Below are 230,686 nucleotides of genomic sequence, written 5' to 3'. Positions count from 1 at the left end.
TTTGAGAGTATTATCGGGAATACGAATCACAAATATAAAGCCGGAGCCAGTTTTATGTATGACGGTTATGATGAAACCTATCTTACAACTCCATACAAAAGAAATGAAATCGTACCTGGAGCTTTTGCCGAATATACCTTAACAGGATTAAAATATACTTTGGTAGCCGGAGCAAGAGTAGACTTCCACAACCTGGCTGGAACACAGTTTACACCAAGGATGAACTTTAAATATGATTTCACTCCCCAAACCATTTTAAGGTTGTCAGCAGGAAGAGGTTTTAGAACGGCTTCGGTTTTTGCGGAAAATCAACAGTACTTTGCATCGAACAGAACGATTCAAATTATACAAAATGGCGGAGATATTTACGGATTAAAACCTGAAATTGCATGGAATTACGGAGCAAGTTTACAGCAGGAGTTTAAAATTTTCGGAAGAAAATCTTCCATCGTTGCCGACTTTTTCAGAACAGATTTTCAGAATCAGGTGATGGTTGACCTTGACCGATCTCCACAGCAGCTTGTATTTTATAATTTGGAAGGAAAATCTTTTGCCAATAGTTTACAGATACAGTGGGATTTTATTCCGATTAAAAACTTTGAAGTAAAAGCTGCCTACAAATATTATGACGTTCAGGCAGATTATCTTGACGGAAGAAGGGAAATTCCTTTTATGGCTAAAAATCGCGGATTTGTAAATCTTGCTTATTCTACGAACAAAAGTGATAAGGGTGGCTTCTGGAGTTTTGATACGACTCTGAATTGGGTTGGAAAGCAAAGACTACCGGACACATCGGGCAATCCAACCGAGTTTCAATTACCCGGTTATTCCAAATCTTATGCTATTTTGAATGCACAGATTTCTAGAAATTTTAATAAAAAACTGAGAGCCTATGTTGGAGGCGAAAACTTAACCTCTTACTATCAGAAGAATGCGATCATCGATTTTAAAAATCCTTTCGGGAATTATTTTGATGGTGGAATGCTCTACGCTCCTATTATGAAAGCTAATTTTTATATAGGTCTGGATGTGACATTCTAAAAATACCGATAAGTTTTTAAATATAATAGGCAGCATTAATCCAAATGCTGCCTTTATTTTGGAATAAAATTTTATCGGTACGGACATTTTTTCAAGATTAAAATGTGGTTCCTTCTCCGTTGACAAAGGTGAGCTAAGGCATTAAATGACAATTTTGCAAATCTCCGATTTTGCCATTTTACAAACAAAGAACAAAAAAATACTTAAAAAATCTATTTACATTAAAAATTTTATATATTTACACTTTCTAATATGTATGAACATACCAACCAAAGATTTCACGATAGATCATCATAGTAAACTCCCTCTGCATGTACAGGTAGAAGAACTTTTCCGTAAACTTATCAAGATGGAAGTTTATAAAAAAGGAGCTCTGTTACCTAAGGAAGTTGATCTGGCTAATCTTTGGGGAGTTTCCCGGAACACCATCCGACAGGCAACCAATAAACTGGAACATGAAGGTCTTATTGTACGGAAAAAAGGGGTCGGAACACGTGTGGCTGAAAATAAAAGCCTTACAACAGGATTGGATCATTGGTATAGTTTTACAAGAGAAATGCAGGAGAAAGGTATTCATGTAATTAACCAATTGTTAAAAACAGAAACAGTACAGCCTAATGAAGAAATCTGCCATTTTTTTAACAGTTCACCAGATAAAAAAATATTTAAGCTTTCTAAATTAAAAGGAGAAAATTCCGGTGATCCGATTGTCTATTTTGAAAGCTATTTTCATCCAAGAATAGGCCTTGATAAAAATGATGATTTTGATATGCCATTGTATAGCATGTTGCAGGAGAATCATGGAGTCATAGTACACCGGTCCCGTGAAAATATAAGCGCCTGCCAGGCTGGTGCCGTGATAGGAAAGAAACTAAAAGTACCGGCTGCTTTTCCGGTTCTGAAACGAGAGCGTTTCGTGTATGATATCAATGGAAAGCCGGTAGAATATAATGTGGGATACTACCGTTCTGATAAGTTTACCTATACGATAGATATTAATAAATCTTCTTAGCAGGTTTTATTTTTTTAGACATTAATATGTTCAAACATTCTAACATATAACCAAAAATGAAGTCCATGTACAAGTATTTTCTTTTGCTGATGTCCTTCCTGATGACAGGCAATTTTGTTTATAGTCAAAAAAAAGTTCCTTATTTTGGTAACATACAGTCTACCAACGGTTATGAAAAGGAAATAAGTGGTGAGAATATTGATTATTTCTCTGCATTTCCGGATCATGCAACGAGAGCTTTACTTACGCGCACAACGGATGGCGCAAAAGCAATTGAGTGGGAAACTGCTCCTGTGCCACAAAAAGGCAATAAGCAATATGTATATTTTAACTGGCTGGTCTCCCATTCTTCGGGAAGCAGTGGGGGTATTCGCCATTTTGACTTGTACATCAACGATCAAAAAGCACTTACTCTCACTACTTATCCCGGAAATAAGCATCCGGACTGGATTTCCAAAGCAGCAGACAGTACTGCATTTGTATTCAACCAGACTAAAATGGACGGCTTAAAAGATTCTTATGGTATTGCGTATCTCAGAGTTCCTGCCAATAAAGTAACTCCGGGAAAACCTTTACGTCTGAAACTTGTAGGACAAGCTCAGGATAGCAGGGACTGGTTCATGACATACAAATTTACCTTCCAGGAGAAAATGGATGCTTCCTCCACTCCGTTCATTTTAAAAGATGGAAAACGTCTTATTACCCTTACTACATTACACTTTGGTCCTGAACAAAAAATTACGGTTAAAATAAACAATAAGAATTCCTTCTCCTTTACTATGCCGGATGGTATTAAAACATTTGACCTACCTGTAGATCTTGCACCTGAAGGAGGCAGTGTTCAGTTATCAGTTACCTCAGGTAATAAGGAACTTCTCCGTAAAACTATTGAGGCTGGAGCTATCGTTCCCCGCACCTTATATTTCATACATCATTCTCATACGGATGTAGGATATTCCCATTTACAATCTGAAGTGGAAAGGATTCATACTCAAAATATATATGATGCCTTGAAAATGATTGAGAAAACACGGAACTTACCTGAAGAAGCTCGTTTTAAATATAATGTCGAAGCACTATGGGATGTAGAAAACTTTATGCGAAAAGCTACTCCTCAGGATAAACAATTATTTGTAAAAGCAGTAAAAGAAGGAGATATAGGTCTTTCAGCAATGTATGGTAATATTTTAACGGGACTTAGCCAGCCCGAAGAATTATACCATTACACGGAATATGGGAAAAAGCTGGAAAAAGAATATGGATTAAAGATCAACAGTGCCATGATGTCTGATGTTCCCGGCTTTGCCTGGTCATTGGTTCCTGCACTTACTGCATCGGGAGTAAAATATTTTTCCAGTGGCCCCAATTATCTTGGAAAAACCAACCCATATCTTGGAGACCGGGTTGGAAATTTTGTAAAAAACTGGGGAGATAAACCAGTATGGTGGCAATCGCCTTCGGGTAAAGAAAAAATATTATTCTGGACAGCCGGAAGAGGTTATTCTTCATGGCACGGCATCCATCCAGGTGGTGTATTTGAAAACGGGCAAAGAAAGATTGCCGAATATCTTGATGACCTTACCAAAACCAATTATCCTTATGATATGGTACAGTGGCGTTATAATATTGTTTCTGATAATGGTCCTATAGATCCTTCAATATCAAAGTTTGTAGATGAGTGGAATAAAAAATATATCTCGCCTAAAATCGTTCTCAGTACGAATGAAAAGATGTTTGAAGTTTTTGAAAAGAAATATGGAGATCAGCTTCCAATAGTAAAAGGAGATATCAGTCCACATTGGGAAGACGGAGCAATGTCTACCGCCCGGGAAGAAGGGATTAACCGAAACAGCAGCCTTAAGTTACAACAGCTAACCACCCTGTACTCAATGCTCAATCCTACTCAATATAACAGCCAAAGTTTTTATGAAGCATGGAGAAATGTCATTTTATTTCATGAGCATACCTGGGGAGCCTTTAACAGTATTACTGCTCCTGACCTTCCGTTCGTTAAAGATCAATGGCAGGTAAAAAAGCAGTTTTCTACTGACGGAAGTTCTTTGGCTAACAAACTGGAAGCTGATTTACTAAAGCCTATAACCAATCCTGTATCCAAAACCATTGCAGTTTTCAACACCTCATCATGGTTACGAAGTGGTGCGGTAATTATTCCTGGAACATCATTGGGGAATGCCGTCCAGGATGCATCAGGTCATACAGCTCCTTTACAAAAGCTGCAGGACGGAACTATGGTATTCATCGCAAAAGATGTTCCACCACTAGGGTCAGCAAACTACATTATCATTAAAGCAAAAGTATCTTCCGCAAAGCCTTTTTCTGTTACTAACAATAGTATTTCTAATGGAAAGGTAGCTGTGACCTGGGATCATAAGACTGGAAGCATTACCCAGTTTACCGATAACAACAATATTAATTACGCAGGAATTTTTAACAACCAAGGGTTAAACAGTTATTGGTATGTTCCTGGTTCTGATCCAAAGGAAGCTCAATCCAACATGAATGTGCAGATAAAAGTATTAGAGAATGGACCTGTTATGAGCAAAATCTCTCTGATATCAGAAGCACCAGGTGCTAATAAACTGGAAAGAATTCTTACTTTGTTTGCGGATAGTGATGAAGTAGGATTGGAAAATATTGTGGATAAAAAACCTATACGTACCAAAGAATCGGTTCACTTTGGTTTTCCCTTCAATGCTGAGTTCAAGAATATAACAGTAGATGCAGGTTATGGTATCATGAGATATCTTACTGATCAGCTTCCCGGTTCCAACATGGATTATTGGTATAGCCGCCGATGGGTAGATGCTTCTTTTGGACAAAAGGGAATGCAATGGATGGTTTTAGAAGCACCCCTTATTGAAGCTACTGAGATGATCGACGAAAAAATGGTTATTGATAACAGCCACAAAAAATGGAAAGACAAAGGAACTCCCGGCACTACCAATTGGTTCAGCTATGCGATGAACAACTATTGGCACACCAACTATAAAGCAGATCAGGAAGGTCCTGTGCATTACCGCTATGCTCTACGTCCACATGGATCATTTGATTCGGTAGAAAATGAAAAGTATGCGTCTGCTTTTACGCAACCTCTTATTGCCGTTTCTGTCGATGAAAAATTCAAAGCTGGCGGAAGTCTTTTCAAAGTTGGCAATGACAAAATTGTTGTGACAAGTGTAACACCACAAGAAGATCACAGCTTTATTATAAGACTATACAATCCAGACGAGCGGGAACAGACAACAACATTTGCCTGGGAAAAGCTAAAACCATCTCAGCTTATTGATGTAAAAACAGGTAAAACAATAACACCTGACGAAAAACTTAGTTTATCAGGAATGGATGTTATTGAAATTAAACTTATTCCTTAATTAAAGTCATGTCGAAACCGGTTATTGCCATAGATATGGGAGGTACAAGGATTAAAATCGGCATTGTGCAAGATGGCATTTTACTGGATTCCACCTCTATTGATGCCTATTCCACAAATGGTCTCAGATCCAGGCTTCCTTATATCCGGGAAGCTGTAGAAAATTTATTAAAACCCCAACAACTTTCTTTATCGGATCTGGGTGGATTAGGTATTGCTTCTCCCGGGATCGTAGACAGCCACCGGAAAAAAGTACTTTCTATCGATAAGAAATTTGGAGATGCTCCTGAAATCGATTTAGAGGAATGGTGCCAGAAGATGTTTAATCTTCCTTTTTTCATAGAGAATGATGCCAGGAGTGCGTTGGTAGGAGAATGGATATATGGTAATGCACAAAATCATGACAATGCAGTTCTCATGACACTGGGAACGGGAATAGGCAGTGCGGCTATCATAGAAGGAAAATTATTGAAGGGTAAACATTTTACGGCGGGTATTCTTGGAGGACATTCGGTGATCAATTATAAAGGGAATGTATGTAGTTGTGGCAACAAAGGTTGTGTAGAAACGGAAGCTTCAACATGGAATCTCGCAAACATGCCTAAATCAGAAGATCTGCCAGCTTCTTCGGTAGTTGATTATGAAATGATCTTTACTCTGGCTGAAGAAGGAAATACAAAAGCATTAGAAATCAGGAATCAGAGCCTTCAGGCATGGTCTGCATGTGCTGTTAATCTGATTCATGCTTATGACCCGGAAATACTGGTGCTTACCGGTGGAATTATGGCCAGCAGTTCTTCTATCATACCCTATTTACGGAATTATATTGAAACTTACTCATGGACACCCTGGGGAAAAGTTCATCTTACTGAAGGAAAATTCTCCGGCACAGCTGCGCTATTGGGCATAGCCCATCTCATCAACAACCAATAAAATAATATGACAGATAAACATTGCACAAGATGAAATCAAACTTTAATAAATTTCCCATCATTGAAATCAAAGGCCACTCTTGTTTTTCAGGTTGGCAGAATATTACTGAACAAATAAAAGAAAGCAATCCTAGAGTTATCGCGATTGAGTGCTATCCAGGGGTTTATCTGGAAGAGGTCATCAGCTCATTGAAAGAGATACTAAATCCTGAATTGGTGATCAATACCATTCAGGCCATGAAACCGGAAAAAGAAATTGCAGCACTGGTACAGCCTTATGTAACGGATGATCCTGTATTTGGTTATATATCCTCCCTAAAACTGGAAGATTATTTTGATTTTAAAAAGATTAAAGATCTCAAAAGCCTTCTATCAGAAATCGGTGATTGTGCTGTGATCATAGGCCCTGGTGCCACTATAATTGCAGACGAGGCAGACCTTTTCATGTATGCAGATATGCCTCGATGGGAAATACAAATGCGTTTCCGAAAAGATACAGCCTGCAATCTGGGCAGAACCAACTATACTGATTCTTTTGCATATCAATACAAACATGCTTATTTTGTAGACTGGCGCGTTAGTGACCATTATAAGAAACAAATATTGAATAAGTGTCAGTTTCTTCTGGATACGACCATACCCCATCAACCTAAAATGATAAGTAATGTTGCTTTATTTGATGCATTTCAGCAAACGGTAAGCGCTCCTTTCAGGGTTGTCCCGTTTTTTGATCCCGGCCCATGGGGAGGCCAATGGCTAAAAGAGGTATGTGATCTGGATAGAAGTCTTCCGAATTACGCCTGGGGATTTGATTGTGTCCCTGAAGAGAATAGTCTCTTATTGGGTTTCGGAAACCAGGTTGTAGAAATACCTTCTTCCAATCTTGTTTTTTTCCAGCCAGAAGCTTTGCTGGGAAAAGAAGTATATGAGGGATTCGGGGACGAGTTTCCTATCCGTTTTGACTTTCTGGACACTATGGAAGGTGGTAATCTGAGTCTACAGGTACATCCGCTTAAGGAATACATCAAAGAAAAGTTCGGGATGTCCTATACACAGGATGAAAGTTACTATATGCTGGATGCTAAAGAAGATGCTTTTGTCTATTTGGGGTTAAAAGAAAATATTGGCCCTAAGCTTATGATGAAGGAGCTGGAAGCTGCGCAACATGATCAGGTTCCTTTTGACGCAGAGAAGTATGTACAAAAATGGCCGGTCCGCAAACATGACCATGTATCTATTCCTTCGGGCACTGTACATTGTTCGGGAGCGAATTCTGTGGTATTGGAAATCAGTGCAACTCCTTATATTTTTACTTTTAAATTATGGGATTGGGGGCGTATGGGACTGGATGGCAAACCGCGTCCCATATCATTGGCACATGGTAAAAATGTTATACAATGGGATCGAACCACTTCATGGACCAAAGAAAATATACTAAACCTTACAGAACCTATTGCTGAAGGAGATGGCTGGCGGGAAGAACGTACAGGTTTAGATGCATTATCATTTATTGAAACAAGAAGACATTGGTTCACTAAAAAAGTAGTTCATCATACCGGAGGTGTGGTAAATGTACTCAACCTTGTTGATGGAAGGGAAATTATTGTGGAAAGCCCAGAACATCTTTTTAAGCCTTATATTATTCATTATGCTGAAACATTTATCGTACCGGCTCATGTAGGACTGTATACCATAAGTCCATATGGAGAGAGTGAAGGAAAAGAATGTGTGACTATTAAAGCGAGCATACGTACTCAGATGATTTCTCAAAAAGTTATAAAATAAACCTCTATGCAGCAAACGTTTCATTCTACAATCCTTAAGGCAACTCTTGTAGCATCAGTAGGCGGATTGTTATTCGGTTATGATACCGCTGTAATCTCCGGAGCCATTGGCTTTATGCGAACTTATTATCATTTATCCGATCTGATGACAGGCTGGGTAGCTTCATGTGCTCTGCTGGGCTGCATCATAGGTGCTGTGTATTCAGGAACATTAAGTGATCGTATCGGTCGTAAAAAAGTATTAATGCTTTCGGGTTTATTGTTTACTATTTCATCCATAGGAACATCACTGGCTCCTAATCTGTGGATATTTGTAGTATTCCGGATGATAGGAGGAATGGGTATCGGAATTGCTTCCATGCTCTCGCCGATGTATATTTCAGAAATGGCTCCTGCAGCCATAAGAGGACGTCTGATATCCATATTCCAACTGGGAATCGTGAGTGGTATTCTGGTTATCTATTTTGTGAATGCCTATATTGCCGGCATTCATAACGAAAGCTGGAATATTTCTACAGGATGGAGATGGATGTTTGGTTCGGGAATTATTCCTGCCATTATCTTTATTCTGTTGCTCTTCACTGTTCCTGAGAGCCCGCGTTGGCTGGCCGGACAAAAAAGAGAAACTGAGGCATTAGCAATCCTGAAAACCATCAATGATCCTACGACTGCCCGGCAGGAGCTGGATTCCATCAAGGGGGCTTTAAAAGAGGAAAAATCTCTTTCTTTCAGCGCGCTTAAGGAGCCCAAATTAAAACGGGCATTGGCTATAGGTATCTTCCTTGCTATATTCTCACAAATTACCGGCATCAATGCAATTATGTATTATGCTCCGGAGATTTTCAAGGCAACGGGAGTCGGCTCAGACTCTGCATTCATGCAAACCGTTCTTGTGGGGATCATCAATGTTCTTTTTACTTTTGTAGCCATAAGATACGTAGACACATGGGGACGAAAAAAATTACTGCTTCTTGGTATTTCCGGCATGGCTATTTGCTTATTTATTATTGGCTTTGCCTTTTTTAATGAACAAAAGGGGTATCTGATACTTATCGCTATTCTTGGATATATTGCTTGTTTTGCCATGTCCCTTGGTCCTCTTGCATTCGTTGTTATTGCAGAAATCTTTCCAACAAAGGCTCGAGCTACCGCTATGTCCGTGGCTACTTTCTTTCTGTGGTCAGCCGTTTTTTTAGTTTCCCAAACTTTTCCGGTTCTTGTCGGAATTATTGGTAATGCTTTTACATTTTGGTTATACATGGCCATCGCTATCACAGCACTCTTGTTTGTATGGAAAAAAGTACCTGAGACCAAAGGAAAAACTTTAGAAGAAATACATAATTCTCTATAAAAGAAAAAGAGTGATTGAAATTCTTAATTTTGGGATTTCAATCACTCTTTATTATTTTACCGGCTTTATACTCATCGCAAATCCCCCACCGGGAGCCGTTTTGATTTTCAGCTTAGTATTGGTTCTCACTATTTGTCTGGAGATCTCATAACTTTTAGGATTGTTTTTCCAGCTGGCATTTTTACCGTCTTTATAAATTACCGCTTCAAATTTTTGGTTTTTAGGTAGAAATGACAAATCTACCGTTGCTTCTCTTGGATTTTCATCAGTAATACTTCCTACAAACCATTCATCTTTATTTTTAGCTTTCCTTGCAATGGTAATATAATCACCCGGCTCAGCTTCAAGAATATATGAAGAATCCCAATCTACTGCCACGTCTTTGATAAACTGAAAAGCATCAGGGTATTTTTTGTAATTATCAATCAGATCTGCAGCCATCTGAAGCGGGCTGTACATTGTAACATAAAGTGCTAATTGCTTGGTAAGCGTTGTACTCAACTTCGCTTTATTAGTTCCATAAACCGAAAAATCTCCTTCGAATATCCCTGGTGTATAGTCCATCGGGCCTCCTATTAGCCTTGTGAATGGCAATATGGTGGTATGATCCGGACGGTTGCCATTGAAAGATTCAAATTCTGTTCCGCGTGCCGATTCCTGAGCAATCCAATTGGGGTAAGTCCTGTAAAGACCTGTTGGCCGCACTGCTTCATGTGAATCTACCATAATATGATATTTTGCAGCCATTTCAGCAACGTAGTTGTAATGGTTAACCATCCATTGGCTGTCATGATATTCACTCCGCGGGATAATTGGCCCTACATATCCCGTTTTTACGGCATTGTATCCATTGTCTTTCATAAACTGAAATGCGTCCATCAATTGTCTTTCATAATCTACCGCAGATGATGTTGTTTCGTGATGCATGATAATCTTTACATTTTTGCTTTTGGCATAAGCCTGCAGTTCTTTTACATCAAAATCGGGATAAGCTTTGGTAAAGCTATAAATATGTTCTTTTCTATAAGCCTGATTATCTTCCCATCCTTCATTCCATCCTTCCACTAAAACAGCATCAAAGCCGTTTTCTGAAGCAAAATCAATGTATTCTTTAACATGCTTGGTATTCGCGCCATGCCTGCCATTCGGCTTGAGGGTTTTATAATCCGTTTGCCCGATCCGGATATCCTGATCGTCTGAATAAGCCCAGGTAGATCCACCTCCTGTAAAATATTCCCACCATACTCCAATGTATTTGGTCGGCTTGATCCATGAAGTATCCTCAATTTTGCTTGGCTCATTAAGATTAACAATCAGGTTGGAAGCCAAAATATCTCTTGCGTCACTGCTGATAATCAAAGTTCGCCATGGGCTTACAGAACCTGTTTGAACAAAACCCCTGTCTCCGTTTTTATCAGGTGTCAGATTGGAAGAAAGAATAAAATTCTTCTCATCAAGATTGAGTGTCATTGCAGCAAAATTGGTAAGAGCTGCTTCATGAATATTAATATAAATTCCGTCTTTTGATTTCAGCATCAAAGGTGTTTGTACAGCAAGACTGGCACTGGGTGCTTTTGCTGCCAGAGGTTCTTTCCGTACCTCAGCGATCAGATTTGAAATTTCGGACAGATTTGATGTAGTAACCGGAAACTCATTCGTATCATAATCGGCAGGGATCCAAAATGCCTTATAATCTTTTCCTAAATTAAAGCTTGTTTTCTCACTGCTTATGGTAAAATGCCTTAAATCCTTTTGGACAGGAAACTCATACCGGAAACCTAAACCATCGTCAAATAGCCTGAATCTGATATCCAGCTTCCACCCGGTTTTATCTTGAACTAAATGGACAAGCATTTCATTGTAATGATCAGCTACTTCCTTATTGGGTCCCCAAACCGGCTTCCAGGTTTTATTGGACGATGAGTAATCAATCCCCTCTACTTTAAAATCGGAGAAATAGGAATAAGAGGGTTTTAAAACAAATCCTAACTGGCTTTCTTTTAAAACCGTTTTATCTTTATAATTTAATGAATAATATGGAGTTCCCTCCCCTTCTATTTTAAAATTCAGTTTAAACTGATTATTGGGTGACGAGAGTATTTGTCCGTTCGTAACAATCGTGAACAACATACTCATACAAAAGTATATAGTCTTTATTTTCATTATAATAATCTTAAAAAACACTGTCCGCCATTCTCTGGGAAAATGGCGGACAGAGATCAATTATACTTACCGGAATTATCTTCCGAAATCATCCTGTACTCTTACAATATCATCTTCATCCGATGGATTTGATGCATCCGTATGCTGCCAGATCTCGGCTACAACACCCCAGCCATCCAGTCCGATCAATCGGTGTCTTTCTCCCTGTTGAAGTTTTACCTGATCCTTTGGCTTGTATTCCTGCAGTTCACCTTCTTCATCGGTATTACTTCTTTTTATACCTACTGTTCCTTCAACAACCTGCCAGATTTCTGCTCTCCTGTGGTGATACTGCCAGCTCAATCTTGCCTGTGGCGCCACCAGAAGAATTTTCGGACTTAATTTTCCTCCGATCTTCAGGCTTTCCACATCTATTCCGTCAAAATATTGATTCGCAAAATCCTGTGCCTGCGCTTCATCAATCACAAAAAATCCACCCCACGGTCTTGTATCATCTTTTGCAACAAGATTAAAGCCCTGAGCTCCTAGCATCTTTTCTACTTTATCAAATATTTCTTTCTTTTCCGCACTCATAATTATCGCTATTAAAGTTTATTGTTAAAATGATTTATTCTTTTGACATCGAATAAGGAAAGTCCTTTTCCTGTGATCCTCTATCTTTATTCGGCTGATTGCTCATCTTGAAATCCAGAACTGCACCTTGAAGAAGGTCTTTGTGACTCAACCAGTTTCTGGAGTAAGGCTGATTGTTTACATTCAGGGATTTTACGTAAAGATTCTCACTGCTATTCTCCGGAGCCTTTATTTCGATATTTTTACCGTTCTCCAGATGTACGGTAACTTCTTTAAACAACGGCGCCCCTAAAACATATTGATCCGTAGCGGGTGTTACCGGATAAAATCCTAATGCAGAAAAAACATACCATGCAGAAGTTTGCCCGTTATCCTCATCCCCACAATATCCGTCCGGTGTCGCCTGATAAAGTTTATCCATTACCTGCCTTGCCCAATATTGGGTTTTATATGGTGCTCCGGCATAATTATACAGGTAGATCATATGCTGTATAGGCTGGTTACCGTGGGCATACTGCCCCATATTCATGATCTGCATTTCCCTTATTTCATGGATCACACTTCCATAGTAGCTATCATCAAAAACTGGAGGAAGAGAAAACACCTCATCCAGTTTGGCTTCGAATTTCTTTTTACCACCCATCAGCTTTGCAAGGCCATCTATATCCTGGAAGACCGACCATGTGTAATGCCAGCTGTTTCCTTCGGTAAAGGCATCTCCCCATTTAAAAGGATTAAAAGGTGACTGAAATTTTCCGTCTTTATTTTTACCTCGCATAAGACCTGTTTCAGGATCGAACATATTCTTATAGTTGTAGGCTCTTTTTTTGTAGATATCAATTTCTGACGCTGGTTTCCCTAAAGCTTTTCCTAACTGATAAATCGAAAAGTCATCGTAAGCATATTCTAAAGTACGGGCTGCATTCTCATTAATTTTCACATCATATGGAACATATCCCAGGGTATTATAATATTCCACACCTTTACGGCCGACAGCCTCAATAGGACCTTCATTATTCGCCCCGTGTTTTACGGCCTGCCATAAGGTTTCAATATCATATCCACGCAATCCTTTAATGTAAGCATCAGCAACAACGGAAGCAGAATTGTTCCCGATCATAATATCAGAATAGCCGGGACTGCTCCACTCTGGCAGAAAACCTCCTTCTTTGTAAGCATTGGCAAGGCCTTCCTGCATCTCTACGTTGATGCTTGGATATACGAGATTCAGAAATGGGTATAATGCACGAAATGTATCCCAAAAACCGGTTCCTGCAAACATTTTCCCATCCAATATTTTACTGTTGTACGGACTCCAGTGCTTCACTTTATTCTGAGCATCGATCTCATATAATTTTTGTGGGAAAAATAAGGTTCTGTATAAAGAGGAATAAAAGGTTCTCATTTGCTGATCTGTTCCTCCCTTTACTTCAATCTTTCCAAGTGTCTTGTTCCATATCTCTTTCGCATTATCTTTTACCTGCTCAAAACTGCGGCCGGCAATTTCCCTTTTAAGGTTAATTTCTGCCTGTTCGAAACTGATAAATGATGAAGCTACCTTTGCATAAACCGATTCTTTATTTTTTAACTTAAATCCAACTATGGCTCCTGTGTGATCGCTGGTAATTTCCAATTGATCATTTACCAACCGATCATCTTTCCATGTTGTCGTTACATCAAAGTCTTTATCAAACTGAACAATAAAATAGTTTTTAAAATTCTCATATTTTCCTCTGGCATACTTAGTCGTGTATCCTATGATTTTCCTTTGTTTCGGAAGAATTTTGATATAAGAACCTTTATTCAGCGCGTCAATTACAACATAAGCACTATCCGTTTTAGGGAAATCAAATTTGAAAAATGCTGCTCTTTCTGTGGGTGTAAACTCCGTAGTAACATTAATATCAGCAAGATAAACACTATAAAAATATGGTTTTGCAATTTCTGCTTTATGGCTGAACCAGCTGGCACGATCTTCTTCTTTAAACCTGAGTTTTCCGACACCCGGCATAATTGCAAATGCCCCATAATCATTCATCCATGGAGAGGGCTGATGTGTTTGTTTAAATCCTCTGATCTTATCCGCATCATATGTGTAAGCCCATCCATCACCCATTTTACCTGTTTGGGGAGTCCAGATATTCATTCCCCATGGAAGCCCTATCGCAGGATAAGTATTACCGTTAGACAATGATGGCTTAGATTGGGTTCCCATTAATGGATTTACATAATCTGCAGGAGATGGATTCTGACCAAAAACCAGCGCATTAAACAGAAGAAAAAGAGTTGAAAATAAAAACTTCATTATATCATTTTATTAGTTGATTAAGGTCTTCTTCAAAGCATAGCTTGCAGCACCTAAGATGGCAGCGTCTTCAAAAATAGCCGAAATTTTAACAGGCAAGTTAATATTATTTTTTACTAAATTCTCACTAAATCTTTCTTCAAAATAAGGATATGCTTTCGCAATGTTTCCTCCTATTACAAGGACCTCCGGCCTGTAATCCCATACATATTTGACAATAAATTCCGAGAAAGAATCTGCATACTCCTGAAATATCCTGAATTGGATGTCTTTAGGCTTATCAAGTAATTCTTTGGTTCCTGAGATTTCGCTTCCTGTTAATTCCGCATATCGTTTAACAAACCATCGAGTGGCAAGATAATCTTCAGCTAAGGAATCTTTAAAAGGAGAATTCCACAAATCCTCATCTGTTGAAGTCTCACCATTGTAGAATGTTGTTCCTAATCCTGTTCCCAGCGTTATCCCAAATACACGGTTATATTCAGTGACGCAACCTCCGAAAACTTCGCCTTCCAGAAATGCGGCAGCGTCATTTACAAAGTGGATCTGTTCATTTAATATAGAAAGCCTGCTGGCCAGTTCTTCTTTGATATTTATTTGGTAGATATCGATAAATTTTCCCTGTTGCATCAGAGAAATTCCGTTTTTATAATCAAAAGGTCCCGGCATTGCAATGCCTATAAGGAGTTCTTCCCTGTTCAGATTTACTACAGCTTTCCCGATTGCAGAAACCCAGGCGGAAAAAATATCTTCCCGTCCGCCAAATGAGTCAACATGCTCCCTGATATAAGTGGAACCTATAATTTCATGCTTTTCAGGATCTACCTGAGCCATTGTAATATGCGATCCGCCAATGTCTATACCTAATGCATTTTGCATAATTCTCTTATTTTTTAATTCCAGTAGATATATCTGATCATCTAAAAACAGACAAACAAGAAAGCAAAATCATTATTATTCAATAATTCCTAAATTCATTTTTTAAATGTTCCTGCCACTTGTCTGCCTATCTTAGATTCCAAATTTAAATTCTAACTGTATAATTTTATTAATTTTTTAAAGACTTACTCCACTATTATTTTTCCTGAAAATATAATGCGGTCATTTTTTGATTCCACTTTATAAATATATGTTCCGGACGATAAAGCTTGAGTATTGATCGTTATTTTATCTTTATCTACACTCTGTTTTTTGATCAACTTCCCTGAAAGATCATATAGGGATACTTCACTAGCAGAACGATCATTAATTACAAAATGAATATCATTTCCCTTTTTAACAGGGTTTGGATAGACATTATTTCCTTTTTCAAGAACATTGTCTTTTGTTGATAATGAAATATTGCAAGGTACATCTGTTGTCCAGTTGGCATTTGACATATTAATAAGAGTCGCAAAATGTGTATTCGAAGTCGCGTCTAAAGCTCCGTTACCACTTCCCTCATCCATTTTCCAATTAGCCTCAAGCCCTGCACTATTAGAAGCTATATTACATTTGTCATTCATAATTTCCTGAGCTGTCAATGCTTTTTTCCACACCCGGAATTCATCAAGGAAACCGTTCAATGTTCTTGAATTATCATAATTTCTTGCCAGATAAAGAATTCCATTGGCTGTAAAGTTTCCGCTGGCTGCAGCACTTGCATCAAGAGTTCCGTTAATATAAATTTTCATCGCCGTTCCGTCATAAGTGGCAGCGATATGATACCACGTGTTGGTATTCAATCCAGTATTGCTGTTCAGCTTAATCTGAGATGAGCCGAAACTTAATATAAATTGTAATTTATTGTTTGTAAGACCGGCATCCCCAAATCTCAGAATGGCAGAATTATTATCTCCTACTTCAATCCCAATTACTGAAGAAATATTAGGGAAAGCAGTTTTAAACGCATTTACTTTCACCCATCCTTCAAAAGTGAGTGCATTCCCACTTAGATTAAACTGGCCGGCATTGAGATAATGACTACTGCCGTTAAAAGAAAGAGATCTTGGTCCAGGACTTTGAACCGGCGCAAAACCACTGTTAAATGAAGCCTCTGCAGAATATGCACTTACAGTAGATGCACTGCATACTCCCTGTACTTTCCAAACGTAATTTGTATTTTCAGTTAAATTTTGCAGATTATATGTATTGGTTGTAATATTCTGAATCGTTGTCCATGTTGTAGCGGCAGCTGTTTTATACTGTAAGGTATAAGAAGTTGCACTTCCGGCATTCCATGACAGCTTTGTTGTCGTTCCCAGGAAGTTTTCCGACTTAAGGCCTGCCGGAATTTCACATCCGCTTCCGGAATTAAATCTCGGAGCAAAAAGATATGTACTCTTCAGCGTAGAAGAACAATTGGACTGAATTCTCCAATCGTAATCTGTACTTAAAGCCAGGTTGTTTACATTGATATTATTTCCGGAGTAATTGGTTGCCAAATTAATCCACGTTGTTGAATTGGCTGCCTTATAATCTATATTGTAGGTTTGAGAACCGTTTGAAGTCCAGTTTAATTTAGCTGAAGTTCCTGCAACATTGGTCACCTCAAGTCCTAATGGTGGATCACATGATGCTCCCTGTGTCCAGGTATACAGCTGGCCACTAAGTTGTGTGTTCTCGTTATAGAGAATGTTAGATCCCGTACTCAGATAGCTGGCAGCATTGGTTCCTTTAAGATCATACCACATAAAAACTCCATAGCCGTCATTCTTTGTGCTCGTTGCTAAAGTAGAAAGTGTAGAAGCAGAAGTATTCTGGATCCAGGTTGCTGCCGCAGAAATTTTAGAATTGGCAAGAGGAGGTATTGAAGGAGCATTATAAGTGCCATAATAAGCGTTCCATCCGTAATTGATATAGTTTCCGGCATTATCTCCATTATAAGCTTGCCTTGTTGTTGCCGGGCCAATGTAATACCATGTAATTAATTTATCCGGCATGGCAGCTTTCAACTCCTGTAATAACATAACAAAAGAACTGTTATTCGGCTGTCCGGTAGCGTTATTTCCATAATCTGCATATTCGTCGTCAAGATCAACTCCATCCAGGCCATAGGTATATACGGTGTGGGCTATCTGCAAAGCAAAATCACGTGCCGCTTCCCGGGTCGGAAAGTTACAGATACCCGCCCCCTGATGATTCCCCAGGATATCTAATAATACTTTGATTCCTTTTTGCTGTAGAGGCCTTACATAAGTGTCGACATCGTTTAATACTTTTGTCACATTATTATTGTTGGAAATATAAGCCCGGCTTTTGGAAACATCATAATTGATGTTGGCCGCGAAGATAATAGCAACGTCAAAAAGTTGTTTGTTACTGTTTTGCAAAGTATATGACCCTGCGTTCAGAATATTGCTGTTATTAACCTCCACATAGCATATTCCTAAAGGATTAAGCTGTGCCCGTAATAAAGATGTTGCCTGCCCTATTAATAAGACCAATGCAATAAGAATAGATTTTCCTTTCATAGTATAATTATTTCGTTTTTGACCTGGTTTATAAAATCCGGAGATATAACAATGGGTCAGAAGGCTCCTTCCGTTGACTTCTCCAGCTCCCTCGCAGATTGAAGGAATTCTTCTACATTCATTTCTTTAAAGAATAATAATCCGTGGGTTGCCCTCAGCCTCGGACTCTCGTTATCATAAAAATATGGTTTCCCTAATACCAGCTGAACCGCTTTGAGCTGTTCTACCCAGGTTTGTATTGACAGATGACTGAACTTCCCATTGTAACGGTAACTTGGAAAGGACGCATCTACCTGGCTCAGATAGCTGTTGGTAAAGCTCTCATCCATTGTGCTCATGGCATTAAGTGATACGGGGAATATATGGCTGACGTCTGCAGCATTAAACTGATACCATACATTTCTGTAACCCCAGATTTTAAGACCGGAAAGATCTTTTTCTTTGCCCCATTCTCTTACCGCTTCAGCGATAGCCTGCAAAACTTTGTAATGAGTATCAGGGCCGCTTCCTTCAGGGTCAAAAGCTAAACTTATAACTGTAGGGTTAATTTCCTTTAACTGTTGTAAAATAGGAAGAACATCCCGTTCTCTTTTTGGTTTTTCCGTAAAAATGGCTCCCGTATAAAAGCCGAGCCTCAGATGGCTTACGTTTTTTGTTCTCACCCCAAAATGTGCCCATACAAGCTCTTCCTCATATTCACGGATCATCCCTTTTAAAATCTGAATTTTCGGTTCAGGGTTTTGTCCGTCATAGCTGGAGTTAACCGTGTCTATGATCTCCCTGATCTTTTCGCGTAATCCAGACTTGCTTTTCAGATTCCAGAGCTCGACAATATTCCTTACCATTCTATGAGAAACAGCTCTCGCCCGCTCTTCTTCATTTCCGGAGGCAATATTGATCAGATAATGATATACATCTTTATCTTTTTTATTTTTATATCCGTTTTCAAAAAAATCGGGATAATTGAGCATTTCAACTTCTTCTCTTCCGATAAAAGAAAGCGTATCGCGAAGGATTTTTATTAAAAATTTATTGGTAACAGCAGTAAATCCTGAGGTAAGAACTGAATAGTGAGAAGAATTGGTCTCATTACGGGACTGATAATGAATATATGGTAATAATCCTAAAGAAATATCATCATGATGGGGTCCGGTATGATAAAAGACTTCATTGCTGAGCGGTTTTGTTCCTGTTTTTATTTTATTTTCAATGGACGCAATAACTTGCTGTACCGTAGTATTGCTTACATCCGGAATTAGTTTTGTATAATCATCCCCTTTCAGATCATCCAACGAAAGATGTTCTGCATATTTGTTCAGCTTTTGGGTCAGAGACATTACAGCTCTATCGGTCTTTTCCTGGGACCAGCTTCCAGAATGATAATAGTTATCAATATAGTCTTTCAGCATACTTGCCGCACCTTGTGTAAGATAAAACCGTCCGTTAGAAAGTTGGGAAAGGACAGAAGCCGGATATAAATTGGAAGGAGGAAGTTCCATTGCATCTTTGATCATAGGAGCCTTCGCTTCACCTGCTGCAAAAATAATAGCAACCGCATCTTTGTTATAAATAATGGTTTCAAGACCTATAGTGATCACCAGGCGCTCTTTTGAAATTTCAATTCCTCCCAGATCTCCCGCAGCAACTGCCTGCGTCTCAAAATTAGTCGAAGTCAGCCTTGTCGTAGAATAAGGATCCGAACCTTTGATATTAAAAGCAATGTGTCCGTCTGGACCAATACCCCCTAGGAAAAAACCAATCCCTCCCAATTGGCGGATTTTTTGTTCATATCCTGAACACCAGTTATCAATGAGGAAAATAGATTCTTTTTGTAATTTTTCAAGAGGGTTCAGGGCTTCACGATATCTTAGTTCAAGATTTACTTTGCTGTCCGGGAAAACTTCTTCAAAACTTTTACCTTCCGCCAAAGGGATTTCATCACAATTAATAAGTAAAGCATTTTCTTTTTTAAGCCCAAACCCTTCAATGTAATATTTGTTTACATAATGATAAAAACTATTAGCTTGTGAAGATTTTATGGGATAAAACTCATCAATTTGGACAAAATGAAGATCAGCCAGCGATGGTTTATCAGCAAATAACAACTGATGCTTTTCCCTTAGCCTTACTACATTTTCTTCCTCCCAATGATCGAGAATATACTTTGTCCAGTAAATAAAATATTCCGGAGTCTTTCCTGTTGGCAGACTGATAACTCCTTTTGGATTCTTGTGAACCCACTCCAGAAACCGAAATGCCGAAAGCATCCCAAGCTTCGGAAAGTTATCTACGACGATGTAGGGAACGTTTACCTTATTGCTTCTTGGAACATCATTCAAAAAGGTAAGTTCTACGGGGGTAAAAATTTTAGTATTTTCCATCTTTTAATTTTTTTTATTTGTGTTGAATTTGATTATTAAATTTTGAATTTATCCCAGCAGTTCCGGATTTTCATTATAGGTTTTCCATAACAATTCTCCGAATAATGTATTGGACCAGGCAAACCATTCTCTGGTAAATTTCTTATCATTATCTTTATGGAAGGACTCATGCATAAAACCTGTTCCTCCATGGGTTTTCTGTAAAGTTTCTATACACCAGCGGATCTCGCTTTTATCTTGGGTCGTAAGCGCTTTCATAATGATACTCATCGGCCAGATCATATCTAAACCAATGTGAGGCCCCCCGATTCCTTCTGCCAGCTTACCTTTGAAAAAGAAAGGATTATCTTGTGACCATACATATTTCCGGGTATTAAGATAAACAGGATCATCAGCTTTTACAGCATCCAGATAAGGCAATCCCAACAAGCTTGGACAATTGGCATCATCCATTAGGTTATAGCTACCAAAACCATTCGTTTCAAAAGCATATATTTTTCCATACTGCGGATGGTCATAGATTCCATATTTCTTTATGGCAGCATCTACCTCATCAGCAAGACTCGTTAATTGTTTAGCCAGTTCCTTTTCATTTTTGATCTGGGAAACCATTTCTGCTGCCTGGCGTAAACTTACCACAGCAAATAAATTGGAAGGTATAAGGAATGCATAAATGGTAGCATCATCACTTGGTCGGAACATGGAGCTTATAAGACCAACAGGTTTTGTAGGATATCCATACCCTCCCATTGGGATTCCATCGGTAGCCCAGGCTGTTGTCCTTTCAAACTGATAAGGTCCTAAACCTGTTTTTCTCTGCTGTTCAATAAAAGTTTTCAGAGTCAGCTTAATTCCTTGCAGCCAGTTATTATCAAAAGGTTTTGTATCTCCGGTCGTTTTCCAGAAATGATACGCAAGGCGGATTGGATAGCAGAGTGAATCTATTTCCCATTTTCTTTCGTGTATACCGGGTTTCATATCCGTATGATCGTACTCTTTCCACTTACTTATCTTTTGATCATCATTATAAAATGCATTCGCATAAGGATCCTTCAGAATAAACTGGGTCTGTTTATGGATTACTCCTGATATCAATTTGTGCAGCTTTTCATCTTTTTTTGAAAACTGCAAGTAAGGAAAAACCTGTGCAGAACTGTCACGAAGCCACATGGCATCTATATCTCCAGTGATAACATAAGTATCCGGTGTTCCGTTGTTTTCTGTATAGAAAACCGTTGTATCTAATGTATTGGGAAAGCAGTTTTCAAAAAGCCAGGTCAATTCTTTATTTTTCACTTTCTTTTTAAAGGCTGAGATAGCATTTTCTACCGCTTCACTGGTAAAATGCCTTTTATCTTTAGGAACACGGACAACAGGGAATTCTTCTACGCTTAACCCTTTTGCAAAAGCATTCTGCGCAAATAATAATCCGGCTCCTGCCAGTGCACTTGTTTTAATAAATTTTCTCCTTTCCATTGATACTTATATTTCGTTATTGTTTATTAATTCTATTTTACGGGCTTACTTCCCATCACAAATTTCAGTTCGCCCCCATTCATAATATCACTGTGATTCAATTCCCAGCTTTTAAATTCTTTACCATTCAAAAACATTTTCTGAACGTAAATATTTTTATCCGATATTTTCTCTGCGATCACAGTAAATGTTTTTCCGTTCTCCAGCTTTAAGGAAGCTTTTGGGAATTGTGGTGCTCCGATCGCATACACAGGTTTTCCCGGAGTAACGGGATAAAAACCTAAAGAAGAGAAAATATACCATGCAGACATCTGGCCGCAATCTTCATTATTTACAATCCCGTCTGGCTTTGCTGCGTACATATTGTCACGGATAAATTTGATCATTTTCTGGGTTTTGTAGGGAGCTCCTGCATAATTGTAAAGATAAGGAACATGGTGTCCCGGTTCATCTCCAAATCCAAGAGATCCGATAAATCCTGAAATATCAACATGTTGTTCCCCTTCCATTTTAAGGGTTTCTGTAAATGTTCTATCTAATTTTTCTTCAAATCCTTTTTTTCCACCATAAAGATTCATCATTTCATCGATCTGGTGAGGAGCAAAGAAATCATATGCCCAGATGTTTCCTGATACCCAGTGCGGCTGAAGCTTTTTCCAGTCGTTTAAAGGGAAATCAGCCAGAAATTGTCCGTTTTTTTGCTTAGGCCAGAAGTGATTATTTTCTTTATTGAAAGTATTAAGAAAATTCATTGAGCGTTTTTTATAAACTTCTGCATCTTCTTTTTTGCCTAATTTTTCAGCCAATTGCTGGATGCACCAATCATCATAGGCATATTCCAGGGTGGCGGATACAGAAGCTCCGTTTTCTGAAGGAGTATAACCTAATTTAATGTAATCGTTAAGACCTCCACCGCCATCGCTGCTGCTCATTTTATCCGTTAAGGAAGCATCTTTCATCGCGGCGAACGCCTTCTCATGATCAATTCCCGGTACACCTTTAGAAATAGCATCCCAAATAACCGAAACACTATGGTAGCCCAACATACAGAAATTGTCATATCCACAAAGTTCCCAGATTGGCATGTGATCCTTGCGATCTGTATACCTGCTGATCAATGAGTTTGCAAATTCTTTGGTGTGTTTCTGATCCATAATGGTAAGCAACGGATGTGTTGCTCTGAAGCCATCCCAATAAGAATATGTGCTATAATTGGTGAACCATTTGGTATTCATATTTTCCTGGGCAGCCACATAATCTCCATTGGTATCCATATAAAGATTCGGAGCAATGAAAGTATGGTAAACACCAGTATAAAATATTTTTCTCTGGTCATCGGTTCCGCCTGTGATCTGGAATCTGTTGATCAGGTCTCTCCATGTTTTTTGGGCAGTTTCTTTAGCTTGAGCAAAATCAACATTCTTTGCTTCTGCATCAAAATTTTCCTGTGCTCCTTCCGTACTTACCGGGGATAAAGAGACTTTTACTTCAATGCTTTCATTTTCCTGTGTAGAAAATCTTACAAAAGCCTTTGCATCTTTAGCCAGCGCAAACCTTTCATTTTCTGTTATTTTACCTTCAGAATAGGTTCCGTATGATTTAAATGGTTTTGAAAACTCCATTACAAAATAAGCAAATCTTTTACCACCCCAGCCATTACTATAGCAATAACCGGAAATCTTATTGTTTCCCTGGATTCTTACCAGTGTATGATAAATATTTCCGAAGATTTTGTTGGTAGGATCTATGATTACATTAGCCTCTTCGCTTTTTGGAAATGTATATTTATGAAACCCTACCCGTGGAGAAGCCGTCAGTTCAGCTTTTATTCCATAGCTGTCAAGCATTACAGAATAATACCCTGGAGCAGCAGTTTCTCTTTCATGACTGAATTTGGAACGGTATCCGCTATCAGGATTTTCTTCTGATCCCGGAACCATTTTTACTTTTCCGGTAGTTGGCATCACTAAGATATCTCCGAGATCGGCCCAGCCTGTTCCACTAAGGTGATTATGACTGAACCCCATAATCGTTTTACTGCTGTAATGATACCCTGAACACCAGTCCCAGTCACCACTTTTGGTATTCTGATCCGGACTCAGCTGTATCATCCCGAAAGGTGTTGTAGCTCCCGGAAACGTATGCCCGTGCCCTCCGGTTCCGATAAACGGATCTACCCATGAAAGCACATCGTCTCTACGTTGGGCGTTAACAGATTGAACAAACAGGACAACAAAAAAATAAATAAACAGTTCCTTTTTCATAACGGAGAGATCTTGAACATTTTTAAGACTACACAAAAAAATGAAAATTTTATTTTAAAAGCGAGAAAATGACGCTTTTCCTTATGGTTTTAATCTTATCTAATTTAAAGAGAATTTTTTTTCATGAAATCAATGATTTCTGAAATATATCCGAATGCAATGGAAACCACCGTATCAGCAGCTCCATAATATACCGTAACTTTGTCTCCTTCTGATAATGCCGCACAAGGAAAAATCACATTCGGAACATCTCCCGTAAGCTCATATAGCTCTGCGGGAGCCAATAGATAAGGTTTTGTTCTGTACAATACTTTTGAAGGATTTTCAAGGTCAAGCAATGCTGATCCCATGGAATAGCGAAAACCATTACATGTATTGATCACCCCGTGATAAAATAGCAACCATCCTTCTTCTGTTCTTATCGGAACCGGGCCGCCTCCGATCTTGGTACATTGCCAAGCACTCTCTTCAAATGGAGCTACTTTCATTACGCAACGATGCTCTCCCCAATATTTCATATCAGGACTATAGCTGATATAGATATCCCCGAAAGGCGTATGTCCGTTATCACTGGGACGGCTCAACATCGCATATTTTCCATCAATCTTTTCAGGGAAAAGAACTCCATTTCTGTTAAAAGGCAAAAAGGCATTTTCACACTGGAAAAATTCTTTAAAATCAAAGGTATACCCAATTCCGATCGTAGGTCCGTTATATCCGTTACACCATGTGATCCAGTAACGATCTTCTATAAAAGTGACACGCGGATCATATTTATAATCAGATTCGATCATTTCTGTATTTCCTGCTTTCATTTCAATTGGATCGTGGTTGATATCCCAATTGATGCCATCCTTACTGAAACCAGCAAAAATATTCATTTGTACAGATTTGTTATCACATCTGAAAACACCGGCAAATCCATCTTCAAAAGGGACTACCGCGCTATTGAATATACTGTTCGATGTTGGTATTGCATATCTGTTGATAATTGGATTTTCAGAGAAACGCCACATTATATCGTGACGATCTGCCGGACGATCCTGCCAAGGGATCATTGCTGATTGAGATGTCATAAAGTATTTTTTACTTTTATTTAAAATTATTTAATAATAGAATTATTGTTCTTTTTGTTTTTCCGGATAAGGAAACGGTGCAACTAAAGTGACCAAAAATGCCGGAATCGTAGCGATCAAAACCCATACGAAAAACATTTTGTATCCTATCCAGTCACTGATCATTCCACTGAACATGCCGGGAATCATAACTCCAAGATTCATGATCCCTGTTGCAAATGCATAATGGGCCGTTTTATGTTTACCAGGTGCAATCTGCTGCATCATATACAACATAAGTCCAACGAAACCGAACCCGTAACCAAAGTATTCCACAACCACAGCAACACTTACAGGAAGCAATGTATCCGGCTGATAGTGAGCCAATAAAGCATACACAACAAATGGAATATTAAATGCGCAGCATAACCAGATCAATGATCTTTTAAGGCCCCGGGCTGAAATAAAGTATCCAGCCAGCACCGACCCTAAAATAAATGCTGCAGAACCATAGGTTCCGTAAATAAGCCCTATATCAGAAGTAGATAACCCCAAGCCTCCGGAGGTTCTTGGTGCTTTGAAAAATAAGGGCGCAATTTTGATAGCAAATCCCTCTGCAAAACGATATAAAATAATAAATAATACCGACCAGAGTATATTTCGTTTTTTGAAAAAAGAAGTGATGACTTCCAGAAGTTCCTGTCGGACATTGCCGGCCGTTTTTCCGTTCTTTTGCTTTTCAAGCTTGTTTTCGTTGGGTAAAACAGAATAATGATAGACGGCAAGAATAAAAAATAGCAGGGCGTATACTCCCATAATGATCATCCAGGCATGCGTAACGCCTTTGGTTTTTTCCAAAACGCCTGCAAAATAAACGAGGACTCCACTGCTGATAATTTTGGCCAGATTATAAAATGCACCTTGCCATCCTATATATTTTGCCTGTTCTTTATTGGTAAGAAAATTAATATAAGTTCCGTCCGCTGCGATATCATGTGTTGCTCCGCAAAAGGCGACTACAGCAAAGAGGGCAATGCTGTACTTAAAAAAATCTGGCATAGGCAGACTTAACGCAATTAGCGCAAAAAGAATTCCTATGGCAAACTGGGTAAAAACTACAAAGAACTTTTTTGTCTTATAAATTTCAAGGAAAGGGCTCCACAATGGTTTTAATGTCCATGAAAATAAAATGAGAGCTGTCCAGAAAGCAATCTTTGAGTCCGAAACACCCATATCCTTATACATAATTCCGGAAACAGCATTAATGGTTACAAAAGGTACTCCCATTGCAAAATATAATGACGAGATCCAGAATATCGGTTGTATAGAACGGGTTCCGGAAGTGTTTTTTACCATATTAAATTATAGATGTAAAAAAGAGGACATCTCAAAAGTTTCACGCCGGCATAAACGAAACATTGTGAGAAATAAAAATACTGTACATTTTTACACCGGAATGAAAAGCATGAATCCATGCTTTTCATTTGAGACGGCCTCTGTGCTATTTTAATTATTGAGTTACAATTATGGCTTCTTATCCCACCAAAGTTTTGTTCCTCCAGTGTCTGCTCCTCCTAAATATTGTAATGCCTGAGGATAGTTGAATAAAGAATTCTTGGTATCTACCGTGAAAGGAATTCTGCGAATCATCGCATCTGTACTGATTAACCCTCCACTATCATTTTGTCTTACTTTGAAAAGGATCGGATAATCGGTTCTTCTTTGTTCTGCCCAGGCTTCAGGTCCGTTCGGATAAAGGGCAAGCCATTTTTGAGTAATGATTCTTTCCAATTTCCTTTCATTAGAATCTGCATTGTTCCATGCAATGGTAATGGTACTCAGCTCAGGATGTCCTACCCCAATATTATTCGCCGCATTTTTCGGATCAACATAGGGAGCTTCTGTAGCTGTTGTATTGGCGAGATAGGTAGCAACACTTGCACTTTTTCCCCACTCTCCAAATGATTGTTGAATACCTGTCTCGTAATCTGCCTGGATTGCTCCTGCTCCAGCATACCCTCTCAATGCAGCCTCCGCTTTAAGGAACCATGTTTCAGCTGCGGTAAACAGTTTCATTTTACCATCTGTTGCAGAAAAATAATCTCCGGCTGCTGATTTTGCCTGTGGCTGAGAAAAACCACCATACGTAGATTTTCCGTTCAATAAATCGATACCTTGTCGTATTCCTATGTATTTACCATTGATCTGTGGATTGCTGTCTGTTGCCGGAATAGCATAGGCAGGAAGCCTTGGATCGTTATATCCGTTCATATAAGCCATTAATGGCGCCCCTATAAGACAGTCTCCCCACGAATAAATGATAAAACTCAATTCCGATTGACCCACACTGATCAAAGCATTATCTTCATTGTCAGTGATCAATCCTGCTGGTGACGCAAGTGCTTCTTCAGCATATTGTTTTGATTTTGCAGGATCTGCATAACTCATACGCATTGCTAACCTCAACTTCAATGAGTTGGCCAGCTTAGCCCATTTACCCATATTTCCCTGGTATACTAAGTCTGCCTTTTTTAATGCTGATTTATCTTCTACATTTTTTGTTGCCGGGCTATTCTGTATGGCTTGAAGGTCATTTATTGCAGAAGTAAGATCAATAATAAATTGATTATACGCGCTTTGCTGAGAATCAAAATCTGTAGTTCCATTAGCATTTGGTGTGTCGTATTTACTATACACAACCGGGCCATGGTTATCGGAAACCCTTGCAGCTGTAACAACTCTTAGTATTTTTTTCACAGCGAGTGTTCCCGTAAAATCTATTCCTGCATATATATTTTTAGCAGCATTATCCATGTTGATAGCATAGTTAAAAATGTCCTGCTGTCTGGCAATAATCCTATTGTTCCATCCATCCATCATATAATAGGTCATATTATTCTTACCTCCATTAAACTGTGATGCTGTACTGAACATACCGCTAAACATATCTGCACTTAGATTGGGATAGAGCTGATAATCTGACTGCAGTCCTCTCTGCATAGATACCAACGGGTCTACCACTAGTTTAAAATCGGCATAAAAATTTTCAGGGCCTCCTAACTTTTCCTGATTATATTGATCAAGTTCACTGGTACATCCGGAAGCAGAAGCTAATACTATTGCACCTAGTACCCATGTTTTTATATTAATGATTTTCATTTTAGTATTGTAAAATTAGAAGTTAGCTTTTAATGATAATCCTATAGATCTTGTGATTGGCAAACCAAATGAATCTACTCCTACTCCACCCGGTGTATTTCCTGATACCTGCTCAGGATCAAACGGCGCTTTTTTATAGAAGAAAAACAGGTTAGTCCCTACCAGACTTAATGTTGCACTTTTCATATATTTTGAATTCACGTCAAAGGTATATGAGATCGATGCCTGACGTAAACGCACCGTGGTAGCACTATACATATAGGCTTCGTCAATCCCTGTATTATTTTCAATTCCTCCCACAGCTTTATAATAAGCTTTTGCATCAGTTTTGCCATTATAAGCCTGTCCTGCATTAGGCGTTCCCGGTGCATACACAGAATTTGGGATAGATACCCCACCAGCATCACGAGCATCCGCAGAAGCTTTGCTTACACCATATACATCATTTGCTTTTTCAGTAAGTGATAGTACCTGTCCTCCGAATTTTCCATCAACAAGGAAGGAAATACCTAACTTACCAATATTAAAACTATTATTGAAACCTAAAATAAATTTAGGATTCGGATTCCCTAAGTATCCAAGGCTCCCTGTAGTCGCCAATGGAATACCATCTTTATCCACCAAAATACGTCCCTGCGCATCTCTTTGGTATTTAATTCCATAAATATCACCAAACGATCCACCTAATTTCATTTTTGTATAATTTCCACCACCTGTTAATGAAAACAGTTGATCTTGCGGAATATTCAGGCTTGAAGGAAACAATTCAACGATCTTGTTTCTGTTCACGGACCCATTCAATGTTGTGGTCCAGTCAAATTTTCCTGTATTGAAAACCTTATAAGACAATGAAGATTCAAAACCTGTATTTTGTATTTTTCCAGCATTAATGTAATATGAACCGGTAGGAATACCCCCTAAATTGGAAGAAATCAGTGTTTCTAGTAATTGATTCGTCGCATTAGAGTCGTAATACGTGAAATCAAAATTAAGTCTGTTTCTTAGTAATCTTAATTCAGTACCCGCCTCAAATGTTTTATTCAATTCAGGTTTTGGAAACAAATCCTTATAACGTGGATCTGTAACAAAAGAACTCTTAGGATATACAATTGTTCCCGCATCTACCCCAAAAGAATAACCTTTGTTATATTCTAACATTGCATTCGATATATTTGGCGGTAACCCAAGCCCAACTGTCGCATAAGAAGCTCTTATTTTCCAGAAATTAATAACCTCAGGAAGCTTAAAGACTGAGGATAATATGGCATTGGCTCCTATGGACTCGTAATCAAATCCTTTTCTGCCCGTTAAGGCCAGAGTAGAATCCCAGTCATTTCTAAATGTCATATCAACATATAACATATTTTTGTACCCAACGGAAGCGCTGGCAAAAACAGATTGCACTTGTTTTTTGAGATTGTAATAAATATAATGATATCCATCACCAGGTGCTCTGTTTCCTGGCCACAAAAGGTTATTTAATGAAAATAAGTTGGGGGTTACCAAATAGGAATTATCGATTTGAGTAACTTTATTTCTCGAGGTATTAATACTTCCTCCTACTGTAAAGTCTAAAGAAAAATCCTCACTCAACTTAGGACTACCCACCAACAAAACATCTCCATAAGTAGAAGAATTTTCATATGTATTTCTAAGAAGCCTTCCATTAGTACCATTGGCTAACAAAGCAGGATCTGAATACGCTGAAATTCCTCTTTGGCTATCTGAAATACTCCAACTATAGTTCCCTCGAACTCTTGCTGTTAACCATGGGTTGATCTGGTAAGATAAAGCAACGGCACTGTAGGTATTTTTGTTATTTACTGTAACCTTATCCCTGTTCAATATCCAATATGGATTCTGTGTAGCCGGATTTCCTTTAAAGGATCCGTCAGGTTTTACCTCCCACCAGTTTTGTGCCGGCAGTAATCTGTTTTTATCAATATAAGAATAGTTATCTGGGCCATATTGATCAAAATCTACTCCTCTTGGTAGCCAATACAAACTCGTTAAAGGAGAGAAAGATACCCCTGGAGATTGTCTGTTTATACTATTCTGTAAAGAGCCTATAAAGTTAGCATCTAATGTTAGTTTATCATCGAGAAATTTACTCGAGTTTCTGAAAGAAACATTATATTGATCAAAATAGGAAAGGGGAACGACTCCTTTATTAGTTGTATTTCCTATCGAAAAATAATTGGTTGATTTCTCATTTCCAGATTGAAAAGAAAGGCTATTCACCCATGTTGTTCCATTTTGTAGAAAATCTTTTAAATAATCCTTTGAAGACCCTTTTGCTCCCCAACTCTGCACAGAAGCCCCCGGAGCATCACCTGATACAGACGGATCATAAGACAAATAACTGTGCTGTAACTTAGGAAGACTATATGCTCTTTCTACACTGAAACTAGAGCTATAACTGATCGAGCTTCTACCTACTTTCCCTTTTTTTGTCGTAATAAGTATTGCTCCATTACCTCCCGCAGAACCATATAGAGCTGAAGCTGAAGCTCCTTTAAGGAAGTTGATGCTTTCAATATCATCCGGATTGATGGAGCTTAATACATCTCCTGCATCCGGCATGCTCGAGTACTGGCTGATTTCAGGAGCTTTCCCTGCATCATTGATAATAGGAATTCCATCAATTACATACAATGGCTGACTATTAGAAACAGATTTGTTTCCCCTCATTACTACTCTTACGGAACTCCCTACACCATTGGTTCTATTGATCTGCACATTGGAAACTTTCCCATTGATTGAGTTTAAAAGGTTGGGAGTCTTTACCGCCGTCAGTTCATCTCCTCCAATCTGTTGGCTGGAGTAAGTTAAAGAACGGGCTTGTTTTTTGATCCCCAAAGACGTCACAACAACCTCTTCGATGTCGGCTGTTTTAGTTGAATCGGCAGGCTTTTTTACTTGTGCATATCCAAACACAGAAAAAGCTAATAAAACCGGTACGGCAGTTTTTCTCATAGGTAGATTAAATAGTGTTTAATTTAGAATCAATACTTTACAGCTTGTTTTTATTTATAAAGCAAGCCCACTTTATTTTGCTTAACATTTATGTATCATAAATAGTAAACAATTAAAGTTTCGTTAAAATTTAATTCATATTGACAAATCTAATTTTTGTGCACAATCAGATATAATACTATTTTGTCATAAAACGATATTATTTTTTCTACACTTTTCTTCTTAGCCTTTTTTTGACCTGAAATACAATACATTACAACATTTTAGAGAATTTATAAAATCATGTTTTTTTCCTATTTTTTATAGCCAAAATGTGATATATGCATAATTTTTTTCGTGATTTCTGTCATTTTATGACCATAAAAAGAAAATCCAAACCCCAAAATCCGGGCCCGGGAATATAAAATGCTCTTAAAATAAAAATATCATTCTATTTTCTTTACTCCCTTGAACTGTTCTCTGAATTCTGTAGGTGTTGTTTTTTTGAGCGATTTAAAGACCTTATTAAAATTGGCAATATTATTGAAACCTGCTTCAAATGCAATTTCAGATATGGTAAGATTCTTTTCCATCAGCCACCGTGCGGCATAACTGATCCTGATCTCATTAAGGTAATTCACAAAAGTTTTGCCCGTCCTTTTTTTAATGAACCTGTTGAACGTAACATTGCTCATATTGACCAGAGAAGCAGCGCCTTCAAGAGTAAGTTTATTTTCAAAATTCTTATGCACAAAATCATGGATGATCTTCATTTTATCACTATCCACAAATGTTTCCAGCTCAATACTGTAAGAGGATAATAATGTTTTGTTTTCAGCTGTTGCCAGTTCATTCAGGATTTTCATGATCTCAATAAAAGATTCAAAACTATTCATCTTCGAAAGATTAAGAAAAGACTCTTTCAGCTTTTCAGCCGTCTCCTTCGAAAACAGGATGCCTCTTATAGACTCTTTGATAAGATTGCTGATCGGTTTGAGAATATTCTTCTGCATCAGGGATTGGTTGAAAAAATCCTGATTAAATTGTACTACAATTTCATATGTTTTTTTGTTCTTACATCGGTAATTTGCCCAACAGTGAGGAAGATTAGGGCCAACCAGCACCAATTCAATATCTCCGATCTCTCCGGTATGGTCCCCTACCATCCGACGGTATCCCTTCCCTTTGTAGATAAAGTTAATTTCAATTTCCGGGTGGTAATGATACGGGAAATCAAATGAGGTTTTTATCCGGTCAAATACAAGAAAACTGTCCTCGGGAGATAACGGAGTTATTTCTCTCAAAATATTTTCTAATCCGCTCATGTGTTTACAATAGTTAAATTACTGAATTATGGGCATTTATAATATAAATGTAAGATAAGGAACCTTACATCCGGTTGTTTTTATAATTTGATTGACTAAAGTACACTTATTTTAGTAAAAGATAATGACTGACACTTCTTAACTTGTTTTGATCCATCTCTAATAAGAAAAATAAAGCCGGATCCAACAATTAGAAGCGGCCATATCACTAAGTAAACTAATTATTACCTCATCTTTTCACATTTACTGGTTTAATTGATTGATGCTGGTAATCATTTCACTATAAATTTTATAGTCCTGTTTTTTATCAAAATTGAATCCATAAGCACCATATCCTCCTGCCTTAGCTTGATATTTCGTAGAATTGTAATACTTTTTTAACCTCAAAGGTCCCTGGCTATCATTACTATAAGAATAAGAAGATTCAAAGTCAGCAGAAATCAACAGGATATTTTTCTTTGGAAAACCGGCTTGTATGTAACCATCAATTTTATTATCAGTGGATGCTTCACTTCCCCAATAATCCTGGATATAAATAAGATCGATCTTTGAAAGGGTCGCACTAGACACCCCTAATTCTGATAACCCTACATTCGTATCAATGATGAGTAGCTTTCCTGAGTTTGATCCCGGTCCAAAATATTTAGCAAAGGCCTTAATATAAAGTTCCCAATCTCCGGCATTAAAACCGGCATCCGTATAGCCTGGCTCCAGATCCAGATCAACCCCATCAATCCCCCATTTCGTCAAAGAATCTGAGACCTTTTTTGCGTAAGCATCATAATCTTCAGGCGTGTTTTTAAATTTTACGGTTTTCCGTTCATCCTTATAATTTTCGAAGATTTCATTTGCGAACTGGGTCTGAATAACAACAGTTCCTCTTTTCTTAAGGAATTGTACATCACTGATGATCTCTGTTAATGTTTTTGCATCCTCTCCTGTGGCTCCGGGAATCCTATCTCCTCTCTTTAAATTACTTAAGCCCAAAAAACGATGAAAAAGGTTGACAATATCCACACCATCCGGAATATCCCTCAAGTTGTAGTAATCAGGTATCACTCCTCCTCTCGTCAATCCATTAAAATATCCTGTTACCTTAAATTTTTTACTGTTGATAATTTCAATCGGAGTTTTTTCCTTTGGAATTGTTCCTTCATTATCATCCTGGCAGGATATGAAACCGAAGCACATAAAAATTAAAATCATATGTACGTAAGCAAGCCCCTTTTGTTTTCTCATCTTAATATTTTTTGCGGTTTTTTCTATATAAACATGTCAGATCTCTTTTTCTTAAATATCATTCATTATAAACAACAGATAATTAAATTTTATTTAAGATTTAATTCATATTAACAAATCTAAATTTTGAAGAGTGACCGGGATAATACTATTTTATCATTAAGCAATACTATTTTACAACCATAAAAACCTCTATAAAACAACAGGTTACAAATCCCGATCATATCACAGTTTTTTTACTGACAAAGAGAGGCAAAAGTGATTTTTATTGTAATCAAAGATCTGTTTCAGGGATTTAATACATCTGCACCCAGCTTTTTTGTATCTTTATTCTTAAAGTATACCAATGCTGCGACAAAGTTTTATTTTTGAAGACTCTTATAAAAAATTTGGATTCGATGTTTTTTCTGAAGAAAATCTTGGCATTTTAAAGGAAAGTAAATTGACTTCCGAGATCAAAATCTTCTTTATTCCTCCGGGATATGAATTGAGTGTGGATTTTAACCATTACAAAACTACAGTTCCTACCCTGTTTTTTTTAACCAATCAATATTTGGATATAAAGAAGGGAAATGCTGATGAATCCATATTATTACATTACAACAGAGATTTCTACTGTATTCAGATTCATGATAAGGAAGTGGCCTGTGACGGGATCCTTTTCCATAATATATTTGAAATTCCAAAGGTAGAGCTGAATCCAGAGGAGGCTGTAATTATCAGAAATTTGCTAAAAAATATAAAGGATGAACTTGAATGGAAGCAATCCTCTAACGAAGAAATGATAAGGACCTATTTGAAACAGATCATCATTCATTCTACCAGAAAGTGGAAAAAACAAAACCTGGAAACGGAAAGGGTAAGCATCCCGAATAATGATCTCGATGTATTCAGGGATTTCAGCAGAAACCTTGAAATTCATTTCAGACAAAAACACAATGTGGCCGACTATGCCGAGTTATTGCATATTGCGCCGAAAACATTGACCCACAAGTTTAAAAACCTAAACCTGGAATCTCCCAATCAACTCATTATCAACAGAATTTTGCTGGAGGCAAAAAGACTATTGTTCTATACGGATAAACCGGTAAAAGAAATAGCTTATGATCTTGGCTATGAGGACCCCGCGTACTTTAACAGATTATTCACCAATAAGGTAGGCAGCACACCGGCTCATTTTAAGAAAAATTACTCTTCGGGAAAAAAGTACAATACTTAAGCCTTTTTATCTATTGAAACCAACCTTGATGTGACATACCTTTGTCATATCAAAAAACAAATTAAATATTAACTAAAAAACAAAACATTATGAAACGTAACGCAACAGCCGTTTGGAATGGCAACATCAAAGAAGGAAACGGACACCTAACAACTCAAAGCACCACATTAAATGAAACTCAGTATTCTTTCAACAGCAGATTTGCCGATGGTGTAGGAACAAATCCTGAGGAATTATTGGCGGCTGCCCATGCAGGATGCTTTACCATGAAATTAAGCGCAGAATTATCACAGGCCGGATTTACCCCTGAGGAACTTAAAACAACCTCTGTTATTACTCTTGATCCAAGTATTGGAAAAATTACTAAATCTGAATTGACTTTAACCGCAAAAGTTCCAGGACTTTCAGAAGAAGACTTTCAAAAATATGCTAAAATCGCTGAACAAGGATGCCCGGTAAGTGCCGCTTTCAATTTTGAAATTACACTCAACGCGACTTTAGCATAATCAATCTACTATTATAACCAATTACCAACCTTAAAAACCAAAAATTATGTCACACAATGTTCAACCCGCAGAAAATGATCCCCATATTTTAAAAGATATCCGCGTTTTTCTTAAGGATCTCAACAGTGGAGGCGGAAAACCAATTGAAGAAATGTCTCCTGAAGATGCAAGACAGGTTCTTGTAGGAGCACAAGCCTCTGTAAACTTTGATTATTCAGATATTGAAGAATTTGAAAAAAAGATTACCCAGGACGGAATTTCATTAAATATTCATATTGTAAAACCCAAAGGAGCAAACGATAACCTTCCTGTATTTATGTTTTTCCATGGAGGGGGATGGGTATTAGGAGATTTCCCTACTCATAAAAGATTAGTAAGAGATTTGGTTGTAAAAAGTGGGGCCGTCGCTGTATTCCCTGATTACACTCCATCTCCGGAAGCTCAGTATCCAACTGCTGTTAATCAGGCCTATGCAGCTACAAAATGGGTTTCCGAAAATGGCAAAGAAATCGGAGTGGATGGCTCTAAGCTGGCTGTTGCAGGAAACAGCGTAGGTGGAAATATGGCTGCTGTAGTTGCTCTGATGGCAAAGGATAAAAATGGTCCGGAACTTCAATACCAGGTTTTATTGTGGCCGGTTACTGACTCAGATTTTACAAGAGAATCTTATGAAAAGTATGCGCAGGAAAGATTCTTAACAACTCCGTTAATGAAATGGATGTGGGACAATTATACTGCAGATCTTGAAAAAAGAAAAGAAAAATATGCTTCTCCAAATAAGGCATCTCTTGAAGAGTTAAAAGGATTACCTCCTGCATTGATCCAGATAGCTGAGAATGATATTCTTCATGACGAAGGGGTAGCGTATGGAAGAAAGCTTGATGAAGCCGGTGTTCCTACTACACTTGCAGTGTATAAAGGTTTTATCCATGATTATGGATTATTAAATCCTATAGCTCATATTCCGGCAATTCAGGAATCTCTTGCCCAGGCAGCTTCCACAATAAAAGAAGCTCTCTTTAAATAAAATATCTTAAGTCTGGACTAATATTCAAGTTCAGACTTAGTTTTTATTCTAAATATACCATTTGGTATATTTTCATATATTTGCATATAATTTCATGATTATGTCAAAAGCAGAAAAGACCAAACAGTTCATTATTGAGACTACTGCTCCCTTATTTAATAAGAAAGGCTATCTCTCAACGACGCTTTCGGACATTACGGAAGCAACAGGACTAACAAAGGGCAGTATTTACGGAAATTTTGAAAACAAAGATGAAGTAGCTCTTGAAGCTTACAAGTATAACTCAACTTTTCTGAGTAGAAGCATGTCCAGATCACTAGGAGAAGACTTTCCTCTGGCTGTGGATAAATTAAAAGCTATTGTCAATTTTTACCGTAAAAGCTGGAAGGATGTTTTCGTTAATGGAGGATGCCCGCTGATGAATGCCGCTACAGAGTCTGATGACACTTTTCCTATCCTGAAAAATCAGGTTACTCTATCTTTTCAGGCCTGGATCAAAAAAATTTCAGCAGCTATTCAGGAAGGTCAGCAAAGCGGAGAATTAAATGAAAAAGTAAATGCAGATGAAATGGCCTCATTATTCATTATGCTTATTGAAGGTGGTATACTTCTTTCCAAAACAACAGGTCATGAGACCTATCTGAACCTTGCTTTAGACAGGATCCTTTTAATCATAGACCAGGAACTCAATATTATTCCATCATAAATTTTTATCATATGGAAACAAAAAAAGTGGCCATCGTAGGATACAACAGAATTCCTTTTGCCAGAATGAACACTGCTTATGCAGATAAAGGGAATCAGGATTTGCTGCTTTCTGCTTTAAACGGACTGATTGACCGTTATCAGCTCACAGGAAAACTACTTGGTGAAGTTGCAGGCGGAGCAGTTATTAAACACATATCGGAAAGCAACCTCATCAGAGAAACAGTAATGAATACATCTCTGGATCCGGCAACTCCGGCATGTGATCTTCAGCAAGCATGTGATACGGGAATCGAAGCAGCTATATATATTGGGAATAAAATCGCCCTTGGACAAATAGAAAGCGGTATCGCCTGCGGAGTAGAAGCTATGAGCAATATCCCATTCGAATCGTCCCCCAAATTGAGAAAGGCTCTTTTAAAAGCAAATAAAGAAAAATCAGCTTTTGGAAAGCTGAAACATCTCTTAAGCCCGTCATTGAAAGACTGGATGCCTATTCCATACAAGGGACAGGAACCTAAAACAGGATTGGTAATGGGTGAACATACTGAAATTACCGCAAAATATTATCAGATATCACGTGAAGACCAGGATCAGCTGGCTTTCAAAAGTCACCAAAATATGGCTAAGGCTTACGAGGAAGGATTCTTCAGTGATATGATCACACCCGCATTTGGTTTAGAGAAGGATAATAATTTACGCCTTGATACCAGCCTTGAAAAACTGGCTCAGTTAAAACCCGCATTTGATAAACAAAACGGAACACTCACTGCAGGAAATTCTACTCCATTTACAGATGGGGCCTCTGCTGTCTTATTGGCCAGTGAGGAATGGGCGAAGGCCAACAATCTTCCCATCCTGGCCTATATTACCTTTTCCGAAATAGCAGGAATAGAATATGTGGAAAACAGACAAAATTTACTTCTTGCACCGGTTTTTGCCGCAGACAGAATGTTGAAAAAAGCAGGAATGAACCTTGAAGATTTTGATTATTACGAAATCCACGAAGCTTTTGCAGCACAAGTTTTGGCAACAATTAAGATCTGGGAGAATGATGACCTCGCCAAAAAATTTGGATTAGAAAAAGCTTTGGGAAAAATAGACAGAAATAAGCTGAATGTAAAAGGCGGAAGCCTTGCAGCTGCCCACCCGTTTGCCGCAACCGGAGGCAGAATTATCGCTACACTGGCTAAGCTTTTAAACCAAAAAGGAAGCGGGAAAGGTTTTATTTCTATTTGTGCAGCAAGAGGGCAAGGTATCATCATGATTATAGAAAAGTAAAAGTATTATATGGATCGATTAGAACAATTAAGACAATTTATTGGAAAAGAATTTGATCAGTCCCCTTCCCCATTTATGAAATGGCTGAATCCTATTGTAATTTCTGTAGAGGAAGGAAATCTGGAGTTTCAATATACCATTCGCCCGGAATGGCTGAATCCAATCGGTAATCTTCATGGCGGAGTAACCGCGGCTATTGTGGATGACATCATCGGTGCTACGATGTTTTCCTTAAATGAAAATTCTTTCATTACAACCATAAATAATGTCATCGATTATTTTTCAACTGCGAAAGAAAATGATAATATTGTAGCCGAAACTAAAATCATTAAAAGGGGGAAGCAATTTGTAAATGCCCAATGCGAGATATGGAACGCAGATAAAACAAGACTCATTGCTAGAGGAACCTCCAATTTATTTAAAATCAGTAACTAAGTATGAAAAGAGTTGTCATTACAGGACTGGGTGCAGTTACACCCTTGGGAAACAATGTCGCAGATTTCTGGCAAAACAGTATTAATGGAGTAAGCGGAACGGCTTTAATCAAGCATTTTAATGCTGAAAAATTTAAAGTTCATTTTGCTTGTGAGGTAAAAGATTTCGACCCTAAAAAATATTTGAACCATAATGAAATAAAAAGAAGTGACCTCTTCACTCAGTATGCAATGTATGCCTCTGCTGAAGCAATTGAAGATTCAGGATTGGATTTTGAGACGATGGATCCTTTTGATACAGGTGTTATCTGGGGAACAGGACAGGGAGGTATGCTAACCTTCGAAAATGAAGTCGCAGAATATTATGGTGGTGAGGGCATACCGCGTTTCAATCCGTTCTTCGTTCCAAAATTCATTGCCAACATGGCTTCAGGAATGATTTCTATGAAATACGGACTGCAGGGAATCAACTATACGACAGTTTCCGCGTGTGCCACCGGAAATACAGCTTTAATGGATGCTTTTAATTATATCCGTTTGGGTAAAGCAAAAGTAATCATCAGCGGAGGTTCAGAGGCTGGTATTACTCCAGCTTCCGTGGGCGGATTCTCCGGCATGAAAGCAATGTCTACGCGAAACGACGATTTTGCTACAGCAAGCCGTCCTTATGATGTAGACAGAGATGGTTTTGTAATCGGTGAAGGAGCAGGATCATTGGTCCTTGAAGAATATGAACATGCCAAAAGCAGAGGAGCAAAAATCTATGCCGAACTGGTAGGTGCTGCCATGACAGCAGATGCTTATCACATGACCGCTCCGCATCCTGAAGGAGCAGGTGCTATAAAAGCTATGCAGCTGTCTCTTAACGAAGCCGGAATTAATGCAGAAGATATCGATTATATCAATCCCCACGCAACCTCAACGCCTTTAGGAGATCTTATTGAATTAAAAGCGATCAACAGCCTTTTCAAAGGAAGTAAAAAACTTGATATAAGTGGTACAAAATCAATGACAGGGCACTTATTAGGGGCAGCGGGTGCTGCGGAAGCCATACTTTCAATTAAAGCAATTGAGAACGGAATCATTCCTCCAACCATTAATCTTCACGAGATAGATCCTGCCATCCCTAAAGATGTCAATATCGTGTTTAATGAGGCTAAAGAAAAAGACATTACCTATGCTTTAAGTAATGCTTTCGGATTCGGTGGACATAATGCGACCTTGATTTTCAAGAAGTTTAGCTAAGGAATTAGTTTAATAAAATAAAAAAGCAGTCAAAATTGACTGCTTTCTATTTTATTCTGATTCAGGAATAAAAAAATCATCTCCACCCTCTTCAATTGGAATATAAAGTCTTTCCCATTTTTCTCCTTCCACTATTTCCCAACTATGTCCAACTCCATCAGTATCCTCTGCTATAAGAATTATTCCCGGTTCAATTAGAAATGTAGAACCATCACTAACTTTAAATAAAATATTTCCTTTTAATGTGATCACATACTGTCTCCGTGGAGCCGGATGCGTATGTTTTTCCCATTCTTCTGTTATCGTACTAATCCAAAAAGTCCTGGTATTCATGGGCTTCAAAGTGGGTATTTTACCTTTCTCAAACCTGCTTGTCTGATCCGGATTATTCGATAACCTGAAAGCAGGAATATACTCACCTGTAGATTTCATACGACCTTTTAGTTTATGTTCAAATCGTCTTTATGCTTATTGATAAAAATTCTTATTAGGACTTTAACCATTCTGAAGAAGAAAGATAATTTTGATCCGGATAATAAATAAACAGACAATTTCTTCCTTTTATGGTATTAATAATTGGAGCCGTAAGGTCTTTCGGAATGGCAGGACATCCCCAGCTTCTCCCGATTCTTTTATGCATTGCTGCAAATTCTTCACTTACATAATTTGCTCCGTGCATTACAATCGCTCTTCTGTAAGCCGCATCATTAAATCCTTTATCCATACCAAGCAACCTTAAAGAATATCCGTTATCTCCGTTATAGGTAGCATCGGTAATATAGAATCCCATACTGCTTTGAAGCGAGCTTTCATTATTTGAAAAATTGGTTGCAAACTCCTCTCCTGTATTTTTACCATGGGCAACCAAAGAATTAAACAAAACTTTCTTTTCCTGTGTATCAATTACCCATAGCCTGTTGGTATTGGAGGACATCGAAAAATCGCAGACTGTCAGTAAATGTGAATCCTGACTCAGTAATCCTGCTTTTTTTAAATTTTCAAATCCTGTTAAGGCTTTAAAGAACACCTCTTCATTAAGTTCATGTCCTGGTGCGAATGCAATTGATTTATATAATTCTTCTGACGAAGATACCGCATTGGTTGTCTTCTCAGATTTCGTGTCAGCTACTCTTTCAATTTTTTCTGTGCCAATGGTTTCACTTCTTAAATTCGTTTTCTCCGGAGAAATGTAAAATGAAGTTGTAACCATGTACGCAAAGCCCAAGAGGCTATATAATCCTTTCATTCAATAACTATGTAAAATATAAATTAGTGGGGCAAAATTATAAAAACATAATTACGCGACAGGAAAAACAAACCGAAGTTTAACGCTATTTAAGAAACTTTAACTTCCTGATTCTGTGAATTAAAGCCGTTATTTTAATGCATTTCGGGTCAATTCCTGTCGCATTGATTTTATGCGATACTGCGATTTTACGGGTTTTGCTATCACATGATAAAATACTTCGCAAGGAATTCCTGCATATAAATCTTCAATAATTTAATATTCTGCAATAGGCATCTTTATATTAAGAAAATTCTTACTTATTGTAGATTCATTGAAAATAGTAAAGATCAGATAGAACTATTCATCGAAAATCTAGTTTTTAGAATCCGGGACAAATTCCAGACTTACAGAATTCATACAATAACGTAGTCCTGTTGGTTTGGGACCATCATCAAAAACATGCCCCAAATGCGAATCACAACGTTTACAAAGCACCTCTACTCTTTCCATTCCATAAGTTGTATCTCTTTTATAATAAACTCCTTCTTTATCCGCTTCAAAAAAGCTGGGCCATCCGCAACTGCTTGCAAACTTTGAGGTAGAGCGAAATAAATGGTTTCCGCAAACGGCACAATAATATTCACCTGTTTCATCGAACTCATTATATTTTCCCGTGAAAGCTCTTTCAGTAGCAGCTTCTCTTGATACGGCGTACAAATCGGGAGCCAGGATTTTCTTCCATTCTTCATTGGGAACTTCCAGTTTTGTGGTATCTGTTCTTGAATAGTATGGATTGTTTTTTGCTTCGTTTTCCATAGATGTAATTTTGATGGGTTATGATTCTGCGAATATGATTGCAGAAAAACAATTAGTATTAATGAAATTAAAAATTTCATAACCAAATTTACTAAATTTGATCATATGAATGATGAAGCCAAAAGAAAACAACTAAGAAAATACAAAGCATTTGCGACAGGATTATTTGTACTGATGGCAATTATTTTTGTCATTACAACAGTCCTTCAAAAGACAAATCCTTCACATTGGATAGGATACGTCCGCGCATTCTCCGAGGCTGCAATGGTGGGAGCCCTAGCCGATTGGTTTGCCGTAACCGCTTTATTCCGACATCCACTGGGGCTTCCTATTCCACATACCAACCTGATTGAAAACAGCAAAGAAAGACTCGGAGATAATCTCGGAAGTTTTGTAGTGACCAATTTCCTTTCACCACAGAACATACGCCCTTACATTCAGAAACTTAAAATATCCAATTTCGTAGGCGAATGGCTTACCAAAGAAAAAAACCAGGAAATTTTAATTAAAAATCTATCCGATATTGTTCTGGATATCCTCAATAAGCTTGACGATTCAGTGGTCAGTGATTTTATTACCAAAAAAGTCTCCGAAATGTCCAATGGGATAAAACTTAATGTGATTATTGGAAACGGAATTAATTATTTGCTGGATAAAAATGACCATCAGCGGATTATAACCAATCTATCAAAACAAATCAAAGAATACATCATTGAAAATGATGAGATGATCGAGGAGCGTGTAAAAAAAGGAAGCTATTCTTTTATCCCTTCATTTGTTGACAATAAAATTGCAGAAAAAATTGCCAATGGATTATCCGATTTCTTTAAAGAAGTGGAGGAAGATCCTCAACATGAAATCAGATCATTAATCTCAAAGAAGATCTATGAATTTTCATCGGATCTGAAAGAAGACCCGAAATGGGAAGGTGAGTTTAAGAACATTAAAAATGAGATCCTTAAAAACGATAAACTCAGCCAGTATTCGAATGACATCTGGTCTTCCATTAAAAACACTTTAACAAAAGAACTTCAGGAAGATCACTCCTCTTTAAAAAATTATATCTCCAAAAATTTAAATGAGTTTTCAGAGAACTTAAAAACTGACGAAAAACTTCAAAACAAAATAGATCATTGGGTACGCGTTACTGCCTATAAATATATTCTGAGAAACACTCACCAATTTGGAAACCTCATCAGCTCCACTGTCGGAAACTGGAAAGGCAAAGAACTAAGTGAGAAAATGGAGCTTGAGGTGGGTAAAGACCTACAGTTTATCCGTGTAAATGGTACATTAGTCGGTGGATTGGTTGGATTGATCATTTATACAATTGCTCATTTCTTTATTTAATACAACTAAAAACTAACCATAAAACCCGCATGAAAAAACTATTTTTATTACTCCTGTGTTCCATAGGCTTCTACTCCCTCGCTCAAAAAATAGAACTCAAAGTAGTTACTGATTCTTCCCAGATCTTTAAAGGGGAAGTTGCAGGAATTCCTGTTACCATGCAATTGCATTATAGGGGTATCGTGGATTGCAGCCAATATCAGCACTTTGTAGACGGCTGGTATTTCTACGATAAATATCAGAAAAAAATTCCGCTAACCGGCATCTACGATTATGGAAACCTATACCTCTATAATTTTGGAAATAAGCAAAAACAGAATTCAAAAATATTGGGAGAAAAAATCACATCACCTCAATGGATTGAAAAAGCTGACCGTATTGCTAAGACGCTGAACCCCAAAGAAAGCTTCATTTTTAAAAATGATCGGTCCAATAAAGAAGTCCAAGGTAAATTCATTTTAGGAAATAAGGCACAATCTGCAAGTTTGTTTACCAAAAACAACATGATCTACAGATTTAATAATTATCTGATCCTGCCCAATAATAAAAAAATAAACACCTATGATTTTATAGATTCTTACGGAGGTAATGAACTGGTATCATACGTTTCAGATCAATCGGGAAACAGGATTCTGTTATATTTTGAGCATACGTCCAATTTCAATGCCTGCGGAATGTGTGGTGCCAGTGAAGGAGAAAAGGGCTATAGGGTATTATACTTTACCAGCGACTGGAACTATAAAAAACACGAAGATTTTCTTACAGAAAGCTGTATCAATAATATTTACGATACTGTAGTAACCAAAACTAAAGATTCTAAAGTTTTAAAGTTCGCTATTAAAAAGACAACAACAAGCCCTGCTTATACCTTGGTTGTAGATCGTAACAATGCTTCAGTTACAAAATCAAAATAGATGCAAGGCCTGCCATTACTGATCAGATTTGGAATATGCTTCCTTATCTAGGTAATCTTGAAGCCCTTTTTAAAAGTTCTTTGTTGATCTCATTGATCAATTCCGGACCCTCATAAATAAATCCTGTATAAAGCTGGATAAGGCTTGCTCCTGCATCAAGCTTCTCAATTGCATCTTTTGCAGAATGGATTCCTCCCACTCCGATAATAGGAAATGCTCTACCACTCTTTTCAGAAAGAAAACGGATCACTTCTGTAGATCTTTTAGTTAGTGGCTTTCCTGATAATCCTCCTGTTTCAGATTTATTCTCGGAACTAAGATTCTCGCGGGAAAGTGTAGTATTGGTTGCTATAACTCCCGCTATTTTAGTATCTTTTACAATATCGATAATGTCCAACAACTGATCATCGGATAGATCAGGTGCTATTTTTAGAAGGATAGGTTTTGGATTGGCTTTTCCGTTATTCATTTGTTGCAAAGTTCCCAAAAGCTGAGTTAAAGGTTCTTTATCCTGAAGTTCGCGGAGGTTGGGTGTATTAGGCGAGCTTACATTAACAACAAAATAGTCTACATACGGGAAAAGTTTCTCAAAACAAATTTTGTAATCATTTACCGCTTCTTCATTAGGAGTTACTTTATTTTTCCCGATGTTTCCACCGATCAGTACATTTTTATTTTTCTTAAGCCTTTCAACAGCAGCATCTACTCCTTCATTGTTGAAGCCCATCCTATTGATAATGGCTGAATCTTCTTTTAATCGAAAAAGTCTTTTCTTGTCATTTCCCGGTTGGCCTTTGGGTGTAAGTGTTCCGATTTCCACAAAACCAAAACCAAGATCAGCGAGTTCGTCAAAAAGCACTGCATTCTTATCAAAACCGGCTGCCAAGCCTACCGGATTTTTAAATTTCAAGCCAAAAACTTCTCTTTCAAGACGTTTATCTTCGATTGGTTTAGGAAAAAATAGTTTGGTGAGAAATCCAAAATTCTTAAGCATTGAAAATGTTAAATGATGAACTTCCTCGGGATCAAATTTGAACAGAATGGGTCTGATGATACTTTTGTACATTGAAAAAAAGTTTGACAAAAATACTTAAATTAAAATTAATGGTCGTATTAACTTTTGATATTTTATCAAAAATGAAATTGAAACGGCAAAATATGAGAGGTTAAGAATACGAGCTCAAGTCGAAATTAAGAATGCCTCCTACTCTTTTAAACTCATCGTCTATCGTTGCATTTACCGTAATCCTTTCATTAGAAACTGGGTGATTAAAAACCAATTGATGGGCATGAAGCGTCATTTTGTTGATGCCAAATGTCTGAAGCCACAACTTGTTTTGTTTATTGCATCCATGCTTACGACAGCCTAAAATAGGATGCAGAATATGCTTAAAATGCTTTCTCAGCTGATGAAACCGCCCCGTTTCTGGAATGGCTTCAACTAAACAATATCTTGACGTCTGATGTTTTAAAAAAGGCAATTCTATTTCTGAAGTCTGTAAACGATGATAATACGTAACTGCTTTTTGCTTTACCTCGTCTTCATTAACTAAATCATAATCAATGGTTTCTTCTTCTTTTGCCCAACCACGAAGAATTGCGATGTATTTCTTTTCCACCTCCCGTGATGCAAACCGGTCACTCATTGTTCTCAAAGTTTCTTTATCTAGTGTAAACAGCAAAACTCCTGAAGTTTTTCTATCGAGACGATGCACCGGATAAACTTTTTGACCAATCTGCTTTCTCAGTTCCTGAATTGCATAAGTATCCGCTTCCCCGGAGTAAAAGGACTTATGCACCAGTAAACCGCTCGGTTTGTTGATGGCAATAAGATGTTCGTCGCGATAAAGAATTTCTAACATGGAGCAAAAATAGAGGATTCTTATCTATTTACTCTTAACTGCTACGGAAATACTATGAAAATTTTATAGTATACATTATTCCTCAAATTTCAAATGCGTATTGAAAAAAGGTAACATTTGATTTTCAATTCGTCCGTTTTCTTTGCTAACCTCACTTCCATGTGTTCCGATATATTCTTCGGCTTCATGCTTTATTTTTAATATTTCAAGATTTTTGCTTAAACTCATACAGCTTGGTGGAATATGCTTCAGCTCATCATTTCGGCCCCAATCAAATTTTATCGCCTTCAGTTTTTTGATGTTTTCATATTGCGTGAAAACCAGCTCTGAAGTAGAATTTTTCTTGAGTTCTTCTAGGACAGGAGCGTCTATTTTCAGATCATCTCCCTGAAAATAAAATGGGAGATCAGCAAAAAAAGGAGGCTTATTCACATTTCCGTTATAAGCTCTGGCAATGGCAAAAATAATATTGGTTCTTGAGTTTTCAGGTTTTGAAAGATCCTTGACTTCTTTAATATTCTGTACGTTTTTATAAGATTCAATTTCTGTCAAAGCAAAATACCTGGCATCCAGAATTCCCGGAGATAAAGCGTATACAGATGAAAAAACATCCGGATGAAGAAATGCATTTCGAAGCGCTCCGTTTCCGCCCATAGAATGTCCTGAAATTCCGCGACTGTCTTTACTGGAAATCGTTCTATAATTTTTATCAATAAACTCCACCAGTTCAAGAGAAGTGAAATCGGACCAGTTTCCGGAAGATTTCGAATTGGCATAGAAGCTTCCCTTAAAAACTGTACTTTCATCAGGCATAACAATAATTACAGGTTTTATCTTTTTTGCTTCGATTGCGCGGTCGATAATATGATTGATTCTATCACTGCCTACCAAAAGACTGTCATTCCAAAAAAAACCGTGTAAATAATATATAACAGGATACCTTTTTAAAGATTTTTCATAATCCGGAGGAAGATAAACTGAAATTCTCCGCATAGGGTTTTCACCGGCTTTGTTATGAAGTGTTTTTGCAGTAATGAAAGTTGTTACCACTTTTCCTTCAGGTATTTTCTGGGCAGAAAACAGATGAACAGACAAAATAAAAACCAAAAATATAAAACTGATTTTTCTCATTGTAAAATCTTTAATCAAAACAAATTTCGACAAATTGTCTCAAAATAAGACAATAAAAACAATCATATTCATTATTTCTTTCCAAAAAAATAGATTCTTAGTTCGCTAAAAATCAAAAGAGAAAGAAAATTTCTTTTTTAGCCGCTTTTTTTGTTGAATTTCATGATTTTGGAATCCAAATTCATATTTTTGCAAATCAGACGTAAAAAAATTATGGCAAAGCAAGAAGATGTTTTCAAGAAAGTGATTTCTCACGCTAAAGAATATGGTTTTATTTTCCCTTCCAGTGAGATCTATGACGGTTTATCCGCTGTTTATGATTATGGGCAGAACGGAGCTGAACTGAAAAATAATATCAAACAATATTGGTGGAAAGCGATGGTACAGCTTAACGAGAATATTGTAGGTATTGATTCAGCCATCCTGATGCACCCTACTACTTGGAAAGCTTCGGGCCACGTGGATGCATTTAATGATCCGTTGATTGACAACAAGGATTCTAAGAAACGTTTCAGAGCAGACGTTTTGGTTGAAGATTATTGTGCTAAAATTGAAGATAAAGAGAACAAAGAAATAGAAAAGGCAGCGAAAAGATTCGGTGATGCTTTTGATAAAGATCAATTTGTTGCTACAAATCCAAAAATTCTGGAGTACAAGGCAAAAAGAGAGGCGATTCTTTCCAGGTTGGCAAAGTCCCTTGAAAATGAAGATCTTGCTGATGTAAAAGCTTTAATTGAAGAGCTTGAAATTGCAGATCCTGATACAGGTTCCAAAAACTGGACGGAAGTAAGACAATTCAACCTGATGTTCGGAACAAAACTGGGAGCTTCTGCAGATTCTGCAATGGATCTTTATCTTAGACCAGAAACAGCTCAGGGTATTTTCGTTAACTTCTTAAACGTACAAAAAACATCACGTCATAAACTTCCTTTTGGTATTGCCCAGATCGGAAAAGCCTTCAGAAATGAAATTGTGGCAAGACAGTTTATTTTCAGAATGCGTGAATTCGAACAAATGGAGATGCAATTTTTTGTGGCACCCGGAACTGAACTCGAATTCTATGAACAATGGAAGCAAAAACGTCTGAATTGGCACCGTGCCCTAGGTTTAGGTGATGAAAATTACAGATTCCATGATCATGAAAAATTAGCGCATTACGCGAACGCTGCAGCAGATATCGAATTTAATTTCCCTTTTGGTTTCAAAGAACTGGAAGGTATTCACTCAAGAACCGATTTCGACCTCAAAGCCCACGAAGAGTATTCAGGAAGAAAGCTTCAGTTCTTCGATCCTGAAAGAAATGAAAACTATGTTCCTTATGTTGTGGAAACTTCAGTTGGTTTAGACAGATTGTTCCTTTCAATCTTCTCTCACTGCCTGAGAGACGAAGTACTGGAAGACGGTTCGGAAAGAACGGTATTATCTTTACCTCCTGCGTTGGCGCCTATCAAAGCTGCTATCTTGCCATTAATGAAGAAAGATGGATTGGCTGAATATGCAGAAAATATATTCAATGATCTGAAATACGATTTCAATCTATTCTACGAAGAGAAAGATGCGATCGGAAAACGATACAGAAGACAGGACGCTATTGGTACTCCTTATTGTATAACAATAGATCACGATTCTCTTACGGATCATACGGTAACCATCAGAGACAGGGATACAATGAAACAGGAAAGAGTTCCTGTAGCAGACCTGAGAAGGATCATTGATGAAAAAACCAACTTCAGAAATTTACTTTCTAAAATATAAATACAGAGCCCTGATTTTTCAGGGCTTTTTTTATTGCTATCCCCTAATTTATTTTAAATTTGTTTAAGACAGATCTTAAACAAATGCTAAAATATATTATCGGCGGAGCTGCTGCAGGTGTAGCTTTTGCTTACCTTTTCGGATATGATTATTTATTCAGTGGAATTTCCAAAACTTATCTGAAAGGTAAATCAAGTGCCAACATTGACGACGGAAAACTGTTTCCCAGCAATATTATTTCGACAGAGTCTCCAAAGCTTTGGGAAGAAGATCCTGCTTATAACAAAAGTACTTTACCTAAAACAATCGTTGAAAACCTCATCCAATCCAATACAGCCTCTTTTTTAGTGATTAAAAATGGAAAATTGCTTCATGAGCAGTACTGGAATGGCTATAACCAGCTTTCTAAAACGAATTCTTTTTCTATGGCAAAAGCAGTGACTGTAATGCTCCTGGGAAAGGCTCTTGAAGAAGGTAAAATAAAAAGTATTGACGAAAAATTCTCCAACTTTTTCGAAGATTTTAAAAACAAAGAATTAGGTAATCAGCTAACTCTTAAAAACCTGGCCCAAATGGAATCTGGCCTGGATTGGGACGAAGATTATAAAAATCCTTTTCGCCCTAATGCAAAAGCCTATTACGGAAGGAGTCTCTTAAAAGCTACTTTTTCAAAAAGATTTAAAGCAGAACCCGGGACGCGGTTTGAGTATCAAAGTGGTTCTACTCAGCTATTGGGATTTGCCATAAAGAAATCAATAAACCAAACACTCGCAAGCTACTTATCTGAAAAATTCTGGACTCCTTTAGGCATGGAGCAAAATGCCGAATGGAGTGTAGATAATAGCCGAATGGAAAAGACATATTGCTGTATTCATTCCAATTCCAGGGATTTCGCAAAGCTCGGACAGCTATTCCTGGATGATGGCAAGGTAGATGGTATCCAGGTTCTTAATTCTGATTTTATTGAGCTGATGAGAACCCCTACAAAAAAATCTGAATACATCTATGGGATGGGGCTCTGGATTAATCATGACAATCCTATTAAACACTATTATTTTCTTGGACTTCAAGGTCAGTATATCATTATGGTACCAGATCACAACATGGTTATTGTAAGAACAGGAAGCTATGAGAATTCCCCTAAAAATGACAGAGGAAGACCAGACCAGGTAAGATTTCTTGTGAATGAAACAGTAAAATTATTTAATTAAAAGGATCATGAAAAAATATAGCGCACAGGTTGATGAATATATCGAAAAATCCCCCGATTTTGCAAAACCCATCTTACGCTACCTTCGGGAAACGGTTCATGAGTTTTGCCCTGATGCAGAAGAGGCGATCAAATGGAAATTTCCTACTTTTATGTACAAAGGCAAAATACTTTGTTCCATTACTTCATTCAAACAATATTGCAGCCTTGGATTTTGGCTTCACGGGGAAATGAAAACCATTGCAGAATTGGAAACGACAGCTGAGAAAACTTCGATGTTTAGCTTAGGTAAGATTACTAAAATAGAAGAACTCCCTTCAAAAGCTCTCTTGAAAAAAGCCATTCTTGAGGCTATGGAACTAACAGATATGGGAGTAACCATGAAAAAAACACCTCCAATAAAAACAGAAACTGAAATTCCCGATTATTTCAATAAAGCTTTACAGCAAAATAAAAATGCTTTAAAAGTATTTGAATCAAAATCTCCATCTTTTAGAAAAGAGTATATCAATTGGATTACCGAAGCAAAAACTGAAGCTACAAGAAATAAAAGGATAGAACAAGCTCTTGAATGGATAGAAGAAGGTAAAGGAAGAAATTGGAAATATGAGAAAAAATCCTAAATCATTATCTTTTATCTTATTTACGCATCTAAAAAATCATCTCTCAGTCACTGGCAGAGATGGAAACAGGCTATAAACTCCCTATATTGCAAAACTTAATTCCACACCCGTTGAATTCATTCTAATATACGTCAAGTTTTGGCGCTATCCATATCTACTTTTGTTTTCTAAAAAGACTAAATTTTGTAATTATGGATAAAGTGACCTTAGAAAGAATAGAAAAACTTCACCCTCTGGTAAGAGCGGAAGTAAAGCAAATCATTAAAGAATGTGACGAAGCCCTCACCGGAAGAGCAAAAGTAAGAATTACGCAAGGTTTACGGTCCTTTGAAGAACAGGAAAAGCTCTATGCAATAGGACGAATTACCTCCGGAAAAAAAGTGACCAATGCCAAAGCCGGACAAAGTATCCACAATTATGGTTTGGCGGTGGATATTTGTTTGATGATAGATGGGAAAACAGCAAGCTGGGACACTGCAAAAGACTGGGATAATGACGGAATAGCAGACTGGTATGAATGTGTCAAAATTTTCGCGAAGCACGGCTGGGATTGGGGAGGAAACTGGAAAACGTTTAAAGACCTTCCTCACTTCGAAAAAAAGAATTTTCCAACCCAAAAAGGGCTTGTAAAAACCACCTGGAAAACCCTTTCTAAAATGGCAAGGGACAAAGCCGGATATATTATTTTTTAATCTTTTTTATTGAAAATAATTATAATACGACAAGTTCTGTCGCTTTTTCCGCCTATCTTTACTTTACAAGAAAACAACAAAAGCAAACAAAGTCTGCATGATAAAAAAAATTGTTTTATCCCGAAGAATGACCCATGGTTTTGAATATTAAAGATTGTAAGTGTTCTATTAACAATTAATATCAACAAATGAAAAAGACAACCATTCTTTCTTTAGACGGCGGCGGAATAAGAGGCATTATCACCTGTATTATTTTACGCTATATAGAAGAGCAGCTCCAATATTATGATAAGCCCAATGCAAAACTTGGAGATTATTTTGATTTGGTAGCAGGAAGCAGCACGGGAGGACTAATCGCTTCAATTATTTTATGTCCCGATGAACATCGAAAAGCCAAATACTCTATTCAAAAGGGGTTAGAGCTGTATGCTGAAAAGGGGGGTAACATATTCCAGGTTTCTTTTTGGGAGAAACTTGTAAACCCTTTTGGATTGATTAATGAGAAGATTTCTCAGGAAGCACTTGAGAAAAATCTGAATGATTTTTTTGGACATCTTGAATTAAAGGAATTGATAAAACCATGCTTAATTACCAGCTATGATATAGAAAACAGAAGAGCTAAACTTTTTAATTCATGGGAAGCCAGCCTAAGTACTGATAATTTTTATGTAAAAGATGTTTGCAGGGCAACTTCGGCGGCACCCACCTATTTTAGTCCGGTCCAGATAAAATCGATGTACGGACAGCTTTTCAGCCTTATTGACGGAGGGATGTTCGCCAACAATCCTGCACTTTGTGCGTATGCCGAAGCAAGAAAAATTCCTTTTGCCGAAGTATTGAAAAATCACCAGAAAGCCAACCATCCCACTGTTAATGATATGATTATCGTATCAATAGGGACCGGGATTGAATCCCGAAGTTATTCTTTCAAAAAACTGGAAAAAGCAGGAAAAATCGGCTGGGTAACTCCTATAATTGACATTCTGATGTCTGCGAATGCAGAAACCGTAGATTATCAGTTATGTCAGATGTTTCAGACATTAGGGTTAAGAAATCAAAAAAATTATTATCGTATCAATCCTTCATTAAAGAATGCATCTCCGGCTATGGATAACGTAAGACGTTCGAATATTGAAAATCTGATCCAGGCTGGATTGAGCTATATTGATGATAACAGAGAAACATTAAATCAAATTGTACAGAAGCTCATTAAAAACAAAATATAAGCTTTTAAGCTTATATGATATGATAATAAGCTTTAAAGCTTATATAGATAAATATTTGTTCTCAACAGAAACATTTTATAACACGACGAGTTTTGACGCCACAACTAATTATCTTTGAAATAACAAAATAACCAGGGAAGCCAAAGCAAACAAACTGCTTCAACCCTAAAATATCCCTATTAATTTTAATCCGTTTTTAGTTTCAGTTTATGAAAACTGAGCCAGGATATGTATTACCTATAGAATATTAGTCTGCTAGCACTACTATATATTATTAACCAATTAATAACCTTAACAATTTTAAATTATGGCAAATTTAGTACAAGAATTAAACAGTTTGGATTTCAGTGTTTATATCGGAGGACCGATGCAAGCAGCCATTAAAGCTCAACATGATGCCTCTATTTCACAAGTGGATTTCATCAAAGAAGTCGGGTTCTATCCGGAAGGACACCCTAAAGCAAAAGAGCTAAGATATGTAGATTTCAAATATAAGAAATCCGTACCTGGTGCAAATGATACGGTGACACAGTCTGAAGTTACCTTACAGGTGCCTTTTCTTTCCATGCTTACGATTCCGGCTTTGAGAATCGATGAAATGACCATTGATTTTAACGCAAAATTAAATTCAGTAGAAACACAGTCTGCTTCAAGTGAGTTTTCCGGAAGTGCATCCATAAGTGCAAAAATCTGGAAAGTAAAATTCAACGCTTCAGCTGCTTATAAGAAGACTACTTCAAGTACTTCTACCACAGAAAAAACATATACGTTGGGAGTACATGTAAAAGCTGTAAATGATGAACTACCTGCCGGTCTTGCAAAGATTATGGACATGCTGGAAGATGCTATTGTAGCTAATGCTGCTGCACCAACTGCTTAATCTCATTTATTCAGATGGCTGCCCGGGCAGCCATCTCTTTTAAACTTTTAAATATAAAAAACTTATCATGCCAAAATTGAATGAATATTTGGGAGGAATTGTTTCTGAAATTGCTTCTGCCAGAAAAATGGCAGACCTCCAAACAGTACAGATTGCAAAAGAATACGCACAAGACGACCTACTGAAACATTTTTCCATTCCAAGAATGAAAGTCGGAACTGTAGATCTTACAATACCTTTCGCTACGGCAGGCAATTCACCCATCATGGCCTTTAGAGATTTTGCTTACGACGAGATTATTAAAATAGCTAAGACCAATTACAATCCTTCCGATATTAAAAGCGATCAAAGCCTGAGGGCTTTTCTGGTGGATCTTGAAGTTTATTATAATGATGCTATCAAAAAAATACAAGACGATAATACTTCTATCATTACCGATTCACAAATACAATATTTTGATACAATTCCCAAATATACACTGGAATTCTGTCAGTCGTTGCCCAATTTCAGCTGGAGGCAAACAGATCCTCAGTTTTTCCAGCAGAGTATCCTGAACAGAGTTGTTCGGGAAGCAAGGAAAATCATAGAAAAGATCGACGATTACGAAATTATTGTGGAAGCAAGTAGACTGATGGAACTGGATGCAAAATGCCTGATCTATGCTAAAATGAGTGTAAGTGAAGCAGGAATGGAATGGTCCAGATATGAAGACATTAACGGAAATATTATAGAAACCTTAATTCCTGAATAATATGGTAAAGAAATCACAATTCATTCTGGTATCCCAGTTAAAGGATAATCTTCAGGAGTTTCCTGTGATCGTTACTGCATTAGAAAAAAAGGAACCTTTCTTTATTGAAAAAACATTATCATGGCTAAAGTCTGTAGAAGAGATTTTTTCCCATAATAATATCAGTGAGGTTTCTGAAATTGCAGGATTCAGAAGTAAAATTCTGGCAGCTAAATACAGTGATGAAAGAGGTTTTAACACAAAGAAAAACCAGATAAAAATTGCAGCCAACCTTCTGTATGATGTACAAAACTGTGTAATTCAGGTTTTAGCACCTCACGAAGGGAAAATGAATGAGTGCAGGGACATCACAAAACAGATACTTACCATAACAGCACAAAAAAAAGGACTGCAGTATACCAAGGAAATAGACTTCAATGATTTTGTTCAAAAAGTGTGGTGGTATATCCTTTCCGATGCGGACCTAAAACCCGGAGGAATCAAACTTAAATCAATGCTTTCAGAGATGGACATTAGTATGCTGATTGCCGATGAAATAGATCTTGAAGATTTTTCCTAATCTAAAAAATAGCTCAATTTTTTGAGTTATTTTTTTTAATACGTCAAGTTTTGTCGTCCCCTCTTTCTACTTTTGAATCATAGACCAAGGCACAAAAAAACAATCTTTAAAAACTTTCAAAAGCCATTGAATTCAACATTAATTAATGCTGAACAGCCTAAAATATGTTCAATCTTTAAAACACACGACATGGAAACACCAAATCACAATCCAGATATAACTTTTGATACCGATCTCTACACTATAGAGTGGAGTGACATCGAAAATGTGGAGATAGATTATGAAAACTATCTCAATGATATTGAGCTCTTTTTCAAAGAAGATTTTGAGAATGAGATCCTCGAAGACGATATTTATTTATAAACCTTGTTAGTTATGAAGTTCCGTTGCTATCTGATAATCTCACAGCTCCATAATACCTTTTAAACACCAATCATCATTATTGGATAGCCGGAACTTTTTACCTTTTTAGCGTTCAGAAAGAAATGATTCCAGAAACTCAATTAAAAAAAACAAAAATACGACATTTTTTGTCGCATTAAGAGCATATATTTGTATTATAAAAACTTAACCGTGAAACGCTTGCGTTCCATTTGAAATAACTGACTGGAAAGCTTTAAATAAAATTAACCCGAATGAAAAAAGATTTTTACTTAACAAGATATGCTCTGATTATTAAAAAATTAGAAAGTGCTCCTGCGACCTATTCTCAGCTGGAAGATTATCTTTTAAATTCTTTTGAATTTCAGGACGCTGATATTAAGAGTTACTCCATCCGTACTCTTCAGAGGGATATCCGTGAGATATCTGATCTTTTTAACCTTTCTATCCATAATAAGAAGAAAGGTGATAACCGTTATTATATAGAAAGCCGTCCAACGATGGAAGTGGATGAGTATAACCAGAAACTCCTGGAATCCTTTCAGGTAAGTAATGCTTTAAATGTTCATCCGGATTTTTCAGGGTACATCTTTTTTGAATCCCGAAAACCAACGGGTGTAGAGCATTTCTATGATCTTTTCTTTGCCATTCGTAATAAACGTGTCGTTTCTTTTGAACATTACAATTACAAAAATAAAGTTATGACATCAAGAAAAGTACACCCTTTAGCATTAAAAGAATCTAAAGGCAGATGGTATCTCATTGCTATAGATACCAATGATAAAGCACTTAAATCGTTTGGACTGGACCGGATCAATTATCTGGATGTAAGTAAGACCAAATTCCGGGAAAAATATCGTTATAACTTCCGAGAATATTTTAAAAATGCATTCGGGGTTATGAATTTAACAGAACAAAAACCTCAGAAAATTACATTGAAATGCTCACGTCATCAGGGAGAATATATCAAAAGTTTTCCGCTTCACCAATCTCAAAATGAGATTAAAGAAACTCCTGAAGATATATACTTTGAGTTCTTTTTGCATCCTACTTATGATTTTATGCAGGAAATCCTTTCTTACGGAAAAGAGGTAAAAGTCCTTGAACCTAAATCTTTAGTTGATGAAATCCGCAATCATCTGAAAGAATCATTAAACAGCTATCTGGAAGACTAATAAAGGTTCATTTTGAATTAAGTTTTTTTGACTATTTTTACATAAATATCCACAATTTGAAATCTTTATTACTGTTATTATGCTGTTTTTGTTCTGCAATATTCTTCTCTCAGCAACGGGAAGAGTTTAAGCAGGTAAAAAACTATTATAATCAGCATCGCAGTATGCTGAACACTGAGTTCAGAAAAAAGTTTGATGCTGAAACCGGTAATTTTCAAAAAGCAGCCATTAAGCAGGATTTTATTTTTTTCATGAAAAAAATGGATAGTATAGAAAATGTTGCGTTAATCGGAGCTCTATTAAGAGTAAAAAATACTGAAGACCTCAGCAGAATCCGATTGGAAAACAGAATGGCACCCCCCGAAAAGGCTCCGGAAATCTTTCCCATTACAGACAAATCAGCAGATTATCCCGGCGGTATTAATGCTCTGAGGCAAGAGGTCGCCCATTTGTTTTATATTGATGGAGTTTTCTCAGAAGAGAAAACAGTAAAAGCCAATGTTGCTTTTATCGTGGAGAAGGATGGCACTATCAGCAATGTAGAAGCACAGGGGGATAATTTCACTTTTAATCGCCAGGCCCAGATTGCATTGTATTCTCTTTCAGAAAAATTTTCTCCAGCAATCATCAACGGTGATCCCGTTAGATATCGTTTTAAACTTCCACTAACTATGACTATTGAATAATAAAATGTTTACTGACGAATACTTTATGAAGATGGCTTTCCAGGAAGCAGAGATGGCTTTCGAAAAAGATGAGGTTCCGATCGGCTGTGTAGTCGTTTCCAATAACCGTGTTATTGCAAGGGCACATAATTTAACCGAAACCCTTAATGATGTAACGGCTCATGCAGAAATGCAGGCGATTACTTCTGCAGCAAATTTTTTAGGAGGAAAATACCTGATCAATTGCACATTGTATGTTACTTTAGAGCCTTGTGTCATGTGTTCAGGGGCACTGGCCTGGTCACAAATATCCAAGGTAGTTATTGGCGCAAGAGACGAGCAAAGAGGCTTTATCAATAAACACCTCAGCCTCCACCCCAAAACCGAAGTGGTTACAGGAATTATGGAACACGAATGTTCGGCAATCGTTAAAGAGTTTTTCAGATCAAAGAGATAAAGATTAATCCTTACAGGTAATATTAAAAATACTCTTTTCAATTTTCTTATATGATTTTTGTTGTGGTTTAAGTTCCATTCTATGATACTTATACATTGTATCAAGATTATGGTATTCATCATCTTCTGACGCTCCCTGGGGGTGTTTTGCCGTATAGACCTCTTTGGATGCATCGTAGTTATAGTTGTAATTAAGATAGGACTCCTCATCAAAGTCCTCCTGCATTGATCTTTCTCCAGGCCCATATGCCTCAATATTATAAGCCAGATTACTGATGATAGATTCTTTTGAAAAGCCGGATACCCCTCCATTAATAAACGTTTCCATTTCTTTCAGTTCTGCAGGCTGAAGATCTTTTCTGAGAGAAGAAGGGCGATTTTCATTTCTGAAATATAATCTTCCTTCTTTAAATTTTGCCGTAAATGGTTTTTGCCTTAAAGCAGATGAATAATACATAACAATAAAATTATTATACCTTTTATTTTCTGCTACATAATGTAAGTCTTTAGCCTGATCAAACAAAGCCACAGAAAGGATAATATCTTTAAAATTACTCCCAAACTCTTTTACCATTGGATAAGAGAAACAGTTAGCATCATCATTTAATACAGGCTGAATGCCCTGTTCTGAATTTCCCATATAAATTTTGGTATCCCTCTCAAAGTTATCAAACATAACTTTAGTTCCTTTTTGGCCGGCATCATATCTGCCGTACACATCAAAAGGATACTTAGGTGTAGAAGGGATAAAAGAAATGAGATTATCATTATCCATACTCCATGTTCCAAGAATAACCTGCCCAAATGTAGCCATCACAAAGCGGTGGTTTTCCAAAAGTATCCAATTATAGCCTCCGTCATCAGGATTTCCAGAATCCACGTGATAAGATCCGGAAACTTTGGTCTGTGCAGTAGAAAAGATAGTATTGGTGAGCAGAAATAAGATAATCAGATTTTTCATGGTATAGGTTGGTGAAGTTAAAACCTACACCTAAGGTACTGAAAAACTATTTGCTCCTAAAAATGGAATACATGAGAACGTCAAAGTACTGTCCGTCTTTTTTAAGATGCTGTTTTAGTATGGCCTCCTGCTCCATTCCTATTTTTTGCATAATCCTTCCGGATGACGGATTGTGGAAAAAATGAGTGGCAAAAATCTTGTTAAATCCAAGCTCTTTAAATCCAAACTCAACCACTGCAGAAGCCGCTTCTGTTACGTATCCTTTATTCCAGAACGGGACAGCCAGCCAATAGCCCAATTCAGCTTTATCATCTCCTCTGTCATGAAGTCCTATAGCTCCAATAATCCTATGTTCTTTATTTCGGATCGCAAAAGTGAACCCTGATTTATTTTCAAAAGCTTCTTTTGAAATTTTCAACCAGAATTCAGCATCCTTTTCAGTGTAAGGATAAGGAATATTAGAGGTGAGCTCTGAAAAAACTTTATCCTGAAGATATTCGACAATTAAAGGAATATCGCCTTCTTCCAGCTGTGAAAGAATCAGTCTTTTTGTTTCTATTACAGGAAATTTTTTCATGATTGATCTTTACCTAAAAAATAAAGTCCCTTTAAAGTATGAAGTCTGTCCGTAATATGTATTTTATTGGTTAAAGGCTTATACACATGAGAAACACCACCGGTCGCAATGACGAAACAATCATCATTCACCTCTTCATTAATACGATCTATAAATCCTTCCACCATTCCCAGGAAACCATAAACCATTCCGCTCTGCATACAGGTTACAGTATCGAGCCCTAAAACAGATTTTGGTTTTTTAAGTTCTATTTCCGGTAATTGGGCAGTCTGGCTGATGAGAGAGTTTAGCGAGGTAACAATTCCCGGCGCAATAATCACACCCAGCGTTTCACCGGTCTCAGTAACACAACTTGCTGTAAGTGCGGTACCGAAATCTATAATAATCTTCTTACGGCCAGGGTACATATTATGTGCTGCTACCAAATTGGCATAGATATCTGTTCCCATTTGTTTGGATTTTGCCTGAACCCCGGAAGGAGTATTTCTATCAACAATGACAGGGGAAATTCCGTGTATTTTTTTAATGGCAGAGCTCATTACTTTAGTAAGCTGAGGAACTACTGAACCAATAATCACATTTTGTATTGCGCCCGGTTCAATCTTATAGGTCTGATACAACATCAGCATCTGGACATACAATTCATCAGCGGTTCTGTAAGGCTTTGTATTAATCACCCATGAAATATCACAGTTGTCATCATCAAAAAGACCAAATCTTATATTGCTGTTTCCAATATTTATAACAATAGAGTTCATTTATTTTAACTAAATGGGTTTGAAAATGAGTGTAAAAATAAGGCTTTATGGTGAAAAGTTCTATGAAACTACCTATTAATTTAAAATCACTGTTTGCAAATCATTTCATTTATTAAGTCTGCCGCTACACTTATAAAAATAAATAAGACACTTATCAATTCATTCTATCGGGCATGTAGGTTTTAAGGTACATTTGAAATATCAACTCATTTAAAACCAATACTATGAAAAACTTCAAAAGAATTTCAAGGCATGCACTTAAAACAATCCACGGGGGAAATATAAACTGTCCAGTTCCCGGAAGCAGTGTTCCGGCAATATGTCCGGGAACGAGATGTCCTGCTAACCCATGTGCTACTCCCAACTGCATTATACCCGCTGCATGCTCACCTGATTAAGACAAACAAAAAAGGAGTATTTTCATACTCCTTTTTTATTCTATTTTACTTCAACAAAGTTATCTGCCATATTTACGTCAGCTAATCTCTGACTGAAATCGATCCCCAAAACCTGCAACTGAGATTGAGAATAAGGTATCGTTAAAGTATATTCCTTTTGTGTCCATGGCCAGTAATTCATGGTCTTAAAATCTCCGTATGCATCTTTCTGTTTCCATGTACGAGTAAGATTTGTCGGAATCTGATAAGTAACAATTTTCTTATCTTTTGTCATTACACTAAAATCAACAGGCATTGGAACCTGTCCATTATTCACCAATGTGATCGTTGTGGATTTCGCATCATATTTTACATCTTTAATCCCATAATCAATGGTCTTGGTTGTATTGATCCAGTAATGATGGAACCACTTTAAATCCATTCCGGATACTTTCTGTGCAATATGAAGAAAGTCCCGGTCTGAAGGATGCTTTAAACTCCAGTTGTCAAAATATTCCTTCAAAATTTTGGCAAGATTTTCCTCTCCAACAATATATCCTAACTCAACAAGATATAATTCTCCTTTTACATAGGAAGCATAAGTATAAGAAGTACCATTGTCATGGTGATCTCCTAACCATACTGCTGGTTCTTCAATTCCTTTTTTTACAAAATTCCGGTAAGCTGTCAACCTATCAACAAAAGGATTAGGCAGCTTATCTTTAGGTGGAAACAACTGATACATTACGTATCCCTCAGCATAACTGGTAAATCCTTCATCCATCCATGGTTTCATAGATTCGTTGGTAGCCAGCATTTGTTGATACCAAGAATGGGAACCTTCATGTGTCATAAGCCCCATCAGGTCTTCAATATCTTTTGATTCGCCTAAGATCATGGTACACATCCCATACTCCATTCCACCATCACCACCCTGGATAAAGGCATAGGTAGGATAAGCATACTTTCCAAAATGAGAATTCATTATCTCAAAATATTTGGTAACATAAGGTTGCGCCTGTTCCCAGACTTTGGTTTTATCATTTTTTTGATAAACCAGATATACTTTAGGTCCATTAGGAACATCAAAGCTATTAACTACATAGTCTCTGTCCGCACTCCAGGCAAAGTCCAGGATATTTTTAGCTGTCCACCTCCAGGTTGCCTTTTTATTTTTCTCTGTCTTGATCTTCGCATTCGCATCATAACCCTTCACTTCACCTGGGTTTTGAAGAATGCCTCCGGCTCCTACTACATAATCTTTATCAATTTTAATAGTAACGTCAAAATCAGAGAACGGGGCATGAAATTCTCTCCCTATATAGTCGAAAGTTGCCCATCCGTCATAGTCATATTCAGAAATTTTCGGGTACCATTGGGTCATGGTCATATCAATTCCCTCTTCATTGTTTCTTCCGCTTCTTCTGATCTGTTGAGGTATCACAGCGTCCCACTCCATCGTAAATGATGTTTTGGAATTGGGTTTAATAGGCTCATTCAGATAAACCTTCATAATGGTTTCCTGAATTTCAAACTTAAGATCTTTGCCATTTTGCTTGATCCAGTGTATATTTTGCGCACCTTCCTGATCCTTAGGAATCGAGGCTAGTCTTGAAATTCCTCCTCTCTGCAATCTTGAATCACCATTTTTACCTTGACTAGCTACTCTTTGATCCATCATTGAATTGGGTTTAAAAGCATTCCAGTATAAGTGGAAATACACTACATTCAGCTCGTCCGGCGAGTTATTTGTGTATTCTAATGTTTGATTTCCCTGGTAAGTAAATTTTTCTGCATTAACATCAATATCCATCTTGTACTTCGCAGCCTGCTGATAATAAGGATTCTGCTGGGCATGAAATTGTGAAATGACAAACGCAAAAATGATTGCAATCGACTTTTTCATTTAAAAATTATTTTTTTTAAAGGTAGGTATTTTATCCAAAACCCTCAAAAAAGTGGAGTTATTTGGAATTCGAGATGTTATCTAAGGATCTCATAACAAAATAAGAGTTCTTTAGTTTATGGATGGGTAATCATTTTTTTGATCAAAGTAATTTGCCCTAAATGATAATAACAATGCTCAATCATTCCATCTATATTTCTTTGATAAGTTCCGTATTTTTCGTCTACAAAAACTTCACTAAGCTTATTGTCCGACATTTGTTCAAGTAGCTCGGCAAACCTTTCCGAATCTGCCCAGAGTTTATTAAGGATTTTCTCCCATTGCTCCTGAGATTCTACCGGCGGTAAATCAAAACTAAATTTATCTTTTATTTCAAGCACTCCTCCTTCAAAAACCTGTAAGACACCAGCAATATAATAATCGATATGGAATGCCAGCATTGCGATCGTATTCAAAGAACCTATTTTTGTTATTGCCTGTTCCCAGGTTACATCAGAAAGCTGATCTTTAAAATTGGTATTGGCGATCCAGAGACCGTCAAGCATAACTTCTCTGAATCTTTTTGATAATTGTATGGCTGAGCTCATGCTTTTCATTTTATTTTTTTAAAGTTAATTAATTTCATGTTCTCAGTTCTTGCAGATTTGGAGATAATCCAATTTTTTGATCCACAAGTAGTGTACTTGCTGTTAGTGAAAAACATCAATGGCATTGGTATTTAAAAATAGAAAACCTCGAGTTTTATACTCGAGGCTTATATAATTTAAAGTAGATTATTTTTATAAACAAATTTTACTAAAATCAATCCTAAAATAGGAAATACAATTGATATAAGTATTAGCACTATTTTCTTTACAGCAGAAAAGCTACTTTGTATAACTTCTTTAATTGCGAAAACCATGATTATAAAATTCAATAAAAATACGATCAATAATATAGCATGATGAGAACTTATCATAATAAATTTATTTATAATACTATAAAAATTGCATTAACACATCCATTGTTATGCACAACAAAAGTTCCGCTGTATCTATTTAGTTTAAGCAGGATTATTTTTTAGAAGTAACTTCTTTTTTTCCACTTAGTAAAATCTTTTCAAGAATTTTCAGGGTAATAAGATACGTTGGTTTTACACCTGTAAGTCCTAAACCTCCAGAAGAAAGAGTACTTCCTGTTTCTAAAGGATTATCAGAAGCATAGTATGCATAACAAACAAAAAGGTCCGGTGCAATATGATGTCTGATCTTAGAAGCCACCTGGATGGCTTTTTGATAATGAGCCCCTTCCATTTCAAGACCGATAGCTTTCCAGGAGGTATTCATGAAATAAGATAAAATATCCCTGTTCTGAAGTGAAGTCCCTAAAACCGTAATCATAGCTCCCTCAAACGCTTTCAATTCATCATCCTTAAAATCATCCAGTTTTAAAGCATTTTCAAAAGGATAATTATCGGCTGTTCCTTCAAAAATATGAGAAGTAGGAATCATAATATCTCCCTTACCTCCGTTTAGAATTCCGGCTTTACCCATAATGGATACGGATTTTACTTTCATCATATAGACTTCCCCTTTGTGTTCGAAAGGTCTTAAAAGTTCATCCATTACTTCAAAAGCCTGTTCTCCGAAGGCATAATCAAAAACCATGATTACATCATCTCCTGAATATTTTATATGTCCGAATGGAGTATTTTTAAGATCAGTTTTACTTAGATCAATGATTTGAACATCTATATTACTACCGCTCTTGTCATCTATATATATAAGTCCCTGGTCTGCCGCATATTTTGAAACTTTATCTCGAAGATCCTTCTTATCGGAAATTTCACCATACAGTTTATAATCAACTTCCTTATGGTCTTTTTTCTTAAGTGCATCATTAGCATACAGCATATTTTTCACAGAATGCATGTTTGCTGAGATTATATGTAAGGGACGCATGTGAAGCCCGTTATCATACAAAACTTCTTTTACTTTATTTGCCCATTTTTCTCCAAAATAATGATGCCCTACTCTTTCTTTCAATATAGCACTGAAGTGGATTTCTCTTTCTCTGCTCTGCTTAGCATCTTCTAAACTTACCTTTCCTAAGTTATAGATGATTTTGAATAAACGGTCAGGATTTTCATCATCTCCAAAAGTATTATACGCTTTTAATGTTTCTTCAAAAGTTCTCCCGATCAGAGAAGAAAGATGAATAAGTGCAACTTCCTTTTCTTTTCTGCTGAATTTCTTTTCTCCTTTTACTACCTCTTCAATAATTTTAAAGGCACGTGTTGGCTTCCAGTTTTCATCCTGAATAAATGCCAGATTACGGATTTTATCCGCTTCTATAAATAAGAATGTTAAGTGAGTAAGAATATCATAGATCTCTGAACGTCCCAAAAGAACTTCAATATTCATTTGGTGTTCATCAATTCTATAACAGTTTCTTCTTCTCTTTTTGGGAACAATAGGCTCGAAACTACCTTTATCAAAACCCTCATCTGATGTAAGATGAATAAAAGCACACTCCTCAATTCCTTCAGGAAGCCTGTCTAAAACATACATCAAACCATCAAGCTCCAGTTTATTCGGAACATTCATGGTACCATAAATTTCAGGATTGATTGTTTTTAACAAACTTCTTATACTTTCTCCCGAAACACCTCCTGGCTTGAAAAATCCTCTATAGAATAAATGTCTCATAGAGATGTATAGTCTTTCAATAGCCTCTGTTGTTTCTCTTGCTCTAGAATTTGTCATAAAATAAATTTCACACAAATATACAAAATTACACTGCAAATCATTTTAAGTATCTTTTAACAAGGAGGTTAAATTGTATACATTTTTGTATCCTATATAATAGTAAAGTATTCATATCTTTGAGTTATAAAATATTTGATTTCATTTTCCCTTCTTATTTGAAATCCTTCCATTCAAGACACCTATTTTTCTGTTAATTTTTATAAATTTTACAAACACCCCCTAAAAAAATAAGGGTTAAAACATTTTCAATTCATTTTTTTTGTAAATTTGCCCTGTAAAAATTAACCCTATTATGTCAACTTTAAGATTCAAAGCGTTAGAAACATTACCATTCAAGGACTTCAGAAAGGATAACTCCATTGAAGTTCCTGCAAAATTGTCTGAATTATTCTGTCAAAATGTTTTCTCAGAAGAAACCATGAGAGAGTATTTGACGAAAGAAGCATTCACATCTATTATGGATGCTATTAAAAAAGGAACTAAAATTCAACGACACATTGCAGATCAGGTAGCGGTAGCTATGAAAGACTGGGCAATGAGCAAAGGGGCAACACACTACACACACTGGTTTCAACCTTTAACAGGATCAACTGCTGAAAAGCACGATTCATTCTTCACTCCAATCGAAGGGGGAAGAGCCATTGAAAGATTCAGCGGAAACCTGCTTATCCAACAAGAGCCGGATGCTTCTTCTTTCCCGAACGGAGGAATCAGAAATACTTTCGAAGCAAGAGGTTACACAGCCTGGGATCCTACATCACCGGCTTTTATCATGGGAACTACACTTTGTATTCCTTCGATCTTTATTTCTTATACGGGAGAAACGCTGGATTATAAAGCTCCTCTTCTAAGAGCTCTGAATGCTGTAGACGAAGCTGCAACTAACGTAATGCAGTATTTTGACAAAAATGTAACAAAAGTAACTCCTACTTTAGGATGGGAACAGGAATATTTCTTAGTGGATTCGGCATTGTATCAATCGCGTCCGGATCTTGTATTAACAGGTAAAACTTTACTTGGACACTCACCGGCAAAAGGACAACAGCTGGATGACCACTATTTCGGGTCTATTCCGACAAGAGTAATGAACTTCATGAAAGAGTTGGAAATAGAGTGTATGAAATTGGGAATTCCTGTAACAACCAGACACAACGAAGTAGCACCTAATCAATTCGAGCTGGCTCCGATGTTTGAAGAAGTAAACGTTGCTGTAGACCACAATTCTTTATTGATGGATATTATGGCAAGAGTGGCCCATAAACACCATTTTCATATTTTATTCCACGAGAAACCATTTGCCGGAGTAAACGGAAGTGGAAAACATAATAACTGGTCATTGGCTACAGATACAGGTGAAAACCTACTAAGCCCAGGGAAAAATCCTAAGAAAAACCTGCAATTCTTAACATTCTTTGTTAATACCATTAAAGCTGTTCATGAATATGCAGATCTTTTAAGAGCAAGTATCGCTTCTGCAAGTAATGACCACAGATTAGGGGCTAATGAAGCTCCACCTGCAATTATTTCTGTATTTATCGGAAGTCAGTTATTCAGAGTATTGGAGGAATTGGAAAAAGTAACCAGCGGTAAATTATCCCCTGAAGAAAAAACAGAATTAAAATTAAATGTTGTTGGAAAAATTCCTGAAATCCTATTGGACAATACCGATAGAAACAGAACTTCACCATTTGCATTTACAGGAAATAAATTTGAGATCAGAGCTGTAGGTTCTTCTGCAAACTGTGCAGAATCTATGACCGTAATGAATACGATCGCTGCAAAGCAGTTAAATGATTTCAAAAAAGAAGTTGACGCTTTAATTGAAGGAGGATTAAAGAAAGACGAAGCGATATTCAACGTATTAAGAGAATACATCAAACAATGTAAAAATATCATGTTTGAAGGTGACGGATATTCTGATGACTGGGCAAAAGAAGCTAAGAAAAGAGGGTTAAACAACTTAAAAACCACTCCGGAAGCTTTAAAGCAGGAAATGGATAAGAAGTTCTTAGCTCTTTATGAAGAAATAGGAGTGTTTACTCATAGAGAAGTAGAAGCAAGAAATGAGATCAAACTTGAAAAATACTCTACCGTTATTGATATTGAAGCAAGAGTTCTAAGTGATATCGCAAGAAACCACATTATTCCTTCTGCATTAAATTACCAGAACAGATTAATTGAAAACGTAAAAGGTCTTAAAGAAATTTTCGGAGATAAAGAATTCAAAACGTTGGCAAAAGAACAAATGAGCTTGATCACTAATATTTCTGAAAATGTTTCTGTAATCAAATTAGGAGTTGAAGATCTTATCAAAGCCAGAGAAGCAGCAAAAGCAGTATCTAACAGCCAAAAGCAGGCAGAAGATTATTGCAACAAAGTGAAACCTCTTTTCGATGTAATCAGAGATGCATCTGATAATCTTGAAATGATGGTGGACGACGAGCTTTGGCCGATGACAAAATACAGAGAAATGTTATTTACAAAATAACATTTTGTAAAGTCCATATTAGTTAAACTCCCCTTTTGGGGGAGTTTTTTTATTGTATTTCCTTTATTTTTATTCCTGAAAATAAAACAAACTAAACACTTAACAAACAATATTTTACACAACTTCAAAATTGATATAAAATTTAGATTTAACTTTGCTGTTCTATGAAAATCCTGATCATTGAAGATAATAAAGAACTGGCTCACAGCATGACGTATTATCTGGAAGAAGAACACTACATCTGCGAATGTGCCTATAGTTATAATGAAGCTTTGGAACGCCTGAGCTTCAATACTTATGATTGTTTGTTACTCGATATTATGCTCCCGGATGGAAATGGGCTAAACCTCCTCAATCATATTAAAAGTGAAAAAATCAACAGCGGCATATTAATTATTTCAGCTAAAGATGCATTGGACGATAAAATCAAAGGCCTTGAAAAGGGTGCCGACGATTATATTACAAAACCGTTTCATTTACCTGAATTACACGCAAGACTTAGAGCAGTATATCGCAGGAAAAAAATGGATGGTTACAATGATGTCCGTTTTAATGAAATATTATTGAATACCGATACCTTTGAGGTCTTCATCCATGAAAATAGATTAGATGTCACGCAGAAAGAATTTGAGCTATTGCTTTATTTTTTGGTTAATAAAAACAGGGTCCTGTCCAAACAATCCATCGCTAACCATCTTTGGGGAGATCATACCGATAATTTAGCTAACTTTGACTTCGTTTATCAGCATGTTAAAAATCTCAGAAAGAAAATAGCAATTGCACAGGGTAACGATTATGTAGAAACAATCTATGGTCTGGGCTATAAGTTTAATGCGTCAAAATATAACGGCTCATGAATTTACTAAATAAAATATCGATCTGGTTCATTGCCATTGTACTATTGGTTACTCCTCTTAGTATGTACATTTCTTATTCCAATATTAAAAAAAGATTGGACAATGTTGAAATAGAGCGACTGAGATCAGTAAATAATTATGTAGCCGCCCAACTAAAAAGAGGAGAAACACCTGAAAAAACATCTCAGGGATTACCCATTTCTATCAAACCCTATACAGGAAGTGGTATTATTCCTACCAACCCTGAAATTATCCACACCTGCCTGGATAATAATGGTCCCTCTCGTAACGAATGTAAAATACAAATCAATACGTTTGTCACGGCCGCAAATAAAACATACAAGATCTCTTCTTATAGCTATATCACTTCTACAGAACAGATCATGAAAGGTATGCTCACTGCATTATTGTTAAAAGTATTACTCATCACAGCTATAGTATTCATTACCGCAAGAATATTATCCCGGTATATACTTAAGCCTTTCCATCACGCTATAGATAATATTCATCATTTTAATATTCAGAAGCGGGAACCTCTTCAGTTACTCTCAACAAGCACAAATGAATTTAAAAAACTTAATGAGTTTCTCAGGCTCATGACCGATAAAGCCATTGAAGATTACACCTCCGTTAAAGAATTCAGTGAAAATGCGTCTCATGAAGTACAAACCCCTCTGGCAATCATACAGAGCAAAGTTGAGCTTTTAGCTGAAACAGAAATCAATGCAAAACAGGCGGCATTATTGACCGACATCCAAAACTCCATAGATAAACTTACCAGAATCAACCGCTCGTTGATCCTGCTTACAAAACTTAACAATCAAGAATTTCTCACACATGAGAAATTAAAATTCTGCCGGGTGGAAAAAGAAACCATCCACGCTTATTCAGATCATATTGCATTAAAAAACATCACCCTGAACAGGCACTGTGAAAAAGATGTATACATAAAAATCCATCCCGCACTCGCAGAAATTCTTTTGAACAATCTTTTATCCAATGCAATCCGGCACAATGTGAAAAATGGAAATATAGAAATTTCACTGACCCATAAATTCTTCAGGATCAGCAATACAGGATTGCCTCCTGATATTCCCACCCAGGAACTTTTTAAAAGATTCAAGAAAAGCAATCAATCCACAGAGAGTATTGGTTTGGGCCTTTCAATCGTAAAACAAATTTGCGAGGTCAATACATTCCCTGTTCATTACGACTTTAGTGACGGCTGGCATTGTATTACGGTGTATTTTGATTCAACAGAAAACCACTCTTTATTTACTCCAACTTCCTATTCCACCCCTGCCCAAGAGATTGAAAACATAAAGACATCACTTAATTTTGCTGAATAAAATCAATCCATAAAAACGGTTGTTTGATTAATTTATACAGAACTTCAAATTTGCTTCAAAATGTGTTTTTTACTTTGAATAAAGAAAAAAATATACTCGATGCTTTTAAGAGCTTTTATTCTATCCGTCTCTACGATTTTTTTAATCAACAAAGTAAGCGCACAGGAAGTCATCACACTTCAATCCGCACTTGAAACAGCTGTTCACAATTACGGAACCATTAAAGCCAAAGAATCCTACCGTTTATCATCGCAGGAATCCGTAGAATTAGCCAAAAGGCAGTATTTGCCCAACCTCAACTTAAGTGTACAGCAGGATTTTGGAACTGTAAATGGACAGAACGGCCCTTTATATGGATTTGGTGGTTACGGAGTAGCCTCTTCCGGACTTCCTCTTCCTGAACAAAACTGGAATGCTTCATTCGGAGCCCTGTATCTTGCTAATGTCAATTGGGAGTTCTTTTCATTTGGAAAAGCAAAACAAAGAATAAAGGTGGCACAATTTAAAAACCAAAGAGATACCAGAGACCTTTCCGATGAAATATTTCAGCATAAAATAAAAGTCGCGGCAGCTTATCTGAATGTTCTGGCAGCGAAAAAGCTGAAATTATCCTATGAAAAGAATTTAGGAAGAACCGACACCATAAGAAGAATTGTTGAGGTTAAAGAAAAAAACGGGCTCGTTCCCGGGGTTGACCTTTCTCTTGCCAAAGCAGACTATGCCAACGCCATGATCACTTACACAAAGGCAAAAGACAATGAGCAGGAGCAGGAAAATAAACTTGCGCAGTTAATGGGTATTCCGCCCCAGGAATTTAGACTTGACAGTACCATTCTCAAAAGAATTCCAACAGATCTGCCATCAGAAAAAAACTTGGTTTTAAAAGACCATCCTCTTCTTGCATTTTATAAGAGCCGGATCGATGTAAGTGAAGAAGAAAAACAATTGCTCAGAACCCAATACTATCCATCATTTTCCATGGTTGGAATTATACAAACACGCGCCTCAGGATTCGGTAACGGATATGCTCAAAACCAAAATGACTATTCTATGTCTTATTGGGACGGAATCCACCCAACCAGAAGCAATTACCTGATCGGACTGGGAGTATCCTGGAATTTCACACAGACCTTCAGATTATCAAAAGAAATCAGCGCGCAGGACTATGTAAGCCAGGGGCTAAAGCATGAATATGATCTTGCAGAACAGCAGCTCAAGGCACAGCTTGATTTGTCTGAAAATAAATGGAACAATGCTCTTACCGTGTACGATCAGGTTCCGGCTCAATTAAAATCTGCAAATGATGCTTATATCCAGCGATCTGCATTATACAGAAACGGCCTCACAGATATTGTTGACCTATCCCAGGCCATATATGCACTGATAAGAGCAGAGACAGATAGGGACATCGCTATTAGCAACGTTTGGAACGCATTACTATTAAAAGCAGCCGCAACAGGTGATTTTACAGTTTTCGAAAGTGAACTGTAAGGTTAAATATAAATTACATCAATAATAGATCAATGAACTTAATAAGATTTGCATTAAGAAAACCCATTACGATTCTGGTGATTGTAGCCGGACTGTTTTTCTTTGGAATACGGTCCGCCAATTCGATCAAAGTCGACATCTTTCCTAAACTGGATTTACCGGTTATTTACGTTTCCCACCCCTTCAGCGGATATACTCCACAACAAATGGAAGCTTTTTTCGCTAAACAGTACATCAATATTTTCCTTTTCGTAAACGGGATCAAAAGTATTGAAACTAAAAACATTCAGGGATTGACACTGATGAAAATCAATTTTTATCCGGGAACCAATATGGCCCAGGCCGCTGCTGAACTCAACTCTTTTTCCACAAGGATCCAGGCAGCATTTCCTCCGGGATCCAACCCTCCGTTCATTATCCGTTTTGATGCGTCTACCCTTCCCGTGGGGCAGCTTGTTTTGAGCAGTGATAAAAGAAATAACAATGAGCTTCTTGATTTAGCCAACGTATATGTTCGCTCCACATTTACTTCCATTCCCGGAATTGTTTCTTCTCCCCCTTTTGGAGGAAATATACGGACTGTGGTAATCAATGCCAACCCGGATTTACTCCGCCAGCATAATTTAACTCCTGATCAACTTGTAGAAGCATTACGTCTTAATAACCAGACTGCACCTTCAGGGAATGTACGCATCGGGGATAAATATTATATTACTCCAACCAATACGATGATCAAAAACGTAAAAGATTTTGGAAACATTCCTTTATATAAAGGAGGAGTACAAAACCTTTATTTAAAAGATGTAGCAACGGTAACCGACGGAGCAGACATGACCTCCGGGTACGCATTGGTTAATGGACGCCGTTCAGTTTACCTGAGTATTGCCAAAAGTGCTGATGCCTCAACCTGGGATGTTGTCCAAAATCTTAAGAAACAACTTCCCCAGATCCAGTCTAATCTTCCCGACGATGTTAAGGTAAGCTTTGAATTTGACCAATCGACATATGTTATCAATTCCGTTAAAAGCTTGATGAGTGAAGGAACAATAGGTGCCCTGCTGACAGGACTCATGGTTATTTTATTCCTTGGAGATATACGGGGTGCTATCATTGTAATTCTTACTATTCCTATTTCCATTATTTCAGCGGTACTGTTTCTTAATCTCTTCGGGCAGACCATTAATATTATGACCCTAAGTGGGCTTGCGCTGGCTATCGGAATCCTCGTTGATGAAAGTACCGTTACCATAGAGAATATACATCAGCATCTCGATATGGGAAAACCAAAAGCCTTAGCTATCTGGGATGCCTGTAAGGAAATTGCTTTTCCAAAACTCTTGATCTTGTTCTGTATTCTTGCTGTTTTTGCCCCGGCTTTTACAATGGAAGGAATTCCAGGCTCCCTGTTTCTGCCTTTGGCTTTGGCAATAGGATTCAGTATGATCATTTCTTATTTCCTTGCACAAACTTTTGTTCCTGTAATGGCCAACTGGATTATGAAAGTAAAGCACCACAAAGCGAAAGACGGCCATACCATGACCGAAGCAGAAGAACTTGATGCTGCGGGACTAAGTGATGAAGCAGACACCTGGAGCCAGAAAGAAATACTCCTGCAAAACATCGACAGCAACAGGGATGGTAAAGTAAGCCTATTTGAAAAGGTAAGATTTCGGTACCTTAAATTTCTTGACCGGATTATGCCCTTTAGGAAAATTATTGTCTCGGCTTATATTCTGGTAACGATGGGACTGGTCGCTCTCTTTCTCAACAGTATAGGAAGAGACGTACTACCTCAGGTAAATGGCTCCCAGTTTCAGGTAAGGATGCGTATCCCGGATGGAACGAGGATTGAAACTACAGAACTTCAAACACTGAAGCTGCTCGACGGCATTAAGGATATTGTCGGAAAAGATAACATTTCTATTACCTCAGCTTATGTTGGAACCCATCCGAATCTTTTTTCTGTAAGCCCGATATATCTTTGGATGGCAGGATCACATGAAACGGTATTACAAGTGGGATTACATGAAGGCTTCCATGCAAACCTGGATGATCTTAAAGATAAAATCAGAGAAAAGGCTAAAAGCATCAATCCGAATATGAAGCTTTCCTTTGAGCCCATAGAATTAACAGAAAAAATATTAAGCCAGGGATCTCCAACTCCGATTGAAGTAAGATTATCAGGCAGAAGCAAAGAGCTTAACGAAACTTATGCTAAAAAAATAGCAGAGGAACTTAAAAAAATACCCTACTTAAGAGATGTCCAAATCGGGCAATCGATTAAATACCCTTCGATTGACATCAACGTAGACAGGATCAGAGCAGCCCAACTGGGAGTAGACATGACCGACATTTCACGTTCATTGGTTGCTTCTACCTCTTCATCCCGATACACCGAAAAAAACATCTGGACTGACGAAAAAGCAGGATATAGCTATAACGTACAGGTACAGATCCCTGAAAATAAAATGAATAGCAAAGCTCAGATTGCAGGAATCCCTCTGCTGAAAAACTCTAACAGACCTAATTTAGGGGATGTGGCAACTATAAAAGACAGCTACACGTACGGGGAAACAGATAACCTCGGTGCAATGCCAATGCTTACAGTAACGGCCAATTTAAATCACACTGATTTAGGAAAAGCATCAAAAGATGTCCAGAAGGTGATTAACAACCTTGGAGAATTACCGAGAGGTCTGAATGTCGGGTTAATTGGTCTAAGCCAGACTCTCAACGATACCCTGAGCAGTTTACAAAGCAGCCTGATCATTGCCATTCTCGTAATCTTTCTGATGCTTGCTGCCAATTTCCAGTCGTTTAAAGTATCCGGAGTCGTATTGGTAACTGTCCCTGCGGTATTATTAGGCTCTCTTGCATTGCTTATTATTGCGGGTTCAACGCTTAATCTTCAATCCTATATGGGAATTATCATGTCCGTAGGGGTATCTATTTCCAATGCCGTGCTATTGATAACGAATGCAGAGCAACTGAGAAAACATAATGGAGATGCTTTACTATCAGCAAGAGAAGCTGCGGCACTAAGGATCAGACCTATTGTAATGACCGCCTTAGCAATGGTCGTAGGAATGGTTCCTATGGCACTTGGATTAGGAGAAGCCGGAGATCAGGTCTCTCCGTTAGGACGTGCAGTAATCGGAGGATTAATTGCTTCTACATTTGCAGCATTGTTTATTCTTCCGTTGGCTTTTGCATGGGGACAGGGAAAAACTTCTACCCAAAGCGTATCACTTGACCCTGAGGATGAAGAAAGTATCCACTTTATACCAGAACTTTTAAAATAAAATAACCAAATGGCTATTAAAAATTTAAATATGAACCGTTTATATCAATATTTCATTCCGGCAGTTGTTCTATTATTCAGCTTGCAAAGCTGTGAACAAAACAAAGCGGAAGTAAAAAAGACCGCAACACCATCAGCACCTGAAATAGAAGCTATCAATCCTAAGCAGGGAGATTTCGCTTCATCCACCACTATTCCCGGGGAACTTCAGCCTTTCCAGAAAGTAGACGTATATGCCAAAATAAGCAGTTTTGTTAAAAAACTGTATGTAGATGTAGGAAATGAGGTTGTAGCAGGACAGTTGCTGGCCACACTGGAAGCTCCGGAATTGAATGCGCAGCAAAATGCTGCAGCGTCAGCATTAAAATCCAAAGAAGCAATATATATAGCCAGTAAAGCGAAATATGATCGTTTGAAAGAAACCAGTAAAACACCGGGAACCATATCTGCACTTGATCTGGAACAGGCACTTGCTGCCCAAAGATCTGACATAGCACAGCTTGAGGCCGCAAAATCCTCTTATCGAGAAGTCATGGATGTTAAAAACTACCTTCAGATCAGGGCTCCATTCAGTGGGAATATAGCAACCAGAAATGTAAGTGCAGGAGCCTATGTGGGACCTTCCGGGAAAGGATCCGAGCTTCCCCTTTTCAGTCTTGTTCAGCAAAACAAACTTCGTTTGGTAGTAAATGTTCCGGAATCTTACACAGGAAGCTTAAATAAGAATGGAGAGATAAAATTCTCTGTACAATCTATCCCGGGAGAAACCTTTACCGCTAAAGTATCCAGATTTGCAGGAGCATTGGATAACAGGCTGCGCTCTCAATCCGTGGAAATGGATGTTTACAATAATGATAAAAAATTATTGCCGGGAATGGTTGCCAATGTAATTCTTCCGTTAAGTGATAACAATAAAGCCCTATCTGTTCCTACATCAGCAGTATTAAACTCCACATTAGGTGTTTTCGTTATCAGAGTTGAAAAAGACATTGCCCATTGGGTTCCTGTTACTGCCGGAATTTCAAATAGTGATACGACAACCATTATTGGTGAAGTCAGCCCTAACGATGTGATTATCAAATCGGCAACGGAAGAAATCCGCGACGGACAGAATATAAAAGTAAAGCTCACAAAATAATTAATCTTAATTAGTTGTTAAAAGATATTTTTTATTCGTTTTTCTACAAAAAGTAAAAATTAACCCATTATTAAAGGAATGAGATTTTACTTTGTTAAAGAATCTTAATAAAAAAAACCGCAGTATCACCAAAAATGGGATGTTGCGGTTTGTTTTTCTTTAACATACGTAAATAATATGTTAAAATGTGTTAAAGTAAGAACCTGACATTAATCATATCGAAGCTCTTTTGGTTGGAATCTCTACTTTTGTAATGCTTTTAGAAATAAATATTCCTTATTTAACACGGATAATCAAATATATATGAAGAAAAGAGTTTTGTTTTATTTAGCTGCTTTCGTTTCTACGATGTCATTACAATCTTGTGTTACAAACTACGTAGTTTCAAAACCAGCAACTTACACTAAAGAATACAAAACAGATGCCAAACTAGCTTCTATAGATACCAGAAAAATGGAACAGGATAAGAAGCAATTAATCAATTCTTTTATCTCTGAGAAGGCAGCCGTTTTATCTAATGCAAAAAATACTTTAAGAAATTCTGAGATTGCCAAAGCAATCAAACACAATAAAACGATCGACAATATCCTAACCGAAGCTGAAACGTACCTAGGAACTCCTTACAGATATGGAGGAACAACAAGAAATGGTATAGATTGTTCAGCTTTTGTTCTTTCTGTATTCGGAGCAGCAGCAGGTCTTAGTTTACCTAGAGTTGCAGCATCTCAATCTCAGGAAGGGGAGAGAGTTGAAAAAGAAAACCTACAGAAAGGAGATTTGATTTTCTTTTCTCACGGTAGAAGAATCTCTCACGTTGGTATTGTAGAAAGTGTTTCTGAGGATGGGGAGATTAAATTTATTCATGCAGCTACTTCTAAAGGAGTTATGATTTCGTCACTTAATGATTCATATTGGGGACCGAAATTCAGATTTGCAAAGAGAGTGATTAATGAAGAAGGAGATGTTTATAATAACTTAGCTGCAACTACAGCATCAACAGCAACAAGTTTTTAATTTTAAATAATTGATTTAAATAATGAAAGCCATCAAATATTTGATGGCTTTCTGTTTTATCTGTCTTCAATTGGTTTCTATTTGATGACATCTTTCTTTCAACGCCAAAAGCTAACTATTTCGATCAATATCTATGTCAAGGCGATAAAGTAGTCCATGCACTTCCGAAAGTGAAAATTTAGCCTTCTTCAGCCTGTTGGAAGCAGGATCTATAGTATAATTGAAAGATGTTCTGAAATCAGCCTTTTCAAGGTTGGAATTTTCGAAGATTGCCCCGGAAAGATCACAATTATTAAATACGGAATTCGATAAGTCTGCCTCTGCAAAATCGACTTCCGTCAATTTTGAGTTTTTAAACAAAGTTTTCTTGATCGATGTTTTATAAAAAACAGAATTGTTTAAAGAACAGCCTTCAAATCTGAACGACATTCCAAACTCATTGCATTCATCAAAGTGAAGCCCGAACATCTTACATTCTTTAAACAACACTTCCCGAAATGCTGTTGAAACAAGCTTTGCCATACTCAGATTACATCCGATAAATTCACAATCGTTAAAACTGAAAAAAGAAAGGTCCATATACTCAAGATGGCAGTTCCGGAATATACAATTTTCATATTCGCCTTTTTGAAATTGGGAAAAGTCCCCATTTTCAAAAACCTGATCAATAACGTATGCTTCTTTCATACCAGGATGTTTAAAAGAAATTTTTGTAATAAGTTTTAATAATAACGATGAGTTTTTAGAAAGCCTTTTGTAGCTAACCTATAACGACCGCTTCTATACCAGACTGTTTTTATCCGAATAGTTGAGCTTAAAAAAGATGAAGGTCATAGTAGAGAAGGCCAGCAAAGAACTTCCTCCATAACTAAAATAAGGTAACGGGATCCCAACGGTCGGAAAAAGTCCCATAACCATCCCTAAATTGATCGAAAAGTGCATTAACAGGATGGAAGCAAAACAGTAACCAAAAACCCTGTTAAAAATAGACTTTTGCTTCTCTGCAAGGTAATAGATCCTTCCAATATACAATAAGTAGCACAAAACAAGTCCCGCACTTCCTACAAATCCCCATTCTTCACCAACGGTACAGAAAATATAATCCGTACTCTGTTCAGGTACAAATTTACCCTGGGTTACTGATCCCTCACGATATCCTTTTCCTAAAAGTCCGCCAGAGCCAATTGCTGTTTTTGAATAAAGAAGGTTATATCCTGAAGTATCCCTGAATGCCTTTTCTCCTTTATAAAGAACCTCTATCCTCTCCCTTTGGTGTTTAGGTAATTTCTCTAAAATATAAGGTGTTGCAAATGCCAATCCGCACAACAGAATAATAGAGCCTGCAATACTTGAAATGGATATAACATTCCAGGACATTTTATAATAGTTCATTGCAATTAAAATTCCTGCAATGACCAGGATAGCAATCACTACATAAATAGGATTCACCGCAAGAGAAACAAGAAAAACAGCAGCAAAAAGAAATCCTATCCCGAATAATAATCCACTTAATCCTTCTCTATACAATGCAATGAAAAATGCTACAAAAACAAGCAGTGAGCCAACATCCGGAATTGCCAGTACAACAACTGCAGGAATTCCCACGATCGCCAGAGAGGTCAATAAAGATTTTCTATTACTTAAATTAAAATCGGGACCCGAGACATAATTAGCCAGCATCAATGCTGTTCCCAGTTTTGCAAACTCTACCGGCTGCAAACTTAAAGGTCCGAATTTGTACCAGTTCTTTTGCCCAAGAACCTCTTTTCCAAAGGGAAACAGTCCGATCAGTAATAAGACTCCGATAATATAGATAATCCCTGCCATATTCTCAAAGAACTTGGTACGGGTAAAAAAGATAATGAGCCCTACAAAAACAGATATTCCAAACCAAACTGCTTGTCTGGTCCCACTTGCCGGTTCCACACTGTAGATGTTTGCTATCGCAAAAATGCAAAGCAGGAAATATAGACCAAGGCCTAATTTATCTAATCCTTCTGTCCATTTCATTGCTTTTTATCTTTTTTAGTTTGAGTTTCTGCGTCTATCTGTTTCTGTAATTTTTCTTTCTGTTTCTTTATAAAATCCAGGCTGTCCTGTATTTTTTTTAGTTTTACAGAATCCTGTTTCGGATCTTTGTATAAACCTTTACGTTTTAAATCGACGATCCACTGTCTTTTATATTCAGGCATAAAGCTGGCAGATGTCATCTTTTTGTAAAGATTTTCTCTTTTCAGATCTCCTGTAATATATTTCTCCGCGATCACCGTACTTGCTGGTCCTGCCCATGTAGCACCGAATCCTGCATGCTCCATTACAGCAACTACTACAATTTTTGGCTTATCCGCCGGTGCAATCAAAACAAATATGGAATTATCTTTACCCTGAGGAACCTGAGCAGTCCCTGTCTTGGCCAGCTGAGTAAAATCATTTGATTTCAATCCTCTTGCCGTACCTCTTAATACCACTGCTTCCATTCCTTTAAGAACAGGCTCAAAGTGTTTAGGATCAACCAGAGTTTTATGCTTTTTCTTAAATCTCGGATCCGGATTAGGCTTTCCGTCAATTGATTTTACAATATGCGGAGTATAATACCATCCCCTATTGGCAATAGCTGCCACGTAATTGGCAAGCTGCAAAGGAGTAACCATTACGTCCCCCTGTCCCATTCCGTTGAAAACAGCACCTGTAGCCAAAGGATCCCAGTTTTTACTGTCTTTTTTAGAACCACTTGCTTTAAGGATGGATGCCATTCTTTTTTCATAAAATGCTCCAGAAGGAATTCTTCCTCTTGCACCAACGGCAAAATCATTGTTTAAAAATTCTCCAACCCCAAAGCTGCTCATAATAGCTTTCCACTCGTCAACACCTTTAGATGGATTTCCCGGATATTTATTAACAATCGCTAAAAATGCATAAGAAAAATAACAGTTACTTGAAACCTGTATGGAAGGAATTAAAGGTTCCGCTCCACCGTGCCCCTTGATTCGTAATCCTCTGTAATTGAATCCGCCCCCACAAGGGAAAATCGTGTTTTCATCCATTACTCCCATTTGCATAGCAGATAATGCCGTAAGTAGTTTAAAAGTGGAACCAGGAGGATACCCTGCCTGCAGAGACCTGTCAAATGTTGGCTTATTTTCGTAAATCGTATCTTTAGATAAAGCGTATAAATTTTTGGATTTCATAGGCCCTGTGAAAAGATTAGGATCAATATCCGGACCTGTCGCCGACACTAAAACCTCCCCGTTATTAGGATCTAAGGCAACGATGGCACCATGTTTATTCACCATCATTTCCTCCGCCATTCTCTGAAGATCATAATCAATGGTCAGAGTAATATCTTTTCCTGTAATTACATCCTTATCTAATGCTCCGTTTTTGTATGAACCAATGTTTCGAAGTCTGATATCCTTCTGGATGTATTTCATCCCTTTTACCCCACGAAGTTCTTTTTCGTATGATTTTTCAACTCCTGTTTTTCCAATGAAATCTCCCGGCAGGTAATAAAGAGAATCCTTTTTTATATCCCTTTCATTAACCTCACTTGTATACCCTAATAAATTTCCGGAAGTGGAGACCTCATATTGACGCTGAGGTCTGGAAACGATACTGAATGCAGGATATTTAAAGATGATTTCCTGAACCCTCGCAATATCTTCTCTGCTCAGATCTTTGATAAAAGTCATCGGAGTGAGCTTAGAATAATATTTTTCTTTCTTGATTGTATTGATTTTATTAATGAAGTCGGATTTGCTTATCTTCATTAAATTACAAAATCCCAAAGTATCAAAATCAGGTTTCATTAAAGCCTGAGTGAAAGATATCTCATAAGCCGGCTGGTTACCTACCATGATTTTTCCATTCCGGTCAAAAATAACACCCCTTTGCGGGATCACATATTCTATTTTGATAGATGTGTTAGCCGCGTTTAGCGCATACCTGTCCGTAAACAACTGCAAATATGCAAGCCTTGCCACAAAAATAAGGGCAATAACAGCAACAACGGCAAAGATTTTTAAATAACGTGTGTTCAAACTTTTTGTTTGATTTTAAAGATTAATGCGTAAACAACTATAAATATAAAGGAAATTACACTTGTTACCAACACATTAAACAATATTTCAAAAAATCTGCTGAACTTAAAGAACTCAATATACTGTACTAAAAGCTGGTGCAGGAAAATACTTGAAAATAGAAAAAGTAAGAACTGCCCCCATTGCAGAGATTGAAAAGAAAAGAAGTCGGTGGACGTATCAGTGGACGTCCTGAAGATCAATGTTCTGAAATACGCAATAAGTGTCGTAGCCAGTGCATTAATTCCCCATGAATATAAGAAGGCATCAATAGAAAGTCCTATTAAAAAACTCAATGCCAAAAATTGAAATTTATTTCTGAAAAAAGGATAAAACATGACAAATACAGGATATAGCACGGGAGTATACTTCCCGAACAAAGTGATCCTGTTCAATACAAAAATCTGTAATGCAACAAGAAAGATCATGATTAATATATCCGTAAAAAGTGTTCTGCTAATCATTTTCCTTTTTTATTACTGCCTGTAATGTATCCTGGATTTTTTGAACCTCAGCTTTCTTCAGGCTTTTTACCACATACACTTTATTCAGGGAACCCATTTTCTCACTGAGTTCTACTGAAATATCCCAGAAACCGGTTTTGTTATCTACTGAGTATCCTGCCACAGTACCAATCATTACCCCTTTAGGAAAAATCGCTGATTTTCCATCGGTAACAATCGTATCTCCAATTTTCAGGGCTACATATTTCGGGATATCTGCCAAATGCATTACCCTAGAGTTATCTCCGTTCCATGTTAAGGTTCCAAAATACCCAGATTTTTTTAACGAAGCATTGATCCTGATACGGTTAACACTTAAAACCGACTGAACCAAAGCATAACTATCTGTTGAATTTATAACGATCCCTGCAATTCCCTTCGGAGCCATAACTCCCATCTGAGGAAATACCCCATCTCTGCGGCCACGGTTAATTGTAAAATAATTATTTCTCCTGTTAATACTGTTGAAAACAATTTCGCCATCCACAAAGGTGTAGATCTGGCCACCTCCTAAAGTATCGTGAACTTTTCTGAAGATCGGCTTTTTAGCACCATCCTTTCCATACAGTTCAATCATTAAAGCTTTATTCTGAGCAACAAGATCTTCATTGATTTGCTTAAGCTTCAAATAAGAAACCCCTTCATCAATATAACCGGAAACCCAGGAATTTAACGCTGCGGACTGACCAGCAATCCAGGATTTTTGCATGGCATTTTTAGAAAATATAAGGACCAGAGCAATAATTTGCAAGAAAATAAAGAAGACAAAAAGAGCGTTCTTCGAAAATAATCTCAGCAAAAATCCCATTCAGATAGTGTTCGTAAAAGTTAAAATTATTTAATTAAGAAATTGAATTTATCCATATTCTTAAGTGCAATCCCGGTTCCGCGAACAACCGCTCTTAACGGATCTTCAGCTACAAAAACAGGAAGACCTGTTTTCTTATGTAATCTGTCTGCAAGACCTCTCAACAATGCACCTCCTCCTGCAAGATAAATACCTGTTTTATAAATATCAGCTGCCAGTTCAGGTGGTGTTAAAGAAAGAGTTTCCATTACGGCATCTTCAATTCTGATGATCGATTTATCCAATGCGCGGGCAATCTCTTTATACCCAACCATGATTTCTTTTGGTTTACCTGTGATAAGGTCTCTACCTTGTACCGGAATATCTTCAATATCCACATCCAGATCTTCAACAGCAGACCCTACTTCAATTTTCACTCTCTCGGCTGTTCTTTCACCAATATAAAGGTTGTGATGTGTTCTCAGAAAATAAGCGATATCATTCGTGAATACATCCCCTGCAATTTTCACAGACTTGTCACAAACAATACCTCCTAAAGCAACTACTGCAATTTCAGTTGTCCCTCCACCTATATCAATGATCATATTACCTTCCGGTTTTTGAACATCAATTCCTACTCCTATTGCAGCCGCCATTGGTTCATAAATCAGTCTTACCTCCTTAGCATTTACTTTTTGTGCAGAGTCTCTTACCGCTCTTTTTTCCACTTCCGTAATTCCGGAAGGGATACAGATTACAATTCTTAAAGCAGGCTGAATGAATTTACCTTTGATACCAGGAATTTTTTTAATAAACTCCTTGATCATATGTTCAGAAGCATGAAAATCTGCAATAACCCCATCTTTCAAAGGACGAATTGTTTTGATGTCTTCATGGGTTTTCCCCTGCATATGTTTAGCCTGTTCACCAACAGCTATCGGCCTTCCAGTAGATCGCTCAATTGCAACAATTGAGGGCTGGTCTATAACAATTTTATTATTATGGATGATAAGTGTGTTAGCGGTTCCCAAGTCTATCGCAATTTCTTGCGTAAACATATCGAATAAACTCATATTTTTCTTCTGATTTAAGTTTACAAAGATATAAATTAAACACTACCAATAAAATTTGGCAAGCATATAATTTGGTTAAAATTTTATTAAAATTTGAAATAATTCTTTAACGGTCAATTTAATTTCTTATAATATCAATCCAAACTCAGAACAGTAACGGATTTATAGTTTTTCACGATAATTATCATACACAATTTCAGAAAGTGTTTAATTAAAAAAAGCGTAAATTTGCCCCCGGATATGTTACAAAACACTCATACAAATCAAACTTCAAATTTCGCCGTTCTTTCCATAAGCTACGAAAAGGCAGATGGAGAAACACGAGGGAAATTTGCGTTTTTTGATGAAAACATAAAAAATTTCGTTACCCGTATTCACGATGAAAATTTAGGGGATGCCTTTGTGGTTTCTACCTGCAACAGGACCGAAATATATACCACTACTTCCAACTATCTTTTGGTTGCTGAAGAATACTGTAAAACGATCGGGGTTAACATTACTGATTTCTTGCAGTTTGCCAATATCCTTACCAAGGAGGAGGCTTTAACTCATTTGTTCAGGGTTGCCGCAGGTCTTGAAAGCCAGATCATCGGGGATTTTGAGATTATCGGGCAGATCAAAAAAGCATACAGCCGTTTTAAAAAAGAAAGAAAGAACTCTAATCCTTATTTGGAAAGAGCGATCAACTCGGCGATCCAGATTTCAAAAAGAATTAAAAATGAAACCGGGATATCCAATGGGGCCGCTTCAGTTTCTTATGCCGCTGTTCATTACATTCTGAATAATCAAAAAAGGATTACCGAGAAAAATATTCTGCTTTTAGGAGTGGGTGAAATCGGACAAAATACGGTTGAGAATCTTGTAAAGCACGTTTATCAGCCTAAAATAAAAATCACCAACAGAACCCAGGAGAAAGCTGAAAAGATTTCTCAGAAATACACCATTCCTCACGTTGATTATGCAGACTTCGATAAAGAACTGAAAAATACAGACATTCTGATTGTGGCAACAGGGGCAAAACATCCTATTGTAAACGCTTCACATTTTCCAAACGGAAAAGAAACTTTGGTCATTGATCTTTCCATTCCCCACAATGTTGAAAAAAATGTTACGGATAATAAAAATGTAACCTTGATCGATGTGGATGAATTATCAAAACAAATTCAGGAAACAATCCAGCAAAGAGAAAAAGAAATTCCAAAAGCAGAACAGATCATCAAGGAAATGTCTAAAGACTTCATAGAGTGGGAGAAAAAAAGAAAACTCGCTCCCAACATTCATCATTTCAAAGCGGTCCTGAAAAATATGGAGCGTAATGAAATGCATCAGTTCTACAGAAAAAATAAATACATCAATGTAGACGATATGGCACTTTCTGAAAAGATGATTCAGAAAATTACCAGCCGTTTTGCAAAATACATCATAGATAACCCTTTAAAAGCCGAAGAAATTAGTAAATTAATGCACGAAATATTAGTTGAACAACCAAACAACGAATTCAATGAAAAGCATTAGAATAGGAACAAGAAACTCAGCACTTGCTCTTTGGCAGGCGAGAGAGGTCGCAAGGTATCTGCAAAATAATAATTACACGACTGAGATCATGCCCATCCTTTCTTCGGGTGATAAAAATCTTAATCAACCTCTTTACGCTTTAGGGATTACAGGCGTTTTTACCAGAGATCTGGATACCGCATTATTAAATGATGAAATAGATATTGCTGTACACTCTCTGAAAGATGTCCCTACAAAACTTCCCCAACATACAGAACTTATCGCATATCTGGAAAGAGATTATCCGCAGGATGTTTTAATAAGAAAAGAATCAGCAAAAAATAAAGAGTTTCATGAACTTAAGTTAGCAACAAGCAGCTTGAGAAGAAGAGCGTTTTGGCTGAAATATTATCCGGAAGCAACTTTCTCCGATATTCGTGGAAATATACAGACACGCCTTCAAAAATTGGAAGAACAGGATTTTGATGCCACTATATTATCTTTAGCAGGCATCAAAAGAATGAAAATGGACATTGATTACGAGATGCTTCCTTTAATGATCCCAGCGCCTTCTCAGGGAGTTATCGCAGTTGCCGGACATTCGGATAAAAAAGAAATCAATGAAATAGTACGTCAGATTAATCATAAACCCACACAAATCTGCGTTGAGATTGAAAGAAATTTCCTTAGTACCCTTGAAGGAGGATGTACTGCACCCATCGGAGCCTTTGCTGAAATATTTGATGACCAGATCCGCTTTAAAGCAGCACTTTGCTCACTGGACGGAAAAAACTGCATCGCAACGGACGAAAATTTCACATATAATGAGAGTGAAAATTTCGGAGAAAAATATGCAAAAATAGTACTCGAAAACGGAGGCAAGGAATTAATGGCCGAAATAAAGAGCCAGATATAAATTCAGGCTTTTGCCGGCAATCAATTTTATCTCAAATGAAAATCTTATTTACCAAAAATATAGACCCCTCTGTTTTATCCAAAGAATTAGGAGATGACATTGGGGTTGATTGTATTGAGGTAATTAAAACAACTCCGATTCGTGTTAAACCATTCGATTTAAAAAATTACTCACTTATTTTCACAAGTGCCAACGGAGTGACTTCTTTTTTCGAAAATCAGTTCAGACCTAATGAGGATTTTACGACAAAAAATTACAACAAGATTTATTGCGTCGGGGAAAAAACAAAAAGAATCCTCCGAAAATATGGGTTTGGCACCTTTAAGGTTCTGAAAAATGCAGAAGCACTTTCAGAATTTATCATTGGGCATTGTCCACATGAACAATTCCTGCATTTTTGTGGAAACCTGGCCATTGATGTTCTGGACAATGAACTGCCATTACAAAATATCAAGTACAGAAAGATAACGGTTTATAATACCGAAGAGATCAATCCGTTAATATCTGAAAAATATTATGGCATAGTCTTTTTCAGTCCAAGTGGAGTTCGTAGTTTTGCAAAGCGAAATTCATTAGATCATACGAAACTGTTTTCTATTGGAGAAACAACCTCCAATGAAATAAAAAAGTATACCCGGGAAAAAATTTTCACTTCAGAAGGTAATACTCTGGTTTCCATTTTAGAAATGATCAGAAGAGAAAGTAAGAACAACCTGTAGCAAATTTGCGCTATCAATTTTACTGCAGATTTAAATAAATTATGATTAAGAACGACCTATATTTAAAAGCCCTTCGCGGAGAGACCGTAGAAAGACCTCCTGTGTGGATGATGAGACAGGCCGGAAGATACCTGCCGGAATTCATTGCATTAAGAGATAAATATGATTTCTTTACAAGATGTCAAACTCCTGAACTCGCTTCTGAAATTACCGTACAGCCGATCCGTAGATATCCGCTGGATGCTGCTATTTTGTTTTCTGACATTTTAGTAGTGCCACAAGCAATGGGAATCGACTTTAAAATGAAGGAATCAGTGGGCCCATGGCTAGACACTCCCATCAGAACAATGGAGCAGGTTCAGAATGTTGTGGTTCCCGATGTGAATGATACTTTAGGATACGTTTTTGATGCCATAGAATTAACCTTATTAAAATTAGATAACGAAATCCCGTTGATCGGTTTTGCAGGATCTCCATGGACTATCCTTTGCTATTGTGTGGAAGGAAAAGGAAGTAAAGCTTTTGATATTGCCAAATCATTCTGTTTTCAGCAACCGGAAGCAGCCCATTTGCTTCTTCAAAAAATTACAGATACTACCATTGCCTATTTAAAGAGAAAAGTAGAAAAAGGAGTATCAGCAGTGCAGATTTTCGATTCCTGGGGAGGAATGCTCTCTCCAGATGATTATCAGGAATTTTCATGGCAATACATCAATCAGATCGTGGAAGCTTTAAGCCCATTGACCCACGTGGTTGTATTTGGAAAAGGATGCTGGTTTGCCCTGGAAGAAATGACAATGTCCAAGGCCTCAGCTCTTGGAGTAGATTGGACAATAAAACCTGAGTTTGCAAGAACTTTAACCAATCATACAATGACCCTTCAAGGGAACTTTGATCCGGCCCGATTGCATTCAACCCCTGAAACCATAAAAAAGATGGTAAACGAGATGATTCATCGATTTGGAAAAGATCGCTATATTGCTAATTTAGGTCACGGAATTCTGCCAAACATTCCACTGGAGAACGCAGAAGCCTTTATCAGAGCTGTTGTAGACTGGAAACCTTAATAGTTTCACGACTCAGATATAAAACAAATCCCTTTCAATAATTATTGAAAGGGATTTGTTATTACAAAAAGCCCCTGTTTAAGAGGCTATTTCAGAGATTATTCTTTTATAATTTTCTTACTGATAATTTCCTTTTTATTATCTATCAGAATCAGATAGCTGCCTTTCGGCAAGTCAGAAAGATTATATCCGTCCGCCAATCCTGTAAAGCTCTTAACTTGTCGGCCTGCTAAATCCAGCACGGTGATTTTAGAGTCAAATCTTAAGTTTCCAGACTGAATATGTACAAAATCTTTCACAGGATTAGGGTATACCTGCATCTTATCTGCAAATGAAACCTCAGAAGTACCTAATGCTCCGGAAGTAATGGCAACATCATCTACGACAACACCGTAAGAATAATCCCCTGCATCGTCATATACAAATCTCATTTGAAAATTAGCATTGGCATAAGGCGTAAGATCAATATCCGTAGCTTGCTCATAGGTTGTAACAACATATAAAAATGTATTAAAATCAAGATCCCACTGACCAGCATCCCCCGAAAAAGTAAATACCTGTACCCATGATGTCCCGTTAAAAACCTCGACTTTTAACGTTGAATCATCATCATAAATCATGTTAGCATACTTAAATGAGAGTTTAGGGTTCTGAACCGCCGATAGGTTAATAACAGGAGACACAAGCCTGGCATTGGAGTTTATGCTTGAGGGTCCTGCATTATCATCATCAAAAAAAGCTGCACCTGAGGGAAATGTAGCGAAGCCATTTTCAGATCCTACGTCCCAATTAAAAGAAGTATCGGGATTATTTGTCGTCCATCCGGATGGTAAAACATTTCCATCAAAATTTTCAGAGAACACTTGGGCATTGTATATTCCACACACCAAAATAAAAGAAAGTAAATATTTTTTCATAACGCATCTTATTTATTATATTAAATTTAATAATTAATATCATTATAATTGTAAAATTTAACACAATAATTATTTTTTATGAAAATTAAACACAAAAAAATATAAGAGTTTTACTTGAATTTATGATTATATTTAACTTCTAACACTTTAAAAATCAAATAACATGAAAAAATTAAACAAAGAAACAATGAAGGCTATATATGCCGGCGGCGAAATATGCCTGGAATGCGCCTACGGATATTACCAGGTTATTATACAAGGAAGATGTTACTGCGTTCCTTGGGAATAATAAACCTATAAAAAAAGCAGTTTTACAACTGCTTTTTTATTTCTTTTATTTCGATTAACTTAACATTCTTTTGGCCTTTTTTACTCCTTCTACAAGAAGATCAATTTCCTGAAAAGTATTGTATACTGCAAAACTTGCTCTTACAGTTCCTGCAATATTAAAGAAATCCATTATAGGTTGCGTGCAGTGATGCCCTGTCCTTACAGCTACACCCATCTTATCCAGAATCATTCCTACATCGGAAGATATTCCTACGCCTTCTAAATTAAAGGAAACAACGCCCGTTCTTCTGGCCTTTTCTCCATAGACTTTAAGACCTTCAATCTCTAAAAGCTGTCTTTGAGCATATTCCAACAAAGCATTCTCATGTCTCTGAAGATTTTCGTGTCCTACTTTTTCGATAAAATCTACTGCCGCTCCTAATGCTATATTACCTCCGACATTTGGCGTTCCTGCTTCATACTTAAATGGCAATCCGGCATAGGTCGTTCCATCGAATGAGCATGTGGCAATCATTTCCCCTCCTCCATGAAACGGTGGCAAAGAATCTAAAATATGTTCTTTCCCATACAGGATTCCGGTTCCCATTGGAGCGTACATTTTATGCCCCGAAAATACAAAGAAATCACAATCCATTGCCTGCACATCAATTCTGAAATGAGGAGCAGACTGCGCACCATCAATAACGATATAAGCATCGGAATTCCTTCTGGTCCTTGAGATAATCTCCTCAATAGGATTTACAACCCCCAATGCATTTGAAACCTGGTTTACGGCAACAACTTTAGTTTTCTCGCTTAGATACTGATCCAAATAATCAAGCTGTAAAATACCATTGTTATCAATCGGAATCACACGAAGCTTTGCACCTGTTCTTTCACATAGCAACTGCCATGGAACAATATTAGAATGATGTTCTAAATATGAAATAATGATCTCATCATCTTTTTTCAGCTTTCCGGTAAGAATATAAGCGATGAGGTTTAACCCTTCCGTTGTTCCCTTTGTAAAGATCACCTCAAAATCATGCTTTGCATTAATAAATTTCTGTATCTTTCTTCGCGAAAGCTCCATTTCTTCAGTAGCAAGCTGACTTAAAGTATGAATCCCTCTGTGAACATTTGCATTAATTTCTGTATAGTATTGGTTCCAAACCTCTAAAACGGAGTTTGGTTTTTGTGATGTCGCTGCATTATCCAGATAAACCAGAGGCTTACCGTTGACCTCCTGATCTAATATAGGAAACTGACTTCTTATTTCTTGAATGTCAAACATTTATTATAAATTTTACAATTATTATGTTCTTATTTAGAACACTTCAAATTTACATCTTTTTTTTTGAAAGGCTAAAGAAAGAATAGCATTATAGATGCAATCTAAAATAAAAAACCTGCCAAAAAATTGACAGGTTTTTATATCATTGTTATTAAGCAATTCTTATTCAGCTGCAGTTTCCTCAGCTGCTGGAGCAGCTCCTTCAGCTACAACCTCTTCTTCATCCTCATCATCTTGTGCTGCTGCACCTCCCTTCATTGCATTTCTAGACATCTTAACAGCTACAACAACTGCATTGTCAGGGTGCATGAAAGAATATCCTTCAGTTTTGATAGCACCAACATATAGTTTGTTACCAATCTTAAGTGAAGTAATATCAATAACGATCTCATCCGGCAAGTTTGCAGGGATCGCTTTTACTTTTAGCTTTCTGAATGACTGACGTAGAACACCCCCAGCAACAACACCTTTAGAACGACCAGTAACTCTTACCGGAACTTCCATAATAACCGGCTTATCAGCAGATAATTGATAGAAGTCAGCATGAAGAATTTTGTCTGTAATTGGGTGGAACTGAATATCCTGAAGAACTGCTGGAATTGTTTGTCCGTCAACTTCAATAGATACCGTGTGTGCTTCAGGAGTATATACTAAACCTTTGAAAGATTTCTCTTCTGCAGAGAAGTTCAATGGTTCTGTCCCTCCATAAACAACACAAGGAACTAATTCAGCATCACGTAAAGCTTTTGTAGACTTTTTGCCCACGCTTTCTCTTTTTGTACCTTGAATTGTAATAGATTTCATTTATAAAAATTTAAAATTTTGTTTTAAAATACAATTTGCAAACTTCAGTAAATCAATTAGATAACAAATTTACTACTGATTGACTGGTGCTCATGAACCATCTTCATAACATCTGCAAATAATGGGGCGCAAGATAGCACTTTTATTTTAGATGACAAATTATTTTTAACAGGAATTGAGTCAGTTACAATAACCTCCAGCAATTTAGAGTTCTCAATATTCTCATAAGCCTTTCCTGAAAGCACTCCATGAGTAGCCATTGCTCTAACTGTTTTTGCTCCTTTCTCTATTAAGATATCAGCAGCTTTGCAAAGCGTTCCTGCTGTATCAATCATGTCATCAATAAGAATAACGTTTTTACCATCTACATCCCCGATAAGGAACATTTCCTCTACAACATTAGCTTTCTTTCTCTCTTTGTAAGCAATTACTACTTCAGCACCCAGGTGTCCGGCATAGTTTTTAGCTCTTTTTGCCCCACCCATATCCGGTGAAGCGATGGTAAGATTATCCAGATTCAGGTCTCTGATATAATCTACAAAAATAGTTGACGCATACAAGTGATCCACAGGAATTTCAAAGAATCCCTGAATCTGATCCGCATGCAGATCCATGGTCATAATTCTGGTCGCTCCCGCAGCAGTTAAAAGATTAGCAGCCAACTTAGCACCTATAGGAGCTCTTGGCTTATCTTTTCTATCCTGTCTTGCAAGTCCGAAATAAGGAAGTACAACAGTAATACTTTTCGCAGAAGCCCTTTTTGCAGCGTCAATCATTAGAAGAAGCTCTAATAGATTATCCGCGGGAGGGAATGTAGATCCAATCAGGAAAACCCTACCTCCTCTTACTGATTCGTCTAAAACAGGTTCGAATTCCCCGTCACTAAACTCCTGGAAGTTTATTTTTCCTAATCCCTGCCCATAATGCTGAGCAATTTTTTCTGCCAAGTCCTTACTTGTCCTTGTACTAAATAGATAACTTAACTGATCGGCCATTTTTACTTTTTAAGATTTTGCAAATTTAAAAAAAAACCACAAGAATTAGTCTTGTGGTTTCTAAGTTTTTGTTTCCTTTATATTTTAAGGGAATCTTACTCCTGAATAATTATTCGCATTTACCTGTGGTAAAGAAGAATTATACTTTGCATTAATTGATTTAATAAATTCATTCGCAACAATAGCATAACCTCTTCCTGTCAAGTGAACTCCATCAAGAGAAAAAGCTCCACCCGTTACAAACTTCGCAGTGTATCTTACCCCGTCAAATGAAATTCCGGATTGGCTATTAAGTTCAACCATCTTTTTGTTGGCATCTACAAAAGCGTATCCTTTAGCATCTGCTGCTGCTTTAATCGTTACGTTATAAGCATCAATGGTTGTGTTTACATCAGTAACTTCTGTTGCCGTCAATACATATTTATCAGCAAACGGATAAGCAATTCCTTTTGCACCAAGGCTAGCGGGAACCCCTGGAGGCAATGTTTGAAGTGTTCCTATCTCAGCTTTAGAAGTTAAAGGAACCAAATCTCCTGCTTTCGCCTGTCTTGCTTGTCCATAAGTAGCTCCTAAATATGTTGCTAAAGCAATCAGGGTTGGATTTCCGGATGCTAAAGCAGCACCTGTAATCTGAGCACCTAGATTTGGAAGGCTTTCGTCTACTATAAGCAATGGATTAGCTTCAGTTTTAGACAAAGGCTTTATTCTTCCAGCACCTCCTACTGCAGCCAAAATCTGACTCAATGGCCCGTATAAGTTTGTATTTAAATTATCTATTGTTGCATTTCCTACAGTAACATTACCTCCACCTAGAACAGAAGCTGTTAAAGGGTTATAAGGAACAGTTGTTAAGGAAGGAATAGAAGTAACGCTAGGAATATTTGCGATAACACCTTTAGCATTTGTAGAGGCAATCTCATTAATTAATGCATTATAATATTGTGTAAATTGTGCCGGTGGTGTAAGGGTTTCAACCGTAGCATCTCCACCTGCAAGAGCATATAACAACGCATCATTATTTCCTATCCATAATGAAAAGAAAGTAGGCTTCTGTGCTTTAAAATCAGCAATTACAGATGTTGTAGGACTTGATGCAAATCTTACAAAATACGGATTAGCTGTTTTAGTAGCAATTCCTTGAATGTTACCATATCCAGGAGCCAGCAAATGAGCCACTTTTGCTCCCGGAACTCCCATGTTATTGAAAGGACCCGTCAAAATGGTATTTACAAGTGCTGTTGCTGTATTATTATTCGCATTTTTAATATCAGGAGAACCATTTACAAAACCACTAATGAATAATTTTGTATTGGCAATCTGAACAGGACCGGCTAAGGTATTTAACAGCAATCCACCATTATTATCCGGCATTAACGGTTGTTTGAAATCTCCTCCTCCGACAAGTTTCATTTGCTGAGCTATCATAGAAGGATAAGATTCATTTTGTCCATCTGAATAAAGAGCTCCATCTCTATAGCCTGATGTTAATGAATTACCCAATGCTACATATTTAGAAAAGTCTGCATTCCCTTTCGATACCTGGATATCTTTAACATCCGTATCAAAATCATTTTCGCAGCTCGTTGTAAATAAAAGCGCAGAGACAGCGATTGTAGAAATTATAATTTTTTTCATAGTCTTTCAATTAAAAAGGATTATAAGATAAACCTAGACCAAAATAAAACGCCCTGGCTTTTGCCTGTCCGTAGAATCCAAGATTCGCATTATTAACGTCTCTTGCCTGAGGCATTGCATATCCTCCAGCAATATCAACTCCAAATTGTTTCAACTTAAAGCCTACCCCTCCTGTTACTACATAAGTATTAAATGAAGGTGTTTCAGCTATAAAATTGTTGTCAGAATAAGGAGATTCATCATAATAAGCTCCCAAACGTCCAAAAATCATATCGCTAAATGCATATTGCGTTCCTAACCTGAAGGTTTTTGAGTTTCTGAAGTTTTTTGGAGCAACAAGCACCGTAGGATCTGCTTGGTTTCCAATAGGAGCATTGGCAAAATCCAATGTCAGTTTACTGTATCTTTCCCATCCATGATAGTTAAAATCAGCAGAAACCAACCATTTTGGTGTAATCTTATAGGTTAAACCTATTGTATATTCTTCCACTAAAGGAAGCGTTGCAGAGAAACCATCTTGTCCGTTCGCTCCTAATCCTAATAATGAGTAGATAGACTGTGATGGAAATTTAAATGTTGCTGTTCCATTCTTCGCTTTCATATCAACCGGAGAACGGTATGCAATACTAACATCCAGTTTTTCTTCAGGTCTGAAATAGAAACCAAACCCGTATCCATGTCCACTTGCTTTCTCATCATTAATATTTACCTCACCTCCAAATTGAGTAATTGCTTTATCCCAGTCTACTTTTCCTCTTGCATATATATAACTCGCTCCAAAAGCTAACCACGGGGCCAGTTTTACTGAAACCATTGGCTGGAAGTAGAAACTTTTTAATTCTAATTTCTGAACCATTTCTCTTCCTTCCCAATCATTTGGCCATTGGATCGTACTACCAAAAGGTGTTGAAAAGCTGAAACCTACTGATAAATTCTCCAGCGGTTTATAAGCAATAGCCGCATAAATAGGTGTTCCAAGAGGATTATCAGTTTCTGTACTTTGTAAAGTATTTAAATTCTGAAAAGTAACTTTATTACTTGCTCCAAATCCTCCGGCAACTATACTCAGTTTAGAAGGAATGAATGACATACCCGCAGGGTTAAAGAATGCCACACTTGCATCTTCAGCATGAGCACTAGTATGTGCCATTGCCAATTGCTTTACCCCTTGCAAAGAAACCCTGAAGCCTCCAGCGTAAGATAAAACACCCGCCAATAAAGCAGTTGATACTAATATTTTTTTCATAGACTATTATTATATAACCCAAATATAAAATTATTTTGCATAGGTCTGTTAATATTTCTTAATATTTTAAACATTATACGAAAAGAAAATTATGTTTAAAATAACACTTTAGGAAAAATTCACCATAAAAGCATATATACTAGTACATTGGTAAAATTCGGTGATAAAAAAGTGTTTTTTGTTTAATATCAAACAATGATGTTGACGAATATTTGAATTTTTTAGAATTACATAAAGATAAAAATATATAAATTTGCAAGATTAAATAATAGTTATATGAGTTGTGGATGTAAAACATCCGGCGATTCTGCGCATTCTTGCGGACCCAAGAAATCCGCGAATGGTTGTGAAAATGTAAATACCTGTGGTAATAGTTATAAATTAAGTGTTTTCGACTGGCTATCTAACATCAATAATCCCGCATCTAACAGGTGTGATTTTGTAGAAGTTAGATTTAAAAATGACAGAAAATCGTTTTATAAAAATGTAAATAATGTTCCATTACATATAGGTAGTGTAGTCACCGTAGAATCTAGTCCCGGACACGATGTTGGTGTGGTAAGTCTCACCGGCGAATTAGTGAAAATTCAGATGAAAAAGAAAAAATTTTCTGAAGAAAACTCACTAAAAATATACAGATTAGCCAATCAAAAAGATATTGAAGTTTGGCAGGAAGCTAGAAAAAAAGAAGACAGCGTAAAGATCCAGGCAAGAAAGATTGCCCATAATCTGGGGCTTGAAATGAAAGTTACTGATGTAGAGTATCAGGGAGATGCCTCTAAGGTAACATTCTATTATACTGCAGATAATCGTATCGATTTCAGACAGTTAATAAAAGAATACGCCTCTACATTCCGAACAAAAATCGACATGAAACAGATCGGTTTCAGACAGGAAGCCGCAAAAATCGGAGGAATCGGGTCTTGTGGAAGAGAACTTTGCTGTTCGACATGGCTTACCGACTTCAGATCTGTAAATACCAACGTTGCGAGATATCAGCAATTAAGTATCAACCCGCAAAAACTTGCCGGGCAATGTGGTAAACTAAAGTGTTGTCTAAATTATGAATTAGACAGTTATCTTGATGCATTAAGTAATTTCCCTTCTTCGTCAACAACATTGGATACAGAAAAAGGAAGAGCTTTCTGTATTAAAATTGACGTTTTCAAGAAGAAAATGTGGTTTGCCTATGTGGATAGCTCTGTAGCATGGTATGATTTTGATATTGACCTTGTAAAACAGTTCATTTCTAAAAATAAAAGAGGAGAAAAAATACTCCCTCTTGAAGAACTTAAACAACCGGATATCCCGTTGCATAGCATTGATCTGATTCAGGAGAATAATGTGGATCGATTCGAAAAGAAAAATAAAGGATTCAACAAAAACAGAAACCAGAATCACAATAACCAGAACAGGCAAAACAACAATCAGGGACAAAGGAAAAATAAACCGGAGAGATCTGAAAAACCAGACCATACCAATTCTAATCATAACCCCAAACAGCCAAGGCCTCAGCAGCCAAAAGCTCAATTGGAGAAAGTAGAAGCGAGTAATTCCGGTCAGGAGAAAAAGCCTCAACAAAATCCAAACAAGAAAAAATTTAAAAAAAAATTTCCTCCAAAAAAAGATAACAATGCATAAAGTTTTAGGATTTTTATCCCTTATTCTTTTCTTGAGCTGTAATTCTCCGGGAGAACATGTCACGATGAATTCCATTGATAGTAAATGGAATAAGAAAAGTGAGCAGAAATTTAATCTTGAGATTTCGGATCCACAGAATCCTAAAAATATTATATTTGTTGTAAGAAACAATAACGATTATCCTTATAGCAATATAAGGTTTATCGTTAATTTCACCAATCTTCAAAACAAGAAAAAGGAGACGGATACGTTGAATTATATTCTTACAAAACCAAATGGAGAATGGCTTGGAACAGGTTTTGGAGACACGAAGGAAACGCTTTTCCAGTATAAATTAAATTACAGGTTTCCACAAAAAGGAAAATATGAAATTGGATTGATACAAGCGATGAGAAATGATTTCCTTCCGGGGATTGAAGATATTGGAGTAAAAATAGAAACGGCTAAACCGTAATCATAAATGGAAGAAAACAAAAAAAACACAGGAAGTAAGGGAAAGACGTTTCCGCTTCCTCCCAAAAAGAATAATAAAAATACCTCCTGGAAAAAGTGGGTTAGATTTATTTGGCTTGGACTCATTGTAGTTGTTTTGGGAATTTCCGGAACTTTCTTTGCTGTTTCACAAGGTTTTCTTGGTGAAATGCCGGATGTTGAAGAATTGGAAAACCCTGACATTTATGTTGCTTCTCAGATTTTTTCTGCAGATGGTGTTCTTTTAGGTAAATTTGAAAAAGAAAAAACCCAACCTATTACCTATAAGGATCTTCCTCCTTTTCTTGTATATGCACTACAAGCTAAAGAGGATGAGCGTTTTAAAGAACACTCCGGAATTGATTTACAATCAATTGCCAGAGCAGTTGTTTATGGAGGTGGCAGAGGAGGTGGCTCCACCATTACCCAGCAGCTTGCAAAACTACTCTTCACAGGGGGAGCTTCACAAAACAAGTTAGCAAGGGCTTTCCAAAAGCTAAAAGAATGGGTTGTGGCAGTAAGCCTTGAAAGAAGATATACCAAAGAAGAAATTGTAACGCTTTATTTCAACAAGTTTGACTTTTTATACAATGCAAACGGAATTGAAATGGCTTCAAAAATCTATTTTAACAAAAGCACCAATCAGCTTACATTACCTGAAGCAGCTATGTTTGTTGCCATGCTGGAAAATCCGGTAAAAAACAATCCTATGCGTAATGAGACAAGAGCGAAGGCAAGAAGAGATGTTGTTTTGGAGCAGATGCAGAAAACAGGTTATATTGATGAGGATACTTACAACAAAGCGGTAGCAACGCCTATTACTTTAGACTATCATCCGATCAAAAACATCAATGATGACTACTCTGCTTACTATAAGTTTTATCTGAAAAAAGAGATCGATAGTTATCTTAAAGATCACGAAAAAGAAACCGGTAAAAAATTAAACCTTTATAAAGACGGACTTAAAATATATGTTACGCTTGACTCTAAAATGCAAAAATATGCGGAAGAGGCAATTAAAGAACATTTGACAGACCTTCAAAAAAGATTTGATGCAGAACAAAGAGGCAGAAAAAACAGACCTTTTTATTACTTAACGGATAAGCAGATCAACAGTGTAATGGTTCAGGCTATGAAAAGAACAGGACGTTACAAATTGCTTAAGGCAGCCGGAGTATCTGAAGATTCAATCCTTATGGAATTCCATAAACCGATAAAAACATCACGCTTTACATGGAATGGAGAGGAAGAAGTTGAAATGTCTCCTTGGGACTCTATCAGATATCATAAGCAGATTGCTCAGGCAGGTTTGATGTCTATGGTTCCTGGAACCGGTGAGATTAAAGCATGGGTTGGAGGAATCGACTGGCAGCATTTCCAGTACGACCATATCAAACAAGGTAAAAGACAGGTAGGATCCACATTCAAACCTTTCGTATATGCAACTGCTATCATGAAGCTTGGAATGACACCTTGTTCAGCTGTTTCAAACGGAACCTACGATCATAATGGATGGCATGTTCCCGGCAGAGGCGGAATGCTGACGTTAAAAGATGCTTTAGCGCACTCTCAAAACCCAGTTGCAGCACGTCTTATAGAAATGACCGGAGTAGATGCTGTAATACAGACTGCAAGAGATCTAGGAGTGACTGAGGAAATTCCAAGAAACAATACAATTGCATTAGGTTCATCTGACATCACGATTTACGAAATGCTTGGTGCTTACAGTACTTTCGCCAACTATGGTAACTATAATAAACCTGAAATGATCTGGAGGATAGAAGATGCCAACAGCAGGGTTATCAAAGAAGTAAATGTAGATCCAAAAGAGGTAATGAATCCTCGTTATGCCTACACCATGATTGAATTGATGAAAGGGGTAGCCCAATTTGGTACCGCTTCCGGAGAACTTTCAAGAAGGGGCATCTCAAAAGCGGTGGAAATTGCCGCCAAAACCGGTACTACACAGAACAACTCCGATGGTTGGTTTATGGGAATAACTCCTAAGCTAGCAACAGGTGCCTGGGTAGGATGGGAAGACAGAGCAACTCACTTCTTTGGAACAGGTGAAGGACAAGGAGCAAGAATGGCATTGCCGATCTGGGCGATATTTATGAAAAAAGTCTGGGCAGATAAAAGTTTAGGCATTACTCCAGATGACAAGTTTGTGAAACCATCAGATTGGAAAGACGGATGTTCGGATCTCAAAGGATTGAGTGGAGGTTATGGAGATGAGGGAGGACTTCAGACAATCGATCAAATTAAAAATCCTAGGCCTGTAGATCCTACCCCAAAAAGCAACACGACGAAGAAAGAAGAGAACGTCAATGAAAACCTCAATAAGAGTGAAGAAATTGATTTTAATAAATAAATTCTCTTTTACAAATACACGAGACCTTTCAATCTGTTTGAAAGGTCTTTTTTTATTGTTGTATCTTTGATTCATGAATATTAAAGAGATCAAACAGCCTTTTATAAAGAAGTTTCCCGGAGACTTTTCAGGAAATCCAATGCAGAGAGCAACGCCTAAAGTTTTGTTCTCAACGGTTAGTCCTGCCGGGTTTGATAATCCGGAATTAATTATTTTCAATGAAAAACTTTCTGAAGAAATCGGTCTAGGAAAGTTTGAAGAGAACGACCTGGATTTTCTTGTTGGAAATAATCTACCTCCTAATATTCAACCTTACGCGACAGCATATGCAGGACATCAATTTGGAAACTGGGCAGGGCAACTTGGTGATGGCCGGGCAATATTAGCAGGAGAAATAATAAATAGTTCCGGACAAAAAACTGAAATTCAATGGAAGGGTCCAGGAGCCACTCCATATTCAAGACATGCAGACGGAAGAGCTGTATTAAGGTCCTCAGTCAGGGAATATCTGATGAGTGAGGCTATGTATCACCTTGGTGTTCCGACTACAAGGGCATTAAGCCTATGTTTTACAGGAGAAGATGTGATAAGAGATATGATGTACAACGGGAATCCCCAAAAAGAAAAAGGAGCGATAATTATCAGGACTGCGGAAAGCTTTCTACGGTTTGGACATTACGAGCTCATTTCTGCTCAGGCAGAATACAAAACCTTACAGGATCTCGTTGACTTTACTATTCTCAATTATTTTCCTGAAATCACTTCATCGGATTCTGAAAAATATAAAGATTTCTTTAAAAGCATCTGCACAAGAACGGCTGATCTGATGACAGAATGGTTCAGAGTGGGTTTTGTACATGGAGTTATGAATACAGATAATATGTCTGTGCTTGGGCTTACCATTGACTATGGTCCATACTCTATGATGGATGAGTATGATCTGAATTTCACTCCCAATACCACCGATTTGCCAGGAAGAAGATATGCATTCGGAAAGCAGGGGCAAATCTCACAATGGAATTTATGGCAGTTGGCAAATGCGCTTCATCCATTAATTAAGGATGAAAAATTTTTAGAAAATACCCTCAAGAATTATGGTAATTATTTCTGGGAAGCTCACGACAAAATGCTTTGCCGAAAATTCGGATTTGATCAGCTATTAGATGGTGACGAAGAGTTTTTCAGCAACTGGCAGGGATTGATGCAGGAATTAGAATTTGATCACACCTTGTTTTTTAATCAGTTGGAAAAACTCAAAGAGGGAGATGACCTGAAAGGGTTGTTTGAAAATGTATCTTATACCTTCCTAAATGATGATCTTTTGAATAAGCTTAAACACTTTATTCAAAAATACAAAGAAAGAATTTCAAAAAATAAAATTACAAAGGAAGCCTCTCTCAACCTGATGCAAAAAGCTAATCCAAAATTCATCCTTAGAAATTATCTCTTGTACCAATGCATTGAAGAAATTAATGAAGGGAAGAAAGATTTATTAAAAAAATTAACACATGCCCTCGAAAATCCTTATCAGGAAATTTATCCTGAATTTTCCGTAAAAAGGCCTGTTGATTATGATGATATTTCCGGATGTTCCACGCTGTCTTGCAGTTCGTAAGTTCATAATAATAAGCAAGATAAGTGATATCTATTAAAAAAAATGTTTAATTTTGAGTATAACTATAAAATTACATTATGAAAAAGACTTTACTATCTTTAATATTATTAACAAGCGTGATGGGTACTGCTCAAACCGTCTTGTTAGATGAAGGCTTCGAATCTTACACGAATTTTGCCATTACAAATATCGGAAGTTGGCTGACTTTAGATTTAGATGGTAGAAATACTTACACAGGAGGTGGGCCTGTAGTAGGAGGCAGTACCGTACCAACCTGGACTGCTAATTGGACAAATGCCGGTGGTGCTATGGCATTTCAGATTTTTAACCTTTCAGCAAGTAATGCCACAAACAATCTGACTTCAGTACCAGGAGTGGATGAAGAAATAAGAAATTTCACTCCACATGGTGGACAAAAAACAGCTGTATCCTGGGCCGCAGTGCCGGCTGCTGGTGTAAATGCAAATAACGACTGGCTTATTTCTCCAGCTGTAACATTAGGAGCAGGTGGCAATCAATTAAGCCTTTGGGTAAAAGCTCTATCTCCTGCCTTTACAGAAAACTATAAAATAGGAGTATATGTCGGTAACGGTACACCTACGTCAGCTGCGAACTTTACAATAATATCTGGTGCAACTCCATTAACAGCCCCTTATGCGGCATGGCAGCAAGTTACGCAAAGTTTGGATGCTTATAGTGGTCAAACAATCAGGATTGGTATCCAATATATGTCCTCAGATCAATATATGTTTATGTTAGATGACGTTAAAATTACCACAGGCACTCTTTCAACATCCGAAAATTCTGCTAAAGTTAGAACAGGCATTTATCCCAACCCTACAAAAGGAGAAGTTGAAATCAGAACAGACAAAAAAATAAAGTCAATATCTGTTTTTGATGTTTCAGGAAAATCAGTTTTAAAAATGGCTTCGGTAAAAGCAGATCTTTCTTCACTCCCTAAAGGAAATTATTTGATGCAAATCGAATTTAACGATGGGACATCATCCTCAGAAAAAGTCATCAAAGAATAAATGATTTTTACACATAGAAACAAAACTCACCGGAATTGGTGAGTTTTTTATTTTACTTTTGCAAAAACTTTAAACAGGTGAATTTCAAAACGAAACTAATCCATTTTTTTAAACTCATATTTCCTTCTTCACTCACTGAGCTATGGGTATTTCTTTTCTTTCTTTCTCTGTATGGGATACTGGGATCTTACATTGCTATTAATTACACCATCATTTTTGATAACAGAATACCTTGGGATGCTTATTTCAGTTTTGACAATCGTTCAATTGTGATGACCGGTGGTAGTTTCGAAAGACATCCTTTATCCTACTATTTTTTTAACTGGATAAGAGAGTTTGCTTTTCTAATCTCGAACGGAAAAACGGATGTTACCTTTAGGTTAGTTCTGGCATGGTTTAGCATAACCACGGTAAGTCTAGCTATATCACAAGTATTTAAATATTTAAAAAATATCATCAGAATACCATTGATGATCAACCTTATTATTATTCTTTTTTTCGGGCTTTTCTCAACAAGCATCCTGCTTTCTTTCACTCCGGAAAACTTTACTTATACATTTTTTCTTCTTTGTCTTTATAACCACTATGCGGCCATTAAACTTAAAAAAGAAGAGAAGATATCTGGTCTGGCTCTGGTTTTCGCTGGAGTTTCCGTGGGAGGACTTACTATTACCAACATTTTTAAGGTTTTCATTCCTGTCTTATTCGAAAAAGACCTGTTTACAAAATGGAAGAAATTTGGAAATGCTGCACTAAGAGTTGTAATTACTTGTATTTGCTTTATACTACTATACCTAAACCGGATAGACTTTAAATATAAAAATATCTTCAATAAGACGAACGAACAATATGAAAAGTTCTCTAATGTAAAGTCTACACCAACCTGGGACATGATTCTTTCGTATTTTTTTGGAGGCAATATTCTTTTTTCCAATTTTATCATTCGTGATAAACATAATATGAAAGGCTTTCATTTCAAAGGCCTTATTATGGACATTTATTCTTCGTGGGTTGCTTACTTATTTATTGCCCTTTTATTGAGTCTTATATTTTGGAGTTATTTCAGAAATTTCAAAAATAAACTGGTACAAGTTGTAATGATCTCTTTTGTTGTAGATATTGTTATCCACTGCATTATGAGATTCGGATTACATACGTCTTACATCTATGGCGGTCACTTTGTTTTTGTCTATCCGATACTTCTAGGCTGGCTGTTCTACTCTTATCGGTCTTCTCCGAAAGCACTCTCATTCCTGACACTTACATTGGGAATATTATTGGTTTATCTGGGAGTTAATAATTACCTCAGGATGACAGAATTTTTCTGGTTCTTAGATTCTTATTATCAATAAAAAAGCTGAGAAGAAAATCTTCTCAGCTTTTATTTTTATCGTATAGCTTATATTATTTAGCTTCTGCACAAAATATTCTATACTGTACTGCAACAGCAGATTTAAAATATTCTCTGATCTTTGAAAGGTCCGAAGAAGCACTTTGTTTCGTGAAATAACTTCCTGCCAAAATCTTATAATTAGGTCTCAAAGACGCATCGGTTTCCACCTTTAGATTAGGAAATCTTTTTCTGAAATACGACTTGATCTCATTCGCTTCATCGTTACTTTTCACAGTTGTAATTTGAATTTTATACCCTAAAATTCTTGGGTTTTTTCTACAGATTTCCGCATTGGTCAATTCCCTATTCGGAACATATATTTTTGTAGGTCTGGTGTAAGTTTCGTCACTACTATCCCGGGGTGTTGTTGTGGTTACAACTCTTGAACATTTGTCTTCGAGACTCTCTAAAGCATCTTTTACCTTAGGATCCATTGACATTACTAGTTCGGTTCCGGACAATGTATCCTTCTTTACAACCTGCTGGGCTTCAATCTCATAAAATCCAAAAAAGGATAGTGCCGACAATATTTTGATTAAATTTTTCATTTAAACTTGTTTGCGCAAATTTATACAAATTAAAAAATTATACCAAACTGAGTTATTTAGAATCAATACAAATTAAACGTAAATGATATTTTCCCCTTTCTATATGCCGTTAAATTCCTGTTAAAAATATTATTTTTGCGGGATTGATTGAATGTTCAATATTTTACTAACATAAGATAATTTAAATGATTAGTTGGAGAAAGCATTATAAACAAACGTTGATCGCAATAGGCTTATTGCTATCAACCAGTGCTTCATTTTACGGGCAAGACGGCGATCCTAAAAACGGTGAGAAACTTTTCAAAGCGAATTGTACTGCATGTCACGCTCTGGATAAACAAGTGATAGGACCTCCTTTGAAAGGAGTTGTAGAACGAGTAAAGACAGAGGGTGGTGTAGACAGAGATTGGCTTCACAAGTGGATCAAGGATAACAAAGCTCTGAGAGCTTCTGGAGACAAATACGCCAATGAGATTTTTGAAAAATATAATAAAACTGAGATGCTTCAGTTTCCTAATCTTACAGAGAAGGATATCGATGACATCTTAGCTTTTACAACTAATCCTCCGGCTCCGGAAGAGAAAAAACCGGAAGCGGGAGCAGCCACTGCAACAGATGCTACCGCAACTGCAGCAACCGACAAAACAACAACAAACGTTGTTATCATTTCACTTTTAGCAATTGCAGCCTTACTGGTATGGATCTTACTTAAACTAAGACAATTAGTTAAATTAGGACAGTCAGAAGACTTAGCAGGGCTTAATGAAACGAGAGTTCGTTCATTCAGTGAAATCTATAAAAAATACCATTATATAGGTAAAGGAGCTTTGGTTATTTTAGCGATCCTTGCAACCTATGGAATCTGGAACTGGTTAATGTGGATCGGTGTTTACAAAGGATACAAGCCTGAACAACCTATCTACTTCTCTCACAAAATTCACGCTGGAGAACAAAAAATTGACTGTCAGCTATGTCACTCAAGTGCTAAATATGGTAAAGTCTCTGAAATTCCTTCTATGAACGTTTGTATGAACTGTCACAGAACAATTTCCGAATACAATGCAGATCACTATATGGAGCCAGGAAAAGACAAAGCTTTCTATGACGGTGAAATCCAAAAGATTTATCAGCATACAGGTTGGGATCCTGCAAAACAACAGTATACAGGAAAAACTGAACCAGTAGAATGGACAAGAATCCACAACATGCCGGATTTCGTGTACTTCAATCACTCTCAGCACGTTGTAGCGGGTGAGCAGGCAATCATCAATTCTTTCAACAAAAAGAATCCGAATAACAAAATCGATGTTGTTTGTAAAGCTTGTCACGGAAAAATAGACACAATGAATGTTGTTCAGATGGCTAATGACTTCACTATGGGATGGTGTATCGAGTGTCACAGAACTACTGAGGTTGATATGAACAACGGTTATAATAAAGAATACTTCAAGAATCTACATGACAAGTTGAAAAAACAATACCCTAAAGATGGTGGTAAGATTACTGTAGATGCAATTGGAGGTCTTGAGTGTGGTAAATGTCATTATTAATAACTAAAAATTAGAAGTATAAATGGCTTCAAACAAAATACAATTTAGAAGTATTCATGAACTTAAAGACCCGGCTTTAAATAATAAGCTGGCTCAAAAAGAGTTTCAGGAAGAAATTCCGGTAGAAGATTTCCTTGGAGATGCTGAACAGAACGGATCAAGTACTTCAAGAAGAGATTTCTTAAAATTATTAGGATTTTCTACTGCAGCAGTAACACTTGCTGCTTGTGAAGCTCCGGTAATTAAAACGATTCCTTACGTGGTAAAACCTCATGATATCATTCCTGGGGTTCCTAACTACTACGCTTCAACATATTTTGATGGTTTCGATTTCGCTAGTGTTTTAGTAAAGACACGTGAAGGAAGACCTATTAAAATTGATCCAAACCCGGCTGCAGGAGAATTAGGTAAAACGAATGCAAGAGCTCAGGCAAGTGTACTTTCTCTTTATGATAATGATAAAGTAAAACAACCTAAGCTTGACGGTAAAGACGAAACTTTCGATAAAGTAGATGATTTTGTTCTTAAAGGTTTGGCAGAAGCACAGTCAGCAGGCAAAAAGATTGTTCTTTTATCTCAGTCTTTTGCTTCACCAACTTTCAAAAAGTTGTTCGCTGAATTCAAAGCTAAATATCCTACAGCAGAACTTGTAACTTATGATGCTTTCCCTTACTCCGCAGCATTAGATGCAGCACAGGAAGTATTCGGACAAAGAGCATTACCGGTTTACGATCTTAAAGGTTCTGAATTAGTAGTTTCTTTCCAGGCTGATTTCTTAGGAGATTACAATGCCTCAAGTTTAGAAACTTCTTATGCAGAAGCAAGAAAACCGGGAGCAAACATGTTGAGACACATTCAGGTGGAATCCAACATGTCTCTTACAGGTGCAAATGCTGACTCAAGATACAGACTAAAGCCTAGTGCGGTAAATAAAACATTAGTTGAAGTTTACAATGCAATCGTAGGTGGAGGTGCTGCTTCTGATAAAATTGCTGCTGAGATCGTAAAAGAACTTCAGGCAAAAGGAAGCAAAGCTATCGTATTTGCAGACGGATCTAAAGGTGCACAGGTTTTAGCACACTTAATTAACCAAAAATTAGGTTCGGTTGCCTTCACCGGTAAAGCGAACTTCTTAAAAGAATTTGATAAAGCAAGATACCAGGAATTCTTAGGATGGGTAAATGCAGGACAGGTTGGAGTATTGATTACAAACAATGTAGATCCTATCTATTCTCATCCAAAAGGAGAAGATTTCAAAAAATCTTTAACAAAAGTTCCTTACGTAATTGCTGTTGCAGATAAGAAAAATGAAATGTATAAAGCAGCGAAAGCTGTTATTCCGGTAGCCAACTGGTTAGAGTCTTGGGGAGATATGGAGCCTCAGACAGGAGTTTATACATTAATGCAGCCTACTATCCAGAAAATTTACAAATCAAGACAGATTGAAGAATCATTATTGGTTTGGAAAAATGGTAAGAACAATGCTGCCAATAACTACTATGATTACTTAAAAGCTAGTGCTTCTTCTATATTAGGAGGTACCTCTTTCAACAAAGCTTTGTATAACGGTATCGTTCCTTCCAGTAATGCAACGACATTATCTTATGCAGGAGGAAATGCCGCTCAGGCACTTGCTGAATTAGGTAACTTTAAAGCTTCCGATCTTGAATTAGTACTTTATACTAAGACTTCTATCGGAGATGGTACTCAGGCTAACAACCCTTGGCTGCAAGAATTACCGGATCCGTTAACAAGAATGTCTTGGGATAACTACTTAACTATTTCTCCTAAAGATGCAGACAGATTAGGTATAAAAAATGATCTGAATGCCAGAATGCAGTTGGATGGTTCTATTGTAAACCTTACGGTAAACGGAGTTGTAATAAAAGATGTTCCTGTATTCATTCAACCAGGTCAGGCAGACGGATCAGTAGGTTTAGCACTTGGATATGGTAAAAAGAATTCCGGAGCAACGGCTGATACAGGAGTAAATGCTTATCCTTTATTTGACGGTTCTAATTTAGTTGTTTCTAATGCTAAAATAGAAAAAACAGGTGAAGAGCATGAGTTCGCTGGTATCCAGCTTCAGAACACCCTAATGGGTCGTTATGAAATCGCTAAAGAAGTTCCTTTAACAGAATATCTGAATGTCGCTTTTGATGACGAGCACAAAGGATGGAACAAGCCTTTGGAATACCACACGATCAGTGGAGCTCTTCCAGCAAGAAAAATAGACCTTTGGGACGCTTTCGATGACACTGATGGTCCTCACTTCAACTTATCTATTGACTTAAACTCTTGTACTGGTTGTGGAGCATGTATCATTGCCTGCCAGGCAGAAAACAACGTTCCTGTTGTAGGTAAAGAAGAGATCAGAATGTCCAGAGATATGTACTGGTTAAGAATCGATCGTTACTATTCTGCTAAAGAAAAGATCGAAACTAAAGAAGGTATTGAAAGAGGATTAAATGTTCCTAATCTATATGACATCTTAATCGAACCGAATGAAAGTCCGGATGTGATTTTCCAACCGGTAATGTGTCAGCACTGTAACCACGCTCCATGTGAAACAGTATGTCCGGTAGCGGCTACTTCTCATGGTAAGCAAGGTCAAAACCATATGGCTTACAACAGATGTATTGGTACAAGATATTGTGCAAACAACTGTCCATATAAAGTAAGACGTTTCAACTGGTTTACATATAACCTGAACGATCGTTTCGATTTCAACATGAATAACGATCTTGGAAGAATGGTACTAAACCCGGACGTTGTGGTAAGAACAAGAGGGGTTATGGAGAAATGTTCAATGTGTATCCAGCAGACTCAGGCTACAATCTTAACTGCAAAAAGAGAGAACAGAAAAGTAACAGACAGCGAGTTTAAAAATTCTTGTGCTTGTGCTGCTGCTTGTTCTACCGGAGCAATGACGTTTGGAGACATGAACGATAAAGAATCTGAAGTAAGAGAATTATACTCAAGCAACAGAAGATATTATTTACTGGAAGAGATCGGAACCAAGCCAAATGTGTTCTATCACACTAAAGTAAGAAACAGAGTAGAAAAATAAAGTTTAAATAATAAATAGGTAAAAAATGTCAGGACATTACGAAGCTCCGATAAGGGAACCTCTAATTATTGGTCACAAAACTTATCACGATATCACAGAAGATATTGCACGACCTATCGAAGAAAGAGCAGGTAAATTATGGTGGATATCACTATATGCAGCCCTAGTTCTATTCATCTATGGATTCGGGTGTATCGCTTATACTATCGGAACAGGTATTGGAGCATGGGGGCTTAACAGAACTATTAACTGGGGTTGGGATATCACCAACTTCGTATGGTGGGTAGGTATTGGTCACGCCGGAACCCTAATCTCAGCGGTATTATTATTATTTAGACAGCGTTGGAGAATGTCTGTAAACCGTTCAGCTGAAGCGATGACGATCTTCGCTGTTGTACAGGCAGCTATCTTCCCTGTAATTCACATGGGTAGAGTTTGGGTAGGATATTGGGTATTCCCTCTTCCAAACCAATTCGGTTCTCTTTGGGGGAACTTTAACTCTCCTCTACTTTGGGACGTATTTGCGATCTCTACGTATTTCTCAGTATCTACAGTTTTCTGGTTCATGGGACTGATCCCTGACTTTGCAATGATCAGAGATAGAGCTAAAACTCCTTGGACTAGAAAAATCTATACATTCCTAGCATTCGGTTGGGGTGGTAAAGCAAAACACTGGCAAAGATTTGAAGAATTATCTTTGGTTTTAGCAGGTTTGGCAACTCCACTTGTATTCTCAGTACACACTACCGTATCCTTTGACTTCGCAACTTCAGTTATTAAAGGGTGGCACTCTACGATCTATCCTCCGTACTTCGTTGCCGGTGCGATTTTCTCAGGATTTGCAATGGTACAAACACTATTGTTAATTGCCAGAAAAGTTTGTCACCTTGAAGATTATATCACTATGTATCACATTGAAATTATGAACATCGTAATTGTGGTAACAGGTGGTATGGTAACTGTAGCTTACGCAACTGAATATTTCATAGGATGGTACTCAGGATCAAGATTTGAAGATTTTACGTATCTTTCTCCAGGTGCAGCAACAGGTCCTTATTGGTGGGCTTTCTGGTCACTAATTATCTGTAACCTTGTTATTCCGGCTTCTTTCTGGTTCAAAAGAGCAAGAACGAACATTATCTGGACTTTCATTGTAGCACTAATTATCAACATCGGTATGTGGTTTGAGCGTTTCGATATCATCGTAATCAACCTTTCAAGAGATTACTTGCCAGGTTCATGGACGATGTTTAAACCAACCATTATTGACGTAGGTGTATATTTAGGAACAATCGGATTCTTCTCTGTACTATTCTTATTATACGCAAGAACATTCCCTGTAATTGCACAGGCTGAATTAAAATCGATTTTGAAAATCTCAGGTGAAACTTATAAAGCAAAAGAAGGAGATGAGCACCACTAAAATTGTATACGGACTTTATGCTGATGACGACGATTTAATGAACGGCGTTAAAGCATTCAACGATAAAGGAATAAAAATCAACGAGGTTTATACTCCATTTCCGGTTCACGGACTAGATAAAGCTTTAGGTCTGAAGAAGACAAGAATTTCTGATGCTGCCTTTATCTATGCTTGTTATGGTGTTACGATCGGTGCAACTGTAACCTGGTATGTAATGAATCATGACTGGCCTCAGAATATCGGTGGTAAACCAGCTTTTGACTGGGGACACAACATGCCGGCATTCGTAGTTCCGATGTTTGAATTAATGGTATTCTGTGCTGCTCACATGATGTCACTTACTTTCTTGGTAAGAAACAAGATGTATCCTGGAGCTCCGGCACAAAATCCGGATCCGAGAACTACAGATGACAAATTCATGATGGAATTTGTAACTGAAGATGTAGAATCTGTAAAACAGCTACTTATTGAGACTGGAGTTGAAGAAATAACTGTTAAAGACGCTTAAAATGAAAAAGAATGTATTAAGAATTACTGCAATCTTAGGTTTAACAACAGTTTTACTTAATTCTTGCGGACCGAAAGAAAATGCACCTCTGGTATATTTCCCGGATATGTATTTCCCGGTAGCATATGATCCATTGATGAAGGCTAAAGATGCTTATTCAGATCATGACAATGAAATTCCAGCGTTTGTTAAAAATAGCTATGCAACAGGACTTGCTCCAGTAGAAGGAAGTGTTGCTCAAAATAAAGACGGAATTTTTGAAGAAGGATTACTTCCTAAAAATGCAGATGAATATAATGCAGGATATGATGCATCAAAAAAGTTGACGACTTCTCCTCTAAATCCAGCTAATGCAGCTAAAGATATAGAAAGAGGAAAAATGTTGTTCGACCATACTTGTGCGGCATGTCACGGAACAGGAGGTGATGGACAAGGACCAATCGTACAAAGCGGTGCTTTCTCAGGTGTACCTAACTATGCTGATAGAGAAATTACTGTGGGATCTGTTCATTATGTATTAACAAACGGTAGAAATGCGATGGGGTCTTATGCAGGACAATTGAATGCAGGAGACAGATGGAGAGTAGCAATGTATGTGATGAGTGCTTTCAAAAAAGGAGCAGCAGCACCTGCGGCAGCTACAGCTACAGCAGCGGCACCAGCAACTGAAACGACTACCGAAACTAAAAAATAAGAAAAGAAATGTATACTTTTTCACCAAAATTAAAATCAATTTCTATAATACTGCTTGTTGTAGGTTTAGTTCTATTTGGTATTGGTTTTTTCTTGAATAAAGGAATCAGCACAGAGAAAATTGAACAGATGATGGAAGCTGTTCATGCTTCAGGTCACAATGCTCCTACACATTCAAGTGAAATGGTAGGACCTCAGGACCACGCTGCCCATTTGGAACACGCAGAATTGCAGGTTCACAACCAGCCGTTGGCATCACTACACTTTGTAGCTGTATTTTTCTTCGGAGTAAGTTGTGCAGTATTATTTTTCTACTGTATTCAGCATGCAGCTCACGCAGGTTGGCCAATTATCATTACAAGAGTAATGGAAGCTATTGCTTCTTATATTCCATACGGGGGAGCTATTTTGATCATCCTTATGCTATTAAACATTTCTCACAATGGTCACCTTTTCCATTGGATGGATCCGGAGTTAACAAACCCTGATTCTCCGCACTTTGATGTGATCTTATTCGAGAAAAAAAGATTCTTAAATATCCCTTTCTATGCGTTCAGAACGTTCTTGTATGTAATCGGAGCATCATTCTTCGCATGGAAATTAAAAGCTGTTTCAAAGAAAGTAGATGAAACTAAATCAAGAATCGACTACCAAATGCTTTACAGATGGGCAGTAGGATATATTGTATTCTTTGGATTCTGTTCAGCTGCATGGGCTTGGGATTGGTTGATGTCTATTGACCCTCACTGGTATTCTACAATGTATATCTGGTATTCTATGGTTAGCTGCCTGTCTAGTGGTATTGCAGTAATCATCCTAATCAGTGTATACCTTAAGAAGAACGGTTTCTTACCACAGTTCAATGATAACCACTTACACGATCTTGGAGTATTCCTTTTCGCGACAAGTATGCTTTGGACATATACATGGTTTGCACAGTTCATGCTTTACTGGTATGCTAACGTACCGGAAGAGGTTAATTACTTCTTTGGAAGATTCCAACACTACTCACCTACTTTCCTGCCAATGTTGATCATTAACTTCTTATTACCTTTATTGGTATTAGTAAGCAGCAGCATCAAAAGAAACTATAAAGTAGTTACTACAATGGCAGTAGTTGTAATCCTTGGACACATTCTAGATTACTTCAATATGGTAATGCCGGGAACAGTAGGACCATACTGGAATACTCCTGAAGTATTCATCCTGATCTTAGGATCTATCCTATTCATTGTTGGGTTATTTATGTTTACTGTAATGACTGCATTATCTAAACTTAAATTAATTCCTACAGGAAACCCATTCTTACATGAATCTGAAATTTATGAGTATCCTTTCTAAGGACTTGTAACAAAATAAAAACTATAAAAGACTGATTATTAAATAATCAGTCTTTTTTTATGATTATAATTAAAGTATCAGGCAACTATTTTCAAAATCCGGTGTCTTTATATATGAATACAAACCATTAAACAGCTTTTATTATGAAGAAAAATTATGTACTACGGATCATATTCCTGCTCATCTTTAGTTTCATGCATTCACAGACGATAACTTTTGTTTCTGAAAAGGACAATAGGCCTTTGCCAAAAGTATCTGTCTTTGGAAAAGATGGAAGCATCCTATCCTATTCAGATATTGATGGTAAAATAGACAAAAAAGCATTGGATCCCTCTCAGGAAAAATTTCAGTTGGTTTACGACAATTTTTCCGTAGCAACACTATCCTACTCAGAAATTGACCACGACATTATAAAACTCAATGATCGGATAAAGGAAATTGAGACAGTCGTGGTCAAAAATAATAAACCGGCTAAATACATTTTCATCAAAGGAAATTTCAACTCTTATGTTACGGTTAATAATAAGCTTAATGCATATGCGGATGGAATAATTACCTATATCTTTGACAATAAAAGTAAAAAGCTGAAAAGCACAAATGTTCAGCAGTACAGAATCTATCGTCTGGAAGATCCTAAAAATAAAAAAAAACAAACTTCATCATGGGATTATGGGAACTCGCTGAATCTTCCTAAGCTTAAGCACCTGGGAAATCCAGAGGATTATAAAACAAAAATTACTGAAATAAAAGAATTAAAAGGAGACAGGAAAGACCAGATCGAAATTTCCGGCGGTGTTTTACAGGAAAAAGAATTCGCATTTCTTGGATTCCGGTTTTATGATATCAGGACAATCCTTAATCTCACATTTGAAAAAGGATCATCAAAAGGTTTAAGAGATTTTCTAGAATACAATGAGCGCACCTTTGTTAAATTAAAACATAAAACTGAGCCGGACTACAATCAAATCATAGTGTATTCTAATTTCTATCCCACCGAATTCAGCTTCGAAAATGATAACGATACCAATAAGGTAAGATTTGATAAAGATAACAGCAATTACAAAATATCTTTTTGGCAGGACGCCTCATTTCCAAATATGCAAAGCATTTTCAGTTCATTCTTTAAAGGAGATCTCAAAGAACAGCCTAACAAATACAACCCATAGTACAGGATGATTTGATACTAAAATCAGCTAAAATGAAGAAGAAATAAAAAATAAAAATTTCTATTCATAAAGGTTTTACTAAATTTGTATCAAACTCAATTAAAATGAAAAAGTTTTCTCTTCTACTCATTTTTAGTTTATTGCTTTTTACAGCATGTAAGAAAGATCATGTAGATGCTACGAGTACAAAAACTTTACAGTCAAGTATCAATGACATGGCTTCAAGTCTGTCTACCATTAAACAAATCAAGTTTAATGAGGCGCTTTATATTCTTAAAACCTTTGGTGTAGATGCTGATGGTGACATCAATGAGGTAAAAGCTCTTGGTAAGTTGATCGACGGAAAAAAAGTTCCTGAAATTATGGCAATGGCAGATGAAGTTGCTCAAAAAAATAATATCGAATGGGCAAGTACCGCTCCTCCGTCATTAGGAGAAATGAATATCTTCGGTGACGAAAAAGCAAAAGAGACAGATCCCAATGATGTAAAAGCAAATTCATTAAGTATTATAACAAGACCATCAGCTGACGATGGAAACGGAACTACTGCTATACAAATTATCCCAAAGCTTGTGGATAACGCCGGTAATCCTGTTACTTTTACAGGAGCTGGTTTAGAAACAACCCTGGAAGTTTTCAGTAATGGAGTAAAGCTCTCTACCGCCAAAAACCTAATGACTGATAACAACTTTAAAGGCTTCAATTTAAAGTTTTCATCCCTTCTTGCTTCAAAAGTTGTGGACAATAAAATAGATATCACGGTGTCTGTTAAGACAACTGCAAAAACATTCAAAATGTCTAAAATAGGACTTGAAGTTAACCCTTCAGCTTTGAAAGTTCCGGCTCCTCCTAAAACAGATTCTACAGTAGTAAATCAGGATCCTAATGCTGTAATTGATCCAAATAATCCTACAGGAACAGCACCTGTTTCTACAGATCCGTCTGCATCAACATCTCCGGCAACTCCTAAACAACCTGCTGCAGATCCAAAAAATACAGTAAGTAAATTCCTAAATAATGTAAGTTCGCAAAATCTTAAAGCTGCTTTTGATGCTTCAAACAATCCAAGTTGGGGAAGCTATGAATCATTTTCAAATCCTACTTCCGGATTTGGATCTGTAAAAAATGTAAGTGTAAAAAACATTACAACCAATGCTACAAACGCAAACAGCTCTAGTGTGAATGCAACTTATGATGTTACCGATAAGAATGGAAAAACCACTTCTCTAAAAGTAACTTTCGGACTTAAAAATGTAAATGGTGACTGGAAAATTTCCAGCTACAAAATAAACCCATAAATGGCCTCAAAGGAATTAATTAAGCAACTGGAAAATACCATTGAAAATGTTCCTGACTTTCCTATTCCGGGAATACAGTTTAAAGACATTTCACCAATTTTTCTAAATCCAAAGTTATATGAAGACGTTATTGAAGATCTAGTGAAATTCAGTAAAGGAAAAATAGATGCTGTTTGTGGAATTGAAAGCCGTGGTTATCTTTTCGGGATTGCTATTGCTGTAGCCCTTGAAGTTCCATTTATCCTGATCAGGAAAAAGGGAAAGCTACCCCCTCCTATTGTTTCTGAAAAATATGATCTAGAATATGGAAGTGCAGAGATTGAAACCCGTGAAGGTCAGATCAAAAAAGGACAGCGAATCCTCATTCATGATGATTTGCTTGCAACAGGTGGTACAACAGAAGCAGCAGCAAAATTGGTAGAGAAACAAGGTGCAACAGTAGCCCAGTTCAGCTTTTTATCTGTTTTGAAAGATTTAAAAGGTGATGAAAAACTACGTAAATTCAATGCGGAAATCTATCATATATTAGAATACTAAAATATCATACTGTCAGAATCAAAAACCTGTAATGGAAAACCTGAGAGCACATTTCGAAGAAATAATTGATTTGACTGATGATGAATTTGCTTACATTCTTTCTCACTTTACAATAAAAAAATTAAAAAAACATCAGTTCCTCATTCAAAAAGACGATTCTGTTAATCACACATATTGGGTGAAAAAAGGATTATTGAAAGCTTCCTATACTGATGAAAAAGAAAAGGAACACATTATACAGTTTGCGATGGAAAATTGGTGGATCACAGATTATCAAGCTTATTTCACCCATACAAAAGCCATATTTAACGTAGACTGCCTCGAAAATACAGAGCTCCTTTGTTTATCTTATGAAAACCGGGAAAAACTGTGTAAAGAAATGCAAAAAGTAGAGCATTTTTTCAGAAAAAAAGCCAACAGTGGATTTGTTGCTCTTCAAAAACGAATGATTTCGCTTTTATCCGATAATATAAAGGAGCGTTATGAAGTTCTCCTTGCACAATACCCTGATCTTTTTCAAAGGGTTTCGAAAACAATAATTGCCTCTTACATTGGAGTTTCAAGAGAATCCCTAAGTCGTCTGGGTTCTAAATAGTGAGATTCGTCACAAAATATTTGTGAGAATCATCCTTTTACATTTCACCATATACATCCATTTTTGTACTAAAGTTTACTAAAAAATAGATGTTATTATGTACAAATTAAAAAAAATAGTTTTCTTATGTTTGTTTATAACAAACGTGGTGGCTTATAGTCAGGAAACAACCAGCAAAGTTCAGATGAGTATCTTTGCCGAAAATCCACAACAATGGACCGGAATTGCCATTTCCAAAACTAATCGTGTTTTTGTCAATTTCCCAAGATGGTCTCCGGAAACACCGGTTTCTGTTGCAGAAATTATTGACGGAAAGACCATCCCTTTTCCTAATCCGCATTGGAACAATTGGACAGAAAATACATCAAACAATAATCAGTTTATTTGTGTTCAAAGTATGTATGTAGATAGTAAAGACTTACTTTGGGTTTTGGATACAGGCTACGAACTTTTGACCGATACCACAAAAGGCGCCCGCTTATTTTGCTTTGATCTTAAAAATAATACCCTTATTCACAATTACTTTTTACCTGCCGAGAAAATAACAAGCAAAGCTTACTTAAATGATTTTAGAATAGACCTTAAAAATCACATTGCTTATTTTACAGATTCACAGGTCGGTGGTATTGTCATGTTCGATTTAAACACCACCGAAGTACGAAGAGTTCTTGTCAATCATTACTCTACCTTAACCGAAGTAGATAAGATTATAATAGAAGGTTACGAAAGGAAACACCCGGTGCATTCGGACGGAATAGAACTTGATGCACCGAGCGGATATTTATATTTTTGCTCATTGATGGGTAAAAATGTCTACAGGATACCGGTTGCATATTTATTAGATAAAAATATTTCTGATACCGAATTGGGAACAAAGGTGGAAAAGTATGCGCAAACCGGAGCCAATGATGGGATTATATTCAACAAGAAAGGAGAACTTTTTCTAAGTAGTTTAGAGAAAAATGCAATCAGTAAAATAAATAAACAAGGTGTTTTTACCGAAATAATAAAAGATGAAGCTATAAAATGGCCTGATTCATTTGCTTTTGACAACCAAGGGAATCTCTACTTTACAACTTCTCAAATACACTTACCTAAAGAAAAAAGAAGCACTTACAAAATATTTAAATTGAAGTTTTAAAAACAAAGCCCAGAATCTTTTGACATTTAAGGCCACAAAAACTAATATTCATAATTTATATTTTGTAAATCATTCAGAAACAATTAAATTTGCAATTCAATTTTTAAGAATTTATGGCAAAACTTGCAAAGAATGCTCAGAAAGAGCAAGAAGGTAAAGAAACAGTGGAATTTTTTAAAGATCTTGACAGAGAGGCTTTGAATACAGAAAGATTCCTTGAAAAGTACTCAAAACCATTAGGTATTGTTTTTGGGGCTTTGATTTTAGGAGTTTTAGGATTTTTCGCCTATAAGCAATTTGTTGTTGCTCCTCAAAATGCCGAAGCAGTAAAGACATTCCTTGCCGCTCAGAAAAACCTTACCGAAGGTAAAGATAAAGAAGCTTTAGGAGGTAAATCTGCTGCTAATCCAGGTTTTATTGGAACTTATAATGATTTTTCTTCTACAGATATCGGTAAGCTTGCAGGATATAATGCCGGTTTGTTAAAATTCAAAGAAGGAAAATTTCAGGAAGCATATGATCTTTTGGATCAGTTTTCTTCTGATAATAAAACATTGATGGCTATGAAGTATGGTGCCATGGCTGATGCTAAATCCGGTCTTAATAAAAATGATGAAGCTTTAGCATTATTAGACAAGGCAGCAACAGCATCTTCAGATCCTTATACTTCTTACTACTTTACAAGAAAAGCAGGTATTGTTGCATTAGGATTAAAGAAAAATGCAGATGCAAAAAAATACTTCTCAACTATTGACGAGAAATATCAGGACTACGATAACGGAATGTCTGATTCTTATATTGAAATGACTAAATATTATTAAAAATGGCAACAGTTAATCTTTCGGATTACAAGCCACTTCATATAACCAATGCCGAAGATTTTTCTATCGGCATTGTTTTTTCTGAGTGGAATGACTTTGTAACTTACAATCTTCGTGATGCAGCTTTAGAAATCCTTGAAAAAGAAGGAGTAAAAACAGAAAATATAAAGTTGTTTTCGGTGCCGGGAGCCTTCGAGTTAAATTATGCAAGTATGCAGCTTTGCAAAGAAAGAAAATTCGATGCTGTGATTGCAATAGGATGTATTATCCGTGGAGAAACTCCACACTTCGACTTTGTATCTTCTGCGGTAGCTCAGGGAATTAAAGATTGTAATATTTTAACAGATACCCCAACCATCTTTTGTGTTCTTACCGATGACACCAAAGAGCAATCGATTGCGCGAAGCGGTGGAGATTTGGGAAATAAGGGCGTAGAAGCAGCCGTTACTGCCTTAAGAATGATAGATTTCAAAAAGAATTTATCAGATAAAAAAGGGAACATTGGCTTTGGCCATTCTTAGCATATCTCTTTTCTTAGAGAATATAAAGGGACATCAAATGATAGTCCCTTTTTCTGTACCTAGGTTTAGGGACCAATTTGAGGCTACAGCTTATAGAGAATTCAACTTAAGAATAATTTAATTTATTATAAAAAATACAACAAACTACCTGTTTTTATTTTTTCTCTTGAAAAACTGTGCATAAAAACTATCTTTGTAAAGTCAACATATATCTAATCTGAATGTATTCGCAAAAAATAAAACCATTTTTATACTTAGGATTCTTTTATCTTATCGTATCACTGATCATTAGGATAGTGTTTTTTTTCCATCCAATAACTACAGCAAGCTTTGGCTTTTTTGAAGTCCTTAAAGTTTTAGTAGTTGGTGTGGCTAATGATGTTTTTGTGTTTATACTGGCTAGTACATTTCTGGCGCTTTACTTTTTATTTCTTTCAGATTCAAAATACAAAAAACCTTACGGACAGATCATATTGGGAGCTTTAGTGCTCCTTTTTTTCTACATACTTCTTATTCCTAATAATATTTTCAAACAATATGGCGGTTCTATAGCAGAAATTGCACTTGCTTTTATTGGAGTAAAGATCCTTTGCTTTGCATTAATGCTTTTTTTTCCTTCCAAAAGGATTAAAATCAGAAATATCCTCTATCTTATCACATTATTTATATATGTACTGCTCATCATATTTAATGCAGTAAGTGAATATTTCTTTTATAATGAATTTGGATTACGATACAATTTTATTGCGGTAGATTATCTCATATATACTAATGAAGTGATCGGAAATATAATGGAAAGCTACCCTGTCCTTCCTCTCTTTCTGATTATTTTTGCACTTACCTCTGCAGTTACATGGTTTATCTTTAAAAAGACCAAAGATGAACTTAAGGAGCTTCCTGACTTCAAGCAAAAACTGGTTTTACTAGCGTCTTTCATAATACTTGCCGGAGTCAGCTTATTCTCTCTTACATTCACAACCCAAATCAAATCCTCAAATATATTTGCAGAAGAAATCGAAGCCAATGGTTTTCCGAAATTTTACTGGGCATTTACCCATAATGAATTGGATTACTTTCAGTTTTATCCGCAGATAGATCAAAAAACAGCAGAACATAATTTTTTAAGCCAATACCCTGAACCTACCCTTACGAGAAATATTACATCCGACCAACCGGAACTTAAAAAGAACGTGGTTCTTATATCCATCGAAAGCTTATCTGCAGATTTTATGCAGCATTATGGAAATGATCAGAAAATAACTCCTTTCCTGGATAGTCTGGCTAACCGATCCATGATGTTTACCAATTTGTATGCAACAGGAAACAGAACAGTTCGGGGCCTCGAAGCCTTAACCCTTTGTATCCCGCCAACAGCCGGAGAAAGTATCATAAAAAGAGAAAATAATAAAAACAAATTTACAACAGGAAATATCTTTAAATCAAAAGGATATGATGTAAAATTCCTGTATGGAGGCTACAGCTATTTTGATAATATGCAGGATTTCTTTGCCGGAAATGGATACGGAATCGTTGACAGAAATAATTTCAAGCCGGAAGAAATAACCTTTGCCAACGTTTGGGGAGTCGCTGATGAAGATATGGCGAAAAAAGCCATTCAGGTAATGAATGCAGAGTCAAAATCCGGAAAACCATTTTTTAACCATTGGATGACTGTTTCCAATCACAGACCTTTCACTTATCCGGGCGGAAGAATAGATATCCCCGGAGATGCAAAATCAAGAGAAGGAGGTGTAAAATATACAGATTACTCCCTTCGCAAGTTTTTCGAGATGGCAAAAAAACAAGATTGGTACAAAAACACCGTTTTCGTTATTGTAGCTGACCACTGTGCTTCAAGTGCAGGAAGTACGGAATTACCTATGGACAAATACAGAATTCCCGCAATGGTTTTTTCAGAAGATTTTATCCAGCCTGTAAAATTTGATAAGCTTATGTCACAAATAGATCTTATGCCAACTGTTTTGGGATTACTCAACTTCAGTTATCAATCGAAGTTCCTGGGCCAGGATGTTCTCAAAAAAGAATTTCAGCCTAAAGCATATATTGCCACTTATCAGGATCTGGGGTTTGTAAAAGACGGATATTTAACGGTAATTTCTCCTGTTAAAAAGATAAAGCAATATTCCCTTTCCCAAAAGAAGGATAAACTTACTCCGGAATTTAGCATTTATTATGATGAAAATCCTTTAAAAAAGCCGGATCAAAAAATTGTTGACGATGCAATTTCCGCCTATCAGTCGACTTCATATTGGCTAAAAACAAACCAGCTCAATCGCTAATGTATTGTAGACATCAATATAGTAAATACATAAGAGGATTTTATAGTCCTCTTATTTTATTTTCAGCATTAAATCTTTAAATTTACATACACAAAAAAATTACTATGAAATGGACAGACGATAGAGGAGGGAACGTTGAAGACCGCCGAGGTTCAGGAGGGAGCGGTGGTATGATCGTTGGAGGAGGATTAGGAACATTAATTATTGCAGCCATTGTTTTCTTCTTAGGCGGGGATCCTTCCAGCATATTAAGTTCAGGGAGCAACATGTCATCACCTACCCAAACAGAGCAAAGGGAACTAAATGCCAATGAAAAGAAAATTGGAGAAATGGTAGATATGATGAGTGGCTGGAATAACCTTACATGGAATCAGATCTTCAAGGAAAATGGAATGACCTATACTCCTCCGAAAATTGTTCTTTTCGAAGAAACAACACAATCAGGTTGTGGTACGGCTCAAGCAGCAATGGGACCATTCTATTGCCCCGCAGATCAGAAAGTATACATGGATATGAGCTTCTTTAACGAGTTGCAACAAAGGTTCGGTGCGAAAGTAACAGAATTTACTATAGCCTATGTACTTGCCCATGAAGTCGGGCACCACGTACAGACTTTGTTAGGAACCACCCAAAAAGTAGATGCACTGAGAAGAAGTGGAAGATATTCGGAAGCGGATATGAACAGAGTATCAGTCGCTACTGAATTGCAGGCCGATTTTTACGCTGGAGTCTGGGCGAAAAACATAGATCAGGAAAGGCATATTCTGGAACCGGGAGATATCGACTCTGCGATAGAAGCTGCTCAGGCTGTTGGTGACGACAATATTCAAAAAAGATCCCAGGGATATGTTAATCAGGAAAGTTTTACTCATGGATCATCTGCCCAACGTAAGGAATGGTTTATGAAAGGTTATAATACCGGGGATATCAGACAAGGAGATACATTTAATCAACTTTTAAAGTAACAACTATACTCTAAAAAACAGCCTGAAGAAATTCTTCAGGCTGTTTTTTTATTGCAGTTCGATTGGATTACTATTTTTCTTTGCGTCGTCCTTAACTCTCTCCTCCATTCTTTTTCGGAAATCGACAGGATTTCCACCTCCATTCCCTCTTGGTCCGGATATTCCTCCTCCCCCAATTCTGGTTTGGGCAAAACCTCCACCGCCCTGTGTCATGAACGATGCCGGATCTGCATAGAACTTTTTCTGCTGTTTGATATAATCTGTCCTTTTAACCTTAATGGTATTTCCAAACTGATTCATCGTAGGGAAAGCAGCGATTTTATAATTCTTCATCAAATCAAAAGAGTAATCACCAAGATCATCTTCTACTTTTATAATAAGGCCTGGAAGTCCGCTGAATTTATAAGGCCCATCCTGATATGGAAGATCTGTAGTAAACCAGGCTGTCCATTTTCTTCCCCCAAAATCGGTCTCTGCCTTTTGAACCTTATAGTCTCCTATTTTTGTGGTCTCAGATAATATTTTCCAGTTTAACGGCCTATCCTCTTCATATGAATACATATCACGGCCTAACCGGTCTTTAAAATAGATCTTCTGATCCTTTTTATCTTTCTCAACTGTATAGTTGATATTACTCCGTAAGCTTTCCATTTGATCTCTGTTAAAGCCCCTCGCTCCACCACTTTGGAAAGTATTTTGTATAATCGAATCTCTTTTTATCCTGTTTTCTGAATAAAAAACAGATTTATCCTGTGAGATATCCAAATAAGCATTCTCTGTTTTTACATCATTTTTATTTGTAGCATCAGATTTCATAGTTACCTGATATACAAAACGGTTCACCTGTGCAAAGGTTATTTGCATACATAGTATTAAAACTATGATTCCTATTTTTTTCATTTATTTTATATTTTTATTGTAATTCGATCGGATTTTGGCTTCCTGTATTAAAGGATGTATTTCCAGAGCCGAAACTTTGCGCAGGAAGGTCACTGTTCCCCCCATTCATTCCCGTTCCTCCACGACGCATTCCTCCTCCTCTCATTCCGTCTCTTCCACCACCATTCATTCCTCCCTGATGTCTACCTGCCTCAAAACCTTGCATACCACCGTTATTTCCTCCGTTTATACTTCTTTTGTTTTTACTAAGCTCCAATTCCAACGCCGCTTTATCTCCATGGAAATTGACCCTTGAACTTTTTCTCGCATCAGAATCCATAGGCTCTTCAAAAGAGTTCTTTACAACAACTTTTTTTATGAGATCAAATTTATAATCTCCTTTATCATCTTCAAGCTTTACAATCAATCCTGGTAACCCCGAAAATTTGTAAGGCCCATCAGAAACATTGATGTCTTTCGTAAACCAAGCTGTCCAGGTTCTTCCAGCAAAGCTGGCAGTTGCCTTTTGTGACGAATAGCCATTCTGTTTTTCGACATCATTTGTTACATTCCATTGTATAGGTCTGTCCTCCTGATAATAAATCTGCTTCCCTCCTACTCTGTCATAATAATATACTTTTTGATCCGGAATATCTTTAAGAATATAATAATCAAAAAAAGACTGTTCTCCCGATTTTCCTATTCCTAATTTTGAAAAATCTTTACCCTCTTTTTTATTACTTATCCTTTCATCCCGTTTAAAGTTTGACACAAGAGAGTCCCTTACTAATTTATGTTCACTTATGAATAACGATTGACTGCCTTTGATATCGAGGAAAGTCCTTTCAGTCTTCAGCCCTACCAGGTTAATTGAATCCGGATTTACAGCTGTTTCATAAATATAACGTGTCGTCTGTCCATAGGACATAGACAATAGAAACAACACAAAAAAGACCGGTAATTTATTTTTCATAATAGTTCTTTATAGATAAAAAATACTGTCTAAAGTTAAATCGAACCAGAATCACTAATTTTGCCGCAGAAAATTTATCCATTTTTAATAGCAGTGATCATATGTATAATGATCCTCTTGTGATTAGAATTATTAAAATAGATATCTTCAATTTGAGATTGCGGAAATTAGTTCGTATTTTTGCAAGATTAAATCATTCTAAATAAATACAATGATAACAGTATCAGATCAAGCGAAGTTAAAAGCCATCCAACTAATGACGGAAGAAGGCTTTGACCCTGCTGAAGATTATATAAGAGTGGGGGTGAAAAGTGGAGGATGTTCTGGTTTGGAATATGTTTTAAAGTTTGATAACGAAAAAACAGAAACAGATCAGATTATTGAAAATAACGATGTTAAGATTGTTGTGGACAAAAAATCTATCCTCTATTTAGCGGGTACAATTCTTGAATATTCAGGAGGTTTGAATGGAAAAGGATTTGTTTTTAACAATCCGAATGCATCCAGAACATGTGGTTGTGGAGAAAGTTTTTCTCTATAGAGAAAAGACATTAGATGCTGGATATCAGATAAAAGACCTATTCTTCAATCTGAAATCTAACATCTGAAATCTAAAAAAAAATAATGAGTAAATATACAGAAGACGATTTACGCGTCGATTTAGAAAATAAAAAGTATGAATTCGGTTGGGAAACCAAGATCGATTATGAAGATTTCCCAATTGGTTTAGATGAGAATATCATCCGTGCCATTTCTGCTAAAAAAGAAGAACCGGAATGGATGACAGAATGGCGTTTGGAATCTTTCAGAATATGGCTTAAAATGGTAGAACCTACTTGGGCAAATATTAAATATGAAAAACCAGATTTCCAAGCTATCCGTTATTATGCAGCTCCAAAGAAAAATCCTGAGTTGGCAAGCCTAGATGAGGTAGATCCTGAGCTTCTCAAAACATTTGAAAAGCTAGGTATCAATATCGAAGAGCAAAAAAGACTTTCGGGAGTTGCGGTAGATATCGTCATCGATTCTATTTCTGTAAAAACAACTTTTCAGGAAACCCTGGCAGAAAAAGGAATTATTTTCTGCTCTATTTCCGAAGCGATAAAAAATCACCCAGACCTGGTGAAAAAATATCTTGGAAAAGTAGTTCCAAGAGGAGATAATTTTTATTCTGCATTAAACTCCGCGGTTTTTTCTGACGGAAGTTTCTGCTATATTCCAAAAGGTGTAAGATGCCCGATGGAGCTTTCTACTTACTTCCGTATCAATCAGGCTGGAACAGGACAGTTCGAAAGAACCCTTGTTATTGCGGATGAAGGAAGTTATGTTTCTTATCTTGAAGGATGTACAGCTCCTTCCAGAGATGAAAATCAGCTCCATGCAGCTGTTGTGGAATTAATAGCAATGGACAATGCAGAAATTAAATATTCAACTGTTCAGAACTGGTATCCGGGTAACGAAGAAGGCAAGGGAGGTGTATTCAATTTTGTGACTAAAAGAGGACTTTGCGAAAAAAATGCAAAAATCTCCTGGACGCAGGTTGAAACCGGGTCTGCAGTAACATGGAAGTATCCTTCTTGTATTTTAAAAGGAGATGGCTCAATAGGTGAATTTTACTCCATTGCGGTGACAAATAATCACCAGTATGCTGATACAGGAACTAAAATGATCCACATCGGAAAGAATACGAAATCAACGATTATTTCCAAGGGTATTTCAGCAGGAAAATCTCAGAACTCATATAGAGGGCAGGTAAAAGTAATGCCTTCTGCAAAAGGAGCAAGAAACTTTTCACAGTGTGATTCATTACTGATGGGTAATGAGTGCGGTGCGCATACTTTCCCATATATTGAGATCAAAGACCCGACTGCACAGCTGGAGCATGAAGCTACTACTTCAAAAATTGGGGAAGATCAGATCTTCTATTGCAATCAGAGAGGTATTGATACAGAAAGGGCTATTGCTTTGATTGTAAATGGGTTCAGTAAGGAAGTTTTAAATAAACTTCCAATGGAGTTTGCTATTGAAGCCCAGAAATTATTAGAGATATCATTAGAAGGTTCGGTAGGGTAATTATGAAGGAAACTACGGAAAGATTGATTTTAAGAAAACCTGAAAAAGACGATTTTGAAAGATTTTTTGAAATTAATAATGATCCGCAGACTAATTTATATAATCCAAATGGACCAATGAGTCTTGAAAAGGCTACAAGTACATTTAATAGAATGCTGGAACACTGGGAACAAAATAATTTTGGAGCCTGGGCTGTTTCAGAAAAAGAAAATCCGGAAAAAATTATTGGTTTTGGAGGGTTAAGCTATAAAATGTATGGTGAGACAGAAAAATTAAATCTGGGATATCGCTTTGCTCCCGAAGCTTGGGGAAAAGGATATGCAACAGAATTTTCAAAAAAGACAATAGACTTCGGTTTCAATGATTTAAATGAAAAGGAAATTTTCGGTGTTGTCCGCCCTAACAATATAGTTTCCATCAAAGTATTGGAGAAAGCAGGAATGGAGCAGACAGGAAAACTTAATGATGTCTCGGATCAGCCGGAAAGTTTAGTATATAGAATTCAAAAATAATTTGTTTAAGCAAATAAAATGTTAGAAATAAAAAACTTACACGCCAGAATTGAAGATGGCGCACAAATTTTAAAAGGTATCAATCTTGAAATAAAACCAGGTGAAGTCCATGCTATTATGGGACCTAACGGAGCAGGAAAATCTACCCTTTCTTCTATTATCGCAGGAAAAGAAGATTATGAGGTTACAGAAGGTGAAATTATTTTTGAGGGCGAAAACATCAATGAGGATGCTCCTGAAGAAAGAGCGCACAAAGGAATATTCCTTTCTTTTCAGTATCCGGTAGAAATTCCTGGAGTTTCTGTTACTAACTTTATTAAAGCTGCTTTAAACGAAAACAGAAAAGCAAACGGACTCGAAGAAATGCCGGCAAAAGAAATGCTTGCTATGATTCGTGAAAAATCTGAAAAACTTGGAATTAAAAAAGATTTCCTTTCAAGATCATTAAACGAAGGATTTTCGGGAGGTGAAAAGAAGAGAAATGAGATCTTTCAGATGATGATGCTTAATCCAAAATTAGCTATTCTTGATGAGACAGATTCAGGATTGGATATTGATGCTTTAAGAATCGTTGCAGATGGAGTAAATTACTTTAAAAACGAAGGAAATGCAGTTCTTTTGATTACCCACTATCAAAGATTGCTTAATTATATCCAACCGGACTTTGTTCATGTACTGGCTAACGGTAAAATTATAAAGACTGGTGACAAATCTCTTGCTTTAGAATTGGAAGCAAAAGGTTACGATTGGCTTCTTAACTAATTAGATAAGAAGAAATATTTTTAGTACCGATTTTATCAATCATTACTAAAAGTCAAGCGGAAAAACCGCAAATGGTAATACAATTTTTAAATACATAAAAAAGGTGTGATGGCCGAAATTTCAGTAATGGCTTTATACGATCAAATTATTGACAACCACGATGAGTTTTTGGAAAGTCTTCGTCACAGATTTCTGGATGAAGATAGAAAGTCAGCTCTTCGGGCGTTCGAAAGTATTGGTTTTCCAACCAAAAAAGACGAAGAATATAAATATACCAACCTAAAAGAGATCACGGAAAAAAACTATAATTTTTTCCCTAAAGAAGGTCACAATATTACTAAAGAGCAATTGGAGCAATTGCATCTTGGTGAAGAAAATTTTGACTGGATTGTTTTTGTGAATGGTAAACTTCATAAAGAATTATCAAAAGTTTCTATTGAGAATGTAGAGTTTTTGTCCTTCAACTATGCTTTGAATGATGAAAAGCATAAAGAAGTATTTGATAAATACTTTAATACAATTGCTGCAGAAAAATCAGCTTTCACGGACCTGAATCTTGCTTATTGCAAATACGGGTTCTTCCTGAAAGTTCCTAAAAATGTAGTTATTGAAAAACCTATCCACGTTTTCTATCTTTCACAAAATCAAGAGGAAAACACCTTCTACAACACAAGAAACCTACTTATCGTAGAAGACGGAGCAAAAGTGGAAATTATTGAAAGTCACCATAATTTTGATGATACTTTTGTATTAACAAATTCAGTAACTGAAATTTTCACTTATCCCAATGCAAAAGCAGACTGGCATAAGCTTCAGAATGATAATGACACTTCTTATCTGATTGACAACACTTTTGCAAAACAGGAAAAAGATAGTTTAACAACTGTAAACACGTTTTCTTTTGGAGGAAAACTGGTAAGAAACAATCTCGATTTCATTCATAACGGACAGAATATCAATTCATTTATGAACGGGATTACGATTATCGGAAAAGATCAGTTGGTGGATCACCATACTGCAGTTCACCATAATCAGCCGAATTGTGAAAGTTATCAAAACTATAAAGGGATATTTAAAGATAAGGCACATGGTGTATTCAACGGAAAAGTTTTCGTTGATAAAATAGCTCAAAAAACCAATGCTTATCAGCAAAATAATAATGTTTTGCTAAGCGAGGGAGCAAGTATTGATACAAAGCCTCAATTGGAAATCTTTGCAGATGATGTAAAGTGTTCACATGGTTGTACTGTAGGTCAGCTGAATGACGACGCATTATTCTATCTGAGAGCAAGAGGAATCTCTAAAAAAGAAGCTCAGGCATTATTATTATATGCATTTGCCAATGATGCCATGCAAAACATTGATATTGAACCTTTAAAAGAAAAAATTTCCAGATTATTGGCTGAGAAATTAGAAGTAGACATTGAATTCTAAGAAAATAAATTGATACCAAAAAAGCACTTCGTATGAAGTGCTTTTTTTATTATGATATATAGTTTCTCTATTTCTTGATCCACCATTGATTATCTTTCCTGTCCGATCTCTTCACCCCGTTATTCACAGTATAGGCAATACCAATTCCTAAAGTCTGTTTAAGCTGTGTCTTTTGGATTTGATTATGGTCATAGAGTACATCCACCGTAATATTGGAAGAAATATATTTGTTGATTTTTAAATTGACAACTGCTCCATAAGCGAGAACAAGTCTATCCGGATGATCTAGGTAATTTGAAAATACCGACGCAGTATTAGTCAGATTAATATTCTCCATAAGCTTAATTTTGTAGACAGCATTCCCTAAAAAACCAAATTGCAGAAGAGAACTGTCGCCATCTGCTTTTAAGCCATAATTTCCCGCTTTCTGGAGGTCAGGATCCAGAACAAACGTCCATCTTGCATTGACCGGGCGCAATGTTACCGTCAGATTATCATCTGGCCTGTAAGTAACCCCCAAACCCATGTTAAAGTATCCCGGAGCCATGAAATTAGAGATTTTCTTTGCTTCCGGGTTATTCCCGTCTTCATATCCTGCTGAAAATTGAGACTGTAAGCTTGCCCCGGAAGAAATATACCAGCTTTTAGAAAACTGTCTTCCATAGTTGGTAGAAATATTGAGAACATCCTGTGTCTTTCTTGTTCCTACTCCTTTTGTATTATTCTGTCCATAACCCATGATAATAATGTTTTCCCATAGGTCCTTATCTTTTTCATAAGTAAGATTATAATCGATACCTGCAAGCCAGCCAACATTGTTGGCTCCTCCACCAACCCAATTTGAAAAAGCGGCCTGATTGAACATTAATGTATTTTTACCTAAAACCGACCAATGTTTAACAGTGTCTACAACGATTGAATCTTTTTTTATGTCCTGAGCATTTACAAAAAACTGCATTGAAATACCGACAAGCAATAAAAACTTCTTCATATAATAAAAAATTTTTCAATTACAAAAGTATAAAATATAATTTGTGTGAACCCATAATTTATAAAGCAGGTAGCCTGTTTTGTTCACAAATTATCCTTTAACATACGAAAACCGAGCCACTTTCAGGCAATCAAATCTTTTATATTTCTTTAAAATTTAAATCTTGATAAAAATCATTACCTTTTGTCGTAAAAAAAACTTCGTATCTGGAAATCATCGCCAAAATTTCCGAAATTTATTATTGGCTTTTGATTTGACATTATCTCTTCATGTTTAAAAACGCAATTTCCAGAAAAGCTATCATAAATCCACTGCTGATGCTTACAGCAATGTGGCTGGGGTACTTTTTACAGACACAAGGCTTTTTTCAAAGCTGTTTTGGAGCTATTATACCTCTGCTACCTGAAGGCTTGCTTGGAATAATTACTTCTCCCCTTCTGCATGGAAATATGGATCATATCATTAGCAATTCAATTCCGATCGCCGTATTGATGTTTCTTCTATATCAGTTTTACCCGTTAGTGGCTAATAAAGTATTTGTCATAGGCTGGCTTGCAACAGGTTTGCTGTTATGGTTACTTCCGCCCATAGATATTCTTACAGGAGAATATATGTACACATGTACAATTGGAGCGAGCGGTATTGTTTATGTTCTAGCTTTTTTCCTCTTTTTCAGCGGGGTCTTCAAATGGAATATGAAGCTTCTCACCATTTCTTTACTGGTCGTACTTTATTATGGCAGTTTAGTTTGGGGAATGTTTCCGGAGGAACTATTTTACAATCTTCAGGAACCGAGTAAAATATCATGGCAAGCCCATCTATCGGGAGCAGTTGTAGGAAGTATTATTGCATTTGCATTTAAAAACATAGGAGAAAAAAAGAAAAGATATATCTGGGAATTCCCCAATTATTATAGCGAAAAAGATGACAAACTTTGGCAGGAATATAAAGAAAATCACCCTGAAGACTTTTTAGAACTGCCGTACAAAAAAAGAGATGATATCTGGGATCATTTGGATGAATTAAGAAAAAAATAAAACTTAATTCGTTACATTTGGATAAAAAGCACACATGATATCCGAAGAACACCTTTATTCAATCGCATTACGCGAATGTAACCTCATTGGTGACATTAACCTTTCTAAACTCACAAAAGCATTCGGGAGCGCTAAAAACGCCTGGGAACAAGCCAAAAAAGAATATAAAAAGCTGGATGGATTTGGTCACAAAATCGTATCAGATATTGGCAATTTGTCTCATTTACACTTCGCAGAAAAAGAATTAAAATTTTGCGAGCGTAACGGTATTCAGATCAGGTTAAAACATCTGAAAGAACTTCCTTATTTACTCCATGAATGTGAAGACGCTCCTGCTATTTTATACCAAAAAGGAACCTACAATGAAAACTTACAACCATTAAGTATTGTGGGTACACGTACTATCACATCATATGGAAAACAATTTATAAGCGACTTTTTTCATGAAGCTCAATCCTGCAATTTTGTTTCCGTCAGTGGCCTGGCTTTGGGAGCAGATAAGGAAGTTCATGAACAGTCTCTGCATCATAAAATCCCTACGATTGGTGTTCTAGCCCATGGCTTCCATACTTTATATCCGGCCAAAAATAAGAAACTGGCTGACAGAATAATTAATGAAGGAGGGGCTCTTTTTACAGAATTTAATTCTTCCAGGAAACCCGACAGAGAAAATTTCATCCAGAGAAACAGGATTATTGCGGGTTTGTCTTCTGCTACAATTGTGGTAGAAACTGCTTTTGGTGGAGGGTCTGTAAGTACAGCAACTTTTGCAAACGGCTACAACAGGGATGTTTTTGCTCTCCCGGGAAAAGTCACCGATCTACATAGTCAAGGTTGCAATCAGCTCATTTCTCAAAATAAAGCAGCAATAATTTCTACAATAAAAGACCTTATTTATACCCTTGGTTTTAACAAGCCCAAGGAAAAAATGGAAGAACTTTTTCCTTATTCTTCCACAAGCATACAACTAACTGATAATCAAAATATAATCTATAAATTTATTCTAAAGAATCCACAAATAAATTTAGATGATCTAGCCCAGCAAATTACGCTTCCGACACACAAAATTTTGCCCATAATTTTGGAATTAGAGCTTTTAGGGAAAGTGAAATCACTTTCCGGGAGACAATTTGTGGCAATTTGAAATTTAACTATTTCTTAATATTGCATTATTTCACAAATAACATTTAATTTTTAATAAAATTTAACTGCTAATTATTAATTTAATAATATTTTCCCTCATAATTATTAAATTTTCAATAATCATCAATTAAGGTGTTGTGAATCTTGAAAAAAAAATTAAATTTGTTGGCAATAATATTCAACCTTAATATATGGAACAATATAATATTGACCAGAAAATCCAGGAGTTTATTGCAAAAATTGAGGCAAAAAACCCTAACGAGCCAGAATTTTTACAAGCCGTAAAAGAAGTTGCAGTTACTGTTATCCCATTTATCGCTACAAAGAAGGAATATACAGGAATGAAGCTTCTAGAAAGAATGGCTGAAGCTGAAAGAATTATTATTTTCAGAGTTCCATGGGTTGATGACAAAGGAGAGATCCAGGTAAACAGAGGTTTCAGAATTCAGATGAACTCTGCAATCGGACCATACAAAGGAGGAATTCGTTTCCATCCGACAGTAAATTTATCTGTTCTTAAGTTTTTAGCTTTTGAACAAGTTTTCAAAAACTCATTAACTACTCTTCCAATGGGAGGTGGTAAAGGAGGTTCTGACTTTGATCCACAAGGAAAATCAGATATGGAAGTAATGCGTTTCTGCCAGGCTTTCATGACTGAATTATGCAAGCATATTGGTCCTGAAACTGACGTTCCAGCCGGAGATATCGGGGTAGGATCAAGAGAAATCGGATACCTTTTCGGACAATATAAGAAAATCAGAAATGAATTTACCGGTGTTCTTACTGGTAAAGGACTTGCTTATGGAGGTTCATTGATCCGTCCTGAAGCTACGGGATATGGTGTTGTGTATTTTGCTGAGCAAATGCTGAAAACCATTGGCCAAACTTTTAAAGACAAAATAGTTTCTGTTTCAGGTTTTGGTAATGTAGCGTGGGGAGTAATTAAAAAAGTATCTGAATTAGGAGGAAAAGTGGTTACCATTTCAGGTCCTGACGGATATATTTATGATAAAGACGGTATTGAAGGAGATAAAATCGATTACTTATTGGAATTGAGAGCTTCCGGTAATAACAGAGCTGAGGATTACGCTAAAAAATATCCATCTGCTGTATTCCATGCAGGGAAACGTCCTTGGGAAGTGAAGTGTGATGTGGCAATCCCTTCTGCAACCCAAAACGAATTGGATTTCGAAGATGCTAAAATATTGGTTGAAAACGGAGTTTTATGTGTAACTGAAGCTGCTAATATGCCTTCAACGTTAGAAGCCATCAACTATTTCTTAGACAGCAAAGTATTATTCTCTCCTGGAAAAGCATCTAACGCCGGTGGTGTAGCTACTTCAGGATTAGAAATGACTCAAAACTCAATTCGTTTGAACTGGACTTCTGAAGAAGTAGATGCAAGATTAAAGGAAATCATGATTGGAATCCATAAAGCTTGTAGAGACTACGGAAAAGAGGAAGACGGCTATGTAAATTATGTAAAAGGGGCAAATATTGCCGGCTTTGTGAAGGTTGCAGAAGCAATGTTAGCTCAAGGAGTTGTGTAAGATAAAAATATAAAGGTTGGGAATCTTCCCGGCCTTTTTTCTTATAGCCTGTTCCCGGGGATAATGGGAAAAAAGTAAAAAGTGAAAGGAGAAAGCATTGATATATTCAATGCTTTTTTTATGTAAAAACATACAAGATAAGTGCATCTCCCATCATCATTTGGCAGGGAATAATATGCTTCCAGACATTTTATGCTCAAAAAAAATCCTGAAATACATAATTTCAGGATCTTCATTTCAACTTTTTAACAATTTATTTCGACTTTTTCTTCTTAGCCTTCTTCTCTTCTTTAGTCGCTTCAGAAGGTTTTGTTGCCTCAACAGCAGTTTCAGTACTAACACTTGTTGTTCCATCAGTCATTTTAGTTGGGTTGGCTGAAGTATCAACAGTAGTGGTTGTACTTGTACTTAATGTTTGATTCGGTGTAGTCGTATTGGAATTAGACTGCATCGTTTGTGGAGTTGTCTGGGTTGTAGTCTGATTAGGATCAACCTTCTTCTGTGTCTCAGTCTGAGCTGATACAGCAATCATTCCTACTAAAGAAAATGCTGCTGTGAAAATTAACTTTTTCATATTCTAATATTTTAAATGGGTGTTTAGTATTTCTAGAACGCCATTTATTTTATTAAATTATATGTAAAGGTCTTATTTAACGTACTTTATATTATTTTAAGATGAATTTTGATTATAGGTTATTTTCCTAAATTTTTCATAATCCGCTCCACAAATTCAAACGCAGCCGGACAAATAACAGTATTTTTTACCATTAACGAATTAATCTGATAAATCTTCTTTCTATCCGTATGAGGATATTCCCTACAGGCTTTAGGTCTCACTTCATATATCGAGCACGTATTATCATCATTCAGAAAAAAGCAGGGTAAGTTTTGTAGTACCTTATCATTATCCTCATCTATCCTCAGGAATTTTGATTCAAAATCTGCAGGCTTCATTCGAAGATGCTTAGCAATGCGCTCAATATCCTTCTCTGTATATAAAGGCCCGGTAGTTTTACAGCAATTTGCACATTGAAGACAATCCACTTTCTCAAATACTTCTTCATGGGTTTCCTGAACAACATAATCAAGATTTTTGGGCGGCTTTTTCTTTAATCCGTCCAAAAATTTCTTATGCTCCTTTTGCTTTTGTAAAGCTTGTTTTCTGTATAATTCTATATCCATTACCCCTTTTCGCTAAAAACAGGAAGATCTGCTTTTTGGTGTTCATTAATCTTATCCAGATCCAGAATTGTCGACTGATTATCTTTATTCGGATAATACATTGGGACAAACTTGGCTCCATAAATAATTTCCCCCGTCACATAAGACGACCTTTGAACCACAGTATTGGAAAATACCTCGTCAAAAGCGCGAACCTGAACAATCAGTTCAATATCTGTATTTTTAAAATCTTCCTCAGAAAAGCCATAAAACGGTGAGTTTTCATCAACCTTATGAACAACAGTCCAGTTAAGTGCCAATGTATTAATTTTACCCAGCTGGGTATCCAACCGGTAAAAATTACTTTTAGGAACTCCATCTTCAATAACTTCAATAGCTACCGAAACAATAACCTCTGCATCTGTAAGCGCATTATTTTTATAAGGCGCTAGCCTGAACATTAAAGCAGATGTATCTCTAAAAGGAGCAATCACTGCAATATCAGAAAACCTTAAGTAAGCTCTGGGTCGTGAAAATCTTCCATAAAAAAGTCCTGTTGCAATAGCAAAGGTAAGCAATCCTAAAAAAGCTTCAAAAGTAGCCACCAGACTCGCCAGAAAACCAACCGGTGCAATTCTTCCATATCCTACTGTCGTAAATGTTTGCGAACTGAAAAAAAACACATCAATAAATTCATTGAGGGGATTACTTTTATCAATTCCTGTAAGATGCTGTACTCCGATCAGATAATAAACCAATGCAAAAATAAGATTGACCACCACGTAGGAAATTACCAGATACGAAAGAAAACGAAATGTGGATAAATTAAGCATCGTATGATACCAACTTAGCCGATTAAAAACATTGACTCCTGTTCGCTGAACATTCGGAAAACCATCCTTATTGATAAATCTCCCTGAGGCATTGTTACCAAAACCACTGTTCTCCGTATTTGTCTGACGGATTTTTTTTCTGAATCCCCGGGTCATTCTTACACTTTTTTTAATTATTTTAAAGAGCAAAGTTAAGCATAGAATAAATCATTTTTTTAACATTTTTAATAAAAAACAGGAACTCTACAGTTCCTGTCTATATTATATATTATTTTAGATCGATCTATATTTTTTGGGCCGGTGATTCAAGAACAGTTACACTTACATTACTCACCGACTTTACAATACCCGATTCTCCATGTATGTTTGAAATAAAGTTAGGAAAATCTTCCACGGGAAAAGCCCAGTAGTAATGTCCGTTTGCAGGGTTGGGAAAATTGGCCAGCAAAGTTCCGGTTAACTTCATTGGCACAGAATACTCCACCGAAGATCCTTTCAACTTTGTCAGAACAGAAATTATTTTTTTGGAATGAGCTGGTACAATAGCTTTATATGTACTTGTTTCTGTAATTTCTTCCGAGCTCTCGGTTCCATCTGTAGTATCGCCTCCCACAACAACTTTTGTACTGGCAGATGCTTTGGCAACTAACGGAACATCTATGGATACCGAAGCTCCTACTTCAAATGATCCTGAAACCGTACGTTTCCATGAGGTTGAATACCCTTTTTTATAAGAATAGGTAACTGTAATCTCACTTTCCCGGTCACCATTATTAATAGCTTCAGTCGTATACGAATCATCAGGTAGATCTACTCCGTCTGTCTTTATTTTTACATCAGGGGTTCCTAAAACAATAGATACATCCGGACTTGCTGCTGTATTTCGCATATCGCCATCAACGGATAGATCCGGATTAAAAATAATTCCGTCAGGAACTTGTCCTGAATAAGCGAAAATATTTTTGAGCCTTGTTTTTTCACCTGAAAAATTGATATCATATCCCATATCCTTCAAGTGATTTGCTTTAAAGGGTATCTTGCTTTTTTCATCAGATATACCACGTATCACATTCGTGTTGCCCGGCAACTTAAATTCATCTACAATCTTCCAGCCCTTCTGAAGCATTTCCGCCTCAGTCATTGAAGTTCTTTTTAAATCAGTATAACTTGTGTTTTCTGTATCATCACCAATAGAACTGACTTCATCCCTTGAACAAGAAACAGAAATCCCCAATAACATAATTACTAAAACAGAATTGATTTTTTTACTCATCTTTATTATTTTTTAGTGTTTAATTATTAAATTTACAAAAACCGCTCTGTTTAGTAGCTTATTTTTGCGAATTAAACAATTTTAACACTTATAAATATTTTATTAATTGCAGTTGTGACTGATAACTAGCAGGTAATGAGATTGATCAATTTTCAAGTCCCTTTTTTACCTGATTTACACTAAATTTGAATTATGAAAAAGTTGGAATCAAGAGAAGATATAGAACACCTTGTTAATTCATTTTATGGAAAGGTAGTTAAAGACGAAACCATTGGGTTCTTTTTTAATGATATTGCAAAGGTAAACTGGGATAACCACCTTCCTAAAATGTATTCTTTCTGGGAAACGATTCTTTTTGGCCAGATGAGCTACAAAGGAAATCCAATGGCCGTTCACTTTCCCATCAACGAACTTCATGCAATGGAAAAAAAACACTTCGATCAGTGGCTCTTTCTTTGGAAAAGCACAATAGAAGAGCTTTTCATCGGTGAAAGTGCGGACATGGCCATCTACAAATCTGAAAACATCGCAAAACTTATGTCCTATAAAATGGAAATGGCGAGAAAATTAAATTAAGGAACGATTACAGTAAAAATATAAGCCGCCAGGTTTACCAATAAAACAGTTCCGTATAAAATATTGGTTTTCCCTCTGCTTAATGAGAGCATAACGATAAATACCGATAAAGAAAGCAAAATAATGTCCTTTCTATCCAGTCCTAATACAAAAGGTATGTCATACATGATACAAACTATAGACACAGCAGGAATGGTTAATCCAATACTTGCCAGCGCAGAACCTAATGCGAGATTAACGCTTGATTGTATCTGATTATTCCTGGCTGCCCTGATCGCCGCAACTCCTTCCGGAAGCAAAACCACAGCTGCAATAATCACTCCAACCAAAGATTTTGGCGCTCCAACACTCTGAACCATATTTTCGATGGTCGCAGAAAGCCCTTTCGCCATTAAGACAACAATAATCAGACAGATAACAAGAAATATAAAACTGATAAGAGTCGCTATTTTTGAAGGGATGTAATGTGAATCCGGGTCATCTGATGTAATAATGAAATAGTTCCTGTGCCTCACTGTCTGAACCATAAGAAATACACCATAAATAACAAGACAGGCAATTGAAACAAAGATCAGTTGGGCCGTATTGTAAAAAGGTCCGTTTACACTTGAAGTAAAGTTGGGAAGAATAAGAGTAAGCGCCAATATAGACACAATACTTACCAGATAGGTTGTAGCAGAAGTTCTCGCAAAAAATTGCTCATAATACTTTACTCCACCTACTAAAATACATATCCCCAATATTCCGTTCAGAATAATCATTACAGCCGCAAAAACAGTATCCCTTGCCAGCGTTACCGCCTGATCTCCTCCTGCTATCATTAAAGAAATAATTAACGCCACTTCAATAATGGTAATACAAAGAGCAAGAATAATTGTCCCGAATGGCTCTCCTACTTTATGGGCTACCACTTCCGCATGATGAACAGCCGAAAGCACACTTCCTGTAAGTAAAATTCCTGCTATTATTTCAAAGATGACACCGTTTGCCATCAGACCAGAAAAGTAATATCCCACGGCTAAAACCGGGAAAATAAAGGTATAATGTAAAAGTTCTTTTAATTTCATAAGTGTTTACAAAATACAAAAAATCAATGAAGATTAAAATATTAAGAGAAAAGATTAATGATATTTTAATGACACCAAAGATTGAAATCCTGATAATCAGTCAGCATATGCAATAAAAGCCCGATGCCAACAATTCTTATATTTCCTTTAAAAAAAAGCAGCAAAAAGTACACCGCAATTGCATAGTAAGAATGTAAAAAATGGAATCCTATACTGTTTCTGTCAGGATCAAATATGGGATTAGCAAACAGATGGTCCAGATCAACTAACATGGTAGCTAAGAGTATCAGGTAAGTTCTTTTCCAGTGATCCCTATAAAATATATATGCTATCAAAACAGGAAATACCAGGTGTAAAAAATAATGTGTTCCTGTTTTCCAAAATAAACAATCCATTAGATCCTTCCTTTTAAATAATCCTGTCGTAGCTCCTCATCCAGTTTTTCAATAGCATACCTCAGGCAGGTCCTGGGCATTTCCTTATAGTACTTATTGAGATAGGCAACTAATTCTCCTTCATTTTTATTTCCCATCTCTCTTAATAACCAGCCATTTGCTTTATGCATAAGATCATGCGTATGGCTCAGATTCGTCGTTACAAATTCCTTTGTCAGATGAAAAAAGCCTTTTTTAATGTAATGCATTGTTCCAACTACGGCTATTCTTTTATGCCACATTTCATCAGAATGAGAAAGATCCCTTAATAGGTGTTCTTGTTGATTTTCAAAAGCATATCTCCCTAATATTTTATAGCAACTTGAATCCACCAAGTCCCAATTATTAATGTATGGCAAATGATTAAGATAAAAATCTACAATTTCTTTTTTCTCCTCTGCCACCTTTGTTTTTTCAAATTTACTGATCAGCATAAATAATGCAGTCAACCGATATTCGTGAAAACCGGATGCAAGCAAAACACTGAGCTCTTTCAAAGAGATTTTGGAATAGTATTCTTTCGCTACAATTCTCTGGTCAGGAACTTTTACACCTAAAAAAATATCTCCTTCACCATATTCCCCCTTTCCTGTTTTAAAAAATTTCGGGAAGAATTCCGCTTTTTCGGGAATTGATAAAACAGCTAGAGCTTCCTGTATTTCTTTTACTACGTTACTCATAACAATCAATCAATTAAACATCTTTATCTAAAGCAATGCTTCCCTGTTCCAATTCTTCTTTTGCAATCTTTTTAGGATTAGCAACCTTAGCAATGGTAAGTCCCTGTACTACAATAGAAAATACTACCACACAATAAGTAATACTTAAAATAATATTGCTATACTCACTTTTAGGAATAGACATTGCCAGCGCAATAGAAACTCCGCCACGAATTCCACCCCAAAACAGCACTTTTATCGTTTGGGGACTAAACCTTGTTCGGAAAGACATAAATTTTGTAGGTCCCCATATTGAAATAAATCTTGCTACCAACACAACAATAATTGCAATAATCCCTGGAATAATAAAGTGATTCAGATCCTTTATCATGAGCAGCTCAAAACCTATAAATAAGAAAAGTACAGCGTTCAATATTTCATCAATTAACTCCCAGAATTTAATAAGATAATCCTGAGTAATTGATTTCATTTTGAATCTTACGTTAAAATTCCCCATAAATAATCCGGCAGCAACCATGGTGAGAGGGCCTGAAATATGCATCTGCCTTGCGATGAGGTATCCGCCCATGACCACAGAAAGGGTAACCAAAACTGAAATAATATAATCATCAACCTCACGCATTAGCCTTGAAGTAATCCAACCTAACAAAACACCCAATAACAATCCCCCTCCAGCTTCTTTAAGCAGTAACAGTCCAATACTTTCCACTCCTAAATCTACTTCTTTCCCGACAGCTAACTGCAGTACTACGGTAAAAACAACAACAGCCATACCATCATTGAAAAGAGATTCTCCCGCAACCTTAGTCTCTAAAGATTTAGAAACTTTTGCCTGCTTCAAGACACTCAGAACAGCCACGGGATCAGTAGGAGATATCAGAGCCCCGAAAACAAGACAATAGATAAAAGGAAGTTGGATGCCCACTAAAGGCAACAGGTAAAACATTCCGAATCCTACGATAAAAGTAGAAATGACAACCCCTGCCGTGGAGAAAATAAGAACGGGCCTGAATTGTTCTTTAAGGTCATTAATATTAATATGAATTCCTCCTGCAAATAATAGAAAATTAAGCATTGCGCCCATTAACACTTCAGTGAAGTCTATGCTGTTCATCAATTTATGAAGATGCCCAAAAGTTCTTGGCAATACAGTTTCACCAAATAAAACCAGGAAAATTGAAACCACAATGGCAATTACCATGATCCCGATAGTACTGGGAAGTTTGAGAAATCTGTAATTAAGATATGCGAATATGGATGCTAAAACTATTAACGCTGAAAATGAATAATATAATTCCACTAAGTTATTTTTTAATTAAAAGTCCAAATAAAGGACTTTGATATATATTTTGTTATTTTCTTTTTCCCATAAGTCAATAATGCCTTCTTTTACTGTTTTTGAACTTTTTGTATAGCCTTCTCCGATATTGAGAATATTCAGGAAAATATATTCGTCACCAACAGAATTGACCTGATAGGCGGTTTTTTCGGTTTTCCCATCTCCCGAATTTTTGATTGCGTCGGCAAGTAATCGAAGCTGTGCGAGATGATGAGTAAAATTACTTACATCTTTTTTAGAATCATAAGCACGCAGCAAAATCAGCAGTACGTCCATATTCGTTGGATCCTTACCATATAAAACCTTACCCAATCTTATGCAATCATCGAAATTATTATTTTTAAATGCTTCAGCAAGACTTTTAAAATCATTATCTGAAGTATTTAATTTATTTGATTCGAAATTTCTACCGTAGTACAAATACTGAGCTTCTATACTATCCAGTGACTTTGGAATCCCTTTGTACTTGAAAATCAATTTATCATAATTATAAAGTGATTCGGGATTTTTAAGGTTTTTCTCTATACTTTTAAAATCAATTTTCGATTTTTGACCGAAGCCTAAAACCGAAATATTCAGCAGCAAAAGGAAAATGTAATATTTCATTAATTGTTGTTTTCATCTTCCTCGTCGTTATCGAAATACTCAAACAGGAAGTCATTATATGGAAATCTTGAAATATGGATTTTCATGACTTCATCATAGATCAATTTCTTCATCTCCGGAAAATTCTCTTTTGTCAAAGCCGAGATAAATACCGTTGGATATTTAGATTTTGCCATCCAGGTCTTTTTCCATTCTTCAAGGGAAACATTCTTTCTTGTTGAAGGTGTCAGATCATCTTCATCCTTCTTCTCATAGCTAAAATCATCAATCTTATTGAAAACCATAATCATAGGCTTCTGATGAGCATTAATTTCCATCAAAACATGATTAACGGATTCTATATGATCTTCAAAACTTTCATGAGAAATATCTACGACATGGATCAGCAAATCAGCTTCCCGCACCTCATCCAAAGTCGATTTAAAGGATTCAACCAACTGGGTCGGTAATTTTCTGATAAATCCTACAGTATCGGTAAGTAAAAACGGAAGGTTCCCGATAACCACTTTTCTGACAGTGGTATCTAATGTTGCAAATAGTTTATTTTCTGCAAAAACTTCAGATTTTGAAAGTGAATTCATCAGAGTAGATTTACCTACATTCGTATACCCTACCAACGCAGCACGAACAACTTTCCCACGATTATTACGCTGAGTAGCCATCTGCTTGTCTATCGTCTTTAGCTTATCTTTCAGTAAAGTGATTCTGTCACGGATAATACGACGGTCAGTTTCAATTTCAGTTTCACCCGGACCTCTCATTCCAATCCCTCCTTTCTGACGTTCCAAGTGGGTCCACATCCTCGTTAATCGAGGTAAGAGATATTGGTACTGTGCCAGTTCCACCTGGGTTCTAGCGTAAGAAGTTTGTGCTCGTTGTGCAAAAATATCGAGAATAAGATTGGTTCGGTCCAGAATCTTCACCTCCATTTCTCTTTCCAGGTTTTTAAGCTGGGATGGTGAGAGTTCATCATCGAAAATTACTGTTCCTATCTCGTTTTCTTTTACATATTCTTTTATTTCAAGTGCCTTTCCACTTCCAATGAAGGTTTTGGAGTCCGGCTGAGTTAATTTTTGAGTGAAGCGCTTTTGTACCGTTGCTCCTGCTGTGAAAGCTAAAAATTCTAATTCATCCATATACTCTATCAGCTTTTCTTCATCCTGATTTTGAGTAATAACACCTACTAAAACAGCTTTCTCGTAATTATGTTCTTTCTTTTCTAGCATTAAGTTCTATCTATGTTTGTGAGTTTTACAAGATACCCTTTTTAGGGATAAAAAGCAAAACGATTTTTAAGACAATCTAAAATTTTAATGTTAATTTAAGCTTTAAATACTATTAATTTGCGGAAAAATAATAATCAACAAATGCTTTTTTATTACTTTCAAACATTAAACCTTACAAATCCATTAAAACAAAAATAGTACCTGAATGACCGTTTAGAGTATCATTCTGATCATAAAACGATTTTTCATTATATTGAGTCTTCAATTTCAGCTTTAAAACAATATTGTATGGCCAGCCAATCAGAAAAAGATTTTACAAAAAAAACAATGAAATTGAGCATCCTGGACCAATCTCCTGTTGTAATGGGAGAGCATACGCAGGATACCCTTCATAACAGCATTGAACTGGCCCAATGGGCAGAGCATCTTGGTTATGAAAGCATTTTATTCTCCGAACATCATGGAGCTCCTGGTTACGCAAGCTCAAGCCCCGAAATATTAGCCGCTGTTATTTTAAGCAAAACACAAAAAATAAAAGTTGGAACCGCAGGGATCATGCTCAGAAATTATTCTGCATATAAAATTTCTGAGATCACAAAATTACTAGCGTCAATTTTTCCCGGACGTTTTGTACTGGGACTAGGAAAAGCACCGGGCGGTCTTAAAATATCTTCCCTGGCCCTGAACGGCGATAAACTTCCAACAATAAGTAATATCAGCGAAAAACTCCGAGATATCGCAGCCTATATTTCAGATGATACAAGTATTACGCAAGAGCGTTATGGTGATCTGATTGCTCAGCCTCAAAACCTTCAACATATGCCAGAAATATGGTGGCTGGGCTCAGGGAATAATTCGGCAAAGGAAGCTGCAAAAAACGGATTAGGATATTCCTTCTCTCATTTTTTGATGGACAACAAGCAAAATGAAAGCACGGAAATCTATAGAAATGAATTTAAGCGTGGTAATCTGAGCGAAACACCTCATTTACAAATTGCCGTTTCAGTTTCAGTCGCTGAAAATTACGACACCGCAAAAAGAAATGCCTTATCCATGGCTTACCAGTTTCTTGAAGCACGCAGAGGCCTAGCTCCCTCCCCATTATTACATCCGAATGATATAGAAGAAAAAATGTTAAGTCCTACAGAAAATGATGATTTAAAAAAAATTCTGAAGAATATAATTATTGCCACTCCTGACACAATTCATAAACATCTCTTTGAAATTACAACATTTTACCAAACCAATAATCTGATTATCCTAAGCAATATTTACAATAAAGAATCCCGTTTCAAAAATTTTGAATGGATTAGCAATTGTGATGTATAAAGCCACCACCGTTCACTACTTTGTGATTATTACTCCAAATTACGCATTTTAATATTAAAATAAACACAAAACACTAAAAACCAAAATAATTTTAATAACTTTATAAGGAGATTTTTGTTTTATTTACATTGATCTATAAAAACTAATTAACATCCGGAGAATCATGATTGCCAATATTAAATGTATGGTTATTGATGATGATGAACTGGACAGGCTGGTTCTTCAACATCATATCAATAAGTATGATAATATAGAAATTGTTGCATCTTTTGATTCAGCCGAAAAAGCAATTCCATACCTTGATCTACCAGTAGACGTCCTGTTTATTGAAACCAAACTCCCCGGAATGAGCGGAATTGAATTCTGTAAATTAGCCTATAAAATCCCTATTTGCATTTTCATGAGTTCCCACTGTGAGTTTGCTGCCGAGGCTTTCGAACTGGACATACTCGACTTTATTAAAAAACCTTTAAAAACGGATCGTATTCATCATTCGTTACAAAAACTTTTGGATTTTCTTGAAATGAAGGAAAAGAGTGAATGTCTTGATATTTTGCTTGGTGAAAATACGATTAAAATCAAAGAAGGGAGTACAATTCTACAAATCAAAATAACAGATATTCTTTATCTGGAGGCATTAAAAGATTACACCAGAATTGTAACTTCTGAAAAAAAACATTGTATTCTCGATTCCCTTGGAAATCTTCTTCATCAAAACCACTTCGATTCTTTTGTAAGAATACACCGCAGCTATGCCGTTCCAAAATATCTTATCCGAAGTAAAACTTCTCACGAAGTGGAACTTACCCATAAGATTAAGCTTCCCATAGGAAGAAGTTATAAAGATAATCTGGCATTTTTCAACATGCCCAATTAAAGTATTCCTCTATTTCTTTTTCGGATTGTCATTTGTCGATTTTTCGTGTCGTTTATCTATTTTCCCAATATCTGCATCCGGGATGTGGTAATTTAGTCTTCCGAAATTCATTAACCCGAATTTATAAACTACTAACCAAAAAAAACTCACATGAAAAGAACATTTATTTCCGGCTTCCTTTTCATATTGTTTATTGTAACTGGACAGCTTAAAGCTCAATCAGCTGTTTTAACTACAGGAACAACTGTCTCAGGAGGTAATGGCTCTATTTCTTATAGTGTCGGCCAGGTCACTTATCTCTCTAAGGGAAGCGGATTCCAGGTTATGGAAGGAGTACAGCAAGCTTTTGAAATTACGACCCTTGACACCCATGAAACGTCATCTGCAGAGGACGGTATTTTACTCTATCCTAATCCCTTTAGAGATTATCTATATCTGGATTTTACAGTAAACAGCTATAAGAACTCAGATTATCAATTATTCGATGCACAAGGTAAGTTGATCAGGAGTGAAAAAATTATGCAGACAAAATCTGAATTTAATTTTTCTTCTCTTCCATCTGCCATGTACATTATAAGAATTAATCAGGATGGTAAAAACATTAAAACATTCAAAATCATAAAAAAATAACTACCATGAAAAAAAATCTACTCATACTAGGGCTTATACTGGGCTGTTTTTTAGCCTTTGGACAAGTACCTGAAAAAATGAGCTATCAGGCCGTTATCCGAAATCTTTCGGGACAACTGATCATCAATCAGAGTATTGCAGTAAAAGTAAGTGTTCTTCAAGGCTCAGCCGCAGGCCCAGTGGTATACTCAGAAAGGTTGACCGGAAATACCAATGCCAATGGTTTAATCAGCCTTGAAATAGGTACAGGAACTGTTCTTACTGGGACATTTGCCGCGATTAACTGGACCACTGGAAATTATTATTTGAAAACAGAAACAGATCCGTCAGGTGGAACCAGCTATACGATATCAGGCACCAGCCAACTTCTCAGCGTTCCTTATGCCATGTACGCAAAATCTGCAGGAGGCGGTGGCGGAAGCTTTACCCTTCCATATTCAGCTACCGTAAATAACACAGCCAGTCTTTTTGCTTTAACCAATGATGGTGATGGAGCAGCCATTGAAGGCACCAACAATACAACAACTTCAAGTATCGCTTCAATAAGGGGTGTTGTAACCAGTACTTCTGCCGGTGGATTTTCTTCGGGAGTCCGGGGAATCAATAATGGCACAGGAGGATTAGGAGTGGGGGTCTGGGGCAGTCAGAACGGAAGCGGATGGGGAGTATATGGAGTTACTCCTAATGGACTGGGTGTTTATGGAAATGCATCGGGAAATGGATACGGTGTATATGCAAACAGCAACGCAGGAACAGGACTTGCCGCAATAAGTACAAACGGGGTTGCTGCTAATATTTCAATAACTAATAATTCCAATGCCAACAGCGCGATTATTGCCTCAACGGCGGGTAACGGAACGGTTGTCAATATTTCTACGACAGGAACCGGTGCGGGATTGAGAAGTACTTCAGGAGCTGGTTTTGCCCTACATGGGATTACAAGCCAAGTATCCTCTGCAGGTGTTGTAGGTGATAACAACGGCAACGGAGAAGCCGTGGTCGGAAGAACAACAAGTGATATAGCTGGTGCTGTAGTCGGAAGAAATGATGGTGGAGGATATGGCGTGAGGGGGTTTATTGCAACAAATAGTACCGGAACAGCGATAGGTGTTTTAGGCCAGGTTGGACTCAACAACAGTAAAGGTCGAGCTGGCCGATTCGAAAATTTCAATCAAACCAATGAAAATAATACGCTTGAAATCGAAACCAACGGAAATGGAAATATTCCTGATAACACACAAGGAAATGCTTCTTCATTCCTCGTTAATAATACCAATAGTGTCGCCGCTGCCGTAAGAGGTGAAGTAAAAACCATATTCGGCAATTTTGGAGCTGCCGGTGTTTTTGGAATATCCTCAGGGACCGGAGGTTTCGCAGGCTTATTCCATGCTTCTAATACGGCCGGAAACGGTCCGGCCCTGGTGGCACTCACCGATGGAAATGGAAATGCAATCACTGCCAATGCCGGCAAAAACGGTAATGGTGTGGAAACAAATATTGATGGAAACGGAAATGCTTTATACGCATGGGTTCCATCTTTTGCAACCGGGCGTGCCGGTAGATTTGAAATTTTCAATGAAGACAATGATACCGAAGTAATCTCTGTGAAAACTGTTGGTAATGGTACTGCAGGAAACTTCAAGGTGGATCGCACAACCGGTACCTCACCGGCAGTAAAAGGTGAAGTGAATTCCATTTTTGCTAATTTCGGTACTGCAGGTATTTTTGGTCTTTCATCAGGAACCGGTGGCTATGGAGGCTTATTTTATTCATCAAATGCCAGTGGAAATGGGCCGGCTGTATTAGCCCTTACGGAAGGGAATGGAAACGGGATTACCGCCAATGCGGGTGGTAGCGGCGATGGTATAGAAGCATCATGCGACGGAACAGGTAATGCGATCTCAGGTTTTATTCCCAATTTTGGAACAGGTAAGGCCGGTAGATTTGCTAATTTTAATAATGCCAACGGACAACCTGTTGTACACATAACCACTACTGGTACCGGCTCCACACTTCTTGTCAATCATCAGGGCCCATCTGGTAATATTTCTGTCTATCAAAGTGCATCAGTTAATGTAGCCCGGATCAATAAAGCAGGAAGAGGTTTTTTTAATGGCGGAACACAAAACAGCGGTGCAGACGTTGCAGAAGCATTTGATGTGGAAGGAAATGTTTCTGAATATGAGCCCGGCGACATTTTAGTTATTTCAACAGACTCTGACAGAACGATAGAAAAGTCCTCAAAGCCCTACTCTACACTTGTAGCAGGAGTTTATGCAACCAAACCCGGGGTTTTATTGACTGAAGAAAATATCGATGCAGATCTGTCCGGAAAAGTTCCCATGGGAGTTATCGGAGTGATCCCCACAAAGGTTTGTCTTGAAGGAGGAAAAATTAAAAGAGGAGACCTTTTAGTAACCTCTTCAAAACCAGGAGTTGCCATGAAAGCAAATCTCAAAAAAGTCAGAATTGGACAGGTAATCGGAAAAGCTCTCCAGGATTACAATCAGAGCGAAACTGCAAAAATTAAAGTACTTGTAAACATTAAATAAAAAATTATGAAATCATTATATATCATCGCATTATTATTATCAGGACTAAGTATATATGCCCAGGAAAATAAAACTTCTGAGTCGCAGGATCAGGCCCTTATTTTAAAAAATGCAAAGGTACAGGAAGCTAAGCTCATTAAAGATTATGAGCAGTATAATAAAAACAATCCTCCACACAGCGGGCTGGTATCAGATTATGGACTTGAAGTTAAAAAACAAAATCTAAAACCTAAAAACACATCGGACAATCCAGGAAAATTACTTCCCAATACAGCTAGTTTTGATGAGGTCTTAGCAACAATTCCTAATCGGCGTTCACGTAAAGCAAGTCAACCTATTAATAAGAAAATAACCGTTACGGGACTTTCTAATACGGCAACACTTGAAGAAATAAAAAAAACTATTCCTAGAAACTAATAACCGAAATAAGTCCGCTACTTAGCGGACTTATTTTATCTGTACATTTTTCAAAAAAATTACTGTTAATCCCAATCTGAGGCAACAAACTTCATCACTATACCTTTATCATCATACAAAGAAAGAAAATGACCCTCCACTGAATACCGCGTAATCCTTTCAAAGCTATTAACAAACGCTCGCTCAAGTTTCATATTCTGACAAGCCATCATTGTACTTCCAACTCCGGAAATCTTCATTTTCCCATTTTTTCTGAACTCTCCGGTAAAAAACATTTTATTACACCCCATGAATGCCCCTCCACGAATCTTTTCTCCTTCCATTGCTCCTGTAAGGTTAATTCCCGCGCGGCTTTTAACCATTTCTTCTTTATCAAATTTCCCAAAAGATATAAGCATCCATTCTCTTTGAACTGATAGGTTTTCACCCGGAACTGATGAACAATTAATCATCATTCCTAAAAACAATACTCCTAATAGACTTATAAATATTTTTTTCATGCAGCCTATCCTTCCATTTTCATACCAATCACGGCCGGAATATCGTAAAAATTAGTAAATTAGCGACACAAAATTATTTTATAAAATGAAAAGACTATTTCTACTATTCACTTTTTTATTGGGCTTTGCCCAGATGAGAGCGGATGAAGGTATGTGGCTGCTAATGCTCATTAAAAGATTAAATGGTGTTGATATGCAAAAAGAAGGATTGCATTTAACTCCAGAAGAAATTTATTCCGTAAACAATTCTAGTTTAAAAGATGCTATTGTAAGTTTTGGAGGCTTCTGTACCGGTGAAATTGTTTCTGATAAAGGACTGATTTTCACAAACCACCACTGTGGTTATGGTGCTGTTGCAGCAGCTTCTACTCCGGAAAAAGACTATCTGAAGAATGGATTCTGGGCCATGAAGCAAAAAGACGAATTCAATGCTAAGAATCTATACGTTAGATTTTTAGTAAGAATGGATGATGCTTCGCAAAGAATCAATTCTAAACTAAATAACAAAATGACCGGTGAGGAAAGAAAAGCCATAATTGATGCTGAAACTAAAGCAATTCAGGCTGAGAATTCTGAAAACGGGAAGTATACAGTAGTAGTAAAAGATTTCTTCAATGGAAACGAGTTTTATTATTTCGTTTATCAGGATTATAAAGATATAAGATTGGTAGGTGCACCTCCTTCATCATTAGGTAAATTTGGAGGTGATACTGATAACTGGGAATGGCCTAGACACACAGCAGACTTTACGGTTTTCAGAGTGTATGCTGATGCAGCAGGAAACCCTGCTGAGTACTCTCCAAGCAATACCCCTTTAAAGCCTAAACATTTCCTACCGGTTTCTCTTAAAGGAATTAAGCCTGGAGATTTCTCTATGATCCTTGGTTACCCAGGCAGAACAAACCGTTATTTAACTTCTTATGGAATTCAGCAAATGGTAGATAAGGACTATCCGGCTTGGGTAGAAGCTTCTAAAGTAGCAATGGATGTAATGAAAAAGTACATGGATAAAGATAAAGCTACTCAGTTGAATTACGCTTCCCAGTATGCTTCGGTTGCTAATTACTGGAAAAACAGACAAGGAACTATTGATGCTGTTATCAAAAATGGGACAATCTCAGATAAACAAAAGATCGAAGCAACCTACAGACAGTGGTCTGCACAACCTGGAAATACAGAATATGATGGAGTTTTAGAAGATATTGAGGCCTACTACAAACAGGTTTCCGAGAGAAATGTTGAAAGAAATTATATGTCACAACTTTCCAGAAACTCAAAATATATCAGCGTTGCCTATCAATTAGGATCTTTACTTAAGACCTATGCAGGACAAGATATGCAGGGAAGACTTGCCATGAAACCAAAAGTAGAAGCTGCGGTAAAATCAATTTATGATAATTTCAGCCCATCATTGGAAGGGGAAATGCTTGCTGCTATGGTAAGCCTTTATCAGGCAAGAGTTAAAAATCCGGATGTGGCATCTGCAACTATATTAGGATTAAATGCTAAAACATTATCCAATACAGCCTATTCATCTATTTTTGCCAATAAAACCTCGGTAACTAACTTTATTTTAAATCCGGATGCATTAAAACTTGATTCAGATCCGCTTTGGAAAATAGCAAATAGCCTTGCTGAAGATCAAAAGATCGCAGTTGAAAAGTTTGTAAAAGTTGATGATTTCTTTGCTAAAAACAATCGACTTTTCTTAGCAGGTTTAATGAAATCCATGCCTGAGAAAAAGTTCTATCCGGACGCTAACTCTACTATGAGGTTAACATACGGAACTGTTGACAAATTACCTATCAGAACAGACAGAAACTACTTCGGTGTTACAGATAACTATTATACTGACATGACCGGTTTGGTAGGAAAATATAAAAAAGGTGATGAAGAATTTGATCTTCCTCAAAGAGTAATTGATCTTTACAACATGAAGGACTTCGGTCAATATGCTGATGCTGCCGGTTACATGCCAGTTAATTTCCTTTCTAATAATGATATTACAGGCGGAAACTCCGGGTCTCCGGTAATCGATGGTGACGGTAACCTTATAGGGATCGCATTTGATGGAAACAGTGAAGCTTTAAGTGGTGATATTGTTTTTGAACAGGAATGGCAAAAAACAATCAACGTTGACGTACGTTTTGTTCTTTGGACTATCGATAAGTATGCTGGCGCAAGAAGATTAATTGACGAGTTGAAGCTGGTAAGAAGTGAAAACACTCCAGCTGATACTAAAACCCGTCCTGCAAAAGCTGAACATGTAAAATCTACCAAAAAGAATAAATAATCTTTTTTTAAAATTTTAAAAGCCGTGAGATTCTCTCACGGCTTTTTTTATACCATTTAATGAAATAAATAAGTGATTGAGTTCCCTCTACACACCATAAAATTTTGTGATTTTTACGCCGTTTTATAGAATAAAGACAATACGAGATCGTTACAAATAAGATGAGGGAGTTAAATTTTCAGCAATAATATGCATTGCTAAAAAAAGATTATTTAAGAAAAATAAAAACAGTTAATTTATTTTAAAATAAAAATTTTATTAAAAAATAGCAAAATGTAAATATTTATTTACTATTTTTGATTTCATTACGCAGTGATATAAGGTTTTTATAACAGAAAATTTTATTATCATTACACAATGAAAAGAATTAGTCTATTTTTTTTAAGCTAAATTTAAGTTTTAAGACTTATCTTTAAGTTGTTAAAAAAAATATATTGTTATGAACTTAAAATTAATTTTATCCGGGATCGCATTGCTGACCCTTTTGGTAGCATGTGATGACAGAAGTAATGAAGACGCTCCCGCTTTACAATCGGAAGGCACAAAAGCAGATTTAAAAGCGGCAAAAAATGTAAAAATCGTTAGCGATACCGTAACAAAACCAGTAGAAACACCAAATGAGCCAGATTCAAAAGATGGAACAAGCAACAGTACCGCCGACACAATCGACCCGACAAAGCCGGATAGGCCTAAGTAAGCTGATTATTCAGATTACGATGTCTGCATTCGTGTTGATTTCGGCGATCTTACCTTTTCTGAATAATATTGTGGGTTATTTTATTGATGTTAATGTCCAGCTGGCAAATAATGCCGGCGAAAGGCGTTTGGATTTAGATTCAGCAATCTATTTTCTATCAATCCCATCGTGCATAATCCTCCTTGCATTAGGAGGATTATTCAAAGCTCATAGATATACCTTCTATGTGGTTTTTGTTTCCGGATATTTTCACTTAGCGACCTATATTAAGTTTATATTTTTCAATAAAAATATAATTTCCGGATATGCTGATATAGCGATTATCGCCATTATTGCTATAATTGTTTATCTTATCTATCGATTAGACAACTACTATAGAGAAATAAGTGTTATTGATAAATTTAACAATAGTACCTTAGAAAGGTTTTCTTCCATATTATACAAACGTAACGATATCACAAAAAATGAGTAATCACAGAGAAAGTTTAAAAATTCTTGTTGCTCTTAGTGATAAACTTTGGGAGGATTACATTGCGGAAATTTTGTCCGAAGAGCAATATCTTGAAAAAATGAGATTGGTAAAAAAAGAGATCAATAATGGATTTATTGGTACTATGCAGGATTTGGAGCTTTTTACTAACGAACTCGGCTATCTCATTCTCAGTACCCGAACTAAAACATTATTATCAGGATCTGAAAAAATCATCGTAAACAAGAACTAGCTTACTTTGATCTTGATTCTTTTTCCTCGACCTGAGCTAAAATTCTTTCCAAATATTTGCTTTGCTTAGCGATAGAGGCTTCCAGTTTCTTTTCCATTTTCGATATCTGGTTCTGGATGAACAGCAAGCTTTTATCCTGTGTATTGTATTGGGCATAAATATTAGCTAATAGGTCACCTATATCTTCATTAAAATCTTTACTCTTCAACATATGATCAGGTTGTAATTCTTGTTCTTCAACCTCATATACTTTCTCTGAATTACTTAAATCCAATACCCCCTCTCCCTTTATAAGCCAATGTAAGTGAGCATTCAGCTCCGGATACACCTCTAAAACTTTAACAACCTTATCAATACCAAGGTCACTTTTTAGTCCTGCTCCTTTGAAATTAGAAGCGGACATCCCTGTTTCCCTGTAAAAAGACTCCTTTTTAATGCTCTTTTCCTCCAAATAAAATAGGATTCTTTCTTTTATGGTTGTTATTTTGTCCATTTTTATTTTATTTTGGTCTAAATTTTGACTATATTTGTGCAAAGATATAAAACAAAATTAAAATAAAATTCTAAAAACATGAAAAATTTCGTTGAACCATCACATGCTTACTACAAACATTTTGAAGCATCTGAATCTTTCCGTCAATTTAAACCTTCTTCCATAACAAAAACTAAAACCATGAACAACAAACACAATATTCGTCGAAACTCAGCGAATGAGTTATATAATGTTTATTCAGTTGCTCAGGATTTACACGACTATAAGGAGGAATACCAATTTACAGAAGGGATTAATGATATGGTTAATTTTGAAGACTGTTTGTGGCTATTTGATCTTATACTGGATGAGCAGCCTCATTCCGATTCCGAAACTCAAATATGGACCTTAAAAAGAGTTCTTCCCCATTCCTTTACACTTACATGCAAAAATAAAGAAGGTCAAAAATTAGCCGAGATTAAGAATGTTGAGGCAAGTTTTTATTTTGATGATCTTATTGTAATAAAAAAAGATAAATTATTCTGTTTACCGGTTGAAGAGAACATTTACTAAACATACAGATTTTGCATATCAGTATGATGCATTTACAATATAAAATTGATGAAGGCTTTTACCCCATATAAGTCCATATCAAACATTCCAAAATTCCCGATCCAAACTTCTATATTGTATGGCTTCAGAAATATGATGTGAGAGAATATTCTCAGATTCGTCAAGATCTGCAATTGTCCGTGCAACCTTCAGAATTCTGTCATACGCTCTTGCGGACAACCCCAGCTTGTCCATCGCTTGTTTTATCAGAGCAAATGAAACCTCATCTAAAGCACAAAATTGCTCAATTTGTCGCGAGCCCATTTGCGCATTGTAACTAATTTCTAAATCTTGATATCTGGCCTGTTGGATGTCTCTGGCTTTCAGTACCCTTGTTCTGATCGTTTCACTTTTTTCACCCTTTCTCTTTTCAGTTAATTGCTCAAATTCAACTTTTTGGATTTCTATGTGGATATCAATACGATCTAAAAGAGGGCCTGATAATTTATTCATATAACGCTGCATTTCCGCAAGGGATGAAGTATTATTAGGATCATCAGGGAAATATCCACTAGGACTTGGATTCATCGATGCAATAAGCATAAAGCTCGAGGGATAGTTTACTGTAAACTTTGCCCTTGAAATGGTAACCTCACGATCTTCTAAGGGCTGTCGCATCACTTCAAGCACTGTTCTTTTGAACTCAGGCATTTCATCAAGGAATAAAACACCATTATGTGCGAGGGATATCTCTCCTGGCTGTGGATAGCTTCCCCCTGTAAATTTGTAAAGTAGATGATAAAATTTGAACAAATATCCTCATTCTTTACAAAAGAAAGTGATAATTCTGATCTTAATAAATCATCTACGCCATTAAAATTATAATACATGGTGATAATAAGTTCAAAAAAGACTTATGAGATTGATTTAACAAAATATCTTATAAATACAGACTCGCTCATTATTCAGAAAACCTCTGAAAAGAAAGTAACTCATCAAATAGTAAAAGATTACATGCACATTTTAGAAAAAGATGATAATATCATAAGTTATTGTGAACAGCCCTTCAAGGTTAACTATTTCTTTAAAAATATAATTAAAGAATTTGTTCCTGATTATTATGTAAAATATAAAAATGATAAAGAAGAATTAATCATATTAAATGTTGGCACTAAAGAAGCTTCAGAGCTTTTAGAAATTGAAAAAACACTTCGAAAAAATACGATCAAATTTAGCATGCTACATTATAGAGACATAGACTCAAATCTTCTTTTTAATTATAAATTTTTAAGTAATTACTACCACAAAGGAAGGTTTATTAATGATATGGATATTCAGACAATATTTACAATAGTCGATAAATTCAAAAAACTGACTGTCAGTCAATTATTAGAAGAAGTTGGAAAAACTTTTGAAAGAAAAGCAGAAATTCTCTATGTTACTTGGTACTTAATTAACTGTAATTTACTTAATTTTAATAAAGAGGAAAAGCTATCGCTCAAAACTATAATTTGGGATAAACATGAATAGAACATATATTTCAAAGGGTGAAAAGGTCATTTATGATAACAAAGAATGTATTATTATCAAAATAATAAGTACATCTAAAGTTTCTATTTCTGAAATTCATTCTAATATAATCCATACTGTATCTTTAAAAGACATAACTCCATTCGCAGATTCAAGCTGTATTCCCATGGAAATACTTACTGATAAAGATTGGGAAAAGGCTAAAGCCCGCTTTAATATTATAAAGCCCATACTTTCCAATCGAGGTGATCTTTCATTGATAAATCGTATTGCTTTTGAAAATAATGTTAGTGTTCCTACAATATACAGGTGGCTAAAATTTTATGACAATGGCCAAACTGTAGCTTCTCTTGCTGGAAAGAGAAAAACTGGAGGTCAAGGCAAAAGTAGGCTTACTAATAAACAGGAAGAAATTATTTCTGACAAAATAAATTCAGTTTATTTAAATCAGAATAGGAGATCAATAACGAAAGTCATTAGAGAAGTAAAAATAGCATGTCATGATTTAGGAATTCCTTCTCCTCATGACAATACTATTAGAAGCAGGATTAAGGGAATATCAGATGAAGAAAAAATAAAAAAAAGATTAGGGATAAAGGAGGCACGTTATAAATATGAACCTATAAAATCAAATTATGAGGAAGCAACCTTTCCTCTATCAATCGTACAAATAGACCATACTCTATTAGATATAATATTAGTTGATGAATTAGAGAGGAAAGCCTATAAAAGACCTTGGATTACAGTTGCTATAGATATATATAGCAGAATGGTTATTGGCCTCTACCTATCTTATGATCCACCAGGAGCAATTGGTACTGGAATGTGTATTTCGAATTCAATTCTTCCTAAAGAACTATGGCTAGAGAGAATCGGAGTTTCTGCAAATTGGCCGTGTTGGGGAGTAATGGATTCTCTACATTTAGATAACGCTAAAGAGTTCCATGGCAAAATGTTAAGGGATGCATGTGATAACTATGGAATATCTTTAAAATACAGACCAATTGCAACACCACATTATGGAGGACATATAGAACGGTTGCTTGGTACATTTGCTTCAGAAATACATAACCTTCCCGGAACTACATTTTCAAATGAACAAGAAAGGAAAAATTATAAAAGTGAAGAAAATTCATCTCTAACTTTATCAGAGCTTGAACGTTGGCTAATAACCTATATTACAAAAATCTATCATACAAGAACTCACTCATCACTTGGAATTTCTCCATTAAAAAAATATGAAGATGGGATAATGGGTAATGAAAATATACCCGGTCGGGGTATCCTTCCTAGAATAAATGATATTAGAAGAACAAGATTAGATTTTATGCCTTATGTTGTTCGCTCTATTCAGGAATACGGAGTAGTTATTGACCATCTATATTATTATGCTGATGTTTTAAGACCATACATCCATAAAAAAGATAACAATAAAGGTTATATTTTTAAGAGAGATCCTAGAGATATAAGCTTAATTTATTTTCTAGATCCAGTAACAGAAGAATATTTTGATATTCCATTCAGAAATGCTACTTATCCAGCTATTTCTTTATGGGAGTATAGAGATTCTCTTAAAAAAGTTAAAGAAAGAAATAAGGAAATTACTGAAGAAAATATTTTTGAAGCATTCAAAGAATTGACAAATATTGAAAATAAGTCCGTTTTGAAAACAAAAAGGCAAAGAAGAGAGCCTAAATCCTTTGACTATAGAAATGAAAACAATACCTCAAAAATTGACTTGAATAATTTTATACCTGAAGATAATGAGATAATTAAACCCTTTGAAGATTTAGACGATGAAACATTTAACAAAAAATACTAGAGAATTTGTTGAACGGGCAACCGAACACGAAAGGATCTCGTCTTGTAGATTTCCAAAATGGATTGGATACAGCCAAGCAACTAAAATTATTAATAGAATGGATGAACTATTGATTTATCCTAAAAGCACTAGAATGACCAACATTTTGCTTGTAGGAGAATCTAATAACGGAAAAACTGCCATTCTTAATAAATTTAACCAAAGATATGAGGCATCTTATGATGAAAAAACTGGGAACGTAATAAACCCAGTAATCATGGTTCAAGCACCACCAGAACCCGATGAAAGAAGATTTTACAATGCAATTTTAGAACATATTTTTGCACCATATAAGACATCTGAAAAACTGGATTTAAGATATTTACGTGTAAAAAAGATGTTAACAGAATTGCAAACAAAGGCATTGATAATAGATGAGATTCATCATGTATTAGCAGGTACACCAACAAAACAAAGAAAATTTTTAAATGTTATTAAGCATTTATCAAATGACTTACAGATACCCATTATATGTGCAGGAACAATGCTTGCTTTCAATGTCATACAAAGTGATCATCAATTAGCAAATCGCTTTGAACCAAGAGTTTTACCCAAGTGGTCTAATGATATGGAATTTAAGCGTCTCTTAGCAAGTTTTGAAGCTCTAATTCCATTAAAAAAGGAATCAATGCTCACAGAAAATTCGATGACAATGAAACTTCTTGTAATGAGTGATGGTCTGATTGGAGAAGTTGCAAGAATACTTGAACTTTGTAGTATTGAAGCTATTAAAAGTGGAGAAGAAAAAATAACTAAAGAGATAATACTGAATATTGATTATATTTCACCTCAAGACAGAAAAAAAAGATATTTTGTTTGATGGTTTACATTAAAAAATTCAAAAAGAATATATTTCCTGCATATATTAATCCTGAAACTGACGAACTATTTAGCTCATGGTATTGTCGATTAGCCATTAATCATTGCGTAAAACCATTAACCTTTATAAAGCATAATTTTGGTCATAATGCACCAATTTTTGGAAGAGATATCGACTACCTTAAACCGGACTATGTTGTCAATTTTTTATTAAATCATACTCCACTATCTAGCAAAGAAATTGATAGATTATTTCTCACTTCATATAATGATGTTTATTTTAATAATTATTCAAATAGAAAAAGCCATATTTTAAGTTTAGGATTAAACAATAGAAAGCGAAAAAGATTTGGTACTATGTGTTGCCCCAAATGTTTATCTACAAATCCTTATTATAAAAAAGAATGGCGATTATTTTCCACCATCGTTTGTACCAAATGTCAATCATCATTAATTGACAGATGTCCTAATTGTCAAAAGCCAATCTCTTACCATCTTATTTATAGTAGCGGAAATCAATCTATTCCGGACCTTTCCTTTATATTTTCACTATGTTGGTATTGTAAAATGGATTTATCTAATTTTGCCCCTCAAAAGGCTACACCTTTAGAAATGGAATATCAAAGTTTTATAAATTCGACTTTGGATAAGGGGTTTAATTATTATACAAACTATTCATTTTCATTCATTAATGGGCTTATATTATTATGTAGAACAGCTAGAGGTACCAGAAAAAATAAGTTTAATCAGAAATTAAATATTCTTTTAGCAAATACATATAATTTTAATTCCCTCCCGATAAAAGAGGAAACTGGCTTTTGGACCTTACAAGAAAGGAAGGAAACTCTTCCTATTATTTATAAATTCATAAAAGATTTTACTATAGCTAAAAATTTACCAAAGGATCTTAACTTGACTAAATCATATCTTAATATTTACAATAAAGATATAGACTATTGGCTTATTTCCCTGTTAGATCTTTAATCCCTTTAGCTATTCGATTATAAAGGCTTTCCACACTATCTTCAAAAGTTTCTCTTTTAATTTTATTAAGCGAATCTACAACCATAAAATTGTAGAGTTTTAATTTTGATGTTTTTAGTAATGACCAATTAGATTTATGGTCTCTTCTTACTTTTATTATTCCATTTTTTAACCCTTCATCATGTTCTGAGTCAAAACCACCTTCCCCAATATATTTTATAATTCCTATCCTCTTTGATTCGTTATTACTTGCTATAATACAATATTGTTGATATTGATATTCAATTCTAAAAAAGACAATGGAACCATTTTTTGTAAAATTTAATGGATCATAAGAAAAAACGCTATTACCTTGTCTTTTCAAATAAATATAATCACAAGCAAAATCTTTATCTTTTTCTAAAAGATCAAAAGCTGATAAGATAATACGCATGTAATCAGAATTCTCAGAAATACCAGAAATCAAATTTACAAGACCTGTGTCACTATCATTACTATGATTAGATGTTAGTTCATCATAATCTCTGATATGTTTAATAAAACTATTTTCAAAGCTTGTATTATTTTTAATAACTGTTGGTATAGCGTCTGTAATATTTGGAGATTCCAAAAACTTAGGTCCTTCATCATTAACAATAACATCCAGAATAGCTTCATTATTTGTATAAAGTGTATCTGCTACAAGTTCTCCATTATTATTATGATTATATCCCACGCTTGTTCCTTGAATTATTTCATTTGCATTCTCATCTTCAATTTTCAAAGCTGCATCTTGATCATCTAAGATAAAATTCTCAACCTCAAACAATGCTTCACCGGAAGGTAATGATACATTGTCAATAGCATAAACCATATTAATTACACCATCCTTATCAACGGGATGATAATGAAGATCCATTTTTATTATAGCATCTTTTTCAAAGGGCAATGAGTAAAGTATGTAAGACTTTAAATCCTTATTATTTCTCTGTTTATCAAACAATTCCTTTAAAAAGCTTCGTCTTATATTATACAGCCTTTTAATATCACCTTTGTTCAAGAAGTAAAATTTGCCTAATATTCTTGCCTCTGGTTTATTGATGAGTGATGACCTATAAGCAACAACTGCATAATCATCAAATTCATATGGTTTTACTATACCCGGAATAAAAACTCCATATATTAAATAATAAAGAGTTAAAGAGGATAACGAGTAAAAATAAGCCTGTATTACGTTAAACGGTATTATAAATTTCAAATTCTCTATATCAACCTGATAACATGGTACATCTCCGTAAAGCCGGGAATTAAGCAATGGGTAAAATGTTTTTCCGTTTCCTAGTGTATTCTCAATATTTAGTATTGTTCCATTATGTATTCGATTAATAAGAATATCTTTTACAATATTAATCTTTTCATGATTATGAGCTGATTGTAGAAAATCTCCTAAGTATTCATAATAATTACCTTGTCTATGCCTAATTGTATATTCTTCTCTAAAAGGGATACAGAATGTTTTCAAATTTTTTTGAAACTTAAAATAAGTATTATTACATAACGTAATATAAACCTCTCTATAAATAACATCATTAATATAATAGCTTCTGCCAAGCCATGAAATAAACCAAAATTTATTTTTAAAGTCTACTTTATCGGCTTCTTCATATACCCAATCAGGAAGCCTGAGCTTTTTAGGAAGTCTTTGTGCAATTTTTGGTAACATCTTGTGAATTACAATAGGTAATGATAAAAATATCAAAAAAATTGAGCCATTCAAAAAAATTGTCTTTAATAAAAATATTATCATATAATACTATTGACTTTGTCAAAAAAAAACTTTAACTTTGCATCATACTAATTGCATATATGCAATTAGTATAATAGAGAAATTAATTTTTAAAGGTTAAATAATGTCTTTTTTTTTGTTTTTCACTCATAATCATTGACTTTGTCGAAAAAAAAATGTAACTTTGCTTCATAATAATTGCATATATGCAATTATTATTATTACAAAAACTAATTTTCTCTCTTTTCCTAATTGCTATTCATATCATTATTGACTTTTTAAATAAAAATTCGTACCTTCACAGTAAGTAATTAATTGCATATATGCAATTAATTACTTAAACAGAAATAAATTTGACTTTGTCAAAAAAAATAACTAACTTTGCCCCATAATAATTGCATATATGCAATTATTATATAATTAAATATATGGCTAAATTCGAAAAATATACTGTTGAAATTGAAGATGCTTTAGAAGAAAATGATTATAAAGTGCTTACAACAGAAGAATTTGAAAGATTAGTTTCATCAATTAAACAAATTAAAGGAATTAAAAGTGCTTCAAGAAAAAAAATTAAAGAATTTCTTCTTGAACATTATATAGTTCAAAATAGACTTCAAGGTCAATCAAATTCTGAATTCTATTATCTAAAAGATAGTAAAATTGATCAATATGATATTGCATCAACTCGATCTAGATCTGCTTTTTTTAGCCACTACTCTGCATTAGCGATACATAACTTAACAATACAACTTCCTAAGCAGGTATATCTAACTTGGGAGAGAAAAGGGTTACGTCATCAAAATGACACATTCTTAATTCAAGAAAATGTTGACATCGCCTTTAGTAAGACTCCCAGAATAACTCAGGATAAAAGAAAATATAAAGGGTTTACAATTAATTTCATTAATGGTCAAAACCATAATCTCTTAGGAATAGAACCTTTTAGAAACAAATATTTAGTATCAAATATCGAAAGAACATTAATCGATGTTTCTGTAAGACCTTTCTATGCTGGTGGGATTACTCAAGTTCTCCAATCTTTTGAAGAAGCTAAAGATAAATTAGATACACAGAAATTATTTGATTATTATGTAGAAATGGATTTTACTTATCCATATCATAAAGTCATCGGCTTTTATTTGGAAAAAGCAGGATATAATGAAAAAGACTATGAACCATTTCTTAATATGGATTCAGACATTGACTTTTATTTAACATATAATATCCTGCACAAAGATTATAATAGCAAGTGGAAGCTATTTATTCCGAAAGGTCTTTAAATTGACTGGCTATTTTTAATAACTCGTCAAAATAATAATCATACTCTTTTAATTCTTCATCCGCAGAAACAGTCTGTATAACTCTATTCCAGTCATCTCTGTTATGTTCTCTTAAACTTTCCAATTTATTAATTAATGATAAAGGTACTTGCTTCGCTTTGAAAATTTCCCTCAGAATATCTTCTTCTAAATTTAATTCTGCTTGACTATATATAGTATATATATCATATACATCTCTAGCTCTTTGTTTTTCTTTGGCACTAGGTACAATTTCTTTATATTCAGGCATAGTTTGACACAATGCTCTAATCTTTTCCAGGAGAATCATTTCCAAAGTATAAACTCTTAAAAGAATACCTTCAACCTCTTTTGTTGTTGCTGTTTCTACATATTCATAAGCACTAATATCCACCGAATATTGTGTGGAACTATTATCATGAACAGAAATAGCATTTCTCCTAATGCTATCGATATCATCCCCAAATTCAATAAATTTATCTAGCTCAATAAGCTTAAATAATATGATATAACCTTTCCATTCAGGAATAACATTGTTCTTTGGCTTTAATTCAAATTTAATATCGAACGCTTTTAAGTTTTCTTTACGAAATACTCTATCAAGTATCATATCTAATACTATAGGCATTTTCTTTATTTCTTCTTCTGTAAATTCTCTTTCTACTGAAAAATCAATATCTATAGATCCTCTGTTTGTTATTTCATATGCAAGTTGTAAAGCATTCCCTCCTTTTAGAACTAAGGAATGCATAAGAAACTCTTCTGACATTAATGCTCTTAATGTCAACATTTTAATTTTGTTTATATCCATGGTTATTTAATAATATTTTATTGATAAATAATTAAAGATATTAATTAAAATTAATATTGACCACTATACCGAAAAAGTTATTTTTTGTAGTATTTTATTTGAGATTATGGTAACATTTCAATAATATATGAAAATACTTGATAAAAGTATTATAATACAACTTTAGATACTAGTATCAATTCAGATTTACAAATAAATCTTCCTCAATATTCTTTCTTAATATCTTTTCATAATATTTAACATAATTAATCATATTTCCCTTATACCCTATATATTTTAATATAAGCATATTTAACACTTTATTAAGCCTTAAAGAAGTTTCGAATATTTCTAATTGTGCAATTTTATTATCTTCACCCCGCAAGGTTCTTCCATGTAAAAAATCATTCCTAGCACCAATAGCTTTTTTATCTTCTTTTGTTAAACAAACATTATATATTTCAAATGGTTTTAATAGTTTCTCTTTATTTGTTGGTTTATTAATATTCTGAATGTTTTTTTGTAAAATTTGGAAAGCATCTTGTGAACCATTTTCATCAATAAAATTTTTACAGTCCTCTAAAACCGCATTCAATTTTTTAATAAAAATTCTTGCTTTTTTCTTATCTTCAATGGGCTGTAAATTATTGTTTTCCAATGCAATAATATTTGTAAGCTTTTCAAGTGCAACTGAATATCCTGCAGGCTGTAATGTTAATGTAGCATTATTAGCTTCTATAAATAATAAAATCAGATAATTAAATTCGTCATTTCTATAAACATGACCTATTAAACTTTCGAAATTTTCTCTATTGAAAACTATTAATTCATCTTCATAAGGATTTCTATAAATTGGATTATAATTAGCTTCTGGCAGAATAGATTTACTCAATGTTTTATAATATACATCTGGATTAAGGAAATTTTCTTGTGCTGATTGAAAATAATAACATTCATTTTGATAATAGTTCGTGGTAATAAAACCAACACAAATCAGAATTGAATTAACAATTAATTGAAATTCATTATGATTTATCATGTCTAATGAATCTATTATTATATAATCACTTTTTCCATTATTAAAATTTATAATTCTAAACTCCTGTTTATTAAAAGTAAAACGAAAATTCCCTGTAGCTCTTAAGCTTCCTTCAAATCTAAAACTATTAGACTGAAGATAATCCGAAAGAATGAATTTAGGAGTTTCAATGACACATCTGTTAAAACAATTTAATGAAAAATCGCCTGAGCATAGGCTTGTTATATATGAATAAAAGATTATTTGACCTTCAAAAACATTATTTTCTTCATTTTTAATAAATTTTGCAGGCCTAGTACAAAATTGAACTCCCTCTATATGATAATTTTTTTTATCTATAATAAGGTCCAGAGAGTATAATTTTTTAACATCAAAAAAAATATTTTTAATTTCTATTTCAAAACGATTCTTGTCTGGATTCTTTTTTATGATAGCTACTTGTTCAAAAATATCTAGTTCATAACATGAAAAATTTATTTCACGTTCTTTCTCAAACATTTCTATAAAGGAAAAAGAATTATAGAAATCTACATCTTCAAAGCTTTCATCTACATCTTTCTGTAGTTTCTGAATGTATTCAAATAAATTATCTAAAGAGTCCATATAGTTTAATTAGTATTTTCGATTAAATATTTATATAGAGTTTTACATCTTCAATATAGGTTTGACTTTTATTAAGAAACATACCTTAATTTTTGTTTCCTCGTATTTAGGCTTATGCTAAAACTAATCATTTCAAAAATGATTTGCAATACTATACTTGGATTTAAAATTAGTTTTAAAAAACCTATTTTTACTAAACAATTAAATGAGACGGAAAATAATACTACCTGAATTTGTAAAATTCTATATTTCTTTTTGTCTCTTAAAAGGATCATTTTTTTAAACTAAAAATTATGACTGTAGGTTACGCCAGAGTTTCAACTTCAGAACAGAACATTTCTACTCAAGTAGAAATCTTAAAAGAAAATGGTTGTGAAAAAATTTTCACAGACATAGCAAGTGGAGTTCGTGAAGATAGATCAGGATTAAATGAAATGCTCTCTTATTTAAGAAAGGATGATACCATAATAGTTTATAAAACAGATAGGATTTTTCGATCTCTTAAAAATATGATTGAACTTATTGAAAAGTTCAATCAAAAGGGTGTTCTTTTTAAAAGTATAACAGAACCTGCTTTTGATACCACATCAGCAAACGGAAGATTTATTATTCAGATTTTTGGGGCTGTAGCTGAATTTGAAAGAAATTTAATTAGTGAAAGAACAAAGACTGGGTTAGAGGGAGCCCGAAAAAGGAAAAAACTTTTAGGAAGGCCTACAGGATCTAGTCAAAAAAGCCTAGAAAAATATCAATTTGTCAAGCATTTATATGATAACAAAAATATTCCTATTGATAAAGCTTGTAAACAGGCTGGTATCAGCAAGGCTACTTTTTATAGAATTGACAAAAGGGATAATTCTGCTAGCTAAATAGTATTAATATATAAATAAGCCACTCTTTGAGTGGCTTATATTCTTTTTTCATGTTATAGTTCGATGGATAGTTTCCGTAAAATAGTTTTTTTAGGTATAATTGTTGAAAATAATTCTTCAACAACATTTTCTTTAAAGCCCAATTGCTTTAAGAAGGAAAAATCAGTTTCATCTTGAGCCAACTTAATAACTTTTCTTAAAAGTGTAGGTTGACTAATTTCAAATTCGAATGGTTCTAGTTTTCTATAAGGAGATAACCAAAATATACATTTGTTATACCAATCTTGTGTAATATTTCCAATATCCTTAGTTCTATATAAAATAGCTGCAGCTGACATTTTCCATACTTTTTTTAGACTGAAAAGCTTTTCTTTATTTAATCTTTTGAAAACTGATTGTACCTCTGATTTAGGTGCCAAAAAAGCAGCAGCAAAGGCATCAGCTTCTTTTTCTTTATTTCTGCTTTCAGGAATGATAAAGTCAAAATGAAAAATTAGATGCGCAAGCTCATGAGCTATCGTAAATACTTTTCTTGAATTTGGAATTTTATTATTAATTAAAATTAGTGGAACTCCATTTACATAAGTGCTAACTCCATCAAAATTTCTATTATCACCACTGATAAAATCAAAATCAAAAAAATGTATAATAATTCCATTCTTTTCCAGTAAGCTTACAATGTCATCAATTGGACCTCGTAAAACTCCAAATTTTAACCTAATTTCACTAGCCAAGTATTCAAAGTTGAAATTATGATCTTCAAGATCTATTATAGGAATTTTGTTTTCTGGAATATCAATAATATCTAAAAGGTTAGCTACGGTCATAGATATTAAAGTAAGTCTCGCTTCAAATGCACTTACAAGGCTTTTACTTGTTGATGCTAATTTTCTGTAAAACAATTTTTGAGACGGCAAGTTTATCTCACTTTTAAAGAATTTAGCAGTAAACTGATCACTAAGATTTTGAATCTGCTCTAACTCTAAAGGCCTTTCTCCATTTTCAATGTTGCTAATAATAGATTGTTTTGTATTAATCTTTTTACCAAAAGCTGTCTGGCTTAATCCAAAATAATCTCTTGCCAATCTTAAAGTTGCATTATTAAAGATTGTTGCATTCATATTGTTTTTCTCATTGTTAATAAATAGATGATGATTGAAGGATGAGAAATATTAATACTTACCCAACTTTAGAATCTCCGTCTTGGGCTTGATTTTTTAACTTTATACCTAGGCTTTCTCCAGATATAAAATACTCAGATAAATTTAACTCATAAGCTAATTCATCATTTTCAAATCTAACTAATTTTACAGTAATTCCTCCATTTTCATTAGGCATATATACAAAATAAAAAATTGGAGGTTGATGCTCAATCCCTCTTCTTTGCAACTCTTTTCTGACGGACTTCTTTAATGAGACATCATTTCCTGCTGTTGTGTTCTCAAATCTCTCAGTTGAGATATTTTTAATTTTCCCATTTTTATCCATAGCTTTAAAACAGAATAGGGCTTTATTATCCAATAAAAAATAAGTCATGCCATAAGTGCTTATTTTTAAGGTCATATCAAAAGCCTTGAAATCTGAACTAAGTTTAGAATAAAAATTTGCAAATACCATCGAATTTATAGTTGATGCCTGATGTCTTTTATTAAAAAATTCAAAAGGGTTATCAATTATATATTTCTGACTCTTTGCATAACCTTCTATAATGCCTGTATAGGCATATTTCACAAAATCACTGTATTTTTTATTAGTGATTTCCTTGTCAAATACACTTTTATTGTGTATATTTGTTCTCCCATTTGGGGAAATACTTTGTGTGTTAAAATCCATTATTTTACAAATTATAAAGTATCTCACCCTTCAATGACCATCTTCCATCTTCTTGCTGCAACAAGAAGATTTTTTTTTGCTGTCTATTTAGACATTACAAATGTACGAAAAAAAACAAAACCACCAAAAAATATAAAATTTTATCATAGTTTTATTCAGTTTTTAATTTTATCCTATCCAACATGAAATATAAATCACTGAAAATCAAAGATATAATCAATTTATTAAATTGATTTAAAATATGAAAAAATTAATTACTCAAAATACGAAACCTTTTTTAAAGGTGAAATTTCGAATTTATTTGTTATTTTATCATTTCGAATTGTGGATTATCATCTTCTTTTGGAATTGACAGTTTCCTGCCCTTTTACTTCTGAAAAATCAAAAGGAAACTGATTTACTTTTTCCTGGAATTCTTTTTTTATATCCAAAACAACCTTTTCAATGGGTATTCCTTCATTAAAAAAATCAATCACCTCTTTGATATTACTGACTCCATAAACATCAATTCCTTCCACCACAGCAGCTTCTCTGGTATTTTGCATGGGTAAAATAATCCCCTTAAAACCCTCCTCCTTCGCCTGGATTGCAATGGGTAAAATTCCTTTAATAGGTTGTAAGCTTCCATCCAATGAAAGTTCTCCCATAATGATATAGTTGTGGATATTTTCAGCAAGAATTTGGTCTGATGCAGCTAAAATCCCTATCGCAATACTTAAGTCATATGCGGAACCTTCTTTCCGAAGATCTGCGGGAGCCATATTAATTGTAATTTTTTTACCGGGAATCTTGAAACCGACATTTCTTAATGCTGCAGAAATCCTATAGCTGCTTTCTTTGATCGCATTGTCGGGGAGACCAACTAAATGATAGCCAACGCCACCTGTATCAATATTAACTTCAATAGTAATCGTTTGTGCCGCAACTCCATGAATTGCGCTTCCATAAATTTTGATCAGCATAAGTGTGTTTTAATGTAAATATATCATTTTTTATAAATGAATGAAATATTCATCATTAAAAACTCTGGCAAGAATTTATGTATTTCCTTTGTTGTTTTCAACCGCCTTTCGTAACATCAACCCATTTTTTGAAACCAGATAAAACCTCTAATTCAGAAATAGAAAGTTTTATAGCTGAGTTAGCACTTCCACAAGCCGGATACACAAACTCAAAATCTTTAAGCGAAATGTCTAAAAAAACCGACACTTGCGAATTGACACCAAACGGACAAACACCACCAACAGGATGTCCTACCAAAGGTTCCACATCTTCAAAAGCAAGCATCTTTGCCTTTAATCCAAATTCATCTTTAAACTTTCTATTATCGATCTTCCGGTACCCTGCGGCTACAATTAAAATAACATCATTATTCTCATCGTACAATGAAATAGATTTTGCTATTTTATTTCCACTAATGTTCAATGCTGCTGCAGCCAGCTCCACCGTGGCACTGGAGGTATCGAATATTATCACTTCGGAATCCTTATTCCATTTTTTCAAGTGAAGCTTTGCTTTTTCTATCCCCATTTTAATTACATCTCGTTAAATATAATTCATTTCTTACAAAAAAAGAAGGACTCATCACGCTATATTGGTTCTGTTTCCGGATAAAAAAACCGGTGCAGAATAAATTCTGCACCGACTCCACAATTATTGAAAAAACTAACATGAGTTATAAAGGGGCACTCATATTTTACTTTTTAATGAACTTATTTTTGTACATTTTATCTTTAGAATCTTTGGAAACAATAATATAATTGCCTGTAGCAAGACTGCTTACATCGATAGGCTGATTATAGGTATGGTTCTTTTTTTGTAAAACCAGTCTTCCTGATGCATCAATTATAGAAACTTCTTTATAAACTTTATCCGAATCTTTCCCAATGAAGATAAGCTGAGTCGCAGGATTTGGATAAATACTCATTTCATTCCCTTTTTTAGGATCAACTTCTCCGGTTCCAAGATTACAAAAGTTCCAGTTTCCAAAGTTTAGCTTTACAAAAGATTGTAATCCCAGGAATTCACATTGATCAGGACAATAAGCCGTACATGCATAGAAGCCATACTCACCTGATTCTGTCGCTACATAAGTATCTCCGGTAGCTCCAGAAATGATGCACCCATCTCCTGAAACCGGTGGTATATTGCTCGGTGCACATTTGTACCATGTATGAACTCCATACACAACCGGAAAAATATCATCAAATTGTACCGATGCACCATTACATACATTATATTCTCCCGGACCTATATCTTCGTAAGTTCCCGGTGTGAGTGTCGTCATCATAGCCGGAAGTGCATAGGCATATCCATCAGCCATAATTTCTGCGCTTTGTGCTGTACAATCATTAAGGGTAGCTTCTACTTTAAAATAATAAAGCATATCACTTGAACCATTAATCGTCAGAGTCTGGGAGGTAGCCCCAGAAATAGGAACCCAAGGATTAGTATTGGGGGACTGCCATGTCCACGCCTGTTTGTACCATTGATAACTACCATAAGTTTGTGTTGAAAGTACTTCTGATTCCGTGTTGCAAAACACGACTTTATTGGGAAATTGAGCTCCTAATCTAGGACTGGTAATGGTAGGTGTAAATGAACACTGCGCACTTACTTTTAAGAGATTTAAAAGTAAAAACAGTGATAAAAAAATTAGTTTTGTTTTCATAGATATTAATTTAATTTTGGTTGTTATTTTTCGGTCCTCACAAATCAATCAAGTAATACTCTTATTCCGAATTTGACATTAAAATTCAAAGGCTTCTCTTTATAGATTGTATTCAAAGCACCATCGTTTTTAAAATGATAGCCTATACCGGGCTCTGCATATATGCCTATTTTGTCAACAAGTTTTAGCTGCAGCCCTAAAGCTGTATTTAGTGAAACCTGTACCGGCTGGTTTCCAAGCTTTTCTTTTGTTTCACCATTCACTTCATTATCAACAATATATTGTGTCTTAAAGCTTCCTCCAACGGATTTTTCAGCAAGCGCTCCTGCGGTAACATAACCCGTAAAATTCCCTTTCTGGATAACGTTGTAGTTAACCTGAACAGGAATGCCCAAATAATGTATTGTCTGTTCACTTTTTACAAAGTTCGACTGGCTTCCGGAATGAAGTTCAGAAGATAGTTTAGTATAGTTTAAACCAGTCCCTATACCCCACTTTTTACCCAGATTATAATAAAGAGAAACGCCAAGATTCAGAGGAACTTTATGCCTTACCGTTGCTTCTACATTTTGACTCTGGTTAGCCACAAGAACTTTTACAAATGGATCTTCAGAAAAAGCAGATGCACTCCATACCTGATCAAGAGTTAACGGACCTCCGCTGATTGTAGCATATCCCGGAAATTGTTGTGAGTTTGATGAGGCTTTACCTGTCAGTAAACTCAGCATCCATGACTTTTTGTTCTTCTGTTTTTTTTCTTTTAATGTATTTGCTAATGATTTGTCCTGTACCCCTAAATCCGTTTCAGAAATAAGTTTGTTAATCTCCTCTTCTCTATTAATAGGTAAAAGATTCTTCATTTCACGAATCCCAGGAATCTGATTTTGAATTACAGGAGCATATTGTGTGTGCAGGCCAGCCAACAAATCCGTTCCTTCGTTTATCAATCTATACTGGACATTTCTTACACCACTCCTATTCCCATATGCATATACATTCGTTGAAAAAATATCCTGATCCGGGGTACGATATTTCTTCTGCCCAAATTCCTTAACATCGGACTCTCCTTTTTCGTTAAATGAGGAAATGCGATTATCTGGCGTCTGAGAATTACTTTCAACAGAACCCTTATCTTCTGACTTGGCAATTTTGGGTTTAACATTATTGTTTACTTCCCATAGTTGTTTGCCCACAATAAAAAATAATGCAATCGCAGCGGCTATACCGGCAATACGATAAATGAATGCCCCTCTTTTTTTATTTGAATCTGAGTCTTCACTATCGATCGCTTTATTTGCTTCAGTAAAAAGCCCAACAATATTTTTATCCTCATCTTTATCGAATAATTCATCTTTGATGTTATCCCATAATCCATCCGGAACATCACCTTCGTGATCTTCCATCTTCCTGCGCAGATCGTTTAACCATTGATTACTCATATTGCGCTTTTATTAATATTTTATATTCTTTAACTTTCTGAACAAGCATAGCTTTAGCTCTGTGAAATTGCGACGCCGAAGAATTCTCTGCTATCCCCAACAATTCCGCAATCTGTTTATGGCTTTTATTTTCAAATACATAGAGATTAAAAACAGTCCTATAGCCTTCCGGAAGTGAACGGATCATTTCCATCATAGCCTCCTGCGGCATCTCTTCTATTTCCGGTTCCTCATCGTCCGTTATATCAGGAATATCAGAATCGTTCATCATTACTTTAAAATCTGAATGTTGTCTGATATGTTTTAGTGATTCATTGACCACAATACGGGTAATCCAGGCTTTAAGCGATCCGCTTCCCCGATACTCAAATGAATCTATTGAGCGGAACATTTTGATAAAACTATTCTGTAGTACGTCACGGACGTCATCCTTATCAATGATATAGCGAGAGCACACATAAGAAAGATTCCCGGAATATGCTCCGAAAAGCTCCTTCCATGCAGCTTCTTCTTTTAAGAGAAGACGATTAACTAAAATCTGCTCCTTATTTGCCTCCATTGATTATGTTTCCCTGACGCCTCGTTTAATGATTGATAAATCTTAATGCAAAAATAGGTTGCAACATTGCAAAGCGCAACCTATTTTAATTTTGCATCTAACTATTACTTAATTTTTTATACAATATGGAAAATCATATTTAATCATTTCATACGGTGTCAGCACTGTTCCGTCTACCGTAATTTTTTCTGCGACCAAACCAAATTTCATTGCATAGTTCTGGCCAACATAAAATCCTTTTTCTTTCGCTGTAAATGTCACAATTGTTTTTTTCACCGCTCCATCCATTGGAATATTGAGCTCTAAAGTCTTAGGAGTAAAAGTTAATTCCACTGCATTATAACTTGCATTTACCACAGCTGTATAATTAAGGTTATATTTTATTTTTCCTATTGCCGTAAGAGCAGCTTCAGTTTTTGCAGGGTCTTTTACTACGGCTTTCACAATTTCTTTTACGGGAAGGTCTGCGAACTTTATGGTGTCTTTCTTCACAGCAAAACTTACTACCGCCTCAGCTTTATTGTTTCCCTGACTTGTTATTAGCCTTCCTTTATAATTTCCAATAACATCTTGTAATTTTACTGGTGGAATATCTGGTCCGTCATTGTTACATGATATTAAGCTAAGTCCCATAAAACCAATCAACACAGCCATAAAAGCTTTAAGTACTATAAATTTCTTCATTTTTTAAATTTGTTGCATTAAACACTATTTTATTTATTTTGAGTACTCACTTATATAAACCCTCTTTTCTTAAAATCTTGCACAACTTTTAAAATAAAAATGAAAACGCAAAAGTAAGCAACTGATTATCAGTTAAAAAAAATCACAATATCAATACTTTAATAATAAACCAGTAAATTCAGGCTTCGAAATAATTACCCCTTTGCATATCTAAAATATCCTGCAATGCTTTTTAAAAAACCAATAAAATCCATACATTAGATTATCATAAAAAAATAATATGAAAGCCATTATAATCAATGAATTTGGAACGGCCGACCAACTTAAAATCGCAGAGATAGAAAAGCCGGTAATTACTTCTGATCAGGTTTTAATAAAAGTAAAAGCCATAGGAATTAACCCTGTAGAAACAAAAATCAGAGCTGGCTCACATATTTCATCGAAAACGCTTAAGTTTCCTGCCATTTTAGGAAAAGATTTCAGTGGGATTGTTGAGGAAGTGGGAAAGAATGTTCAGAACGTTGAGGTCGGAGATGCTGTTTTTGGATTAGCTACTCAAACTTATGCCGAATATATTGCCGTCAGTCCGGAAGTATTCGTAAAAAAGCCTGAAAATATCACTTTTGAAGCAGCAGCAGCTGCTCCTTTAGCTGGTCTCACCGCTTATCAGGCTATTCATGATCATTTAAAAGTTCAGTCTGGCGAACACATTCTGGTTCAGTCCGCAGCGGGAGGAGTTGGTCATTTTGCCGTTCAATTGGCTAAAATAGCCGGTGCTTCAGTGAGTGGTACAGCCTCCGGTAAAAATATTGAGTTCATTAAAGAGCTTGGTGTGGATCAGCCTATTGACTATAAAAATCAAAGGTTTGAGGAAATCTTATCCGGTCTTGATGCTGCCCTTGATACTATGGGTGGAGAAGTATTGTATGGATCAATCAATTGTGTAAAGCCCAGAGGAAAAGTCGTTTGTTTACCTTCCTATACTAAAGATGATCCTAAAGCAATTGAACTGGCACAAAAACGCAATATCAATCTGATGTGGACCATGCTTACTTTTAAAAGGGAAAGCCTGATGAAACTATCAGAACTGATCGAAAAAGGATTATTAAAGATTTTTGTTGGAGAAATCTTGTCCATGGAGGAGATAGCAGAGGCGCACAGAGAAATTGAGACCCATCGTACAAAAGGAAAGATTGTAGTTAGAATATAGTTTTTATTATTTTAATATATTTGTTAAAAACATCATCTGAATGAACCTTGAACAGGTTAGTTTACATCTTGAGGCATATAAGGAACATGATCAGATATTAGATGCGGCCAATTATCTGATCCGCACTTTTAACCTGGAGCATGAAAACTTTGCCGGCTTTGGATTCCGGGAGGAACTCTCCCCTAATTCCATGTTATTGACTGCTGAAGGACAATTGGGTCACCCTCAAAAGGTAATGATCCCCAGAAACTTATTCGATTTTGATTTAAATCTTATTCTGAATATGCTGGCTCATGAAATGCTTCATGTAAGGCAGAAAGCTCCTGGTCAATTTATTGAAGATAAAAATGAAAGGGAATTTCAGGCATATTCGGAAATGCTTTTTCATCGGATTTTTCCACAAATTCCTGAAGTTTCGGATTTTCATAAAAAATTTTTTGGAAATAAAGCTTTGGAATACTACAGAAGAATGGGAGAAAATTCTCAATTACAGCAAAAATATGCAGGGCAGAAATTAGAAGTTGAACAATTAATAAACCAAATATCATGATAATAAAACCAGATATCTCCTGGGCAGATTTTGAGAAAATAGATATACGATGCGGAACTATTATTTCCGTTAATGATTTTGAAAAGGCAAGGAATCCTTCCTACCAGTTGGAAATTGATTTTGGCCCGCTCGGTATTAAAAAATCTTCTGCTCAGATCACAGCATTATATCAAAAAGAAGACCTAATTGGAAAACAAATTTTAGCTGTTGTGAACTTTCCGAAAAAACAAATTGCCAACTTTTTTAGTGAATGCCTTGTTTTAGGATTGTATGGTGAGAACAAAAGTGATGTTACTCTTTTAGCACCTTCGCTACCTGTAAAAAATGGAATGCAGGTGGGATAAAATATAAAATACTTATGATACAACACATTCCTTTAGAAAAGATCTTATTCCTTGATATTGAAACAGTTCCGAATGCAGGATCATGGGACGACTTATCTGAAACAGACCAGAAGCTTTGGGATAAAAAAACCAGATTTCAACGGAAAGATGATATTTCTGCCGAAGAATTTTATTCTGAAAGAGCAGGAATAATGGCAGAATTTGGGAAAATCATCTGCATTACCATAGGAATGGTAGAAAAGAATGACACTTTAAAGATAAAAAGCTTTGCTCATCATGATGAAAAAAAGCTCCTTACAGAGTTCGGAGAAATATTCAACAGTCCAAGGCTACGGGATGTAATTTTATGTGCACACAATGGAAAAGAGTTTGATTTTCCCTGGATTGCACGACGTTTTCTGATCAATGGAATGCAACCTCCGGTTCCTTTTCAGATGTTCGGAAAAAAACCTTGGGAAATTCCTCATATCGATACGATGGACCTTTGGAAATTCGGAGATTATAAAACGTTTATTTCCCTTGAATTGCTAGCGCATGTTTTTGGAATTCCAACGCCTAAAGATGATATAGATGGCTCAATGGTTTCATCAATCTACTACATAGAGAAAGACTTGCAAAGAATAGTTGACTATTGTGAAAAAGATGTCTTAACTTTGGCAAATGTTTTTCGCCGCATGCGGCAGGAAGATTTGTTGAAAAGAAATATCAATCAAGATTAAAAAATGAAATTTACAGACGATCAAATTGCTGATATAGGAGAAGAAATTATAAGAGTACTTAAGTCCGTATACGATCCTGAAATCCCTGTGGATATTTATGAATTGGGACTTGTGTATGATGTACAGATTTCTGAGGATGGCGATGTTAAGATCATCATGACTCTTACAACTCCAAACTGCCCGGTTGCAGAAACATTACCGCAAGAGGTAAAGGATAAGGTTCAAAGTGTAGAAGGAGTAAACAGTGTTGATTTAGAACTTACTTTTGAGCCAAGCTGGAATAAAGATATGATGAGCGAGGAAGCCAAATTCGAACTAGGAATGCTCTAAAAATCAGAATAGAAAATAAAAAAACCGCAGGAATTTCTGCGGTTTTATTTTTCAGTCTCTGTTGCTATTTTTTTCCCTTCTCTTCTGCTCCATTCGCTCCATGAACCTACATAAAGATCAGGGATTGGTAAGCCGGCATAGTCCAAAGCTAATATGGTATGACATGCCGTGACCCCTGAACCACAGTGAATGATCAGGTTTTGAGATTTGTCCTTTAATAATTTTGAATATTTTTCTTTTAAAACTTCTGGTTTAAGGAAATTCCCGTTTTCATCAAGATTTTCAGAAAAAGGAATATTAATTGCTCCGGGAATATGCCCCGCTGTCAGATCAATCGGTTCAGACTCTCCTTTATAACGGTAAGCATCCCGTACATCAATTACTGTTGAAGAGTTGTTTATTAATTCATTTTCAACATCTTCCAGGCTTGATGTTGGCAGAAGCCATCTTTGATTTTTCATAGGTGCAGTTTTTTCATAAACCTCCTCTCCTGATGCAAATTCCACACCTTCTCTTTCAGCCGCCTGAAACCCACCATCTAAAACCTGAACATCTTTAAGTCCAAAAGAACGCAACATCCACCATGCTCGTGCAGCCGCATTGGCACCATTTTTATCATCGTAGATAACCACATGGCTATCTTCAGAAATCCCCAGGGCTGCCAATGTTCTACCAAATTCTTCAATCCCGGGTAAAGGATGCCTTCCTCCAAAAGCTGCATCTTCTCCGATTTCAGCAAGATCTGTATCTAGATTGATGAATCGCGCTCCCTTAATATGCTTTTCCAAATAACTCTGGTATATATCTTTACCTACTCGTGCATCAAGGATGATTAGATTTTGAGTTTCTAAATTTCTTAATTGTGAAGCTGAAATAATCGGGGACATACAATTCTTTTGTTAATTAGGTTCTGGCTAAAGCCGAATGATATAATAATTCAAATACGGGCTAAGACCCGCCTACTGATTGATTTTATATTCTAAAAATGAAAAATATCTTTTGCTTTATTATATGAGCTCTCGAAGTTTAAAAGATTAAGATTATGGTCTATCTTCTCTACACTCATAAAGTTAATTACCTGCTCGGTAGGCATATTACCTACCAGATCATCTTCCGCCATAGGACATCCTCCAATTCCTTTAATAGCACTATCAAATCTTCTGCACCCCTGGTCATAAGCCGCCTTTAATTTGGAATAAGAATCTTCATATCGGTTATGAAAATGTCCTCCAAAATTAATTTCAGGATGTTTTAAGGGTATTTTTTCGAATAAAAGGGCAATTTTTTCGGGAGTTGCAACACCTGTTGTATCGGACAACAAAATATTTTCAATTCCGATCTCCGAAAATCTTTGAGCCCAAAACTCTACATCTTCCAACTTCCACATTTCTCCGTATGGATTTCCGAAAGCCATGGAAAAGTAAATATTCAGTTCTTTATTCTCTGATTTTACAAGCTCCTGCATTTTAATGATCTCATTAAAAGCTTCTTCCTGATTTTTGTTGGTATTCCTGTGTTGAAAAGTTTCAGATATTGAAAAAGGAAACCCCAGAATATCTACAGACTGATGCTTTAGTGCTTTTTCAGCTCCTCTGTAATTTCCTATAATGGCAGAAATCTTCGTATTTGATAAAGATTTGTCTATATTTTCAGCAACCTCATCAGAGTCAGCCATTTGCGGGATAGCTTTTGGAGAGACAAAACTGAGGCTATCCAACACATCAAATCCCACTTCCATCAGAGAGTTGATGTAATCAATTTTTTTATTTGTGGGAATAAATTCCCCCCAGCCTTGCATGGCATCCCTAGGACATTCGGTAAGAAACATTTTCACTTTAGATTTTCTCAAATATAATAAAACTTAACAAGTTTATCTACGATCAATACAAAGCTAACATAATTTTGATTTTCAATTATTTATATATGATTCAAAATTTCAATAACTGATATTCAGCCGCAAATAATGTATTCTGAGCAGCAAATTTGCTAACTTTGTTAAAATTTATACCGGATAATGAGTACTATAGAATTCAACCAATTATGGAGAGAGAAGTTATTGAATCGTTTTCTTAACTATGTAAAAATATATTCAACAAGTGATGCAGAGAGTGAAGCAACTCCTTCTACTCCGCAGCAATGGGACATCGCTAATTATATTGTTGAGGAATTAAAAACAATCGGTCTGGAGAATGTTTCTATTGATGACAATGGTTATATTATGGGTTATGTTCCATCTAATCTTGAGAATAATGACCAACCTACCATTGGATTTATTTCACATTATGATACTTCACCCGACTTCAGTGGTGAAAATGTAAATCCTCAGGTTTGGGATAACTATGACGGAGGAGACCTCCTTCTTAATAAGGCAACCGGATTCACTCTTTCCTCTTCAAAATTTGAAAGTTTAAAAAAATATATTGGGCAAACTTTGATCACAACAGATGGGAATACCCTTCTCGGAGCTGATGACAAAGCCGGATGTGCAGAAATTGTTACGGCTGCTGAATATCTTATCGCTCACCCTGAGATCAAACACGGAAGAATTGCGATTGGTTTTACACCTGATGAAGAGATCGGAAGAGGTGCTCATAAGTTTGATGTAGCAAAATTCGGAGCAGAATGGGCTTATACAATGGACGGAGGTGAAGTTGGGGAGTTAGAATATGAAAATTTTAACGCTGCTGGAGCTGTTGTAAAAATCCATGGATTAAGCGTACACCCTGGTTATGCATATGGAAAAATGATCAATGCGAGTCTTTTAGCTGCTGAGTTTGCACAATCTCTTCCAGCGAACGAAACACCATCTACAACTAAAGGATTTGACGGGTTTTATCACCTGATGGATATTACTGCTGATATTTCTGAAGCCAAGCTTCAATATATAATCCGTGATCATGATGATGAAAAATTTGAAGCACGAAAAAAATTCATTGAGCAAAAAGTTGCAGCATTTAATGAAAAACACGGTGAAGGGACTGCAGAAATTGAGATTAAGGAACAGTATCGTAACATGAAACAGCAGTTCGAAGGAAAAATGCATATCATTGATCTTGCAGCCAAAGCAATGAGGGAAGCTGATATTGAGCCTAAGATAAAAGCGATCAGAGGAGGTACAGATGGGGCACAATTATCTTATATGGGACTTCCTTGTCCAAATATCTTCGCTGGTGGAATCAATTTTCATGGCCCTTATGAATATGTTGCATTAGAAAGCATGGAAAAAGCTACTGAAGTTATAATCAATATTGTAAAGAAGTAATAAAGCATTTGATTTAAATATTAAATAATAAGCCTCTGTTTGAACGGAGGCTTTTTCTTTTTCACACACAATCATCTCATTAACAAATTATTATATGCATAACGGTTTTTTTATTTTCTACTTCTCTTCATAGTGATTAAATAAAATTAATCTGTAACTTGGAAGAACTAAAAATCTTTCGCTTATGAAAAACAACTTTAACAATTTCAGAACTTATAGAAGATTTTTTAACCTTATAATTCTTTCTATATTCACAGCAGTAATTCTAACTTCGTGTTCACAGGACAATTTGAACGAGGACCCGGTAGCACCTCAAACAGAATCCGGTGGCTTCAAAACTCTGGGAAATCTTACTTTACAGAAAAATGTCATTATTCTTGATGATGAATCCGTATCAGCAATTTCCAAACTGGATAATCAGAATATTACCTTTAATAAAGCAACCGATCAAACTGATGACATTCAGGCCGGGAGTGTTTTAGTTGGAACAAAAATAGAAGGAGATCAGGTAAAGACAATCCTTTCTAAAGTACAATCTGTAACTAAAACAAATAATCAGTATTTTGTGCAGACATCAAGCGCTAAACTTGAAGAATTTATATATAGTGGAACGTTGAGTGGTGTTTATGATCCCTCAGGCAAAGCTCCCATCAGTGTTAATGGGAGGATGGTAAATTATGTTCCGGTTGAAGGCTTTATTTCCCAGGAATTAAATAATAAAATCATCAATATAGAAGCTAAAAGTCTAAGTGATCAGAAACTGGTTACTTTTAATCGTTTCAACTTTAACAGGACTTTTCCTATTAATCAACAAGTTGGTCCGGTAGGATTAGCTTCAAGCGTAAATGTAAAAGGCGGTGTAACTCCTAAAATTGATTACAATATTACATTTTCATGGGGACATCTGACCAACTTTTCTGTAAACTTTATCATGGATGATATTGTTTTACAGTCCACTGCGGATATTCAAGCATCAGTAGGTTACACGGTAAGTACTACAGATTTTGTAAGCATTCCAATTGTACCTATCGTATTAGGTCCGACCGGGCTTGTACTGAGTCCTACAATATCTGCAGGTCCTTTTCTTGGAATCGGGGCGACCGGCAAAGCAAAAGTAAACCTTCTTGATGTAGGAGGGACAGCTAATTTCCTGGTTTCAAAAAACCCGGCTCTAAACATCAGCTTGGAAAAAAGATCTGATTTCAGCATCACTTCTCTGGAAGGCACGTTATCTGCGGAAATAGGTCTGGAAGCAAAAGGCGCTGTTGGCTTACAATTTCTAACAGTACCTATTGCCAATTCAGGACTAAGGGGCAGAGCCTCAACTATTGCTGCCTTAGGTGTACAGCTTATACCACAAAGGAAGGGGATTATTGACCTAAAGGCAAAAATCCAGGCAGACATGTTTTATGGATTTGGAGTCTTCCCACTAAGATATGAAGGAACCATTCCCCTTTTCCAAAGAGAATATCCTCTATATCACAAAGAGATCGAATTTTAATATATTATCACTTAAATAAAAGAGAAGCCACGACAATTGTTGTGGTTTCTTGCTTTTGGAGCATAACAACATCATTTAGCCTGTAAGTATTTTACTTATAAATAATTATATTTTAAAGTGAAGGTGTTTTTTTTAATATATTTATTACTACAAAAAATCAAATTACATTATGAAAAAACTATTTAGAAAAGATTTGCTAACAATTCTGGGTAGCGGAGGAAATGGCTGCCACAGCAGCGGAGACTCCGCATATTGTTGGACAGATTGTGAATGCACTTATGGTAAGGCATGTGAAATGCAGGACGATGGTAACCCGGGAACCTGTGTAAGTATCGGCAGCCCCGGTAGTGGTGGAAATCCCGGAAGCGGCTGTCCCCAAGGGATGATTTGTGAAGAAGAACCGTTTTAATAATATCAATCGGAAAATTACTTTTCCGATTTTTTTTGCCTACTCATCAGATAAAATCATTGAGGGGAAACTAATTTACATAAAGCCCTTTATCAAAACACAAGTGCTCTTCGTTTTAGAAAACTCATCCTGCACTCACTAGCGACAGCTGGTTTGCGCCTGGTTAGTCCTTTATTACCATAAATCTTTATTCCTTTTAAGTAGAAACAAGCATATAATTCAATTATTCGTAATGGAACTAAAACCGAAATAAGTTTCAACTAAAAAGACTCACCACAACCTATAATAGTTACTTTCACAAAACCAACTAAAAAGACATGATATAAATCATGTTTTTGATAAAAATTAGATGTTTTATAAACAATAAAAGCTTTTGTAGTTTATTTTTTTGATTAATTACACCGAAACAATAAATACAAAACGCTTTATATCAATAAAATAGATAATTTTTTACAGTCATTTAGCTTAAATATATTTTATATTTTCGCGCTGAAAAAAAATTTTTATAAAAAAAAGGAGATAGATTTATTAGTTCCCACGATTGTACCAAATTGCTTATTCTTTTTAGCATCGTTAATTAGCACTAAAATAAATTAAGTAGCTCATTTTTAATGCAAAATATGTATTTGCGGTAAAAATCCGACATAAAAAAAATCCTTCTCCTGTGATTTAATAATATAAAAGAAAAAGAAGAAGACAATTCTTCTTAATAATATTATATAACCAATTAAAAACACAAGCAATGACTAAATTAAAAAACCTACTATTGTTGGTGACAACAATCTTTTTATCCAGCATAACTTATGCTCAGGTCGGGGTAAATACCACCTCCCCACAAGGAATTCTGCATTTACAAAACATACCAAGCAAACAAATGGGTTTGGTAATGCCTCGCGTGGACTCTACCGATGTTGCAGTAAGCAACAGCAATACAACTCCAGTAGAAGCTACTGTTGTTTATGATAATAACAAACGATGCCTTAGGTTGAAAACAACAGATGATTCCCAAGGGTGGAGTTCTTGTCTTATAGATGAAACAGAAGTTGAAAACTTAATCCAAACAGAAATAACCTATAATGGTAATAAGCCAGCCAGAGCTAATAAGGTCGCTGCTGCTGACCTCTATGCAGCAACATACATAGACCCTTATAAAAACAATTATGTTTATGGTATGGGACTTCAATCTTCCAATCAGCTAGGAGCTTTAACAGCTGGATCAAAATACCCATCTCTTATTTTAGGCCGCTCTTGTAAGGAGCTTACTATGGGACGATATAATGGAATGGCTATTACCACAAGTGGCGAGCTCTGGGTATGGGGACAAAATAGCTATGGAAAGAACGGAACCGGAAATACCACTACTGTAGCTTCCCCACGACAAGTTGCGCTTCCCGGAGGTGTTAAAGCTAAAAAAGCAAGAACCGGACAATACAATTCTCTTGTTTTAGGGGAGGATAATCAACTCTATGTAACAGGATATAATGGGTATGGTGTTTTGGGTGACGGAACAACAACCGGCCAAGCCGATACCTTTACAAAAATTAATTTCTTTAACGGGATGGAAGTTATAGATATGGATGTATTTATCTATGGAGCCATCGCAGTTACCAGTGATGGAAATGTTTACACATGGGGACTTAATAGTACAACGTACAGAAGAATAGGGCTTCCAACTAATGTAGGAACCGCTACTACCCCTACTCTTCTTAATTCTCAATTTACCTTGAATTCAGGAGAAAAAGTAGTGAAAGTACAAGTTGATGACTACTCCAATTATGGAGGTGGATTTATCACTGATCAGGGAAGGTTCTTTGCTTTTGGTTATATGTTATATTTTGGAGGAGGAAGCGTATATTCAGGACCTACAAATTTAACTCCTAACCTTCAATCAGGAGAACGTTTTACAGAATTCTCAATGAATAATGGTGTCGCTTTTATCACCAACCAGAATAATATCTATGGTGTTGGACTCAATACCAACGGTCGTTTTGGGACTGGAAATACAAATACCTTAAACACCGTTACAAGCATTACCCCAGCTCACCTTAATGGTTTTGAATATAGCGGAGTTAGTCTGGGATACAACAATATGTATCTTCCTGCTTCCAATAAAAGAAATGTACTATACGGAGCAGGACAAGGCGCTTACAGACAATTAGGAAGACTGAACGAGTCTGGATCAAATATTTTGGTTCCTGTGTATGAAGATAAGTAAGTTGACGATACTCATTTAACTGATATTAGTTATTAAAAGGCTGCCTTAAACTAAGGCAGTCTTTTTTATACACAAAGAATAGCTTTTGTTATTGCCTGGCATTTTTAGATAATGGTACAATTAGGATATTTTATCAATGATTACATAAAATACCTATTAACGAAGATGAGCTCAACCCGATACAAAAGCTTCCTTTTATCAAAACACCCATGCTCTTCATCAAATAAAATTTCATTTTCACGCTCACTGCTGTTGTTTTGCACCAGATTTAATACTATTTATTATTATGAAACAACGTTTTTTAGCAGTAAGCTCTTTATTGCTTTGTATTACCTGCTCAGTAGAAGCCAACGCACAACAAACACCAATCGTTCATATTGGAGTTAAAGCCGGTACAAATTTCACTAAAACATCTTCTGCCTCTTCTGACCTGAGCGGAAAATATGGAATGGGATATCAGGCGGGACTTATGGCAAGAGTAGACTTTAACCGGATATACCTTCAGGGAGAAGCTATATTCAACAAAAGAAAAACATCATATGACTTAAAAGATGGAAGTTCTTCGCAATTGAAATGGAATTCAATCGATATCCCTGTTGTAGCAGGTTATAAGATCGTAAGTTCCAAAGATTTTAATGTCCGAGCTTTTGCCGGAGGAGTTTACAGTTATGGATTTAATGATAATATTTCTACCTCAAAAGCACTGCGCGAAGGTTTAAAAAAATTCGATAAATCCAATATTGGTATTACCGGTGGAATTGGTGTGGATTATAAAAACTTCACCGTTGATCTGAGGTACGAAACAGGACTCACCAGCATCAGCAAAGAATTTAAATCCAAACCTCACAGCTTCTCGCTTGGAATCGGATACTTCCTGTTCTAAAAACTTAAATTATCTTTACCATTAGAAACTGCATTTCCTGCAGTTTCTAATTTTTTACCCTATCAAAATATGCTTAAATCTTTTATCGTAAGAAAACATCTATTTGTTATTGGTTTCTGGCTGATTTTCGGGATAACCATGTGGATTAATTTCCAGGCAGATTCCGGCAGATACAATTCACTTATCCAGACGTTAGCCATTGTAATAAGCTCCTTTATTTTCACTCAGTTTTTAACAAAAAACTTACTCCCGCAAGCCTTAAAAGAGAGGAAAATGAAAAAATTCCTACTCCAGGCAACGATTATGATTCTTTTACTGAGCTTTATTTACTCTTTTGTTTTTGCTTATATAGAAGTAGATTCCAGAACACCCCTAGCTCCTGGTTTTAAAAGTCACCTCCCTATTTTATGGAAAGGATTTTATTTAGCTCTTCCTGCATCCTTTCTTATTAATGGAACAGCGTGCGGAATAACATTTTATCAGGAACACGGAAAAATTGAAAGGGATCACATTCTTTTGCAACAAGCCCATCTGGAAAATCAGCTTAAGCTATTACAGGACCAGATAAATCCCCATTTGGTTTTCAATATTCTCAATCATATTCATATCTTGATGAAAACCAATACTGAGCTTGCTTCATTTTTATTGCTAAAGTTTTCAGATATACTGAGGTATCAGCTTTATCACTGTAATCAGAATCAGGTCCTGCTAAAAAAAGATGTTGAATACCTACAAAATCTTGTAGAAGTTGAAAAATTGCGTTGGGGAAATGAACTGGATGTAAAAGCAACCTGGGAACTTTCCACCGATAAAGCGACTATTGCTCCCCTTCTTCTCGTTCCTTTTATTGAGAATGCCTTTAAATATGTTTGCCGCTTGCCGGGGCATAAAGGTTATATTTTAATTTCATGTAAGGAAGAAGATAACCAACTTTCTTTTTATGTGGAAAATTCCTACTCCAGTATAACTGTGCATAAAAGTAAAGATGGTGCTCATGGAATAGGGCTTAATAATGTACAGAAAAGACTTGACCTTCAGTACCCGGATTCATACTCTCTCAATGTGGAGTCTGATAATCATGTTTACAAAATTTCTTTAATCCTAAATCTCTCTAAGGAAAATGACAAACAATAATATTCCCAAAATGAAATGTCTGATTATAGATGACGAACCCTTGGCAAGATTCTATCTAAAAGACATGGCGGATCAAATTGATTTTTTGGAAGTGGTGGATACCTGTGCTACCGCATTAGAGGCTAATAACAAAATACAAGAGAATCAAATTGACCTCATCTTTCTGGATATTAATATGCCTTATCTTACAGGCCTTGATTTTTTGGAACAACTGGAGAATCCGCCCTTATGTATTTTCACAACTGCTTACTCAGAATATGCCTTAGAGGGCTACAGACTACAGATTGTAGATTACCTTTTAAAACCTATAGCATTTAATCGTTTTTACCAGGCAGTAAATAAGGCACAGCAGCAATTCATTTTATTTGAAAGATCCAAAAGAAATATTTCTCTGGATGATCCTTACTTATACGTACGTCAATCCGACACCTTTATTAAGGTTTCCTGGGTAGATATTTTATATATTGAAAGCATGCAGAACTACACCAAACTGCATTTTAAAGATAAAACACTTGTCATTCATCAGACAATGAAAGCTATCGAGGAGTCCTTATCCCCTGAGCATTTTTTTAGAATCCATAAATCATTTCTCATCAATATCACTCATATTGAAATGATTGCAGGAGGCAGGCTTTATATTAATAAAACAGAGCTTCCTATTTCGAGAACCCGTAAAGAAGAATTGCTTAACCAGGTAGTCTATAAGAAGCTCATAAGTAAATAAATTAAGGGAGATTCCAGCGAAGAGAAACAGCCATATAAAAGGTGGAAGCAAAACGAGGATCTTCCATCTTTTTTGATTTAAATATGCTTTTGATCTTACGGTCATTTTCACTAAAGCTCCTCAGGAGAGCAGTTCCTCCGGTAAGACGTAGACTTACATTTTTGCTGATCTGTAATTCAGGCCGTATCCCTGCTGTAATTTGCTGATAGCCAAGCAGCGTGGATTTTCCTCCTTTATTCCTTTCTACCGTCATCCCGTTTAATCCAACGACTGCCTTGATAGCAAATTTATCTGAAAACTGATAGCCCGCCTCCATTCCTTCAGGAAAGTTGATGTTGAATTTGATTTTATTTCCCGTTTTCCAATCGAAATAGATCCAAGGCATAATCATGGGTACTCCAAATGCAGTAGTAAGCACAGGGCCTGCTCCAAGCGCAAGATTAGGAGTAAAGTTTTTTATAAACAATAAACCTCCCTGGCCTAAAACATCATCAAAGTTTACATTTTCAAGGTCGGTATAAACGCCGGCTGAAGCGGTAACCATCATGCTCCATTTTCCACCCAAAGGTCTTATATGCTGTAATCCAACCTGCGCATTCAGCATCTGATCAGGAAATAAATGAGTTTCATAGTTCTTATGGGACAGTTTAGCATAAGATCCATTAACAAGTAATGACCATGATTTTATTTTTCCTTCACTTATTTTTTTCATGGAAAGAGGAATGCTGAAGCTTATATCCATTCTTTTAAAATCACTTTTGGAATCCGTTTTCATACTATCCTCAGGGCGGATGTAACTTGAATAAGGAATATATTCCGTTTTTAATTCTCCGGATAATCCGGATTGTGCGTTGAGCAGGCAACTTAAATGAGTAAAACCATAAAAGGCAATCAAAAGACCCTTCTTCATAATGTAAAATTTTCACAAAGAGAGTGTATTCAAAAAGCGAAACAAAAAATACTTGATTAAGTGTGTACATCTTGTGATGACCTGAAATAACTGCATGACCAATAGATGCCATACGCTTGTTCCTATCCTTATTTATGATCTCATGCGGCTTAGTCTCAGCGCAGCAATACGATACAAAAGCCACAGTACTAGTACTGTGGCTTCTAACAATATTGAAAATTAAGTATTACTTTATTATCCCTGCTGGTTTCCCAAAAAAGCATCCCAGCCTTGCGCTGTAAGCGATATCAACTGGTTGGAACCTCTGGCCACCATAAAATTCCCGTCCTCCTTATCTACAGCATGTCCTATAATCGTAAAATCAGGGTGGTTTTTTATTTTATCAAAATCTGCCGGTGCGATTGTAAATAATAATTCGTAATCTTCACCTCCACTTAATGCTGTTACAACAGGATTCAAATTCATTTCATCAGCAGTTGAGATCGTAAGGCTATCCATAGGGATCTTCTCTTCATATAGCCTGAATCCGACTTTTGACTGGTCAGAAAGGTGCAGTATTTCAGAAGCAAGCCCATCAGAAATATCGATCATAGAAGTTGGTTTTATATCCAGCTCTTTAAGGATCGTTTTAACATCTGTTCTTGCCTCTGGCTTTAATTGTCTTTCCAGAATATAATCGTATCCTTCCATTTCCGGCTGCATATTCGGATTTGCCAGGAAAACGGCATGCTCTCTTTCTAAAATCTGTAACCCCATATAGGCTCCTCCAAGATCTCCGCTTACGACCAATAAATCGTTCGGCTTCGCACCACTTCTTTTAACCAGATTCTCTTCATCTTCAATTCCTATAGCGGTAATACTCATTACCAACCCTGTATTAGAACTGGTGGTATCTCCTCCTATTAAATCTACTTTATATCTCACGCAAGCAGCCTGTATACCGGAATAGATTTCCTCTAAAGCTTCTACAGGAAACCGGTTGGAAACGGCAAGAGAAACTAAAATCTGTGTAGGAGTAGCATTCATCGCCGCTACATCACTTAAATTGACAACAACAGCTTTGTATCCTAAATGCTTTAATGGAACATACCCCAGATTAAAGTGAACACCTTCTGCCAATACATCAGTAGTAAGGACCACTTTCTTTCCGCCCGGATTGATAACTGCTGCATCATCTCCAACTCCAAGCTCCGAAGATTCATTGGACAAAGGAAAATGTTCCGTTAAGTGTTTGATCAATCCAAATTCTCCTAATTTGGAAATGGGTGTTAGTTCCTGAGATTTATCTTCAAACATATCTTTTTTATTTATAAATGATGACAGATAATTGATAAATGCTGTTCGATATTCTTTTATCCATGATTATTTATCAATTATCATTTATTTGTTAAACTCTGAAGGATCAATGTTATGAGGATGGAAAGGGAACTTTTTAAAATCCTCTCTGGTTAAAACTTCAGTGTCTGGTGTTTTATATTTATTCATTGCTTCAATAACATCATCCGGAGGAGTGGTCATTTTTCTCAGCATCATATCAATCCATACCCCTGTAGCTTCAGACGTTGCACAATGCACACCATCCGGAGTATAGAATTTGTGTATAAAACGGTAGATGGAAGAATCTTCCGAGCAACCGCCTATTTCCACACTCACGATCACCGTCTGATCAGCATAGATTTCTTTAAAAAAAGAATATCTTTCATGAAGCATAACAGGTCCTATCCCCCATCGACTCAACTGGGTAACTCCCATTTTTTCTTTTGTCATAAAAGCCATCCTGGCTTGTGCACAATACTGCACATAAGATGAATTTGCTAAGTGTTTGTTGGCGTCAAGATCGCTCCAACGCACTTCGAAGGTATGGTAGAATGTCATTTGAAATTGTATTTAGAATAATAAAATTATAATCTTCAAAAATACTCAAATAAGATGGTTTATAAAAATTGTACTTTTGGAAAAATAATCTTCACCATAAGATTACAGGTACATGAAACAAATTATTATTATCGGAGGAGGTGCAGCGGGATTTTTCTGTGCATCCAACCTTGACGAAACCAAATATAAAATTATTATTCTCGAACAAAACTCGGATGTCCTCCAGAAAGTAAAAATCTCAGGAGGAGGTCGTTGTAATGTAAGTCACGCTTGTTTTGACCCCAAAGAATTGATTCAGTTTTACCCTCGTGGGAACAAAGAACTTTTAAGTGTTTTTACCAAATTTCAGCCCGGAGACACCATGGAATGGTTTGAACAACGAAATATTTCGTTGAAAATAGAAAATGACAACAGAATCTTCCCTGAAAGCAATTCTTCACAAACAATTATCAATACTTTTCTCAACGAAGTCCAAAAGAAAAATATAGATGTAAAAACAAAATCTGTTGTAAAAGAAATTGTAAAGGATGGTGAAAGATACATTGTAAAGACCAGCTCGGAAGACCTTGTAGCGGATTACATCATTTATGCTACAGGAAGCTCTCCAAAATCTCTGAAAATTGTAGAAAGTTTAGGACACAGAATCATTAGCCTTGTTCCCTCACTTTTTACTTTCAACATTAAAAATGATCTTCTGAAAGACCTTGCAGGAACCAGCTTTGAAAATGCAGAAGTTTCAATACCAAAGTTGAAAACAGCGGAAAGTGGGCCGCTCCTGATAACACATTGGGGATTATCCGGACCTGCCATACTGAAAATTTCGGCCTGGGAGGCGATCAATCTGGCAAAGGTGAAATATAACTTTGAAATTGAAGTAAATTTCATTTCAAAAACACTAGATGAAGCAGAGGAGATATTTCAAAACTTCAGACACAGCAATCCTAAAAAGACCATAGGTCAGTCGAAAATATTTGAAGTTACCAACAGATTCTGGCAGAAAATTCTTGACACTTTAAAAATAGATCTCAATAAACAGGTAGCTCATATTTCCGGAAAGGAAATGCAAGCGATCCTTATCAGTCTCTGCTCTAAAAAACTTCAGGTTACAGGCAAATCAACCTTTAAAGATGAATTTGTAACTGCCGGAGGAGTGGATTTAAAAGAAATCAACTTTAAAAATATGTCTTCAAAGATCCTTCCTCGGTTTTATATTGCCGGTGAAGTATTAAATATTGATGCAGTAACGGGTGGGTTCAATTTTCAGGCATGCTGGAGTGAAGCATGGTTGATTGCACAGGATCTGAACATGAAATGATTATCTAGTCAATTATAACAAGGATGTAATTGCAGTGTTTTTAATTCAAAAGAAATATCAGAATATTCTTAAAATCCTTTTAATGATAGGATTCGGTTATTTCTTTTGGCTTATGCTTCAAATTACCCTGGAATATATTCCTATAAGCCCTGAAGTAAGCTTTTTACAGATCAAACAGACGGAGGTAAGTCATAGACCTGAATATCTTTACCTCTTCTACATTCATGTTTATACCAGTATATTTGTACTGTTACTGGGCTTTTTAGCGATTCTGAGAAAAGATTTCGGTTTGAAAAGCCTACACAAAAATATAGGAAAGAGCTATATTTTTGTGGTATTATGCCTCTCTGCTCCCTCGGGAGTTTATATGGGTATATTTGCCAATGGAGGATTCCTTTCAAAATTTTCTTTTATTATTCTGGGAATCCTGTGTGGATTACGACCTTCAAAGCCTTTAAGCTGGCAAAACAAAAAAAATTCCTCCTCCATAAGCAATGGATGTGGAGAAGTTTTGCATTGACACTATCTGCTATTACTTTAAGAATGTGGAAAGTTATTATTGTATATTTATTTCATCCAAATCCGATGGATGTATATCAGATCATTGCCTGGCTTGGTTGGATTCCTAATATCCTTTTAATTGAGTTTTTAATCACAAAAAAAATACTATGAAAATTTTAAATTACACTCTCGTATCTCTGTTAGCAGTCGCGTTATCAAGTTGTAAAAAAGAAGCTAAAAGTGCAGGCCCTGCAATGGCAAAAAAAGACTCTGTTGTAATTCCGGAAATCCATAAAGAATACTATGGAATCTACACGGGTGATTTCGGCGGAAAGGAAAAAGTGATTGACGAATATGACGGTAATGAATATGAAGATAACATATTTAAAAAAATCTCTGTAAAAATTAACAAGATTACCAAAGACAGTGTATATGGACAAAGCATTGTAAATGGCAATCAGCGACCATTCCGTGGCATTTTTAATGAAGAAACAAAGTCTTTTGTACTGGATGAACCCGGAAATGATAAAACCGATGGAAGATTTGAAATAAAGCTCAATAATGACAGCTTAACAGGTAAATGGACAGCCTTCAATAAAACAGCAGTAAAGTCCCCTTCAAAGACGTTAAAGCTTATAAAAAAAGATTTTGTGTATAACCCTAACTTTATGCTGGACGAAAACTCTGACCTGGTAGATTGGTCGAATCCTAAAGATTTTATTGAAAAGTATACTGATGAAGAGACGGGAAAAACAGAAAGCTATACAACCTCGAAAAACAGGGTCGCTTCTGAGGCTATTTTTAAAATCAATGCTTCCAAACAGAAGTTAACAGAAAAAGATCTTAAAAACCTGAGAAAACTTGATATGGAAATCATCAAAAACTCTGTCTTTGCAAGACATGGATACTCATTTAAAAAAGAAACCTACAGAAACTTCTTTGAACATACAGACTGGTATATTCCCGTTTCGAATAATGTAGATCATGATCTTTCCCCAGTAGAAAAGGAAAATGTTGCTTTATTAAACCGTTTCATCAAATATGCCGAGGATAAATACGACAGATTTGGCCGTTAAAAAATAAAAGATGATAAAAAAATATCTTAGCCTTTTTGCTTTAATTTTCTGCATGGTCTTTCTTTCTGCACAAAAAGACTCTGCTTCCACTCAGAAAAACCATTCGGTTATTTCTCCCGACGAACTTGCCGGATACAAAAACCCTGAATTTCCTGGTGGTCATCAGGCATTTGTAAGAAAGATTCAAAGCAATTTCCAAACGTCATTATTAACTAGGCTCAATATCAGTACAGCAAAAGCGGTAGCTACATTTATAGTAGAAAAAGATGGCAGCATGAGCCAGATACAAATAGAATCCTACGAAAATGAAATCATAAAAAAAGAATTCTTGAAGGCTCTTCACAGTGTACATACAAAATGGATTCCCGGAGAAAAAAATGGAGAAAAGGTCAAAATGAAAATGAAACAGCCTCTAATTTTCTGGCTGGAATGATTTATTTTCAGCTACTTTTATGATAAGATAGAGAAATAAACATCCTATCGCATAACATGTGATATCTACCCATGAAAATGAATTTCCTATAACAATATACATCAGGCTTCCTTTTTGGAAGCCTGCTTTTTCTGCAACATTAAAATACTGAGCAAATTCAATGATACAAGAGAATATAAAAATTCCTGTAATAAGTTTTGTATTATCAATTGTAATGAAGCTTTTGACAAAAGTATAAAGAAGGATTACAACAATAACATCTCCCAAATAGGCCCTGACAAAGAAAACATTTTTTATTGCAGTAGCAATTATAACTTCTGTCAGAAATAGTAGAATCGTCAGAATAAGGTATTTGATATTAAATTGTAGTTTCATTTTCCGGGTTTAACAAAAGTCATTATACTGGATATAATAAAGCGGGCATGTGCCCGCTTTATTCATTTTTATTACAAATAGGAGATTATTTTTTTACTTTTACGGTACATCCTATTGCAACCGTTTTTGTCATTTTAACAGGCTCTCCCTTTAGTAAAGCATTGACTGCATCTTGTGCGTAATACTCTGAAACATCATTGGGATTGTCGTAATTGTTATCGATCGCTCCTATATATTTAACAATATTCTTTCCATTTTCTTTTTGTAAAATAAAAACATGCGGCGTTTTAGTTGCCCCATACTGAGGATAAATTTTTTGTCCCTCATCCACTAAATAAGGAAATGTAAAGCCTTTTTGTTTAGCCCTTTCAATCATTTGCTGGTATCCGTCTTCCTGTTGTACATTCGGATCATTCGGGTTAATGGCAATTACGGGATAACCTTGTTCTTTGTATTTTTTATCCAGCGCAATAATCCTGTCTTCGTATTTCTTAGCATACGGGCAATGGTTACAGGTGAAAATAATAATAAAGCCTTTAGCACTTTTATAATCACTAAGGGAAACCATTTTGCCATCAATATTTTTCAGTTTAAAATCTGTTGCCTCATCTCCTATTTCGTATCCTTTTTCAGATGTTATAAAACTATATTTCTCTTTTACTGTGTTCTCATTATTCTTTGCGGTAAAACTCAATAAGCCGAAACCAATAATAAAAGATGTTATGATAATTTTTATGTTCTTCATAGTATTATAAATATTTAAAGTAAATTTTTATTAATAACAGACTCAAGTTCAGTTTTGCTCATTTCTCTATCATTAAAAAAGATCTTTTCGCCTCCATTATAAAACAAAGTTACGGGAATATTTCCATCCCAGCTTTTTTCGAACCGGGGAATCCATGTATTCATTCTTTTGATATCATCCAATAAAATAACTTCAGCAGTAAGCTTTTTATTTTTGATAAACTTTAGCACTCTTTCCTTATCCGCTAATCTGTCGAGTGAAACTAAAATCATTTTAAATTTCGGATTGTCTTTATTCTTGTTATTTACTTCCATAAAATCAGGAAGTTCTTTTACACATGGAGCACAAGTCGTTGACCAAAAGTTCAGGACAAGGAACTTATCGGTTTCCTGCTGAATACGTTTTTCAAGCCCTTCATATTTCACAGAAGAAATTTCAGTCTGCTGTGCCTTTGAAATGGTAACGCCTAATGATAGGAATAAAATTTTTAAGAAATGCTTCATATTCAAAATTAATAAAAAGTTTCATTGATTAATGATTTTCAACTAATTAATGTACCTGAATTCAGGTATTTTTCATGAATTTCATTCACCAATTATGGATATATCAGAATTAAAAATGTAATTTAGTTTAGTCAAATTAAAAGTTTTTATTATGAAAAAATCAAACACTAAATCAAAAAAACTAACTAAAAAAGAGTTGAAAGAAATTAACGGTGGAAGAGTTGTCTGCCCAAGGGTAATCAGCTGCATTGACCGTCATACAGGTCAGGAACGCTATGGTGTGCCAGGAGTTCAGGATGATTATTGCTGCTAATTGGTTGTACTAATAGCTAACCAAATAATAACAAATCTACGATGACACCATTATCTGGTGTCATTTTTCACACAAAACAATGTATTTTTAAACAAATTAAATATTATAATTATGAAAAAATCAAACATCAGAATCATAAAATTAACTAAAAAAGAGTTGAAAAAAGTTAACGGAGGTGTGGGACATGATTGCCCTGTTGTATTTAGCTGTTTTGACAGAAATACAGGGGAAGAATTAATAGGAGTTCCGGGAATACAAGATGGGTATTGTTGCTAATTCAAATTAGCTACAGCATAAAAAAGAAAGCCATATGGCTTTCTTTTTTCTTATTAAATTAACCCCCAATCATCTTTTTTATTGCATTAAGCTTCATTAAAGCTTCTATTGGGGTTAGCGTATTGATATCTATTTTAGTAAGTTCTTCTCTGATATTTTCCAAAACAGGGTCGTCTAGCTGAAAAAATGATAACTGCATATTTTCATCTGTCACTCTTTTAATACTTTCCGATGAAGTCCCCTGAGTTCGGCTTGCTTCCAGGGTTTTTAGAATCTCATTAGCCCTGTTAACCACTTTCGCCGGCATTCCGGCCAGTTTTGCCACATGAATACCGAAGCTATGCTCACTTCCACCCGGAACCAGCTTTCTCAGAAAGATAATATTCCCTTTATTTTCCTGTATGGAAACATGGAAATTTTTCACCCTTTCAAAATTAACTGTCATCTCATTCAGCTCATGGTAGTGGGTTGCAAATAATGTCTTAGCCTGACTTGGATGCTGGTGCAGATATTCTGCGATAGCCCAAGCAATTGAAACCCCATCATAGGTTGATGTTCCACGACCAATTTCATCCAACAGGATCAGACTCCGTTCTGAAATATTATTAAGAATGTTAGCCGCTTCATTCATCTCAACCATAAAAGTAGATTCCCCGGCAGAAATATTGTCTGTCGCTCCTACTCTGGTAAATATCTTATCTAAAACCCCTATTTCAGCATGTTTTGCCGGCACAAAACTTCCTATTTGCGCCAGAAGACAGACGATCGCCGTCTGACGAAGAATTGCAGATTTACCCGCCATGTTTGGGCCGGTAACCATAATGATCTGTTGGGAATCCTTGTCTAAAAAGATATCATTAGGAATATATTTTTCTCCCAAAGGAAGAGCATTTTCAATAATTGGGTGTCTTGCCTCCTTCAGATCAACAATGTAGCCATCATTCAAAATAGGCTTTGTATAGCTTTCTGAAACAGCAAGCTCCGATAATCCTACCGCTACATCGAGCTGCGCAATGATATTCGAATTTTCCTGAATCTGGTCCATATAAACCATTGTTTCAGAGCACACATTCCTGTATAACTCATTCTCTAAAACACTAATCTTTTCCTCAGCTCCAAGAATCTGACTTTCATATTCTTTTAATTCTTCAGTAATGTAACGTTCCGCATTAACGAGTGTCTGCTTTCTCAACCAATCTCCTGGAACTTTATCTTTATGAGTGTTCCGGACCTCAATAAAATATCCGAAAACATTATTAAAATCTATTTTAAGGCTTGAAATCCCGGTTCTTTCTATTTCCCGTTGACACATTTCATCGAGAAAGCCCCGCCCTTTGCTTTGAAGGTTTCTAAGCCTGTCGAGTTCTTCCGAAATCCCCTCTTTAATTACTTTCCCTTTTGAAATATTTACAGGAAGTTCTTCATTGAGTCTATCCTGTAAAGACTGAATCAGTTCTCCAAGATCATAAAGCGGTTCAATCCATGCCAGCACATCAGCAAACGGATGAAGTAAGTCCTTAATTGTATGGATATTAACTAAGCTCTGACGAAGATAACCTATTTCTTTCGGGGAAATTTTTTCTGCTGCTAACTTTCCCATCAAACGATCGAGGTCGGAAATAGATTTCAGCAATTGAGAGATCTCATATTTTAATCCATCGTTCTCATTTAAGAAGTCAATAAGGGATAACCTCCTTTGAATTTCATTAACAGATTTGAGCGGAAGAATAATCCTTCTTCTTAAGAGCCTGCCTCCCATTGGGGTTGAAGTCCTATCAATAATATCTAACAAAGACTTTCCTTGTGGGTTGCTTGGATATACAATCTCTAGATTTCTTAATGTGAAATTATCCATCATCAGGAAATCATCTTGGGGGATCACCTTGATTTTAGTGATGTGGGCAAGTAAGTTATGATGAGTATCTTCTACAAGGTACGCAAATATAGCTCCTGCCGCTGTAATTGCCAGGGAGAGATTTTCTATACCAAATCCCTTTAATGAATTGGTTTTGAACTGCCCCGTTAACTTCTCATATGCAAAATTGTATTGAAAAGCCCAATCTTCCAGTTTGAAAGCACTTTTATTTTTCAACTGTTCAGGGATCTGAACACTTCTCTGATAGATAATTTCGCTGGGATCGAAAGTGCTTACGATATGCAAAAGCTTTTCGAGAGTTCCCTCACTTACCAAAAATTCTCCGGTAGAGATATCAACCAGTGCGATTCCAAACTTTTCCTTTTCTTTATGGATTGAAAGCAAGAAATTGTTCTTCTTGGAGCTAAGTACTTGATCATTAAAAGTAACTCCCGGGGTTACCAGTTCTGTCACTCCTCTTTTTACAATACCTTTTACCATTTTAGGATCTTCCAGCTGATCGCAGATAGCCACTCTAAGTCCTGCACGAACTAGCTTAGGCAGATAAGAATCTACTGAGTGGTGTGGAAATCCTGCCAGTTCAATATGACCTTCTCCGTTCGCTCTTTTGGTAAGCACAATTCCAAGCACCTGAGAAGCACGGATTGCATCCTGTCCAAAAGTCTCATAAAAATCTCCCACTCTGAATAATAAAAGAGCATCCGGGTATTTTCCCTTGATGGTATTATACTGAGCCATTAATGGAGTCTCCTTCTTCGTTTTTGCCATAATAAAAAATGAAGGTCAAATTTAAAAAATAAATTCAGGGTTAAAAAATTGTTTCTCTATTAATCTTACGAGCTCCTCTTTTGTTTTGATTAATTTTTTATCGTACTTTTCGATAAAATTAAGTAATGGATTTTCCAATATTAGAAACAGACAGATTAATTTTACGACAACTTACCCGGAATGATGCTAAAGATTTATTTGAATATTTTTCTTTAGATATTGTGATGGAATATTATGATCTGGCAACTTTTACAGAATTGGAAGAGGCCGAAAAACTAATTGACACATTTAATAACGATTTCGAAAATAATAAGGGATTTAGATGGGCTATTGAGCTGAAAGGAGAAAATAAGGTTATAGGAACCTGTGGCTATCACAATTGGTTTCACGAACATTTTAAGGCGGAAATAGGATATGAACTGAATCCTGAATATTGGCAAAAAGCTTATATGAAAGAAGCGGTACAACCTATTTTATCTTTCGGATTCGAAAAAATGAATCTTCACCGAATAGAAGCTTTTATAGATCCCGCTAATATCTCTTCTGAAAAACTTTTGTTTTCAGCTGGTTTTCAAAAAGAAGGAACCATGCGCGATTTCTTTTTTGAAAAGGGTAAGTTTGTAGATGCTACTATTTTCGGCCTTTTAAAAGACAGAAAATAAAAGAGTATTCTACCGGCCTTTTCTCAGATGTCTTTCTAATGCTTCAGTACTTTTTTCGTACGCCCATTTCTGTTTATAGTTTACCCATTTTGCTTTAAAAACTTTTCTCAAAAGCTTATCGGTATACCTCATGATAAATACATGATAAAGCATACTGGCAAAAACTTTAGGCTTGTTGGGGAGTGCGCGTAGCGATAGTGAAAATCCCGGCTCAAGATACCTGTTGAAATGCCAGAATGCTCCCGGAATAAAGAGTGCATCTCCATGCTCCATGAAGATTTCATATCCTTTTGCATATTTCAAGGCTGGAAACTTTTCATAATCAGGATTTTCATAATCTACATCATAAACAGTATGAACCGATAATGGTACTTTATACAGAAAAGCAGACTGTTCCTGATCAAAAAGCAGTATCCTTTTTTTTCCTTCAAAATGAATGTGCATAAAATCTCCTAAATCCACATCATAATGCATTAAAACATGAGCCTCACTTCCTCCAAAAAATAAGGTTGGAAGTCTTTTAAAAAACTTCATTCCAAGATCAGGATAGGTAAAGTTCTTTAATAGCTCCGGAAGCCTGTCGGTAATGATATAGAAAAAAATACGAAGGTCTGAAGGTTTACTTTTAATCGTATCGATATAATCCTTCATTTTCATATGGGTAACAGGAGCATCTGAGCTTTTAGAAGCATTAGCAGGTTTGTTATCATATAGCGGAACTTCCTGCTCCCCTGCTTTTTCACGAATGTAAGCAAGGTTCCACAAATCAAATGCATCCCAACGTCTTGCAAAATTTTTGATCAGAACGGGCTTCTTTTTTTTGAAATAATTTTTCTGAAAATCTTCTTTACTGATATCGTTGACAACATCTACTTTTTCTAGAATCATCCATAATTGATTTAATGCGAAATAAAAGTAATGTTTTTTTGAAATTTATAAAAACTTTACCTTTCACATTTTCTTATTCTTTGAATATTATCAATTAAAAATCAGGAAAAAAGATATACCAACACGGAAATAATTCCTCCAAAAAAGATAAGAGCACATCCACCCGGCCCGTTCTGAAATTTCTTTCTGCTGTATTTATTTACATAATGTCCGCTTACCCAGGTGCCATCTCTTTTATAGTGCCCTTTTCTGTAATATCCCATTTTTAGTTTTTTTACAAAGAAAATAAGCTCGAAGAAGATCCCATTACGGGTTTCCGTAAAGAAAGTATAAAATGAAAAAAATTATCTTTGTAAGATCAACCTAATTTATGAGAGTTTATAATACAAAACATTTCCTGAAAATACTTTTCAGCCTACATAAAAGCGATACCCTGAAGATCCTTTTTCCAACAATGCTATTGGTGGGAGTATATTCTTACGGAATCGAATATCTTGAGGTGGAGTATCTACATCTCACGTCAAAATCTGCGGTAAGCAATGTAGGTATGATCCATTCATTATTAGGGTTTGTGCTTTCTTTACTATTGGTATTCCGGACGAATACGGCTTATGACAGATGGTGGGAAGGAAGAAAGTTATGGGGAAAACTGGTGAATGATACCCGGAATATTGCCATAAAGCTCAATTTAATCCTTGACAATGACAGACATAGTGCAGAACAGGTGGCAAGATACTTGAAGTTCTTTCCTCATTTTCTCGCCAAGCACCTTTCTAAGGAATCTACAAGACTTGCATTGGATGAAGATTATTCTGAGATCGAAAAATCCCTTAAGCACCATGGCCCCAGTGAAATTGTAATATTACTCAGCCATAAATTAAATCAGCTAAAAAAGGAAGGTAAAATTACAGATGTAGAAATGGTATATCTGGACACTCAGCTTTCAGGGTTTCTGGATATTTGCGGAGGTTGCGAAAGAATCAAAAACACACCTATTCCTTATTCTTATTCGTCTTTTGTAAAGAAATTCATCATTTTATATGTATTGGCTTTGCCTGTAGCATATGTTATCAGCATTGGTTTATTTATGATTCCTCTGACTGTATTCGTCTATTATGTCTTAATGAGTCTGGAACTTATTGCCGAAGAAATTGAGGACCCTTTCAATAATGATGAAAATGATATTCCGATGGAAACCATTGCTCAGAATATTGAAAAAAATGTCCATCAGATCATGGGATTAAAAAATAAAATCAACCTTTAGAGGTTGATTTCTTTTAGTTCTCCATCTTGCTTGATTTCTACAAATTTACTTTCGCGATTTGCCGACGAATAGTTATAGAAAAAAGTCTGGTATATAGGTGTTGAATAAAGGTATCCTCCGTAAGCATTATAAGCATCCGACTGTCCTGTTTGCTGCTGATAACTTGCCGTTGCAGTAAAATTCACAATCGTCTCGAGATAATAATTACCCGGTTTTAATTTTTCAAATTTAAATCTGCCATGATCATCAGTCAGAGCTTCTATTCTGTATTTAAAAGCTTCATCAGACATGTAAACGGTTGTTTTCTTATTCTCATACTTTTTCCTCATCTTATAAAATTCTTCAAAATAAGGGGTTACAGGAAAAAGCATAACAACGGTTCCTTTTGGTGCATAATGTTTTTCCCCCAGTAAAGGTTTGATTCCCCAGTTGTTTTTTTGTTTGGTAGACGCCACTCCTTCAATGGTAGAATTTCCAAAACCGATCATGTTTTGAGCCAGTTTTTTATCAAAGAAGGCCTGTGGATAATATGTATTCTGAGCTTTTGATAGTATAAAAGCAGAGGTTAGCATCCCGAATACAAGTAAATTTTTCATGTCATATTTTTTAATCAAATATAACTATTTTACTATTTTTGAAATAAAAAAATCTATGAAATACATTTTTCTTTTATTATTTTCTGCATCTCCTTTGGCAATAGCACAAAAACCATGTGGATTTAAAGACGGATTACAGGAAGGAACTTGTAAGCAGTTTTTTGAAAACGGGCAGGTCAAAGAAATCGCTGAATGGAAAAAGGGAAAACTGGATGGTGATGCAATCTTTTACTATGAAAATGGAAAAGTTCAGGCAAAAGGAGAATACAAAAAGGATTACAAAATAAAAGAATGGGCGTACTACGATAAAAATGGTATTCTGACTTCTAAAGAGGTTTTCAGAAACGGAGAAAAAAATGTCTATGACAATGCTTCTACCGGTACGTTTTATTCACCTTCCGGCACCATCACCGAAATTTCAAATTATAAGTTCGGAAAGCTGAATGGTGAAAGCAAGGTTTTTTACGAGAACGGCAAATCGGTGAAACAAATTGGCTACTACGAAAACGGGATAGCCACAGGAAAATGGAAAATGCTTTATCCATCAGGAAAAGTTCAGCGTGAAACAGAGTTCGCCAACGATAAATGGAATGGAACACGTGTTCATTACCGTGAAGACGGAAGCATTGAAAAAACAGAAATATATAAAGACGGAAAATTAATCTCTACAAAATAATATAATTGGTACATAAATTAAAACTGGAAGAACTCAACAGAATAGATGTTGAAACATTTAAAAAGGTTGAGAAAATTCCTTTGATCGTCATTTTGGATAATGTAAGAAGTATGCACAATGTAGGAGCCACGTTCCGAACAGCCGATGCTTTTTTGATTGAAAAAATAATTCTTTGTGGTATTACTCCGCAACCACCCCACCGTGAAATTCACAAAGCAGCTTTAGGAGCTACAGAAAGTGTAGACTGGGCATATGAAAATGATATCAACACAGCAATAAGGGATTTAAAAAGTCAGGGGTTTGAAATTATTGGCATAGAGCAAACCAGTAATAGTACTATGATCACAGATTTTACCATCGATAAGACTAAAAAATATGCCTTGATACTGGGTAATGAGGTAGAAGGAATAAGTGATGAAGCTTTGGAAAACATTGATGTATTCCTGGAAATTCCTCAACTAGGAACAAAACATTCATTGAATGTAAGTGTATGCGGAGGGCTCGTTATGTGGGAGTTTACAAAGGCTTTAAAATAAAAAACTGCATATGTCCAATAGACAGTGCAGTTTGAAATAAATCTAATAAAAAGTAAAAATGAAAGGCGACAAAGATACTTTATTTTTATTTACAAACAAATTTTTGGCCCGGATTTTTCATTTTCACGAAAAAAAAAACGAATATTACAAAACAGTTTCGTTTAATTTTTTATAAATTAGCACAATGTTTATCAAGGACTATATCTCAAAGGATTTCCCATGTTTTAGCCTGACTGACTCAATAGAATCAGCAAGAAGTACATTAGAAGACTTTGGATATACTCATGTTTTCATTAAAAAATCCCATCACTTTTACGGAGCTATTGCCAGAGAGTTTCTTTATGACGCTGAAGGAACATTAAAAGATCTGGAGCACCAGGTTGAACGATTTGCTATTCTTGAGGATAACAATATCATGGACAGCATTCGTTTGTTTTACACCTTCAATTCGAATGTAATTCCGGTCATCAATAAAACAGAAAAATATTTAGGATATATCATGTGTGAAGATGTCTTTCAGGATTTATCACGCTATCCTTTGTTTTCTGAATCAGGAGCTATACTTACTGTAGAAGCTCCCGCAAGAAAATATTCCATGACAGAAATTGCCAATATTGTGGAAAGCAACAATTCTAAATTCTACGGTGGATTTATCAGTTTTATGTCGGAAGAAGTGGTTAGGGTAACCATAAAGATCAGCAATGAAAATCTTGCATCTATTGATGCCACGTTCGACCGTTATGATTATAGAATTGTTGAAAAATTCTACTCTGATGAAAAAACAGACCTGTTTAAAGACAGATTTGGCTTTTTCCAAAAATTTATAGAAATATAACATGAAGGCAGCTATATATTCTCAAAAAAAAGATCTTGATACTTTTTTATATTTAAGCAAATTCGTTTCAGAGCTTGAGAGCAGGGGCGTAAAATCTGTTTTATACGATGAAATGGCTGAAGCCCTTCAGTTTTCAAAAATTTTCGAAACCTTTAATAATAAACAGGATCTTGTAGAGAAAGAAGTTGATCTTTTTTTCACATTCGGAGGAGACGGAACGATAGTCAACTCTTTAACCTTTATTGAAGATCTCGAAATTCCTATTGTCGGAGTAAATACAGGAAGGTTGGGTTTTTTAGCCAGCTTTACCAAGGAAGAAGCATTCAAAGAACTTGACGCAATTCTGAAAGGAGATGTAAAAACCAGCCGACGCTCTGTGATCGAAGTGGTTTCCCCAAGATCTGAAGAATTTTTTCCATACGCTTTGAATGACGTCACCGTTTCAAGAAAAGAAACAACGTCCATGATCACCGTAGATTCATTTATCAATGATGAATTTCTGAATGTATTCTGGGGAGATGGTGTTATTGTCTCCACTCCTACAGGTTCTACAGCCTACTCATTGAGTTGTGGAGGGCCTATTATTTCTCCTAATAACGAAAACTTTGTCATAACTCCTATTGCGCCACATAATCTGAATGTAAGGCCACTGGTAGTAAATGACCGTGTTGAGATAAAATTCAAGGTAGAAAGCAGGGTATCCCAATATTCTCTTTCACTTGATTCAAGACTAATACATATAGAGACTGATCAGGAAGTCGTTATAAAAAAGGCTGATTTCCAGATTCTTTTGGTTCAGCCTAATAATTTAAGTTTCTATGAAACAATCCGCCAGAAACTACTTTGGGGGCGGGACAAAAGAAATTAGCATTTAAGCAAATTTTATTACCTTTACAACAACTTTACAAACACCTAATAATTTATTTAAAAAGTAAAACATGAGCAGAATTTTTCCGGCAGGAGTTGCCACAGGTCAATTGGTTACTGATATTTTTCAGTATGCTAAAGAAAATAAATTTGCGTTACCAGCTGTAAACGTTATCGGTTCCAGCAACGTAAATGCTGTTATGGAAACTGCAGCAAAACTAAACTCTCCTGTTATTATTCAGTTTTCAAATGGTGGAGCTGCGTTCAACGCAGGAAAAGGATTAAGCAACGACGGACAAAAGTCTGCTATTTTAGGAGCTATTGCCGGTGCTAGACATATTCACACTTTGGCAGAAGCTTATGGAGCTACTGTAATCTTACATACAGACCACTGCGCAAAAAAACTATTGCCTTGGATTGACGGTTTAATGGATGCTAATGAAGAGTATTTCAGACTAACAGGAAAATCTCTTTATTCTTCCCATATGCTGGACCTTTCTGAGGAGCCTTTAGAAGAAAACATTGAAATTTCTGCTAAATATTTCGAAAGAATGGCAAAAATGCAGATGACTCTGGAAGTTGAAATCGGTGTTACAGGAGGAGAAGAAGATGGTGTTGATAACTCTGATGTAGATAATGCAAAATTATATACGCAACCGGAAGATGTAGCTTACACATACGAAAAACTAAAGGCTGTTTCTGATAACTTTACTATTGCTGCGGCATTCGGTAACGTACATGGAGTTTACAAGCCTGGAAATGTTGTTCTTACACCAAAAATTCTGGATAATTCTCAGAAATTTGTTCAGGAAAAATTCGGAACAGCTGCAAAACCGGTCAACTTTGTATTCCACGGAGGTTCTGGTTCTACTTTAGAAGAAATCAGAGAAGCAATTGATTACGGTGTGATCAAAATGAATATTGACACGGATCTTCAGTTCGCTTATACAGAAGGTGTTAGAGATTATATGGTTAACAATATCGATTATTTAAGATCTCAAATCGGAAACCCTGAGGGAGAAGAAAAACCTAACAAAAAATTCTATGACCCAAGAGTTTGGGTAAGAAAAGGTGAAGAAACGTTCTCTACAAGATTGGTTAAAGCTTTTGAAGATTTAAATAACGTAAATACTTTAAAATAAGAACTGTACATTTGTATTAGTGTAAAACGTATTCATACATTTGCACTAATACATTTTACATTTATACATTAATACAAACAAAAATGGCATTCGACTGGTTTAAAAGAAAAGCAAAAAACATTACCACTTCTACTGATGAAAAAAAGGATGTTCCTAAGGGCCTTTGGCACCAAACTCCATCAGGAAAAATAGTGGAACACGAAGAGCTAAGGAAAAACAATTATGTTTCTCCTGAAGATGGATTTCATGTAAGAATAGGAAGTGCAGAATTTTTTGATATCCTTTTTGATGAAGGTAAATTCACTGAACTAGATGCTAATGTTGAAAGTATAGACATCCTAAACTTCAAAGATACAAAGCCATATGTTGATCGTCTGAAAGAAGTAAAAGCAAAAACAAAACTTACAGACTCTATCAGAAATGCTGTAGGAACAGTGAAAGGCACTGAAATGGTGGTTTCTTGTATGGACTTTGCTTTCATCGGAGGATCTCTGGGATCTGTAATGGGAGAAAAGATAAGAAGAGCTGTAGATTATTGTATCGCACATAAACTTCCTTATATGATCATTTGTCAGTCCGGAGGAGCAAGAATGCAGGAAGCAACTTATTCTTTGATGCAGTTGGCAAAAGTACAGGCTAAATTAGCACAGCTTTCAGAAGCGGGCTTACTGTATATTGCTTATTTATGTGATCCTACTTTTGGAGGAATTACTGCATCTTTTGCAATGACAGCAGATATCATTATGGCTGAACCTGGAGCTCTGATCGGTTTTGCAGGACCAAGGGTAATTCGCGAAACAATCGGTAGAGATTTACCGGAAGGCTTCCAGACATCTGAATTCCTTCAGGAAAAAGGATTTGTAGACTTTATTGTGAAGAGAACAGAAATTAAAGATGTGGTCTCTAAAACAGTAAATTTATTAGCAACACATGCTTAAAAATTTGTAACAAATACGATATAATCTCTCTCTGATTAGGGAGAGATTTTTATTTATGAGAACCTTCAGAATATTTTTCAATACCATTCGGGCCATGAGTTTTAAAAAGATTCTCCGTCTTTTATCTCTTGTTCTGCCACATCCTTTATTTTCCATATTGAGTTTTTATGCGACTGTTAAAGCCTTCACCATTGCACAGGCTCGTTTTCCTGAAACAGCTTCAAATAATGGAATTGGCAATGCCTTCAGACATGCATTATGGTGTTGTTTTATTTTGATGTATTGTTCCAAGATCTCCTCACCTCAAAAAGCTCTTGATTTCTGCAAAAAAATAACAGATTTACACGAAGAATTATTTCCAAATAAACCTTTGGAAACCAAGATGGACCTTCATAATAATAAGATCGGAATGGATTATTTTATGGAAATTCTTCCTGGTATTCACCGGCAGTTTTTTGAAAAAAGTTTTTTTATAGATGCTTTGGTTAAAAAGATGGACGACGCAAAAGTCCTTAAAAACCTCGATGACCATTTTGAGGGCCATCTTGTATATCTTGAAGAATAGCCGGTTTAACTAAAAAAAACATTGGCCCCTTTGTGTCCTTTGTAGTTTAAAGTATTTTTGATAAGTTTAAACAATTAATTCAATCAAATGGTTTTAAGCAGAATTTGGTCCGCTTTTATTATCGTTGCTATCGCCGTTGCAAGCATAAAATATATCTCTTCAAGTCATTATAATACCATTTTCAATGATATGGTAGTAGGAAAAGCAGGAGATACAGTACAGATCGCATCGAAAAAAATGAATACGCTTTCTCCCATTATCAGGGACAGCCTTACGAAGAAACCTGATTTTGCAGAAGACAGAATTCATTATAAAACAGACTCATTACAACAAAACGTAAAGGTATATCGTGTTCAGGAAGCTGACGGGGTCACTGGGACGGCAGAAACTGCAGTTAAAATATGCATTGGGCTAATAGGCATCATGACTCTTTTTATGGGTTTTATGAGTATTGCGGAAAAAGCAGGTGGAATCAATTTGCTAAGCCGGCTTATTCAGCCTTTCTTTTCAAAACTTTTCCCGGAAATTCCTAAAAACCATCCTGCTTTCGGCCATATGCTAATGAATTTTAGTGCGAACCTGCTGGGACTTGACAACGCAGCCACTCCTTTCGGACTTAAGGCCATGGAAAGCTTACAGACCTTAAACCCCAATAAAGACACCGCCAGTAATTCCCAGATCATGTTTCTGTGTCTTCATGCTGGTGGAATGACGCTGATCCCGGTTTCTATCATTGCTATAAGAGCCTCCATGGGCTCAAAGACGCCAACGGATATCTTTCTTCCATGTATGATTGCTACTTTTACCGCAACACTGGCAGCAATGATCATCATTTCTCTTTACCAGAAGATCAATCTGCTTCGTCCAATCGTAATTGCATATGTCGGTGGAATTTCAGCAATTATAGGTTTTTTGGTTTTATACCTTGTCCGATTGAGTAAAGATGAGCTGGATACATTCAGCAAGGTTCTAAGTAATGGCCTTATTTTGTTTATTTTCTTAGCGATCGTGCTTGGAGCAGTTTATAAAAAGATCAATGTATTTGACGCCTTTATTGATGGCGCAAAAGAAGGATTTACAACTTGTGTTAAGATTATCCCCTATTTAGTTGGAATGTTGATCGCTATTTCTCTTCTCAGGACCTCGGGGGTTTTTGATGTGATCATAGATGGAATGAAATGGGTTGCCAATGCAGCCAGTTTAGATGCAAGATTTGTGGACGGATTACCCACAGCTTTAATAAAACCTCTTTCAGGGTCGGGAGCACGCGGAATGATGGTTGACACCATGTCCACATTCGGAGCAGATAGTTTTCAGGGAAAATTAGCAGCAGTTCTGCAAGGAAGCTCAGATACGACGTTTTATGTAATTGCTGTCTATTTCGGGGCCGTAGCGGTTAAAAATACAAGATATGCGGTAATTGCAATGCTTCTGGCCGATTTAGTAGGTGTTATCACGTCAATTGCGCTGGCTTATTTATTTTTTGCGTAGTATATATCATTTTTAACCATTCAATAACCAAATAAACAAGCAACCAGAATATGATTACAGATAAAGAATTTACATTACGCCTGATCCGTCAACTGACACAGGCCCTGGAAAAACTTATTTTAGACAAGCCTGAAGAAAGTTTGATGCAGAAAGAATTGGATTTTGATTCTCTGATGAAGGATATTTTTAAAATAGATTTTACGGCAATCTCTTCTAAGACAAAGGAGGAAATCATAGAAATCGTGAATGAAAGACAGGAAAGGGATCGTAAAGACTATTATGAAATGCTTGGAAACCTTTTTTATTTTAAAGGAAAGGAAACAGAAAACCGCGATTTTCAGGATAAAGCAAAAACATTTTATGAACTGTATCTTCAGACAAGTGGAATCTTTGCCCTTCCCATAATCAACAGAATCAATGAAATAAAAAAAGCACTTGAATAAAGTGCTTTTGTATTTTTAGAATGTAATCTTATAGGTCCCGGTGGATGATGTACTGGCCTTTTCAGCTTTTACATATTTTTTAACCCACGCTACAGAGGTTGAAGATACACAAGGATCCGATATTCCCCCTACTCTTCTTGCAGAGACTACATTTCCGGCTTTATCAACGGTGTAAGCAACTGTAACGGATCCACTGGCTGTACAGTTGTGTTGTGGTTGTGCTCCTCCTCTGCCCATTGTTCCGGGGATGTAGCCAATCAATTTTCTGTCGATTCCTACTTTACTGTCTCCATTTCCATCTCCGCCTAAAGGATCTCCTGCATTTCCTATACCTGTTCCCGTCCCTTGGCTGCCCGCTTTTGTTCCTCTTCCTTTTATCAGATTACCGATTGCCGCATTCCCTTTTCCATCTCCATTTCCGGTTTTAGAATTTGCTGTGGCTCCGGAAGTCTTTTTAGTGTTTTTCGAAGCGGATGAACTTGTCGTTTCTTTTTTATTCGATTTTGATTCTTCTTTTTTCGGAACGCTCGCTTTTTTACTATTTCCGGTGATTACTTTATCTTTGGGTTCAGATTTCTTAGTTTCCGTCTTGGGTTCAGGTTTTACTACGGTTTTAGTTTCAGGAACAACGGCTTCTACAGGTTCGGGAGTAACTTCTTCCGATTTTGCAGCTAAACTTCCTTCCTGTTCTGCCGGTTCTTCGATACCATTTCCATTCCGGTTATCTCCAAAGTTTACCAACATAGTGGTTACAACCTCAGGCTCCTTATTCTGTTCCGGCTTTAATTTATATAGAAAAACAAAAAGCAGGATTGCAGACCATACCAGGATAGAAAGTATTCCACTTTTTATCCGGTCCCGGGTTTCCTCATTTTTGTTTACAGTATAACTTTTCATTTTTTACTAATTACCAGGATCTTAAGTTCCGGTTATTTATCTTTAACAGTTGCAAGAGCAATATTGAATTTATGCTTCTCTGCAATTTCCATGGCAAAAACAACATCTTTATGCAACGTGTTTTCGTCTGCCCGAATCGTAAAAGATTTATTCGTTTGATTGTTTAAATTATTGACAATCGTTTGTTCAAGCTGTTCCCTTGATACAGGCTTATCGTCAATATAATAAGTTCCGTCAGGCTTAATGGTTACTGTAAGGGGATTCGGTATATTATCATCAGCAGTGCTTGTCTTTGGCAAGTTTACGTCAATAGCGCTTTGATTAGCCGCTGAAGATGTTATCATAAAGAAGATCAGCATGAGCAAGATGACATCAGTCATCGCCGCCAAACTAAACTCCGGATTTGCTTTATTTCTTCTTTGAATTTTCATCTGTTTATTCTAAATTTTTACGGGTCAGATGGAATCGCTCTTAATAAGTCTATACAATGAATTTTTTTCACAGCGATTTCATAAGAAAGATTTATAAAGGTTTGTTGATAAGATCCAAAAATTCACCAGACATGTTCTGAGCTCTCAAAACAAATTTATCAATCCTTGTTAAAAGGATATTGTAAAAAAAGTTAGCAGGAATCGCTACCGCCAAACCAACAGCCGTTTGTCCCAAAGCAGTATAAATACCTTCTGACAGTGTTTTCGGAGAGAAAGACCCCGTTGCATGTGACAAATTAAAGAACGCTAATATCATCCCGATAACCGTCCCCAAAAGTCCCAGCATCGGAGCAATACTTGGCACCACTGCTAATAGATTTAGGTTCTTTTCCATGTTGGCTACTTCAACCTGAGCCTGAGATTCCATAGCACTTACAATATCTGAAACAGGCCTTCCCAATCTGGAAATCCCCTTTTCCAATATTCTGCCTTCCGGTGAGTTTTGTCTTTTGCAATAATCTACCGCTGATTCAATTTTACCTTCTTTAATAAAGTCTTCAATATTATTCATAAAATTGGAATCTGTTTTTGAGGACAATCTTTTAATAAAGAAAAACCGTTCAAAAAACAGATATACTGAAAACACACCAAGCAGTAATACGGTCACCATCACTATTTTAGCGAAGGCTCCTCCATGGAACATGATATTCCAAAATGAAAATTCTAAATTGTCTGTGGCAACTGCGGGTGTTGCAATTTGTGCAAATAAGATCTGAGTAAGTTCCGTTAACAGCATTAATGTGAATATTTTATAATGAATTTAAACGACAAAAGTAATGGAATATTATTAATTCATGTCTTAAAAAATGCTTAAAAACAACTTAAATTTTCCATTGCCACATAAACAGCAAATTTCTTTCCAAAAAGAATTTTGAAAAGAAATTGAATATAAAATTATTGAGGAAGATAAATTTTTTAATCTTCGTCTACCTCAATATTATCCTGTTTTAGTTCACATTTAAGTCTAAAAGCAATCGGAGTATCTGATCCTGTGTAAAAATCATCAATCGTTCCCTTCCAGATCAGATCCAATTCGCCTTCTTCATTTTTTTCAAATACCAGCTCATTATCGTAGATAAAAGCATCTTCATCGTCGAACAAATCCACCTCTGTAAAGGTTTCATCTTCAGAATCATTGATGTTTATCGTTTTTCCTTCAAGGTCCGCAGAATCAATAGGAAAGTCGAAAACTTCTAGTGAGAGTTGTGGAAAATTGTATTGTAAAGAATCATCTTCTACATGATCCAAGCCATCATCCGTTATGATTTCAACTTCAAGGAAATGTTGTTGATTACTATAAATAGCCTTGCAATAAGTACTTCTTATATTGTATTTTAACGTTTCGTCCGGATGGTAAATTTTTAAAATCCCTTTCATTATTTCTTAAAAAAGAGCTGTAATAATATGATTGTTAAATGTTTTAAGCAAAGATAAAAAATAGATTGAATTTGAAAAATATTTTGAAAATTATTTTTTCCAAAATCATGATCCTATCTTTTTCTGATCCTCCAATAATACTTACTTTTGTTACATAAAGATTCTGAAATGAAAAATTTTTTATCAAAAAGTATTTTAAGCTTAGGATTGGTGATAAGCCTGACAGCGTGTAAAAAGTCTGACTCCCCTTTAACGAAAGTAACTCCAACGAATTTAGACTCCATTGCTTCTAACTATTATGAACAATATCTGAAGCTGTATCCTCTTGATGCTACTTCTCAAGGAGACACAAGGTATAATGATCAATTACCTATTAATATTGATAAAGATTTTATTTCAGGAGAAATTGCTTTTTATAATTCTATTCAGAACCAATTAGATAAAGTGGATTATAAAAATCTATCTGATGATGATAAAGTAGTTTATGATGTACTGGATTATACCTTAAAAGACAAAATAGAAGCCTATGCGTATCATCCGGAATACATTCCATTCAGCCAGTTTACAGGACTTCCTCTGAACTTTCCCCTGTTTGGCAGTGGAGAAGGAAGCCAGCCTTTTAAAACAGAAAAAGACTATGCGGACTGGTTGCAGAGAATGAATAAATTTCCGGTGTGGATGGACACTGCAATAGAAAATTTTAAAGAAGGAATTAGCAATAAAATAGTTTTGCCTAAAAAGCTCATTGTAAAGATGATTCCCCAGATGAAAGCTGAAGAAATTATTACTCCGGACTTTGAAAAAAATATATTTTACGGTCCTATCAAAAAATTCCCTAAGAATTTCACCCAAGCACAAAAAGAAAAGTTCACCACACTTTACAAGGATGCTATTCTCAAAAAAATCATTCCTGCCTACACAAAAATGGGTAACTTTTTAGAAAAGGAATACTTGCCTAAAGGCAGAGATACAGATGGTTACAACAGCTTACCAAAAGGAAACGAAATTTACCAGTATTATGTAAAAAGCTGGACAACAACCAACAAGTCTCCTGAAGAAATTAATAAAATCGGTATTCAGCAGGTGGCCATGCTTCGTTCAGAAATGGAGAAGGTAAAACAGCAGGTCGGATTCACAGGAAGCCTGGAAGAGTTTATAACATTTGTAAAGACAGACCCTAAGGCAATGCCTTACAAAACGTCAAAAGAAGTTCTGGCTGGTTTTAACGGAATCTTAGCCAAAATAACTCCGAAACTGAAAACCATGTTTAATGTAACTCCGAAAACAAAATTTGAGATCAGACAGACGGAAAAGTTTAGAGAGGCCACCGCAAGTGCTGAGTATACTCCCGGAACTCCTGACGGGAAGAGACCTGGTATCTTTTATGTTCCCCTTCCGGATCCGGCAAAATTCAATGTAACTTCCGGAATGGAATCCCTTTTCTTACATGAAGCGATACCGGGACATCATTATCAGGTTTCTCTTCAGCAGGAAAACACAAAGCTTCCTAAGTTTATGAGATTCGGGTGGTTCGGAGCTTATGGAGAAGGCTGGGCGCATTATTGTGAAACATTAGGTCCTGAGTTTGGATTGTATACAGATCCTTATCAGAAAATGGGATATTTAAGCGACCAGATGCTGAGAGCTGTAAGGTTGGTTGTGGATACTGGACTTCATACAGGAAAAATGACCAGAGAGGAAGCAATTAAATACTTTCTAAGCAATATCTCTTATGATGAAGCAGCAGCCACTGCAGAAGTGGAAAGATATATGGCAATGCCGGGACAGGCGTTGGGATATAAAATCGGTTCTTTAAGAATACGTGAGTTGAGAGATCAGTATCAGAAACAGCTAGGAAAGAAATTTAATCTGGCCAATTTCCATGATGAAGTTCTAAGCCAGGGTTGTCTTCCACTCGATGTTTTGAACAGAAAAATGGAACTTTGGGCGAAGAAGCAAAAGTAATCTTTTAAAGAAATAAAAAATTAATATTTTTGGTGGAGCAGTTTATTAAAATTGCTCCTTTTTTTAAGTTTAATGGTAATTAATTTTTTGCAAAGAAGCTTTATGATTACTTCTTTCAAAGACACAATCAATAACAGACAAAACTATAAACATGACAATTGAATCTTTACAATCTCTCTTTGCCAGAGATTTAAATAAACTAAAAGCAGAAATTGAAGCTTACCATAATGAAGCATCTATTTGGAAAACAGATAAAAACATTGCTAATTCTGCAGGAACCCTATCTCTTCATCTGGTCGGAAACCTGAGCCATTTCGTAGGCGCTATCCTTGGAAATACCGGATATATAAGAAACCGTGAACTTGAATTTTCTTTAAAAGATATTCCAAGAGCAGAGTTACTTCGACAAATTGAAAATACTCTTGAAGTTGTAAACTCCTCTTTAAATAACCTTACAGATGCTGACCTAGAATACGAATATCCTTTTGAACCATTGGGATACAAAATGACAACCGGATATTTTCTGATTCATCTTATGGGACATTTAAGCTACCATTTGGGACAGATCAATTATCACAGAAGATTACTGGATAGCTGATTATTTTTCAAACATCATCTTGGTAATGAAATCTTTATCTCCTTTTCCCCGTGCCGGAGAATATTCTCTTCCATAGAAAATGATCTGGAGATGAAGTTTATTCCATACATCCTCCTTCCAGATATTTTTGGCATCCTTTTCTGTTTCCACAACATTTTTCCCTGAAGTAAGCTTCCATTGGGTCATTAATCTGTGGATATGAGTGTCGACAGGAAATGCAGGAAATCCGAATCCCTGGCTCATGACCACTGAAGCTGTTTTGTGTCCTACGCCTGGTAAAGCCTCAAGCTCCTCATAAGTTTGCGGCACTATACCATTATGCCTTTCAAGCAATAATTCCGCCATCCTTTTCAGGTTTTTGGCTTTAGTATTTGACAGCCCGATCTCTTTGATAAGTTCTTTGATCTCTGAAACTTCGAGCTTCGCCATTTTTTCCGGTGTTCCCGCTACTTTAAAAAGTTGTGGTGTTACTTCATTCACCTTTTTATCCGTCGTTTGTGCTGAGAGTGCGACGGCGACCATCAATGTATAAGCATCGGTGTGCGCAAGCGGAACAGGAACTTCAGGATATAATTTTTCTAATTCAAGCTGAACAAGCTCAGCTCTTTGCTTTTTTGTCATGTAACCACTAAATTTGAACAAAAATAAACAATATGTTGAAAGTAGGCGACAAATTACCCGAATTTGAAGGGACCAATCAAGATGGAGAAACAATAAATTCATCTAAACTCATTGGAAAAAAACTAATTATCTTCTTTTATCCGCAAGCCAACACTCCAACCTGTACTGTGGAAGCATGTAATCTGAGTGATAATTATTCGCAGCTAAAAAAAGCAGGATTTCAACTTTTAGGTATCAGTGGAGATTCTGTAAAAAAACAGAAAAACTTTCATAGTAAATTTGCTTTTCCTTATGATCTGATTGCGGATGAAAATCGTGATGTTATCGAAAAATTTGGTGTTTGGCAGGAGAAAAAGACTTTTGGCAAAACGTATATGGGAATCGTGAGAACTACTTTTATCTTTGATGAAAAAGGCATCTGCACAAGAGTTATCGATAAAGTAACCTCGAAGACTGCAGCAGAACAAATTTTAGAAGGATAAAATTATATAATAAAACAAACCTTTAAACAAAGTCCATACTAGGAAGGCTGTTTAAAGGTTTGTACTATTTATTTTAAAGAAATTTTATTCGGTTTCGTAGTATCTCAATTCTTCATTATCCCCTGGAAGACTTACGTATTTTTGAAATTTCAATCCCAGTTTTTCAATTAGCTTTTGAGAAGAAAAATTATCTTTAGAAGTAATGGCAGATATTTTCTTTAACCCGAAGTCATCCATACCGATAGATTTAACTTTTAAGGCAGCTTCATAAGCATATCCTTTGCCTTCGAATTCATCCAACAAAGAAAATCCTATATCTAATATTTCCAGTCCTTCCCGCTCGAAAATTCCTACTGCACCCACCTTATTATTTCCTTCTTTAGTTATAACAAGATAGTTTCCAAATCCTAACCGTTCCAATTGAGAGAGAAACCTGTTTTTGATATAGGCTTCGGCATCGGAGACATTCTTAAGATGACGGTCACCAATAAACTGTATAAACTTTGGTCTGTTGTAAAGATCAAATATAAACTCACGGTCATCCACGGTTATCGGACGAAGGATAAGTCTTTCTGTTTCGTAGAAATTACCTTCTTTTGGGTGATTTTTTAGACTCATCTTTAGATTCTTCTTTTTTTTCGATTTTTAAAAGCCTTGGATTATTAGCACATTTCTTATTATAAAGCTCTATATAAGTCCCATTATCTTTTACCTGAGTAACTGCTCCTGAAGCTTTATTTACAGTTAATGTAAAATGGGTTTTCTGATAAGGACATTCCTTTGATGTTAATTTTCCTAAATCCAGGTAATAGTTAGATTGATCTTCATAATAATTTCCTGCTACATCCTTAAATTCTTCATCGATCATATAACCATCCACAGTAGCTAAAATGGCTGCTTCCTGAACATTATCTATCTTTCCGACAAACTTTTTTAAGGCATCAAGATCCGTAACGTAATTAATTTTTCCACCGGAGGAATAAACGATGTAATAAAAGCTATCTTCATCCGGAAATAAATCAAATCCTGATGTCTGCGGAATAAAGTCTTTTTTAGTCCCTGAAACTTTTAATTCCTGATCTTTTCCATAAGTATTGTAATTCAACACCCAAAAGTCAATTTTATCGTTAGGCTCTATTCCCTGCAAAACATTAGGAATGCTCGAAAATTTTATTTTTGCCTGAGAATAAGCTGATATTCCTAAAAGAATAAAAGCAATTACCATACATCTTGAAATTAATTTTCTCATAGTTCCGAGGTTAATAATGGAGAATTACTACATAAATTTTTCCCCTTTTTTAAAGTTTTTCAGATCCAGAACATAATCTTTTATAAGCTGATCGTTATCTCTGGGACAAATAAGCAAAGCCTTATCCGTATCTACAATGATGTAGTTTTCTAATCCATCTATAACTACCGCTTTATTGTTGCTTTTTACACGAACGATATTTCCTTTGGAATTGTATGCCAAAAGATATTTTAGTTTTACTGTATTTTCGTTCTCATCTTTTTCAGCATTTTCATAAACCGAGGTCCATGTTCCTAAGTCACTCCAACCCAGATCGGAAGGTATTACATAAACATTTTTTGCCTTTTCAAGAATTCCATTATCAATAGATATTTTCTGTACTTTAGGGTAAATAAGTTCTATACAATTATCCTCTGCCTCTCCATTATATTCACATGCCATAAAATGCTGAGTCATTTCAGGAAGGTAAGTTTCAAAGGCACGATGAATACTTTTCACATTCCAGATGAAAATTCCGGCATTCCAAAGGAAATCACCACTCTCTAAGAAACTCTGTGCTATTTCAAGTATTGGCTTTTCAGTAAATGTTTTAACCTTAAAATAATCTGCGTCCTTTTTGTCTACAAACTGAATGTAACCATATCCAGTATCTGGTCTCGTTGGTGTAATTCCCAATGTAACAAGATAATCATTTTTAGAAGCCAGATCAAAGGCCAACTCAACTTTCTCAAGGAAAATATTTTCCTTCAATATCAAGTGATCTGCAGGTAAAACTATTATTGTAGCATCAGGGGCAATTTCAGCTATTTTATTGGCCATATACAAATTACAGGCAGCGGTATTCTTCATCAGAGGTTCTCCAACAATATTTTTTTCCGGAATTTCAGGGAGCTGCTGATGGGAAAGATTCACATATTCCTTATTGGTAATAACAAATATATTCTCATCAGGAATAACCTTACTGATCCTGTCATACGTCTGTTGAATCATGGTACGTCCAACACCTAAAATATCCTGAAATTGTTTTGGAAACTTCTGCGTACTCATAGGCCAGAATCTACTACCAATTCCACCTGCCATGATAACACAGTATTTATCTGATTTTGACATGCTTAACTACATTTTTCTACCCTTGCCAGAGGTTTGAAAGAATACTTCCTTCCAGTAGCCAGGTTCTTACAAAGATAGTTTTTTTTAATCAGACCTTCTAAAAAATACTTTTCGTTTCTATAGATGAAATAATCTCCTTTCTGCAACTCTTCTATAAACTGAAGCTTATCATCTTGTTTTTCAATATGGAAATATTTGACCAGATCCGGACTAGCCATAAAGTTGGCCTTTGGAGATCTTGAAAACTTTACAATAATTGGCTTAAGAGCATCTTCATATACCTCAACACTTTCAAGAAGCATTCGTCTGAAAGTATCTTTCCACTCATTGCCATGTGGAGAAATTCTTCTGCCATAATTTTCAAAAGCAATGAGATGGGCCAGCTCATGAGTCAGAACAAAGAAAAACAGTTGAGGCGCTAATGTAGAATTGATTGTAATTTCATGGGAATTATCCGGGAGCTTTCTGTAATCTCCCAGTTTTGAATTCCTGTTTCTTGTAATCTTTATATGGATATAGTAATCTGAAAACCAGATTTTTAAATACTGAAGCGTGTTCTGTGGTAAATATTTTTCTAGTGACTGGATAGACATTTTATAAACTTAGTGGAATTCCTGCATAGAAATTCAACAATTTAAGACTGAAAAGATAATTATACTTAGCCTGCGCCACTGAACCCGCTGCATTAGCGTAATTATTTCTTGCCACGTTCAGGTCAAAAATAGTAGTCCGCCCTGCAGCATAACTTTTATCTGCAAAATCCAATGACAATTTTGTGCTTTTTGCAGCTTCTACAGCAGCAATATAAGCTTCATAATTAGCTTCTACGTCGAACTGGGCTTTCTGTACATTTTGTCTTACCGTCTGTTTTTGTTGTTCTAACGTATTCTTTGCCGCACTTTCATTAATTCTTGACTGCTCTACCTGAAGTTTTGTAATTCCCTTGTTGAAAATAGGAACGCTGATAGATAAGCCTGCCTGTTGCCCGAAATTATCTTTATATTGCTGAAATAAGTTTCGTTCCGCGATATAAATCAATTCATTTCCGGTATTATTGGTATTAAGCAGGTTATTGTAAAAACTACCGATCCCTGCACTTGCTGTTACCGTAGGCCAGTATGCTGTTTTAGATACTTCAGTTTGAGCTTCCGCAGATCTTATTCTGCTTTCCGCTGCTTTTATTTGCGGTTGATTTTCGTATGCTGTGTTCAAAACCTCATCCACAGATTTTAATTGTGGGGCCAGATCATCTGAGACAACTACATCTTCAACATCAAAATCTTTGTAATCCTGCAATTGTAAAAGTTGAGCAAGTGCAAATAGACTTCTTCCGGTGTCAATTTCAGCTGTTTTGAGATTTTGTTTTTCTCTTGCCAATGCAGATTGAGCTTCTGCAAGCACTGTTTCAGCAGTCGTTCCTACCTGGGTAGTGATTTTTGCCCTGTCATATTGTTTTTGAGCATTGTCAACAGCACTTTGCGAAATTTTAATAATTTCTTTTTTAAGTAATGTTGTTAAATATTGCTGTGCGATCTGCAATGAAATATCATTCTTTATGGTTTCAATATCATATTGACTTGCTTCTACATCAAACTGCGTTTTTCTGACAGTTTTTTCCAGTCTTCCATTATTATAAACCAGGATATCAGCTCCCAGACTGGCATTATTACTGAATCTGTCATTTCTAAGACTTCCTGTTCCGAATGACGTCTGTCCAAAACTGACTGTATTTCCTATACTTGCTGATAAAGAAGGTAAATACCCTTTTTTAGCAATTTTAAGATTAGAATCCTGGACTTGTTTAGAGTATTCATTTTGGATAACCTGAAGGTTATGCTTCACAGCATAATCCACACATTCTCTTAAGGACCATTTTTTCTGAGCATTCATACCCAGGAAAGTTAATCCGAAAACGATAGTCCAAACTTTTTTCATATTAAGATTTTACCATATTAGACGTACCAAATATAAAAAAGTTACACATTTAAAAATTATTGTTTCATTTTAATAAAACTTTTGAGAATTTTGCATCATGACAACCAAAGAATATCAGGAAGCCGTTGACTGGCTTTTCGTGCAGGCACCCAACTATCAGATTGACGGAGAGAAGGCTTATAAGCCTGGACTTGACAATATAACCAAGCTATGTGCATTTTTTGACAATCCACAGGAAAAAATAAAATGTATTCACATCGGAGGCACCAATGGTAAAGGTTCAACCAGCAATATGCTTGCTTCTATTCTTCAGGAAGCCGGCTACAAAGTTGGAATATACAATTCTCCACATCTTATTGATTTCACAGAGCGTATCAAAGTAAACGGGAAAAACTGTAACAAAGAATTCGTTTTTGATTTCATCACAAAATTAAAAACATTACCCAACGATATTTTGCCTTCGTTTTTTGAATTTACCACCATAATGGCTTTCGAATATTTTTATCAACAGCAGGTAGATTTTGCAATTATCGAGGTAGGTTTGGGAGGAAGACTGGACTCAACCAATATTATAAGGCCTTTGGTATCTGCTATTACTAATGTACAGCTGGATCATCAGAATATCCTGGGAAATACTATAGAAGAAATAGCCCGGGAAAAAGCAGGCATTATCAAAAACGGAATCCCTATTATATCCGGTGATGAAAATGAAGTTGTAAAAGATATCATCCGTACTAAAGCGGATCAAAATAATGCAACATTTGTCGATGCAACCACATTGTCATCGGGTTTCGCTTCAGATCTGAAGGGAAACTATCAACAGAAAAACATCAGCGTGGTTTTAGCGTTAACTGATGAGTTGTTAAAACTGAATGTTGAAATTTCTGAGAAAAACATTACAAACGGATTATTGCATGTTCATGAGAATACCGGATTTATTGGCAGGTGGTTTGAATTTTCAAAAACCCCGCTTACTATTTGTGATACAGCGCACAACCAAGCTGGTCTGGAACAGGTCTTCTCGCAGCTTAATTCCATTGGCTGTAAAAAGCATGTGATTTTAGGTTTTGTTAATGATAAAAAAATAGATGAAGTGATGAGTTTATTACCTGAAAATTCTACATTCTATTTTGCAAAACCATCGATTCACAGAGGACGTCATCCGAAAGATTATGAAGATTTGCTTATAAATGCAAAAATAATTTATAAAATTTTTGATTCTGTACAGGAAGCGTATTTATCTGCAAAACAAGAATGTACAAATGACGAAATGATTTTTATTGGCGGAAGCAACTTTGTAGTAGGAGAATTTTTAGAAAAAAATTTGGAGATTTCCAGATAAGTCGTATATTTGCACCACTCTAAACGAGAAAACAAGTATAGAGGGTTCTTAGCTCAGTTGGTTCAGAGCATCTGGTTTACACCCAGAGGGTCGGGGGTTCGAATCCCTCAGGACCCACAGAAAAGGAAACGAAACCTTTCAAAAAAATTCGGGTTCTTAGCTCAGTTGGTTCAGAGCATCTGGTTTACACCCAGAGGGTCGGGGGTTCGAATCCCTCAGGACCCACAGAAGATCTCTCAAGAAATTGGGAGATCTTTCTTTTTTGATCTTACCTTAATTCCTTAAATTTTCAAGTCTTTTCAATTCAATTCATTAAATTTGATCAACACAACACATGTCTGATAGGTTAAAATGTTTTTGCTATGGATGTTATATTATCAAAAAAAGAAATATTAAGACGATTAAATACTCTGAGAATAAACCCTTTAGGGCTCCCCTCAAGAAAGTATGGAGTTTCAATAAAGTATTTTTCAAATGATGAAGAAACGCCGGATAAAAGGGTTGATTATGAAATTACTACTGAATTAAACCTCGAATACGGGAAAGGTTTTCTAACAATTGATAAAAAAAACATCTACTTTAATCAGCATCAAGCCGATAACATTAGCGAGCTATTAGCCGAATCCATTTCGAAATCCCTATATCCTGTCCAGACCCAAATCAATGAAAAAGGAACGGGCACTAATGAAATTACAAATTTTGATGAAATTAAAACCCGATGGTCCCGCGAGAAGTTAAAATTATCTGAAAAGTATTCGGGACAGCCATTGGAGAAATTCTTATCCGCTGTTGACCATAAAATGGAAAATAAGAAAGAAATAGAGAACGGGCTGCATTATGACTGGTTCTGGAATCTCTTTTTCCATCCTAAATTCATTGATTATGGAGACACAAGAAAAACATCAACAGCATTATTTCTGGCTGTAATTCCTTATCAGAATCCCTTAAGATTCCCCGGAATTCAGACCATTCAAAAGATTCCGACAGATTATCATTCTTTTATTATTGAATTCAAAAGTGCAGAAATACCTGCGGACTTATATTTTATTCCTGCAAATGCTTTTAATCAAGATGCATATTGGATGTCTCTTAAGGTCACCTTTGATTTGGATGTATACCATCATTTCCCAATGCATACCCGGGCATATTTTGAAGTTTTCACCAGAGATTATTCGGGGGAAAAAAAATTAATTAAAAGAATCAGCTACAATCAGTTTCAGCTCCATAACGGAGAGTATTCTGACAAGAAACTAAGTAAGGATAGCCCTTTTATTACGGGCGGACTTGTAGTTTCAGAACCTAACAAATGGGGATTTTATAAAAACATATATGAAAATGACTGGTAAAAATCCATTTGTATAAAAAACACTAATTTTACAAACCACACAAATTACATTAATATGTCTTTAAAAGAGAAAGTAGTACAGGGAGCCTTGTGCCAATGTCAGTTTGGTACTACTCCCGATACATTAAAGGTACTTACGCAGCAAAAATTCTTCATCAATGACCTTAATGGCAGCTCTAAACTGGCTGCAACACATAAAGATATAGGATCTACTTTTGAAAAAAACAGCTTTGGTTCATGCAAAAAAAAACTCAATACACCTTGTGTAGCTGTTGTTACTGAATGGAGTGGTTATTATGAAAAAGAAAAATACTCTCCACCTGATGGCTATGTTTTACTGGAAGACAGCAAAGCAACATGCCCTATCGGTGGTAAAGACTGCATCAGCATTATTAAAACCGGACAAATTGGAGAACCTTCCAAAAGCAATATAAAAAAGGCAGATGAAGAGCTTCAGTCACATGTAAATCCTGTTATCAATATGTCACAGCATGATACGCAGGAGTTTTATAAATTTGGATTTTAAGTATGGGTACAGCTGGGATTAAAAAAGCTCTGATCAAGGAGCCCAAAGAAAACGTCAGGAAGTATGGTTCCGGATCCATTGTGGAACTAAGCCCTGCCAGAAACTCGTTTACCGCTTACCTGGATAAAACCTGTCTGGGAAAAGGAACCCGAAATCCGGAATCTACAATGAAGGAAGTGAAGTGGTTCCTTATAAGAGAGCATATCTGGACATCATTTAAACAACTTTACCCAAACCTTGGGCCGAATGACTTTTTTACAACAATAAAAGCCCAAAACGAAGAAAACAAGGATTACAAAATATTTGAAGGAAACAACAAAGTATTCACTGCCGGTGACATTCAAACAAGTGCTAAAAGTATTGGAGTCATCTATCTGTTAATCCCTTATAGTAATTTCCCTGAAACAGATGGTACAGAAGCCATGAGAGTGGTTGTTATTGATAAACCACAGGTCTTATACTGTCATTTTAAATTTCCTAAAGGAGGGTATATTCCTTTGACAAATAATGAAAAAAAAGCGTTGTATGGGCAAACAGTAGATGTAGAAGTTTATACGCACATGCTTCCCGACTGGAACAACAGCCTTTCAAAGTTCATTTTTGATGTTGAGCTCATTAACAAAGGTAAGGTCGTTTCCAAACAGCAAAGAATTGAAATTACCAATCCGGGACCATTCGTTTACAACACGGTAAAATCTTTAAAGTTTCAGTTGAATACCGAATGGCAAAAAAATCACAATAAAGAAAAGAAGGATGAAAAGTTCTTTCTAAGGTTAAAAGGTTATGTAGGATTCACAGGACCTGTTCTTCTACCCAAAGGTTTTCTTACCCAGGAAGGTGAATATGACTCTGAAAAAGACACTTCAAACTGGGGAAGAATGGAAAAAGGAAAATGGATCTTTAACACTTCTCCCGACCTATTGGTCCCTTATAATGATATGAGTGCCCTTTTCGGTGAATTTGAAAAACAAAAAAATAATCAGATTCAATATATAGGAGACATTGAATATCTTAAAAAAGAATATGATCCCTGCGGATACAGCAAAATAACGATAGCCGATGAGGATGATAAAAAACGATCTCCCTATGTTATATTTGATGAAGATGCCAAAGACAGGATAGACAATACACGAAATACTTTTGACCTTGTAATAGGAGATAAAACAAAGAAAAAAATAAGCATAACCCTGGATAACCTTCAGAATAAAAATGTTTTGTGTACGGGAGTTTTACTTCCTAAAGACCAAAAACATAATATCCCGCAACATGTTTTTTTATTAGATACTGTTCTGGTTCCCCATTACGCAAATAAAGTACTATCCGTAAAAAATGATCCCACACAAGCAAATGATACTGATGCTTACGCTGATGAAACGAAAGCCCCGTCAGGAAATGTAGCAGACGTGCAGGGATGGAAAGAGAATGAGGATTACAGCTTTATTGGAGAAAATAAACTCCAACTGAACCTTTCCTACATTTACAACAAAACTACAGCTATCGGAGATAAAGAATTCAATGATATTCCTGTGGCAGAATCCTGGCTGGTCAATTACTTCTGGCTATCAAAAGAAAAAATACAAACGTATTTTGTTCCTGTTTCTACTTGTCGGTATCCTAATCAACTTGTTAAAATCAGGATATTCCCGGATGTAGAATGGTCACTAAACTTCCTTTACAATACCTCCGACCCTGTTTGGTACGGAAATTCTGAGCCAACCTATAATATCTATGGTACGGAAAGTAAAGCAACAAGAGACACCATCTCAGTAGGAGACCTTAAAACAAAAGGGGATGTTGTTGCCCTGGCCGACTTAAGAAGAGAAGAGAGAAACGAAAACAAGAATATCAAAGACGGACAAAAAAAAATTGCCACTTCTGCTAACCGTTACATGGGAGATATGAAAGGGAATTTTGGACTTTCCGCCAAGGTCTCATATAATGGAGGTGTCTCCCATGAACTCAGTTGGAAATTTGCCGAAAAGTATCGTAAAATGCTGGGCATTTTAAAATCGGTTTATGATACGGTAGATGATATTGCAGGAGCAAAAGAGGCCAGAAAGGGAGCAGAGGCCCTTCCTCCTTCACTGGCAGGAAGAAGGAGCATGATGAGCCTTTCACTCCTCCCTCCTGCTCCATCAGCAGGGATTAGCTGGAAATTTGCAAAAACAGGGGACTTCGTTGGCCTTGAACTTGCCGGAAAGGTAAAATGTTCTCCCCTCATTGGGGGTGAGCTTAAAATTGATTTATTGGCCTTAGCTGATAAAATTCCTGTTTATGGAAAGTTTATTACTTTCCTGGACCTAACGACCTGGCTCATTGAAAAAATATCCATGAATGCCTTAAGCATTACCTATCGTATTGATTTGATATTTTATGCAAATCTGGCAATCGAGGAAGCCTATGTAAAATGGAATGATGCAAAAGAAGGCAATAAATTCGATACCGATTTAACCCTTTCCGGAACACTGGGAGGGAAACTTGAACTTGAACTGGGCCTTACCATGAGCGCTAAGCAGATCAATAAGTTTCCTGAGGTAGAGCTTCAGGCCGGGGTAAGAGCAGACTGTTCATTCAAAATTACAGCAAGCCCTAATTTCGATTGGGATAATAAATTTGACTTTACAACCAAGTTCTCAGGACTTATGGTTACTGTTTATTACAAATTTTCCATGAAGAGGAACTCCAAAAATAAAGCTCCGGAAACACTTGATCCTTTTAAACTGATCCCAAGCTACTCCGGAAATCCAGTCAGCATGACATTTGGAGCCGGAGAAGAACATAAATATTAATACAATGAACAAAAAGATATTATTTGGCTTATTGCTATTCAACATGATAAGCTGTCAAAAAAAAGATACAGCGTCTCATACATCTCCATCAAATAAAAGTAATTACGAAAAAAAAACAACACAAAATATGGCTTCTCAACCTTTATATGCATTAAGCCTTGATGCAGCTGGCGATTTTCAGGTTTACATTAATGATATCCTGGTTGCCTATTATTACAAAAATGGCGGAACATCGTTGACCTTGCCTATTAATCGTGAAATTTTAGGCCCGGGAAAACAAACCGTTAAAGTTATTTTGAAGTCGGATAAAGAACTGGATGAAAACGAGCTTAAATATTATAAATTCAGAATTTTAAAGTATGCTTCATTTGATTCCCCTGACTATGAGGTAATAGTAGATTGTAAGTTTAATGCAGAAACCAGTAAGCCCTCAAAAGAGATTACTCAATCCTGGGATTTTACTTCTAATGTTCCCTATCAGGTATCAGGATGGTCCCACTCCGCTGTTCTGTTGAATGAAGATAAAGATGCTCTTCTGAAAGAGGTCTTAGAGACTTATAATCATTTCAGGGAAATTCTGCAGAAAAAAGATATTGGTAGTTTTCTCACAAAAACAAAAGTCCGAGATGCCGAAATTGACAAGGCCTTATATCTTTCTTCTGCTGAGAGCAAAAAGGACCAGGCAGAAACATCGGAAACGATTCAGAATATCGTTGAAGTTTTACCGATAGACAATTATAAAATGGTTTTTTATGGTAATGGAAGAATGGTTGCTTTAATCAGGACTGATGAAAAAAATAAAGATGAATCAGCTTTGCAGGCAAAACTTAAAGACAAAAGTACAGAAATCTATGAATTGGTACTTCATCGTCCAAAAAAAGGCGCTCCTCTAGAAGTAATAAGATAATTAATTTTCAATCGTAGCATTGGCATTTTGTCAATGCTTCATTTTTACCTGAAATGATTCTAATAAAGAAAATCTTTCAGATATCCGCTACATTCAGTAGTAATCCCAGCTTATAAAAATCAAGGTATTTAAGGTTGATATTTCCCTTTAAAAGCTTACGCTCTATCCTTGGCCTGCTAACCCTAAAGAAAATGGTAAATAAGCTTTTTAAACCAAGCCTTTTTATAGCCCTGTACGCTTTTACCAGTTTAATTTCGGAAAGTTTTGCACTGAGTTGTTTGTTTTGAAGCATTTGAGATAAACTACCTACCGATTCTTTTACTTTTTCAAGGTAGAGTTGATTATCTTCTACATCATTGTTGAATACAGGATTTTGTAGATGGTTAATTTTTATATGACTGGATTTTAAGTCCATTGCAAATAACAGATCTTCGTACCCATAGCTTTGAAATTCGGGATTAAACGGAACTTTCTTGAGGATATTCCGATCAATGATAAAATTATTTGTTTGGAAGCTCAAGTAAGGATTTTCCACACGAAGCGAAACCGGTAAATTCTCACGCTCTACGGCAAATTTCCATCTTAAATAATGGTTTTGATCAACCGGTGATTCTGAGACAACTCGCCCTCCGTAGATCACCTTTGTATCCGGATTCTCTTTTATAAATTGTATGTAATTTTCTAGAAAACGGTCACTTGTTATCTTACCGTCACAATCAAGAAAAAGTAAATAATCTCCCTTTGAATAGGAAAGAAACAGATTGCGGATTTTTGATCTCCCAATGTTTTTTTCCAGACAGATCAATTTTTCTACTTTATCTTCGAGAACTTTATTAATCTGTTTAAATTGTTCTTCAGACCGATCATCGATTAATATGATTTCTGCATTAAAAGTCTTTGCTGTAATTTCTTTTTCCAAATCAGAAACTAATTCCCGGACATCAAAATTATAGACAGGAATGCAGATTGTAATTTTCATTTCATCAGATTTTTTCAATGATTTTCTGAATATTAAGCTCTTCCAGACATGCCCAATCTCCTCTGAAACATTCCTTATCTCCAAATACTGAACAAGGCCGGCATGTTAAATCTTTAATTTGCACCACATCATCTTCACTCTGTCCAAACCCTAAAAAACCGGCATAAGGATGTGTAGATCCCCAGATAGAAACGCATCTTGTTCCCACAAGGCTGGCAAGGTGCATATTGGCAGAATCCATTGAGATCATCAGTTTAAGTTCTGCAATTGTATCCAGCTCCTGTTTAAGGTTTAATTTTCCGGAAAGACTTTGGGTATTCGGAATTTCACGTTCCCATCTTTCCAGGGTTTCTGTTTCATTTTTTCCGCCTCCGAAGAAATATATTTTATCTTTTTGGGCTAAAATTTTAACGAGTTCATAGGATTTATCCAAGGGAAGCATCTTTCCTTTGTGTTGTGCAAAAGGAGCAAATCCGATCCCGGACTTTTGCTGTGTTGATGGCCTTAATTTATTGGATAAGTTCACTTTAAACCCCATTTCCCGGAATACGTCTGCATATCGCTCGACGGTTTTTTTCAGTTGTACTTTATCCAGATTCCAGACATCGGTAAGAATTTCCTTTTCTTCTTTTCCTTTATTGATCTTGAATACTTTGTATCCCTTTCTCCTATAGATTTTATCCAGAACCTTCGTCCTGATTACATCATGCAAATTAGCTATGAAATCCGGATGAAATTCTCTGATTAACTCATTGGCCAATCTGTTTAATCCAAAAAAACCCTTATAATCATCCAGGTTAATTCCTTTAAAAATAATGTTGGGAATATCTGAAAACAAGCTTTCAAAATTTTTTCTGGAAACCATTACGATTTCTACATCAGGGTTTTGTTCAAGGAATTCACGAAAAACGGGCGCTGTCATCGCAACGTCGCCAAAAGCGGAAAAACGATATGCTAAAATTCTTGTCACAACTACGACTTCAGTTGATAGGCAACTGCATAAAATTTAATCTGTTTAGTCATTGCCATTAGTCCATTGGCTCTGGAAGGAGAAAGAAACTCCTGAAGTCCGATCTCTGAAATAAACTGGAAATCCGAATCCAGAATTTCCTCTGTAGAATGCCCGCTGTAAATACTAACCAGAAGAGAAACAATTCCTTTTGGTAAAATACCATCAGAATCAGCATCAAAATAAAGTTTGCCGTCTTTAAATTCAGCATCAATCCATACTTTACTCTGGCATCCTTTAATAAGATTAGCATCTGTTTTCTTGTCTTCTGAAAGCCCTTTCAATTCTTTACCAAGGTCAATAATATATTCATACTTCTGCTCCCAATCGTCAAGAAATGCAAATTCGTCTATTATTTCCTGCTGTTTTTCTTTAATGGTCATCTTTTAACAATTCTTTATGCAAAGATACCATTTTTGTAAAGATAATTTATTGAGATGCCTTTCTAAAAACTTCCAGAAGTTTTAGTTCTTCATTTTCCCAACAAAGCAATTCCGAGGCTTTTTTCAATTCATCCTGATAACCCTTTCTTCCCTTATTTAAAATTCTGAAAACAGCATCTGCAATATTTTCCGGCTGATGGTCCTTAATGATCTCACCAACATCAAACTGCATTCTTATATTACGCATTTCAGGGAGATCAGCCATAATTAATGGAACCCTTGCCTGAATACAGTCCAAGACTTTATTCGGAAGGGAGTATAAGTAGCTGTCCCCGCCATTTTCCTCGATACTCATCCCTACATCTGCGGTAAGAGTAATTTTTCTTAGATCTTCAGGCACCAGCTTGCCCAAAAACTCAACTTTATGCTGTAGATTCTCACGAGCTACCAGCTCTTCATATTCCTTCTTTTTGGGACCATCTCCTGCAATCTTGAAAACAGCATCATCAATATGATGCATAGCCAGAATTGCTTTATCAATTCCCCTAAAAGGATTTATTGCACCCTGGTATAAAAATACTTTAGGCTTATTATCGGGAATATCTATTGGAAAGTTTATTTTTTTTGGTGCATTTTGTACCACTGTAGCCTCTACATGATATTTTTCTTTAAACCATTTTGCATAACTTCCGCTGGCTGTTATCATGAATTTTAAGTTAGGAAGTACTTTTTTTTCCAGGTAACGCCATATTTTTTGTGACATTTTGCCCTGAATGGCTGGCATTTCGGAAAAAATTTCATGACTGTCAAAAATTAAAGGGATCTTTAATTTTTTTGCGATAAGATAATTGGGAAGAAGAGCGTCAATATCATTAGCATGAAGAATGGTATTCTTATCAGCTTTCCTTTTCAGTTCTTTGTACAATTTCCAGTTAAATTCAAAATAAGCCGTCTTTAAACTTTTAGAAACCAGCATAATTCTTGAGAAAGGATAAGGTCTTGTGATTTTCTCAGCTCCACCCCAGTCGTTTCCGATCAGTTCCAGGGAGTATCCGTTTTCATACAAGGTGTGACAGACCTTTTCTATTCGCTGATCTGTATAAAGATTACTAAAAGCAGATGTAATTATCTTTTTTTTCATTAACTTTTCTTTCCGGCCATTAAATGGTAAATCTGTATGATACAGATCAATCCGTTGGGTATAATAACCGGCCAGAGCATTCCGTTAAAGATACCATAAATGACAAAACAAATACAGCCGATCATATTTACGATTCTAATTTTTCTTACATCTTTCAATATAAAGCTCAACACAAGAAAAAGTGAAGCAGAATATCCTATATAAGCAGCAATTTCGGGGTTCATAAGAAAAATTTAAGGGACACAAACTTAGTCATTTTCAATAAGATAATAAAACTTTTTTCTGCCATAAAGTCATTAATTGATTTTTGGTAAAATATTTGTAATTTAGAATAATGAATAAAAGATAATTCTATCTTTATTCTAATTGAGATATATTATGGATTATAAGTTTTCACAAGGTTTGAGCCAAGTGTTCAAACAGAGCAAAAATGAAGCTAAAAGGCTGAAAAGTGAATTTCTTAATACAGAACATCTACTTTTAGGTATTATAAAAACAGAAAACTCTGCAAAAGAAATCCTTCAAAACCTTAATGCCGATTTAACACAAATCAGAAGAAAAATTGAAACTCTAAATACAGCAAGTCTTAATCCTATTTCTGAGGAGGTAACCAATATTTCTTTCACGAAAATGGCAGATCATGCCGTTAAACGTGCAGAGTTAGAATGCCGACAATACAAAAGTAATGAAATTAATACCGTTCATTTACTTTTAGGTATTCTTTATAAATATGAAGATCCCACCTCAAATATATTAGGCGCTTACGATATCGACTATGAAGGCGTTTCAAGAGAGTACCAGACAATGCTTAAAAATTCCGGACAATCACCTCAGATGAGTGCTTATGATGATGATGATGAAAGAGAAGAATTTGAGCAGATGAGAAAACCGGCAGGAAATTTAGGCGCTGCAAAGAGCAAAACTCCTACGCTGGATAATTTTGGTAGAGACCTTACATCTTTAGCAAGGGATGGGAAGTTGGATCCTGTAATCGGACGTGAGAAAGAAATCGAGAGGGTTTCTCAGATTCTTTCCCGCAGAAAGAAAAACAATCCGCTTCTTATCGGAGAGCCCGGAGTGGGTAAATCTGCTATTGCAGAAGGATTAGCTTTAAGAATCCAGCAAAAAAAGGTTTCCAGAGTTCTTTTTGGTAAAAGAGTGATCACACTGGATCTAGCAAGTTTAGTTGCAGGAACGAAATACCGTGGTCAGTTCGAGGAAAGAATGAAGGCGATCATGACGGAATTGGAAAAGAATAGGGATGTTATCCTATTCATTGACGAGCTTCACACTATTGTAGGTGCAGGAAGCTCTACAGGAAGTCTGGATGCCTCCAATATGTTTAAGCCGGCTCTTGCAAGAGGAGAAATTCAATGCATCGGAGCCACTACTTTGGATGAATACCGTCAATATATTGAAAAAGATGGAGCATTAGAGAGAAGATTCCAGAAAGTAATGGTAGAGCCTACCTCTATTGACGAAACCATTCAGATTTTAAATCAGATCAAAGATAAGTATGAAGAGCATCATAATGTGATTTATACACCAGAAGCCATATTGGCTTGTGTGAATCTTACATCAAGATATATTACAGATCGTTTCCTACCGGATAAAGCGATTGATGCAATGGACGAAGCAGGTTCCCGTGTTTATATCAAAAACATGAAAGTTCCTACCGAAATCATTGAATTCGAAAAGAAAATTGAGGACATCAAAGAAATGAAGCAGAAAGCTGTAAAAGCTCAGGATTATCTTGAAGCCAGAAAGCTTAAAGATGAGGAGGAAAGACTTCAAATGGAGCTTAATGCCGCACAAGATCAGTGGGATAAGGATGTAAAAGAGAAAAAAGAAACGGTTACAGAAGAAAACGTTGCAGAGGTAGTTTCCATGATGAGTGGTGTTCCTGTAACCAAAGTTGGTAAAAATGAGCTTGATAAATTAGCTCAGATGGACAACAACCTGAACGGAAAAGTTATCGGACAGGAAGATGCTGTAAGAAAAGTAGTTAAAGCTATTCAACGTAACAGAGCGGGTCTTAAAGATCCAAATCGTCCGATCGGAACATTTATCTTCTTAGGAACAACCGGTGTTGGTAAGACTGAGCTTGCCAAGGTAATGGCAAGAGAACTTTTCGATTCAGATGAAGCATTGATCCGAATTGATATGAGTGAATATATGGAAAAATTCGCCGTATCAAGATTGGTAGGTGCGCCTCCGGGATATGTTGGATATGAGGAAGGAGGTCAGCTTACTGAAGCTGTGAGAAGAAAACCTTATGCGGTAGTTCTTCTTGATGAGATTGAAAAAGCTCACCCTGATGTATTCAATATCTTATTACAGAT

General features: G+C 36.1%; 214 protein-coding genes, 2 tRNA genes and 3 pseudogenes (2 of these 219 only partly in view). 125 read left to right on the top strand and 94 right to left on the bottom strand.

The features are described from left to right. The 6 genes from PFY10_14610 to PFY10_14585 form a co-directional block, all read left to right on the top strand. Positions 1–1,041, top strand: partial view of a TonB-dependent receptor gene (locus tag PFY10_14610; GenBank protein ID WBV55460.1) — the 3' portion only. It extends 1,647 nt beyond the left edge of the window; 1,041 of the gene's 2,688 nt are visible here — the last part of the coding sequence; its start codon lies beyond the left edge, outside the window; the stop codon is at positions 1,039–1,041. 256 nt (positions 1,042–1,297) lie between these two features. After that, positions 1,298–2,053 carry a GntR family transcriptional regulator gene (locus PFY10_14605; GenBank protein WBV55459.1) on the top strand — a complete coding sequence of 252 codons (756 nt, stop codon included), beginning with the start codon at positions 1,298–1,300 and terminating at the stop codon, positions 2,051–2,053. Between the two features lie 65 nt (positions 2,054–2,118). Then, positions 2,119–5,445, top strand: coding sequence for a glycoside hydrolase (locus tag PFY10_14600; GenBank protein ID WBV55458.1), 3,327 nt, complete (start codon positions 2,119–2,121; stop codon positions 5,443–5,445). Positions 5,446–5,453: 8 nt separating this feature from the next. Further along, complete coding sequence (locus tag PFY10_14595) at positions 5,454–6,377, top strand: ROK family protein (GenBank protein WBV55457.1); 924 nt, start codon at positions 5,454–5,456, stop codon at positions 6,375–6,377. Positions 6,378–6,406: 29 nt separating this feature from the next. Beyond that, positions 6,407–8,161 carry a class I mannose-6-phosphate isomerase gene (locus tag PFY10_14590; GenBank protein ID WBV55456.1) on the top strand — a complete coding sequence of 585 codons (1,755 nt, stop codon included), beginning with the start codon at positions 6,407–6,409 and terminating at the stop codon, positions 8,159–8,161. A gap of 6 nt (positions 8,162–8,167) precedes the next feature. Beyond that, complete coding sequence (locus tag PFY10_14585; protein ID WBV55455.1) at positions 8,168–9,511, top strand: sugar porter family MFS transporter; 1,344 nt, start codon at positions 8,168–8,170, stop codon at positions 9,509–9,511. Between the two features lie 51 nt (positions 9,512–9,562). Here the strand turns inward: PFY10_14585 and PFY10_14580 are convergent, their stop codons facing one another. The 14 genes from PFY10_14580 to PFY10_14515 all read right to left on the bottom strand — a co-directional run bounded on the left by PFY10_14580 (position 9,563) and on the right by PFY10_14515 (position 33,858). After that, a complete protein-coding gene (locus PFY10_14580; GenBank protein WBV55454.1) occupies positions 9,563–11,647 on the bottom strand; it encodes a glycoside hydrolase family 97 protein in 2,085 nt (694 codons plus the stop codon). Between the two features lie 102 nt (positions 11,648–11,749). Then, positions 11,750–12,247, bottom strand: a complete 498-nt coding sequence (locus PFY10_14575; protein ID WBV55453.1) for a phosphoheptose isomerase — start codon at positions 12,245–12,247, stop codon at positions 11,750–11,752. A gap of 34 nt (positions 12,248–12,281) precedes the next feature. Continuing rightward, positions 12,282–14,552, bottom strand: coding sequence for a GH92 family glycosyl hydrolase (locus tag PFY10_14570; protein ID WBV55452.1), 2,271 nt, complete (start codon positions 14,550–14,552; stop codon positions 12,282–12,284). A 12-nt stretch (positions 14,553–14,564) separates the two neighbouring features. After that, the gene (locus tag PFY10_14565) at positions 14,565–15,431 is read right to left on the bottom strand and encodes an ROK family protein (GenBank protein WBV55451.1); all 867 of its coding nucleotides are present in this window, start codon (positions 15,429–15,431) and stop codon (positions 14,565–14,567) included. Between the two features lie 185 nt (positions 15,432–15,616). Next, a complete protein-coding gene (locus PFY10_14560; GenBank protein ID WBV55450.1) occupies positions 15,617–18,004 on the bottom strand; it encodes a T9SS type A sorting domain-containing protein in 2,388 nt (795 codons plus the stop codon). Positions 18,005–18,060: 56 nt separating this feature from the next. Next, positions 18,061–20,385: a glucosamine-6-phosphate isomerase gene (locus PFY10_14555; protein ID WBV55449.1), complete on the bottom strand. Its 2,325-nt coding sequence runs from the start codon at positions 20,383–20,385 to the stop codon at positions 18,061–18,063. A 48-nt stretch (positions 20,386–20,433) separates the two neighbouring features. Continuing rightward, a complete protein-coding gene (locus PFY10_14550; protein ID WBV55448.1) occupies positions 20,434–21,861 on the bottom strand; it encodes a glycoside hydrolase family 125 protein in 1,428 nt (475 codons plus the stop codon). A 32-nt stretch (positions 21,862–21,893) separates the two neighbouring features. Continuing rightward, positions 21,894–24,125, bottom strand: a complete 2,232-nt coding sequence (locus PFY10_14545; GenBank protein ID WBV55447.1) for a GH92 family glycosyl hydrolase — start codon at positions 24,123–24,125, stop codon at positions 21,894–21,896. Positions 24,126–24,229: 104 nt separating this feature from the next. After that, positions 24,230–25,201: a glycoside hydrolase family 130 protein gene (locus PFY10_14540; protein WBV55446.1), complete on the bottom strand. Its 972-nt coding sequence runs from the start codon at positions 25,199–25,201 to the stop codon at positions 24,230–24,232. 42 nt (positions 25,202–25,243) lie between these two features. After that, positions 25,244–26,536 carry an MFS transporter gene (locus PFY10_14535; GenBank protein ID WBV55445.1) on the bottom strand — a complete coding sequence of 431 codons (1,293 nt, stop codon included), beginning with the start codon at positions 26,534–26,536 and terminating at the stop codon, positions 25,244–25,246. Positions 26,537–26,704: 168 nt separating this feature from the next. After that, positions 26,705–28,339 (bottom strand): SusD/RagB family nutrient-binding outer membrane lipoprotein, encoded by a 1,635-nt coding sequence (locus PFY10_14530; protein ID WBV55444.1) that lies wholly within the window; start codon positions 28,337–28,339, stop codon positions 26,705–26,707. Between the two features lie 15 nt (positions 28,340–28,354). Continuing rightward, a complete protein-coding gene (locus PFY10_14525; GenBank protein ID WBV55443.1) occupies positions 28,355–31,315 on the bottom strand; it encodes a SusC/RagA family TonB-linked outer membrane protein in 2,961 nt (986 codons plus the stop codon). 425 nt (positions 31,316–31,740) lie between these two features. Then, a complete protein-coding gene (locus PFY10_14520) occupies positions 31,741–32,619 on the bottom strand; it encodes an AraC family transcriptional regulator (GenBank protein WBV55442.1) in 879 nt (292 codons plus the stop codon). Positions 32,620–32,862: 243 nt separating this feature from the next. After that, positions 32,863–33,858 carry a glycosyl hydrolase family 18 protein gene (locus PFY10_14515; GenBank protein ID WBV55441.1) on the bottom strand — a complete coding sequence of 332 codons (996 nt, stop codon included), beginning with the start codon at positions 33,856–33,858 and terminating at the stop codon, positions 32,863–32,865. A 346-nt stretch (positions 33,859–34,204) separates the two neighbouring features. Here PFY10_14515 and PFY10_14510 point away from each other — a divergent pair, with 346 nt between their 5' ends. The 7 genes from PFY10_14510 (at position 34,205) to fabF (ending at position 40,275) form a co-directional block, all read left to right on the top strand. Further along, complete coding sequence (locus PFY10_14510) at positions 34,205–35,077, top strand: AraC family transcriptional regulator (protein ID WBV55440.1); 873 nt, start codon at positions 34,205–34,207, stop codon at positions 35,075–35,077. A gap of 89 nt (positions 35,078–35,166) precedes the next feature. Next, complete coding sequence (locus PFY10_14505) at positions 35,167–35,583, top strand: OsmC family protein (protein ID WBV55439.1); 417 nt, start codon at positions 35,167–35,169, stop codon at positions 35,581–35,583. A 46-nt stretch (positions 35,584–35,629) separates the two neighbouring features. Further along, on the top strand, positions 35,630–36,610 hold the full coding sequence (locus PFY10_14500; GenBank protein WBV55438.1) for an alpha/beta hydrolase: 981 nt from the start codon (positions 35,630–35,632) through the stop codon (positions 36,608–36,610). A 100-nt stretch (positions 36,611–36,710) separates the two neighbouring features. Continuing rightward, positions 36,711–37,316 (top strand): TetR/AcrR family transcriptional regulator, encoded by a 606-nt coding sequence (locus PFY10_14495; GenBank protein WBV55437.1) that lies wholly within the window; start codon positions 36,711–36,713, stop codon positions 37,314–37,316. 11 nt (positions 37,317–37,327) lie between these two features. Then, entirely contained in the window at positions 37,328–38,596 is a 1,269-nt protein-coding gene (locus tag PFY10_14490) for an acetyl-CoA C-acetyltransferase (GenBank protein WBV55436.1), read from the top strand. A gap of 9 nt (positions 38,597–38,605) precedes the next feature. After that, positions 38,606–39,031 carry a PaaI family thioesterase gene (locus tag PFY10_14485; protein WBV55435.1) on the top strand — a complete coding sequence of 142 codons (426 nt, stop codon included), beginning with the start codon at positions 38,606–38,608 and terminating at the stop codon, positions 39,029–39,031. Between the two features lie 2 nt (positions 39,032–39,033). Beyond that, a complete protein-coding gene (fabF, locus tag PFY10_14480; protein WBV55434.1) occupies positions 39,034–40,275 on the top strand; it encodes a beta-ketoacyl-ACP synthase II in 1,242 nt (413 codons plus the stop codon). Between the two features lie 51 nt (positions 40,276–40,326). On the opposite strand, the gene PFY10_14475 is transcribed toward fabF, so the two are convergent. The 3 genes from PFY10_14475 to msrB form a co-directional block, all read right to left on the bottom strand. Then, positions 40,327–40,707 carry a hypothetical protein gene (locus PFY10_14475; GenBank protein WBV55433.1) on the bottom strand — a complete coding sequence of 127 codons (381 nt, stop codon included), beginning with the start codon at positions 40,705–40,707 and terminating at the stop codon, positions 40,327–40,329. A gap of 55 nt (positions 40,708–40,762) precedes the next feature. Further along, the gene (locus tag PFY10_14470) at positions 40,763–41,521 is read right to left on the bottom strand and encodes a murein L,D-transpeptidase catalytic domain family protein (protein WBV55432.1); all 759 of its coding nucleotides are present in this window, start codon (positions 41,519–41,521) and stop codon (positions 40,763–40,765) included. 354 nt (positions 41,522–41,875) lie between these two features. Further along, positions 41,876–42,319, bottom strand: a complete 444-nt coding sequence (msrB, locus tag PFY10_14465) for a peptide-methionine (R)-S-oxide reductase MsrB (GenBank protein ID WBV55431.1) — start codon at positions 42,317–42,319, stop codon at positions 41,876–41,878. Between the two features lie 105 nt (positions 42,320–42,424). Here msrB and PFY10_14460 point away from each other — a divergent pair, with 105 nt between their 5' ends. Together PFY10_14460 and PFY10_14455 are read left to right on the top strand one after the other, a co-directional pair. Next, positions 42,425–43,669 carry a DUF445 domain-containing protein gene (locus PFY10_14460; GenBank protein ID WBV55430.1) on the top strand — a complete coding sequence of 415 codons (1,245 nt, stop codon included), beginning with the start codon at positions 42,425–42,427 and terminating at the stop codon, positions 43,667–43,669. A gap of 29 nt (positions 43,670–43,698) precedes the next feature. Continuing rightward, on the top strand, positions 43,699–44,583 hold the full coding sequence (locus PFY10_14455) for a hypothetical protein (GenBank protein ID WBV55429.1): 885 nt from the start codon (positions 43,699–43,701) through the stop codon (positions 44,581–44,583). Between the two features lie 43 nt (positions 44,584–44,626). Here PFY10_14455 and PFY10_14450 read toward each other — a convergent pair whose 3' ends face one another. From PFY10_14450 to PFY10_14440, 3 genes are all read right to left on the bottom strand, one after another. Then, the gene (locus PFY10_14450; GenBank protein ID WBV55428.1) at positions 44,627–45,649 is read right to left on the bottom strand and encodes a quinone-dependent dihydroorotate dehydrogenase; all 1,023 of its coding nucleotides are present in this window, start codon (positions 45,647–45,649) and stop codon (positions 44,627–44,629) included. Between the two features lie 100 nt (positions 45,650–45,749). Continuing rightward, on the bottom strand, positions 45,750–46,445 hold the full coding sequence (locus PFY10_14445) for a pseudouridine synthase (protein ID WBV55427.1): 696 nt from the start codon (positions 46,443–46,445) through the stop codon (positions 45,750–45,752). Between the two features lie 75 nt (positions 46,446–46,520). Then, positions 46,521–47,576 (bottom strand): alpha/beta hydrolase-fold protein, encoded by a 1,056-nt coding sequence (locus tag PFY10_14440; protein ID WBV55426.1) that lies wholly within the window; start codon positions 47,574–47,576, stop codon positions 46,521–46,523. A 213-nt stretch (positions 47,577–47,789) separates the two neighbouring features. Between PFY10_14440 and PFY10_14435 the strand changes: the two genes are divergently transcribed. The 12 genes from PFY10_14435 (at position 47,790) to PFY10_14380 (ending at position 57,950) form a co-directional block, all read left to right on the top strand. Next, complete coding sequence (locus PFY10_14435; GenBank protein WBV55425.1) at positions 47,790–49,331, top strand: glycine--tRNA ligase; 1,542 nt, start codon at positions 47,790–47,792, stop codon at positions 49,329–49,331. 83 nt (positions 49,332–49,414) lie between these two features. Further along, positions 49,415–50,542, top strand: coding sequence for a serine hydrolase (locus PFY10_14430; protein ID WBV55424.1), 1,128 nt, complete (start codon positions 49,415–49,417; stop codon positions 50,540–50,542). Positions 50,543–50,549: 7 nt separating this feature from the next. Continuing rightward, positions 50,550–51,164: a YdeI/OmpD-associated family protein gene (locus tag PFY10_14425; protein WBV55423.1), complete on the top strand. Its 615-nt coding sequence runs from the start codon at positions 50,550–50,552 to the stop codon at positions 51,162–51,164. A gap of 191 nt (positions 51,165–51,355) precedes the next feature. Continuing rightward, a complete protein-coding gene (locus PFY10_14420) occupies positions 51,356–51,856 on the top strand; it encodes a M15 family metallopeptidase (GenBank protein WBV55422.1) in 501 nt (166 codons plus the stop codon). Between the two features lie 188 nt (positions 51,857–52,044). After that, on the top strand, positions 52,045–53,082 hold the full coding sequence (locus PFY10_14415; protein WBV55421.1) for a patatin-like phospholipase family protein: 1,038 nt from the start codon (positions 52,045–52,047) through the stop codon (positions 53,080–53,082). Positions 53,083–53,389: 307 nt separating this feature from the next. Beyond that, complete coding sequence (locus PFY10_14410) at positions 53,390–53,962, top strand: DUF2589 domain-containing protein (GenBank protein WBV55420.1); 573 nt, start codon at positions 53,390–53,392, stop codon at positions 53,960–53,962. A gap of 67 nt (positions 53,963–54,029) precedes the next feature. Beyond that, entirely contained in the window at positions 54,030–54,713 is a 684-nt protein-coding gene (locus tag PFY10_14405; GenBank protein WBV55419.1) for a hypothetical protein, read from the top strand. Position 54,714: 1 nt separating this feature from the next. After that, positions 54,715–55,272 (top strand): hypothetical protein, encoded by a 558-nt coding sequence (locus PFY10_14400; protein WBV55418.1) that lies wholly within the window; start codon positions 54,715–54,717, stop codon positions 55,270–55,272. 189 nt (positions 55,273–55,461) lie between these two features. Beyond that, a complete protein-coding gene (locus PFY10_14395; GenBank protein WBV55417.1) occupies positions 55,462–55,635 on the top strand; it encodes a hypothetical protein in 174 nt (57 codons plus the stop codon). 272 nt (positions 55,636–55,907) lie between these two features. Further along, entirely contained in the window at positions 55,908–56,828 is a 921-nt protein-coding gene (locus PFY10_14390) for a WYL domain-containing protein (GenBank protein ID WBV55416.1), read from the top strand. 56 nt (positions 56,829–56,884) lie between these two features. Continuing rightward, positions 56,885–57,514, top strand: a complete 630-nt coding sequence (locus PFY10_14385; protein ID WBV55415.1) for a hypothetical protein — start codon at positions 56,885–56,887, stop codon at positions 57,512–57,514. Positions 57,515–57,518: 4 nt separating this feature from the next. Beyond that, the gene (locus PFY10_14380; GenBank protein ID WBV58945.1) at positions 57,519–57,950 is read left to right on the top strand and encodes a nucleoside deaminase; all 432 of its coding nucleotides are present in this window, start codon (positions 57,519–57,521) and stop codon (positions 57,948–57,950) included. Between the two features lie 3 nt (positions 57,951–57,953). On the opposite strand, the gene PFY10_14375 is transcribed toward PFY10_14380, so the two are convergent. The 7 genes from PFY10_14375 to PFY10_14345 form a co-directional block, all read right to left on the bottom strand. Beyond that, positions 57,954–58,910 (bottom strand): hypothetical protein, encoded by a 957-nt coding sequence (locus PFY10_14375; GenBank protein ID WBV55414.1) that lies wholly within the window; start codon positions 58,908–58,910, stop codon positions 57,954–57,956. Between the two features lie 46 nt (positions 58,911–58,956). Then, complete coding sequence (locus tag PFY10_14370; GenBank protein ID WBV55413.1) at positions 58,957–59,487, bottom strand: GNAT family N-acetyltransferase; 531 nt, start codon at positions 59,485–59,487, stop codon at positions 58,957–58,959. Then, a complete protein-coding gene (locus PFY10_14365; GenBank protein ID WBV55412.1) occupies positions 59,484–60,245 on the bottom strand; it encodes a type III pantothenate kinase in 762 nt (253 codons plus the stop codon). The genes PFY10_14370 and PFY10_14365 overlap by 4 nt, the downstream gene beginning before the upstream one ends. 154 nt (positions 60,246–60,399) lie before the next feature. Continuing rightward, positions 60,400–60,615 carry a hypothetical protein gene (locus tag PFY10_14360; GenBank protein WBV55411.1) on the bottom strand — a complete coding sequence of 72 codons (216 nt, stop codon included), beginning with the start codon at positions 60,613–60,615 and terminating at the stop codon, positions 60,400–60,402. A gap of 68 nt (positions 60,616–60,683) precedes the next feature. Continuing rightward, a complete protein-coding gene (locus PFY10_14355) occupies positions 60,684–62,528 on the bottom strand; it encodes a M1 family metallopeptidase (GenBank protein ID WBV55410.1) in 1,845 nt (614 codons plus the stop codon). 116 nt (positions 62,529–62,644) lie between these two features. After that, positions 62,645–63,115, bottom strand: a complete 471-nt coding sequence (locus PFY10_14350) for a DUF1572 domain-containing protein (protein ID WBV55409.1) — start codon at positions 63,113–63,115, stop codon at positions 62,645–62,647. 465 nt (positions 63,116–63,580) lie between these two features. After that, a complete protein-coding gene (locus PFY10_14345; GenBank protein WBV55408.1) occupies positions 63,581–65,272 on the bottom strand; it encodes a hypothetical protein in 1,692 nt (563 codons plus the stop codon). 295 nt (positions 65,273–65,567) lie between these two features. On the opposite strand from PFY10_14345, the gene PFY10_14340 reads away from it, so the two are divergent. From PFY10_14340 to PFY10_14310, 7 genes are all read left to right on the top strand, one after another. Continuing rightward, on the top strand, positions 65,568–67,763 hold the full coding sequence (locus PFY10_14340; GenBank protein ID WBV55407.1) for a glutamine synthetase III: 2,196 nt from the start codon (positions 65,568–65,570) through the stop codon (positions 67,761–67,763). A 164-nt stretch (positions 67,764–67,927) separates the two neighbouring features. After that, the gene (locus PFY10_14335; protein ID WBV55406.1) at positions 67,928–68,620 is read left to right on the top strand and encodes a response regulator transcription factor; all 693 of its coding nucleotides are present in this window, start codon (positions 67,928–67,930) and stop codon (positions 68,618–68,620) included. Next, entirely contained in the window at positions 68,617–69,969 is a 1,353-nt protein-coding gene (locus PFY10_14330) for a HAMP domain-containing sensor histidine kinase (GenBank protein WBV55405.1), read from the top strand. The genes PFY10_14335 and PFY10_14330 overlap by 4 nt, the downstream gene beginning before the upstream one ends. A 99-nt stretch (positions 69,970–70,068) precedes the next feature. After that, positions 70,069–71,460 (top strand): TolC family protein, encoded by a 1,392-nt coding sequence (locus PFY10_14325; GenBank protein ID WBV55404.1) that lies wholly within the window; start codon positions 70,069–70,071, stop codon positions 71,458–71,460. Positions 71,461–71,492: 32 nt separating this feature from the next. Next, a complete protein-coding gene (locus PFY10_14320) occupies positions 71,493–74,762 on the top strand; it encodes an efflux RND transporter permease subunit (GenBank protein ID WBV55403.1) in 3,270 nt (1,089 codons plus the stop codon). Positions 74,763–74,792: 30 nt separating this feature from the next. After that, the gene (locus PFY10_14315) at positions 74,793–75,899 is read left to right on the top strand and encodes an efflux RND transporter periplasmic adaptor subunit (protein ID WBV55402.1); all 1,107 of its coding nucleotides are present in this window, start codon (positions 74,793–74,795) and stop codon (positions 75,897–75,899) included. A gap of 303 nt (positions 75,900–76,202) precedes the next feature. Further along, complete coding sequence (locus PFY10_14310) at positions 76,203–76,913, top strand: C40 family peptidase (protein ID WBV55401.1); 711 nt, start codon at positions 76,203–76,205, stop codon at positions 76,911–76,913. Positions 76,914–77,024: 111 nt separating this feature from the next. On the opposite strand, the gene PFY10_14305 is transcribed toward PFY10_14310, so the two are convergent. The 6 genes from PFY10_14305 to PFY10_14280 all read right to left on the bottom strand — a co-directional run bounded on the left by PFY10_14305 (position 77,025) and on the right by PFY10_14280 (position 83,352). Further along, positions 77,025–77,600: a pentapeptide repeat-containing protein gene (locus PFY10_14305; GenBank protein ID WBV55400.1), complete on the bottom strand. Its 576-nt coding sequence runs from the start codon at positions 77,598–77,600 to the stop codon at positions 77,025–77,027. A gap of 93 nt (positions 77,601–77,693) precedes the next feature. After that, complete coding sequence (rodA, locus tag PFY10_14300; GenBank protein WBV55399.1) at positions 77,694–78,923, bottom strand: rod shape-determining protein RodA; 1,230 nt, start codon at positions 78,921–78,923, stop codon at positions 77,694–77,696. Further along, positions 78,920–80,950: a penicillin-binding transpeptidase domain-containing protein gene (locus PFY10_14295; GenBank protein ID WBV55398.1), complete on the bottom strand. Its 2,031-nt coding sequence runs from the start codon at positions 80,948–80,950 to the stop codon at positions 78,920–78,922. Before PFY10_14295 ends, rodA begins: the two co-directional genes overlap by 4 nt. Next, on the bottom strand, positions 80,947–81,453 hold the full coding sequence (locus PFY10_14290) for a rod shape-determining protein MreD (protein ID WBV55397.1): 507 nt from the start codon (positions 81,451–81,453) through the stop codon (positions 80,947–80,949). Before PFY10_14290 ends, PFY10_14295 begins: the two co-directional genes overlap by 4 nt. Beyond that, on the bottom strand, positions 81,446–82,300 hold the full coding sequence (mreC, locus tag PFY10_14285) for a rod shape-determining protein MreC (GenBank protein ID WBV55396.1): 855 nt from the start codon (positions 82,298–82,300) through the stop codon (positions 81,446–81,448). Before mreC ends, PFY10_14290 begins: the two co-directional genes overlap by 8 nt. 26 nt (positions 82,301–82,326) lie before the next feature. After that, positions 82,327–83,352 (bottom strand): rod shape-determining protein, encoded by a 1,026-nt coding sequence (locus PFY10_14280; protein WBV55395.1) that lies wholly within the window; start codon positions 83,350–83,352, stop codon positions 82,327–82,329. A gap of 240 nt (positions 83,353–83,592) precedes the next feature. Here PFY10_14280 and hemA point away from each other — a divergent pair, with 240 nt between their 5' ends. The 4 genes from hemA to hemE are packed head-to-tail and all read left to right on the top strand — an operon-like array spanning position 83,593 to position 87,548. After that, complete coding sequence (gene hemA / locus PFY10_14275; protein WBV55394.1) at positions 83,593–84,867, top strand: glutamyl-tRNA reductase; 1,275 nt, start codon at positions 83,593–83,595, stop codon at positions 84,865–84,867. Next, positions 84,854–85,762 (top strand): hydroxymethylbilane synthase, encoded by a 909-nt coding sequence (gene hemC, locus PFY10_14270; protein ID WBV55393.1) that lies wholly within the window; start codon positions 84,854–84,856, stop codon positions 85,760–85,762. Before hemA ends, hemC begins: the two co-directional genes overlap by 14 nt. 35 nt (positions 85,763–85,797) lie before the next feature. Continuing rightward, the gene (locus PFY10_14265) at positions 85,798–86,481 is read left to right on the top strand and encodes a uroporphyrinogen-III synthase (protein WBV55392.1); all 684 of its coding nucleotides are present in this window, start codon (positions 85,798–85,800) and stop codon (positions 86,479–86,481) included. A gap of 41 nt (positions 86,482–86,522) precedes the next feature. Continuing rightward, positions 86,523–87,548: a uroporphyrinogen decarboxylase gene (hemE, locus tag PFY10_14260; GenBank protein ID WBV55391.1), complete on the top strand. Its 1,026-nt coding sequence runs from the start codon at positions 86,523–86,525 to the stop codon at positions 87,546–87,548. A 98-nt stretch (positions 87,549–87,646) separates the two neighbouring features. Here the strand turns inward: hemE and PFY10_14255 are convergent, their stop codons facing one another. Next, a complete protein-coding gene (locus PFY10_14255) occupies positions 87,647–88,465 on the bottom strand; it encodes a T9SS type A sorting domain-containing protein (protein ID WBV55390.1) in 819 nt (272 codons plus the stop codon). 163 nt (positions 88,466–88,628) lie between these two features. On the opposite strand from PFY10_14255, the gene PFY10_14250 reads away from it, so the two are divergent. Continuing rightward, positions 88,629–88,754 carry a GNAT family acetyltransferase gene (locus tag PFY10_14250; protein WBV55389.1) on the top strand — a complete coding sequence of 42 codons (126 nt, stop codon included), beginning with the start codon at positions 88,629–88,631 and terminating at the stop codon, positions 88,752–88,754. Between the two features lie 54 nt (positions 88,755–88,808). Here PFY10_14250 and PFY10_14245 read toward each other — a convergent pair whose 3' ends face one another. From PFY10_14245 to PFY10_14225, 5 genes are all read right to left on the bottom strand, one after another. Next, positions 88,809–90,029 carry a cysteine desulfurase gene (locus PFY10_14245; GenBank protein ID WBV55388.1) on the bottom strand — a complete coding sequence of 407 codons (1,221 nt, stop codon included), beginning with the start codon at positions 90,027–90,029 and terminating at the stop codon, positions 88,809–88,811. A gap of 162 nt (positions 90,030–90,191) precedes the next feature. Continuing rightward, on the bottom strand, positions 90,192–90,833 hold the full coding sequence (locus PFY10_14240) for a 50S ribosomal protein L25/general stress protein Ctc (protein ID WBV55387.1): 642 nt from the start codon (positions 90,831–90,833) through the stop codon (positions 90,192–90,194). A 56-nt stretch (positions 90,834–90,889) separates the two neighbouring features. Further along, positions 90,890–91,828, bottom strand: a complete 939-nt coding sequence (locus PFY10_14235; GenBank protein WBV55386.1) for a ribose-phosphate pyrophosphokinase — start codon at positions 91,826–91,828, stop codon at positions 90,890–90,892. 84 nt (positions 91,829–91,912) lie between these two features. Then, complete coding sequence (locus PFY10_14230; protein WBV55385.1) at positions 91,913–93,463, bottom strand: G-D-S-L family lipolytic protein; 1,551 nt, start codon at positions 93,461–93,463, stop codon at positions 91,913–91,915. Between the two features lie 10 nt (positions 93,464–93,473). Beyond that, on the bottom strand, positions 93,474–94,709 hold the full coding sequence (locus PFY10_14225) for an outer membrane protein transport protein (protein ID WBV55384.1): 1,236 nt from the start codon (positions 94,707–94,709) through the stop codon (positions 93,474–93,476). A gap of 276 nt (positions 94,710–94,985) precedes the next feature. Between PFY10_14225 and ricT the strand changes: the two genes are divergently transcribed. The 6 genes from ricT (at position 94,986) to PFY10_14195 (ending at position 103,190) form a co-directional block, all read left to right on the top strand. Then, positions 94,986–96,350, top strand: a complete 1,365-nt coding sequence (gene ricT, locus PFY10_14220; GenBank protein WBV55383.1) for a regulatory iron-sulfur-containing complex subunit RicT — start codon at positions 94,986–94,988, stop codon at positions 96,348–96,350. Further along, on the top strand, positions 96,343–96,804 hold the full coding sequence (locus PFY10_14215) for a gliding motility lipoprotein GldH (protein ID WBV55382.1): 462 nt from the start codon (positions 96,343–96,345) through the stop codon (positions 96,802–96,804). The genes ricT and PFY10_14215 overlap by 8 nt, the downstream gene beginning before the upstream one ends. Before the next feature lie 6 nt (positions 96,805–96,810). Beyond that, positions 96,811–99,192, top strand: a complete 2,382-nt coding sequence (locus PFY10_14210; protein WBV55381.1) for a transglycosylase domain-containing protein — start codon at positions 96,811–96,813, stop codon at positions 99,190–99,192. A 73-nt stretch (positions 99,193–99,265) separates the two neighbouring features. Further along, the gene (locus PFY10_14205) at positions 99,266–100,807 is read left to right on the top strand and encodes a YdiU family protein (GenBank protein ID WBV55380.1); all 1,542 of its coding nucleotides are present in this window, start codon (positions 99,266–99,268) and stop codon (positions 100,805–100,807) included. A gap of 77 nt (positions 100,808–100,884) precedes the next feature. Then, positions 100,885–101,838, top strand: a complete 954-nt coding sequence (locus tag PFY10_14200) for a choice-of-anchor J domain-containing protein (protein ID WBV55379.1) — start codon at positions 100,885–100,887, stop codon at positions 101,836–101,838. Positions 101,839–101,915: 77 nt separating this feature from the next. Next, positions 101,916–103,190, top strand: coding sequence for a DUF6080 domain-containing protein (locus PFY10_14195; GenBank protein WBV55378.1), 1,275 nt, complete (start codon positions 101,916–101,918; stop codon positions 103,188–103,190). A 52-nt stretch (positions 103,191–103,242) separates the two neighbouring features. On the opposite strand, the gene PFY10_14190 is transcribed toward PFY10_14195, so the two are convergent. Next, entirely contained in the window at positions 103,243–103,779 is a 537-nt protein-coding gene (locus tag PFY10_14190) for an SPOR domain-containing protein (GenBank protein WBV55377.1), read from the bottom strand. A 185-nt stretch (positions 103,780–103,964) separates the two neighbouring features. Here PFY10_14190 and PFY10_14185 point away from each other — a divergent pair, with 185 nt between their 5' ends. From PFY10_14185 to PFY10_14115, 15 genes are all read left to right on the top strand, one after another. After that, positions 103,965–105,329: a c-type cytochrome gene (locus PFY10_14185; protein WBV55376.1), complete on the top strand. Its 1,365-nt coding sequence runs from the start codon at positions 103,965–103,967 to the stop codon at positions 105,327–105,329. Positions 105,330–105,351: 22 nt separating this feature from the next. Then, positions 105,352–108,399, top strand: coding sequence for a TAT-variant-translocated molybdopterin oxidoreductase (locus PFY10_14180; protein ID WBV55375.1), 3,048 nt, complete (start codon positions 105,352–105,354; stop codon positions 108,397–108,399). Between the two features lie 25 nt (positions 108,400–108,424). Beyond that, complete coding sequence (gene nrfD / locus PFY10_14175) at positions 108,425–109,822, top strand: polysulfide reductase NrfD (protein WBV55374.1); 1,398 nt, start codon at positions 108,425–108,427, stop codon at positions 109,820–109,822. Continuing rightward, entirely contained in the window at positions 109,809–110,330 is a 522-nt protein-coding gene (locus PFY10_14170; GenBank protein WBV55373.1) for a DUF3341 domain-containing protein, read from the top strand. Before nrfD ends, PFY10_14170 begins: the two co-directional genes overlap by 14 nt. Before the next feature lies 1 nt (position 110,331). Further along, positions 110,332–111,024 carry a cytochrome c gene (locus tag PFY10_14165; GenBank protein ID WBV55372.1) on the top strand — a complete coding sequence of 231 codons (693 nt, stop codon included), beginning with the start codon at positions 110,332–110,334 and terminating at the stop codon, positions 111,022–111,024. An 8-nt stretch (positions 111,025–111,032) separates the two neighbouring features. Beyond that, positions 111,033–112,364 carry a quinol:cytochrome C oxidoreductase gene (locus PFY10_14160; GenBank protein ID WBV55371.1) on the top strand — a complete coding sequence of 444 codons (1,332 nt, stop codon included), beginning with the start codon at positions 111,033–111,035 and terminating at the stop codon, positions 112,362–112,364. Positions 112,365–112,507: 143 nt separating this feature from the next. Further along, positions 112,508–113,530 carry a hypothetical protein gene (locus PFY10_14155; protein ID WBV55370.1) on the top strand — a complete coding sequence of 341 codons (1,023 nt, stop codon included), beginning with the start codon at positions 112,508–112,510 and terminating at the stop codon, positions 113,528–113,530. Between the two features lie 104 nt (positions 113,531–113,634). Next, entirely contained in the window at positions 113,635–114,828 is a 1,194-nt protein-coding gene (locus tag PFY10_14150) for a hypothetical protein (protein WBV55369.1), read from the top strand. Then, positions 114,829–115,365 carry an adenine phosphoribosyltransferase gene (locus PFY10_14145; protein WBV55368.1) on the top strand — a complete coding sequence of 179 codons (537 nt, stop codon included), beginning with the start codon at positions 114,829–114,831 and terminating at the stop codon, positions 115,363–115,365. Positions 115,366–115,396: 31 nt separating this feature from the next. Beyond that, complete coding sequence (locus PFY10_14140; GenBank protein WBV55367.1) at positions 115,397–115,960, top strand: Crp/Fnr family transcriptional regulator; 564 nt, start codon at positions 115,397–115,399, stop codon at positions 115,958–115,960. A 97-nt stretch (positions 115,961–116,057) separates the two neighbouring features. Then, positions 116,058–117,101 carry an L-dopachrome tautomerase-related protein gene (locus PFY10_14135; GenBank protein WBV55366.1) on the top strand — a complete coding sequence of 348 codons (1,044 nt, stop codon included), beginning with the start codon at positions 116,058–116,060 and terminating at the stop codon, positions 117,099–117,101. A gap of 113 nt (positions 117,102–117,214) precedes the next feature. Next, positions 117,215–117,922, top strand: coding sequence for a tetratricopeptide repeat protein (locus PFY10_14130; protein WBV55365.1), 708 nt, complete (start codon positions 117,215–117,217; stop codon positions 117,920–117,922). 2 nt (positions 117,923–117,924) lie between these two features. Then, a complete protein-coding gene (gene ribH / locus PFY10_14125; protein WBV55364.1) occupies positions 117,925–118,443 on the top strand; it encodes a 6,7-dimethyl-8-ribityllumazine synthase in 519 nt (172 codons plus the stop codon). Between the two features lie 221 nt (positions 118,444–118,664). Continuing rightward, the gene (locus tag PFY10_14120; GenBank protein ID WBV55363.1) at positions 118,665–120,743 is read left to right on the top strand and encodes a sulfatase-like hydrolase/transferase; all 2,079 of its coding nucleotides are present in this window, start codon (positions 118,665–118,667) and stop codon (positions 120,741–120,743) included. 104 nt (positions 120,744–120,847) lie between these two features. Next, positions 120,848–121,708 carry a zinc metallopeptidase gene (locus PFY10_14115; GenBank protein ID WBV55362.1) on the top strand — a complete coding sequence of 287 codons (861 nt, stop codon included), beginning with the start codon at positions 120,848–120,850 and terminating at the stop codon, positions 121,706–121,708. Between the two features lie 48 nt (positions 121,709–121,756). Here PFY10_14115 and PFY10_14110 read toward each other — a convergent pair whose 3' ends face one another. Then, on the bottom strand, positions 121,757–122,608 hold the full coding sequence (locus PFY10_14110; GenBank protein WBV55361.1) for a GLPGLI family protein: 852 nt from the start codon (positions 122,606–122,608) through the stop codon (positions 121,757–121,759). Positions 122,609–122,621: 13 nt separating this feature from the next. After that, positions 122,622–123,560 (bottom strand): GLPGLI family protein, encoded by a 939-nt coding sequence (locus tag PFY10_14105; protein ID WBV55360.1) that lies wholly within the window; start codon positions 123,558–123,560, stop codon positions 122,622–122,624. 211 nt (positions 123,561–123,771) lie between these two features. Here PFY10_14105 and PFY10_14100 point away from each other — a divergent pair, with 211 nt between their 5' ends. The 5 genes from PFY10_14100 (at position 123,772) to sufD (ending at position 128,341) form a co-directional block, all read left to right on the top strand. Beyond that, complete coding sequence (locus PFY10_14100) at positions 123,772–124,101, top strand: iron-sulfur cluster assembly accessory protein (GenBank protein WBV55359.1); 330 nt, start codon at positions 123,772–123,774, stop codon at positions 124,099–124,101. Positions 124,102–124,184: 83 nt separating this feature from the next. After that, on the top strand, positions 124,185–125,633 hold the full coding sequence (gene sufB / locus PFY10_14095; GenBank protein WBV55358.1) for a Fe-S cluster assembly protein SufB: 1,449 nt from the start codon (positions 124,185–124,187) through the stop codon (positions 125,631–125,633). A 2-nt stretch (positions 125,634–125,635) separates the two neighbouring features. Next, positions 125,636–126,145, top strand: coding sequence for a GNAT family N-acetyltransferase (locus PFY10_14090; protein WBV55357.1), 510 nt, complete (start codon positions 125,636–125,638; stop codon positions 126,143–126,145). 18 nt (positions 126,146–126,163) lie between these two features. Then, positions 126,164–126,907: a Fe-S cluster assembly ATPase SufC gene (gene sufC, locus PFY10_14085; GenBank protein ID WBV55356.1), complete on the top strand. Its 744-nt coding sequence runs from the start codon at positions 126,164–126,166 to the stop codon at positions 126,905–126,907. A gap of 126 nt (positions 126,908–127,033) precedes the next feature. Next, entirely contained in the window at positions 127,034–128,341 is a 1,308-nt protein-coding gene (sufD, locus tag PFY10_14080; GenBank protein ID WBV58944.1) for a Fe-S cluster assembly protein SufD, read from the top strand. A 67-nt stretch (positions 128,342–128,408) separates the two neighbouring features. Here sufD and PFY10_14075 read toward each other — a convergent pair whose 3' ends face one another. Next, complete coding sequence (locus tag PFY10_14075) at positions 128,409–129,332, bottom strand: DUF3078 domain-containing protein (protein WBV55355.1); 924 nt, start codon at positions 129,330–129,332, stop codon at positions 128,409–128,411. A gap of 269 nt (positions 129,333–129,601) precedes the next feature. Between PFY10_14075 and PFY10_14070 the strand changes: the two genes are divergently transcribed. From PFY10_14070 to gdhA, 3 genes are all read left to right on the top strand, one after another. Beyond that, a complete protein-coding gene (locus tag PFY10_14070) occupies positions 129,602–130,369 on the top strand; it encodes a rhomboid family intramembrane serine protease (protein WBV55354.1) in 768 nt (255 codons plus the stop codon). A 34-nt stretch (positions 130,370–130,403) separates the two neighbouring features. Beyond that, entirely contained in the window at positions 130,404–131,513 is a 1,110-nt protein-coding gene (dprA, locus tag PFY10_14065) for a DNA-processing protein DprA (protein WBV55353.1), read from the top strand. A 190-nt stretch (positions 131,514–131,703) separates the two neighbouring features. Then, positions 131,704–133,062 carry an NADP-specific glutamate dehydrogenase gene (gdhA, locus tag PFY10_14060; GenBank protein ID WBV55352.1) on the top strand — a complete coding sequence of 453 codons (1,359 nt, stop codon included), beginning with the start codon at positions 131,704–131,706 and terminating at the stop codon, positions 133,060–133,062. Between the two features lie 253 nt (positions 133,063–133,315). On the opposite strand, the gene PFY10_14055 is transcribed toward gdhA, so the two are convergent. The 4 genes from PFY10_14055 to PFY10_14040 form a co-directional block, all read right to left on the bottom strand. Further along, positions 133,316–133,636, bottom strand: a complete 321-nt coding sequence (locus tag PFY10_14055; GenBank protein WBV55351.1) for a hypothetical protein — start codon at positions 133,634–133,636, stop codon at positions 133,316–133,318. Between the two features lie 119 nt (positions 133,637–133,755). Next, the gene (locus PFY10_14050) at positions 133,756–134,244 is read right to left on the bottom strand and encodes a YkgJ family cysteine cluster protein (protein ID WBV55350.1); all 489 of its coding nucleotides are present in this window, start codon (positions 134,242–134,244) and stop codon (positions 133,756–133,758) included. Continuing rightward, complete coding sequence (locus PFY10_14045; protein ID WBV55349.1) at positions 134,244–135,212, bottom strand: ion channel; 969 nt, start codon at positions 135,210–135,212, stop codon at positions 134,244–134,246. Before PFY10_14045 ends, PFY10_14050 begins: the two co-directional genes overlap by 1 nt. 127 nt (positions 135,213–135,339) lie before the next feature. After that, complete coding sequence (locus PFY10_14040) at positions 135,340–136,329, bottom strand: hypothetical protein (GenBank protein ID WBV55348.1); 990 nt, start codon at positions 136,327–136,329, stop codon at positions 135,340–135,342. 192 nt (positions 136,330–136,521) lie between these two features. Here PFY10_14040 and PFY10_14035 point away from each other — a divergent pair, with 192 nt between their 5' ends. Continuing rightward, positions 136,522–136,905 (top strand): group III truncated hemoglobin, encoded by a 384-nt coding sequence (locus PFY10_14035; protein ID WBV55347.1) that lies wholly within the window; start codon positions 136,522–136,524, stop codon positions 136,903–136,905. On the opposite strand, the gene PFY10_14030 is transcribed toward PFY10_14035, so the two are convergent. The 6 genes from PFY10_14030 to hflX form a co-directional block, all read right to left on the bottom strand. Beyond that, positions 136,902–137,972, bottom strand: coding sequence for an ionic transporter y4hA (locus tag PFY10_14030; GenBank protein WBV55346.1), 1,071 nt, complete (start codon positions 137,970–137,972; stop codon positions 136,902–136,904). The genes PFY10_14035 and PFY10_14030 overlap by 4 nt on opposite strands. Positions 137,973–138,037: 65 nt before the next feature. Then, positions 138,038–138,367: a DUF6122 family protein gene (locus tag PFY10_14025; GenBank protein ID WBV55345.1), complete on the bottom strand. Its 330-nt coding sequence runs from the start codon at positions 138,365–138,367 to the stop codon at positions 138,038–138,040. After that, the gene (locus PFY10_14020; GenBank protein WBV55344.1) at positions 138,367–139,086 is read right to left on the bottom strand and encodes a DNA alkylation repair protein; all 720 of its coding nucleotides are present in this window, start codon (positions 139,084–139,086) and stop codon (positions 138,367–138,369) included. The genes PFY10_14025 and PFY10_14020 overlap by 1 nt, the downstream gene beginning before the upstream one ends. A 13-nt stretch (positions 139,087–139,099) precedes the next feature. Continuing rightward, positions 139,100–140,386 carry a sodium:proton antiporter gene (locus PFY10_14015; protein ID WBV55343.1) on the bottom strand — a complete coding sequence of 429 codons (1,287 nt, stop codon included), beginning with the start codon at positions 140,384–140,386 and terminating at the stop codon, positions 139,100–139,102. Positions 140,387–140,401: 15 nt separating this feature from the next. Beyond that, positions 140,402–141,031, bottom strand: coding sequence for a DUF4919 domain-containing protein (locus PFY10_14010; GenBank protein ID WBV55342.1), 630 nt, complete (start codon positions 141,029–141,031; stop codon positions 140,402–140,404). Then, a complete protein-coding gene (gene hflX / locus PFY10_14005) occupies positions 141,031–142,257 on the bottom strand; it encodes a GTPase HflX (GenBank protein WBV55341.1) in 1,227 nt (408 codons plus the stop codon). The genes PFY10_14010 and hflX overlap by 1 nt, the downstream gene beginning before the upstream one ends. Before the next feature lie 327 nt (positions 142,258–142,584). Between hflX and PFY10_14000 the strand changes: the two genes are divergently transcribed. The 5 genes from PFY10_14000 (at position 142,585) to PFY10_13980 (ending at position 148,062) form a co-directional block, all read left to right on the top strand. Next, positions 142,585–143,586, top strand: coding sequence for an MsnO8 family LLM class oxidoreductase (locus PFY10_14000; GenBank protein ID WBV55340.1), 1,002 nt, complete (start codon positions 142,585–142,587; stop codon positions 143,584–143,586). A gap of 163 nt (positions 143,587–143,749) precedes the next feature. Next, positions 143,750–144,463 carry a LytTR family DNA-binding domain-containing protein gene (locus PFY10_13995; GenBank protein ID WBV55339.1) on the top strand — a complete coding sequence of 238 codons (714 nt, stop codon included), beginning with the start codon at positions 143,750–143,752 and terminating at the stop codon, positions 144,461–144,463. 150 nt (positions 144,464–144,613) lie between these two features. Next, a complete protein-coding gene (locus tag PFY10_13990) occupies positions 144,614–145,093 on the top strand; it encodes a T9SS type A sorting domain-containing protein (protein WBV55338.1) in 480 nt (159 codons plus the stop codon). Between the two features lie 5 nt (positions 145,094–145,098). After that, positions 145,099–147,645, top strand: a complete 2,547-nt coding sequence (locus tag PFY10_13985; GenBank protein ID WBV55337.1) for a collagen-like protein — start codon at positions 145,099–145,101, stop codon at positions 147,643–147,645. A 6-nt stretch (positions 147,646–147,651) separates the two neighbouring features. After that, positions 147,652–148,062: a hypothetical protein gene (locus PFY10_13980; GenBank protein WBV55336.1), complete on the top strand. Its 411-nt coding sequence runs from the start codon at positions 147,652–147,654 to the stop codon at positions 148,060–148,062. A gap of 65 nt (positions 148,063–148,127) precedes the next feature. On the opposite strand, the gene PFY10_13975 is transcribed toward PFY10_13980, so the two are convergent. Then, positions 148,128–148,562: an META domain-containing protein gene (locus PFY10_13975; protein WBV55335.1), complete on the bottom strand. Its 435-nt coding sequence runs from the start codon at positions 148,560–148,562 to the stop codon at positions 148,128–148,130. An 85-nt stretch (positions 148,563–148,647) separates the two neighbouring features. Here PFY10_13975 and PFY10_13970 point away from each other — a divergent pair, with 85 nt between their 5' ends. The 4 genes from PFY10_13970 to PFY10_13955 all read left to right on the top strand — a co-directional run bounded on the left by PFY10_13970 (position 148,648) and on the right by PFY10_13955 (position 152,274). Next, positions 148,648–150,855 (top strand): S46 family peptidase, encoded by a 2,208-nt coding sequence (locus PFY10_13970; protein ID WBV55334.1) that lies wholly within the window; start codon positions 148,648–148,650, stop codon positions 150,853–150,855. Positions 150,856–151,294: 439 nt separating this feature from the next. Next, entirely contained in the window at positions 151,295–151,552 is a 258-nt protein-coding gene (locus PFY10_13965; protein ID WBV55333.1) for a hypothetical protein, read from the top strand. Then, on the top strand, positions 151,491–152,024 hold the full coding sequence (locus tag PFY10_13960; GenBank protein WBV55332.1) for a hypothetical protein: 534 nt from the start codon (positions 151,491–151,493) through the stop codon (positions 152,022–152,024). The genes PFY10_13965 and PFY10_13960 overlap by 62 nt, the downstream gene beginning before the upstream one ends. Beyond that, positions 152,017–152,274 (top strand): hypothetical protein, encoded by a 258-nt coding sequence (locus tag PFY10_13955; protein WBV55331.1) that lies wholly within the window; start codon positions 152,017–152,019, stop codon positions 152,272–152,274. The genes PFY10_13960 and PFY10_13955 overlap by 8 nt, the downstream gene beginning before the upstream one ends. A gap of 1 nt (position 152,275) precedes the next feature. On the opposite strand, the gene PFY10_13950 is transcribed toward PFY10_13955, so the two are convergent. After that, on the bottom strand, positions 152,276–152,767 hold the full coding sequence (locus PFY10_13950; protein WBV55330.1) for a hypothetical protein: 492 nt from the start codon (positions 152,765–152,767) through the stop codon (positions 152,276–152,278). 78 nt (positions 152,768–152,845) lie between these two features. Between PFY10_13950 and PFY10_13945 the strand changes: the two genes are divergently transcribed. Beyond that, the gene (locus PFY10_13945; protein ID WBV55329.1) at positions 152,846–153,319 is read left to right on the top strand and encodes a hypothetical protein; all 474 of its coding nucleotides are present in this window, start codon (positions 152,846–152,848) and stop codon (positions 153,317–153,319) included. Between the two features lie 78 nt (positions 153,320–153,397). Here the strand turns inward: PFY10_13945 and PFY10_13940 are convergent. Beyond that, a pseudogene (locus PFY10_13940) lies at positions 153,398–154,075 on the bottom strand (ATP-binding protein). Positions 154,076–154,186: 111 nt separating this feature from the next. On the opposite strand from PFY10_13940, the gene PFY10_13935 reads away from it, so the two are divergent. From PFY10_13935 to PFY10_13920, 4 genes are read left to right on the top strand one after another with little or no spacing between them, the layout of a single operon-like run. Then, positions 154,187–154,828 carry a hypothetical protein gene (locus PFY10_13935; protein WBV55328.1) on the top strand — a complete coding sequence of 214 codons (642 nt, stop codon included), beginning with the start codon at positions 154,187–154,189 and terminating at the stop codon, positions 154,826–154,828. Further along, complete coding sequence (locus tag PFY10_13930; GenBank protein WBV55327.1) at positions 154,821–156,650, top strand: DDE-type integrase/transposase/recombinase; 1,830 nt, start codon at positions 154,821–154,823, stop codon at positions 156,648–156,650. The genes PFY10_13935 and PFY10_13930 overlap by 8 nt, the downstream gene beginning before the upstream one ends. Beyond that, a complete protein-coding gene (locus tag PFY10_13925) occupies positions 156,625–157,509 on the top strand; it encodes a TniB family NTP-binding protein (GenBank protein WBV55326.1) in 885 nt (294 codons plus the stop codon). The genes PFY10_13930 and PFY10_13925 overlap by 26 nt, the downstream gene beginning before the upstream one ends. After that, positions 157,509–158,492, top strand: coding sequence for a TniQ family protein (locus tag PFY10_13920; GenBank protein WBV55325.1), 984 nt, complete (start codon positions 157,509–157,511; stop codon positions 158,490–158,492). The genes PFY10_13925 and PFY10_13920 overlap by 1 nt, the downstream gene beginning before the upstream one ends. On the opposite strand, the gene PFY10_13915 is transcribed toward PFY10_13920, so the two are convergent. Beyond that, complete coding sequence (locus PFY10_13915; GenBank protein WBV55324.1) at positions 158,470–160,194, bottom strand: hypothetical protein; 1,725 nt, start codon at positions 160,192–160,194, stop codon at positions 158,470–158,472. The genes PFY10_13920 and PFY10_13915 overlap by 23 nt on opposite strands. A 491-nt stretch (positions 160,195–160,685) precedes the next feature. On the opposite strand from PFY10_13915, the gene PFY10_13910 reads away from it, so the two are divergent. Beyond that, entirely contained in the window at positions 160,686–161,540 is an 855-nt protein-coding gene (locus PFY10_13910; protein WBV55323.1) for a hypothetical protein, read from the top strand. On the opposite strand, the gene PFY10_13905 is transcribed toward PFY10_13910, so the two are convergent. Both PFY10_13905 and PFY10_13900 read right to left on the bottom strand, forming a co-directional pair. After that, positions 161,521–162,348 (bottom strand): nucleotidyl transferase AbiEii/AbiGii toxin family protein, encoded by an 828-nt coding sequence (locus tag PFY10_13905; GenBank protein WBV55322.1) that lies wholly within the window; start codon positions 162,346–162,348, stop codon positions 161,521–161,523. The two genes, PFY10_13910 and PFY10_13905, sit on opposite strands and share 20 nt — an antisense overlap. 196 nt (positions 162,349–162,544) lie before the next feature. Next, on the bottom strand, positions 162,545–163,990 hold the full coding sequence (locus tag PFY10_13900) for a hypothetical protein (GenBank protein WBV55321.1): 1,446 nt from the start codon (positions 163,988–163,990) through the stop codon (positions 162,545–162,547). 293 nt (positions 163,991–164,283) lie between these two features. On the opposite strand from PFY10_13900, the gene PFY10_13895 reads away from it, so the two are divergent. Next, complete coding sequence (locus PFY10_13895; protein WBV55320.1) at positions 164,284–164,859, top strand: recombinase family protein; 576 nt, start codon at positions 164,284–164,286, stop codon at positions 164,857–164,859. Positions 164,860–164,915: 56 nt separating this feature from the next. On the opposite strand, the gene PFY10_13890 is transcribed toward PFY10_13895, so the two are convergent. From PFY10_13890 to PFY10_13855, 8 genes and pseudogenes are all read right to left on the bottom strand, one after another. Then, positions 164,916–165,983, bottom strand: coding sequence for an XRE family transcriptional regulator (locus PFY10_13890; GenBank protein ID WBV55319.1), 1,068 nt, complete (start codon positions 165,981–165,983; stop codon positions 164,916–164,918). Positions 165,984–166,041: 58 nt separating this feature from the next. Next, positions 166,042–166,695, bottom strand: coding sequence for a hypothetical protein (locus PFY10_13885; GenBank protein WBV55318.1), 654 nt, complete (start codon positions 166,693–166,695; stop codon positions 166,042–166,044). Positions 166,696–167,048: 353 nt separating this feature from the next. Continuing rightward, positions 167,049–167,657, bottom strand: a pseudogene (locus tag PFY10_13880) (magnesium chelatase). A gap of 97 nt (positions 167,658–167,754) precedes the next feature. Then, a complete protein-coding gene (locus PFY10_13875) occupies positions 167,755–168,225 on the bottom strand; it encodes a YbaK/EbsC family protein (protein WBV55317.1) in 471 nt (156 codons plus the stop codon). A gap of 166 nt (positions 168,226–168,391) precedes the next feature. Next, complete coding sequence (locus tag PFY10_13870) at positions 168,392–169,366, bottom strand: T9SS type A sorting domain-containing protein (protein WBV55316.1); 975 nt, start codon at positions 169,364–169,366, stop codon at positions 168,392–168,394. 44 nt (positions 169,367–169,410) lie between these two features. Continuing rightward, entirely contained in the window at positions 169,411–170,805 is a 1,395-nt protein-coding gene (locus PFY10_13865; protein ID WBV55315.1) for an outer membrane beta-barrel protein, read from the bottom strand. After that, positions 170,798–171,364: an RNA polymerase sigma factor gene (locus PFY10_13860; protein WBV55314.1), complete on the bottom strand. Its 567-nt coding sequence runs from the start codon at positions 171,362–171,364 to the stop codon at positions 170,798–170,800. Before PFY10_13860 ends, PFY10_13865 begins: the two co-directional genes overlap by 8 nt. Before the next feature lie 108 nt (positions 171,365–171,472). Continuing rightward, a complete protein-coding gene (locus tag PFY10_13855) occupies positions 171,473–172,048 on the bottom strand; it encodes a DUF4840 domain-containing protein (GenBank protein WBV55313.1) in 576 nt (191 codons plus the stop codon). A 280-nt stretch (positions 172,049–172,328) separates the two neighbouring features. Here PFY10_13855 and PFY10_13850 point away from each other — a divergent pair, with 280 nt between their 5' ends. The 5 genes from PFY10_13850 to PFY10_13830 are packed head-to-tail and all read left to right on the top strand — an operon-like array spanning position 172,329 to position 175,201. After that, positions 172,329–173,258, top strand: coding sequence for an NADP-dependent oxidoreductase (locus PFY10_13850; protein ID WBV55312.1), 930 nt, complete (start codon positions 172,329–172,331; stop codon positions 173,256–173,258). A 40-nt stretch (positions 173,259–173,298) separates the two neighbouring features. Beyond that, positions 173,299–173,808 (top strand): hypothetical protein, encoded by a 510-nt coding sequence (locus tag PFY10_13845; GenBank protein WBV55311.1) that lies wholly within the window; start codon positions 173,299–173,301, stop codon positions 173,806–173,808. Next, positions 173,805–174,152, top strand: a complete 348-nt coding sequence (locus tag PFY10_13840) for a tRNA-binding protein (protein ID WBV55310.1) — start codon at positions 173,805–173,807, stop codon at positions 174,150–174,152. Before PFY10_13845 ends, PFY10_13840 begins: the two co-directional genes overlap by 4 nt. Before the next feature lie 14 nt (positions 174,153–174,166). Continuing rightward, entirely contained in the window at positions 174,167–174,871 is a 705-nt protein-coding gene (locus tag PFY10_13835; GenBank protein ID WBV55309.1) for a 3'-5' exonuclease, read from the top strand. A gap of 3 nt (positions 174,872–174,874) precedes the next feature. Beyond that, positions 174,875–175,201 (top strand): SUF system Fe-S cluster assembly protein, encoded by a 327-nt coding sequence (locus PFY10_13830; protein WBV55308.1) that lies wholly within the window; start codon positions 174,875–174,877, stop codon positions 175,199–175,201. Positions 175,202–175,245: 44 nt separating this feature from the next. On the opposite strand, the gene PFY10_13825 is transcribed toward PFY10_13830, so the two are convergent. Continuing rightward, a complete protein-coding gene (locus tag PFY10_13825) occupies positions 175,246–176,088 on the bottom strand; it encodes a sulfurtransferase (GenBank protein WBV55307.1) in 843 nt (280 codons plus the stop codon). Between the two features lie 92 nt (positions 176,089–176,180). Continuing rightward, positions 176,181–177,029 carry a hydroxymethylglutaryl-CoA lyase gene (locus PFY10_13820; GenBank protein ID WBV55306.1) on the bottom strand — a complete coding sequence of 283 codons (849 nt, stop codon included), beginning with the start codon at positions 177,027–177,029 and terminating at the stop codon, positions 176,181–176,183. Between the two features lie 186 nt (positions 177,030–177,215). Between PFY10_13820 and pepT the strand changes: the two genes are divergently transcribed. From pepT to PFY10_13785, 7 genes are all read left to right on the top strand, one after another. Further along, positions 177,216–178,463, top strand: a complete 1,248-nt coding sequence (gene pepT, locus PFY10_13815; protein ID WBV55305.1) for a peptidase T — start codon at positions 177,216–177,218, stop codon at positions 178,461–178,463. Between the two features lie 184 nt (positions 178,464–178,647). Further along, on the top strand, positions 178,648–179,964 hold the full coding sequence (locus tag PFY10_13810) for a hypothetical protein (GenBank protein WBV55304.1): 1,317 nt from the start codon (positions 178,648–178,650) through the stop codon (positions 179,962–179,964). 169 nt (positions 179,965–180,133) lie between these two features. Then, on the top strand, positions 180,134–180,373 hold the full coding sequence (locus tag PFY10_13805; GenBank protein ID WBV55303.1) for a hypothetical protein: 240 nt from the start codon (positions 180,134–180,136) through the stop codon (positions 180,371–180,373). A 742-nt stretch (positions 180,374–181,115) separates the two neighbouring features. Further along, positions 181,116–182,588, top strand: coding sequence for a hypothetical protein (locus PFY10_13800; GenBank protein WBV55302.1), 1,473 nt, complete (start codon positions 181,116–181,118; stop codon positions 182,586–182,588). Between the two features lie 286 nt (positions 182,589–182,874). Then, on the top strand, positions 182,875–183,471 hold the full coding sequence (locus PFY10_13795) for a porin family protein (GenBank protein WBV55301.1): 597 nt from the start codon (positions 182,875–182,877) through the stop codon (positions 183,469–183,471). 69 nt (positions 183,472–183,540) lie between these two features. After that, positions 183,541–184,605 (top strand): histidine kinase, encoded by a 1,065-nt coding sequence (locus PFY10_13790; protein WBV55300.1) that lies wholly within the window; start codon positions 183,541–183,543, stop codon positions 184,603–184,605. Then, the gene (locus PFY10_13785; protein WBV55299.1) at positions 184,592–185,329 is read left to right on the top strand and encodes a LytTR family DNA-binding domain-containing protein; all 738 of its coding nucleotides are present in this window, start codon (positions 184,592–184,594) and stop codon (positions 185,327–185,329) included. Before PFY10_13790 ends, PFY10_13785 begins: the two co-directional genes overlap by 14 nt. Before the next feature lies 1 nt (position 185,330). Here the strand turns inward: PFY10_13785 and PFY10_13780 are convergent, their stop codons facing one another. From PFY10_13780 to PFY10_13770, 3 genes are all read right to left on the bottom strand, one after another. After that, on the bottom strand, positions 185,331–186,239 hold the full coding sequence (locus PFY10_13780; GenBank protein ID WBV55298.1) for a DUF6268 family outer membrane beta-barrel protein: 909 nt from the start codon (positions 186,237–186,239) through the stop codon (positions 185,331–185,333). A 234-nt stretch (positions 186,240–186,473) separates the two neighbouring features. After that, the gene (gene thiL, locus PFY10_13775) at positions 186,474–187,535 is read right to left on the bottom strand and encodes a thiamine-phosphate kinase (GenBank protein ID WBV55297.1); all 1,062 of its coding nucleotides are present in this window, start codon (positions 187,533–187,535) and stop codon (positions 186,474–186,476) included. 84 nt (positions 187,536–187,619) lie between these two features. Beyond that, positions 187,620–188,114 carry an acyl-CoA thioesterase gene (locus PFY10_13770; GenBank protein ID WBV55296.1) on the bottom strand — a complete coding sequence of 165 codons (495 nt, stop codon included), beginning with the start codon at positions 188,112–188,114 and terminating at the stop codon, positions 187,620–187,622. A 112-nt stretch (positions 188,115–188,226) separates the two neighbouring features. Here PFY10_13770 and PFY10_13765 point away from each other — a divergent pair, with 112 nt between their 5' ends. From PFY10_13765 to PFY10_13750, 4 genes and pseudogenes are all read left to right on the top strand, one after another. After that, positions 188,227–189,429, top strand: coding sequence for an NAD(P)/FAD-dependent oxidoreductase (locus PFY10_13765; protein ID WBV55295.1), 1,203 nt, complete (start codon positions 188,227–188,229; stop codon positions 189,427–189,429). Positions 189,430–189,511: 82 nt separating this feature from the next. Then, positions 189,512–190,101: pseudogene (locus PFY10_13760) on the top strand (DUF2306 domain-containing protein). Then, positions 190,098–191,006 (top strand): YARHG domain-containing protein, encoded by a 909-nt coding sequence (locus tag PFY10_13755; protein WBV55294.1) that lies wholly within the window; start codon positions 190,098–190,100, stop codon positions 191,004–191,006. The pseudogene PFY10_13760 and the gene PFY10_13755 overlap by 4 nt, the downstream one beginning before the upstream one ends. Positions 191,007–191,016: 10 nt before the next feature. Continuing rightward, entirely contained in the window at positions 191,017–191,439 is a 423-nt protein-coding gene (locus PFY10_13750) for a hypothetical protein (protein ID WBV55293.1), read from the top strand. Here the strand turns inward: PFY10_13750 and PFY10_13745 are convergent. From PFY10_13745 to PFY10_13735, 3 genes are all read right to left on the bottom strand, one after another. Continuing rightward, complete coding sequence (locus PFY10_13745) at positions 191,419–191,814, bottom strand: DUF2809 domain-containing protein (GenBank protein WBV55292.1); 396 nt, start codon at positions 191,812–191,814, stop codon at positions 191,419–191,421. The genes PFY10_13750 and PFY10_13745 overlap by 21 nt on opposite strands. A gap of 85 nt (positions 191,815–191,899) precedes the next feature. Further along, positions 191,900–192,559 carry a thioredoxin family protein gene (locus PFY10_13740; protein ID WBV55291.1) on the bottom strand — a complete coding sequence of 220 codons (660 nt, stop codon included), beginning with the start codon at positions 192,557–192,559 and terminating at the stop codon, positions 191,900–191,902. A gap of 14 nt (positions 192,560–192,573) precedes the next feature. Further along, entirely contained in the window at positions 192,574–193,062 is a 489-nt protein-coding gene (locus tag PFY10_13735; protein WBV55290.1) for a TlpA disulfide reductase family protein, read from the bottom strand. Positions 193,063–193,213: 151 nt separating this feature from the next. On the opposite strand from PFY10_13735, the gene PFY10_13730 reads away from it, so the two are divergent. Next, on the top strand, positions 193,214–193,375 hold the full coding sequence (locus tag PFY10_13730; GenBank protein WBV55289.1) for a bacteriocin: 162 nt from the start codon (positions 193,214–193,216) through the stop codon (positions 193,373–193,375). A 111-nt stretch (positions 193,376–193,486) separates the two neighbouring features. Continuing rightward, the gene (locus PFY10_13725; protein WBV55288.1) at positions 193,487–193,651 is read left to right on the top strand and encodes a bacteriocin; all 165 of its coding nucleotides are present in this window, start codon (positions 193,487–193,489) and stop codon (positions 193,649–193,651) included. Between the two features lie 58 nt (positions 193,652–193,709). On the opposite strand, the gene mutS is transcribed toward PFY10_13725, so the two are convergent. Beyond that, positions 193,710–196,295, bottom strand: a complete 2,586-nt coding sequence (gene mutS, locus PFY10_13720; GenBank protein WBV55287.1) for a DNA mismatch repair protein MutS — start codon at positions 196,293–196,295, stop codon at positions 193,710–193,712. 125 nt (positions 196,296–196,420) lie between these two features. On the opposite strand from mutS, the gene PFY10_13715 reads away from it, so the two are divergent. Beyond that, positions 196,421–196,957 carry a GNAT family N-acetyltransferase gene (locus PFY10_13715; protein ID WBV55286.1) on the top strand — a complete coding sequence of 179 codons (537 nt, stop codon included), beginning with the start codon at positions 196,421–196,423 and terminating at the stop codon, positions 196,955–196,957. A gap of 9 nt (positions 196,958–196,966) precedes the next feature. Here PFY10_13715 and PFY10_13710 read toward each other — a convergent pair whose 3' ends face one another. Further along, positions 196,967–197,845, bottom strand: a complete 879-nt coding sequence (locus PFY10_13710; GenBank protein WBV55285.1) for a cupin-like domain-containing protein — start codon at positions 197,843–197,845, stop codon at positions 196,967–196,969. Between the two features lie 101 nt (positions 197,846–197,946). Beyond that, positions 197,947–198,108: a hypothetical protein gene (locus PFY10_13705; protein WBV55284.1), complete on the bottom strand. Its 162-nt coding sequence runs from the start codon at positions 198,106–198,108 to the stop codon at positions 197,947–197,949. A gap of 107 nt (positions 198,109–198,215) precedes the next feature. On the opposite strand from PFY10_13705, the gene PFY10_13700 reads away from it, so the two are divergent. Then, positions 198,216–199,109: a bestrophin family ion channel gene (locus PFY10_13700; GenBank protein WBV55283.1), complete on the top strand. Its 894-nt coding sequence runs from the start codon at positions 198,216–198,218 to the stop codon at positions 199,107–199,109. Here PFY10_13700 and PFY10_13695 read toward each other — a convergent pair. Then, on the bottom strand, positions 199,106–199,705 hold the full coding sequence (locus PFY10_13695) for a hypothetical protein (protein ID WBV55282.1): 600 nt from the start codon (positions 199,703–199,705) through the stop codon (positions 199,106–199,108). The genes PFY10_13700 and PFY10_13695 overlap by 4 nt on opposite strands. 55 nt (positions 199,706–199,760) lie before the next feature. On the opposite strand from PFY10_13695, the gene PFY10_13690 reads away from it, so the two are divergent. The 9 genes from PFY10_13690 (at position 199,761) to PFY10_13650 (ending at position 207,198) form a co-directional block, all read left to right on the top strand. After that, positions 199,761–200,381 carry a toxin-antitoxin system YwqK family antitoxin gene (locus PFY10_13690; GenBank protein ID WBV55281.1) on the top strand — a complete coding sequence of 207 codons (621 nt, stop codon included), beginning with the start codon at positions 199,761–199,763 and terminating at the stop codon, positions 200,379–200,381. 5 nt (positions 200,382–200,386) lie between these two features. Further along, positions 200,387–200,917: an RNA methyltransferase gene (locus tag PFY10_13685; GenBank protein ID WBV55280.1), complete on the top strand. Its 531-nt coding sequence runs from the start codon at positions 200,387–200,389 to the stop codon at positions 200,915–200,917. A gap of 184 nt (positions 200,918–201,101) precedes the next feature. Then, positions 201,102–201,752 (top strand): CBS domain-containing protein, encoded by a 651-nt coding sequence (locus tag PFY10_13680; protein ID WBV55279.1) that lies wholly within the window; start codon positions 201,102–201,104, stop codon positions 201,750–201,752. Position 201,753: 1 nt separating this feature from the next. Beyond that, entirely contained in the window at positions 201,754–202,620 is an 867-nt protein-coding gene (locus tag PFY10_13675; protein WBV55278.1) for an NAD kinase, read from the top strand. Between the two features lie 70 nt (positions 202,621–202,690). Further along, complete coding sequence (gene fbaA, locus PFY10_13670; protein WBV55277.1) at positions 202,691–203,761, top strand: class II fructose-bisphosphate aldolase; 1,071 nt, start codon at positions 202,691–202,693, stop codon at positions 203,759–203,761. 83 nt (positions 203,762–203,844) lie between these two features. Further along, on the top strand, positions 203,845–204,699 hold the full coding sequence (gene accD / locus PFY10_13665) for an acetyl-CoA carboxylase, carboxyltransferase subunit beta (protein WBV55276.1): 855 nt from the start codon (positions 203,845–203,847) through the stop codon (positions 204,697–204,699). Between the two features lie 55 nt (positions 204,700–204,754). Then, positions 204,755–205,264, top strand: coding sequence for a hypothetical protein (locus PFY10_13660; protein WBV55275.1), 510 nt, complete (start codon positions 204,755–204,757; stop codon positions 205,262–205,264). An 87-nt stretch (positions 205,265–205,351) separates the two neighbouring features. Then, positions 205,352–206,755 (top strand): spore maturation protein, encoded by a 1,404-nt coding sequence (locus PFY10_13655; protein WBV55274.1) that lies wholly within the window; start codon positions 205,352–205,354, stop codon positions 206,753–206,755. Between the two features lie 50 nt (positions 206,756–206,805). Beyond that, the gene (locus PFY10_13650) at positions 206,806–207,198 is read left to right on the top strand and encodes a hypothetical protein (protein WBV55273.1); all 393 of its coding nucleotides are present in this window, start codon (positions 206,806–206,808) and stop codon (positions 207,196–207,198) included. A gap of 15 nt (positions 207,199–207,213) precedes the next feature. Here the strand turns inward: PFY10_13650 and PFY10_13645 are convergent, their stop codons facing one another. The 4 genes from PFY10_13645 to PFY10_13630 all read right to left on the bottom strand — a co-directional run bounded on the left by PFY10_13645 (position 207,214) and on the right by PFY10_13630 (position 209,963). Then, positions 207,214–208,095, bottom strand: coding sequence for a ferric siderophore ABC transporter substrate-binding protein (locus PFY10_13645; GenBank protein ID WBV55272.1), 882 nt, complete (start codon positions 208,093–208,095; stop codon positions 207,214–207,216). Positions 208,096–208,127: 32 nt separating this feature from the next. After that, on the bottom strand, positions 208,128–208,526 hold the full coding sequence (locus tag PFY10_13640) for a biopolymer transporter ExbD (protein ID WBV55271.1): 399 nt from the start codon (positions 208,524–208,526) through the stop codon (positions 208,128–208,130). A 91-nt stretch (positions 208,527–208,617) separates the two neighbouring features. Further along, positions 208,618–209,322 (bottom strand): MotA/TolQ/ExbB proton channel family protein, encoded by a 705-nt coding sequence (locus tag PFY10_13635; GenBank protein ID WBV55270.1) that lies wholly within the window; start codon positions 209,320–209,322, stop codon positions 208,618–208,620. A 179-nt stretch (positions 209,323–209,501) separates the two neighbouring features. Next, complete coding sequence (locus PFY10_13630; GenBank protein WBV55269.1) at positions 209,502–209,963, bottom strand: hypothetical protein; 462 nt, start codon at positions 209,961–209,963, stop codon at positions 209,502–209,504. 168 nt (positions 209,964–210,131) lie between these two features. On the opposite strand from PFY10_13630, the gene PFY10_13625 reads away from it, so the two are divergent. Both PFY10_13625 and PFY10_13620 read left to right on the top strand, forming a co-directional pair. Continuing rightward, complete coding sequence (locus tag PFY10_13625) at positions 210,132–211,928, top strand: DUF885 domain-containing protein (GenBank protein ID WBV55268.1); 1,797 nt, start codon at positions 210,132–210,134, stop codon at positions 211,926–211,928. Between the two features lie 151 nt (positions 211,929–212,079). Next, a complete protein-coding gene (locus tag PFY10_13620) occupies positions 212,080–212,526 on the top strand; it encodes a DinB family protein (protein WBV55267.1) in 447 nt (148 codons plus the stop codon). Here PFY10_13620 and PFY10_13615 read toward each other — a convergent pair whose 3' ends face one another. Continuing rightward, on the bottom strand, positions 212,527–213,147 hold the full coding sequence (locus tag PFY10_13615; protein WBV55266.1) for an endonuclease III: 621 nt from the start codon (positions 213,145–213,147) through the stop codon (positions 212,527–212,529). It lies immediately after the preceding gene. 32 nt (positions 213,148–213,179) lie between these two features. Between PFY10_13615 and bcp the strand changes: the two genes are divergently transcribed. Next, complete coding sequence (gene bcp / locus PFY10_13610) at positions 213,180–213,629, top strand: thioredoxin-dependent thiol peroxidase (protein ID WBV55265.1); 450 nt, start codon at positions 213,180–213,182, stop codon at positions 213,627–213,629. Between the two features lie 84 nt (positions 213,630–213,713). On the opposite strand, the gene PFY10_13605 is transcribed toward bcp, so the two are convergent. Genes PFY10_13605 through PFY10_13585 form a run of 5 tightly spaced genes read right to left on the bottom strand, consistent with a single transcriptional unit; the run spans position 213,714 to position 217,923 of the window. Further along, a complete protein-coding gene (locus PFY10_13605) occupies positions 213,714–214,247 on the bottom strand; it encodes a GNAT family N-acetyltransferase (GenBank protein ID WBV55264.1) in 534 nt (177 codons plus the stop codon). Further along, positions 214,216–214,878 (bottom strand): hypothetical protein, encoded by a 663-nt coding sequence (locus PFY10_13600; GenBank protein WBV55263.1) that lies wholly within the window; start codon positions 214,876–214,878, stop codon positions 214,216–214,218. Before PFY10_13600 ends, PFY10_13605 begins: the two co-directional genes overlap by 32 nt. Before the next feature lie 27 nt (positions 214,879–214,905). Continuing rightward, a complete protein-coding gene (locus tag PFY10_13595) occupies positions 214,906–215,988 on the bottom strand; it encodes a mannose-1-phosphate guanylyltransferase (protein ID WBV55262.1) in 1,083 nt (360 codons plus the stop codon). A gap of 2 nt (positions 215,989–215,990) precedes the next feature. After that, on the bottom strand, positions 215,991–216,581 hold the full coding sequence (locus PFY10_13590; GenBank protein ID WBV55261.1) for a SprT-like domain-containing protein: 591 nt from the start codon (positions 216,579–216,581) through the stop codon (positions 215,991–215,993). A 1-nt stretch (position 216,582) separates the two neighbouring features. Continuing rightward, positions 216,583–217,923 (bottom strand): TolC family protein, encoded by a 1,341-nt coding sequence (locus PFY10_13585; GenBank protein ID WBV55260.1) that lies wholly within the window; start codon positions 217,921–217,923, stop codon positions 216,583–216,585. 97 nt (positions 217,924–218,020) lie between these two features. Here PFY10_13585 and PFY10_13580 point away from each other — a divergent pair, with 97 nt between their 5' ends. The 7 genes from PFY10_13580 to PFY10_13550 all read left to right on the top strand — a co-directional run bounded on the left by PFY10_13580 (position 218,021) and on the right by PFY10_13550 (position 224,832). Beyond that, entirely contained in the window at positions 218,021–219,265 is a 1,245-nt protein-coding gene (locus PFY10_13580) for a bifunctional folylpolyglutamate synthase/dihydrofolate synthase (GenBank protein ID WBV55259.1), read from the top strand. A gap of 42 nt (positions 219,266–219,307) precedes the next feature. Continuing rightward, positions 219,308–219,382 (top strand) — tRNA-Val (locus PFY10_13575). A 33-nt stretch (positions 219,383–219,415) separates the two neighbouring features. Next, a tRNA-Val gene (locus PFY10_13570) sits at positions 219,416–219,490 on the top strand. 137 nt (positions 219,491–219,627) lie between these two features. Further along, complete coding sequence (locus tag PFY10_13565) at positions 219,628–220,611, top strand: hypothetical protein (protein WBV55258.1); 984 nt, start codon at positions 219,628–219,630, stop codon at positions 220,609–220,611. Between the two features lie 54 nt (positions 220,612–220,665). Next, complete coding sequence (locus tag PFY10_13560) at positions 220,666–221,136, top strand: DUF4280 domain-containing protein (GenBank protein WBV55257.1); 471 nt, start codon at positions 220,666–220,668, stop codon at positions 221,134–221,136. A 2-nt stretch (positions 221,137–221,138) separates the two neighbouring features. After that, positions 221,139–223,925, top strand: a complete 2,787-nt coding sequence (locus tag PFY10_13555) for a hypothetical protein (GenBank protein WBV55256.1) — start codon at positions 221,139–221,141, stop codon at positions 223,923–223,925. Between the two features lie 4 nt (positions 223,926–223,929). Continuing rightward, the gene (locus tag PFY10_13550; GenBank protein WBV55255.1) at positions 223,930–224,832 is read left to right on the top strand and encodes a hypothetical protein; all 903 of its coding nucleotides are present in this window, start codon (positions 223,930–223,932) and stop codon (positions 224,830–224,832) included. Between the two features lie 76 nt (positions 224,833–224,908). Here PFY10_13550 and PFY10_13545 read toward each other — a convergent pair whose 3' ends face one another. Genes PFY10_13545 through PFY10_13525 form a run of 5 tightly spaced genes read right to left on the bottom strand, consistent with a single transcriptional unit; the run spans position 224,909 to position 228,568 of the window. Next, positions 224,909–225,811 carry a glycosyltransferase gene (locus PFY10_13545; GenBank protein ID WBV55254.1) on the bottom strand — a complete coding sequence of 301 codons (903 nt, stop codon included), beginning with the start codon at positions 225,809–225,811 and terminating at the stop codon, positions 224,909–224,911. Positions 225,812–225,815: 4 nt separating this feature from the next. Beyond that, complete coding sequence (locus PFY10_13540) at positions 225,816–226,781, bottom strand: glycosyltransferase family 9 protein (protein WBV55253.1); 966 nt, start codon at positions 226,779–226,781, stop codon at positions 225,816–225,818. Between the two features lie 2 nt (positions 226,782–226,783). Further along, positions 226,784–227,203 (bottom strand): SufE family protein, encoded by a 420-nt coding sequence (locus PFY10_13535; protein WBV55252.1) that lies wholly within the window; start codon positions 227,201–227,203, stop codon positions 226,784–226,786. Between the two features lie 46 nt (positions 227,204–227,249). Continuing rightward, the gene (locus tag PFY10_13530; protein ID WBV55251.1) at positions 227,250–228,344 is read right to left on the bottom strand and encodes a glycosyltransferase; all 1,095 of its coding nucleotides are present in this window, start codon (positions 228,342–228,344) and stop codon (positions 227,250–227,252) included. Next, the gene (locus PFY10_13525) at positions 228,344–228,568 is read right to left on the bottom strand and encodes a uroporphyrinogen decarboxylase (GenBank protein WBV55250.1); all 225 of its coding nucleotides are present in this window, start codon (positions 228,566–228,568) and stop codon (positions 228,344–228,346) included. The genes PFY10_13530 and PFY10_13525 overlap by 1 nt, the downstream gene beginning before the upstream one ends. Before the next feature lie 154 nt (positions 228,569–228,722). Between PFY10_13525 and PFY10_13520 the strand changes: the two genes are divergently transcribed. Then, positions 228,723–230,686: the 5' portion of an ATP-dependent Clp protease ATP-binding subunit gene (locus tag PFY10_13520; protein WBV55249.1), read on the top strand. The gene runs 568 nt beyond the window's last position; only the first 1,964 of its 2,532 coding nucleotides appear in the window; the start codon lies at positions 228,723–228,725; its stop codon lies beyond the right edge, outside the window.

Source organism: Chryseobacterium daecheongense, from assembly GCA_027920525.1.
GTDB lineage: Bacteria > Bacteroidota > Bacteroidia > Flavobacteriales > Weeksellaceae > Chryseobacterium > Chryseobacterium proteolyticum.
Note: the sequence above shows the minus strand (reverse complement) of the source record. Positions and strands in the feature narration are given on the sequence as shown.

Excerpts from the sequence above, each read along its gene's own strand:
- PFY10_14605 (WBV55459.1), top strand. The coding sequence starts at position 1,298 with ATGAACATACCAACCAAAGATTTCACGATAGATCATCATAGTAAACTC.
- PFY10_14600 (WBV55458.1), top strand. The coding sequence starts at position 2,119 with ATGTACAAGTATTTTCTTTTGCTGATGTCCTTCCTGATGACAGGCAAT.
- PFY10_14595 (WBV55457.1), top strand. The coding sequence starts at position 5,454 with ATGTCGAAACCGGTTATTGCCATAGATATGGGAGGTACAAGGATTAAA.
- PFY10_14590 (WBV55456.1), top strand. The coding sequence starts at position 6,407 with ATGAAATCAAACTTTAATAAATTTCCCATCATTGAAATCAAAGGCCAC.
- PFY10_14585 (WBV55455.1), top strand. The coding sequence starts at position 8,168 with ATGCAGCAAACGTTTCATTCTACAATCCTTAAGGCAACTCTTGTAGCA.
- PFY10_14580 (WBV55454.1), bottom strand. The coding sequence starts at position 11,647 with ATGAGTATGTTGTTCACGATTGTTACGAACGGACAAATACTCTCGTCA.
- PFY10_14575 (WBV55453.1), bottom strand. The coding sequence starts at position 12,247 with ATGAGTGCGGAAAAGAAAGAAATATTTGATAAAGTAGAAAAGATGCTA.
- PFY10_14570 (WBV55452.1), bottom strand. The coding sequence starts at position 14,552 with ATGAAGTTTTTATTTTCAACTCTTTTTCTTCTGTTTAATGCGCTGGTT.
- PFY10_14565 (WBV55451.1), bottom strand. The coding sequence starts at position 15,431 with ATGCAAAATGCATTAGGTATAGACATTGGCGGATCGCATATTACAATG.
- PFY10_14560 (WBV55450.1), bottom strand. The coding sequence starts at position 18,004 with ATGAAAGGAAAATCTATTCTTATTGCATTGGTCTTATTAATAGGGCAG.
- PFY10_14555 (WBV55449.1), bottom strand. The coding sequence starts at position 20,385 with ATGGAAAATACTAAAATTTTTACCCCCGTAGAACTTACCTTTTTGAAT.
- PFY10_14550 (WBV55448.1), bottom strand. The coding sequence starts at position 21,861 with ATGGAAAGGAGAAAATTTATTAAAACAAGTGCACTGGCAGGAGCCGGA.
- PFY10_14545 (WBV55447.1), bottom strand. The coding sequence starts at position 24,125 with ATGAAAAAGGAACTGTTTATTTATTTTTTTGTTGTCCTGTTTGTTCAA.
- PFY10_14540 (WBV55446.1), bottom strand. The coding sequence starts at position 25,201 with ATGACATCTCAATCAGCAATGATCCCTTGGCAGGATCGTCCGGCAGAT.
- PFY10_14535 (WBV55445.1), bottom strand. The coding sequence starts at position 26,536 with ATGGTAAAAAACACTTCCGGAACCCGTTCTATACAACCGATATTCTGG.
- PFY10_14530 (WBV55444.1), bottom strand. The coding sequence starts at position 28,339 with ATGAAAATCATTAATATAAAAACATGGGTACTAGGTGCAATAGTATTA.
- PFY10_14525 (WBV55443.1), bottom strand. The coding sequence starts at position 31,315 with ATGAGAAAAACTGCCGTACCGGTTTTATTAGCTTTTTCTGTGTTTGGA.
- PFY10_14520 (WBV55442.1), bottom strand. The coding sequence starts at position 32,619 with ATGAGCGGATTAGAAAATATTTTGAGAGAAATAACTCCGTTATCTCCC.
- PFY10_14515 (WBV55441.1), bottom strand. The coding sequence starts at position 33,858 with ATGAGAAAACAAAAGGGGCTTGCTTACGTACATATGATTTTAATTTTT.
- PFY10_14510 (WBV55440.1), top strand. The coding sequence starts at position 34,205 with ATGCTGCGACAAAGTTTTATTTTTGAAGACTCTTATAAAAAATTTGGA.
- PFY10_14505 (WBV55439.1), top strand. The coding sequence starts at position 35,167 with ATGAAACGTAACGCAACAGCCGTTTGGAATGGCAACATCAAAGAAGGA.
- PFY10_14500 (WBV55438.1), top strand. The coding sequence starts at position 35,630 with ATGTCACACAATGTTCAACCCGCAGAAAATGATCCCCATATTTTAAAA.
- PFY10_14495 (WBV55437.1), top strand. The coding sequence starts at position 36,711 with ATGTCAAAAGCAGAAAAGACCAAACAGTTCATTATTGAGACTACTGCT.
- PFY10_14490 (WBV55436.1), top strand. The coding sequence starts at position 37,328 with ATGGAAACAAAAAAAGTGGCCATCGTAGGATACAACAGAATTCCTTTT.
- PFY10_14485 (WBV55435.1), top strand. The coding sequence starts at position 38,606 with ATGGATCGATTAGAACAATTAAGACAATTTATTGGAAAAGAATTTGAT.
- fabF (WBV55434.1), top strand. The coding sequence starts at position 39,034 with ATGAAAAGAGTTGTCATTACAGGACTGGGTGCAGTTACACCCTTGGGA.
- PFY10_14475 (WBV55433.1), bottom strand. The coding sequence starts at position 40,707 with ATGAAATCTACAGGTGAGTATATTCCTGCTTTCAGGTTATCGAATAAT.
- PFY10_14470 (WBV55432.1), bottom strand. The coding sequence starts at position 41,521 with ATGAAAGGATTATATAGCCTCTTGGGCTTTGCGTACATGGTTACAACT.
- msrB (WBV55431.1), bottom strand. The coding sequence starts at position 42,319 with ATGGAAAACGAAGCAAAAAACAATCCATACTATTCAAGAACAGATACC.
- PFY10_14460 (WBV55430.1), top strand. The coding sequence starts at position 42,425 with ATGAATGATGAAGCCAAAAGAAAACAACTAAGAAAATACAAAGCATTT.
- PFY10_14455 (WBV55429.1), top strand. The coding sequence starts at position 43,699 with ATGAAAAAACTATTTTTATTACTCCTGTGTTCCATAGGCTTCTACTCC.
- PFY10_14450 (WBV55428.1), bottom strand. The coding sequence starts at position 45,649 with ATGTACAAAAGTATCATCAGACCCATTCTGTTCAAATTTGATCCCGAG.
- PFY10_14445 (WBV55427.1), bottom strand. The coding sequence starts at position 46,445 with ATGTTAGAAATTCTTTATCGCGACGAACATCTTATTGCCATCAACAAA.
- PFY10_14440 (WBV55426.1), bottom strand. The coding sequence starts at position 47,576 with ATGAGAAAAATCAGTTTTATATTTTTGGTTTTTATTTTGTCTGTTCAT.
- PFY10_14435 (WBV55425.1), top strand. The coding sequence starts at position 47,790 with ATGGCAAAGCAAGAAGATGTTTTCAAGAAAGTGATTTCTCACGCTAAA.
- PFY10_14430 (WBV55424.1), top strand. The coding sequence starts at position 49,415 with ATGCTAAAATATATTATCGGCGGAGCTGCTGCAGGTGTAGCTTTTGCT.
- PFY10_14425 (WBV55423.1), top strand. The coding sequence starts at position 50,550 with ATGAAAAAATATAGCGCACAGGTTGATGAATATATCGAAAAATCCCCC.
- PFY10_14420 (WBV55422.1), top strand. The coding sequence starts at position 51,356 with ATGGATAAAGTGACCTTAGAAAGAATAGAAAAACTTCACCCTCTGGTA.
- PFY10_14415 (WBV55421.1), top strand. The coding sequence starts at position 52,045 with ATGAAAAAGACAACCATTCTTTCTTTAGACGGCGGCGGAATAAGAGGC.
- PFY10_14410 (WBV55420.1), top strand. The coding sequence starts at position 53,390 with ATGGCAAATTTAGTACAAGAATTAAACAGTTTGGATTTCAGTGTTTAT.
- PFY10_14405 (WBV55419.1), top strand. The coding sequence starts at position 54,030 with ATGCCAAAATTGAATGAATATTTGGGAGGAATTGTTTCTGAAATTGCT.
- PFY10_14400 (WBV55418.1), top strand. The coding sequence starts at position 54,715 with ATGGTAAAGAAATCACAATTCATTCTGGTATCCCAGTTAAAGGATAAT.
- PFY10_14395 (WBV55417.1), top strand. The coding sequence starts at position 55,462 with ATGGAAACACCAAATCACAATCCAGATATAACTTTTGATACCGATCTC.
- PFY10_14390 (WBV55416.1), top strand. The coding sequence starts at position 55,908 with ATGAAAAAAGATTTTTACTTAACAAGATATGCTCTGATTATTAAAAAA.
- PFY10_14380 (WBV58945.1), top strand. The coding sequence starts at position 57,519 with ATGTTTACTGACGAATACTTTATGAAGATGGCTTTCCAGGAAGCAGAG.
- PFY10_14375 (WBV55414.1), bottom strand. The coding sequence starts at position 58,910 with ATGAAAAATCTGATTATCTTATTTCTGCTCACCAATACTATCTTTTCT.
- PFY10_14370 (WBV55413.1), bottom strand. The coding sequence starts at position 59,487 with ATGAAAAAATTTCCTGTAATAGAAACAAAAAGACTGATTCTTTCACAG.
- PFY10_14365 (WBV55412.1), bottom strand. The coding sequence starts at position 60,245 with ATGAACTCTATTGTTATAAATATTGGAAACAGCAATATAAGATTTGGT.
- PFY10_14360 (WBV55411.1), bottom strand. The coding sequence starts at position 60,615 with ATGCAGTTGGGAGTAGCACATGGGTTAGCAGGACATCTCGTTCCCGGA.
- PFY10_14355 (WBV55410.1), bottom strand. The coding sequence starts at position 62,528 with ATGAAAAAGTCGATTGCAATCATTTTTGCGTTTGTCATTTCACAATTT.
- PFY10_14350 (WBV55409.1), bottom strand. The coding sequence starts at position 63,115 with ATGAGCTCAGCCATACAATTATCAAAAAGATTCAGAGAAGTTATGCTT.
- PFY10_14345 (WBV55408.1), bottom strand. The coding sequence starts at position 65,272 with ATGACAAATTCTAGAGCAAGAGAAACAACAGAGGCTATTGAAAGACTA.
- PFY10_14340 (WBV55407.1), top strand. The coding sequence starts at position 65,568 with ATGTCAACTTTAAGATTCAAAGCGTTAGAAACATTACCATTCAAGGAC.
- PFY10_14335 (WBV55406.1), top strand. The coding sequence starts at position 67,928 with ATGAAAATCCTGATCATTGAAGATAATAAAGAACTGGCTCACAGCATG.
- PFY10_14330 (WBV55405.1), top strand. The coding sequence starts at position 68,617 with ATGAATTTACTAAATAAAATATCGATCTGGTTCATTGCCATTGTACTA.
- PFY10_14325 (WBV55404.1), top strand. The coding sequence starts at position 70,069 with ATGCTTTTAAGAGCTTTTATTCTATCCGTCTCTACGATTTTTTTAATC.
- PFY10_14320 (WBV55403.1), top strand. The coding sequence starts at position 71,493 with ATGAACTTAATAAGATTTGCATTAAGAAAACCCATTACGATTCTGGTG.
- PFY10_14315 (WBV55402.1), top strand. The coding sequence starts at position 74,793 with ATGAACCGTTTATATCAATATTTCATTCCGGCAGTTGTTCTATTATTC.
- PFY10_14310 (WBV55401.1), top strand. The coding sequence starts at position 76,203 with ATGAAGAAAAGAGTTTTGTTTTATTTAGCTGCTTTCGTTTCTACGATG.
- PFY10_14305 (WBV55400.1), bottom strand. The coding sequence starts at position 77,600 with ATGAAAGAAGCATACGTTATTGATCAGGTTTTTGAAAATGGGGACTTT.
- rodA (WBV55399.1), bottom strand. The coding sequence starts at position 78,923 with ATGAAATGGACAGAAGGATTAGATAAATTAGGCCTTGGTCTATATTTC.
- PFY10_14290 (WBV55397.1), bottom strand. The coding sequence starts at position 81,453 with ATGATTAGCAGAACACTTTTTACGGATATATTAATCATGATCTTTCTT.
- mreC (WBV55396.1), bottom strand. The coding sequence starts at position 82,300 with ATGGGATTTTTGCTGAGATTATTTTCGAAGAACGCTCTTTTTGTCTTC.
- PFY10_14280 (WBV55395.1), bottom strand. The coding sequence starts at position 83,352 with ATGAGTTTATTCGATATGTTTACGCAAGAAATTGCGATAGACTTGGGA.
- hemA (WBV55394.1), top strand. The coding sequence starts at position 83,593 with ATGTTACAAAACACTCATACAAATCAAACTTCAAATTTCGCCGTTCTT.
- hemC (WBV55393.1), top strand. The coding sequence starts at position 84,854 with ATGAAAAGCATTAGAATAGGAACAAGAAACTCAGCACTTGCTCTTTGG.
- PFY10_14265 (WBV55392.1), top strand. The coding sequence starts at position 85,798 with ATGAAAATCTTATTTACCAAAAATATAGACCCCTCTGTTTTATCCAAA.
- hemE (WBV55391.1), top strand. The coding sequence starts at position 86,523 with ATGATTAAGAACGACCTATATTTAAAAGCCCTTCGCGGAGAGACCGTA.
- PFY10_14255 (WBV55390.1), bottom strand. The coding sequence starts at position 88,465 with ATGAAAAAATATTTACTTTCTTTTATTTTGGTGTGTGGAATATACAAT.
- PFY10_14250 (WBV55389.1), top strand. The coding sequence starts at position 88,629 with ATGAAAAAATTAAACAAAGAAACAATGAAGGCTATATATGCCGGCGGC.
- PFY10_14245 (WBV55388.1), bottom strand. The coding sequence starts at position 90,029 with ATGTTTGACATTCAAGAAATAAGAAGTCAGTTTCCTATATTAGATCAG.
- PFY10_14240 (WBV55387.1), bottom strand. The coding sequence starts at position 90,833 with ATGAAATCTATTACAATTCAAGGTACAAAAAGAGAAAGCGTGGGCAAA.
- PFY10_14235 (WBV55386.1), bottom strand. The coding sequence starts at position 91,828 with ATGGCCGATCAGTTAAGTTATCTATTTAGTACAAGGACAAGTAAGGAC.
- PFY10_14230 (WBV55385.1), bottom strand. The coding sequence starts at position 93,463 with ATGAAAAAAATTATAATTTCTACAATCGCTGTCTCTGCGCTTTTATTT.
- PFY10_14225 (WBV55384.1), bottom strand. The coding sequence starts at position 94,709 with ATGAAAAAAATATTAGTATCAACTGCTTTATTGGCGGGTGTTTTATCT.
- ricT (WBV55383.1), top strand. The coding sequence starts at position 94,986 with ATGAGTTGTGGATGTAAAACATCCGGCGATTCTGCGCATTCTTGCGGA.
- PFY10_14215 (WBV55382.1), top strand. The coding sequence starts at position 96,343 with ATGCATAAAGTTTTAGGATTTTTATCCCTTATTCTTTTCTTGAGCTGT.
- PFY10_14210 (WBV55381.1), top strand. The coding sequence starts at position 96,811 with ATGGAAGAAAACAAAAAAAACACAGGAAGTAAGGGAAAGACGTTTCCG.
- PFY10_14205 (WBV55380.1), top strand. The coding sequence starts at position 99,266 with ATGAATATTAAAGAGATCAAACAGCCTTTTATAAAGAAGTTTCCCGGA.
- PFY10_14200 (WBV55379.1), top strand. The coding sequence starts at position 100,885 with ATGAAAAAGACTTTACTATCTTTAATATTATTAACAAGCGTGATGGGT.
- PFY10_14190 (WBV55377.1), bottom strand. The coding sequence starts at position 103,779 with ATGAAAAATTTAATCAAAATATTGTCGGCACTATCCTTTTTTGGATTT.
- PFY10_14185 (WBV55376.1), top strand. The coding sequence starts at position 103,965 with ATGATTAGTTGGAGAAAGCATTATAAACAAACGTTGATCGCAATAGGC.
- PFY10_14180 (WBV55375.1), top strand. The coding sequence starts at position 105,352 with ATGGCTTCAAACAAAATACAATTTAGAAGTATTCATGAACTTAAAGAC.
- nrfD (WBV55374.1), top strand. The coding sequence starts at position 108,425 with ATGTCAGGACATTACGAAGCTCCGATAAGGGAACCTCTAATTATTGGT.
- PFY10_14170 (WBV55373.1), top strand. The coding sequence starts at position 109,809 with ATGAGCACCACTAAAATTGTATACGGACTTTATGCTGATGACGACGAT.
- PFY10_14165 (WBV55372.1), top strand. The coding sequence starts at position 110,332 with ATGAAAAAGAATGTATTAAGAATTACTGCAATCTTAGGTTTAACAACA.
- PFY10_14160 (WBV55371.1), top strand. The coding sequence starts at position 111,033 with ATGTATACTTTTTCACCAAAATTAAAATCAATTTCTATAATACTGCTT.
- PFY10_14155 (WBV55370.1), top strand. The coding sequence starts at position 112,508 with ATGAAGAAAAATTATGTACTACGGATCATATTCCTGCTCATCTTTAGT.
- PFY10_14150 (WBV55369.1), top strand. The coding sequence starts at position 113,635 with ATGAAAAAGTTTTCTCTTCTACTCATTTTTAGTTTATTGCTTTTTACA.
- PFY10_14145 (WBV55368.1), top strand. The coding sequence starts at position 114,829 with ATGGCCTCAAAGGAATTAATTAAGCAACTGGAAAATACCATTGAAAAT.
- PFY10_14140 (WBV55367.1), top strand. The coding sequence starts at position 115,397 with ATGGAAAACCTGAGAGCACATTTCGAAGAAATAATTGATTTGACTGAT.
- PFY10_14135 (WBV55366.1), top strand. The coding sequence starts at position 116,058 with ATGTACAAATTAAAAAAAATAGTTTTCTTATGTTTGTTTATAACAAAC.
- PFY10_14130 (WBV55365.1), top strand. The coding sequence starts at position 117,215 with ATGGCAAAACTTGCAAAGAATGCTCAGAAAGAGCAAGAAGGTAAAGAA.
- ribH (WBV55364.1), top strand. The coding sequence starts at position 117,925 with ATGGCAACAGTTAATCTTTCGGATTACAAGCCACTTCATATAACCAAT.
- PFY10_14120 (WBV55363.1), top strand. The coding sequence starts at position 118,665 with ATGTATTCGCAAAAAATAAAACCATTTTTATACTTAGGATTCTTTTAT.
- PFY10_14115 (WBV55362.1), top strand. The coding sequence starts at position 120,848 with ATGAAATGGACAGACGATAGAGGAGGGAACGTTGAAGACCGCCGAGGT.
- PFY10_14110 (WBV55361.1), bottom strand. The coding sequence starts at position 122,608 with ATGAAAAAAATAGGAATCATAGTTTTAATACTATGTATGCAAATAACC.
- PFY10_14105 (WBV55360.1), bottom strand. The coding sequence starts at position 123,560 with ATGAAAAATAAATTACCGGTCTTTTTTGTGTTGTTTCTATTGTCTATG.
- PFY10_14100 (WBV55359.1), top strand. The coding sequence starts at position 123,772 with ATGATAACAGTATCAGATCAAGCGAAGTTAAAAGCCATCCAACTAATG.
- sufB (WBV55358.1), top strand. The coding sequence starts at position 124,185 with ATGAGTAAATATACAGAAGACGATTTACGCGTCGATTTAGAAAATAAA.
- PFY10_14090 (WBV55357.1), top strand. The coding sequence starts at position 125,636 with ATGAAGGAAACTACGGAAAGATTGATTTTAAGAAAACCTGAAAAAGAC.
- sufC (WBV55356.1), top strand. The coding sequence starts at position 126,164 with ATGTTAGAAATAAAAAACTTACACGCCAGAATTGAAGATGGCGCACAA.
- sufD (WBV58944.1), top strand. The coding sequence starts at position 127,034 with ATGGCTTTATACGATCAAATTATTGACAACCACGATGAGTTTTTGGAA.
- PFY10_14075 (WBV55355.1), bottom strand. The coding sequence starts at position 129,332 with ATGAAGAAGTTTTTATTGCTTGTCGGTATTTCAATGCAGTTTTTTGTA.
- PFY10_14070 (WBV55354.1), top strand. The coding sequence starts at position 129,602 with ATGTTTAAAAACGCAATTTCCAGAAAAGCTATCATAAATCCACTGCTG.
- dprA (WBV55353.1), top strand. The coding sequence starts at position 130,404 with ATGATATCCGAAGAACACCTTTATTCAATCGCATTACGCGAATGTAAC.
- gdhA (WBV55352.1), top strand. The coding sequence starts at position 131,704 with ATGGAACAATATAATATTGACCAGAAAATCCAGGAGTTTATTGCAAAA.
- PFY10_14055 (WBV55351.1), bottom strand. The coding sequence starts at position 133,636 with ATGAAAAAGTTAATTTTCACAGCAGCATTTTCTTTAGTAGGAATGATT.
- PFY10_14050 (WBV55350.1), bottom strand. The coding sequence starts at position 134,244 with ATGGATATAGAATTATACAGAAAACAAGCTTTACAAAAGCAAAAGGAG.
- PFY10_14045 (WBV55349.1), bottom strand. The coding sequence starts at position 135,212 with ATGACCCGGGGATTCAGAAAAAAAATCCGTCAGACAAATACGGAGAAC.
- PFY10_14040 (WBV55348.1), bottom strand. The coding sequence starts at position 136,329 with ATGAGTAAAAAAATCAATTCTGTTTTAGTAATTATGTTATTGGGGATT.
- PFY10_14035 (WBV55347.1), top strand. The coding sequence starts at position 136,522 with ATGAAAAAGTTGGAATCAAGAGAAGATATAGAACACCTTGTTAATTCA.
- PFY10_14030 (WBV55346.1), bottom strand. The coding sequence starts at position 137,972 with ATGAAATTAAAAGAACTTTTACATTATACCTTTATTTTCCCGGTTTTA.
- PFY10_14025 (WBV55345.1), bottom strand. The coding sequence starts at position 138,367 with ATGGATTGTTTATTTTGGAAAACAGGAACACATTATTTTTTACACCTG.
- PFY10_14020 (WBV55344.1), bottom strand. The coding sequence starts at position 139,086 with ATGAGTAACGTAGTAAAAGAAATACAGGAAGCTCTAGCTGTTTTATCA.
- PFY10_14010 (WBV55342.1), bottom strand. The coding sequence starts at position 141,031 with ATGAAATATTACATTTTCCTTTTGCTGCTGAATATTTCGGTTTTAGGC.
- hflX (WBV55341.1), bottom strand. The coding sequence starts at position 142,257 with ATGCTAGAAAAGAAAGAACATAATTACGAGAAAGCTGTTTTAGTAGGT.
- PFY10_14000 (WBV55340.1), top strand. The coding sequence starts at position 142,585 with ATGAAATTGAGCATCCTGGACCAATCTCCTGTTGTAATGGGAGAGCAT.
- PFY10_13995 (WBV55339.1), top strand. The coding sequence starts at position 143,750 with ATGATTGCCAATATTAAATGTATGGTTATTGATGATGATGAACTGGAC.
- PFY10_13990 (WBV55338.1), top strand. The coding sequence starts at position 144,614 with ATGAAAAGAACATTTATTTCCGGCTTCCTTTTCATATTGTTTATTGTA.
- PFY10_13985 (WBV55337.1), top strand. The coding sequence starts at position 145,099 with ATGAAAAAAAATCTACTCATACTAGGGCTTATACTGGGCTGTTTTTTA.
- PFY10_13980 (WBV55336.1), top strand. The coding sequence starts at position 147,652 with ATGAAATCATTATATATCATCGCATTATTATTATCAGGACTAAGTATA.
- PFY10_13975 (WBV55335.1), bottom strand. The coding sequence starts at position 148,562 with ATGAAAAAAATATTTATAAGTCTATTAGGAGTATTGTTTTTAGGAATG.
- PFY10_13970 (WBV55334.1), top strand. The coding sequence starts at position 148,648 with ATGAAAAGACTATTTCTACTATTCACTTTTTTATTGGGCTTTGCCCAG.
- PFY10_13965 (WBV55333.1), top strand. The coding sequence starts at position 151,295 with ATGAACTTAAAATTAATTTTATCCGGGATCGCATTGCTGACCCTTTTG.
- PFY10_13960 (WBV55332.1), top strand. The coding sequence starts at position 151,491 with ATGGAACAAGCAACAGTACCGCCGACACAATCGACCCGACAAAGCCGG.
- PFY10_13955 (WBV55331.1), top strand. The coding sequence starts at position 152,017 with ATGAGTAATCACAGAGAAAGTTTAAAAATTCTTGTTGCTCTTAGTGAT.
- PFY10_13950 (WBV55330.1), bottom strand. The coding sequence starts at position 152,767 with ATGGACAAAATAACAACCATAAAAGAAAGAATCCTATTTTATTTGGAG.
- PFY10_13945 (WBV55329.1), top strand. The coding sequence starts at position 152,846 with ATGAAAAATTTCGTTGAACCATCACATGCTTACTACAAACATTTTGAA.
- PFY10_13935 (WBV55328.1), top strand. The coding sequence starts at position 154,187 with ATGGTGATAATAAGTTCAAAAAAGACTTATGAGATTGATTTAACAAAA.
- PFY10_13930 (WBV55327.1), top strand. The coding sequence starts at position 154,821 with ATGAATAGAACATATATTTCAAAGGGTGAAAAGGTCATTTATGATAAC.
- PFY10_13925 (WBV55326.1), top strand. The coding sequence starts at position 156,625 with ATGAAACATTTAACAAAAAATACTAGAGAATTTGTTGAACGGGCAACC.
- PFY10_13920 (WBV55325.1), top strand. The coding sequence starts at position 157,509 with ATGGTTTACATTAAAAAATTCAAAAAGAATATATTTCCTGCATATATT.
- PFY10_13915 (WBV55324.1), bottom strand. The coding sequence starts at position 160,194 with ATGTTACCAAAAATTGCACAAAGACTTCCTAAAAAGCTCAGGCTTCCT.
- PFY10_13910 (WBV55323.1), top strand. The coding sequence starts at position 160,686 with ATGGCTAAATTCGAAAAATATACTGTTGAAATTGAAGATGCTTTAGAA.
- PFY10_13905 (WBV55322.1), bottom strand. The coding sequence starts at position 162,348 with ATGTTGACATTAAGAGCATTAATGTCAGAAGAGTTTCTTATGCATTCC.
- PFY10_13900 (WBV55321.1), bottom strand. The coding sequence starts at position 163,990 with ATGGACTCTTTAGATAATTTATTTGAATACATTCAGAAACTACAGAAA.
- PFY10_13895 (WBV55320.1), top strand. The coding sequence starts at position 164,284 with ATGACTGTAGGTTACGCCAGAGTTTCAACTTCAGAACAGAACATTTCT.
- PFY10_13890 (WBV55319.1), bottom strand. The coding sequence starts at position 165,983 with ATGAATGCAACAATCTTTAATAATGCAACTTTAAGATTGGCAAGAGAT.
- PFY10_13885 (WBV55318.1), bottom strand. The coding sequence starts at position 166,695 with ATGGATTTTAACACACAAAGTATTTCCCCAAATGGGAGAACAAATATA.
- PFY10_13875 (WBV55317.1), bottom strand. The coding sequence starts at position 168,225 with ATGGGGATAGAAAAAGCAAAGCTTCACTTGAAAAAATGGAATAAGGAT.
- PFY10_13870 (WBV55316.1), bottom strand. The coding sequence starts at position 169,366 with ATGAAAACAAAACTAATTTTTTTATCACTGTTTTTACTTTTAAATCTC.
- PFY10_13865 (WBV55315.1), bottom strand. The coding sequence starts at position 170,805 with ATGAGTAATCAATGGTTAAACGATCTGCGCAGGAAGATGGAAGATCAC.
- PFY10_13860 (WBV55314.1), bottom strand. The coding sequence starts at position 171,364 with ATGGAGGCAAATAAGGAGCAGATTTTAGTTAATCGTCTTCTCTTAAAA.
- PFY10_13855 (WBV55313.1), bottom strand. The coding sequence starts at position 172,048 with ATGAAGAAATTTATAGTACTTAAAGCTTTTATGGCTGTGTTGATTGGT.
- PFY10_13850 (WBV55312.1), top strand. The coding sequence starts at position 172,329 with ATGAAAGCCATTATAATCAATGAATTTGGAACGGCCGACCAACTTAAA.
- PFY10_13845 (WBV55311.1), top strand. The coding sequence starts at position 173,299 with ATGAACCTTGAACAGGTTAGTTTACATCTTGAGGCATATAAGGAACAT.
- PFY10_13840 (WBV55310.1), top strand. The coding sequence starts at position 173,805 with ATGATAATAAAACCAGATATCTCCTGGGCAGATTTTGAGAAAATAGAT.
- PFY10_13835 (WBV55309.1), top strand. The coding sequence starts at position 174,167 with ATGATACAACACATTCCTTTAGAAAAGATCTTATTCCTTGATATTGAA.
- PFY10_13830 (WBV55308.1), top strand. The coding sequence starts at position 174,875 with ATGAAATTTACAGACGATCAAATTGCTGATATAGGAGAAGAAATTATA.
- PFY10_13825 (WBV55307.1), bottom strand. The coding sequence starts at position 176,088 with ATGTCCCCGATTATTTCAGCTTCACAATTAAGAAATTTAGAAACTCAA.
- PFY10_13820 (WBV55306.1), bottom strand. The coding sequence starts at position 177,029 with ATGTTTCTTACCGAATGTCCTAGGGATGCCATGCAAGGCTGGGGGGAA.
- pepT (WBV55305.1), top strand. The coding sequence starts at position 177,216 with ATGAGTACTATAGAATTCAACCAATTATGGAGAGAGAAGTTATTGAAT.
- PFY10_13810 (WBV55304.1), top strand. The coding sequence starts at position 178,648 with ATGAAAAACAACTTTAACAATTTCAGAACTTATAGAAGATTTTTTAAC.
- PFY10_13805 (WBV55303.1), top strand. The coding sequence starts at position 180,134 with ATGAAAAAACTATTTAGAAAAGATTTGCTAACAATTCTGGGTAGCGGA.
- PFY10_13800 (WBV55302.1), top strand. The coding sequence starts at position 181,116 with ATGACTAAATTAAAAAACCTACTATTGTTGGTGACAACAATCTTTTTA.
- PFY10_13795 (WBV55301.1), top strand. The coding sequence starts at position 182,875 with ATGAAACAACGTTTTTTAGCAGTAAGCTCTTTATTGCTTTGTATTACC.
- PFY10_13790 (WBV55300.1), top strand. The coding sequence starts at position 183,541 with ATGCTTAAATCTTTTATCGTAAGAAAACATCTATTTGTTATTGGTTTC.
- PFY10_13785 (WBV55299.1), top strand. The coding sequence starts at position 184,592 with ATGACAAACAATAATATTCCCAAAATGAAATGTCTGATTATAGATGAC.
- PFY10_13780 (WBV55298.1), bottom strand. The coding sequence starts at position 186,239 with ATGAAGAAGGGTCTTTTGATTGCCTTTTATGGTTTTACTCATTTAAGT.
- thiL (WBV55297.1), bottom strand. The coding sequence starts at position 187,535 with ATGTTTGAAGATAAATCTCAGGAACTAACACCCATTTCCAAATTAGGA.
- PFY10_13770 (WBV55296.1), bottom strand. The coding sequence starts at position 188,114 with ATGACATTCTACCATACCTTCGAAGTGCGTTGGAGCGATCTTGACGCC.
- PFY10_13765 (WBV55295.1), top strand. The coding sequence starts at position 188,227 with ATGAAACAAATTATTATTATCGGAGGAGGTGCAGCGGGATTTTTCTGT.
- PFY10_13755 (WBV55294.1), top strand. The coding sequence starts at position 190,098 with ATGAAAATTTTAAATTACACTCTCGTATCTCTGTTAGCAGTCGCGTTA.
- PFY10_13750 (WBV55293.1), top strand. The coding sequence starts at position 191,017 with ATGATAAAAAAATATCTTAGCCTTTTTGCTTTAATTTTCTGCATGGTC.
- PFY10_13745 (WBV55292.1), bottom strand. The coding sequence starts at position 191,814 with ATGAAACTACAATTTAATATCAAATACCTTATTCTGACGATTCTACTA.
- PFY10_13740 (WBV55291.1), bottom strand. The coding sequence starts at position 192,559 with ATGAAGAACATAAAAATTATCATAACATCTTTTATTATTGGTTTCGGC.
- PFY10_13735 (WBV55290.1), bottom strand. The coding sequence starts at position 193,062 with ATGAAGCATTTCTTAAAAATTTTATTCCTATCATTAGGCGTTACCATT.
- PFY10_13730 (WBV55289.1), top strand. The coding sequence starts at position 193,214 with ATGAAAAAATCAAACACTAAATCAAAAAAACTAACTAAAAAAGAGTTG.
- PFY10_13725 (WBV55288.1), top strand. The coding sequence starts at position 193,487 with ATGAAAAAATCAAACATCAGAATCATAAAATTAACTAAAAAAGAGTTG.
- mutS (WBV55287.1), bottom strand. The coding sequence starts at position 196,295 with ATGGCAAAAACGAAGAAGGAGACTCCATTAATGGCTCAGTATAATACC.
- PFY10_13715 (WBV55286.1), top strand. The coding sequence starts at position 196,421 with ATGGATTTTCCAATATTAGAAACAGACAGATTAATTTTACGACAACTT.
- PFY10_13710 (WBV55285.1), bottom strand. The coding sequence starts at position 197,845 with ATGATTCTAGAAAAAGTAGATGTTGTCAACGATATCAGTAAAGAAGAT.
- PFY10_13705 (WBV55284.1), bottom strand. The coding sequence starts at position 198,108 with ATGGGATATTACAGAAAAGGGCACTATAAAAGAGATGGCACCTGGGTA.
- PFY10_13700 (WBV55283.1), top strand. The coding sequence starts at position 198,216 with ATGAGAGTTTATAATACAAAACATTTCCTGAAAATACTTTTCAGCCTA.
- PFY10_13695 (WBV55282.1), bottom strand. The coding sequence starts at position 199,705 with ATGAAAAATTTACTTGTATTCGGGATGCTAACCTCTGCTTTTATACTA.
- PFY10_13690 (WBV55281.1), top strand. The coding sequence starts at position 199,761 with ATGAAATACATTTTTCTTTTATTATTTTCTGCATCTCCTTTGGCAATA.
- PFY10_13680 (WBV55279.1), top strand. The coding sequence starts at position 201,102 with ATGTTTATCAAGGACTATATCTCAAAGGATTTCCCATGTTTTAGCCTG.
- PFY10_13675 (WBV55278.1), top strand. The coding sequence starts at position 201,754 with ATGAAGGCAGCTATATATTCTCAAAAAAAAGATCTTGATACTTTTTTA.
- fbaA (WBV55277.1), top strand. The coding sequence starts at position 202,691 with ATGAGCAGAATTTTTCCGGCAGGAGTTGCCACAGGTCAATTGGTTACT.
- accD (WBV55276.1), top strand. The coding sequence starts at position 203,845 with ATGGCATTCGACTGGTTTAAAAGAAAAGCAAAAAACATTACCACTTCT.
- PFY10_13660 (WBV55275.1), top strand. The coding sequence starts at position 204,755 with ATGAGAACCTTCAGAATATTTTTCAATACCATTCGGGCCATGAGTTTT.
- PFY10_13655 (WBV55274.1), top strand. The coding sequence starts at position 205,352 with ATGGTTTTAAGCAGAATTTGGTCCGCTTTTATTATCGTTGCTATCGCC.
- PFY10_13650 (WBV55273.1), top strand. The coding sequence starts at position 206,806 with ATGATTACAGATAAAGAATTTACATTACGCCTGATCCGTCAACTGACA.
- PFY10_13645 (WBV55272.1), bottom strand. The coding sequence starts at position 208,095 with ATGAAAAGTTATACTGTAAACAAAAATGAGGAAACCCGGGACCGGATA.
- PFY10_13640 (WBV55271.1), bottom strand. The coding sequence starts at position 208,526 with ATGAAAATTCAAAGAAGAAATAAAGCAAATCCGGAGTTTAGTTTGGCG.
- PFY10_13635 (WBV55270.1), bottom strand. The coding sequence starts at position 209,322 with ATGCTGTTAACGGAACTTACTCAGATCTTATTTGCACAAATTGCAACA.
- PFY10_13630 (WBV55269.1), bottom strand. The coding sequence starts at position 209,963 with ATGAAAGGGATTTTAAAAATTTACCATCCGGACGAAACGTTAAAATAC.
- PFY10_13625 (WBV55268.1), top strand. The coding sequence starts at position 210,132 with ATGAAAAATTTTTTATCAAAAAGTATTTTAAGCTTAGGATTGGTGATA.
- PFY10_13620 (WBV55267.1), top strand. The coding sequence starts at position 212,080 with ATGACAATTGAATCTTTACAATCTCTCTTTGCCAGAGATTTAAATAAA.
- PFY10_13615 (WBV55266.1), bottom strand. The coding sequence starts at position 213,147 with ATGACAAAAAAGCAAAGAGCTGAGCTTGTTCAGCTTGAATTAGAAAAA.
- bcp (WBV55265.1), top strand. The coding sequence starts at position 213,180 with ATGTTGAAAGTAGGCGACAAATTACCCGAATTTGAAGGGACCAATCAA.
- PFY10_13605 (WBV55264.1), bottom strand. The coding sequence starts at position 214,247 with ATGAGTCTAAAAAATCACCCAAAAGAAGGTAATTTCTACGAAACAGAA.
- PFY10_13600 (WBV55263.1), bottom strand. The coding sequence starts at position 214,878 with ATGAGAAAATTAATTTCAAGATGTATGGTAATTGCTTTTATTCTTTTA.
- PFY10_13595 (WBV55262.1), bottom strand. The coding sequence starts at position 215,988 with ATGTCAAAATCAGATAAATACTGTGTTATCATGGCAGGTGGAATTGGT.
- PFY10_13590 (WBV55261.1), bottom strand. The coding sequence starts at position 216,581 with ATGTCTATCCAGTCACTAGAAAAATATTTACCACAGAACACGCTTCAG.
- PFY10_13585 (WBV55260.1), bottom strand. The coding sequence starts at position 217,923 with ATGAAAAAAGTTTGGACTATCGTTTTCGGATTAACTTTCCTGGGTATG.
- PFY10_13580 (WBV55259.1), top strand. The coding sequence starts at position 218,021 with ATGACAACCAAAGAATATCAGGAAGCCGTTGACTGGCTTTTCGTGCAG.
- PFY10_13565 (WBV55258.1), top strand. The coding sequence starts at position 219,628 with ATGGATGTTATATTATCAAAAAAAGAAATATTAAGACGATTAAATACT.
- PFY10_13560 (WBV55257.1), top strand. The coding sequence starts at position 220,666 with ATGTCTTTAAAAGAGAAAGTAGTACAGGGAGCCTTGTGCCAATGTCAG.
- PFY10_13555 (WBV55256.1), top strand. The coding sequence starts at position 221,139 with ATGGGTACAGCTGGGATTAAAAAAGCTCTGATCAAGGAGCCCAAAGAA.
- PFY10_13550 (WBV55255.1), top strand. The coding sequence starts at position 223,930 with ATGAACAAAAAGATATTATTTGGCTTATTGCTATTCAACATGATAAGC.
- PFY10_13545 (WBV55254.1), bottom strand. The coding sequence starts at position 225,811 with ATGAAAATTACAATCTGCATTCCTGTCTATAATTTTGATGTCCGGGAA.
- PFY10_13535 (WBV55252.1), bottom strand. The coding sequence starts at position 227,203 with ATGACCATTAAAGAAAAACAGCAGGAAATAATAGACGAATTTGCATTT.
- PFY10_13530 (WBV55251.1), bottom strand. The coding sequence starts at position 228,344 with ATGAAAAAAAAGATAATTACATCTGCTTTTAGTAATCTTTATACAGAT.
- PFY10_13525 (WBV55250.1), bottom strand. The coding sequence starts at position 228,568 with ATGAACCCCGAAATTGCTGCTTATATAGGATATTCTGCTTCACTTTTT.